This window comes from Micromonospora salmantinae (assembly GCF_022230905.1).
In the GTDB taxonomy this organism is placed as follows: Bacteria; Actinomycetota; Actinomycetes; order Mycobacteriales; family Micromonosporaceae; genus Micromonospora; species Micromonospora salmantinae.
On record NZ_JAKKFG010000004.1, the window covers coordinates 341,230 to 571,915 of the forward strand.

Consider the following 230,686-nt stretch of genomic DNA (forward strand, 5'->3'; position numbering starts at 1 on the left):
GAGCCTCTGCGCGGGCGTCAGGTGGGGGTGGATCGCCGCGATAAGATCACGCGTGACCCAATATTGGCTGTCGAGATATCCGCAGCGGTAACGAGTTGGGTCGGCTACGAGGAACTCGAGGGCCCGGCCCGCGTACCGGTCTGCGTTGCCGGCCCAGGCTCGGTAAAGCAGGAAGCGGGCGATCGCGGAGTCTGGCAACGAGAGTAGGTCGGCCTCGTACGGCAGGACGTCGAGAGTTGTCAGGGCGTCGGTGAGGGCACCAAGCAGCGCGTGCGCTGGGTCCTCGACCTTGTTCGCAACGAGAGGCCGCCAGGCGATTTCGGCCGACGCCAGGTACGCCGTCACGTGGGGAAGAACGACCGACACGAACGCGGTGGGTTCGCGTGATGCCATCGCACGAAGAAACCCCACGATCGCATGGTGGCGGCCGGTGACGGCTTCGAGTGTTGACCCGCGTTCGTGGGAGAGCAGAAGCCATCGAGCGACGAATGCGTCCAGCACCGCGAGCCTTCCCTCGGCGTTGCCCTCGCCTTCGGTCAGGGCGTAGAGGAACAAGCCGTCCACCATCACGCCGTCATCGTCGAACAGGCCACGGGTCAGCGCCGCCGCGACGAGTCGGCAGAAGGTCGGCGATGAACCTGTGGGTCCCCGGTCGATCAGCAGGCGCAGCTTGTCTCGCCATGCATGGATGGGGAGGAGGGCAGTCAGGATTTCTGCGACCCGGTCGCTGTCCCACTCGAGGGCAGCGTCGAGCATGGTCGCCGCCAGGTCGGGCTGACCACCGACGGCCCATCGCAACACCGCTCCAGCGGATTCCGCATATGCGAACCAGGCAGGCGTTGTGAGTACCTCCACGACTGGCTCGGCGCTGACAATCTCCCAGAGCGCCTGCGACGGCGCCTGGTCTGACGCCAGTACTGACAGCGCGACGTCCTTGAGGTGATATCGGATGTCCGGGCTGCCGAGGATGCCGCTGATGGAACGCTCGTACGCCGCATGGTCCGTGCCCCGCTGGTACGTGAGCACCTGCCGCACAAGCGAGCGGTGTGAGAGGTCCTGGTCGGTAGCCAGAAGTACCGACACCAGCGGCAGATCTGACTCGGCCCACGACCGCGCGATAACCTGATCGAACAATGCCTCGTGCGAGAACCTAATCTCCCGCCGGTCCTGGGTCAGCACCCCGTCCCGTACGAGATCCTCCACGACTGCCGACAACGCCTCGAGTTCCCGCACGTCTACCCCGCGAGCCCCGGTCTCTTTGGCACGCTCCGCAATCAGCTTCAACGCGGTCCACTTGACGGTCACGTTCGCACCGCCCAATCAAGGTATCCGTCGATGAGTTCCTGCTCGGTGGCGAAGTCAAAGAGCTCGGCTGGAGGCACCTTGGTAAGAATCCGAAGGTTCCCCGGATTGCGCAGGATGGTGATCTGTTCCTCATCGAACTTTGACAGGTCGTGGCCAGCGGTGACGAGCGCGCCCGCAGCCTGTTCCCGGGACAGAAGGGCTACGTCGAACTGGGCGGCGGGATCAGGCTCCCGCACCAGGCTGCGGAGCCTCGTGTCGGCGTCCAGATCCTCGGTGCGGCACGAAACCAGGACTGTCATATTGGGATACGCGGTGGCCTCGCGCATCACCTCGCTCACCGCCCGGAACAGTTCCACCGGCTTGTCGCGATTGACGCCGACGGAGTCCAATGAGTCGATCGCCAGGACAGCCGGCTTGTTCCGGGCCACCGCAGCGAGCGCCGCCGCCGGAGGAGCCCCCAACCCCAAGGCCCGCCCGACCTCCGCGCTGGACGTTTCGCGCACAAGCCGGGTCACGTCGATGGTGAGGACCTCGACGTCAGAAAGCAGGAGCTCGCGCACGACCCCAGCGAGCACAGCGCTCTTGCCACAGCCCTTCCCGCCGGTGACCAGCGCAGACTGGGAGGATCTCAAGCACCGGGCTATTCGTGGGACCTCCTCGCGAGCGAGGAACGAGGCGTTGACAAGACTCTCCTCAACCCCGGTGCGAAAGCGCTCCGTTGCCGCGTGTACCTCATTGGCCGAGGCGCCTGTCCCGCGCAGCGTGGTGCCGTCCTCCGCCAGGCGCCGAATCAGCTCATCCCGGTCAAGCGCCCGGTACAGAGCTCCGCGGACAACGCCGAGGAGAGCGGCCACCGCGTCCTTCGGGTCGCCGTCGAGGAAGGCGCCGGCGCGCTCGCGTAGCCGCTCCTCCAGGGTCCAGGCGTCGAGGGTTCGCGTCTTGATACGGCTGCGAAGCCAGGTCCACGCTTCCTGGTCGGTGACCTTCCAGTGCTTGTGCTGTAGGTCGTTGAACGCGTCCGTCAGCTCCTTGCTCGACAGGAAGTGCGCGATGAAGTATGCGAGCGAGGTGCTCTCAGTGGCGTGGTCACATAGCTTGCCCAGCGGGTGCGCGGCGTGCGCTGACACGAAGACGCAGTTGGAGCGCTCGTTGCCTGCGAGCTTGCTGCGGAAGTTTTCGAGCACGTCCTCGCCCTGTAGCGCGGCCAGACTCCACTTGCCCAGTTGAGAGTTTTGGTACTTCACCTGGTGCCACTCGCGCGTGCCTGCCCGGTCGACGAAGAACTCGAAGCCGACTCCGGCCGTGCCTGGCGGCTCCAGCGTGATCGACTCGGCCAGGCCAATCAGCAGGTCGATCAACACGTACATGGTCCAGTGATCTTCGTAAATCCCGCTGACCTTGGAAGCTCCACCGCCGTGCAGAGCGACCTTCGAGGTCGTCATCAACCACCCTCCGCACAGAACGGCCAAGCACGGAGTCTATCTGCCGCGCGGGCGGGTTGGCTGCGCCAAGCCGTTGCCACCACCTACATCAACGGGTCTGCTGCGCGGATAGGTGACACCTGAGATGGCTTGCCCCTGCGGGGCGGGCTGGATGGATGTCGCTGTGCCCAAGCTTACCCCTGAGAGTTCCGCGATGACGTTTTGCGTGTCGCTCGTAATCGCGACTTGGGGAGTGACCGTCGAGCAGATCGCCAAGGACTTCGGGGTCCGCTACGGCAGCGTAGACGCTGGATGGCTCACCCTACCTATCCCAGAGCCCCAGGCAACGACCCCTCGATGTCCACGGCCGAGCGGCGCACCCTCGCGCCGCCGCAATGCAGCACGTGCCCCTCTGCTTCCAGGTGGATCGACTCGCTACAGATCAGATGATGGCTGCACGGCGTAGCCCTGCATCGACAGCAGGTGATCACATCGTGCAACAGTTTCATCGCACTGTGCGGGCAACTGACGCCGGCCGAGCGAACCCGGGAGGAAAAATGCCGGTGGAGCACGAGGAGGCCGATCGCTTGCGCCGCCAGGATCCGGCGTGGCGGCTGTTCCGTGCAGACCATTCACGTTTTCGAAGTGAACGCCTCGATAACGCCTTCCGCTGCCTGACGCCCGTCGGAGTCAGCCCAGCAGGTGCATCCCGGTCGCCCAACGCACTCTTGGCACTTCGGACACCGGAACCGCGAGCCGGGAGCGGTTTCTGCGGCGGTGCACGGCATTGCCAGCACATCTGCACCGGCTGTCCGGTCGATTCGATCACCATCGGCAGTGTCAATGACGGCGTTGTACGGCCACAGAACCGGGTACCGAGCACCGCAGGAGCAGACCCGGCTGCCCCAGATGGCGTCGCAGTTGCCGCACCGTGCGTGGAAGGTGTCGCGGTCCCGCATGTGCAGCCGCGCTCCGGGCTCTTGGCAGAGCGGGCAGGTGTCAAACCGACCGAAGGCCGCCCCCGCCGCATCCAGGGCGGCCGTCAGCTCTACCGGCAGAAGCTGACTGGCCCGGCTCGGGCCCTGGTGCCCGTCCACCGCCTCCCGGATCAGGTGCGACCGCTCCTCGGGGGTGGGTCGGCGGAGCAGCAGCACTCGCCGGCCGCCCACCGGGCGCAGCCAGTTCCTGGCCGGCAGCGTCGGCACCCCAGCGGGCAGCGCCACCGACAGGGGGTATCCGTGGCTGAACCACCGGCCCTGCAGCGTCCACCGGAGGGCCCGCCCCAGCCGCTCCTCGCCCTCGACCTCCAACGGGCTGATCGGCACGAGGCAGGCCGTCGTCCCGAAACCCGCCGGATGCAAGCCCCGACGTACCGGGCGGGGCAGCGATGACCGGGTGGCCCGCAGGCCGGGATAGACGACAACGACCGGACCGGGCAGCGCCGCCAGATCGGCGAGCCAGCCCTGCCGGACCGGTTCGGGGACCTCCGCGCCGAGGTCTCGCGGGTCGGTCACGATTCGGGTCACTTCCGTCCCGCCGGCGTGTACGGCGACCGTACCGTCCTCGCTCATCGACCACGTCAACTCCTCCGCCGGGCCGCGCAGCCGGAGCCGGGTGCCCGCTGCAGGAGCGGGGGCGTCCGGGTCGTCCGGCCGGTACCCGAGCAGCGCCAGGGCGCGCAGCGACAGTGCGGCGACGTATGTTCGGTAGGCGGCGGGGAAGTCCCGGCTGGCGGCCCGTGCCTGGTCCATCTCCGCCGCCTGCTGCACCGCCCAGCGCTCCCAGAGCTTCCCGACGCGCCGGTACCGACGGTCGTTGGTGAACAGGTTCGTCCATCTGAGCCGCATCGGTACCCGTGCCCGCCGGTCGGCGTGGGTGAGTGCGGGGGAGTGGCGCAGGGCCCGTAGCCGGGCCCGCGCGTTCGCCAGTGCCGCGTGGGTCGCCTCGATGGCGGCGGCCGACGCCGCCTTGTCCGCCACCGCCACCGCTACCAGCTCGGCGATCCGCTCGCGCCGCCGCCAGGAGCTGTTGCCGTGCAGCGCGCTCACGAACGCGCTCATGTCGGCGAGGCCCGCGCCGAGCAGGGTCAGTTCGTGGATCCGCCTGGTCAGATACTCGTCCAACCGGTCCACCAGCTGCGCCGCCACCCGATTCTCGTAGAAGTCGACGTCCTCGACGTAGCGAAGGGACAGCACTCGCAGCGGATGGATGCGTCCGTGCTCGACCCCGGCCCATTCCTCCGGATGCCCGGCGAGTCGGGCCAGTCCGGCCGGTGGCACCCGGCGAGCAACGTCCGCCCGGACCACCTCCTCCGTCCGCGCGAGGCGGTCGTGCGGACGGAGGCAGACGTGCGCGAGGCTGTCCAGGCCGCGCTGGACCTCCCGGTCGAAGTCCCGGAGCGAAGCCCGCTCGACAGTGTCCGGGACGAACATGTTCGTCGCCATCCAGGCGCTGACGTCGCCGGCCCGGGCGAGAACCCGCGAGGTGTCGATGACCGAGCCCACCACCAGGGGGTCGGTAGCACCCGTCCGATCGGCCACGTCAGCTCTCCCGGCGGTGCACTTCGTCGTCGAGCAACCGGACGCAGCGAACCGGCTCACCCGCCATCTTGTGCAGGTCCCACGCCGTGCGGATCGCCTCCCGCAGCTTGTTGAGGCCCGTCACAGTGACGTCGTACCGGCCCCGGACGGTGCGGAGCACCTTCATCGCCAGGAAGTGGTCGGCTGCAAGGGACCGCCCGTCCTGGTCGGCGTCGCCGTACTCGGGCTGCTCGCCTGTCGGGTCACCCTGCCGGGCCGCCACCACCACCGGCGTGAACGCGCGCAGCTGCTTCTCCACGCGAGGGCCGAGGAGGGCCCGGCCGTGCTCCTGGAGGTCGCCGGTGAGGTACTCGACGAACGCCAGGACGGCCTTCTCGTCCTCGCGATGTGCCCGCCGCGCCTGCTTGAAGGCCCGCCGCAGGGCGTCCGTCCCGTACGGCGGCAGGGCGGGCACCGGCCTCCGGTCCAGCCGGGGCCGCTGCGCCGGCAACTCCATGAGGTGAGCCCGGTTGTACGTCTTGTCGGCGAACTCCAACGTGGACTCGTCCTGGTTGGCGGTGCCGATGAACCACACATTGGGCGGCAGGACGATGCTCGTGCCGCCGACCAGCTGGCGCGGCGCCCGGCCGTCCCCGCGGGTCACCAGCTGGATCGGCACCCCGTCGTCATTCTCCAGCTTCGACAGGAGCACCGAGAAGTACTGCTCGGGCCGGGACAGGTTCATCTCGTCCAGCACGATGAAGAACGGCCGGTCCCGGTGCCGAGGTGTCTGGGCCCGATAGAGCGCCTGCAGGAACTCCGTCTCCTCGAACCGTCGCTCAAAGGTGTTGTGGTGGCCGAAGAGGTCGGTGCGGTCACGCCAGCCGGCCTGCACCTCGATCACCGCGCAGTCGGTGCCGAGCGCGCCGGCCAGCGCTCTCGGCAGGGACGTCTTGCCGATGCCGCTCATCCCCTCCAACAGATGCAGGCGGCTCATCGCCAGCCCGCCGAGTAGCACGCAGATGTCGTTCAGGCGATACGCGCGGTCGTGCTCGGCGAACATCGTCGTCTGCAGCGAGCGGGCGAACCCTGCCAGGTCCGGTAGGTCGCCGGACACCTCGCCGGGCTCGTCGAGCGCCGGGTCGTCGTCCATCGCCACGCACCGGGGGAAGAGCGGCGTACCCGGGTCGGGGCGGTCCTGGTACAGGGCGTCGATGGCCGACCGCAACTCCGCGATCCGCCCCTCGTACCCGCGGGTGAGGACCTCGAAGTGCCGTTCGGCGTCCGCGAGTTGCTTCATCTGCAGGTTGTTGATCCGGTCGGCGAGGGCCGCGCCCCGGAGTTCTTGGAGTTCGTAGCTGAGCTGTTCGCGTGCGGTGTTCAGCTCGCGGTTCTGCTGCTCCAACCAGCGGAGCCGATCTAGGTCCTCGTCGCCGATCCGGGCGGCGAGCTTGTCCCGCAGTTCGGCGTTCTGGGCGCGGAGCCGTTCGATCTCGTCCAGCACGTAAGCGGGATCCGAAGAGCCGATCTTGAGTAGCATCTGCTCCCGTTCGGCCAGCCGGCGGTGTAGGTCGGCGACCGCCTCCTGGGCCGCCGCGTACTGGATCCGGAGGACCTGCAGATCCCGGTCGAGTGCGGTGACCTCCGCGGCGGCCCGCGCGGTCACCTCCCTCTCCAGGTCGCGCTCCCGCCGCTCGAGCTGGATCTCCTGTCCCCGCAGGGCACCCTGGTCGTAGTCGAGCTGTTGTGCCCGGGTCGTGAGCTGCTGGCGTTCCTGGGCGAGTTCGGCGTGGACGCGTTCGGCGTCGGCCAGCCGATCCCGCCGGGTCTGCTCGATCTCGGCAAGCGCCTCGATCCGCTCCGTTACCCACCGCTCGCGCTCGGCGGCCACCTCCGCCGACGCGGCCCGTCGCAGCTCCGCCAGTTCCGCGTCGAGCGCCGCCCGGGCCCGCTCCGCCTCCGCCACGAAGCCCGCCTCGGCCGCCTTCTCCCGGTTCCGCAGCTGCGCATCCCGTTCGTCGAGCCGGGCCTCCGCCCGGGCCAGCCGGCCACGGATCTCCTCCGCCTCGGCCTGGGCCTGTGCCGCGAGATTTAGGTCTGTCCGGATGCGCTGCCGGTCCGCCTCGACCGCCTCCTCCCGCGCTCGTGCCGCCTCCTCGCGGGCCCGTGCCGCTTCCTCGCGGGTCCGTGCCGCCTCCTCCCGCGCCGTGGCGGCTAGGGCACAGCGCCGGTACTCCTCGATCTGCAGGGTGAGTTTGTCGTAGGTGGTCAGCACCTCCTCCGAGGACCGCTGCGCGGGCGTCAGGGCCTCGGTGGTCAGCGCGTTGACGAGTTCGGAGCCGTCCTCCGCGCGGCGAGCGGCGAGCGCCAGATCGGCTTGGACCTCGTCAGCGCGGGGCCGGGACCGGGCCCCGAGGTTGCGGTACGGCGACCGGGACTTGCTCTTCCCCATGGGTTTGGTTGTCCTTTCGCGAAGGCCGGGACAGATCGGGCAGGTCGACGCCCAGGTACGCGGCCGTCGTGTGCTGGGCGAGCGCCCAGGCCGCCTCGCCGGTGTCGAGGTTGAGCGGCACCACCGCGGCGTGCGCACCGCCGGTGTTCCGGTCGCTCGACAACCGCCTCAGCTCGGTGAACAGGTGTGGGCGGACCTCGGCCAGTCGTCGGACGGGATGGTCCGATCCGCCGTGCGCGCCCGAGACCAGCACCGCGGCGAGCAACGCCGGCGTGTTGGAGACCTTCTCCGGACGACGAACCGCCGTCCGGAACTCGTCCGCTTTGAACCCGAGGACCTGGAGGTGCTCGCCGAACGGCATCCCGAGTCGCCGGCAGCATCGTCCGAGCGGACCGGCGAACCGGTTCCCGTGGGGAGTCAGTTCGGGCGCGTCGGCCGGCGGCGGGTGCCGGGCGACGATGTCGCGCAGGACGACCTCGTGCAGGCGCCAGGCGTTTCGGACCACGTCGCCGATTTCGGTGCAGCCGTCCCCGGTCAGGCGGGCCCGGTCCATGTCCCGCTCCAGCAGGGTCAGCAGCTCGAAGAGGTCGCGGTGCGCCCGGACCAGACCGGCGAACCGGTCTTCCAGGACTTCGCCGATCCGTCGGCGCAACGCGATGTCGAGCCGGTCGTACTCCAGCACCACCGCTTCGCTGCGCCGGCCGATGAACCGTTCGACTTGCTCGCGCAGCGCCGGCACCTGTTGCAGCCGGGTCGCCACCAGGCGCCGCAGGTAGGTGCTGGACCGGCCGTTGAACGGGCTGAACGCGTCCCAGCTCACGGTCTCGGTACTCGCCGGTTCGTGGCGATCCGACACGAGCGGGACCGGAATCCACACCGGCACACCCGAGGTCATCAAGGCCACCCGTGAAACCACCCGATCCGGGGCGGCCCGGTCCCACCGTCGGGCCCGGCCCCGCTCCTGCTTGGCCCGCTCACCACGCGAGACAGCCTCGACGACCTCCTCGTGGCTGGGCTGCTCGGTGCCCGTCCAGCCCTCCGGCAGCACCGGGAAGGCGGTGACCCGCAATGGCGCACCGGCAGTCCGCAGCTGCAGCGAGACCTGGTGCCGGGCGCGCCAATCGGCCTGCGCCAGCCGGGCCTGCAGGGTCGACGCCGGCCAGAGCGATCCGGTCAGGACGTCCTGGTAGACATACGTAGTGATGGTCCGGGTCGGGTCGGGGAAGCCGTCCCGCAACGCCTGCAGCCCGGTGTCGGTCACCGCGCCGTGCCGGTCCAGGTAGGACAGCGCACGCAGGTCCGACCGGACCATCTCCACCAGGTCACCCTGGAGGCCGAGCAGCGCCGCCACCTCGCCCACCTCCCGGTATCCGGACCGGGCCAGCCCGAGCACCGCCGACTGGAAGACGTTCAGCCGTTCCTCGTGCACGAGCGGTGCGACCACCCGGTAGCGCAGGGCTGGCCACAGCAGCCACAGTTGGTCGCCCCGGTACCGGACGTGGTCCGGTAGGACCACCGGGCTGTCAACGTCGAATCCCGCCACCGTCCACCCCCTTGCAGAGTTCCCGGAACGCCACCAGCCCCTCGGCCACCGACCGGCCGGGGCGTCCCGGCGTCTCCGGCGTCGCCGACCGTTCCGCCATTGCGGCGTCACCCACCGCGATGAGCAGCCGGCGTTGCCGGCTCATCGCCACGCACATGCGGCTGTCGCTGAGCAGGTGCCCGTACCGCCGGACGGCCTCGGCGGGGTCGGGGGTGGACCTAGGCGGTGAACTGCTCCGGGTCACCGACAGCAGAACAACGTCGAACTCCATGCCCTGGAAGGCGTCAACGGTGCCCACCCGGAGCCGCTGTCGGGGGACCGGCTCGGCGGTGTAGGCCATCGCCGGTACCGGTGCGAACCCTCCCTCGTCGTCCAGGACGGCCAGGCCCGCATCGACCAGTTCGGTCTCCAGCAGGACCTGCTGCTCCCGGTAGAAAGTGATCACGCCGAAGGTGAGCTGCCGCGCCCCGTCCCGGGCGGCCAGCTCCCGCAGCTCCCGCACCAGCCGGATCGCCTCCACCCGCCGGGTCCGGCTGAACCCGGTCCGTTCCTCGGCACCCGCCCCCAGCGGGACGTCGATCCAGCCCGCGACCTTCCTGGCCCATGGGCTCAGGTCGTGGGTCAGCTCCTGGGTGGAGGGGTGGGACTGGACCACGTCCGGGCCGCCGTAGAACACCGAGCTGACGAACCGGCCCAGGGCGGGGTGCATGCGGAACTGGGTGTCGAGCCGGATCGTCCGCACCGCGGGTCGCTCGCTCGCGAAGAGGTCGAACCACCGTTCGAAGAGGCTCTGGGACAGCTCGGACCCGTCGAGTGAACGATTGCGGCGCAGCTCCCGCTCCACCTTCTGCTCCAGCATGTGCGGGAGCTGCTTGTGGTCGCCGACCAGGATGATCCGCCGGCGGGCGAAGGCCATCGGGATCATCAGGTCGAGCGGGTTGGCGCGGGCTGCTTCGTCGACGACGACGGTGTCGAAGACCGGCAACGGCGCGTCGAGCACCCGGGACATCTCGCGGGAGTCGGCGTGCTGCACGGTCGAGGCGAGCACCGCGTTATACCGAGCCAGGGTCCGCTCCACCAGGTCGAGGTCCTCCCGCAGGTCGTCCTGGTACGCGCGAAGCACCTCGGCGGCGCTGTCGGTGGACGCCGCGTGGACCTGGTGCACTGCCTCCGCGACCTCGATCAGCAGGTCCTCGACGGCCGGATCGTGCTGCGGGGTGTGCAGCAGGCCGGTGGCCGCTGCCAGCCGGTCGAGCAGCGCCAACCGCAGCTCCGCCAGGTCGGGGAGGAGGGCCGCCTGGTCCGCGTCCCCGGTGGCGGCCCGCCCCAGCAGGAGCTGGGCTGGTTCGTCGAGCACGTCGGTCAGCAGCCGCAGCGCGTCGCCCGCCCGCTTCGGGCCGTCGTCCGCGAAGGAGACCGGGGTGACGCGGATCGACCGGACGACCCGAGCCACCGCAGCCCGTTCCTCGTCCGTCAGGCTCCGGCCGAGCATGCCGGTCACCTGCAGCTCCGCCAGCGTCCGGTCTAGCCGGCTGCGCAGTCCGGCCGGCAGTTCCGCCCCGGCCAGCCGCTTCGTCTCCGTCAGCAGGTTCGTCAGATCGGGCCCGGCGACGGGGTGCCGGCTGTAGGCGGCCGCCAGCTGACGCAGCCGTACGACGCGGTCCCAACCGGCCACCTCGGGACGGTGCCGGTCGAGGTGGCGGTCGACCGCGGCCACCGTCTCGTCCCGCCACTGTCGGGTGTTCTGCCGGTCCCGTTCTGGTTTGTTGCTCACCCGGGTCGGCGGCAGGCCCAGCCGTCGGGCCCGGCGGGCCACGTTGTCCACCGCGTCGTGCTGGACGCTGGACAGTAACGTCCGGTTCACCGCCACCGCTCGATCCCCCAGCTCGTCGAGGCAGCGCAGGAGATCGGTGATGAAGCGAGTCTTGCCGGTGCCGGGCGGACCCTGCACCAGGAGGATGTCCGGTGTGCGCAGCGCCATCCGGAGAGCGGCCCGCTGCACCTCCGTCGGTCTCTCGCCGGCAGCAGCGCCGATGACCCGGTTCACCGCCCGGTCGTGTGCCGGGTCGGCGCGTGGCTGCGCGCCGGGCCGTGGGAGTCCCTCGATGAGCAGTCGCAGGCCGGGCAATTCGGCCTGGTCGTTCTCGATCCGCTCGCGGGCGGTGTCCCGCCGCCGCAACCGGGACCGGTCCCCGGACAGGGAGCGGAACAGGTAGCCCGTCACGGGTGGCGGCTCGTCCCCGGCGACCGCGAGGTCCACCGTCCAGTTTCCCACCGCCGCGCCGCGGACTTCGCCGTGCACCCCCACGGTGGCCCGGCCGCGTTTCTCCGCCAGTTCCGGGGGAAGCTCCCCGGCCGCTTCCAGCTCCAGCCGCCCCGGGTACGCGGCCACCGTGCCGAGAAACCGTGCGGCCCGCTCGCCGGGCTGGAGCTCGAACCGCCAGTCACCCCGGGCGGTCACCTTGCACGACTGGAACCTCGCCCACCGCAGCCGCTTGGCGTCCTCAACCAGGGCTTCCCGCTCGATGTTGTTGTACGCCTGCCACAGGTCGAGGTAGGTGCGTCCGTCGGACTCGAGGCCGAGCAGGGCGGCCCGGATCGCCTCCGACGCGTCCGCCTCCGCGCCCCGGTCGACGAACCGTACGTCCACCTCACTCAGCCGGTGCCAGCGGCTTCGCCCCCGGGCATCCGCGCCGGTCATCCGGGTGATCCGGAGTACGTTGTCGACCAGCGCGACGTCGGCGACCCAGCGGGTGCCGTGCAGTGTGAACGCGCTCCCGGCGGACTGCTCCCGGGGCCCACCGCTGTGCACGATTCGGTCCCGCGCGCCTTCAGCCGGCGGAGGCAAGCAGAACTCCCGTCGCAGCCAGTTCCGCACCTCGTCGAAGCCTGTGCTGTGTACCCGGGCGGCGACGCGGACCTGCCCGGCGACCCGGTCGTCGACACCGATCTCCAACCGCGGGCCGAGGTCTGCACCGGCGAAGCCGTGGCACTGGAGGTCTACCTCGCGGTCGGTCGCGTGGGCGACCCAGGCCACGACGCTGTGCCCGGCTGCGGCGAGCCAGTCACGCGCGTCCGGATCCGTCACCTGGGCTCGGACAGGGCCGTACCGGCGGCCGTGGTGCACCGCCAGGTCGTACGCGGCCGTCGCCGCGGGCACGCGTACCTCGATCTCACGGTCCTGGCGATCCTTCTCCGCGAGCGCCTTCAGCCAGGGCGGTACCACGGCCCCCATCACCGGGTGTACGCGGATCAGCCGGGTGTCGCCCACGGTCAGTTCGTCAGCGCGCATCGGGCGCCTCGATCGACTGCAGGACCAGTATCCGGTGTGGCCGCAATGCGGTGTCGAAGTGGATCCACCACGGAGCCCTCAGGTGCTCGACCGCGGCGGAGCCGGGAATGAGCTGGAGTCCGTTGCCGCCCTGCGGTGGCACTCGGCGCACCATCGACCGTCCGCAGTTGCGCACCCGGACCTCGGCCCCGCCGTCCCACTCAATCCGGAGCAGCGCCGCGGTGGGGTCCTCCGCGTGTCGGACCGCCGTGCGATTCGTGACCAGGAGCGGTCGGTGCGCCTGCAGCACCAGCGTCAGGTCGTCCTGGGGGAGCAACGGTGGTGGCCCTTCAGTCAGGCGTGGGAACTGTTCGAGCACGGTGACCGTCAGCGCGGAGGGGCGGGTGACTCCGCACCACGGGCAGACGGGGTTCGCGGCGAGGAAGCTCTGACCGCACGGGCAGACCAGGCAGCGGTCGGCGGCGGCGTGCAGGGCCGCCGCCCACTCCCCGGCGCCGGGGCGAGCCCACGGGTCGGTCATCCCCTGCTCGAAGGTACGTCGGAACAGATCCCGCAGGCGCCGGGTGAGCACCCGGTCGGCCGGGTAGCCGAACCGGGTCCGGTTGCTATCGTCGGTGGAGTGGTCGATCCAGGGCACCAGCCCGCGCTGGGCGTCGTCCTCCAGCTCGACCTCGCCCTCGTTGACGTAGTCGCCGATCAGCGGGTGATTCATGGTCAGGACCTCGTACGCGAGCACGGCGAACGAGTAGACGTCGCTGAAGACGGTGTTGCCGCTCTGCCCGCGCAGGAGTTCCGGTGCGATGTAGAAGGGCGTTCCGAGCCGTCGGGCCGCCGTGCTGCTCTCGGTCTGCAGGTTGTCCGCGTCGACCAGCCGGACTTCGTCGTATCCGAGGTCGGCGGAAACCAGCACGTTGCCCGGAGAGACGTCGCTGTAGACGATTCCCCGGTCGTGCAGGATGGCGAGGACACCGGCGCACCGGGCGAGCAGGACGAGCCGGCGACGTAGGCCGCCACCGCCGAGATACCACGCGTCCTCGTCCTGCTGCGGAGGGTCGCACAGCTCCCGCAGCGGAACCATCTCCTCCAACAGTTCCATGACGTAGCCGACATGCGGCGGCGCCAGTTGCTCCAGCGGGCGGCAGAGGGGAATGCCGTCCAGTGGTAGCCACCGGAGACGGGCGAAGAGCTCGGTCATCCGGTCCCGGCTCGAATCGTCGGGGGCGCACAGTTTCACGGCCAGGCCGCCGTACCGGGTGCGGAAGACCGCCCCTTCGCCGCCGCTTCCCAACTGGTTGTCGAGCAGGAGATCGAGGTGCAGGTTGTTGCTCGCGGCTCGGACACTACTCGGCCACGCGGAGCCTTCCGTGTTCAATCCAGATCCTCCAACCGGACGGCTCTCGGTGCGGTGCGCTGGTGGAGCTGTTCGGTCACTGTCGCGGTCACCCATCGGAACTGCGCTGGGATTTCGTGCACCTGGTCGCTCCGAAGCACGGCGGTGCCCGGAGTGCTGAACTGGGCCAACACCTCGTCAGCCTCCGATGTCCGATCGACGCCGATCCCGATGGCCAGCCGTATTGCCCGCGCACCCCAGCGGGTGCCGAGTAATGCTGTCAACGGAGCCTGCCAGTCGTCCGTGGGCAGCCCGTCGGAGACCAGGACCAGGGTGGGCGGGAAGGCTCGCTTCGGCACGACGGCCGGGTCGTCGAGCAGCGCCCGGGTCAGGTCGAACGCACCACCCATCGGGGTCCGGCCACGCGGCGTGAGTTCGGTCCACTGTGCCTGTGAGGCGCGGACCAGCGGCTGGTGCACGACGGCCTCGTCCCCGCCGAAGGCGATCACCGCAACGTGGATCTCTCCCCGCGCGGAGTCCTCCAACGCGAACGCGTGCAGCATGCTCCGGATACTGCGATTGAGCACGTGGATCTTCTCGCCGTCCATGCTTCCGCTGATGTCGGCGAGGACGATCACCGGCATCGGCCGAGGCGGGCGTCGCGATTGGTTCGCCAACACCTGCTGTTCAGTGTCGAGGGTTGAGCCATATGCCGTCAGGTTCTCCGGCGCCACTACACCGGCTCCTCTCCAAAACCGCTCTGTACGTGTGCTCGTCACGCGACCGAGCCAGTCAGGCTCTCAGGCGCCTCCCGACAGGTCAATATGCCGATCCTGCCGAAAATGGACCGTGTCGGTATCCCGACAACCAACGGGCTATCTCGAGGGCGTTGGGCGTGCTGCCGCCACGCTGATCCCGGGCAGCCAGGGAGCTAGCCCTTTAGCGATCTTCAGCTGTTGCTGGTTCCGCATGGCCCTTCCATACTCGGTCGGTTTCGTCTTTTAGCTGGCGGAACGATCGTGGGATGCTGTCGTGTGCCGTGGTTGCGGCATGGAGCCGATGACAGGGACGAGTGAACTTTGGTGATCCATCCCGACGACCTGCCCCGGTGGCGGCGCAAGCTCGATCAGATCGAGGCGGCCGTGGAACTCGACGAGGAAGTGAAGCAGCGCTGGGCCAAGGCGGATGCGCTGCGGCCCACCCGGGATGCCGAGGCCCGCAATCTGGTTTCGGAGCTCATCGCCACCCGGGATTTCGCGGCATTCCGGGCAGGCTCGGACAAGTGGTCGCGCCAGGAGGGTCCGTACAACGCCTTCTCGGGTTTCGGTCAGATGTGGCTCAACCAGGTCGCCAACAACCTGCCCGATGACCCCGAGGCGCTGAACGTGCTGGTCCGCGCCTTCACCACGCCGGCCACCGTGGATGAGGCGCGCTCCCGGTTCGCCGAGGTCGAGTGGGTGACCCGAGACCTGGCGAGTAAGGGGCAACCGGCCGTCGGGCGGATCCCGTACGTCTTGTCGGTGTTCTGGTCGACGGACCACGTGCAACCGGGCTGGCCGGTGATGTGGAAGAGCGCGCCGGAGCGGATGTGGGCGCTGGGTTGGCTACGGACGTGGGAGAACGCCGACCGCTACCTAGCGGTGGTTGAAGCAGCACGCGCGCTCTATCCCGACGATGTCCACCGGTTCGAGCGATTGATGTGGTTCCTATCCGAGCGCCAGGGGTTCGTGGGAGTCAACCCCGCCGTGCGGGAGATGTGCGACGAGGCTGCCGGCATCATGGCCACCTACGAGGTGGGCGCGCGCTATCCGGACGAGGAACGTTCGAGTCGGGCAGCCGCTCTCGCCGCCCAACTCAAGGGTGAGCTGCACATCGCCGCCAAAGGGCTTCTGGCGGACTTACGGGCCGCCACGGGACTCGAGCTGGAGACCTCGCAACCGCAGGACCGGATCGCCTCGGACAAGGGGGCTGCGTATCGCGCAGACGCCTACGCCACCTGGTCGCTGCCCGGGGCGGTGTCTGCCGCCGGCCTACGGCTGTGGGCCACGCGCTCGGGGCTTGCGGTCGGCCTGTACGACTGGCGGAACCCGGGCGTCGGCGCAGCGCTTGCCACGGGTCCGCTCCCCTCCGGTCACCGGTTCTTCGAGATCCGGCCCCACCTCACCGGAGACCGGCTCGTTCCGGTCGACGCCGATCCGGGTGGAAGCACGTTCGTGGGAAAGTGGTGGCCCTGGTCCGAGGTTCCCCGGGGCGGTGACCTGAGGGACGCGATACTCGAGGAGGTGGGTCGGCTCAAGCCTCTGGTGAGGCTGGTCGCCGGCCAGGGAGAGGCCGTGCCGGCGACGACCCCCGAGGGGGAGGATCTGGCGGCGGCGCTTGCCAGATTCAAGGCTGAGCGCCCTTACCCGCACGACAAGGACGAGTGGCATGCAGAACAGCGACAGCAGTTCGCTGAGGCCCTCTCACCCGAGAACCTGACCATCTTTGACCTGGACCAGTTCCGGCTACTCGTCAACGGCAAGCGCTACGGCAACCCAGGTCCCCAGTCGGTACTCAACGCAAGCCTCTCGGGCATGGACTCGGTCGCCCTCGACGCCTTCGCCAACAAACTGCGTGAGATCCTCTTCGGTGACGAGGAGGTCGCCACCCGCATCGACCGAGGCCTGGATTGGAAAGACCTCGGCACGAAAGGGCTGGGCGAGAGCGTGCTCCTGAAGCTGTTCGCCGTCACCGATCCCCGGCGCTTCCTGCCGATTTTCCCGCTGACGGGTCCAATGGGAAAGATCGCCATGCTTCGCCGGTTCGGGCTTACGGAGCCGGACGGCGCGCTGAGCCGCGGTCAACAGCACGTCGAGGCGAACGATCGGCTGCGGGCAACCCTTGAGCAGTTGCTGCCCGGCGATCCCTGGGGGCAGGGCCAGTTCGCCTACTGGATGCTCAACCACGACGCCGTGGAGCCGGTCGAGGAGGAGGACCACATCGCCCGGACCGCGCAGGATCTCCTCTTGCCTGAACCGTTCCTGCGCGAGCTCGCTGAACTGCTCCACGAGAAGGGACAACTCATTTTCTACGGCCCTCCGGGCACCGGCAAGACCTACCTGGCGGACCGGCTCGCCGGCGCCTTGCAGCAGGACCCGGAAAGGCGGATGCTCGTCCAATTCCATCCGTCCACCTCGTACGAGGACTTCTTCGAGGGCTACCGGCCACGCACCGATGAACGGGGGCAGCTGACCTACGAGCTTCGCTCCGGGCCGCTTGCGCTGATGGCAGAGAAGGCCGAGAGCAACCCCGGCGTGCCGCACTACCTGATCATTGACGAGATCAATCGGGCCAACCTGCCGCGTGTCTTCGGCGAACTGCTGTTCCTGCTGGAATACCGGAACAAGGCCGTACGCACCGCCTATCGGCCCGACGAACCATTCGAGCTGCCGCGCAATCTCTTTTTCATCGGCACGATGAACACCGCTGACAGGTCGATCGCGATGGTGGATGCCGCCCTGCGCCGACGGTTCCATTTCATCCCGTTCATGCCGCACGAGGGAGCGATGCGGTCGCTGCTCGCCGACTGGTTAAAGAAGAACGGGGAGCCGGTGTGGGTCGCCGGACTGGTGGATCAGGTAAACGAGCGGCTCCGGGTCCTTCTGAAAGGGCCGCACCTGCAGGTCGGTCACAGCCACTTCATGAGACAGGGCCTCACCGACGAGCGACTCGCACGCATCTGGGAGTACGACGTCTACCCCTTCATCGAGGACCAGTTGTACGGCCGGCCCGACCAGCTGGAGCAGTTCGCCTGGGCGAAGGCGCACGCCGCGTACGGGCCGTCCTCCGCTTCGGGGAGCGCGGCCGTGGATGCCACCTCGGACGATTCCGATGAGTCTTCCTTTTGAATCCCAGGTCGCCGGCGTAGTGAGGCTTCGCGAGTACGAGACCTCGCCGCGGCCCGTAGCTCTCAACGTCGCAGAGGTGTCCCTGCTCCGCGGCCTCCCTGGCGGCCGCCTCGAACTCACCCCGTCGGACGAGCCCGGATCGTACTTCCTCCAGGCCACCTCCTGGGTGGGCGCCGTAGTCCTACCTCGGCTGACCATCCAGATCCTGCCCAAGGTGCGTGACCTGCGGACCGTTCTGACCATGTTCACCTCCGGCGTAGGCCTGGTCGAGTGGGGAACCGACGCGGCGGCGTACGACCGAAGTGACTTCGTCGAAGGTGTCGCGGAACTGGTACTACGGGCGATCAACGGGGCGACCCGCCGAGGTCTCGTCCACGGCTACCGTGCTGTCGACCAGCGACTCCCAGTGATCCGCGGACGCATGGACGTCCAGCAGCTGGCCGCACGGCCGTGGGACTCCTGGCCAGTGCCGTGCCGCTTCGACGACTTCACCGCGGATATCCCCGAGAACCGGATCCTGCTGGCGGCCGTTCGGCATGTCGTGCGGTGGCCAGTAGGCCCCGTCCTTCGTCGCATGGCCGGTGAGCTGCTCCAGCGCCTTGAAGGAGTGGGGGACTCGCCGGTCGCGCTGACCGAGTGTGACCTGATCCGGCGCACACCGCTCAATGAGCACTACCGACCGGCTCTTGCCCTTGCTCGGCTGGTCCTCGAGGGCTTCGGCCTCACCCAGGGCGCGGGTGGACTGACAGCGCAGAGCTTCCTGGTCGACATGAACAAGCTATTCGAGAAGTGGATCGGGGACGAGCTACGCGCAAGGCTCTACCCCACGATCGAGGTCCTTGAGCAGTTGGCCGTTCCCCTGAGCGTCTCGCCACGCGTCACCATGAACCCCGACCTGCTCTTCCTGCGGGGCGCGGAGGTCGTTTTCGTTGCGGACGTCAAGTACAAGCTGACCGGGGGCGGTCTAGCGCGTACCAGCGATTATTACCAGCTGCTGGCCTACACCACGGCCCTGCGACTACCGCGCGGGATGCTCATTTACTGCCGTGCCGACCTCGCTCCGGACCGAGTCATCACAGTGGTCGGAGGCAACCAGCGCCTGCACACCTATCCCGTGGATCTGAGTGGTTCGCCTGAAATGGTGGCGGAGGCGCTTGACGTGGTCGCGGATTCGATCAGGAAGCTGGCCTGACGCCGTACACGGAACTCGAGATGACCGGGGCGGTCGGGCGACTCATCCGGATTCAGACCCTCGCCATGGCAGTGCGAGCGCAGATCCGCGCGTTGCAGGAACACCGCGTTACATCGCGCTGATCGGCGCTGGATGCTCTGGCGCTGCGCCCGGTTGTGGTGAATTTCAGAGCTTGACGAAGGCGGTGAACCTCGTGCGCTCACTACCAAAGAACGCGAGCGGTACGGGTTGCCGTCAACACCGGCCGGCTGAAGCTCACCAGGACCCAAGCGGTGGGCTCCAGCTTGATGCCTGCACGGTCATTTCGGTCAGTCGATAACCGAGCCACCTGGCTGGCAAGCTTGGACCCTACGCGTCCCAATTTTGATTCATGCTCACGCACGGTAATGAGCGCGCGAGGTTGAGTCAAAGCTGACCGTGCCGTAATCTATAAGCATGTGCACCCGTAATGGAGCACCGATGATACGTACAAGGGTTCGAATCCCCCCTCGGACACGAACCATAGGCCCACGGTGCGCGCTGAGATCGGTTTCAGCGTGCACCGTTTGCGCTTCGGGGTGGTATGTCAGCCGCAGGCCGAGTGGCGGTGAACCTCGGCTTTGTCGGCGGGGTCCGCGTCGCGGAGCACGGTGACGATGTTCCCGAGGGCGTGAACCAGCGCGGTGATCTCTGCCTGGGTCATCCGGCGTGGTGCGGCGGAGGTCCCCGTGTGCAGCTCGGTTTCGGCTCGGGTCCGTTCAGCTTGGGTCTCCTCGCGGAGGTAGACGTTGCGGGGATGGGAGACGTCGTTGGCGAGGGCGTATTCCTGGGGGAAGCGGCAGCGGTAGTAGGCGGCGCCGTGGTTGTACTGGCCCTGCATCCGCCGGTTGCAGGCGGCGCAGTAGATCAGGCCGCGGAAGACGTACGGGTTGCGGGCGCGGCGTTGCCGTTGCGGGAGGTCCAGACCCAACCGGTGTCGTACGAGCAGCGTCTGCGCCTGTTCAAAGGTGGCCTCATCGATGTTCGAGCGCACAGTCCCGCCGTGCCGGACCAGTAGCTGGTCCCGTTAGCTGAGACACCGATCCCACTGGCGATCCCGTGACCAGCGCATCCTCTGTGATGACCCCTTCGGCGGGGCCGAAGTGGTCAGGCGTGTCGTTCCGCAATGGCTGGCGCGGGCCGGGTGCGGTGGTGGTGGGTCGTCGGCTGAGCGCGATAGCCGGTCACCTCGAGCTCTCGCCCGGCTTCCCGCCCCAGATGCGACCGGGCGGTGGCGTGCCGCGCGCGGGGACTTGGGCGAGAATGGGCCAGTTCGAATTCTGCGCAACCCTGGAAGGACCCTCCCTTGGCCGGTGGACTCGTAGCCCTGCTGGATGACGTGGCGGTGCTGGCCCGTGCCGCTGCCGCGTCGATCGATGACATCGGGGCGGCCGCCGCGAAGGCCGGCGCCAAGGCTGCGGGCGTCGTCGTCGACGATGCTGCCGTCACGCCGCAGTACGTGCGGAGCCTGGCGGCCGAGCGTGAGTTGCCGATTATCAAGCGCATTGCCGTGGGGTCGCTGCGCAACAAGTTCTTCATCATCCTGCCGGCGGTGCTGCTGCTCAGTCAGTTCGTGCCTTGGCTGCTCACTCCGATCCTCATGCTCGGCGGCGCCTACCTCTGTTATGAAGGCGCGGAGAAGGTGTGGGACAAGATCGCCCATCACGGTGCCTCCGGCGCGGGCGAGGAGAAGGTGCAGGACGAGACGACACTGGTGTCTGGGGCGGTACGAACCGACCTGATCCTCTCGGCGGAGATCATGGTCATCAGCCTTAATGAGGTGATCGATGAGGCGTTCGGGTCCCGCCTGGCGATCCTGGCTGTCGTCGCCGTCGTCATAACCGTTCTGGTGTACGGCGTGGTGGCCCTGATCGTCAAGATGGACGACGCCGGGCTGCGCCTGTCGCAACGTTCCGGCGCCGTCGCGACGTTCGGCCGCGGTCTGGTGAGGGCGATGCCGGTGGTCCTCACCGTGCTGACGGTAGTCGGCACCGCGGCGATGCTGTGGGTGGGCGGGCACATCCTGCTGCTCGGCACGAACGAGCTGAACCTGCACTTCCTGTACGAGGCCGTGCATGACGTGGAGGTCGCCGCCCACGACGCCACGGGTGTTCTCGGCGGGCTCCTCGGCTGGCTCGTCAACACGGTGGCCAGCGCGATCCTCGGGCTGATCGTCGGAGCGCTGGTCGTGCTGGTCATGACTCTCACGCTCCACCGCCGCACATCCAAGGCTGCGGCTGCGACTGCGCCGGCCACGACTCGTGCTGACGGCACCATCCCCGCACCGCCGAGCCGTGCAGCTCGGCGTCGCGACGCTCCTGCGGACCGAGCGCCGCGCGGTTGACCACAACATCATCGCAACTCGACCACGCGGCCAGGGGTTCTGGTGCCGAGCCGCGCTCAACCCGGCTGAGCTGCGCGGATCGTCCCGGGCCGACCTGCGGCCCTTCGTGCTCTTCCTGGCCGCGGCGTGCTCACCGATGCCGGCGAGACGAGGGGCCTTGACCTGCGGTGATGGAGGTCGAGCGGTGCGGCGTGACCTCCCAGTAGAGGTCGAACTGGTCAGGCGTTGCTGCGCCCAGGATGGCTGGCGCCGGCCGGCGTCTCGGGCCGCCTAACGCCACGCCTGTAGGTGTGCTAAAGGTCGATGTGAAGCGTTGTGGGGGCTTGCTGGGGTCGGCCGCGGTTTCGTCATTTGAGACTCCGATCCCACAGGCAACGCTCTGACCAGGCGCTTCGGGGTGGAGACCTCTTCGGCGGACTCGAAGGAGTCGGCGTCGGCGTTTTCTGTAGAGGCGAGGGCGGTGTCTGCTCATGCCGATGTAGTGCACAGGGCGTTCTGTTGGAATTGGTTGCGACACCCACTTCGTCGGTCGGCCTATATTGCCTCGGGATATCTCGGCAACCCTTGCCGGATCACACCATCCGCGCGGATTCTCCGCATTATCGATGAGATCGAAATAAAGGAGTGACACTGTCTCGCTGATTAATCAGCCGTCTCTTGCAATGGCGCCGCCGTCAAGCTGCCACATTTCATAGTTCCCACATTCTGCCGTGATCTCGGCCGTCGCCTGAGCCGCGGTGACGAAGTCGTCGACTAGCGGCGAGGCGCGCGATGCCGCCACAGCGAGGCACACCTGGTCGGGTGCCAGCTGCGGGATGGGGACATAGCTGACGTCCGGATGTGAGTAGAACACGGTCGCCGAACGGGCCAGGAACGAGATGCCTCGGCCGGCCGCGACATGCTCGAGTGTCTCGTCCACCCCGCGTACCAGGTATCCGGCGTTAGGGTGCGTGCGCCTGGTGGGCTGCGTGCTCGTGTCCGCATGCCAGACCAACGGCTCGCCGGCCAGGTCGGCCTCGGTGATCTGCTCCTTGCCGGCTAACCGGTGGCCGGCGGGCAGCACCGCCACCCGGGGCTCGGTGTACAGCGGGGTGACGCGCAGGCCGGTCTCGTCGATGGGCAATCGCACGTAGGCGACGTCGATGCGGCCGTCGAGCAGCAGCGTGGCCTGGTCGTCCCCTTCGATCCGCTGCACGTCCACGATCACGCTTGGGTGCTGGACGGCGAACTGCCGTACCGCTGGGGTGGCCGTGATGCCCGCGCGGAAGCCGACCATTAGCCGCTGGCTGCCGCGCGCGGCCACGGTCACCCGGCGGCGGACCGCGTGCGCGGAGGCCAGCAGCGGGCCGGCGTCGGTCAGCAACTGCCTGCCGGCGTCGGTCAGTTCCACGCCGTGGCTGTCCCTGATCAGCAGCGGGGTGCCGAGATCGTGTTCCAGCGCGCGGATCTGGCGGCTGAGCACCGGCTGCGCGATGTGCAGCTCATCAGCGGCGCGGCCGAAGTGCAGTTTGTCGGCGACGGCGACGAAGTAGCGCAGCTTGCGCAGGTCCAGATCCATGGAGCCTCCCGGTCGGGCGATGCCTTCAGGGTATCGCAACGACTGAAAGAGGTCTTGGACACCTACTCAGGCCAATGGCACGCTTCATGGGTACCCGATGGGACCGGAGTGAAATCGGTATAAGAATTCGCCCTCGGACTTGGCAGCAGCGAGCTGGGATCGGCATAGACAGATGATGAATTGAGCCGAGCCCCGTTGCGTCATTCGACGGTTTCGACGACACAACCGTTGACAACGGCGCTCCGACCAGCATCTGTTTTGAATACTCATCGACTCAATGGAGTGATCGTGGGAAAGCTCGATGGCAAGGTTGCGGTAATCACCGGCGGATCCACCGGCATGGCACTGGCCGGCGCCAAACTGTTCGTCGAGGAAGGCGCGCATGTCTTCATCCAGGCCCGGCGGCAGGAAGCACTGGACGACGCCGTCAAGCTGATCGGCCGCAACGTCACCGCCGTCCAGGGCGACGCGGCCGACCTGGACGACCTAGACCGCTTGTACGACACCGTCAAGCGGGAAAAGGGCTCGATCGACGTGCTGTGGGCCAGCGCCGGGATGGGCGAACCCGCCGTCCTCGGCGAGATCACCGAGGAACAGTTCCACCGCGCCTTCTCGCTCAACGCGCGCGGCACCCTATTCACCGTGCAGAAGGCACTCCCGCTGATCAACGACAACGGCTCAGTCTTCATGACCGGATCCAACGCCTCCCTCGGCGCCTTCCCCGGCTGGAGCCTCTACGCGGGAAGCAAAGCCGTCCAGCAGGCATGGGCCCGCGTCTGGCTCAACGAACTGCGCGACCGCAAGATCCGGGTCAACGTCCTGACCCCCGGCCAGGTCGGCACTGCCAAACAGGAAGAACTGTTCGACGAGGCGACCAGGGCCGCCTTCGAGTCCCTCATCCCCCGCGGGCAGATGGGCCGCCCCGAGGAGATCGCCACCGTCGCCCTGTTCCTCGCCTCCGATGACTCCAGCTACGTCAACGGCCTGGAACTGGTCGCCGACGGCGGCACCACCGCCCTCTGAACACACACCCGGAATCAGGAAGAGAGCACACCTCATGAGCAGCATCACCCTCATCGGTACGGGGAACATGGCCCGCACCATCGGCACGCTCGCGGTGGCGGGCGGCAACACCGTCGAGGTCATGGGACGCGATCAGTCCAAGGCCGATGACCTGGCGAAGGCTCTGGGCGGCGGCACGACGGCGGGCGAGTGGGGCGCCGTCCCGGCCGGGGACATCGTCATCACGGCCCTGTTGTACGCCGCTGTCGTTCCGGTCGTCACCGAGTACGGAGACGCCCTCGCGGGCAAGGTCATCGTCGACATCAGCAACCCGTTCAACGCCACGTTCGACGGACTGGCCCACAGCGAGGAGACCTCGATCGCGCAGGAAGTCGCCAAGGTGGCCCCGGCCGGTGCCGGCGTGGTGAAGGCATTCAACACCATCTTTCGTAATGTCCTGGAGAACGGCCGGCCCGACGTCTTCATGGCTGGCGACGATGCGCAGGTCAAGGCGGGAGTGGCGGCATTCGTCGAGAGCCTCGGGCTGCATCCGCTGGACGTCGGCGGCCTGAGAATGGCGCACTGGCTGGAAGGAATGGGCCTGGTCACGGTGGGCCTCGCCGGCAACGGGGTCGCCCACTGGGACTTCGCCCTCGGCGTCAACGAATTCACTGGCTGAGCCCTCGGGACGAGACAGTCGACGAACAGAGCCCTTGAATGCCGGGGCCTGGAGACGGCGCACTGGCTGGAAGGGACGGGCCTGCGAATGATCAGCCTGGCCACCACGGCGTTGGACCTTCAACTTCACCCTCGGCGTCAGCAATTTCAGCTGAGCGCACCCGCACCCGCACTTCTCGCGCCACATCACTGACAAGGACAGCAGCATGCGCGTTTTCGTGACTGGCGGGACCGGCCATTCCGGTTCGTACATCGTCCCCGAGCTCATCGCAGCCGGGCATGAGGTCACCGGCTTGGCCCGGTCGGACACTGCTGCGGCGGCGCTGTCCGCGCTCGGCGCGAAGGTGCGCCGCGGCGACCTCCAGGACCTCGACGGGCTCCAGGAGGCGGCTGCGGACTCCGACGGCGTCATCCACGTCGCGCACCGGCAGGACCTGCTTTTCTCCGGCGGGATCGACGCCGTGGCCGCCGCGGAGGTCCCGATCATGCTCGCCTACGGTGAGACGCTGGCGGGCACCGGAAAGCCGCTGGTCGCGGCGGGGAGCATCGGCTCGCCTGGCCAGGGATTCCTAGGCCGGACGGCCACCGAGGAGGACCCGGCCCTTCCCAGCGGCGATGAGCACAAGGGCACCCTGCGGGCTCGGAACGTCGTGGAAACCACCGTGATCGGCCTCGCCGAGCAGGGCGTGCGGTCTTCGGTCGTGCGGATCGCCAACATTGCGCATGACACGACCGATCGTGCCGGCTTCCTCCCCACACTGATCGCGCTCGCGAAGGAGAAGGGCTTCGTCGGCTACCCCGCGGACGGCGCGAACCTGTGGACTGCCGTGCACATCCGCGATGTCGCCTCTGTGTTCCGCCTGGCGTTGGAGAGGGGCCCAGCCGGCAGATACTGGCATGCGGTCGACGACGGAGGCATCCCGTTCCGCGTGATCGCCGAGGCCATCGGCGGCCGTCTGGGCCTGCCCGCCGTGAGCGTTCCCCTGGACGAACTGGTGCTGCCGGGATACTTCGGGTTCCTCGCGAACATCGTCACGCAGAGCTATCCGGCGTCCAACCTCATCACCCGCCGGACCCTCGGCTGGGAACCCGCACAGCCCCGCCTGCTCGCCGATCTAGACAACGGCCACTACTTCCCCGCCAGCTGACGGCAAGGGCCCGAATCGCCATGATTCCGACACATGACAAGGAGGGCGCGGACACGGTCGCGGAGCTGGGGCCGCGGGCATTCGCGGCGACCAGCGGGCAGGCCGCGGCGGCCGGTGACATCGTCGTGGTCACGGTGCCGGTCAAGGAGTGCGGTGTGGTGGCGGTGGTGATTGTAGGCGTGGAGCCAGGCGGTAGGGCCGCTCGTCGGGCAGTCTCGGATCGGTAGGCCCGGTCGTCGCGCCCAAGTCGGGCGAGCCGCCATTTCTCGGCGCCTCCGGCAGCCCCATCGAGAACCAGATCCAGCCCTGAAACGGCGGAGAGAGTGTCGATGTGGAGTGGCAGCCTCGCCGCCGCGACGCTGCCTCTACCTCCCGACTTCGGCCCTCGGCCCTGGCCTGGGCGCCACGCTTGGGGCCAACGCTGACCGCGCCGCAGCCGCTCATGCCGCCGAGAGGTCGCTATTGGGCGACCGCTTGCCGTCGGACCTCGGGGCCTGAACACTTCGCCGCCTGATCGGCAATGTCAGGGTGAAGCGCGAACTTTGCCGAGGAGGGCCATGGCTTCGGATGCGGATTTGATAGGCCGGTCCCTGGATGGCGACGTCGACGCCTTCGTAGAGGTGGTCGAGCGTCATGAGGCCGCCGTCGGTTCGTACCTCGTTCGCCGGGCTGGGCGGGATGCGGCTGAGGACCTCCTGGGCGAGGTTTGGGTTGCGGCGTTCGAGTCGCGGCGATCGTACGACCGGTCGTACAACGACGCGCGGCCGTGGCTGTACGGGGTGGCATTGAATCGCTTGCGGCGCTACTGGCGGTCCCGGCCGGCCGAGGACCTGGTCGCGGACGTGCCGGACGTGGCTACTGGATGGGATTCGTGGTCGGCGGTGGACCTCGGCGTGGACGCCCGGGCGGTGCTCCGGTCGGCCCTGACGCGGCTCAAACCCGAAGAGCGGGAGGTCCTGAGGCTCGTCGCCTGGGAGGACCTGACCGCAGCCGACGCCGCGCGGGCACTCGGTATACCGGCCGGCACCGCGCGGCGGCTGCTGAGCCAAGCCAGGACGGCATTGCGCGACGCCCCGGGGGTGTCCGCGCTTCTGAAGGACCGCAACAGCGCGAAGGAGAGACACCGATGACCGACGAGCTCGATCTGGTCGGTGCGTTGGGCAGCGCGGAACCACTACGCCCGGAGGCGTATCAGCGGGCGCGGGCGGTGCTGCGGGCGGCTATGGCCGACCCCGGAACCGTGCGGCTGCTGGGCGCGATATCAGCGGCGGACACGACTATGGAGGCGACTTCAACCATGAAAACGACGACAACCACGCGGGACCACGAATCCAGCCCGGCGCCTCAGCGCCGCCGCCGCATCGGTATCGCGGGCCGATTGGGCATCGGCGCCGGGGTGGGGGTTGCCGCCGCGGCGGCAGTCGTCGCTGTGGTGCTCAACTCGTCGGCGACCGGGGGCATGGAGGCCCGCAAGGATTCGTCAGCCGCCACCTCGGGCTCGACCACCGTCGACGGGTCGGCCGAGCGCGCGCCGCTGATGACCCTGGCCGGGTCCATCAAGACGGTCACCCCGGCGGCGGGCGACGCGTGGCTGGTGAAGGCGACGCAGGTCCACGGCACCAAGACCATGCAGGTCGTCTACACGCTATACACCGACGGTCACGCGATCTATACGGGCAACAGCGTGAAGGACATCAAGCGTGCGATCGCCCGTCACCAGGACCAGATGACGGACGGCGGCTACGCTCCGCTCCTCAAGGCAGCCGTCGCCGCGGCGGACAGCAGCCCGGCCGACGGCCGGACCCAGATGCTCAAGGCAGCCAAGGATCCGCTGGTCGGCCTCGACCCCGCAGCGCAGAAGGCGGTGTGGGACAAGCAGCAGGCGGACGCCCAGGTGATCATCAAGCAGAAGGGCGGCAACGCCGAGCCGAAGCCGTACAGCCCTCAGGCCGTTCAGCGGCACTTCGACAACGCCCTGTGGACGTACAGCACCCAGGCGCTGTCCGCTGGCGACGGCAACACGCAGGTCCGGGCCGGTGTGCTGCGTCTGCTGTCCACCATCTCCGCGGTCAGCGTCAAGAACTCGACCACCCACGGCAAGGCCACGCTGACGATCACCGCCGGCCCCGAGGTGTTCGGCGGCGAGGGCAGCGAGGTGCTGACCATCGACGCCACGACCGGCATGCTGGTCAAGGACGTCTCCACCGTGCCGGGCCTCCCCCGGGCCTCCACGACGTACGAATCCTCCCGCGTGACGAAGGCCGACCTGTAGCCGGGAACTGCCACCCACCAGCATTCCGGCAGACGGGCGGACGCGCCCGCCCGGCGTTCGATAACGGTGCGGGCCGCCCAGAGGCGGCCCGCACCGTCGTTTTGTTGTTCGCCCGGCCGTGCCTGACCACTGCACCCATGCCTACCTGCGGCTTCACGTTGTCGCAGGTCAGAGTCGGTGTGGCGTCCTGTTTCACCGCGGAGTGCTCTGCGGTTCTGCGCAGCGATCGACAGTGCTCTATGTCTCCTGGCAGGGGAGTGTGTGCAGGTCAAGGCGGTAAGGAGCCGTTGGTTGGCCGGGCCTTGCATCTGGGAGCAGATTGGGTGCAGGTTGGCGAAGTGGTCTCCGCGACCGAAGTGCTCACCGACGCCGGACAGAGGCGAGGGCTTTGACCTGCGGTGATGCGGTGGAGCGGTGCGGCGTGACCTCCCAGTGGGTACCGAAGAGGTCAACCCTCCAGCCCTCCGACTGGCTGCTGGCTGTCGAACTGACGCCTGCCGACACCGATCACGAGGCCAGCCCGCATCGATGCACGGCTCTGACTGTCGCCGCGGTGGCGTCTGTACGGATCCCGCGAGCCGAGACCCAGATCCCACTGGCGAACCTCTGAGCAGGGCTTCCTGAACGGTGACCTCTTCGGCGGGTCCGAAGGCGTCAGCGTTCGTCGGTGTCGTTCGCCGTGGAGGTATCCCATCACCCGATGAGCAGGCGCTCGCAGTGCCCATGGCGGCTGGCCCGCCCGTACCCCGCCTCAACGGATGTCCACGAAGTTTCGCCGCGCCATGAGGGCTACGACCGCTTCGATGGCTTGCTGTGACAGTGTCGGCACGACAACCGCAGCTCTTTCGACAAAGTAGCCGGACTCGGCCAGGGCGCTCTGCACCTCCTGAGACAGCCGGGTCGGATCGTAGAAGGTGATCGCTTTCTCGCTACCGGCCCAATGGACCGTTATCTCGATCCACCCCTTGGACTCGGTCATCGACCAGTCATTTTCGTCCATGGCATCGGGATAGACGATCTGCAGTCCAGGCGGTGAATCAGAGGTGCCGCTTGTAGCTGCAGGTGGCACCAACCGCCCGGAGCTTGGTGATTGAAGGGTCCGCAGGACTTCGTGCGGGTCGCGTTCTGTCACGGCAGCCAGGGCGGTAGCCGCGTCCGCCGTGAGGGCCGTCAGGTTCAACGCTGCCGCCAGCGCATCCTCCTTGACCGCGGCGCCGTCAGGTCGTGTGGACACCGCAGGACCAGACGTCCTCTTTGCCCTTTGTCGGCGCACGGGGCGGCCAGAAGGACCTGTCCGACGTACGGTGCCGTGGTGCAGATCGACTTGGTTGCCCTGATTGTCGACGAGTACGACCCCGCGATCGCGTTCTTCACCGACGTACTCGGCTTCGACCTCGTCGAGGACTCTCCCTCGCTGACCAATGACGGTCGACCCAAGCGGTGGGTCGTCGTCCGGCCGCCGGGCGCCCAGACCGGGATTCTGCTCGCTCGCGCCGACGGAGAACACCAACGCGCCGCAATCGGTAACCAGGTAGCCGGCCGAGTCGGGTTCTTCCTCCGCGTCGACGACTTCGACGCCGCATACCGGCGGATGGTCGAGGCCGATGTGACCTTCGTCCGAGCGCCACGAACCGAGCCCTACGGCCGGGTCGCGGTCTTCCTCGACATCGCCGGCAACCGGTGGGACTTGCTTGGGGCCACCGGACGTCGCGCACCTGCCCGCTGAGGCGCCAAGGTCACCGATCCTGATCGGCGCTGGTCGAGTGGTTTGCCGATGACAGCGCTAGCGGAAGTGCTGTACGTCCAACGGCGCCGTGATCGCGAAGTTCTTGTCGATCGCTTTAACTAGAGCGGTCCCGGGCGCTGCAGTCCGATTCGCGTGGCCCATCCGCTGAGGGCGTCGAAGAAGCCGACCAGGTCCCGTTGCACGCCGATCAGCAGCCCGGGTAGCGCGCTTTGTGGCAGGTCAACGTGGACGCCGGCCCACCGGCCGCGATGCCGGGTCTCGCCGCCGTCCTGCCGCAGCCGCAGATCGTCGCTGACGAACTCGACCTCCGGACCCGGGTCATGTCCCAGCCACGGCGAGTCGCCGATCAACACCTGCGCCCAGTCGCGCCAGTCCTCCAGCCCGGCACAGCAGCCCGGCGTCATCACCGTCCCGGTGGTGGGGTCGCGGACCTGCAGGTCGCCGGCAGCGATGAGAAATTCGTCAGCCAGCAGCGCGTTTACGACCTCATCGCGGCCGCCAGGAGGCTGAACCTCGATCCGGCCAGCGAGCGCCGTCACGAACAGCCCGACCTGGTCGCCGGCACGCCGGCGTTGAGCATCAACCACGATCCGGACGCCATCGCTGCCACCGGCCACGGCGATCCGTCGGTGACCGCGGGTACCTCGATGACCGCCTCCATAGTGATCACCCCGGCATTCAACCCGATGCCGCGGGCACGCGTCCGGCGGCTATGAAACGCCCATAGTGCCTATGTCAGCGTGGGTCTGACGGCTGGCGTTGACCTGCGACGTGATGCTGGCGGTGCTCGGCGATCAGGTGCTGTAGAGCCCGTCCCAGGGTTCTGTGAGCCTGAGGCGGTCTGGATACAACTCGACCCAGTCGCCTCGCTCAGGGTCAGACTCGTCGATCAAGCCGAACGTGACACCGTCGTGGACCACGCGGAACAGTTGGATGGCGATGTCGCCGTACTGCCGTTCAGGTAGCTGATCGAGCAGGGCAGCCAAGCGGGCCTCGGCTTGGTCAGCAAGCTCACCTCGTAGGTACGGAGCGGTGGCCACGAGCGAGATGTCGGTCCGGCGGTGGCGGCCGTTGGCGTCGAACAGGTGCAGGTAGGCGTACCAGCGGATCCGTTCCCGGTCCGGATCCGGCTCGTGGTCGTCATCGCGATGCGCGCCGTGTATTCCCGCGAAGAACTGGCCGTCGGCGTGTCGCCCTACCCTGTCGGTGCGGTAGTCCGGTTCGCGCGAAATCGGCACCAGATCAGGCAGCGACATGCCGGCGACGATACCTGAAGACAACTGCGCGCATCTGCACTGCAGACCACGCGCACTTGTCGGTCGGAAGTGACTCACCGGCATCCGTAGCCGGGTGCGGCTGGGGCGTTCGGGTGATTAGTCTGCGCGGTCCAGCATGACGGCGCTGCGCAAGGGGGTGCTCGCCCACAGCGCTTGCAAGGTGGGGTAGCGCTGCACCTCCCACTCCGCTTCACCAATCGCATGGTCTCGCTCCGGACCGGGTGGACTGAAGTCGAACCCGGTGTTCTGGACGTTGAGCCGGCCTAGGTCGGCGAGCGCGGGTGCATCTGGGAAGACCAACTCCAGGCTCACCTGCCAGATCTCTGGTTGGTACCAGTCGGTCTCGGTCCAGCTTCCCCGCACGTCGACGGCGAACTGTCTGGTGAAGCTCAGGCTGGGAAGTCGATCGTGCCAGCTGTACCGGCCCCACTGAACAATGAAGCCATCGGCGTCGCTGTCCGGCCCTGGCTCCAAGCCGTCGACCGGCCGGGCAAGAAACTCGCGGAACGCCTTCCACGCCGCCTCGACGTTGTCCACCCGGTCCGGAGTCAGGCCGTGTCGGCGTAGCAGCCCGACCAGCTCTTCCGGCGACTCGCGCCACGCGATACCCACGATCCAACCCTTCCCACCCGGAACCCATCCACCCGCGCGTCCAGGCCGCCGAATCTGTGCTGGCCGCATCGATCACAATCCGCGAGGTTCACGTCGGACACGATAACTGCGCCGTTCGGCCGGCGGTCGCCTTTGGGACCATGGGACATCGTCACCTGCCCCGCACCACGGCAGCGCCGCCATTGAAGCGCTGGACCTGCATCCTGACAGACCCCCGGATGTGGGGGCATCCGCTGTCGTATCCCTGTGGTGGAGTCCGTGCCATGGGTGTGCTGTACGACTACTTCCGGGCCAACGACGACGCTGCGGCTGTCAGGTTGATGAAGGATTTCGAGGCCGTCCCGTTCGCTGCCAGCCGCGGCGGCATAGCTGTGGATGCGGTTGACCTGAAGGGCATTGAGCCGACGGTGACCCTCGGCAAGCTTGTCAGCCTCGTTCGACAGGTCGACTGGGATGCGAGCCTGGTCGACCTTGAGTTGTTGTGGAGCGGAGACGAGCAGGACGGGCCGTGGCTGATGTCGCTGGACCGGGCTGCGCGGGACGCCCTCGCCTCTATCAGCAACGCCCAGGCGCTGGAGTTGTCGGCGCAATGGGGGCGGATCGAGGAACTGGCGTGGAGTAGGCCACTGTCTGACGACGAGATGCTGCCTGTGATCGAGAAGGTTGCCGCCCTTGCTCAGCGCGCCCGAGACGCGGGCGAGGACCTGTACTGCTGGTGCTGCCTGTGACTTACAAGGAGGCGGTGCCGGGTCCGGACAGGGGGAGCAGGCTGGGAGCAGCAGGGTGCCCTGAAGGCCTTGAAGTGCGTCCAACGGCGCCGAACGGCCGCACAACTGCACCCACCCCTACCTGCGGCATGACCACGTTGCCCAGTCCGCGACTCCGGTGTGCAGGTGCGGTTTCGACCTGGTCGACGATCCCGAATGCGTCGGCGGTCGTGAGCCTGCCGGACGCGGCGACCTGCCCCTCAAGGTCGAGAACGATAGCGGTGACAACATCGCCGGAGGTCTGAAGACGTGCGGTGTACGGCGATGGAGGAGTTGTGTCGGAATCGGCCCGGTAGGTCGTCGTCATGAGGTAGCCGGTGTCGGCCTTCTTCCACTGCGGCGGGAGAACGGCACCGGCGCCCACATCACCGAGGGCGCCCCGCGCTGTGGCTCGGGGCTGACCGATGGCCGTCGGTCTGGTGATCTGCCCACTCGCCGGTCCACATTGCGAGGTCGCGTACCCGGCGCTCGGTCTTCTGCCGGGACTTGGCCGCCCACTTTGTTGCGTTCTTTTGACGCGAAGTCGTCCAGGACCTGACGGTCAGTCGCGGTCCAGGCGGGAAGCTGCGCCATCCACTCTTCTGCCTGCTCGGCGCTGTGGCCGCTACCGATCAGCCATGGGCGGGCCGTCCGTTGTCCTGCCAGCGCCAGGACTGCCGTGCGTGCCTTGACAGGAAGGCGGAGCAGCAGGACAGTCGACATATTCATAGACGTTCAACTATCTACGGCGAGGTGTGCCATGCGGAAGTCGCTGACTGCTGTGGCCGCCATCGCTGTTGCCATGGTCGCGATGATGGCCGCGATCTCACACGCCAGTGCGGCGAACGCGGCGGCCGGGTGTCGGGTGAACTACGTCGTCACCAGCCAGTGGACCGGTGGCTTCCACGCCGACATCGCGGTCACCAACTTGGGTGACCTAGTCAACGAATGGACGCTGCGGTTCGCGTTCCCTGCAGTCGACCAGCGGCTCGCGCAAACCTGGAGCGCCACCTGGGCCCAGGCGGGCCAGCAGGTCAGCGCGACCAATCTGGGCTGGAACGCGACCCTGGGCACCAATGGCTCCGCGAACATCGGTTTCGTTGGCGCCTGGTCGGGCAGCAACCCCATACCGGCGTCGTTCACGCTCAACGGCGTCACGTGCACCGGCGGCGTCCTGCCCAGCGTGACGCCGACCCGGACGACCACACCGCCGGTCGCTGACTACCCGGCGATCGTCACCTGGCTCAGCCCGACCGCCGGCGCGGTGTACACCACGCCGGGAACCGTCCCGCTGGCGGCGACCGCGACCGTGGGAGGCGGACACAGCATCACCTCGGTGTCGTTCCGGGTGGACGGCGTCACGGCGGCCCGGGGGGTGAGGACGACCGGTGACCGGTACGAGGCGCTGTGGACACCACCGATCGGGGAGCCCGGCACCAGCACCACCTTCGTGCTGTCCGTCTCGGCCGGCACCGACCAGTCGCTGTCCGGCGCTGCGCCGCCGCTGCTGGTCACGGTGGTGACGCCGGCGTCCACCGGCACCAACCACCCGCCGGCGGCGGCGCTGAGCACCCCCGGCGGGCAGACCTACTTCCTCGAACCGACGACCGTCACGCTGGTCGCCGACGTCGCCGACACCGATCCCGGGGACCTCGTCAGCCGGGTGGAGCTTTACCTCGGCGCAACCCGGCTGGCCGTGACGCCGACCAACAGCGGACAGCGCTACCAGTTCCAGACGGCCCTGTCGGCCGGCACGTCGTCCACCTTCACCGTGCGGGTCCACGATTCCCACGGCGGCCTCGGCATCTCGAACCCGCTGACCTTCACCATCCGTTAGCGCCTCGGCCCTCCGTTAAGGGCTGACCAAGGTCCTTCCACTGGCCGTCGATACGTTTGCGAGTCGGCACGGCGCTCTGGGTCAATTCGACCAGGCCATCGGGGTTGGCGGTGACCGTCGTGGTGGGTGAACCTGCGGCGGGCGCCTCAAACAGCTTGCTGGAGCTTGGCGTTGCGGGTGAGCTTGCTGGAGTCCGCCGTAGTTCCGTCATTCGAGACACCGATCCCACAGGCAGTGCCCTGACCAGGACCTTCAAGCTGGAGACCTCTTCGGCGCGCCCGAAGGCGTCAGCGTTGGCGCCTCGCGGCGGCAGCAGATCGGTGTCCGCACATGCCGATGAGGCGCGCGCCGTATCGTGCTGGACATGATCGAGACCGCTGCGCCGAGGACGCGCAACCGGAGTGGCACGGCCGCACTCGTGCTTGGGTGCATCAGCCTGCTCCTGTCGCTGATCGCGTGCGGTGTGGCGGGGCTGTCTGTCGACAGCAATGACATAGACCTGCTCCCGGTACAGTCCAAGCCAGAGGTCGCCAGCGCGGCCCAGGTGGAAGCCGTCGCTCACGTGACCCTGCCGCCCGGCAGCGTGCTGCTCACCGCCGGGTACAGCAACGGCTTGGAAACCCAGCTCTCGGCGAAGGTCCGCATGCCGCGCACCGAACTCGACGCCTTCGTCGCCGCGGCGAATTTCACAACGGCTCTCGCGCCGGGGCTTCGGGCAGTCGACGCCAAGCACAACGTCGGTGGTGGCAACCTGTGGGACCCCGAAACCGCCAAGACCATCTCCGGCCTCGACGAGGAGCAACCCACGGCAGAGGGCACACGTCGAGCGCTCCTGGTCAACCTGGACGCACCCGATGCAGTCACCGTGTACCTGTACGCCAGCCGCGGCTGAACCCCGCAGGCATCCGCTTCTGCCGCGAGTAGCGCGCTGCCCGGCGTGACGCTCATCTTCGTCCGAATGATCCGCGTACGAGACGCATTGGGTACGCAGGGGACGAATCCCCTCAGAGCGCGCGATGCCTAGGGCGGCAGATCGAGCTCCCAACCGGCGAATGGAGGATCCACCTTGTAGCTGTCGTCGCAGCAGCGACGGATCCACTGGGCGGCTCGATACTCGGCATCGCCGTAGTTAGTCACCTCGCCGGACTCGTTGACGTCCAGAACGTTGGCAAAGATGGCGAATACCTGCTCTAGCCCCGATCCGTGCGCCATGACGACTGGTCGGTAGTCGAAGTCCTCGAGCAAGTCCATGACGAGAGTGTCATTCGCCAGGTAGAAGGCGAAGAAGCGAAACGATGCCCGAACGTCCTCGGGTAGGTGTGCCATAACGCAATCATCGCTCGAGACGCCAGACCGGGGCGGGCCTGCGCACTCCTCTGCCGCTGACAGGCGCGGTGATCGTGAGCGTGCTACCGGATCGGCGGATGCGGCTGCGAGAGCCAGCGCTGGCGCCAACCGAAGCACTGGGCCGGCAGCTCACGATCGGTCGGCGGGTCGGCGGGTCGGCGGTCCGATGCGGGCCCAGTTTGGGGGGAGCCGGTTGGGAGCAGCGGGCTGCCCTCAACGGCCGTGAACTGCGTCCAACGGCGTCGAACGGCGCTCAACGGCACCCACCCCTGCCTGCGGCTTCACGTTGCCGCAGGTCAGAGTCGGTGCGGCGTCCTGTTTCCCGCGGAGTGCTCTGCGGTTCTGGACTGCGATCGACAAGTTTCTATGTCGACTGGCAGGGGAGTGTGCGCAGGTCAAGGAGGTAAGGAGTCGTTGGTTGGCCTGGCCTTGCAGCTGGGAGCAGATTGGGTGCAGGTTGGCGAAGTGGTCTCCGCGACCGAAGTGCTCACCGATGCGGGGCGGAGACGAGGGGCTTTGACCTGCGGTGATGGATGTCGAGCGGTGCGGCGTGACCTCCCAGTGGATACCGAATTGGTCAGGGCTGATGCTCGCAGCATGGCTTGTGTCCCCGGGTGACAGGTCGTGGCCGTCGCGGCGACAGGTCTGCACATGGTCGACGCCGATCGCGCGGTACCGCCAGCGTCGGACCCATCGTCGGTCCCGTTAGCTGAGACGCCGATCCGATGCGGTAGCCGGTGACCAGCGCATTCTCTGTGGTGACCTCTTCGATGGACCCCGAAGGAGTCAGCGTTGGCATTCTTTGCAGAGGCGGGGGCGGTGTCCGCTCATGCCGATGAGCGGATGTCTATGCCTGCGCGCTCTCCGGCGGTTCGACGCGCTGCTGTGCTGGATGGCGACGCTGGCCGTCGGGTAGATCGGCCTGCCGATGGTCTGATCGAAATGACTCAACGGGACCGGTGCGTCGGTTATTCGGTATCGCCTGGATGGAACCGGATGTCAGGCGGATCAGGGTGATGCTGTAGGCGACGATCCACACGACCCAGATCAGCCAGCCGACAAGGCCGAGGAGACCGACCGTACCGGGGTCGTCGATGACCAGAGGGCTCAGCACGGCCGAGCCGAACTGGAGTGCGGCGGCCAGCAGGCCGATCCCGCCGTGCCAGCGGCGGATCAGGCCGGCGCGTCGGCCGCTGATGGACAGGCCGGTCATTGCCAGTGCCAGGAAGGTGCCGTTGAAGACGAACAGCGCGTTGTGCAGTGCCCAGAGTCCGGCGATCGTGCTGCTGTCCTGCGCGGTCGTTGACGCGAGCGCGAGCCGGGTGGCCATCACGCCGGTGAAGGTGACGTTCTGCATGATCACCCCGGCGAACCCGACCAGGGACCAGGCTGTGCCGTGCTCGCGGTCGGTTCGCCACAGCACGGAGACCGCGCCGGCGCCGAACAGGGTGGCCAGCGCCCAGGCGATCGGTGCGAGTGCTGAGGCGAGGCCGACGGTGTCCTGTTGGGTGGTGAAGAACTGGACAACGTCGTTGGTCTCTGCGCCGGTATGGGGCAGGCCGGCTGGCACCAGGAAGGCGTTGGTGGAGGCGATCAGGATGGCGAAGCCGAGTCCGGCGAGTCCGGCGATCCGCGAGAACGTCCAGGTGATTCCGACGCTGAGTTTACGCGACATATATTCAATATAAGGTCCGGAAACCGAAGGGGGCAAGTGATGACCGCCGAGACAGGCAGGCGCAGGTACGAGTCACTGCGCCGGGCGGCGCAAGCGGCAGAGACCAGGGGTGAGATCGCCAGCGCCGCCCGTCGACTGTTCCTCTCCCGCGGCTGGGCGGCGACCACGGTACGTGACGTGGCACGGGAGGCCGGGGTCTCGGTGCCGACCGTCTACGCGGTGTACGGGAACAAGACCGGGCTGATCCAAGCGCTGGCCGACGCAGCCGACATCGCCGCGAATCCATCGCAGTCGCTCGCCGAACTGGAAGGGGCAGAGAACGATCCGGTGCGGCAACTCGCGGCGATGGCCGGCTACGACCGGCGCCTCTTCGAGCGCGCCGGTGACATCATCGCGCTCGTGCGCGAGGCGGGCCGCACCGAGCCCGCACTGGCGACCGCCTACCGCGACGGCCGTCAGCGGGGGGACGAGACCAGGATCCAGGTGTTCTCGTCGTGGCCGGGCGGCGTTCTCCGGGAAGGATTGGACATACGGTCGGCCGTCGATATCTATGCGGCGATCTGCAACATCGACGTCTACACCACACTGACTGGCGAACGCGGCTGGCAGCCCGATCAAGTCGAACGCTGGTGGACCGAGGCCCTGGCCCGCGAACTCCTGACCTGACGTGTCATGAGGCGCCTCATGACAGGCCGTCCTGGTACGGAAGATTACGAGGTAGACGACGACCACGAAGGCCACGCCACCTCGTCCCACGGGCACCGCATCCAAAGCCAGGCGGGTACTGGCCGCGACTGACCGTCGGCAAGCCGGTCGCACTTGATCCGGTATCCGCTTCTGTAATCCCCTCGACCACAACGGATCCCGTCAACTCACTTCACGTGGTCAACGGGTAACCCAACACTCTCTCAGGCGACCGTGGCGACCGAGAGAGCGACGAGCAGAAAGGCCGCGAGATAGGCCCACGAACGGTATCCCTGAAACCACTCCCAGCGGTTACGGCGCTCTTGCCAGCGCTCCGGAGGGAAATCCTTGTCCCAGCGCAGTGTGGACAGGTTGATCGGCACGTTCACGACCACGGTCGTGACGATGCCCGTGGCCCAGGTCGCGGCCGCGACCCAACGCAACACCTCGGGCAACCCCGCCCCATCAGGGCGGGCCGCGTAGCTGATAGCCAGCACGAGCGAAGCCGTCATCAGCACCGGCATCACAATCCCGAAGGTACGCAGCAGACCCTGTTCGACCAGGATGTGGTCACGCGGCGCCAGACGCTTGACCACCGGATGCACAAAAGCATAGGAGCCGAACTCGGCGCACGCCGTGAACCCCAGCACCGCGACGGTGGCGAACATCAGCACGTCCATACCCGGTCCCCTCATCGTGCTGGACTGCACAGTGTCACGCCCCATCGGCGAGCTGTACCGCACCATCCGCGACGTGACACCGCGCATGAGAAGGCACGGCTGGAGCCGATCGCCGCGATCGCCGGTGCTCCCGCCGAGGTGGCCGATCGGCAGCGCATCGCAAAGATTATTGATTGATTGATAACATGTCAACTATGGGCCAGAAACGAATCTCCTCGTCCCAGCGACGCGCTTCCGTGCTCACTGCGGCGATCCGGATCTTCGGCAGCAAGGGCTTCGCCGCAACCACCACGGCAGACATCGCCCGCGGGGCCGCCGTGAGCCAGCCCTACGTGGTGTCCCTGTTCGGCAGCAAAGACGCGCTCATCCGAGCCGCGATCGAGCACGCGCTCGACAGAGTGGTCGAGGTGTTCGAACAGACGATCGACGACGACGCACCTGGCGACCTCGCACCGCGTCTCGGTGTCGCCTACCTTCAACTGTTCAAGGAGCAGGGATTGCAACTCTGCCTCGCGCACGCCTTCACCGCCGGCACCGATCCGGAGATCGGGCCACTCGCCAGAGACGGCTTCCTCCGCGTCTACCGAGTGCTCGTCAACCGCGGCCAGCTCACACCCGAACAAGCCAGTCAGACCCTCGCCGCCGGCATGATGGCCAACGTCATCCTCGGCTTACGTCTGGCCGACGACTATGACCGTGAACCCGAAATACGCGAACTCCTCTCGGCGACCTACCCGAGCAATGTCGAGCTCCTCAGGACCGTCACCGGTGCCTACGATGGCGTCGCCCCTCTACAAGGTGGGGCCGGCGTTTGATCCGCTGGTGGGTCAGGTCAACGACGGGACGATCGGATCGTTGGGCTGCAACTGCAGCGCCCGATGGGGCGCCGACCGTTGTAGTGACGCGAATGTTCATTGAGCGTCCTCACCCGGCCTGCCAAACCACGTATCCTCTTCACCGAACGGGTGCTTCCCGACAACAGATGATTTGAGTCTCGACAACCCAATCATCCCTGCCGGCAAGCCATCCGTTCCTCTCGTCGGGCAATGTTGCTTCTCTACCTGCGGATCCGGGCCTGACCCGCCGTGCAGGGGAGCAGCGCATCCGGCCATCCCGGCGCCCGGCGCTCACGCTGATCGAGTATCCGGATCTGCCGCGATCCGCGCGGCACGCAGCGTGACGGCTGGAGCTGCCGCTCGCCATTCGGAACTGCCGAGATGAGTGCGCCTCAGTAGGAGCGGGCTGCACATCGTCGCTATGGTCGGTGTCGTGGAGACACTGGGCCGACTTGCCGGAGTCACGGTCGACTGCCGGGATCCGCAGCGACTGGCTGACTTCTGGTCCGGGGTGCTTGGAGGACGCGTGACGGAGTCTCTTCCCGGCTGGCGGCGCGTCACTGTCGCCGGGGGCGGCCCGGTGCTGACATTCCAGCCGGTCCCGGAGCCCAAGGCCGGCAAGACGCGCCTACACCTCGACATCGCCGTTACCGACGTTGACGAAGCGGTCGATCGGATCGGGATGTTGGGCGGGCGGTGGACAGGTGAACGGCATGACTACCAAGAGGGCGCAGTCCTCGTCATGACCGACCCGGAGGGCAACGAGTTCTGCGTCGTGCAGTACTACCGGGTGTGATCTGGTGAGGCTTTCGACCGAGCATCCGAGACCTGCTGGTGGCGTCGTACGCACCGTCGTCGTTGCACACTGATCACAAGCGGCCGCGAGAGTGTGGAGCCGTCGGCACACTCTTCTGCCGCGATCCGCGCGGCACGCAGCGTGACGGCTGGAGCTGCCGCTCGCCATTCGGAACTGCCGAGTTGAGTGCGTCCGATCATGCTGGAGCAGGCGCGTATGCGGGGTTACCCGGCGTTGGTCCAACTGCGGCTGGACAAGACCAGGTGATATCCGTCAGGGTCTTCCACGGTCACGCCCCATCGATCCCAGTTTTTGCCTTGGGGCGACTCTCCGGCCGCCGTTCGTCTCAAGTTTGGCGACCAAGGACCCGTCTACCGGCGCAGATAGATACAGTACGAGAAGATCCTCAGTCGTGGATGAGGGTGCAACGTGCAGGCCCGGCCCGCCGACCAGTTCCAGATGCCATGAGGCATGCGGCCAACCCACCATCGCCAGGTCGTGCTCGTCGGCGGACTCGGCGGCCGCTCGATAGAGCACCTGCAATCCGAGAATCCTTGCACATGGAACCGTTCAGCCGCCGCGAGGTTGCGGCACTCCAAACAGCGCTCTCTGCCTACCTCGGCCGCTACCGCGGCGAAACCCGCCCGCACCCCGAGTCAGACCTGCGCATCCTCCTGAGCTGGTGCACCGACCACGAACTCGACCCGCTCACGGCCAATCGGGCCGACATCGAGCGGTACGTGTGATGTGACGGCCCGACTCGGCCGGCTGCCTGAGATCGCCGCGATGGGGTGTTCGCCACGGTTGAGCTGGTCGTCACGGGGGTCGCCGGGCGCTGGGGAGGCGACGCCGGGTCGGTCCATTCAGACGACCTCAGCGCCGAGGGCGGCCAGTAGCACGGTGGCGAACAGGGATCGGCCCGAGCCCGGCTAACTCCACGACGTGCAGCCTCCACGGCGGGCCGGTCCTCTCCGACATCATCCCAGTGATGGCCCGCAGGCCGGCCGTCCCGGGATCAGTTCACGTCTACAGTCACCCGCCATGGCAGCACCGGTGCGCCGCAGGGTATCTCGGGGGGGCAGACGTCCCGGTAGGAGGCCAGGCCGCCGCGGCCGGGCTGGACAGCCCGGTATGCGGCAGCGGTCGTGCCGGGCGGCGGAGGCGCCGGCAGCGGCAGGGCGACCATGACGTCGCCGCTGGCTTGGACTGGGGTCCACCAGTTGTACGGGTTGGGGTATCGCACCGGGTCTACGGCGAGCGTGACGTACAGCCGTTGCCACCGTCGCAGGCAGATGGTGCGCCCGTTGTCGGCCTGCCCGAGCTGGATCGGTCGACCGGTCGCATCGGTAGGCACGCAGCCGATCGGTGTCAGCGGGTCGGCGGGAGCCGCCGAGCTGGCCGAAGCCGGTGTGACGGCCAGCGCCGCGACGACGACCACGGCGGTGAAAAGTGTTCTCGCACGCACGAAACCTCCTCCGGTGTAGCAACCAACACATCCGCCTGAGTCTATCTTTTGACGTACGTCTCTTGAAGGACGGAAGGGCCGCGCGGCTCCTATCCGAAATGCAGGCAATGCCGTGCCCCCATCCGACGCAAGAGCGGCCGAGGTGCGCGGCTGGATTACCGGGCATCGCCGGCTCGTACGGGGCAACATGCCGGCGTCGACGTCGCGACGTCCTGGGCTCCGGGGTCCTGCTCGATGGTGAGCTGAGCGACCGGCTCGCACCCGGCCGGCATCCCTGCCCACCAGTACGCCCAGGCGGGGGTGACGTGGCTCGTGGAAGGCATCTACCCCGAGGGCGACTGGATCGACGAGCTCCAGGCGTCGATCCGTCGCGGGCCGCGCGACTGAGGAGGGAGGTTGAGGTTACGCGGCTGACCAGCGGCTCCTCGCCGCCCGGCGAGCGTGGTAGGCGTCCGGACATTCCACCGGTTTAGCTCACAAGGTCTGCCGGTTATGCTCTGGACAGGGTCAGGAAAATGTGCAGCTGTGGCAGTCGGCCGGGTCACTGAGCGAGGCGCGCGACGCTACGGCGGAAATCCGGCGAGGGCTTGAAGCGCTGGCCGGAGTCGATCCGACAGGAGGAACATGACATGAGGATTGCGGTTGCAGGGGGTACCGGTCGGCTGGGCCGGCACGTCGTTGACGTGCTGAACAAAATGGGGCACGAGGCGGTCCCGATGTCACGCGCCACCGGGGTGGACGTGGTCACCGGCGAGGGTCTCGCGCCGGCCCTGACCGGTGTGGAGTGCATCATTGACGCGGCCACCGGGCCATCGCCGGACAAGCAGCAGGCCGCCGCGTTCTTCACCGCTGCGGTGAGCAACATGCTGCGGGCCGGCGAGCAGGCCGGCGTGCGGCTGGCCGTGGTGGTGTCGATCGTCGGGGTGGACAAGCTGACCACCAGCTACGGCGCGGCCAAACGCGACCAGGAGCAGGCATGGCTGGCCGGCCCGATCCCGGTCCGGATCCTGCGCTCGGACCTGTTCCACGAGTTCGTCGAGCCGATGATGCAATGGAGCCGGCAGGATGACGTGATCTACCTACCCGCGGCGCGCAGGCAGCCGGTCGCCGCGCGGGCCGTCGCCGAGACGCTCGCCGACCTGGCCACCACCGACGAGACGCGGTCCATGGTCGAGGTTGCCGGGCCGCGGGTAGAGACCGTGGCTGACCTGGGGGCCATGCTCGCGGCCCGAAATGGTGACCCAGCCAAGGTCGAGCCCCTCAGCGACCCCGGCGACCCGGACAGCGTGCTGTACGAGTCGGGCCAGGTGCTGCCCGGCCCCGACGCCGTCATCGCCGGCCCGACGTTCGCCGAATGGCTCGAGACGGACGCTTCCCGCCCCGCCGCTGGCGGGTAGGTGGCAACGACGAAGGGACGAAAATCGATGAGCAACCTCCAAGCCATCGCTGACCGCGTCGAGATCGAGGCGCTGCGCGGCGAGTTCACGGACGCCGGGATGATGGACGACTACGATCGCCTCGCGTCACTGTTCACCCAGGACGGGCTTGTCAAGTTTTCTGTGGGTGAGGGTGTAGCCGGTTGCTTGTCTGGTCGTGGTTTGGTCAGAGGGGTAGGCGGCCGGGGAAGTGGATGGCGAGGGCGTTGAGGGCTTTCTTCCAGCCCCAGGTGCCGGTGCCGGCGTTACCGCCTCGTCGTCGGCTGATGTTGCGGATGCCGAGGTAGAGGAGTTTGAGGGCGGCGTCGTCGGTGGGGAAATGCCCTCGGGTTTTGGTGATCTTTCGGAGTTGGTAGTTGATCGACTCGATCAGGTTCGTCGTGTAGATGATCTTTCGGATGTCGGTGTCGAAGGCTAGGAACGGTACGAACTCGTTCCAGGCGCGTTGCCAGGTGGCGATGATGCCGGGGTATTGCCGGCCGTGGACGCGGGTGAACTCGGCCAGAGCGGCTTCGGCGGCGTCGGCGTTCACGGCGGTGTAGATCGGTCGTAGTGCTTTGGCGATCAGTTTCCGGTCGGTGTAGGACACGTATCGCATGCTGTTGCGCAGTAGGTGGACCACGCAGGTTTGCACGACCGCGTCGGGCCAGGTCGCGGCGATCGCGTCGGGCAGGCCGGTCAGCCCGTCGCAGCACACGATCAGCGCGTCGCGTAGGCCGCGTTGGCGCAGGTCGGTCAGCACGCGCAGCCAGAACTTGGCGCCCTCGGTCTCCTGGATCCACACGCCGAGGACGTGTTTGAACCCGTCGACGTCGACGCCGACGACCAGGTGGGCGGACTTGTTGACCACGGTGCCGGCGTCGCGGACCTTGATCCGGATCGCGTCGACATACAAGATCGGATAGACCTCATCGACGGGCCGGTTCTGCCAGGTGCGGACCTCGTCGGCCACGACATCGGTGATGTTCGCGACCGTCTCATGACTGACGTCGGTGCCGTAGATCTCGGCGAGGTGCTCGCGGATGTCGCGGGTGGACATCCCTCGGGCATACAAGCTCAGGACCGCCTCGTCCAGCTGCCCCAACCGGCGGCGGCGCTTCGGGACAATCTTCGGCTCGAACGAGGCGCCCCGGTCGCGGGGCACCTGGATCCGCACCGGTCCCGCCGTGGTGATCACCGTCTTCGGGGTGTGACCGTTGCGGTGGTTACCGGCCGAAGCGCCTTCGGGAGCATGTCCGCGTTCGTAGCCGAGGTGCTCGGCCATCTCGGTCTCCAACGCACGTTCCAACACCGCGCCGATCATCTGCTGGATCAGACCACCCGGCCCGTCCACCGCCAGCCCTCGCCGGTCAGCATCGGCCAACAACGCGTCGATCGCCTCCGGAGCGAGCAGACCCGCGGCCTTCGCCGCAGCCTCGCTATCCACGATCACCGCCGGCGGCGCAGACGACTCAACACCGTCCACCGATTCCTGAGAAACATCCATAACTGTCATGAGTGAAACCCTCCCTGAACAGGCAAGACACATCCTGCCCGCCGATCGGGCCACCCCTCACCCACAGTTCATCTGACACGCCCCCCAGGACTCGGTGTGGCGCATCCCCGCCGTCAATGTCGAGTTCGCCGGCCGCGAGCAGATCCGCGCCGGGATCGAGCGACTCAAGACGCAGCTGTGGGAGTACCTGGTACAAACCACGCACCCGGGCACTATCCAGCTCGACGGCGACAGGGCATCCGGCCGCGCCTATGTCCTGAGTTTCGGGCGCATGCGCGACGGCGGCTCACATCTGAACTACTCCGTGTATCACGACCGCTACCAACGCACTCCGGACGGCTGGAAGTTCACCGAACGCGTCGACGAGGTCCTGTACGTGGACACCACTCCGCTGGCAGGCTCGCCACCCCCCCAGAGCGCCCGCGTCCAACCACAGATGACAATCGCGGCCGACCGCCATACCGGATCCGCTTTTCCATACGCTGATGCCGCCGCCTCGCACCAGCACCACCGCACCGATCAGTGCCAGCACCCGGGCTGGGCACGCGTGGAACAGCGCAGCGATGTGGCCAGCGGATGTTTAGGCGGATCGGAACGGTAACGAGGAAACGAAAGGCTGGGTGCCTTTGCGCACCCCGGCCGAGGAAAGAGTCAACAGTGACCACCCCAATGCACACTTCGATACGGCTGTCCAGTGAAGACGTCGAGGCCTGGAGTCCTGTCGGCGACCAGGGAATCTTCGTAGCCGATCTGGTTGATCTGCCAAGGTTTCCGGCAGCAACGATGACCGTCGGGTACGCCCGCTTGGCCAAGGGCGCGTCGATGGATATCTCCTTCCCGTACGACGAGGTCCTGGTCATCACCCGCGGCACCTACACAGTCCGGTCCACGTCGGCCACCCACGTGGCACGATCCGGCCAGGTCATCTATCTGCCCGCCGGGTCAAGGCACACCGCAGTTGCTGAAGAGGACACCGAAATGGTGTACATCGCGAGCCCGCCCGAGGTCTATGCCGCACACGTCGCGGCGTCGCAGCCAACGCTGTAGCAGGGCAGTAACAGCAGCGAGCCTCGCAGGTCCGCCCGGGTGACACGAGCCTGAACACCTGTACGAATGGGTGTCAATCCTGTCCGCAGGACTTCTGGTATCTGGAAATCACACCCCCCGTAACCCGGCTCTCGACCGGACCTGCCGCTGAGCGGAGCCTCACCAACAGCGGCAGGTCCGGCCACGTCATCGCTGACGGCGATGCCCGCAGTACGGCGATGCATGCATCGCCGCCTGGGTGTTCGGCTGGCTCAACGATGAGATCCGTTCCGCAACTCGCCGCACGGGCACGTGCTGTTCGTCGCCGGGCAGCGGGTGCTGGTCCGGACTATCGCCGTACGGATTAGAGACGCCGCGGGTTTCTCTGGATAGGACCGCGTCCTCCCACGCACACCAGTCGGCCGTGGTCTTCTCCCGTACGGCGGTGTCCGGATGCTCCATGAGGCGGGCGTAGGCGGCGACGATGTCGCCGTCACCTGGCGTGCAAGGGCTCCTTCAAAGCGTTCCCACTGTTCGGGGAAGAACCGGCCGACGCCTCGGCAGAGCCAGTCGATCTCCGATCGCCCGGTCATGGTGACGCTCGCAATTACGATCTCGGATACGCACCGCAGGCGCTGTAGCGCATAGGCCAGGCCCCTGCCTGTCAATGGTGAACTGGCGGAACGTCAGCGAGCGGGACGAATTTCGCTACCTGAGTCGGTTACTTCGATGTCCCACCGCTTGCCGAAGGCGTTTGTGCCGGCTAGCAGGATCCGACCGAAGCCTTCCGGCACCGCGGGATCCAGCACGAGTTGCCCGTCGCGGGCGTCGAGGCCCAGCACCGTGCGTAGAAACAGCAGCGGGGCTCCGCTGGCCCAGGCCTGCGGGTTGCAGGCGGTCGGGTAGCGCACGGGGATCCGGCTGAACTCTCGCTCGTAGCCGGAGAAGGCCTCGGGTAGCCGGAATTCGGAACATCGGGAGGCGTCGAGCATCGCCGTGATTATGCGGTTGGCCTCGTCGCGGTATCCGTAGCGGGCCAAGCCGTGGGCGATCAGGGAGTTGTCGTGCGGCCAGACGGTGCCCATGTGGTAGCCGATCGGGTTGTAGCCGCGTTCGGCGGTAGACACGGTGCGCACGCCCCAGCCCGAGAACATCTCGTCGGACATCAAGTGCCCGGCCAGGATGGCAGCCCGGTCCTCCGGGACGATGCCGCTCCAGAGTAGGTGTCCCATGTTCGACGTCATCGAGTCGATCTTGCGCTTGTCACCGTCCAGTCCGATTGCGTAGTAGCCGCCCCGATCCTCGATCCAGAAGTCACGGTTGAACCGTGCGCGCAGGTCCTCGGCCTCGGCGCGGAGTCGCCGCGCCAGTGCGGGATCATCGAGCGGGCCGCCGTCGGCGAGTTCGGCGATCCGTAGCTTCGCGTCGTAGGTGTAGCCCTGAATCTCGCAGGTGGCGATGGGCAGCACAGGGATCGTGCCATCGCCGAACTGCACGCCGTCCCAGGAGTCGCGCCAGCACTGGTTACCGAGGCCCTGCGGCGACCGCGTCCCATACTCCACGTAGCCGTCGCCGTCGCGGTCCCCGTACTCGTCAATCCACCGTAGGGCGGCGTGGACGTTGTCACGCAGATCCCGGACGAGGTCGTCGTCCAGCGTCCACCGCCAGTACTCGGACAGCATGATGAGCCACAGTTGGGTGGCGTCGGCGGTGCCGTAGTAGGGGTCGTGGGGCTTGATGCCCAGCTGGGTCAGCTCGCCGGTCCGGACCTCATGGATGATCTTCCCGGGTTCCTCGTCCCGGAATTCGTCGACCTCGTCGCCCTGATACTTGGCGAGGGTACGTAGGGCGCCGCGGGTCAGGCGCGGGCCGAAGCAGACCGTCTGGTAGGCGGTGATCAGAGAATCGCGGCCGAACATACTGAGGAACCAGGGCAGGCCGGCGGCCGGGAAATCCATGACCTGGCCGTCAAGGTCGGTCTGGATGCGTAGCGCCACCAGGTCGTCGACGGACTTGTCGAAGGCGTCCTTGAGCACCTGGTAATCCGCCTGCACGGTCGGTGCGGCAGCGCGCCAGCGATGTGCTGGGTCGTTCCTGTCGCCGTCGAAGACCTCCTGGAACTCGCGGGCGGTCAGATACGTATCGGGAGCAGGCCCGTGGAAACACGGAATGATCAGCTCGCAGCTCCACTTCTCGCCGGGCTGCAGGCTCAGGTCCCAGACGAGTTCGTCGCCTTCCACCCGGTCGGCCGGCGGCGCGATCTGCACCTCTACGCTGGCCGCGAACGGGCCGTTCCGGTAGTCGAAGACAAGCCGTGAGCCATCCGGCGCGTGCTGCCGGACGATCTTGTCCGACCGGTCCGTGACGGTCTCCTTGATCTCGAGGATGTCCGCGAAGTCTGCCCCAACCTCTAACCGAAGCTGAAACGACACCGGCTTGTTCGAGAAGCACTGCACAAAGACGCTCTCCTGCATTCCCCGGCCGACGAGACGCTCTCGGCGCACGCCGACACTGTTCGCCCGCAGGTCCGGCAGATCGGGGTTCGTGAGGAAGAACGCGGCGGCGTACGGCTTCACCGGAGCCGACTCCAGCACCAGCAACGGGGACCCGTTCAAGGTGAGCCGCCAACAGTCGAGGAACCGGGTGTCCGCGAACACCAACCCGCCGATCGAACCGCGAGGCACGTCCCCGGTCGCCTCGGAATACATGAACGCGTTGCCCTCGAGGATCGCCACCGTGTTGGGACCCAGCTCGGGCGGTAGCTCCCGCAACACTTCGTCCTGGATGCGACGGTCAGGCATGTCCTGAGGCATCGGGTCGGCTGGTGTCGCTCTGCGGCCTGTCGTCGACACGGGACGTCTCCATTTCTGGGTGAGCGATCGAAAGGGACTGCCCTTCTGAAGCGCACAGAAGCCTTGCCCGAGGTAGAAGCACCTTCAAAGCGGGCGGCCTGAGTTACCCGATATCCCTGTTGAGAAACACCATTCGCTGATGGAACGCGAGTTCCGGCTCGCTGTCGCCGAGGCCCGGGACCGGGGGCAGACCGTGTTCTCAGCTCGCACCAACTGACCGAGATCGAGGCGGTCTGCGACCGTGTCGCGATCCTGCGGGCCGGCCGGCTCGTCGAGATCGCCATCATCGAACAACTACGGGGTCTGCATCGCGCCGAGGTGACCGTGTCGTACACCGGCGTACCCTCGCCAGGTCTTGATCTGGTCCCTGGCGTCGACGCGGTCGAGCAGGTCAGTCCCGGGCGGCTACGGTTCCCGCTCATCGGGTCGCCGGCATCGGCGTTGCGGGCGCTCGCCGCAGCCGAGGTCACCGCGTTTGGCAGGCCGCGAACCGAACCTTGAGGAGATCGTCCTCGACTACTACAGCGCTGCGGAGAGCTCGTCCTGGTACGCCTGCTCGTCGTCGGGCTCTCCGGTCGGGCCGGCGGGGGTCCGGCCATGCCGCGGGCATGTGCCTGCCCGCAGAGCACGGGTGACTGCCGAGGCCGGCACGCCGTGGCGGCGGGCTGGTTCGGCGGGGGTCTCGGGGGCTCTCGCCATCCGCCAACGGTTCACCGCGATGCCGCAGGCTCAGGCCGGTAGCACGGGCCGTCTGGCCCTGGAGATCAACCGGGACCCGGAACGAGCACGGGCAGCGATGACCAGGGAAGGGCAGGTACCAGCCGCCAGCCGCCGGTCAGCACTGTGGCGAGGGGAATCCGCCCGCGTCGGTGATGACGTGGTGCGGGAATGGTGCCCGCAGGGTGAGGTCTCTGGTGGGCGCCGTCCCTTCGCCAAGGTCCAGGGCTCGGCTGGGAACTCGACACCAGTGAACCACTTCTACCCAGTCTGAACCGGGTGACCGTAGCGTGCTAGGACGCTGTCGGGTGGCGCTGGTTTCATGGGGGTCTGCGGCTGGTGGTCTGGGCTTGCCCGCCGTGTCGGTGTGGTGGTGTCACGAGGCGGCGGGCGACCTCGTTGGCGACGGCGGCGCCGTGGTCGTGGTCGTGGCGCACGATCTCCAGGCACATGTCCAGACCGGCTGCGCTGCCGGCAGAGGTCCACACCCGGTCGTGAACGTAGAGCACCTTGGGGTCGACGCGGACACGGGGATAGCGTGCCGCGAGCTCCCCAGCGTGTATCCAGTGCTGGCGCCAACCAAACACTGGCCGGCAGCCCGCAGTTCCGCCCCCGGCGGACTCGATCGGCCGCGACCCGCGGGACCGGTGGTACGTGGGTCTGCTCATCGCGATCGCGACATCGATCGCGGCGAGCATCCTCCTGTGCGGACTACGACAGGCACTCGGCGGCTGGTACGTGCCCCACGAACCCACCAACTGAGTGCCTCAGCCCAGCCCATGATCACCATCCGTTGGGCTACGAGTGCTGAACTTTTGGATCGTAGGGATCAGCCGCGGCCGGCGACCTCTACGAGAGTCTCCGGAGCGAGGGGTTTTCCGTTGACGTCGAGTGGCGTCACCGGAACTGCCCGATCGGTCGATCGGATCACCGACGTAGAGACGAGGAACACTCCGGAGTGAACCCGGGCGCGCACAGGTGTAGGCGACCCGACCGCGACGGCCGGCCGTCGCGCCAGCAAGGGACAACTGGCCCACTAGCCCATCGAGGACCTCGCTCACGCTGGACTGGTCGCCGCCACTGCCTGCTCCGACGGCTGCCTGGTGCCGACCGGACAGCATGCTCTCGACATACCAGCCGGACGGCCCGGTCCAGAGCCGTAACGTGTGCTCGTCGTCGAGCGAGACCGTATCGGCCAGGACATAGCCAGCTGGTGGTCGCCAGTCGCGCTCAGGTACAGCAGGGTTCGGGGCGATGCTGATGACCGCCGCGACGGCCAGGCAGACGGCCGCCAGCCAGATCACGCTACGCATGTTCGAGCGGAATCCGGCGATGCCCATGATGCGATGCTCGCAGCAATCGGGGTCAGTCGGAGTGTCGGATCTTTCGCATGAGCATCGCCCACACTCCGTATCCGGAACCGACGTTGCCGGTGATCGTGCCAGCGGCCGAGCCCATAAACAGGGCGTTCGCGCAGTCCGGGCAGACTTGCCGGCCGGTGATGGTCTTCTCGAACGGCTTGCTCACGCGCCGACCACAGTCAGGGCAATCCCTGCCAGACAATCCCATTCACGCCTCCTCCAACAGGTGCTCAAGAGGATATCTCTGCGTCTTCATCGTCGAGGTCGCCGACGAGCAGCAAACCGCTGTAACTGCGACGGTGTATTCAGGCAGGATCATCGGCCGTGACACTCGTCCTGCCGCCGCGCCTGACAGCCTCGGCTCAGAGCTTGCGCGACGCCGCTCATCGACGCGGACTGCGCACCGTCCAGCTCGGCTCTTTCGAAGTACCCGCCGGGTTGCGTGCTGATCACCTTCACGCGGGACCGAGCTTCGCCGACGTCGCCGCACCGCTGCTCGGGATCGCGCCCCTGGAGGCTGAACCTGGCTGGCTGACTAGCCTTCCTCGTGAGCTCACCGGCCGCGAGATCACCTTGGTCGCCATCGGCGAGGCCTACGAACTCCGTCGACCGGCGTTCATCAAGTCGCCCAACGACAAGAACATCCCGGCGATGATCTACACCGATGGTTCCCGCCTGCCCGGCCCGGATGCTGTCGACCGGCGGACTCCAGTGCTCGTCAGCGACATCGTCGACTTCACCGCCGAGTACCGGCTACACGTGCTCGACGGTGTTGTCTACACAGGCAGCCAATACGCCGCGCATGGCCGGTTGCACCTCGGCCCTGCGTCGACCGACGCGCTAGCCTTCGGCACCGATCTCATCGCCGGATATGGGCACACGTTGCCCTCCGCCATCGTCGTAGACGTAGGACTGGTCGACGGCCACTGGGCCGTGATCGAGGCGAATGCCGCATGGGCCAGCGGCGCCTACGTGGCGGATCCAGACCTGGTCCTCGATGTCGTCCTCCGAGCGGCCAGCCCAACGGCTTCGGTGACCGCCCGCGACAGACAGTTCATCCGACGGCCTCAGCCGACCGCTACGCGTTAAGAACTCCTAACTCTTTGAGTGTTGGGGTCGGCGCTAGCAGATGATGGCGCAGGCGCAGGCGCAGGCGAGGGTGAGGAACGGTTCGCGGATGTCGTCGCGGATTTCCCAGCGGATGCCTGGACGTCGGAACGAGTGCCGCAGGTCGATGGTCTGCTCGGCAGGGTCCAGGCGCTGCTTGGCTTGTGTGTGACGGACGGGGCCTGAGGTCGTTGCCACCTGTGCTGGGACGAGAAGCGGTCGCGGCCGTACGCGGACACCGGTCGTCGTCGACGTCACCCCGGTGGCCGGGTGGCTGGGACATCGCGCGGGCAGTTGAAGGCCTCCGGCGTGATCTCGCGAGGTCCGGTGGTTTCCCTATGGACCTCGAAGCGCACGCAGATGTTGTAGTTCACCTCCTCCCCACCCAACCAGTGCTCAGATGCCTGGCCCACCATCACGACCTCGACCGTTGCCAGCAGACCCACCCCATCCTCGTCAGGGTTGTGGACCACGGAGGCGAGCCGCTCGCCCTCAGTCTGGGAGACGAGCCGGTTGAGCACCGTCTGGTTGCTCGCCCAGCCCTCTAGGTTGTGCGAGTCGGTCGCCCGTTGCCCGGTCTCGTGGGCGACCTGCTCAGCCCGCTCCATCACCTGGTCCTCGGCAACGTTGTGGGAGTTGCCGCATCCTGCGGATGACAGCACAACAAGGCAGGCCAGTAGTCCACTGATGCTTGTCGCCCCGTGGCAAGCCGAGGCGAACGGCCGGCGAGGGGTGACGATGTGTCGTGGCATGAGGCCAGAGAAGCATCGAGTTTGTTGCCGCGCATCCGTGTGCGTACTCAGCTGTCCTTTAAAGACTCCTTACGAAATGATGTTGGGCGTATCCCTGGGACGTGAGGGTCGTTTTGTCTGAACGTGAGGAGGGTTGAGCCACCGCCGTGGATCGTCTCGGACGACCTCTGGGCCGAGGTCGAACCGCTGCTGCGACCTCGACCGCCTCGCCGGCACCGGTTCCCGGGCCGCAAGCCCCTCGACGACCGCAAGGTGCTGTGCGGGATCCTGTTCGTGCTCTACACCGCGATCCCGTGGGAGTACCTACCCCAAGAACTCGGGTTCGGGTCGGGATGACCTGCTGGCGCCGGTTGCGAGACTGGAACGACGCCGACGTGTGGCAACGCCTGCACGAAGTCCTGCTCGGCAAGCTGAAAGCCGCCGACCAGCTCGACATGTCCCGGGCGGTGATCGACGGAACCCATGTCCGGGCCCTCAAGGGCGGCCCAAAACCGGTCCGAGCCCGGTCGACCGCCGCAAGCCAGAGCCTTTACCAGGTGTCCCCGGCCACGCGGATCTTGACGGCATCGAGGTGTGCGGTGCCCGTGACCGTGGGATCCGTATTGCCGACGTACACCCGCACCACCTGGGTGGCGACGCTCGGCGAGGTGAAGTCGACTGCTACCGGAGTCCAATCGGTGGTCGTGATCGGCACGTTCGCCAAAATGGTCCCGGTCGTCTCGTTGAGCACCCATACTCGACCCCCGGCCGCTCCGGCGACTTTCCCGACAAAGCTCAACGTGTACGTGGCGTTGGCCCGCCAGCCCTCCCAGCCCTGATTCACCTGCTGGGCAGCACCGCCGACCGAGCGAACGGTCAGGCCGTAGCGGCCCTCGTAGGCGTTCGCCGGGTCGCGGAAGGCGGTGCTGGCGCTCGAGCCGGCCCGGTTCCACTGCGCTGGTTGGGTGGCGTCGAAGCTCGTCGCGAGTTCGAACCCCTGGTTGACCACTTTGGAGCGGTCCCATTTCATGATCCGCGTGAGCATCAACATTTCGACCGCACCATTGTTCGGATTTTGGAACTGCTGAGTGGCGATGGGAAAGATATTCTTAGCCCACTGCGCGTACTCTAGCCACTCGACAAGGCGCCAGCTGAACGACTCGTCACCGGTACCGTTGACGAACTTCGACACTCGTGGCGTCGTCAGGGAGCCGTTCCACATCAACTGGGTCAGCGTGTTGGTAAAGCGCTGCATGTCGGTGGCGGTGAAGACGTTGCCACTCTCGTAGAGTTCGCGCGCCGCGCCGACGTCGATGTTCGCGTGTGATGTGTCCTCGACCGCCGTGCTCTGCGGCGAGTACGTCCACGTGTAGGCGTCACCGTTGAGGGTGAGTCTGCCCTTGAAGAACTGGCCGGTGCGGCGGGCCCGGTCCAGGTAGGTGGCGTCTCCGTTCACCTGATGCAGCACCAGCAGCATCTGCCCGTAGGCGAGGGACTGGTTGTACGGCAGGTAGTCGTTGGCTGGCCGAGGGCTGTGGGAGAACGAGTCGAAGTTTGGCGGCTGTGTGTACGTGCCGGCCGTCGAGATCCAGGTGTTCCCAATGTAGGGGCTGGACTCCCAGCGGGGCACGATCTCGTCTTCAAGGAACGCTCGGTATGTGGCCGCCTGCTCGGCGTAGGTCGCGGGCAGCGACGGCTGACCGTGCACGAGGCGGGCGAACTTGGCGATCGCGGTGCCGATCATCCCGTCGTGCACGATGTAGGGGAACCGGCCCTTGACGGTCACGTCGTCGAAGGACGCGCTGCCGCCGGAGATTTGATAGTCGCTGTGCCCGAGGAATAGTTGCAGGTCGTGCCCTGCCGCCGACGGCGTGCGGCATCCGGTGCTGTGGGTCGCCCAGGTCGTATTGGTGAACGCGGTCGAGCACAGGACCGTGTTGGTCGTCCGGTCGATGATGTGCGCGCGACCGCCAGCGGCCGAGCCGTTGGTCCTCGCCCGGAACGTCAGGTCGTAGACGGTGTTCGGCTCGTACGTGCCGAGCTGCTGGTAGATCCGGCGCCAGGCGGCACCGTCGGAGTTGATCTGCATGCCGTAGGCGCCGCTGGCCCGATCGGTGGTACGGCGTGCCGTGGCGCTGGTGGTCTGCCAGCGCGTCCAGTTCGCCGCCATCGTCGAATCACCCGAGGCGGCGGTCTCGAAACCGGTGTTCAGTACCTCGTCTGGCGAGTATCGGGAGGTGCTCCAGCCGAGGTAGCCGTCGTTGTCGTCATCGTCGGCGTTGGCGATGATCTGGTCGACGTGGGTCACCAGCTTGTCCAGCCACCGGGTGTCCCGGCTGAGTTCGTACACGTCCAGGTAACTGTTCAGGACGTAGCTCTCGCCCCACGCCAGGGTGGCGCTGTCCGGGCCGGTGTAGATGCTGTCACCGAACGCGGCATCCATCGCCACGTACCTGTCGTACCAACCGTTTCCGGAGGCGCTCCCCGTACCAGGGCTGACCACGGTCAACATGGCCGCCGCGACCACCGTCGCCGCGAGACTTCGAAGGATCTTCACGCGCACCGTCCTCGATCGAATTGGTGGACGCCTCCGGTCCGGATCGGGTGGCGCCGGCGGCAGTTGGCGCGCCACCCGATCCGGGTGAATCTGGAACTCAGCCGATGGCCTTGGCGCTGGTGGTGGTCCAGTGGCTCGCGATCTGGACACGGCTGGCGAGGCCGCCTGCCCCGGTGCCGGGATAGAGCCACACGTTGTTGCTGGTGTCGACGCCGACAATGTCCAACGTTCCGTCCGAGTTCATGTCGGCCATCGTCACCCGAAGATTTGACCAGCCAATTCCGATCTGGCGGGGCGTGCCGAACATTGCCAGTCCCGACTGCCCGGTGTTCGGGTAGAACCACAGTCCGCCGGAGCCGTCGATGGCGACGATGTCGTCGCGACCGTCGGAGTTGAAGTCCGCCGGGTAGATGCGGTAGTTCGTCCAGGCGGATCTCCCGACGAGGATCTTGCAGCATCCGTCCGGGTAGTAGAACAGTTCGCCGGTCGACGCCTTGATGCCGAAGTGGTCGGGGCTTCGGTCGCCGTCGGCGTGCCCGGTGGCGTGGGTGTAGCCGGCCCAACCGACGCCGATCTGGCGGCGCTGTGGATAACTCGGCGCCCCGTTGACGTTGGGATACATCCAGAGCAACCCGTCCGAGGGGATGGCGAGGACATCGGCACGACCATCGAGTGTCCAGTCCCGGATGTTCCACCGTAGGCTCGCCCAACCGCTGCCGATCTTGACGGCTGTGCCGAACGTCGACATTCCGCCGTTGCCGGTGTTCGGGTGGAGCCACAGATTTCCCGAGGAGTCCGCGGCGACGATGTCCGCTCGACCGTCCCCGTTGAGGTCGTGGGCCACCGGGTCCGGGCCCATCGTCGCCACGTCCCAGGTCTGGGTCAGCGAGACCTCCCCGTTCAGGTAGCCGCCATAGCTGCTCGATCCGGTCTTCGCGGCGCCGACGCGGAATGCGTTCGTGGTGTTCCACAGGGTGCCGTGGGAGGCCGATGCGACGTTGCGGCCGTCGACGAAGAGAAACATGCTGTGCAGGTTGCCGGCGGCGGGGCTGAAGACCGCCGTCAGCTGCGTCCAGACGCCCAGTCGCGCCGAACCCGCACTGGCGCTGGCGGTGTCCCAGATCGGGCTCGCCACGTCGCTTCGTGACATGGCGAAGCGCCATGACTGGTCGCTCGAATCAGCCCAGAGCTTGAAGCCGGCGGTGTTCGTGCCGTCCTGAGAGACGACCGTGCCGCCGTGGGATTTGAGCTTCACCCACGTGGAGACGGTGAAGGCGGCGTTGGTGGGCACGGCCGAGGTGTTGGTGGCGAGGGTGCCGCTGGTGCCGTCGAGGGCCACGTCCGGGTCGAACAGGTCGCCGGTGCTCCACGTGGCGCCGGGGGTGCCGGTGGCGTGCAGCGTGCCGGCGGTGTCCCTGGCCGTGCCGACCGTCCCGGTGGCGGAGTCGTTCAGCTGCCAGGCGTGGTCGGCGGTGATGATGGTGAGGCTGGGTTGGGCGGTGATGGCACCACTTGCGCCGGTGAGGTCGCTGACGCGCCACTCGGTGGTCTGGCCGCCATTGGTCGTGACCCAGAGATCGGGTGTGCCGTCGGTGTCGATGTCGGCTGCCCGGAGGTCGATGTCGGCACCGGTGTTCCAGCCGTCGGCTCGCAGTCTTTGGGCGTCGTAGGTGAGCTGGCCGGTGTTCTCGTCGAAGGCGAGTGCGGTCCACAGGTGCAGGGCCCCGGTGGTGCGTTCCCAGAGGAACATCGCGCTGCCGGTGGCGGTCCGGGTGGTGGCGATCCGCCAGTTGTGCCAGTTGGTGTCACCGGCGGGTGTCAGGGCGGTGGTGGGTTGGTTGAGGAGGTAGCCGCCCGGCACACCCAGGTTGGGGTGGTAGGCCAGGTGGTAGCCGTGTTCGGTGCTGCCGGTGATGCCCATCAGGTCGGGCAGTGTGGAGCCGGTCGCGCGGCTGTCGCCGGCATTGACCAACTGCTGGGGTGAGTTGCCGTTCTCGTCGCGGAGCTGATCGGCGACGATGCTCTGCTGGACGCCACTGCGGAGGGCTTCGATCACGGAACCGTCCCCGTTGCCGCGCAGGATGCTGGCCCCGCCGGTGTGTGGACCGCTGCGGTAGTAGACCAGGACGTCCTCGAAGCCTTCGCCGAAGAAACGACCGGTGACGGCCTGGGCGCCGTTGAAGTCCGCCGGGCTGTTGCTGCCAGGGTCCTCGGGGTTGGTGGAGCCGGAGACCCCGTTGCCACGGGCACCGATGTTGGTGGCCACGACGTTGCCCTGCCGGTGGCCTCCGGGAGCGAGCCACAGCCCGGACGGCAGTGCGTACCGGCCGCCCACCGCGAGCAGGTCGGGGGAGTCGTCACCGGTCAGGTCGCCCTCGGCGGCGTTGGCGGCCGGAGTCGAATTGAACGTGACGCTGGCGGTGTCGCCGAAGTTGCCGCCGGCGGACACGCTGGTCACCGAGAGGGTGTTGACGAAGCGGGTGGGTGCCACGGTGATCGTGGCGTTGCCGGCGGCGTCGGCGGTCACGTCGACCGGTGGGCCGGCGTTCACCTGGTAGACGTAGCCCTTCGGCACGGTGGTCCCTGGCGCGGGTGTGACGTCGAAGGTCCATGGCTGGCCGACTACCGTCTCCCCGTCGTTCGGCTGGCTGACCGTCGGTGACCCAGGCCGCGACGGGTCGTAGGTGAAGGTGCAGGTGGCCGACCAGTCACTGGGGCTGCGGAAGTCGGTCGCCTGCACCTTCCAGGAGAAGTTGGTGGCGGCACCGCCGCCGGCGGTACGCAATGTGGCCACCGGAACGACAAGCACCGCCGTGCTTCCGGACGGATAGGTCAGCAGGCTGGGATTGGACGCGGCCAGGGCCGTCTCGGTGGTGTCGCTGCTCTTCCACAGCTTGAACGAGACACCCAGCGTGCCGCCGTTGGGATCGGACACCGGCGCGTACAGCGAGACGCCGCTGTCGCCGACGAAGGAGCCTCCGGCGCAGGCCGTCTTTGGGGAGGTGGTTAGGTTCGTGGGCTTGTTGGGTGTGTGGTTGTAGAGGATGGTGAGGGTGGGGCTGGTCTCGTCGAATTCCTTCCAGCTCCGGGTGTCGGAAGCCTCGCTCGCGGCGACCATCCAGAGGGTGCGGGTCGCTCGTTTGTCTGTGACATCGCTGCGGATCTTGCTGGTGATGTCGAAGGAGACGGCATTGGTCGCACAGCCGGCGTAGCCGTAGGCGAAGCTCTTCGAGGCGATGGCGGAGCCCTTACTGACGCCTTCCCAATAACTCCACCTGGCGTTCGAGGAGGTCAGTGTGGTGCTGGGTCCGTAGATGTTGACGGTCTTGTCGTCACAGTTCCACGATCGGGTATTAGTGATCTTGAAATTGGCGGAGCTGATCTCGGCACTCTGGAGAGTGCCATGGGGTACGGGAAAGTTGATCAGCGTGTTGGAGCGTTGGACCCCGGAGTTGCCGACCTGCATTCGACCGAGGGGGTCGGGAGTGTTCTTCCAGTAGTTGGTGGACTGATGGTAGTAGGAGAGGGTCGCCCAGCCGGACATCCGTGGGCCGACCGGCGTCCAGACGAAGGTGGGGTCGATGTAGACCGGGAACACGGTCTCCTTCGACGTCAACATGTTGCGGTCGGGACTGAGCGCGAGTGCGCCACCGGTGATCGCAACGCCGATCGGGGCGGTCCGTGCGGCGCGGCTCGGGGCGGTGATGTCCGACTTGGCCTGCCCCTGAGCGGCGGTGGGTTCGGCGGCACGGCTGGCGGTGGAGTCCCACATGCTCGGTGCGGCCGCGGTGAGAACGGCGGCGCCCGTACGGTCCCGGCCGGTGATGTTTCCGGCCCGGTCGGAGGTGAGGGTGACGCCCGTGGTGGTGGTGGCCAGGTTCAGGGCTGCAAGCTGCGGGTGTGCGGCGGCCTGCCGGGTCTTCACGACGAACACGTGGGAGAAACCACCTTCGGTGGTGACCCGCACGGTCAGGTCAACCCCGGGCAACACCTCCCGATAGATCGCGGTCGGACCATCCAGGGTTGGGGCCGGTAGCGACATCGGCGCGGTGAAGGCCACGGCCCGATCGCCGCTGGTCAACTCCGCCATGGGGCCGGTCCCGCCGGGGGACAGGCGGATCGTGTTCGTGGTGACCGAAGGGATGATGCTTCCGTCGGTCTGCCGGACCAGGGTCGCGTCCAATCCCTTCCAGACGCCGTCGACCCGTTTGCGCGTCGGCACTGCTGACTGCGTCAACTCCAGCAGCCCATCCGGGCGGGCAGTGAGGGTGGACGTCGGGGTGCCCGCGGCTGTCGCCTCCACCGGCCTGCCGGTCCGCTTCGCCGTATCGATCGCGGCGTCCGCGTCGAGTGGGCCGGTGGGCCGCGACGTGGGAGCGGGCGGCGGTGCGGCGGCGGCCGACGAGCCCGATATCGGCAGGCTGGCGATCAGGACGGCGCTGACGGTGACACCGATGGCTCCGCTGCGGAGCGAGTGTGTTCTGGACCGGACGTGAGACGTGGACAGCACGGTACCTCCCCCATGTGATGCCACCGGTCCACGGATTCCGCGTCGGCTGGCGGCCACAGTGAAGCAAATTAATACGCAGGCGGGGAGCCCCTAGGCGCATTGTTTGGCCGTGATTTGTTCTCATTAAGGTTGAATTGTGACTGATTTGAGTCAACCATGCGTCTCATCGATGTCTTGCCGGCGGTGCACGTGAGAAGTTGTCACCGCCACGGGGGTGTGCAACAAACACTTGAGCGTGGCCTGTTGTCGATCTTCGCTTGAGGTGGGGTTGCATGAACAGGCTCGGTCGAACCAGGGTGTCCGCATTCGGGCGGACCACCGTCGCTTTCGTCGTCGCCGGTTCGCTGGTGGCGAGCATGATGACCGTGACGCCGGCAGCAGCCGCGTCGAGAAGTCCGGCCATGCCTACCGCTGAGCCGGCCCCGTCGGTGAAGGGCGTCAAGCCCTTGCCGACGAAATTCGTGACACCGCCGAACGCGGCGAAGAGCACCTACCGGCCGACTCGGACCGCCTGGCCGACCGCGGTGACGTCGCGCCTGAGGCTCGACGCCGCTGCGGCCCCGACGACCGCCGGCGAGCGGGTGCGCGCCGCGGACGCGCCGGTGTGGGTGCGCCCGGTCGCGCGTGACGGTGCCTACCAGGGGCCTAAGCAGATCGAGGTACGCGTCGCGGATCAGGCAGCCGCGCAGGCCGCTGGTGTGGAGGGCGTGCTGCTATCGGTGCGGGCTGGTGCCGCCGAGGCGAGCGGCGTGGTGCGGGTCGGGTTGGACTACGCCGGGTTCGCGGAGGCGTTCGGCGGCAACTACGGATCGCGGCTGGGTCTGGTGCGGCTCCCGGCGTGCGCCTTGACCACCCCATCGGTTTCCGGCTGCCGGTCGGGGACGCCGTTGGTGTCGTCGAATGACGTGTCGGCCCAGTCGGTGTCGGCGGAGGTGTCCCTGTGGTCAGGTGGCACGAATGCGCGCTCCACCGAAGGGGTTTCCCTCGTGTTGGCGGCCGTCGCGGATGCCGGCGAGGAGGGCGGCAAGGGCGGCACCTACGCGGCCACGGACCTCAAGCCGTCCGGGTCGTGGACCGGGGGAGGCAGCACCGGCTCGTTCACCTATTCGTATCCGATCGCGGTGCCGCCCGCGGCATCGGAGCTGGTGCCGTCGGTGGACCTCTCCTACGACTCGGCGAGCGTGGATGGTCAGACGGCATCGACGAGTGCCCAGTCGTCCTGGGTGGGCGACGGTTGGTCGACGGGCCGATCGTTCATCGAGCACTCGTTCGCGTCGTGCCAGGACGATCCAGGCGGTAGGGCGTCGCCGGTGAAGACGTCCGACCGGTGCTGGGACGGGTCGATTCTGACCATGTCGTTGAACGGTTCCTCCACCGTGCTCGTCTGGGATGCCGGCAAGCGGATCTGGAAGCCGGAGTCGGACAATGGTGAGGTCGTCACCCGGGTCACGGATTCGAACAACGGCTCCGGTACGGAAGACACCGACTACTGGCGGGTGACGCTGCGCGACGGCACCGTCTACGAGTTCGGTCGCAACCGGCTACCCGGTTGGACGTCGGGGAAGCCGGAGACGAAGTCGGTGGATTACGCGCCGGTGTACTCACCGCACGAGGGCGATCCGTGCTACGACCCGGCGGGGTTCTCGGCGTCGGTGTGCACCATGGCGTACCGATGGAGCCTGGACCACGTGGTGGACGTGCACGGCAACGCGATGGCGTACTACTACGGGCAGGACGCGAACCGTTACGGTCGGAACAGGGGCGCCACCGACGTGTCCTACATCCGGGACTCGTGGCTGAGCCGGATCGACTACGGATTCCGCAACGGTGACGCGTACGGGACGGTGCCGAACCGGGTGGTGTTCCACGCCGGGGACCGGTGTCTGTCCGGGACCTGCCAGCCGCTGAACTCGGCGAACAAGGCGAACTGGCCGGACGTGCCGTTCGACCTGATCTGCGCCTCGGGTACGGACTGCGACAGCTGGAGTCCGTCGTTCTTCTCCACGGTGCGGCTGGCCTCCATCGAGACCCAGCAGTGGAACATTGGCACCGGCAAGCACGAGAAGGTCGACTCCTACGCCCTGACGCACACGATGCCGGCGACCGGCGACGGCACTTCGCCGACGCTGTGGTTGTCGTCGATCGTCCGGACCGGGCACGACACGAGTGCGGGTGGATCGCCGGAGGCGATCACGCTGCCGTCGGTGAGCTTCAGCGGAATCAAGTTGCCCAACCGGGTGGACACCGCGGGCGGTTTGCCATCGTTCTACCGGCAACGGATCTCGACGATCACCACGGAGACCGGCTCGGTGATCGCCCCGAGCTACGAGTTGCCGGTGCCCTGCACAGCGCCGGTGTCGCAGTCGCCCGCGTCGAACACGAAGTCGTGTTACCCGGTCTACTGGATGCCGGACGGATACGAGAACCCGCACCGGGACTGGTTCCACAAGTACGCGGTCACCCGGGTGACCTCCACCGACCCGACCGGCGGCGCTCCGGCGCTGACCACCAGCTACCGGTACCTCGATGGCGCGGCCTGGCGCTATGACGAGAACGAGGTCGTCAAGCCCAAGTACCGCAGCTACGGCCAGTTCCGTGGCTACGCCAAGGTCCAGACCTTCACCGGTGACGGGGTCAACGACCGCCGCACCCAGTCCGAGGTCACCTATTACCGGGGCATGTCGAAGAACAACTCGACGACGGCGGTGAACGTGACCGACTCCGCCGGTGGGGTGCACGAGGACGTGGACGAGTTCGCCGGCCGGGAGTTGGAGTCCACCGAGTACGTCGGCGAGAACGGGCGGGTCGACACGTCGACGATCACGTCGTACTGGGCGTCCGGGGCCACCGCGACCCGGGCCCGCAGCGGTCTGCCGGCCTTGACCGCGCAGTGGGTGCAGACGCTCAAGACCTACACCCGGGAGGCGGTGACCAGCGGTGCGTCACCGACGTGGCGGTACACCGCCACCGAGCACGGCTACGACGCGAGCACCGCCAGCGCCACCCTCGGGGCACTGAAGCACAGCTACACCTACACCGTGCCGACCAACCCGACGTACGACCGGTGTACGAGTTACACCTACGCGCCGGCCAACACGGGTAAGAACCTGCTCGGCCTGACCGCCCAGGTCGAGACCGTCGCGGTGGCCTGCGGCGGGTTCACCGCCGGCAACCCCGCCTCGACGCCGGGCAGCGTCAACACGCTGACCGCCCCGGCGACGGTGAACCGGCCCGCGCAGGTCGTCAAGACCGAACGGACCTTCTACGACGACACCACGTTCGCCGAGACGTTCCCGCAGACGACGGCGCCGTCCAAGGGCAACGTGACGATGACCCGTACCGCCACCGACCACGCCTCCGGGGCGTACACCTGGCAGACTGCCGGCCGCAGCACCTACGACGCGTGGGGGCGGGTGGTCGACAGCTACGACGCGAAGGGCAACAAGTCGACCACCGGTTACACCACGAACGCGGTGGGCCTGGTGACCGGCGCGTCGAGCACGAACCCCTCGCAGCAGACGTCGTCGACGACGGTGAACCCGCGCCGAGGCAGCACACTGACCAGCACCGACGCGAACAGTGTGGTGACCCGTCAGCAGTACGACGCGGTGGGCCGGTCGACGTCGGTGTGGTTGCACTCGCGACCGACGAGCAGCCCGGCGAACCACACCTTCGCGTACACGGTCTCGAAGACCGGTGTCACCGCGGTGACCAGCCGAACGTTGAACAACTCGAACGGCTACCAGACGGCGGTGACGTTGTACGACGCCCTGTTACGGGAGCGGCAGACGCAGGCGATCACCCCGCAGGGCGGCCGCCTGATCACCGACATGTTCTACGACACGCGAGGCTGGACGCGAGCCTCGTACAACGGATGGTGGGACAACAGCACCCTGCCGACGGTGAGCCCCCCGGTGTCGGCGACCGGCTTGAACAAGCAGGTGCCGAACCAGACCTTCACCACCTACGACGGTCTCGGTCGGGCGGTGGTCGTCGTCGCCGCGAAGAACGGGGTGACCGTGTCGACCACGACCACCGTTCACCACGGCGACCGCACCACCGTCGTCCCCCCGGACGGGGGCACGGTGGCCACCACCATCACCGACCCGCTCGACCGGAAGACCCGGCTCGTGGAATACCCGGTGCGGCCGACGGTGACGCCGCCGTCCGACACCTTCACCGGCACCTACACGCTGACCGGCGGCACCACCACGACCAGCAGCTACGGGTACGACGCCCGCGGCAACCAGACGACGCTGGCCGACGCGAAGAACAATGTGTGGACATCGACGTACGACCTGCTCGGTCGGTTGGTGGCCAAGTCGGACCCGGACGCCGGCGACAGCAGCCTTTCCTACGATGCCAACGGCAACCTGGAGCAGGTCACCGACGGCCGGGGCAAGGTCCTGTCAAACACCTACGACGCGCTCAACCGCAAGACCGGCGAGTTCGCGGCGACGGTGGCGAACCAATCCCCGGCCAACCAACGGGCGAAGTGGGTGTATGACAACAGCAACGACGTGGCCGGGGTCACCCACGCGGTCGGTCAACTGACCACCACCATCGCCTACCGGGGCGGGCAGGCCTACACCACCCAACAGAAGGACTTCAACGTCTTCGGCAAGAGCCTCGGTCAGACCATCACCATCCCCGACAGCGAAGGTGCCCTGGCGGGGTCGTACGTCTTCGAGCACAGCTACACCGACGTGCTCGGCCTGCCGCTCAGCGACAGTCACCCGGCCACGGGCAGTCTGCCGGCCGAGACCGTCCTGCACGGGTACTCCGGGTTGCTGGACCTGCCGACGACCCTCGTTGGCCTCGACGCCTACAGCCAGCACGTCAGCTACGACGCGTGGGGGCGGGCCAACCAGCAGAAGATTGGCTCCTCGACGAGCTTCGCCCTGGTCACCAACACCTACGACACCCACACCGGCCGGCTGGCCAAGCAACTGGTCAGCAAGGCCACCAGCAGCACGGCTGCCACCCCGCTCGACGAGCAGCAGTACCGCTACGACCTGTCCGGCAAGATCGACCAGAAGATCAGCAAACGTCACGGCGCGGCAGCCGAAACGCAGTGCTACGGCTACGACGGCCTGAACCGGCTCACCGAAGCGTGGACGGCCACCGACAGTTGCGCGACCACCCCTACCGGCGGCAATCGGTCCATGGTGGGCAACAACGTCGGTGGGGGCGGCGCGTACTGGACCAGTTGGGAGATCGACGCGATCGGCAACCGCACGAAACAGGTCGAGCGCGGTCTCTCCGGTGCCGGTGACGTCACGACCAGCTACACCTACGACGGCAACGGCCAAGGCCAACCCCACACCCTCACCGCCACCAGCTCCTCCGGCGGCACCACCGGCACCACCGGCTACTCGTACGACGCCGCCGGCAACATGACAGGTCGCGATGCCGCCCAGGGCTTGCAGAGCCTTACCTGGGACGACGCCGGGAAACTCACCGATGTGACCGGCGGAAGCAGCGGCACCAACGCCTTTCTGTACGACGCTGACGGCAACCTGCTCCTGCAGAGGGAACCCGGCAAGACCACCCTCTACCTACCCGGGCAACAACTCAGCCTCAGCACCGCTACCGGCGTCATGGACGTTGACCGCTACTACGCGCTGCCCGGCGGCGGCACCTGCATCCGGTCCGGCGGCGGCAGCAACTACACCTTCGTGCTCGCCGACCACCAGGGCACCCCGGCCCTCTACCTCGACAGCACCGCCCAGACACCGACCTGGCGCCAGTACACGCCCTACGGCGCACCCCGTGGCACCACCGCTGCATACCCCGACAACCGCGGCTTCCTCAACAAGCCGATGAGCCCGACCGGGCTCACCACCGTCGGCGCCCGCTCCTACGACCCGACCATCGGCCGTTTCATCTCCGTCGACCCCATCATCGACACCGCCGACCCGCAACAGTGGAACCCCTACAACTACGCAAACAACTCTCCGGTCACCCGATCCGATCCCACCGGTCTGATCTCCGACGAGGTCGCGGCCGGCCGAATGACTCGATCTGAGGCGGAGTCTCGCTCGAAGCGAATTTGGGCCGGCCGGACCGACAAATGGAAGAAGAGTCCCGTCGGCAAGCCGACGGGCATCAGGACCGGCGGCAATTACAAGGCATGGAAGGACCTGAACGCAGAGGACCTGTTGCGCGAGTTCTTCAACAAGCGGGGGATGAACTTTGAATTCAAGGATGGCGACTACTTCGCCGAACAGCTCCGTAAAGACCCATTCCTCCGTAAGGCCATCGAGGAAATAACGAAGCTCATACACTCCGGCGAGATTCAGGGTGACCTCGGCAAGAGTCTCGGGGATCCCAAGAACGCTACAACTGCCTTCAAGGAGCTGATGGTTATTGGAAGACACGTTCTCAATCAGCCTACCTACGGCAACCTGGAGGTTGCGATGATGGGGTCCTACAGAGTGAAATGGAAGGCGAGCAACGTCGATGACTTCGGCGCCGCGGACCTGACAATCACCATTACCAACACCACCTCGGCCAAATCGCTTACCCGCCACCCGATCTTTGGTTATTCGAAAGCGTATCAAAACTGGCGAAATAAGCAGTTCTGGTCCCGCTGGCTCGACGAGCGGATTCCGGATCAAACGCAGACGATCACGCTCCACGAGCGAATCCCTCGATCCCCGATTTTTGGGGACAATCGCCCTCGTCCTCCTTCGATCTGCAGAAACGCCATGTCCGGCGGCGGGGGATGCTGATCGGTCGCGGCGCTGCGGGTGCCCGAGATGGGTAGGCCCGGGAGTAGCGGCCACATCAGCTGAACGCCGTCCTGCTTGAGCGGAACGGGCTCCGGACGGCAACCGGGGCCCGTTCTGCCGCCGCACGCGCGTTGCTCAGTGGCGGTGGCCCGCAGACCGATGAGTGGTGTCGCGCCGCTCACAGGACGCGTACGCAGGCGGGCGACGGCCTGGCGGCGCGTGAGGTCGACGACGACCAGCCGGCCGTTCTCCTCCCACACGGCCAGCGTGTCGGCGTGGCGTATCGGCATGCTCGGCGACGAGTGGGTTCTCGCCGTCGGCCCGGTGCCGTCGGCCGCCGCTCATTACTGGGTTGTGCAGCCCTTCGTAGACGGCGGGCGCTGGCCCGCTACTGGCCGGATCCGGCCATCTCGGCAGTAGTCGGTGTGCCAGCATGCCATCGCCCGGACCCCGACAGAGACCAGCCGCTCCGCCATACGAGGGAGGCTTCCGACGTCGGGGCCGCGTTACGAGACCAAGTTGCTGAGTTCGGCGACGAGACGTCGCATGTCCTCGCCGGCGTCAAGAGACACCATGACGGATGCCTCCCACGCCCTCGGGTCGTAGCCCCGCGGGCCCCGGATGACGAAACGGAGACTGACGTGGCCTCGGCCGTCATGCGTCGCGTCGATGCGGAGGTCATGTTCTAGTGACTCCCAGGCTCGCACGTCGTCCCACCCCGCGTACGACTCAGCGAGCTCGGCTGCCCACGATAAGATTCCGTCACCATTGAGCGTCCGGACCCAGGCCAGGGCACTGACGCCGTCATCGGCCAACTCGCACCGCAGGTCAAGTACCTCGTCGTCCCACGGTCGCTCGGCGCAACGAAGACGGACCGACCCAAGCCCGGCCTCGGCGGTGATCTCGATGCCGTCGTCCAACTGCCTCAACACCGGAAGAGCATGCCATTGGTGCTTGCCTGTGGCGAAGTGTGTCGACGCCCGCGGTGTTGGCCACAGGTGCAGTTAACGCAGCAACAGTTAACGCAGCTTCGGGCCGATGGCCGTGGCCAGCGTGCCGTCGCCTTCGGAGTGCATGATCAGGTTGATCACCCCTGTCGCGAGATGTCCGGTGCGGTCTCCCGTTCGGTGCCTGCGTGCCGGACGATGCGAATCTCCTGCGCCTTCGCTGGGCGATCCTGGGGCCGCCTCTCGCGACGGTCCTCATGCTTGGCGTCGTCGTTGTGGTCGGAGTGGTGAGGGGCAGTGACCCGGAGCTGTGGATGCGTCCGGTGGTGCTGGCTCCGGGCGGCCCGCTGGTTCTGTTGTGGTGGCAGGCGGTGGTCCGTCCGCGGCATCGCTGGTGGGCGCTTGGCGTCGCTCTGGCGGTGACGATCGTTGCTTACCTGCTGCTGTACCGGCTGGTCCTTGCCGGGCTGCCGTTCCCATGGGACGGCGTGGTCAGCTTCGCGGTCGCCGGCCGGCTCGGAGCCTTCGCCTACGTCACCGTCACTCAGCGACCCAGGATGCCGTTGGCTCGCGGCAAGGCCGCCGGCGGCAGCATGATCGCGTCGGGCGGGGTGTACGAGGAACGGTTCGGCTTCACACGCCGTGACCTGCTGCTTATGCCTACCAGCGCTGTCTTCGCCGCCGTCGGCGTCGTGCTTTTCCGCGACGAGCCTCTCCCCGGCTTGGGTGCCATCGTGTTGGGGGGCATGTTCCTGCTGCTGCGATTCGTCACCGTACGGCCCGTATGACGAGGACGCTGGAGCGTAGGCCAACTGCGGGTTGGGGACGCCGGCCACACAGATGAAGACGACCCGACGCCGAGCATCGCTGGGCACCCATCGCACGCTAGCCAAGATTGCATAGCCGCCTTAAAGAGCTACAACCGGTCGGCAATGCGGCGCCTCAGTGGATCCACCGCGTCAAGCGCCTGCTCAACAGCCTCAGCCAACCCTCGGCCTGATCTCATGATCCCCTCCAGTGCCGACTCGGCGGCTGCCACGTCCTTGACGGATGGCCGAGTCGGCCAGAGCTCGGGTCATGGCGCAGAGCAGCGCATGCACATCGACCACGGTGGCCCGTCGGTCGAATAGCCGGTCGAACGCATCGAGGAGCGCCTCAAGGAGAGGCAGTTCATCTGCCGAGGTCACGCTTCAACATCATGTCGATCCGTCGTCCAGAGGCAGGGTTTGCGGTGTGCCATTAGCGTGCCATTGGGCCAGGGCGGCGGGGACCAGCCGGGGCCACGAGAGACCGCCGGGACCAGGCCGCCAACCCTTGCCATCGACAACGATCGGCCTACTGCCTCGCTTGTTCAGCGCCACCGAACCTCCCGCCATGTCATGGCAGCATTTCGCAGCCGTACAGCCATTCGTACAGCCAACACGGTCAGCCAAGGCCGACGTGATCCGATAGCGGCAGACGCCTTGAGTAGGGAGGGTACCGCGACCAGTCATCCGCGATCTTCTTCTAACCCCAGGCCGTAGCTCCAGTCGAGCAGTTCCGGAACCCGCTCCTGAAGTGAGCTGAGCCGGCACGCGACTATCTCCGCCGAGCGCGCGGGCGTGCTGGAAGTCGTTCTGGGCCGTCTTTGGCCCACCGTCGATCGGCAGGTAGGCATTCCCGATGTCATCACCGCCGCCGTTCGAGGCTCCCGCTCTGCCGGCCGATTGTTGACCGACCGGCTCGCCTGGCTGGCGATCATCACCACGACGATCATCCTCAGTGTCGGACAGCTGCTGGTCTTCACCAACTCTTACCGGTCATACGGCCAGGCGCTACACGACGTCGCTCTGACCACCATCACCGGTGAACCGCTCGACGCCAGCGATCCGTTCGCCCAGGTCATCGAACTGGTGCTCGCGGTCTACTCGGTGGTCGTCTTCGGCACTCTGGCCGGGGCACTCGGCGCCTTCTTCCTCAGTGCTGAGCGTGCACGCAAGGAAGCGGCCTCGTGAGCCGGCGTACGGCCTCGGGGAGCTGCTGACTCATCCCGGCAGTCTTCCGGGAGCCGGTGATGTTCGGCGATCGGCAGGTGAGTGGGAGCAGCCGGACCGCGCCCGGCCGGCACCCTTCGCCGCGCGGGTTGGGCGAACCCGGCAAAAACGATGGCCATGGCGTCGTGGCGTCCGGATGGTTGTCAGTGACTGTTGCCGGATTGCGACAGCCGCCGGTTGATGGCCGATTGGTGGACGGGAAGCGCAACGGCCGCCAAGTCGCGGACGACAGTGTCCAGCAGTCGCCTGACGCGAGGCTGTTGGCTGGCGACGAGTCGGATGTCGTCGATCGTCATGGCCAGGAGGGCCTCGTATGAGGTGCCGTTGACCTGGGCGCGGACGGTGCCATCGTCGTCGCGGACGGTGTGGGTCGGGCCGGGCCGGGTGGCCAGCCTGCGGAGGAGGTCGTGTGACTCCTGCAGGGCCCGAACGGCGGTGGTGACGTCGTTGACTGCCGGGGACAGCGCACGTTCGGCGATGTCGGCGAGTTGCCGGAACCCGAAGCCGAGGTCCTGTCCCGGGGTGCGTTCCACGCTGATGATCACGCACTGCTCGGCTCGGTCGGTCGGCACTGGGCGAGGTGTACTGCCGGCGACTTGATGCACGCGTAGCAGCGGCGCGCCGGCGACAACGAAGTCGCCTGGTGTGGGAACGATGCTGATGGCGCAGTCGTGCTCGCGGGCGAGCCGCGCGAGCAGGGCGATGTCGGTGTTGTTAACCATGCCGGGTGTTGTGGCTGGCACGGTTTGTGTGACCTTGCCGAACACTGCCGGCAACTCATCGGGCGGGGGGAGGCGGGCGATGGACCGCCGTGTCTGCGCCCCGATGGAGCCGATGATGTGCGACACGCGCATCACGGTCGTGATGTGGTGCAGGTAGTAGATGAAGGTGCCGCTGCTGCAGAGGACAAGGGCTATCGACACCGCGAGGGACAACTCCGGCAACCGTTGGTCGTCCCTGGCCGGGAGCGCGGCCAGCACCACCATCGCGAACAGGAAGGTGGCGACGAACGTACCGAGCGTCGCCTGGATGATCCGGTCCTGCAGGAAGGTTCGTAGGACCCTGGGGGAGTACTGGCTGCTTGCCAGCTGCAGGGCCACGACCGTGATGGAGAAGACCAGGGCGGTGAAGGAGATCATCGCGGTGATGATCGAGGAGAGCAACGATCGCGCGCCGGCAGGCCCGCTGGGCACAATCCCCTCGACGGGGAGGTTCAGTTGCAACTCCAGTGCCGTCAGTCCGATCGCCGCCGCCAGGGCGCTAACCGAGAAGGTCGCTGGCACCAGCCAGAAGCTCTCCCGTACGTCGGACAGCCGGGAAGACATAGTGCGGGGCCGGCTCACGAGGCGTGGCTCCTTACTGGCCGTCGGCCGCAACGGCGGTGACTGTTTCCAGCGGTTGCGGTGGGTGGATGGTGATGCTCTGGGTCACCGATGCCACGTTGATGGCGTTTTCCGCGAAGCGGTCCAGTGCTCGTCGGGTGACTTGGTCCTTGACCTGTCGGGCGGCGCGTCCGGGCACGACGAATCGTGCCGACAGTTCGCCCCAGTTCGAGGTGGCGCGGACGAACGGTGCTGAACGGTTAGGGCAGGTTGGCGGCCAGCGAGCAGGGGCGGCGGCAGTCGGTCACCAGCGGGAGCGGTGCCCGTCTTTTTAGGCCGGTTAGTCGCGCCAAGAAGCATGTGTGCACGCGGCGAGGCGTGGCGATGATCATGGCTACCCGTCGTGCCAAACCGCAGGGGAGGTGAATGCGTTTCGCTCACCCCGTGAACCTGTAGCCCCGGAAGTCGTACTGATAGAGGCCGTCGGCGTCGGGACCCGGACGACCGGTGGTGGGATCGCCCCGAAGCATGTAGACCATTGCGCGTTGCGGCGTGCCGGTCGTCGTCGCGGGTGAAGCCGCCGTTGGTTCCTTTATTGGCTCCACGTATACCGACGGGAGTTCGGACTGAAGTCGACGGGTTCCGTCCAGCGGCCCGCCGTGGAACTCGGCGACGTTCTGGCGGTTCATGCGTTGACCTCCATTTTCGCTGCTTGGTCCGTCGCTCGAATTCTCGTGATCGAAGGGCTCACAGAAAGTCGGGCCGACGGGTATCTGGCAGTCCGAGGTGGCAAGAAAAAGAGTCGTCGTCAACCTCCTTGGGGTAGGCGCGCGTTGCGGGGCCGAAGATGGTTCTGGTGTTGTCGGTGATGAGGAACCGGAACGTGTGGCAGGGGCGAGACAGAGCGCCGCCGCCGAAGGCGTGGCACTCGGAGCAGGTGGTGCGAGACAAGTCGCCCGCTGGACGTGTGTTGACGTCTTCAACTAGGGCATTGTCCGGCACCAAGGGGCCACTGTTACGGCGTCTTATGCCAAGATGCCTTACTCGCGCCGGTTGTGCGATCACTTCGGGGCGCTACCCGCCGTTCGAGGTGCCTACGGTGGACCGCCCCCCTTGCTTGGAAGCTGTTCGTGGCGGCGTTCGCTGCGGGCGCCACGTTCGGGCCGAGGGGGCGGACGGCGTTCGAGCATTTCGGGAAGAGACATCGGCGAGCTGTTGATACTTGCCGCGTTGCTGGTCTTCGGCGCGCTGATCGGGTGCGGTTCCTCGGCGAGATCACGTGGGCCGGCTGGGCATTTGCGATGCTGACCATCTTCGTGGTCCGCCCGGTTGCGTTGTGGATCTCGTTCCTGCGCTCCGGGCTCGGCGCCAGAAAACAGGCCGCCGCATGTGGTTGGGCCGGAGGGCTTCGCCTCCGTCATCTACGGGCTACTGGTCCTCGGGGTCGGGCATTGCCGCGGGCGACAAGGTGTTTCACGTCGTTGCGCTGATGATCGTGACTTCATCTTGATGCAGTCGTCGACCGACGAGGTGACAGCGGCGAGTCGCGGGAGGCGCCAGCCTGCTTCGGCGTGCTACACCGGGTCCACCGGCCGGTGCGGCCTTGCCGCTAGATCGGGGCAGCCCGTCTGCCGGCTGGTGATCCGTTGGGGCTGTCGATCGCGGCCCAGACGGTCTTGCCGTCGCCGAAGGCGAAGAAGCCCCAGTGTGTGGTGAGGGCGGCGATGATCGGAAGGCCACGACCACCTTCGGTGACCTGACGAGGGAGGGCCGGGGTGGTGGAGTCGGGTGTGTCGCCCTCGCGGTCCCGGACGCTGATTCTCAGCGATCCTGCCACTGCGGAGACGGTGATATCCATGTCGGTGCCGGCGTGTTGGACGGCGTTGCTGACCAGCTCCGACGCGATGACCATCGCTTGGTCGGCCACCGCGTCCAAACCCCAGGCGTGACACTGCCGGGCGACGAGCCCGCGGGCAGCGGCGGGCGAGTGCGGGTCGGGGGGCAGTCGCAGGTGCGCGCGGTACGGAGAGATCGACGCACGCTTGGCGGGGTGGTCGAGCAGAGCCCTTCCGAGGATCGCGTGCTGACCGAGTGTGGCGCGGAGGAGGCGTCCCGGGGGAGTCAGCGGATTGGCCGACACCGTCAGCTCCGGTCCGTCGGAGCGGTCGGCGGCCCACCGGGCGAGGAACGTGCCGATCGGGGCGACGTCTGACGTCGTGAGCGTGTCCAAGTCGACCACGAGGGTCAGCGGGGCGTCCAGGGCGCCCGCGAGCAGCAGGGCGGCAAGATGTGGTTCCGCTTCTGGGGTGAGGCCGCCGGCGAGGGTGATGCGGGTGCTACCACCGTCGAAGTCACGCAGGATGGTCCATCTCATTGGTGGCACGGCAATGTCATCTGCCGGTCGGTGAGCCGTAGATCGTGCCGGTCGGCCGGTTGGCGGGACGCCCGAGCGTGGCCGCCACCCCGGTGACCCGGAGCACCTCGGCGACGATTCCGTGGGCGTTACGCAGGATCAGGACCCGTCCCTGCCGGGCGGCGAACCGGTGGACGTCGACAAACTCTTTCACCGCACCGGAGTCGATCAGCGTGGTGTCCTGAAGATCGACGATCAGCCACTGCGTTGAGGTCGCCGCGAGTGTGCGCTCCACGGCTTCGCGCAGATGGCCGGAAACGGCCATGTCCAGTTCTCCGGCAAGGTGGAGGGTCCGCGGCGCGAGCCCTGCACCGGAGGACCGGATGCTGAACACGAGCTTCTGCCACCTCCCTGAGCTGACGCCTAAGGGTTACGGTTGCCAAGATACCTGCATGACTGCAGGTATCGTCAGGGTGTAACGGTACCTGTTCGACGCCTCGCGTCATCAGGTGCCGGCGCTGACTGTTCCCAGTGCCGCCACCACACCTCTTCCGTCGGCTCTCCGGCGGCGATCACCAGGGAATTGATCAGCTCGGCGGGCGTCCGCCGGCGTCCGGAGTCGGCGACGTTCAGGAGACGCCGGATTTCAGCGGTCCGGCGTCGCATGACATCGCCCACGAGCCGTTTGCCGCCTTCGGTGAGGCTCAACCAGGCGACCCGCCGGTCATCGGGTTGTTGACGGCGGGTCACCAATTCCCGCCGTACCAGGCGATTGCATGTTCTCGTCGCCGTCGACGGGTGTACGCCCAACAGGGACGCGAGATCCACGGTGCGCAGCGGAGCGCGTGACGCGAGAATGACCAGTGTCCGGTACTGCGGCAGGGTGACCTCGGCGTCCACCGACCCCAGGGTTCGGGCGGTGATGCCTACCAAGGTGCGGGCGAGCGCGGACAGGCCGTCAACCAGCTGGTCGTCAGCTGCGCTCGACGCAGTGCCGCCTTCCACGTACAGTTCCACCCAGAAATGATTGCACGGGTGCACGCATAACCGTTCAGGCGGGGCCGTTCATGCAGATGAGGACTGAAGCGTTGCCCACCGATGCGGGCGCGCGGTGGGAGAGGGTGACGGCACTGCCGTTGACCGTCCTGTCGGTCTTGTTTCTCGTGGTCTACGCGGCGCCGATCCTGCGGCCCGGCCTGGCGGAATCCTGGCTCCGGGTGTGCGAGGCGACAACTGTTCTCATCTGGCTGATGTTCTGGGTCGACTTCGTGGTGCGGCTCAGCCTGACCAGAGCCCGGGGGCGGTTCCTGCGGGATCACCTCTTCGACCTCGCGGTTCTGGTGCTCCCCGTCCTGCGCCCGCTGCGTGCCCTGCGACTGATCACCGTGGTGCTGAGCCTGAGCAGACGCGCGGAGTCGTGGGCACGTGGCCGGCTCGCCGTCTACGTGGGCGCCACCACCATGCTGCTGGTGCTGGTGTCCGCGCTGGCGGTGCTGGACGCCGAGCGGTCCGCAGCCGACAGCAACATCACGTCATTCGATGACGCTCTGTGGTGGGCGACGGTGACCATCACGACCGTCGGCTACGGTGATCACTACCCGGTCACCGGGACGGGTCGGTTCGTCGCCTTGGGGCTCATGATCGGGGGCATCGGCCTGATCGGTTTCGTCACCGGCTCACTGGCAACCTGGATCGTGGATCGGGTCTCCCAGAAGGGCGGAACCGCACCGGCGACCGCCGACGACATCGCTGTCCTGCGCGCCGAGATGGAGGCGCTACGTCGACAGCTTGGTCCAGAGACATCGCGGGCGGGCGACGATCCGGATCGGCGGAGCCATGCGATCCAGTCCTCCGGTTGAGCGCAGCGAGGGCAGGAGGCCGGCCGCCCGTTCCTCCGTCGCCGACGCGGCGCCGGGCAGGTGGACCCGCTGGCTCGGCGTGCGACTGGCCATCGGATTCATCGTGGTGGTCCTGCTGATCGACGTCGCGGCGGCCACCCATGCCGTACTCATTGGCTTCCTGGCCCTCGCCCCGCTGTTCGCCGCTGCCGTCGAAAGCCCGCGCCGCACCGCCGCGGTGTCGGCCGCCGCGACCACGGCAGCGGTGGGGGCCGGGCTGCCCAGCGGGATGCTCGGCAGTCTCGATCACCTGCTCCGGGTGGCGGTCGTCATCACGGTCAGCCTGATGGCGGTGTACGTCGCGCGGGCTCGAACGAGACGAGAGGAGCGTCTGCGCCGGATGGCCGAGATCGTGCGGATCACCCAGGCGGCGATCCTGCGCAAACCGCCGCAGTATGCAGCCGGGGTGGAACTGGCCGCCCGGTACGTCTCGGCCTACGAGGAGGCCGGCGTGGGCGGCGACCTGTACGAGGTGGTGGCCGACCAGGACCGGCTGCGGATCATCGTCGGTGACGTCTGCGGCAAGGGGCTCGCCGCGGTGCGGCTGGCTTCGGCGGTAGCGGGGGCGTTCCGGCAGTCGGCGATCGTTCGGCCCGACCTGACGCAGGTGGCGCGAGACCTGGATGACCTCGTCGCTCGGGAGCCGACCCTGCCCCGGGCCGCGACGTTCGTCACCGCCGTCTTGGTCGAGCTACGCGGGGGCGAGATCCGGACCGTCAACTGCGGTCACCCCGCGCCGATCCTGCGGCACTGCGCCGCCGGAGAGCTGGAGGAGTTGACGGTGTCGCCCGATCGACCATTGGGTCTGGGTGGGCCTCGGGCACCGGAGAATGTGGGCCGTTGGGACGTCGGTGACCGGCTGCTGGTGCTCACCGACGGGCTGCTCGAGGCACGTGACAGCGAACGGCGCTTCTTTCCGATGCCTGCGCTCAAGGCGTGTCTGGCCGAGCCGTCGGTGGACAGCTGTCTCGACGCGGTCTGGGACGCCGTGCACCGGCACGTGGGCGGCGAACCGCACGACGACATCGCACTTCTGCTGGCCGAGCGCCAGCCCGCGGTCGGTTGAGGGACGAACAGGCCTCGCGCTTGTCGATCTTGGGCGGGTCTGCCTTCAGCGGATAGGCTGGCCTGCGAAAATAATTCTTGCATCCATGCATGCTTCGCTTCGGGCGCTTTTACCAACGGTTAGGAGTCGTGCGTGGAGTTGACAGTCGACACGATGCAGATGGGGGCCACCACCCGCATACGGCTGGTCGGAGAGATGGACCTCGGAACCAGCGGAATCGTGCACGACGCGGTCATTGCGGCGTTGACGTCCGATTCGGTGCGAGACATCATCCTCGATTTTGCTGACCTCACCGCACCCGTCGTCCGGCGGCAACTCTTCGCCGCCGGACTGCTGGGCCTGCTGTGCACAGAGGCCGAAGACTAGGCATCCCCTCGACCTGACCCCGCCGTCCCTCGGCTACCCCACAGATCGGATCCTCTCGTGACTCCGCCCCCGGACGCGGCCCCTCCGCGTCGCACGGCCCTGGCCGAACGCCTCAGGCACGCGGCCGTTCGGCCGCGCCAGATCATGCGCTCGCCGTGGGCAGGCCGTGTCCTGGCGGCGGTCACGCTTGTCGCCGTCACCGCCACGGGCATCACGATCGGCACCCTCCTCGGTGCCAGAGGCGCCAGTGACGTCGGGCCCTTCCGGGTCGCTTTCCAGCTGACCCCGTCGACGCACGGCGGCACAGAGATCGCCATACCCCCGCTGGGTTCACTTTTCCTCGACAGCCACGACGGCCCCGCGCGACTGACCGTCCGCCTCGACTCACTCGACCAGCGACGCACCGAGGCTCTGCTCGACGACCCCGCCGGCCTCGCCCACGCCGGCGCCACGGCACCTGAGGACCTCCGTGACGCCCTGGTCCGCCTCGGGCTCCGTACGCTCGGCGTGTCGGTCCTCACGTCCATGCTGTTGGCGGGGTTGGCGTTCCGGTCTGTGCGCCGCGTCGCCTGGTCGGGTGGTCTCGCGCTGCTGGTCACCGGCGGCACCCTCGGCACGGCCGCCCTGACGGTACGACCGCAGGCGCTGGCCGAACCCCGGTACGAGGGCCTGCTGGTCAACGCCCCGGCGCTGATCGGCGACGCGCAACGGATCGCCGATGACTACAACCGCTACGCCGAGCAACTCCAACGCCTCGTCGGCAACGTCGGCGAGCTGTACACCACAGTGTCGACCCTGCCGATCTACCAGGCTGCGCCCGACACCACCCGGATCCTGCACGTCTCGGACCTGCACCTGAACCCCGCCGCCTGGCCAATGATCAAAACCGTGGTCGAGCAGTACGACATCGACCTCGTCATCGACACGGGAGACATCACCGACTGGGGCAGCGAACCCGAGACCTCGTACGTATCCATGGTCGGCCAGCTCAGGGTGCCCTACGTCTACATCCGCGGCAACCACGACTCACCCCGAACCGCAACGGCGGTGGCCAGCCAGCCGAACGCCGTCGTCCTGGACGACTCCGTGACGACGATCGCCGGAGTGACGATCGCCGGAATCGGCGACCCCCGGTTCACCCCCGACAAGCAGGACGCCGAGGCAGGACCCTGGGAGGAACCAGCGATGACTGTCGAGGGTACGGGAACGCAGCTCGCCGCGACGATCCGCTCGCTGGACCTACCGGTGGACATCGCCCTCGTGCACGACCCCGCATCAGCGACCGCGCTCAACGGTGCCACGCCGCTCGTCCTGGCAGGCCACACACACCAGCGAAAGGTGACGACTCTGCCGCCGACCGGCACGCTCACCACCCGGCTGGCAGTGCAGGGTTCCACCGGCGGGGCGGGGTTGCGCGGACTCGAAGGTGACGAACCGATGCCCCTGGTCATGTCGGTGCTCTACCTCGGCGCGGATCACCGGCTCCAGGCGTACGACGACATTCAGGTCGGCGGCACCGGCACCGCGCAGGTGAGCCTCAATCGCAAGGTGGTCGACGCGGCATCGCCAGTAATTCCGGCCGCGCCGTCCGCGACTCCCGCCGACAACTAGCTTTCTCGCGTTCGCGCCCGTTCTGCTCCCCACGACGGGCCGGCGCTGCTCGACGACGCAATCCCCGACGGCACCCCGCTCTCCGCCGTGGTGGACCGGAGCCACCGGGGCATAGTCCAATGCTCGACCTGTTCGCGTCCGTAACGCCCGACAAACTGCCTGGCACACGCCGGCTGAGGCCGTTTGTGCCCCCAACCGACGGGAAGGCGATGGGCGATGGTGGCGCGGAGTCGCCTGCGCCACGGCAGCACAGGGAGGGTGACATGGGTGACCGGGATCAGCTGCACGATCTTCGCCAGCAGGCCCACGACGCGGGCATCGAGGGCAACTCCAAGATGACCGAGGACCAGCTGCGTGATGCCCTGCGCAAGGTCGGCAAGGGCGAGCGGCCCCAGATGGCCAAGCACGACGCCAAGCGATGACGAACGCGGGCGGTGCCGGCACCCTCTCGGGTGCCGGCACCGCTTGCGTGTCGCAGCATGCTGGCCGGTAGGTGCGAGCGGATCGGCGCGCGCCTCGGCGCAGATCCGGCAGTCCCAAACGCGACGGCGTGGCCGTCGCACACGATCCGCACGACGTACGCGTAGTGGCGCACGCCTTCGGCGCGGCGCGGCTCGGGTTCGCACCGTGGCCGGTGTCTCGGGACAGCACCTGGACGGTGTCGGGCTCGGATCAGGCGAGCGCGCGGAGGCGGTCGGCCGCCCTGCCAGAGCAGCCGGATGACCTCCAACGCCTCCTGAGTCGATCGAGAACGACCCCTTCGTGTCGATCCTGGATCGACACGACCATGCTGTTATTGACACCTCTGCATCAGCCGCGCCGGCGTCCCCAGATCGTCACCTCCTGTGCGGCGAGCGCCCGGCCGCCTTCGAAGGTCCGGTACGGTCCCGCAGGTCCAAGGTGGTAACGGTTGGCAAGGTCGCGGTGGGAGAAGGGGACCACGGTGCCCACCACGGTGACCAACTGCGGCGGAGCGGGCGCGGAGGGGCCTGTTGACAGCACGAGCAGGGTCCCGTCGGTCAGATCCGCGTCGCGGACGATGAACGCGTTGTCGGTGATGACCTGCTCGACGGCGGCGGTCACGGTGAGACGATCACCCACCGCGGCTCGGGCGACCGTGCCCGGCCGGGTCGCCGGCTCGGGATCGGGGCGGGGTGCTGGAGCCGCAGTCGGGTGGCTGCATCCCACGGCCAGGAGGACCACCGGCGCGAGAGCGGCCAGCGCCTGATGTGTCCGGTCACGCCATCTGTTCATCCGCGGTTCCGCCTCCCTGCCTGTCCTGCCTCGTATCCAACAAGTTCCCTGGGATGTGGCGGTACGACCACGGAACCGTGACGGTCGTATGACAATCCCCGGCGCTTCTGAAAAGACGTGTTGAGCAGGGTTTTGGTCCAGATCAGGTCGGGTAGGGCCGAGCGTCGAGGGAACATCAACGCGGCCCGGACGGACGCAACGGAATTCACCGTCGGGAATTCGCGTCGATGTCGTGCTACGACTGGAGAGACGGGGGCAGATGCGACTCCTGCAGCAGCGCTACCGGCTCGACGAACCGGTCGGCCAGGGTGGCATGGCGGTGGTCTGGCGCGGGTTCGACCTGCGGCTACAGCGTACGGTCGCGGTGAAGATGCTCTCTTCGGAGCTGCTCGACGACCCGGCGGCGCGCGAGCGGTTGCGTGCTGAGGCGCTCGCCGCGGCGAGGTTGGACCACCCGCACATCGCCGGCGTCTTCGACTACGGCGAGCAGCGGCAGCGCCGCAGGCGAGTCCCCTTCCTCGTCATGGAGTTCGTCGATGGCGAGACGCTGGCCGGCCGCCTGCAGCGCTCGGGACCGATGGCGTGGCGCGAAGCCGCGCGGACCGGTGCCGCCGTGGCGGACGCCCTCGCCGCCGCGCACGCCCACGGCCTCGTCCACCGCGACGTCAAACCCGGCAACGTGATGCTCGGTCCACGCGGGGTCAAGGTTGTCGACCTGGGCATCGCTGCGGGGGTTGGCCAGAACCCCGCCGACTCGGCGGGGCTGATCTGGGGGACACCGGGATACCTGGCCCCGGAACAGGCTGCCGGTGCCACGGCGGCACCGGCCGGTGACGTCTTCGCCCTGGGTCTGGTGTTGGTCGAGTGCGTCAGCGGGCGAAGCGCCAACGACCTGCGGCGCGGTCGGGATGGCGCCGAGTTTCCGTCCGTCCCGGAGATGCCGCCCGGCGTGGCCGATCTCGTGCGCCGTTGCCTGGCCACGGACGTGGAGCGCCGGCCGGCGGCTGCCGAGGTGGCGGCCGTGCTCCGCACCGTGGGCGGTACGGACGTGGCGCTGCGGCCGGCGGACCCGGTGGCCGACCTGCCGGCAACCGCCGGATCGACCCGTCAGCTCATCGCCGGTTCGAGTGCCCCGGCCGGCATCGGACGGAAGCCGCTCGTACCTGTCAGGACGCCCGACCGCGCGGGTCACCGCAGGGTTCGTGCCGGGGTTGCCGTCGGTGTGCCGGCGGTTCTGCTCGCCGCCGTCCTCGTCGGTCAACTGCCGAGCCGCAAGGCCGTAGACGATGTCGCGGCTAGCGACGTCCCAGCTGCCGGTGCCGGCGGTGTCGCCGATGCCCAGGCCGGAGACTGCGCCACCCGCTATATCGCCTACCACCTGCCGGACGGCACCTTTCGGGCCGATCTGACCGTCACCAACACCGGGGGGCAGTGGCTGCGCGACTGGTCACTGGCATTCGCGCTGCCCCCCGGGCAGCGCCTCGTCACCGACGACACACCCTGGGATCAGGACCGCCGAAGCGTGACCTTCACGCCGGCCACGCGGTTGGCACCCGGTGCCACCCTCGCGGCGGCGCTGCGGGGCACCACCGAGGGCGACAACCTGAAGGCGCCGGCCGGCTTCTCCGTGAACGGCCTTCCGTGCGATCGCGTGGTCAGCCACATCGCGTCACCCGTCGTCGCGCCCGGTGCGCCGTCCGCTCCCGGTGCCAGGACGGCGGCACCGGGACGGCGCCCGACCAACGTGGTGACCGCCCCGCGTTCGTCCGCCGCCTCCGAGTCGCCCACGGTTCCGGAGGGCAGCGACACGCCTTCGCCGACACCGGACCCGAGCGTCGGCACACCGTCGCCGGCCATCCCCTCGACGACGGCGCAGCCAGATGTCACCAGCACACCGTCGTCGCCGAGCACCGACCCCTCGCCGAGTACCGACCCCTCACCGAGCACCGGTTCGGCGTCACCACCGGCCGGCGGCGGGCCCACCACCAGCCCTCGACCCGGTGCCTCACCCAGCACGTCGAGCACCGCCGGCACGCCAGCGACCGAGCAGGGCAGTGACCAGCCCTCACCTTCGCACTAGGCTTCCCGCCAGCCGAGGTGAGGAGGCACGATGGCGATCGATCCCAGCGGCAGCGACCTGCGAGACTTCCTGGAGGAGGACCCGCAGGCGCCCGTGGTCATGCTCAACCTGCTGCGGTTCGCCGACGGAGGCCGAAAATCCTATGCGGCCTACGCCGCCGAACTGCGGGACACGTTCCTAGCCCGCTACGGCGGCGAGGTGATCTACGCCGGTGCGGGCGGTCGGGCGCTGGTGGCCGAGGACGGTCAGGCCTGGGACGCCGTCCTGCTGGTCCGGTACCCCAGCCGGCAGGCGTTCTGCGCGATGGTCGCCGACCCGGCCTACCAGCAGGTGACCCGGCTACGCACGGTCGCACTGCAAGAGGCCGTGCTGCAGCCCACGATGCCGTGGTCGCCGTCCTGAGATCAGGTGCCGGGTTACCGCGATGACCGGCCGGCGCGGGCGCCGCTGATTCGCCCTGCGGGCCTGCGCCCGCGCCTGAGGTCGGCCGGGTCTTACGATGTCTCCGCCCGCAGCCAACACCGATGGCCGAACGGTGCGGACACCGCGCTGGGCGGGGTATGACCAGTCCCATGTGGCTCAACGACCCCTCGGATCTGCTCCGTCTCACGCTGATCGCGATACTGACCTATCCGGCCTTGGTGGCGCTCCTGCGCGTCTCCGGCAAACGGACCCTGTCGAAGCTGAACGCCTTCGACCTGGTGGTCACCGTCGCGCTGGGCTCGACCCTGGCGACGATCCTGCTCTCCCGCAGCGTCTCGCTTGTCGAGGGTCTGCTGGCTCTGTCGCTGCTGGTGGTGCTCCAGTACGGGGCCGCGTTCCTGGCCGTGCGCTGGCCACCGTCGCAGCGGCTGCTCAAGTCGGCACCCACGATGCTCCTGCGCGACGGCGTCCTGCGACACGACGTACTGCGGCGGATGCGCATCTCGGACAGTGAAGTACGGCAGGCGGCGCGCAGCCAGGGACACGGCGACCTGAGCCGTCTTGCTGCCATCGTCCTGGAGACCGACGGAAGCTTGAGCGTCGTCGGCCGGGAGTCGTGTGGCGACGGGAGCGCCCTGACTGACGTACGCGGGAGGTGAGTCACCCGCGTGCCTCTCCCGACTCCGGGAACGGTGGGAGGAGGTAGCGTGCGGCGCCTGGCCAAGGTGATCCGCCGCAGGGTCATCCCGTGAGATTGCTCATCCGCCGCTGACCGAATGCCGACCAAGGCCTTCCGCCGGCGCCGGCGTGGATATCTCATGTTGTCGGACCGTTATCGATCATGGACGTCGCTCGGTGGGGAGCCAGCCGCATGGAACAGGTCTTTCGGATGTTATTGGTGCGCAACGCCGAAGCGGCGGATCCCCAGACCGATGCGGTATCGGTGTCGAACACACCGCTGCAGCAGGAGTTGGGCAGCGTCACCGGCGACGAGTCACGCAGCGAGGTCATGGAGCGCGCGAAGGCGTTCGTCGCCAGTAGCCGGTTCGTCGACGACGCCGAGCGGGTAGCCGGCGGGCCGAAGCTGCGCGAGCTGCGTACCAGGCTGACGGAGCTGCGGGACCCTACCGAGGAGCAGGTGGAGCAGACCGTACGCGACATGCTCGGTGACGGCTACGCCGAGCAGGTCGGCGCTACGACGTGGCGGGAACGCAAGGAACAGTTGGCCGACAGCGCGCTGGCGCTGAAGCTGCTGTCCACCAGCGATCCGGGTGCGATGGCGGAGCTGGTCGGGTTGCTACGCACGGTGCGCTTCGTCGAAGCCTGGGTAGAGGACCGCAACGGCGCCGACCGGGCGGCGGCCACCCTGCCGATCCTCGACATGCCACTGGTGCTGCCGGTGCTCTCCGGGCTGAAGCTGGCGCCACAGCGGCCGAACGCCACCGCCCCTCCGGCACGTGCGGTGCCGCCGCTTGCGGACCTGCAGCAGGTCGGGCGGCAGGGGCAGCTCATCGACAGCGTCGTGCGAGAGCTGACCACTATCGCTCCCCGGTTCTTCCGCACCCAGGACGGCGACCCGCAGGAGCCGGGCGGCGCACGGCTCGACGACGGCCGACCCACGCCGAAAGCTGCCGCGAAGGGCACTGGCATCAGCATCGCGGGCACCCAGGACCGCCCCCGCCTCGGGCTCTCCGACGCCGGCGTCAAGGTGATCAGCGAAGCCAGTCGCCGTTACCTCGGTCAACTGGGGCTGGACCTGTCGCGGGACTCGGTGAGCCAGGTGGTGGCTCGGCTGGACACGGAGAAGGCCGGGTTGGTACGCGACCTGCGCCCCACGGCGGGGAACACCGTACTGGCGCTGGCCGACATGTTCCGTGCCGGCTCGTACGGGCTCGGTGGTGCGTTCCTGTGGCGGTTCCCCGGAGGCGACCGGCAGCCGCTGCCGACCACGCACGGCACGGTACGGCCGATCGGGGAGGGTGAGTTGCTGGTGGTGCGGCAACAGCTCACCGGCTACGAGCCTGGCGAGGTCGCCCACATCGAGAACGTGCTGCGGGGTGAGAACAAGCAGCGCACCCACCGGCGTCGCGAGGTCACCGAGGAGATCTTCGTGACCGAGCGCGAGATCGAGCGGGAGGAGGAGCGCGACCTGGAGACCACCGAGCGCTTCGAGCTCAGCCACGAGGCGTCCGAGGTGCTCAAGGAGGAGGCGGAGGTCGAGGGCGGGCTGCGGATCCGCGCCCAGGTCAGCCCCGCCGTGCTGATCGAGGCGAACGCACGGGCGGCGTACACCAACGCCCGCGAGAGCTCCCGGAAGAAGGCCAGCGAGTACGCCCGTGAGGTGGTCGACAAGTCGGTGACCAGGCTCGCCGAGCGAATCCGTACCCAGGAGACGCTGCGGGTGACCCGCGAGGTGGAGGAGATCAACGACCACAGCGTCGACAACGTCGACGGGGACGGCCACGTGGTCGGTGTCTATCAGTGGGTGGACAAGTGGTACGAAGCCCAACTGTTCCGCTATGGCGGTCGCACCATGTACGACTTCGTGATTCCGGAGCCGGCGATGTTCCTCACCGGTGCGCTGGAGGAGGACGCCACCCGGGAAGTGGGGCGACCGCGACCGGAGCCGTTCCCACTCGACGCCAGCCAGCTCACCGAAGCCGACTACCTCTACTGGGCGAACAAGTACCACGCCACCGGCGTTCAGCCGCCGCCGCGGTTCGAGGAGACCCGCTCGGTGACGTTCTCCTCGGGCGGAGGCGGCGGTGAGGCGGGCGACATGTCGCAGCGCCAGGACCTGCCCATCCCCGAGGGGTACAACGCGGTGCAGGCCCACGTCACCGCGGGCTTCTCCGGATCCCAGATCTACATCTCGGTCGGGCGCAAGGTGTTCCTGTACGAGTCGCACTCCGGTCTGCGGTCGACGAACCTCGACCTGGAGGAAGGCACGATCCCGATCACGATGGTCGCCAACGACACACCGCTGTTCGCGGTCAGCATCGAGGTGGTCTGCCGGCGCACGGAGCGGGCGATGCTGGACTGGCAGATCCGTACCCACGCCGAGATCAAGCAGGCGTACCTGGAGCAGCAGGCGCGGTTCGACGAGGCGACGGCCCGTGCCGCGGCCAACCACGGGGTGGTCATCGACGGCCGCAACCCGGGGGCCAACCGGGCGTTGGAGCTCACCGAGCTGAAGAAGGCGTGCATCTCGGTGCTGACGCACCAGCACTTCGACGCCTTCGGCGCGGTGGAGACCGGCGCGATGGGGGTGCCGCAGGTGGACGTGACGGTGGTCGAGGAGCAGGGCAACTACATCCGGTTCTTCGAACACGCCTTCGAGTGGCAGCTGATGAGTTTCCTGTTCTACCCGTACTTCTGGGGCCGGAAGAGCACCTGGCTCGACCGGGTGCGGTACGACAACAGCGACCCGGAGTTCGCCGAGTTCGTACGCTCTGGTGCCGCCCGGGTGCTGCTGCCGGTTCGGGAGGGGTTCGAGACATCGGTGGAGCACTTCATGCGTACCGGACAGGTGTGGCAGGGCGGACCGCCACCGGAGATCACCGACCCCGAGTACCTGCCGATCGTCAAGGAGATCCAGGAACGTACCGGCGCCCCGGGCGACGAGGTGCCGGAGGGGGCGCCCTGGCGCGTACGTGTGCCGACCCGACTGGTCCGACTGCGCCCGGAAGGCGGGCTACCAAGCTGGGCCAAGCATGACGACGGCACCTGGCGGCCGGACGAATCGGACCCCCGGTGACGGGGCCGGCGGCTCGGCTCCAGCATGGACGGTAACGAGGACTTCGGACGGTTCCTGGAACTGCTGCTGGCCGACAGCATCGCCGCCGGCTGGTTCGATCCGGACGCGGCGGGCTCATCGGCGTCACTGACCGGTGAGGTGATCCCGTCGTACCGCATCACCCTGCCCCCGGCGGGTGAGGACGGCGGCGGTGACCCGCCCGACGGTGGTGGTGCCGACGGCGGGAGCGAGTCGTCTCCGCTGCGGCAGGCGTTGGCGGCGGTGCTCGCCGACGGCGGCACCGCCACGCTGGGGCGCGCCAGCTCACCTACGGTGCGTGCGCTACTGGACCCCACGGCCCGCGACGAGGTGCGGCGTACGGTGAGCGCCGTCGTCACCGCGACGGACGCGTACCGAAGCGAGCTGGACGTTGCCGTACCAGCCGACGCGCCGCACGACATGGTGCTCGCGGTGCTGCTGTCGCTGCTGCACGGACCGGCGTGGGGTGCCGCCCAGACCCGGCTGCACGCGCTGCTCGCCTGGTATGAGCGGACGATCGCACTCAGCGTGGTGATCACCGTCGAACGGTTGGGCCGCCGCGACTCGGAGCCAGCCATGTTTCGCGACCTGACCAGGGCGGTACGGCTGGGCCGCAACCGGCTCAGCACCCAAATCCGCGCCCTCGTCGACGCCACCGTCCATGTGCCGCACACCCACCAGGCGCTGGTGGAACGGCAACTCACCATGCTCGCCGGCCGGCGGGCCGACTGGCAGCGGCGACAACTGGTGGCGCAGTTGGCCGGGGTGGCACCACCGATGCCGGCCGACCTGGAGGCGTACCGGCGGCTGCGGGTGTTGACCCGCCGCCGGACCGACCTGGAGGCAGTGCTGAGCGCCGACCGGGCGGAACGGGAGCGGCTGCGCCGACAAGCCGGTTCCTCCGCGGAGACCCGCGAGACCCGATCCGCTAGCAGGGCCCAGCTGCGGGTGCTCTGGCCCCAGATTCAGGAGCAACAGCAGGAGCTCGCGACGACGAGCCGCGAGATCGCCAGCCTCCGCCGGACGCTCAGCGGCGCGACGATGAGCCGGATCGCCGCGTACCAGGACGCCGAACGCCGCGGAATCCGGGACGGCGAGGCCCGCCAGGAACGCGACGCCCTGCTGCAGCGCATGGACCAGGAACTCACGTCGTTGACGAGCCATCGGCTGTCGGTCGCCGACGAGACCGGCCGCTGGCAGCGGTACGAGCTGCTGCTGGAGCGGCTGCTGAAGAACAGTCACAACCTCGGGCTGGAACTGTTCATGGACTCGTTCCTGAAGGTCAGCTCGTCGGCGGAGCGGCGCCGCGACATCGGGATCTCCGCACACACCACCGGCCAGGTGCAGTGGCTGAGCTACCCCGGCCACGGCGACAACGCCGTCGACTGGAACTGCCACGCCGGCCTGCCGCTACTGCTCTCCGCCCCGCAGGAGTTCCAGCTTCCCGAGCGGTTCCGCGCCACCCCGGACGATGCGGCGGCGTACCGCCTGGCGGGGGGAAGCGCGGTGGTCGAGGCGCGCGCGTCCGACGACATCCAGGACATCTTCGGCAAGATCGCGTACGGCCTGCTCGGCCGGCAGGGATCGCAGGAGACGGAGCTGGGGGCGCTGCTGCGCGCGCACGGCGACGACGAGATCGCCCCGGCCGAAGTGCTCACCCGTTCGTCCAGTGGCAGCGAGGTGTCCCGGCTACTTACCGGATTGGTCGCCCGCAATCTCACCCCGATCGACAACGCCGCAGCCTTCGACGCGCTGCGCGCGGGGATCGTCCGGGACCTGGAAGCCGGTGTGGTGCGTGCCCGTGGCCTGCCGGTGGGGACGGTACTGTTCCGCCGGGATCGGCTGCACGCCGACTCGGGCGCGTTCGGGTTGGGTCGCATCGTCACCCCCCGCATCACGGTGGGCGAGCTGCTCACCTCGGTACGGGAGTTACTCTCCAGCGACAGCAGCTCCGCGTACGACACCGAACGGCGCAGGTTGGTCAACCGGATCTGGCAACTGCTGCTGTGGCTGCGCTCGGCCGGCGCCGACGACCACCGGCGCGCGGCCTCGGTGTCGGTGGGCCACACCTACCGCGGCAGCACGCCCGACGACCTGACAGTACGGGTCTACTACTCCCACATGTATGACATCGCCGTGCGCTCCGGCACTCAGGTCAGTGTCGGCGACCAGCTCGGGCTCACCGGCTCCACCGGCAACGCGGTCAACTCGCACGTACACATCGAGATCTTCCTCTCCCGGGGCGGCAGCCAGCTCGGGGCCTGCCTGCCTCACGAGTTCTTCCCGCTCACGTCCTAGCTGGGGCTGACAGTCCGGGCCCACAGGCGGATCGGTTTGCTATCCGCCGATCGGGATGGCGTTTCCAGCGCATCGTCCATCGGGTTCTGCCTGCTCCGGTGGGGTCCAGGGACCGGGTCACCAGATACAGACACTTCAACGCGGCCAGCTCGTTCGGGAAGTGGCCGCGGGCCTTGACCGCCCGCCCCCGACAACCGGCGCTGCCGCTTCCTGACGATCTGGGGCTCGAAGGTGCCAACCCGGTCGCGTGGCACATCGATCTGCACCGGGCCTGTGCTGTCGGTCAGCACCGTCTTCGACCGGCTGCCGTTGCGAATGTTGCCCGACCCGGCGCCTGCCTGGTCGTGCTTCTCATAGCCGAGGTGCTCGGTCATCTCCTCGTTCAACGCGGTTTCCAGGACCGTCTTGGTCAACTGCTTGAGCAGCCCATCCGGACCGGTCAAGGACAACCCTTGTTCCTTGGCCACGCGGACCAGTTCGGCGGGCCCTTGTCGACCGCGTCGCAGAGCGTCGTCGACGATCGCGTCGAACAGTTCACTCTTCAATGTGCGGCTCACAGTCTCAGCAGCAGGTCGCGGACTGCGAAGGGCTGAGACAGGAACGGGTGGTGGCCCGCGTCGAGCTCGACGACATGGCCGGCCCGGCGAGCGAACTCGCGCTGCAATCGGACCGGGGTGCCTGCGTCTCGGGTGCACACGAGGTACGTCGAGGGCACGTCCTTCCATGCGGCAGCCCCGACCGGCTCCCCGATCACCTGCACGCTCTGACGGGCGAGATGATCAGCCGCCTGGGACTGGGCGTCATCGTCGCAGTCCTGCAGGAATGTGCCCACAAGCAGCTCGGGGCGGACTCCGAACGTCCCGGCGTTGGTGTCGATGTCGAGGAATGGTGCGGGGGTGCCGTCGCCGAAGTCTGACAAGCTCTGCCCAACCTCAGGCAGGTAGCTGGAGATCAGCAGCAGGTGGCGCACCGTTCCAACGTCCGCGGCCGCCGCCGCCGTCACGATGCCGCCATAGCTGTGAGCGACCACGATGGTCGGCTCGTCGCTGTCCTGCAGCACCTGCCGCACGGCGCCGACGTCTTCGGTCAACCCCGGGCCACCGGCGCCTCCCGGCGCGCCGGCCTCTCCGCAACTCGGGAGCGCCGGGGCCACGCTCGCCATCCCCCGCTCCTCCAGCAATCCGGTCATGCGGTGCCACCACCACCAGCCGTCCCGCACGCACGCCCCGTGCACGAATACGACCCTCATCGCCACCTCCGCGTTCACTATGACTGCCGTCCCACCAACAGTAGACGTATCGACAGTTACGTGAAAAAGTGTGCCGGTGGGACGGCGACCTCAACCCGAGATCAAGAAGCGGCTGCTCGACGCGTGCACCGACTACGCGCTCGAGCACGGCCTGCCCGACAGGCTCGAACCACTGGCCTCCGCCGCAGGCACCTCCACCCGCATGCTGATCTATCATTTCGGCACCCGCGACGTTCTCCTGCGCGCCGTTCTTGAGCACGCGCGGCAACGCCAGCTCGCCACTTTCGGTGACCTGCTGCGCGTACGACCCGATCAGCCCTACACCGCCACGCTGGCGAACGCCTGGAGGTTCATAACCGGTCCCGAAGGGCAGCCTTACTTGGGAATGTTCGGGCAGTGGCGGGAAAGCGCCGCGCAGCAACTATTGCCCGATTTTCGCCGGATGGCGACGACTAACTGGCTCGGGCCGCTCGAAAAAGGCTTGAGCAGCATCGATCGGCCAGAGCTCGCTACCCTCGTCCTCGCGGTCATTCGCGGTCTCCTCATGGACCTCGATGCCACTGCCGACAGCACCCGAACAGATAGGGCGTTCTCCGGTTTCCTCAGCACACTCGATCAACAGATCGTCCCCAACCGTTGATCCGTACCCAGTTAGGGACACCAACCCGTACGCCGACAGAGGGCTAGCGGAACCCCCGAGTCGGGATTTCGGGCGGAGGTGCAAGCCCAGCCGGCCATGGCCCGCAGCGACAAGTTGGTCGACATCGTCGTCGACCACGGTCAGCACAAGCTGACCGGCCCGGCAGCAGTCAGGGCCGAGGCCCGGTTAACCGAGCACGTCCGGCAAATCCAGTCCACGGCAAAGGCGTCAAGGACCGTCAGCGCATGCAACGCCTCATCGCCCGGCACGACCCACACGTCTTCCCGGCGTCGCGGAGCACGGCGCTGATGTCGCCGAGCGTGTTCACCAGGGTGGTCCTCGATCAGGCCCACCAACGCCTGCAGGCACCGGTAGTGCAGATCTGGGACAACCTGAACACCCACGTCAGCCACCGCATGCACGCCCTGATAGCCGCCCGACCGTGGCTGACCGTGATCTGGTTACCCGCCTACGCGCCGGACCTCAACCCCACCGAATGCGTCTGGCGCTGGATGAAACGCGGCCTGACCGTCGAGACAGCCCGAACCCTGGCGTTTCAACCTCTGTAGCTGGCTGAGGAGTTTTACCGTTGCCGGCGCCCACCTCACGACAGGGTGCCCCCGCGCTGTGGCTCACGGGCTGACTGGTGGCCGTCGGTCCGGTGACACGCCCACTCGCCGGTCCACATTGCGAGGTCGTCTACCCAGCGCTCGGTGTTCTGCCGGGACTTGGCCGCCCACGTCGTTTGCGTTCTTTGACGCGAAGTCGTTCGCCGCCGCCCAGGTCATGAGTCGGCGCCGGCCGGGTGTCCCTGGCCGGCGCCGACGACTAGTTCGGCCTTCCTGCTAGCCGATGGCGGGCGATGTCAGTACCAACGGCGGGACAGGTGGGTGTCACAGGTGTACTGGACAGCGCCGGCGTTGTTGGCCGTGCTACCGCCGGCGATGGTCAGGCACTTGCCGCTGTTCACGTTCCGAACCTGAAGCGTGCTGCCGTTGTTGTTGGTGACCCGCCAGTAGCGCGCGGCGTGGGTGTCGCAGGTGTACTGGACGACCGGAGCGTTGTTCGCGGTGCTTCCGCCGTCGACGGTCAGGCACCGGCCGCTGTTCAGGTTGACGAGGCGGAAGTTGCCGCCGAGCGAGCCGCTGACGACCCAGGTACGCGATGCGTGGCCGTCGCAGTTGTACTGAACCGCGCGAGCGAGGTTTGCGGTGCTGCCGCCGGCGACAGTGAGGCACTTGCGGCTGTTCGCGTTCGTCAGGGTGATGGCCTCGCCGTCGGCGGCGATCCTGGCACTCACCTCGGCCTTCGCCGGTGCGCCGGTCAGCAGAAAGGCTGTCGCGAAGGCCAGAGCAAATGCTGATTTCACAGAGCGGTTCACGCTTCTCCCCTTGGTGGTGTCGAGTGGATTTCTTACTGTCGGATCGCTGAGCTGTGCGCAGGAAATTGCTGCTCACCAACGTTGATCCGACTCGTGTGGACTGGGCCCAGCCACGTTGTCTTGTATAGTCTGCCGTGGATTGTCCAGCAGCCTTTTCGCGGGCAGGACAAACAAACAAACAAATCTGGGGGCGGCAGGTGGGACGGCCTGAACGGCATCTTGATCCCGGCGGGGGGCACTGCAGCGCTTCGCTCTGGGTCTGCGGGCGATGCGGATGGCGGCGGGGCAGCCGAGCTATCGGGAGATGTCCAGACGCGCGCACCTCGCCGTGACCGCACTGTCCGAGGCGGCGGGCGGCCAGGCGCTTCCCCAGTTTGCCGGTGACTCTTTCCCCCGTGGCGGCCTGTGGCGGAGATGTTCGGGAGTGGAAAAAACGATGGCGATCGCTGTACGGCGAGGTCGGTTCGGGGTCGTGCGAACGACGCTCCACACGTGCCGTGCCTTGGCCTGTCAACCTTCCACTCGGATGATGCCGAATGGTTCTTCGGCCGCGCGAAGCTGGTCGAAGAACTGCGTGCCAGAATTGCTGACAACTACTTCTTCACGGTCTTCGCCGCATCTGGTGCGGGGAAGTCTTCGCTGCTCCGGATCTTGGCCTGTTCTTGGTGTCGACGTCGATAGATGGACCAGGCGATGACGTCGGCGATGCGCCGTGCGGGTTCGATGACCAGGGCGTGGAACAGGCGGCGTAGTTCGTTGACGGTGATGCCGATCAGGCCGTCCGGGCTGGTGGTGCAGCGGGACGAGGTCGGGTGACCAGCAGCGGTAGAACGCCAACTCCCCGGTGGTGCGGTTGCGGCGGATCAGCGGACCGGTGTCCTGCGGGATCGCCCAGACCTCGCAAACATCGCCTTGTCGATGTCGGCCTGGCTTACGGCCGCAGCGGCAGAGGTGCCGCCCTTGCCGTCGCCGCGCGGCCAGCGCGGCACTCAACGACACCGCTCCGGCCGCGGCGAGCAAGGTTCGGCGGCTTACCGGGAACTGTGGGGACAATGTGGCGATAGTGAGTTCCCATCAAAAAGGCAGGGGGGACTGGCCGATCATTGTCGAGGTGGGCGTCGGCGGGAATGTCAGCCTGTATCCCGGGATGACGTACGCCAACTTCGTGGTGATCCCGCACTACGTCGACGGCTTCGGCAGGTACGGGGAGGGCCTGATCACCGTGAACGGGCGGCCCGACGGCGAGGGCGAGTACATCTGGCCGGCATGCAACAACAAGCAGGGCTTCGAGTGGTTCGCCTCGGCAACCCTGGCCAAGCGCGGCAAGGGCGCCACCGACCTGCGTCCGTACACGCTGCTGTCCGCCTGGGCCAGCGTCGTGCCCGGCGTGCGGTCCACCGACTTCACCCCGGAGGAGGGCGGCCACCCTATCTACGCCGCCTCCACCAGCGACGGCGCGCAGGTCGTGCAGTGGACCGCCAACAGCGGGACCAACCAGCAATGGCAGTTCGTACCCGCCTGACCAGTGGCAGAGGTGAGTGTCAAGTTCGGCCGCCGGTAACGAGCTGCCGATCGTCGCGCCGACTCGGGGGCACGGTTTGTGCCCCCGAGTCGGTCGCGATCCAATCGGTGACCATCCCGCAGGACGGCCTACGCGAACTCGACCGGGTGTCGGCCCCGGACCTCAACTATCCGTATCCGTGGCTGGCGTCGATCGCCGTCCCGCTGACCCAGTCGGGCACCCGGATCAACGGCGTCGGCTCGCCGACATACCGCCGGCAGGTCTGACGGATGCGTGGCCCTCGCCTCTACGACTGGGCCTGGCTCGATGAGGTCACTACCGACACCGACCCGGACGACCACGGCAGGAACAGCCTGCTGATCCGCAAGAACTACACCACCGGTGAGCTGGCCTTCTACCGCTGCTGCAGTCCGCAACCAGTCAGCCTCGCCACGCTCGTGCGCGTCGCAGGGATCCGCCGGACCGTCGAAGACGGCTTCCAAGCAGCGAAAAGTCAGGTTGGTCTCGACCGGCACCAAGTCCGGCACTGGAACTCCTGGCACCGCTTCACCGCCCTCGCGCTGGCCGCTCTCGCCGTCCTGACGATCTGCGCCGCAGACGCCTGATCTACACCATCATCATCGAACCGGTCCGCCACCTGTCCCATCGATTGCACTGGTCAGGGTGCTGCCACGGATGACTCCCTTCAACTGCACCAGAGCATGATCGAAGGCCTCCGAGCTACCGGGGGAACCTCACCGTTAGCGAGACAGCTCCTGTGACGGCGTCGGTCAGCCGATCGGCCGTCCCCAGGGCGTGTCGTCGGCGAGGACGTGCTCAGCCGCCGCGGAAGTCTGCACTCTGACGCCGCTCACCGACACGACGCCCAGCGCGAGGGCGACGGCGAGGACGAGTGCCTGGATGCGGTTCCTGCTCATGGGCTCTCCTGGTGCGGCTAGCAGTGCGTTGCGCCCGTGCCGCCGCTGCACGACGGCCGGGGTCGGACTCATCTGACCGAGGCTCGCCATGGATACCCAATGAAAAGACCTTCGATCCGCTATGCCTCCCCGGTGGCTGCTCGATGGCGGGTGAAAGCCCGATTGATAAGCATTTCGACCAGCCTTCCTGGTGAGACGAGAACCGGTATCCCGCGCAGGAGCCCCGACACCGACGGGAGGGCCGAGGCGCTGGCGGTGGGTATCGCACGAGCTTGAGGAGTTGCCGTGGTCAACGTCATGTCGGGCAGAACATCCAGGCTAGCCCGCACGAGTAGGGTGAGCGGCCGCGACCGGGCCGGCTTCGTCGGCAGGGTGGTCGTTTGTGCGGCACTGGCGACGGGCGGTGGGGCCCTGGCCCTGCTCGCCCCGTGGCCGCTGCGCATCGTCGGATACGTCGTGCTCGCCGCGATGTTCGTGCACGCCGTTGAACTGCAGCACCAGGTGCTGCATCACACGGCCTTCGTCAACCAGCGCCCGCACCGTCCGGTCGGGGTGGTTCTCGGTCTGCCGATGATGGTCAACTACACCCACTACCGGTTGAAGCACCTACAGCATCACAAGTATCTGGGGACCGACCGGGACACCGAGTTCTTCCAGTTCGACACCCGGCAGCCGCTTACCCCGGCCCGGCTCCTGCGCGCGACGTTCCACTACGGACGCTGGCTCCAAGTGCTGAAGAACTGCGTCACGTCGTACACCGGAACATGGAAGCCGGACTTCGCCGGCGTCCCCGAGCGGATGGCCGACCGCATCCGCGCCGAGTACCGGTTGCTCGGCGGGATCATCGTGGTGGTGACCGGGCTGTCCGTGGCGACCGGCTCGCTGGCAGCCGTGCACCTGTGGGTGATCCCGCTGCTCCTGGCCGAGCCACTGCACTTCCTCGTCGAGCTGCCGGAACACGTGTTCTGCGAGAACGACACCCAGGACGTCATGCGGAACACCCGCACCATCGCGGGAAGCCGTTTTTCGACCTGGTTCACCAACAGCAACAACCTGCACGTGGAACACCACTGGCAGATGACCGTACCCATGCAGAATCTGCCCGAGATCCACCCCGACTTAGCCCCGAAGCAGCAGTACCTTTGCCGTACGTACTGGGACTTCTACCGCTCGCTGCTGACGCAGGTACTGCGGTGACCAGCGCCCCCCGCCTTGTCGCCGAGGCCGACACCGACCAGGCCCAGCCGCAGCAACAGCCGCACGGCGGGCCGCTGTCTCCCGCGCAGTTCGGGGTGTGGGCCGCCGCGCAGCTCGGTGGAAGTGCGCTGTACACGATTCCCTTCGCACTGGCCGTCGAGGGCCCGGTGGACGAGGTCGCGCTCGCCGAGGCAGTCCGGCGGGTCGTCGACCGGCACGAGGTGCTGCGGACCACCGTCGGGACCTCCGAGGACGGGCCGGTACAGGTCATCCACCCGGCGGCGGTGGCTCCGCAGTGGCAGGTGGCCGGAGGAGATGGCTCGGACGGGCACATCCGCAAGCTCCTGCGCGCCGCCGTCACGGTGCCCTTCGACCTGACGTCGGAGGAGCCGCTGATCCGCGCACGGGCCGTGCGGCTGAGCACCGACCGGCGGGTACTGCTCTTCACCGTTCATCACCTGTGCTTCGACGGAGCATCCATCGGCCTCTTCGTCGAGGAGTTGCTTCAGCGTTACGCCGAGGTGGTGGCGGGACTGCCGTCTCCGCCGCCGGACGAGATCCAGTACCTGGACTTCGCCGCCTGGCAACTCGACCGGCTGGCCGACGGGTCGTGGGACGGACAGCGCGCCTTCTGGCGGCAACGGCTACGCGACCTGCCCCCGTCCAGCGCCCCACCCGCCGACCGGCAGGCGCCGGCCTCCGACGCGGGCGCGACCTCGGAGGTCTTCCTTCCCCCGGCCGTCGGGTCGGCGCTGGACGATCTGGCGCGAGCCAGCGCCAGCAGTCGATTCATGATCATCATGGCGGCCCTGCACCTGCTGTTGCACCGGGTCACCGGTCAACGGGAGGCCTGCGTCGGTACCCCCTTGACGCAGAGAAGTGCGGCGGAGACCCGGTCGATGATCGGCCTGCTGCTCAACACCGTCCTGGTGCGGGCCGACACCGCCGCGGCCCGTACCTTCCGGGATCTTGTTCTGGCGGTCCGCGACGAGGTCCTTCGGGTCTACGACAACCAGGACCTGCCGTTCGAGATTGTGCAGCGCGAGGCGTGGTCGACCCGGGGAAGCGACCGTCCGGCGCTGATCGACGTGATGCTGAACTACGAGCCGCCGAGCCCCGGCCGCTGGGCGGCCGGCCCCACGACGCTGCGCCTCGTCGACTGTCCGGACCAGGAGGCGAAGTTCCCGCTGACCGTCTACGTCCGCGACGGCGACCCCGTCCGCATCAGGGTCAGCTACCGCACCTCCACCTACACGTCCGCCCGGATGGCGGCCTGGACCAACCAACTGGCGCATTTGCTCGGCGCGGTCACCGCCGACCCCGACCGCCCTCTGGACGAGTACTCTCTCGCCACCGCCACGCCCGACGTGCTACCCGATCCGACCCTGCCGCTCGACCGTCCGGCGATGCCGACCGTGGTGGATATGTTCCGCGCGGAGGCCCACTCGGCCGGCGACCACCTGGCAGTGCAGGACGAGCGGCATCGGCTCTCCTACCGCAACCTCCTCGCCGCCGTCACGCAGGTGGCCACCGACCTGCGGGAACGAGGTGTCGGCCCGGGTGATCGGGTGGCCGTGATCTGCGGCCGGTCCGCAGCGACGGTGAGCGCCCTTCTCGGCACCATGACGGCCGGCGCGGTGTTCATGCCCGTGGACGAGCGCCTGCCCGAGCAGCGCATCCGGGACCTCGTCGCGGCCGCGGCACCGGCGGCGGTCATCCGACTCGGCGCGGATCCGTCGGGCACCGACCATCGGTGGCTCGCCGCTCCCAGCAGGGCCAGCCAGAGCAGCGGGTCAACGCCGGAGCACGACAGCCTGCCGAGGCCCGATTCCCCCGCGTACCTCTACTTCACGTCCGGCACGACCGGACGACCGAAGGCGGTCCTCGGGCGGCACGACAGCCTCGCGCATTTTCTCCGTTGGGAGGCGGCAGCCTTCGGCGTCACCCACCGCGACCGGGTCTCGCAGCTCACGACCGTCTCCTTCGACCCGTTCCTCCGGGACGTGCTGCTGCCGCTGACGACAGGCGCGACGCTCTGCATCCCCGCCGAGGAGACCCTGTCCGAGCCGCAGCGGATCTGGCGGTGGATCCGCGACGAGCGCGTCACCGTCGTGCACGCCGTACCGTCGCTGATGAAGTGGTGGCTGGGTGCCGCCGACACCGGGCGGCCGGCGGACCTGCGTCTCGTCCTGTTCGCCGGAGAACCCCTGCCGCCCATGCTGGTAAGGCAGTTGCGGGACCGGACGAGCCGGGACCTCACGGTGGTCAACCTCTACGGCCCCACCGAGACCACACTCGCCGCGTGCCACTACGTGGTTCCGCCGGCCGCCTCGGAAACCCTGCCGGTCGGCCGCCCCATCCCCGACACACAAGCGCTGGTGCTTTCCCCGGGGAATCGGCTGTGCGGGGTGGGCGAGGTGGGAGAAATTTGCATCCGGACGCGGTTCCACGCCGAGTCCGGCGACCCGACGGCGGGCACCCTGCCGGGCTTCCAACCCAACCCGTACCGGGACGACCCGGACGACGTCATCTACCACACCGGTGATCTTGGTCGGTACCGCGCCGACGGCCAGTTGGAGATACTCGGCCGCCAGGACCACCAGATCAAGATTCGTGGTACGCGGATCGCGCCGAACGAGATCGCCGCGGTACTCGCCCAGCACCCGGACGTCCGGGCCAGCGTCGTCCGCGACTGGCCTGACGCCGACGGCCTGGTACGACTGGTCGGCTACGTCGTGGGCCACCCGGACCGGACGCCCGAGCCGACGGTGCTCCGCAAGTGGGCCGCCGCCCGGCTGCCCCGGGTCATGGTGCCCCATCAGGTGGTGGTCCTGGACGCGTTGCCCCTCACGCCCAACGGCAAGGTCGACCGGGCACGGCTACCACAGCCGGTCGACGCCGATGACGACGAGCGGGAGCCGGAGAGCGAACTGGAGAAGTGGCTCTGCGCACTCATGGGTGACGTCCTCGGCCGCGGCCCGGTCGGCGTGGACCAGGACTTCTTCGATCTCGGCGGGCACTCCCTGCTGATCACCCAGCTCATTGCCCGAATCGACGAGAAGCTCGGCCAGCGGTTGGGCTTCGCGGTCGTCTTCAACCATCCGACGGCGGCCGAACTCGCTGCCGTCCTGACCACCGCCGACGGGACGCCACGGGTCGTCGCGGCACCGCCGGCCCCTGTCGAGGCGTGCCCCGCGCCGCCGATCGCCGACCTCGCGGACCTCGACGACGACGAGCGCGAACTGCTCGCCGCCCTAATGACCGTCAGAGAGGATGACCAATGACCGTCCCCAGCGCTGTGCGGCGGAAGGACCCGACCGAGGGGCTGGAAAGGGCACGTCCGCTGATCGACACCGAGCGCCTGCTGCCCCTCTCCGCGGGCCAGCGGCGGCTGTGGCTCCTCGACCACCTGAATCCCGACGACGCCGCCTACAGCGTCAACAACGTCCTGGTGCTGACCGGTGACCTGGACACCGAGGCCCTTCGCGGAGCGGTCGAGACGACCGTGCGGCGACACGAGGCGCTGCGCACCTGTTACCCCACCGTCGGGGGAGTGCCGTACCAACTGGTCCGAGACAGCGTCGACGTGCAGTTCGCCACGTACGACGAGCGGTCGGCCGGACCGAACGCCGCCTGGGAGCGGATCCGCGCCGCCGCGCGACTCCCCTTCGACCTGGCCCGGGGCCCCCTCTTCCGGACGGTCCTGGTGCGTTCCGGTGCCGAGAAGCACCTACTGCTGATGAACGTGCACCACTCGGTCGCGGACGGCTGGTCGACCGGGCTGATCATGCGCGACATCCTGGCCTGTTACTCGGCGCAACTCGGCCATGTCGAGCCGCCGCCGCCACCCGCCGCCCAATACCGCGACTTCGTCAGGTGGCAGCGGGACCGGCAGCACAGCCCCGACATCGCCGACCAGCTGGAGTACTGGAAGGACCAGCTCGCCGGTCCCCTCGGCGTCGTCCGGCTGCCCGCCGACGACACCCGGCCGGCGGCGCGCTCCGCCAAGGGCGGGACCAGCGCTTTCGCCGTACCGCCGGAGCTCACCGACACGCTGGCAGACCTGTGCCGGCAGACCCGCACCACGCCGTACATCGTGCTACTGGCGGCCTTCAAGGTGCTGTTGTACCGCTACACCCGGCAGACCGACGTCGTCGTCGGCTCCCCGGTGGCCAATCGGACCCGGCGGGAGTTCGAGGACGTCGTCGGGTACCTCGGCAACACCCTCGCCATGCGGACCGACCTGTCCGGGAACCCGACCTTCCGTGACGTGCTCGACCGAGTGCGCCGCACCGCGCTCGACGCCTTCACCCACCAGGACGTGCCGTTCGACACGGTCGTCGAGGCGGTCGCGCCGACCCGCGAGACCGACGTGTCACCGGTCTTCCAGACGTCGTTCGTGCTCCAGTCCGATCCGGTCACGGTGGCGAGCGAAGAGCTGTCCGTGCAGGCCGTCCCGATCGACAACGGGTCGGCCAAGTTCGACCTGACGCTGAACATGGCCGAGGACGGCGATCAGCTGCTCGGGCGGTTCGAATACAGCCGGGACCTCTTCGGCACGGCATCCATGGACCGCCTGGTGGCCAACCACCTGACCCTGCTCCACGCCTGCCTGACCAGGCCCGACACCCCGATCGATTACCTCCCGCTGCTGGCGTCCGAGGAGGCGGCCACCCTCGCGCGCTGGAACGACACCACCCGCCCGAGCCCGAGCGGGGTGCCGGTGGACGAACTGTTCCGTCGGCAGGTCGACCGCCGGCCGGCCGCGACCGCGCTGGTCGAGGGCGACCGCAGGTGGACCTACCGGGAATTGGGGGAGTGGGTCGACGACCTGGCCGGCGCGTTGCGCGACGGTGGCCTGCGGCGCGGGGACCGGGTGGGGATCGCGGTGGAGCGGTCAGCCGCCACCATCGCGTGGATGCTGGCCGCGGTGCGCGCCGGCGGCGCGTTCGTGCACTTCGATCCCCAGTATCCGGACGAACGGCTCAGGCTGCTGATCGACGATGCCGCGCCGCGCTTCGTCGTCGCCGCGGAGGACGTCCGGGCCAGGATGGGCTTCGACCCGAACCACACCCTCGCCCCCGACCATCGTCCAGGATCGTCGGCCGTCGCCGTCGACCGGGCGTTCGAGCCGACGGACCTCGCCTGCGTCGTCTACACCTCCGGCTCGACCGGTCGACCCAAGGGCGTGGCCCTGTCCCACCAGGGCATCACGGCTCTCGTCTGCGACGTCGACGAACTCCAGGTCCGTCCGGACGACGTGGTGGCCCAGGCGACACCGCTGACCTTCGACGCCTCGCTGTTCGACGTCTTCGGCGCGCTGTTGAACGGCGCCGCGCTCGCCCTTGCGCCACCTGGACCGGAGACCCTGGACGAACTGTGCGCGCTCTTCTCGGCCACCGGCGTCACCGTGCTCCAGTTGACCCCGGGGCTGTTCCGCCGGCTCGAACCACGCCACCTGGCGGACCTCGGCGGTCTGCGGCTGCTGCTGTCCGGTGGGGACATCATGTCGGTCCGGGCGGCGCGCGACTTCCTCACCGAGGTACCCAACTGCACCTTGCTCAACATCTACGGACCCACCGAGAACACCCAGCTGACCAGCGTGCACCGCGTCACGGCCGTCGACACGACCCGCGCCGTGCCGATCGGACGCCCACTGCCGAACACCACTGTCGACATCGTCGACCCGGCCGGCCAACCGGTGCCGATCGGTGTCCCCGGCGAGTTGTACGCCGGCGGCCTGGGCGTCGCCAACGGCTATCTCAACCTGGCGGAGATGAACGCCGAACGGTTCGTGGCGGACCCCCGTCGCCCCGGCGCCCGCCGGTACCGCACCGGTGATCGGGCGCGCTGGCGTCACGACGGCACCCTGGAGTTTCTGGGCCGGCTCGATGACCAGGTGAAGATCCGGGGCTTCCGGGTCGAGCCGGCCGAGGTACACGCCGCGCTGGTCACCGACGAGCGGATAGCCGACGCGGCGGTGACCGTGGTCCGCAACGACGATGGCGACCGCCAACTGGTCGCCTATCTGGTGGCCGCGACGGACGACCTGGACGTCCGTCAGATCCGGGCCCGGCTCGAGGAGTCCCTGCCGCGCTACCTGCAGCCGGCGTTCCTGGTGCCCGTTCCCAGCCTCCCGCTGACCCGGCACGGAAAGGTGGATTTCGCCCGGCTGCCGGACCCGCGTGTCGGATTCGAGCCGACCGTCGACGAGTACGTGGCTCCGACGACGGAGCTGGAGCGACAGCTCGCGGCCATCTGGTGCCAGGTCCTCAAGGCCGACCGGGTGGGCATCGACGACGACTTCTTCGAGTTGGGCGGCGACTCGATCATCAGCATCCAGATCGTCGCCCGGGCACGGCGTGCCGGTGTTCGGGTTTCACCACGGGACATCCTCGACGCCCGGACGATCCGCCGGCTGGCCGCGCAGGGAGCCGGCGGACAGCCGGAAGCCGTACCGGAGGTCGCCGCGGTGACCGGCGAGCCCTTCCGGCTCAGCCCGATCCAGCGATGGTTCCTGGAACAACCGCTACCGGCCCGTGAGCACTTCAACATGTCCCAGCTGTTCGAGCTGGACGCACACGTCGACCCGGATCTGCTGCGCCACGCGTTGGCCGCCCTCGTGGAGCACCACGACGCACTGCGGCTGCGACTGGTGGGCCCGCCGGACGCCCCGGCCCAACAGTACGGCGGCGAGACGGCCGTCGACCTGGTCCGCCTCGACCTGTCGGGCTGCCCGGAAGCGGAGCAGTGGGGGCGACTGGAACAGCACGCCGCCCGGCTGCAACGCCAGATCCGACTCGACGGCGGCGGTCTCCTGCGGGCCCTGCACGTCGACCGCGGTGACGAGCCCGCCTGGCTCTTGCTGATCATCCATCACCTGGCGGTCGACGGCATCTCCTGGCGCATCCTGATCGACGACCTCCGTGAGGCGTACCAACAGTTGTCCGACGGCCGTCGGCCCGAGCTGCCGGCGCGGACCGCGTCGTTCCAGCAGTGGGTCGAGGCCCTGCACACCGCAGCGCGGTCGACCACGGCGCAGGCCGCCGCCACCTACTGGATGGAGACGCTGCCGACCGAGACGGCGCCGCTGCCCACCGACCGCGACGGTACGAACAGTCGCGCCTCGACGGCACGGGTCACCGTCACCCTCGACGAGGCCCAGACCGAGGCCCTGCTCCGCAGAGCGCCCCGGGCCTACCGCTCCGAGATCAACGACATCCTGCTCGGCGCGTTCTCGATCACCATGAGCCGATGGACCGGGCGACGGGAGACCTTCGTCGCCCTCGAATCGCACGGCCGGGAGGACCTCGGCACCGGTCTCGACACCTCCCGCACCGTGGGCTGGTTCACCGGCCTGTACCCGGTGCTGATCACCGCCGAGGACCACTTCGCCGACGACCCGGGGGCCGCGGTGCGGTCGGTCAAGGAGCAGTTGCGCCGGGTTCCCGACCACGGCGTGCCGTACGGCCTTGTCCGGTACCTCACCGGGGACTCCGCGCAGGCGCGATCGCTCACCGCCGCGCCCTGGCCGGAGGTCAGCTTCAACTACCTCGGCCAGTACACCGGCGCCGAGCAGGACGACTCACCCATCGCGCTGAGCCCTCGCCTCGTGTCGAGCGACCGCAGCAACGAGGGGCAACGAAGCTTCCTGATCGAGGTGAACGGCAGCGTCGTCGGCGGGCGACTGCGGCTCATCTGGACCTACAGCACCCAGTGCCACACCACGGAAACCGTCCACCGGCTGGCCGACGACTACCGAGCGACCCTCGTGCGGATCGTGGAACACTGCGCCGAGCGCGCCAGCACCACGTTCACCCCGTCCGACTTCCCGCTGAGCGGACTGGACCAGGCGCAACTGGACCGACTCCTCGCCGACGGTCGTCCGATCGAGGACATCTGGCCGGCCACCCCCCTCCAACAGGGGCTGATGTTCCATTCCCTCTTCGAGCCCGAAGCGGGCATGTACCTCGTCCAGTGGTGCGCCGACTTCGTCGGCGCGTTCGACCCGGAGCACTACGAACAGGCCTGCCGACAGGTCCTCCGACGGCACCCCGCGCTACGGGTGCAGTACGCCTGGGCCGGGGCCAACCGGCTGGTCCAGGTGGTACGGCCGGACCCGGAGCTGACGGTGGCGCACCGGGAGCTCCGGGACGCCCCGGCGCACGACCAGCCGGGCCTGCTCGACAGGTTCCTGACCGAGGATCGGGAGCGAGGGCTGGAGCCGTTCGGCGAGCCACCGATCCGCGTGACGATCCTGCGGCTCGGCGACGACCGGTGCCGGGTGGTGTGGACGTACCACCACGCGCTGCTGGACGGCTGGACCTTCACCCTGGTGATGAACGAGATCGCCGACTCCTACCGGGCCGCGTGCTCCGGCCGGGAGGCGATGCCGCAGGCCCGTCCCTCGTACCGTGGTTATCTCGACTGGCGGTCGGGCCGGGACCCGGAGCGCGCCGCGGCCTACTGGCGCGACCACCTCTCCGGCATCTCCGGGCCCACCGTCCTCGGCATCGAGCGGCCCTCCGACGCGTGCGTCAACGAACGATTCAGCCACTGCCTCACCACGCTCTCCGCAGAGCGGACCGAACGGTTGCGGACGCTCGCGCAGGCCGCCGGGATCACTCTCAACACCCTGTGCCTCGGCGCCTGGGCGTTGACCGCGGCCCGGTACAGCGGCGATCCGTCCGTGGTGGTGGGCGTGACGAGTTCCGGGCGGCCACCCGAGTTGGCCGGTGTCGAGCAGATGGTCGGTCTGTTCATCAACACCCTCCCGCTGCGGCTGCCGGTCGAGCCCTCGGCCCCGGTCAACCGGTGGCTGCGGGAGGTCCAGGCCGCGCAGTGGCGAATGCGTGACTTCGAGGACAGCGCGCTCAGCGCCGTGCAGGAGTGGGTGGGACTCAACGGCCAGGCCTCGCTGTTCGAGCACATCTTCGTCTTCGAGAACTATCCGGTCGAGGATCTGTACGAGCAGGACTGGCACGGGGCGAGGATCGCCTCGCGATACTCCGTCGAACGCACCAACTACCCCCTGGACGTGCTGGTCAGGCCCGGTGCGGAGCTGCAGGTGCAGATTGGCTACGACCGCAACCGCTATCCCGAGCCCGCCGTCGAGCAGTTGTTGAGGCACTACGTGCACGTCCTGGACGCGCTGCTCGGTGAGCCGGAGCGGGAACTCGGCGCCATTTCGATGGCGGACGACGACGAGACGCGGGCGCTCCTGCGGCGGTACGCGCCGCCCTATCAGCTACCGGCGCACGACGACGTGGTGCACCGCCGTTTCGAACGGCAGGTGGAGCTGACTCCGCACGCACCCGCGATCGCCTACGGCACCGACGAACTCACCTACGACGGGTTGAACCAGCGGGCGAACAACCTGGCCGCGCACCTGCTCGCCAACGGTGTCGGCAAGGGCTCCTTCGTGGCCATCAGCAGCACCCGCTGCGTCGAGATGCTGGTCGGGATGCTGGCGATCCTCAAGGCCGGTGCGGCGTACGTGCCGATCTCGCACAAGTACCCACCGGAACGGATCGCCCAGATGATGGACGACGCCGCCGTCACGGCCCTGATCACCCGACGGGATCTCGCTGATCCGCTGCCCGAGCATCCTGCCCGCCAGGTCTACCTCGAGGACTGGTCCTCGGCGCCGGACCGGCGGCTGCCGAACCCCGAGGTCGCGGTATGCGTCGACGACCCGGTCTACGTCTACTTCACCTCCGGATCGACCGGGCGACCCAAGGGCGTCCTGGTCCATCACGGCGGCCTGACGACGACCGTGACCGGCTACTCGACCGCCTACGAACTCGATCGCCGGACCACCGTGCACCTGCAGATGTCGAACATGTCCTTCGACGTCTTCACCGCGGACTGGACCAGGGCCCTGTGCAACGGTAAAAAGCTCGTGCTCTGCCCCGCCGACCTGCTGCTGGATTCGGCCGGGCTGCTCGACCTCATCCGTCGCGAACGCGTCGACTTCGCGGAGTTCATCCCCGTCGTGCTGCGTCGTCTCATCGACCACCTGGAACGCACCGACCAGCGGCTGTCGGCCCTGGAGGTGGCGATCTGCGGCAGCGACGTCTGGTACGGCGACGAGTACATGCGCTTCCGCCGTCTCCTCGGGCCGCAGACCCGGCTGGTGAACAGTTACGGAGTCACCGAGGCGACCGTGGACAACGCGATGTACGAGGACCGCGCCGCCGACCTCGTCCCGGGTCGCCCGGTGCCCGTCGGTGGCCCGTCACCGAACGAGCAGTTGCTGGTCCTCGACGGGAACGGGGCGCTGCAGCCCACCGACGTACCGGGCGAGCTGTGCATCGGCGGCCCGGCCGTGGCCCAGGGATACCTGGGTGCCGAGGAGTTGACCCGGCAGCGCTTCGTTCCCAACCCGTTCGACCCGCGCGGCGGGCGGATGTACCGGACGGGCGACCTGGCCCGCTACTCCTCACAGGGGTACGTGGAGCTTCTCGGCCGAGCCGACGACCAGGTGAAGATCCGCGGATTCCGGATCGAGCTCGGTGAGGTGGAAGTGGCTCTGGAGCAGCATCCAGCCGTCGCCCGTGCCGTCGTCGCGGTGCGTCGCCTCAGCCGCGACGACGCCGGACTGGTCGCCTATCTCGTGCCGGCCGGGACGACGCTACCGACCGTCTCCGCCTTCCGCGGCTTCCTCCGGGGAACCCTGCCCTGGTTCATGATCCCCACGACGTACGAGACGATCGCCGAGGTCCCGACGAACAACAACGGCAAGGTCGACCGGAGCGCGCTGCCGCAACCGTCGACAGAACGGCCCGACGTCGCCGCGGCGTTCGAGGCGCCGTCGACCGACACCGAGCGGAGGGTCGCCACCGCCTGGTCCGAGGTCCTCGGCCTGCCCGAGGTGGGGGTGACCGACGACTTCGTCGAGCTGGGCGGCAGCTCGCTGCGGGCGATGGAGGTCGCGTTCCGGGTACGTCGGGACGTGGGAGCGAACCCCACCATCCGCGACGTCCTGCTCTATCCGACCATCCGCGAGTTCTGCGCGGCCTTGCCGTCCTTCGGCGCCGTCGCCGAGGAGGTTTGCCATGAACGTGTATGAGACCGGGGGGACCCGTCCCACCGCCCTGCTGGCGGGTCCACCGTCGGACGCGCACACCTGGAACCTGCTGTACCTGCAACTGCTGATGACCGAGCTGGGGTGGCAGGTGTCCAACCTGGGCCCGTGCACGCCCGTGCGGTTGCTGGTCGCGGAGTCCGCCCGGTGCGCTCCGGACCTTGTCGTGATCAGCACCGTCAACGGTCACGGTTACCACGAAGGGCTGACCCTGATCCGATCCCTGCGGCGGGAAGCGCACCTCCGCGACACCCCGATCGTCGTCGGCGGCAAGCTCGGGATCGACGGCCCGGACGACGGGAGCCGACTGAAGCGGCTCCGCGACGCCGGTTACGACGACGTCTTCGACGGCGACGGACAGGTGCCCCGGTTCCAGGTCCTGTTGGATTCGTTGCGTCACCACGCCCGCCGGCAGGCGAGCCCGGCACCGGCCGTCCGGTGATGGCTACCGCCACCGGACCCTCGCCGGCTGTCGGGCCCAGCTTCCACACGTTCATCAGTGACGCCCGTCGCGACCGTCGCCTCGTCGTCCAGCCCCGGATGGGCTTCAGCGACACCGGTGCCATGACGGCGGGTCTGCGCGCGACCCGCGCGGCCCGGGCCACCACGGTGGGCACCATCACCGTCGACAGCTACACCCGGACCGGGGAGCTGGGCGCCGTCGAACGCGCGCTGCGCGACGGCGTAGCCCTGAACGGGTACCCGCTGGCGAGCATCGACCCCGGGGTGACCCGGACGATGCTCGGGGAGGTCGGCCACCCGTCCTTCCCGGTACAGGTACGGCACGGCTCGGCGGCGCCGACGAAGATCTTCGAGGCGCTGCTCGAGGCCGGACTCGACGCCACCGAGGGTGGTCCGGTCTCCTACTGCCTGCCGTACAGCCGACGACCGTTGCACCTGGCAGTGGCCGAGTGGGCGCACTGCTGCCGGCGGCTGGCGGCACGACGGGAGGACGGGGCCAACCCGCACCTGGAGAGCTTCGGCGGCTGCATGCTGGGTCAGCTCTGTCCACCGGGTCTGCTCATCGCGATCACCGTCCTGGAGGCGCTCTTCTTCCGCCAGCACGGCATCCGAAGCGTGTCGGTCAGCTTCGCGCAGCAGACCAACCACCGGCAGGATCTCGAGGGGGTGCAGGCCCTCCGCGCGCTCTGCGCGGAGTTGCTGACGGACGTCGACTGGCACGTGGTCGTCTACGCGTACATGGGGGTGTATCCCCGGACTCCGCGAGGCGCGCGGGAGATCCTGCGCGCGGCCGCCCGGCTCGCCCACGGTGGGGGCGCGGCCCGCCTGATCGTGAAGACCACCGCCGAGGCGCACCGCATTCCCACCATCGGGGAGAACGTCGAAGCCCTCGAACTCGCCGCCGCCGCGGCAGCCGACGTGACACCGCAGGCCGTGCCGGACTCCGGGATCCGCGACGAGGCCCGGCAGTTGATCCACGCGGTTCTGTCGATGGACGCGGACGTCGGCCGGGCACTGGTCTCCGCCTTCGCCCGGGGATACCTGGACGTGCCGTACTGCATCCATCCCGACAACCACGCCGCGACCACCACCTCGATGGACGCCGACGGCTGGCTGCGGTGGGCGGACGTGGGGTCGCTGCCCCTCACCCCCGACGCCGTTTCGTCGCCCCCACTGCTGACCTCGGCCGGACTCCTCCGCGCCCTGTCCCACGTACAGCGAAGTTACGACGGCGCCTGACGCCGCCCGCCGCCGCGGGCATCGATGCCCGCGGCCGAGAAAGGGAGATCCATGCTCACCCTGGGAAACCACCAGAAGTCGGACCCGGCGATCGTCGGACCGCCCGCTCCGGGCGACCACCTCGCTGATCCCCGTACCCGTGCCGCCCTGCGCCTTCAGCACCATCTCCTCATCGCCGGCCGGGAGTACCTCACCGAGGCGGGTTTCGTCGAGTTGCTCCCGCCGGTCATCGGTCCGGTGACCGACCCGGGTGTCCGCGGCGCAAAGCAGGTCGACGTGGACTACTACGGCCACCGGTTCAAGTTGGCCACCAGCGGCATCCTCTACAAGCAGGCCTCGCTCACCGCCTTCGACCGCATCTTCAACGTGGCGGCCAACGTCCGGCTGGAACCTCCGGAGGTCTGCTCGACCGCGCGGCACCTGGTCGAGTTCCGCCAACTCGACGTCGAGCTGGCCAACGCCGGACGCGAAGAGGCCATGCACGTCGCCGAGGGACTCGTCAAACACATGGTGCGGCGGATCCTCGACCAGCACTCCGCGCTGCTGGAGGAGTTGGGGCGCGATCAGGAGCCGCTTCGCCTGCTGGTGGATCTGCCCTTCCCGGTGCTGCCGCACCCGGTCGCGGTGACCGCGCTGCACCGGCGGAACTATCCCCAGAACCCGGAGGCGGAGATCGAGTGGCCCGCCGAGGTGCTGCTGTCCCGCGAGTACGACCTGCCGTTCTTCGTGACCGACTATCCCCGGGGGTCGCGGGGTTTCTACGACCGGGCAGACGAGGAGAACCCCAATGTGCTGTTGAACTTCGACCTCCTGGCCCCCGAGGGGTTCGGCGAGATCAGCAGCGGCAGTGAGCGCGAGTACGAGTACGCCAAGGTGGTGACCCGGCTGCGAGAGACCGGCGAGAACCCGGCCAAGTACGCCTGGTACCTCGACATGGTGCGTTCCGGTATTCCCGCGAGCGCCGGGTTCGGGATCGGCGTCGAGCGACTGACCCGGTGGATCGCCGGGCTGGAGGCGACCTGGCAGGCCACGGCGTTCCCCAAGCTGCCCGGCGTGGTGGCGCCATGAGTGACCTGCTCAGGGCACCCGGCTTTCCGGAGGAGGAGGTCCGCGCCCGAGCCCGCGACGGTGAGCGGACGGTCTTTCCGGCCGCGGACTCGTACGGCACGACCCTGTACGGGGCCGGCGCTCCCGTGCCCGCTGACGGGCTGGACGCGCTCCGCGTGGCGCCGCCGCTGTTCATGCCCGGCCGGTTGGGCGAACTGGTTCAGCTCGGCCGCGAGCCCCTCTTCAGCGATGTCGACCTCGACACCGACATCGGCGGGTTCCGGTCGCCGGTACCCGTGTTCGTCTGTGCCTTCGGCTCCACCAGGGTCGCCAACGACGGGCTGGCCGCCGCGGCCAGCCGGCAGGCTGCCCGGCTCGGACTGCCGATGCTGGTGGGGGAGAACATCGCTCCTGTGCACGGCTACCGCGACGAGGCCGAGCTGGCCGGCACGTTGATCAAGCGAATTCGGCTCTATCTGGACGAGGTGCCCGACGGCATGGGTGGCGTCGTCGTCCAACAGAGCACCGAGGACGCGGACGCCGAAGTCTGGAACCACCTCTACAGTGACCCGACCGTGGAACCCCTGCTGAAGACCGGCCGGCTCGGCTTCGAGCTGAAGGTCGGCCAAGGGGCGAAGCCGGGGCTCGGGGGCATGACGCTGGTGGACCGGGCCGACGGCTCGCGGCTCGCGGAGCAGTTCCGCCTCAGCACCCTGAACGGGGTCGCCGACGACGACCGGAACGCGTCATTCGTGCGGTCGTCGAGCCCCGGCACCTTCACCGCCGACATCCTCCGGCACCAGATCCGGCTGATGCGCAACAACTATCCGCGCTGCCGGACGTGGGTCAAGCTGTTCCCGGGTCGGGACGTGGCCGAGGCGGTCGCCGTCGCCCATGCGGCGGGTGCGGACGCGGTCACGGTGGACGGTGCGGAGGGCGGCACCGGATGGGCGCCGACATCGTTCCTGCACCACGTCGGGCTGCCGCTGGGGGAGTGTCTCGTCCGGCTGTCCGACACCCCGGCCTGCCTACTCGCCAGCGGACGGATGTGGGAGGGAGCGCGGGCCGCCAAGGCGATCGCGCTCGGCGCCCGAGCGGTCGGGCTGGGGCGTGCGGCGCTGCTGGCCGTCGACGAGGACGCCGACCAGGGCCTGCTGCGGCTCGTGCGGTGCCTGGCGCTCGAGCTCCAGATGCTGACCAGCGCGGTCGGCAAGTACCGGGTCGGGCTGCTGTCGCCGGACGATCTGTGGCGGCCCGACGTACCGACGTGAGCTTTTCAAGGTTTCTTTTTTTAGATATCTTGAATAGATGGCGGACATTCCCGACCACCTGGATCTGACCGATCCACGCGTCATGCGGGGGCTGGCGCATCCGCTGCGCCTGGCCCTGCTCCGCCTGCTGGCGCAGCAGGGCGCCGCCACCGCGACCGAACTCGCCGGGCAGCTCGGAGTCTCCGCACCCTCGGCCAGCTACCACCTGAGCCAGCTCGCCAAGTTCGGCTTCGTCGTCGACGCGCCCCGACCGGGCGGAGGACGCGACCGGCCCTGGCAGGCAGTCGCGCGTGGCTTCCGCTGGGCATCGGGTGCCAATTCCACCCCCGAGACCGCCGCGGCGGCAGCGGCCCTGCGGCGCCAACTGACCGCGCACGGTCTGGCCGCGCTCTCCGAATACGAGACAGCGCAGGAGCGGTACCCCGGCTCCTGGCGGGAAGCGGCCTTCGTCATCACTGACACCGTTCTGCTCACCTCCGAGGAATTGACCGAGGTCGCGGAGGAAGTCAGGCAGGTGGTGGCCCGGGCACAACGACGCCACGGCGGTGAGCGGGCGGGCGCCGCGGTCCGACCGGTGCGACTGTTCGCCTTCGGCGTGCCGGACGAGCCGCCACCCGACGCCGACGAGGACCAGCCGACCGTCACGCCCCGAGAGGAACCGTCCGATGACTGACCGCACCCCTCGCACCCGAGTTGGCGGCGACATCACCGGCCTGCGAAGGACGTACTGGACCTGCCATTTCCTCCGCTGGCTGCCCCTCGGTCTGGCCCTGCCCGTGCTGGCCCTGCTGCCGCTGGACCGGGGCCTGGGCCTCGGTCAGATCGGCGTGCTGTTCGGGGTCTACAACGCCACGTCGGCGCTCCTCGAGCTGCCGACCGGCACGCTGGCGGACGTGTTGGGCAACCGGCCGGTGCTGATCATCGCCGCGCTCCTCGAGACGGCCTTCTATCTGGGGTTCGCGCTGGCACCGACGATGGTGGCCCTCACTGTCGCGATGATCCTGGGCGGCATCGGCCGTGCGCTCGCCTCCGGCGCGCTCGAGGCGTGGTACGTCGACCGTGTCTACGCCCGGGAGCCGGCCGCCGACGTCCGTCCCGCCATCGGTGGCGCCATGTTCCTCACCAACGTGGCCGTGCTCATCGGATCCGGTGCCGCCGTCGGCGTGTCCCTCCTGCCGAAGGGGCAACTCCCCGTCGACCTCCCGACCTCGGCGTTGCCGTTCGTCCTGGCGGTGCTCTGCGGTCTGCTCCAGATCGTCGCGCTGCTCGCGCTGGTGCGCGGTGGCGAGGGCAGCAAGAGTGCCCGGGCCGGACTGGCCGAGCTGAGGAGCGTTCCCGGCGTCATCCGCGAGAGCGTGACCTTCTCGGTCCAGCGGGGGAACCTGCGCCTGATCCTCATCACGGGCCTCGCGGTCGGCGTCGGTATCGGTGCGGTGGAAGCGTTCTGGCAGCCAGCCCTTGCTGATCTCCTGGCCGATCCGTCGGCCACCACCACAATGGCCGGGCTGCTCGTCGCCGGCTCCACACTGGTCGGCGCCATCGGCTCGCTCATCGCCGCCCGGCTACCGGCCGCCGCCGCCCGCCGCGCGCGGATCGTCTGCGGGGCGCTCTTCACGCTCCTCGCCGCCGCGATCGTCGCGCTGGCCGTCGCTCCCACCTTCGCCGTCGCCGCGACCGCCTTCCTGTTCGTGTACCTGTTTCTGGAGTTGCGCGCCCCCCTCAACCAGACACTGCTGCATCGCGCCAGTCCCGCCGGCCGGCGGGCCAGCGTCCTGTCGGCGTACTCGATGAGCACCAGCGCCGGTGCGGTCATCGCCTCCTTCGGGTTCGGCGCGATCGTGGACAGCGTCGGCGTCGCCACGGTCTGGCTGTGCGCCGCCGCGGTCGTCGCGCTCGCGAGCGTGGCCTACCTACGGCTGACGCCCACTCCCCGGGTGCCCGACGCCCAAGGCAGGACCGTCGCCGAGTCCGCCCTTCCGCACTGACCAGGCGCGTCGGGCGTGCCCGACGAGTGCGGTATCGGCAGCACGATGTCGCCGTGAATGCGCCCCGATAGCGCCTCGGTCGACCGTTGGCGCAACGGCCGGGCTTACGGAAGGAGCCGCACCGTGAACGTGCAGGCCCGTCTCGACATCGACACTCCGACAGCGGGTGACCGGCAGACCGCGCATCATCGCCTGATGCAGCGGTTGCAGATCACGGGCACCCCCTTTCGGCTCATGCGTCACCGGGCCGAAGGATGCACCGAGCTGGTGAGTCGCCTCCGTCAGCATGATCTCGCGCAGGCGGCCAAGTGCCTCGTGATCCGCGTCGGCCTGACCAAGCGGTCCCGACGTTACGTCCTCGCCGTGGTGCCCGGAGATCGCCGCGTCGACCTCGACGCGGTCCGGTGCCTGGCCGGCGGCACCAAGGCGCTGTTCGCCCAGCGGGACGTCGCCGAACGCCTCGCGGGCAGTGTCAGCGGATCCATCATCCCGTTCGCCTTCGACCCGGAACTCGATCTGATCGTCGACCGAAATCTGGTCCTGCAGGACGAGCTGTACTTCAACGCCGGGCGGCTCGACCTGTCGATGGCGCTGCGGACGGCGGACTATCTCGCCCTGGCCCGGCCCAGGATCGCACGGATCGCCACCTGAGCGGCCCATCCGCCATCGGACCGAAGGACTCCCATGAACGAGTACGAGCGGGGGCCGCTCAGCCTCCTGCACGCGCACCGACCAGGCGACCCTACGCCGGCCTGGACCGCCACGAACACCACCCACCCGGGAGCGGCGGCATGACCGACCTGCCCCGCGTCGGTGTGCTCCACGCCCCTCGTAGCGCCGCGGGCCTCGGCGACATCGAACGGGCCGCCGGAAGCCGGTGCCGCCCGGTCATCCTCATCGACGCGCGGGACGCCCGCGAACATCCCGCCAGCGTGCGTGCCGCGGCGACGCGCTTTCCCGTCGCGGTGGCCACCAGCGACAGTCTGCCGCAGATCGTGGCCCGACTGGACCTGCGCGGCGTGACCACGTTCCACGACGCGCGACTGGAACAGGCGGACCGGATCGCGCGGCAGCTCGGCGCACCCCGGATGACCATCGAGGGATGCTGGGACCGGCTCGCCGTCCGTACCACCCTGGCCCGGCATGGACTCAGCGCTATCGCGAGCCAACCGGTCGACACACCGGACGATCTTCGCCGTATCGTCGCGGCGTCGAGCGGCGTCCGCGTGCTCCGGTCCCGGCAGCACCAGGCCGCCGGGAGGGCGTCGCTGATCGCCGACGCCGCTGACGTCCAGCGTGAGATCGCCCGCCGACGCCGATGGAGCGGCCTGCTGCTCGAGACGCGCCCGTCGCCTCTCGGTCGGCAGGCCGCGGCGGGGTGCGTGGCATCCATCTCGGTGCTGACCGTCAACGAGCACCGGGCGCACCACCACCTCGGCCTCTGGGACAACATCGCGACGGGTGCCCCCTTCGGGGTCGACCGCCGGCTCGCCGCAACCGTCACCCGTCCCACCCGGCTCCCGGAGCACCAGCGGACCGTGCTGACCCGGTTCGTCAGCCGGTGCCTCGACGTGTTGGGCGTGCGGTGGCGGGTCGCGCACACCGAACTCGCCTTGACGCCCCAGGGCATCGAGGTCCTGGACGTGGACGTGTGCCCCGGCGCGCGACTCACGCGCCACCTCGGCTGCTCCGGCGCGGACCTCGTCGCCGACGCGCTCACCCTGGCGATCGGCGCCTGGCCGGTGGCCAGGGAGGTGGACGGGCGGTACGCCCGGCCCGGATGCCGGCGCGAAAGCCGACCGATGGCGATCCGAATGCACCAGGGCGTGGGCTAGGCCACGCCGCGTCGGCGATCCGATCCGCACGGCGCGGCGCAGCCCCACGAGTCGATGGAAGGACACCGATGGCGATACCGGCCGAAACACTGAGCCCAGCCGCCGCAGCACGGGACGCCGAACCGTCCCCACGCGACTGGTCCTTCACGAGATGGTTGGCAGCCGGATCCGGGCCGACGGTGCCGGACCAGCCCGCCCACCTGCTGCACGATCTCATCAGCCGCCAGGCGCTGGCGACTCCCGACGCCACCGCCGTCGTGTCCGAGGACCGCAGCCTCAGCTACGCCCACCTGGAGTCCTGGGCCAACTCGTGGGCCGCGCGGCTCCGGGACGAGTACGGCGTCGGGCGCGGTCAGATCGTCGCCGTCTGCGCACCACGGTCCGTCGAGCTCAGCGTGGCGCTCCTGGCCATTCTCAAGAGTGGGGCGGCCTATCTGCCCATCGCCGTGGACTGCCCGGACGAGCGGGCCCGGTACATGCTCGAGGAGTCGCGGGCAGCGGTGGTGCTGGCGCCGGAGCCCTTGGGCCGCCGCTTCGCGGGGACGCTGCCCGTGGTGCCTCTCGACGGCGAGCCCCGGCGGCACGAGCCGGTCGAGTTCGTCCGCCCCGGCGACAGCGATCCCACCGATCCGGCGTACGTCATCTACACCTCCGGTTCGACGGGCCGCCCGAAGGGCGCCGTGCTGAGCCACGCCGGTGTCGTCAACCGGCTGCTCTGGATGCGCCGGGCGTACGACATCCGGGCGACCGACCGGATCCTGCAGAAGACGCCGTACACCTTCGACGTCTCGGTCTGGGAGTTCTTCCTGCCGCTGCTGAGCGGCGCGACCCTCGTCTCCGCCCGTCCGGAGGGTCACCACGACCCAAGGTACCTGTCGGACCTCATCCGGCGGGAGGCGATCACCATCGTGCACTTCGTGCCCGCCATGCTGACGCCGTTCCTCGACGAACCCGGGGTCGGCGGCTGCGGATCGCTTCGCCACGTCTTTTGCAGCGGCGAAGCGCTGCCCCGGCATACCCAGGACCGCTGTCTCGATCTCCTCGACACCGAGCTGCACAACCTGTATGGCCCGACCGAGGCGTCGATCGACGTCACCGCGTGGACCTGCCAGCGCGACGACAGCCGGCGGTACGTCCCGATCGGCCGACCCATCGACAACATGTTCGCGCTCGTCCTCGACGAGGATCTGCGCCCGGTCCCGGACGGTCAGGTCGGGGAGTTGTACCTCGGCGGCGTGGGCCTCGCGACCGGTTACCTCGCCCGCAGCGAGTTGACCCGGGAAGTCTTCCTGCCCAGTCCGCTCCCCGACGGACCGGACCGGATCTACCGCACCGGGGATCTGGTCCGCCGGCACCCGGACGGCGAGTTGGAGTACTGCGGCCGACGTGACCGGCAGGTCAAGGTGCGGGGTTTCCGCATCGAGCTCGGCGAGGTCGAGAGCCGGCTGTGCGACGTGCCCGAGGTCGTCGAGGCCATCGTCAGCACCGAGAAGACCTCCGGCGGGGCCGACCGGCTGATCGCCTTCCTGCGCCTGCGGCCGGGTGCCACGGTCAGCCTCGGCGGCCTGCGCGACGCCCTCGCCGTCCACCTGCCGGAATACATGATCCCGTCGTCGATCCGGCTGGTCGACCGGGTGCCGGTCACCGCCAACGGCAAGGCGGATCTCCCTGCCCTGCATCGGACGGCGGGGCCTCCGCTGGCAGCGGAAGCCCCGTGGACCGCGCCCCGCGACGAGACGGAACAGACGCTGGTCGACCTGTGGGCGACGGTGCTGGACGTTTACCCCGTCGGGGTGCACGACGACTTCTTCGAGCTGGGCGGTGACTCGCTGCTCGGGCTGCGGGTGATCAGTCTTGCCCGGGACGCCGGGCTCCGGCTCACCACCGACGACCTGTTCACCCTGCGGACCGTGGCCCGACTGGCGCCGATCGTCCAGGGTCGCCAGGTCCTCGCCGTCGACCAGGAGCCCGCGTACGGGACGGCGCCGCTGACCCCGATCCAACGGAGATTCCTCGAGTACGACATGGCGGTGCCCGACCACTGGTCGATGCCGTTGGTGCTGGACGCGTCGGACCCGATCGACGTACCGGCGGCCCGGACCGCGTTGCACGCGGTGCTGGCACACCACGACGCGCTCCGTACCCGCCTCGACGCGACCGGAACGCAGACCATCCGCCCGATCGCGCCCGACGCGCCGCTCGACGTGGTCGAGTTCGGGGTCGGGTCCGACCGGCACGCCCAGCTCACCGCCTGGATCACCACCGCCAGCGGGACGCTCGACGTCGGCGCCGGCCGCCTGGTACGCGCCGCGGTGCTGCGCCATTCCGAGGGCGACCGGCTCGTCCTCGCCCTGCACCACGTCGTCATGGACGGGGTCTCCTGGCGGGTCCTGGCCGACGACCTCGACGCCGCCTACCGCGCCGCCCGTGCGGGACGCCCGGCCGACCTGCCGGCGCGCACCAACTCGATCCTCGACTGGGCGCGAGCGTTGACGCCGCTCACCGCCGGCCCCGCCCTGGCGGCGGACCGGCGCTACTGGAGCACCCAGTACTCCCCACCGGCCGGCCCGCAATGGCCGGGTCCGGGCACCGGCACGTCGGGATCGGCCCGACGACACACCGCAACCCTCGCCCCGGCCACCACCCAGCACCTGCTGCGGGACACGACCCGCGTCCTGGGCGCACGGATCGACGAGGTGCTCGTCGCCGCCCTCTGGCTGGCCGTCCGCGAGAACCACGGCACGGAGGGCCTGTTCATCGATCTCGAGGGCCACGGCCGCGACCACCTGACCGACGACCTCGACGTGTCACGGACGGTCGGCTGGTTCACCAGCATCTTCCCCGTCCACTTCGAGGCCTCGGCCGACGCCGGTCCACTGGAGGTCCTCCGGGCGGTCCGCGCGCGACTGCGCCGGATCCCACACCGGGGCAGCGGGTACGGGATGCTGCGGTACCAGGCCGCCGACCCCGACCTCCGCGCCGAGCTGGCAGCCCTGCCCACCCCGACCGTCAAGTTCAACTATCTCGGTCGTTTCGACGACCACCGGGGGACCGCGCTGACCGTCGCGCCCGTGCAGGTGGCACTGGACTCGGCGGAGCGGAACGTGCGTTCCCACCGACTCGACGTCGTCGGTCTCGTGTCGACCGAGGGCCTCCGGACCGAGTGGGAGCACGTGCCCGAGCTGGACGACCCGGTCACCGTGCGGAACCTCGCCAGCGCGTTCAACCGCCACCTGCACGCGTTCTGCGACGCGGCGGACGAGACCCAGCGGGCCAGCGGGGACATCGCGGTCGACCCCGGTCGCCTCGGGCTCGATGCCGGCGACCTGAGCACCATCGCGGCGGCCATCGCCCGGATCGACGGAGGGGACGACGATGCCCACGCTTGAGGCCGTCAACGAGTTGACCCGCACCCAGCACGGCATGTTGGTGCACTGTCTGAGCGAGCCCGACGCCGACCACTACCTGGTGCAGGCCTTCCGCGACCTGACCGGACCGGTCGATCTGCGACTGCTGCGCCGCGCCGTCGAACTCCTGCACGAGCTGCACCCAGCCCTGCGCAGCGCGTTCATGTGGCAGGGCATCAAGCAGCCCGTCCAGGTGGTGACCAGCCGGGTACGCCCCGACTACACCGAACTGGACCTCACCCCCGACGGTGCGGATCCGCAGGACCAGCGGTGGCGGGACCTGCTGGGCGCCGACCGGAGCCGTGGCCTGCGCCTGGACGCGCCGACGCCGTGCCGGTGGACCGTCGTCCGTCTCGGCCCTGAGCGGCTGCGGATCCTCTTCACCCACCACCACCTCCTGCTGGACGGCATCAGTCTCGCCCTCGCATGGCGGGACCTCGCCCAGACGTACGCGCACCTGTGCGATCCGCAGCAACCGATGCCCGGGGCGCGACCACCGGTGCACGCCCTGCTCGCCTGGCGCGACGGCCGGGACCGGTGGTCCGAGGAGCTGTTCTGGCAGGACCAGCTGCGGGACCTCGACACCCGTGAGATCGAGATCGGGCAGCTGGAACGCCGCACCGACGAGGGCTGGGGAGAGGAGCGGCACGCCCTGCCCGAGCGGCTGCTCGGTTCGTTGCGGACACTCGCCCGCACGCGTCAGGTGTCCCTGAACTCCGTCCTGCACGCGGCCTGGTGCATCCAGGTGGCCAGGTACACCAACGCGGACGATGTCGTCGTCGGCACCGTCTTCGCCGGTCGACCCGACGCGCTGGTCGATGCGCAGCAGATGGTGGGCACGTTCCTCAACACCCTGCCGCTGCGGCTCCGCGTCCCGGGTGACGCCACCGCCGTGGCTCTCATCCAGGCGGTGCACGGCCGGCTCACCGAGCTGCGCGCGTACCAGGACACCTCGCTGTCGGAGGCGCTGCAGTTCGCCGGCCTACCGACCGGGCGGCTGGTCTTCGACTCGATAGTGGTGTCCGAGAGCTATCCGCTGGCGGACCCGGCCGAGTGGGGCACCGCGCGGTCCACCCCCGGCGAGGTGCTGGAGAGCCCGCACTTCCCCCTGACGCTCGTGCTGCGCCCCGAGGCGGGCGAGGTGGTGCTGCGGCACGACGGGCGACGGTTCACCAGCGTGGTGGCGCGGCGGATCCTGGACCACTTCCTGACCCTGCTCGAAACCCTGACGACGGCCGATCCCGACACCTCGGTCCGGGAGCTGGCCATGCTCCCCGAGCACGAGCGGCGGGACCTGGAGAGGCACGCGGGGCGGCCCGCCGCTGGCACCTGGCGGACCCCGATGCCCGAGGCGTTCGCCGCCTCCGTCGGTCGTACCCCTGATGTGGTCGCCGTGCGCGACGGCGACCGTATGATCACCTACCGCCAGTTGGCCGAGCGTGCCGACCGCCTGGCAGCGGGCCTGATCGAACGTGGCGTCCGGCCCGGGTCCGTGGTGGCCGTGAGCCTTGCGCCCAGCATGGCGGCGGTGGTGACTGTGCTGGCGGTCTGGCGAGCCGGGGCGGTCTACCTTCCCCTGGACCCGGGTCAGCCGGAAGAGCGCCTACGGTTCATCGTCCGCGACGCCGGGGCGGTGCTGGTGGTGACGGGTGACCGGCCCGGGTGGGCGGACGACCTGCCCGTGGTCCGACCCGACCTGGTGACGACCACCGGACCGACCACCGGGGACGTGGTGACCGACCCGCAGGACGTCGCCTACATCATCTACACCTCCGGGTCGACCGGTGAGCCGAAGGGCGTGCGGGTCCAGCACGGCCCACTGGCCCACTACGTGTGGTGGGCGGTCGACCGGTACCTCACCGGGGCCGACGGCGGCGTGCCGCTGCACTCGTCGCTGGCCTTCGACCTCGGCCTGACCAGCCTCCTTTGTCCGTTGGCGGCAGGCCGGACGATCGTGGTGGCGCCGCCCGAGGGCCTGGCGGACCTGCTCGCCGGCCACCACCGGTTCGCCTTCGTCAAGGTGACGCCCGCCCACCTGGGCCTGCTCTCCACCTGGCCGGGCGTCGCGCGTGCCGCGGCGACCGCTCGGACCTGGGTCGTCGGTGGGGAGGCCCTGCACCACGAGCAGACGGCGCCCTGGCTGCGGGCCGCGCCGGAAACCGTCATGATCAACGAGTACGGGCCCACCGAGGCCGTCGTCGGTTGCTGCGTGCACACCGTGACCTCGCCCCCGGACACCGGTCCGGTGCCCATCGGGCGACCCATCGACGGTGCCCGCCTCTACGTCCTCGACCGCTCGGGTCACCCCACGCCGATCGGGATGCCCGGTGAGCTCCACATCGCCGGCCCGGCGCTCGCCGCCGGATACGTCAACCGTCCCGAACTGACCGCCCAGCGCTTCCTGCCCGACTGCACCGGCCAGCCCGGTCGGATGTACCGCACCGGCGACCTGGCCTGCCTGACGCCCGACGGCACGCTGCACTACCTGGGCCGTCGCGACGACCAGGTGAAGATCCGTGGTTATCGCGTGGAACTGGGGGAGATCGAGGCCAGGACGCGGGCCACCGGCCACGTCGGCGAGTGCAAGGTGATGCTGCGGCGGGACCCGGAGGGCCAGGAACGGCTCGTGTCGTACGTCGTGCCGACGGGCGACCGGCTCGACGAGACCGCGCTGCGGGAACTGCTCGCCAGGAACCTGCCCGCCTACATGCTCCCGGAGCGGGTGGTCCGGTTGGCGACGATGCCGCTGACCCGCAACGGGAAGGTCGACGTCGCAGCCCTGCCGTCTCCCGAGTGGACCACCGAACGCGCGGCCACGTCGCCGCCGCGAACAGCGACCGAGCGGCTCGTCGCCGACATCTGGGCGCGGCTGCTCGGCGTGGGATCGGTCGGCCCGGACGACGACTTCTTCTGCCTGGGTGGTCACTCCCTCCTCGCCGCCCGGGTGGTCAACGACGTGCAGGCCGGCAGCGGGGTCTGGCTACCGGTGAGCAAGATCTTTCAGCTGCGTACCGTTGCCGAGCTCGCCGCCTGGATCGACGCGGAAGGTGCCGCCGACCCGGCTCCGCCGGCCATCGTCCGGATCGCGCGACGGGCCAGATGACGGCGCGATCTCCGTACACCTGAGCAGGTTGCGGGCGCCGGGACCGGCGCCTGCTGCCCCGAGGAAGAGAGGCGCATGTTGTGGACGAGACCACGCTGATCTGTCTGCCCTTCGCTGGAGCCGGCGCGGCGTTCTTCCGGCCCTGGCAGCGGCAGGCCCCGCAGGGTCTGCGCATCCTGCCGGTCCAGCTCCCCGGCCGGGAGGAACGCTTCGTGGAGCCGCCGCACACGGACGCGGCGCAAGCCACCGACGAGGCGTGCGCCCTGGTGACCGGTCATCTCGCCGCCGGGGCGCCCGTCGCCGTGTTCGGGCACAGCATGGGCGCCGTGCTCGCGTACGAACTCGCGCATCGGCTGGAGGCCGCCGCCGGCGTGCGCCTGGAACGGCTCTTCGTCAGCGGCTCACCCGGACCGCGGTCGGGGCGTACCGAGTGGGTGGGCGATCTACCCGAGGAACAGTTCCTCGCGAAGGTCCGCGTCATCGCCGGCTACGCCCACGCAGCCCTCGACGACCCCGAGATGAGGGAGCTCCTGCTGCCCACGCTCCGGGCGGACGTACGCCTGCACGAGTCCTACCGTCCCACCTCGGAGCGCAGGCTCAGGACGCCGATCAGTGCGCTGCGGGGCCGGCAGGACGGGCTGGTCAGCGCGGCCCAGATCGCCCAGTGGGCGGAGGCCACCGCCGGCGGGCTCCGCACGTCGGAACTCGACGGGGGCCACATGTACCTCACCGAGCAGCCCGGTCAACTGCTCGACCTGATCGCCGCGGAACTTCGTACGGTCGAGGTCGGGTGAGGCGGTGACCATGCGACTTGCCGGCCGGACCGCGCTGATCACCGGGGCCGCCCGCGGACTGGGGCGGGCCGTCGCGGTCGCCTTCGCCCGGGAGGGGGCCGACCTCGCCCTGCTCGACATCGCCGCGGACCTGCCCGGAGTTCCGTACCCGTTGGGCTCGGCCAGTCAGCTCGCCTGTACCGCGGACCTCTGCCGGGAAGCGGGTGCCGGCGTGCTCACCGGCACGGTGGACGTACGTGACCTGGCGCAGGTCGAGCAGGCCGTGGCGGAGGCGGTGGGGCGCTTCGGCGAGCTCGACGTCCTCGTCACCAATGCGGGAATCGCTGCTCCTTCGGGACGTGCCGCACACGAGATCACCGAGCGGGAGTGGCAGTTGATGATCGACGTGGACCTCAGCGGGGCCTGGCGGACCATCCGAGCGGTCGGCGGCCGGATGGCCGAGCGCGGCTCGGGCAGCATCATCAACATCGCCTCCACGGCCGGCCTGGTCGGCTACCGACACTTCGCGGGTTACGTGGCTGCCAAACACGGGATCATCGGGCTCACCAAGGCCGTCGCGTTGGACTACGCGCCGCGCCGGGTCCGGGTCAACGCGCTCTGCCCCGGATCGGTGCGCGATGACCCGCGCGTGGAGGGACGGATGCTCGCCGAGATCGCGCGGTCCCTCGACGTACCGGTCGCCGAGCACGAGGAGACGTTCGTCCAGGCGCAGCCGATGAACACGCTCATCGAGCCCGACGACGTCGCCGGCGCCGCCCTCTGGCTCGCGTCGGACGAATCACGCCAGGTGACCGGCAGTGTCCTGACCGTCGACGGCGGCTTCACCGCCCGCTGACCCGTGGAGTTGAGCAGAGTGACCCCATCGTTCACGCAACCCGGCTTCGCCCGGATCGTCGGGGTGGACACCCCGGAGTCCGCGCTCTGTCACGCGCTTGCGGTGCGGCTCACCGAGGACGTCGACGCCGAAGCGCTACGCCACCGGTTCGACACGGCCGTGCGGCGGTGGTGGCCCGCTCCCGCCGACCGTACGCCCACGCTGTGGAGCGAAGCGGTGCCGTCGGCCCGGGGCACCCCACTCGCCCGGCACCGGTTGCGTACCGAGATGCATCGACCGGTGAGCCGGACCGGACCCGTACTGCGCGCGGTGGTGCTGACCTACGCCGACGCCTCGCGCGACCTCGTACTGACCGGCCATCGCGGCACGCTGGACCCGCCCTCGCTGCGCGTGCTGGCCGAGGTGCTCACCGGGCGGCGCAGTCCGGACCCGCTGACCGCGCAACCGCTGCCCGCCGGGGTGACAGCTACCCCACGCCGTACGCCGAGCGGGGGTCGCCGGGTGGAGTGGGGGATGGGCGACGCCCAGGCCGGCGACCGGACGGACGTCTTCCGGCTTCCCCTCGGGGCCGCCGCCGGCGACCCGCTCACGAGCCTGAGCGCGGCGGCGGCCGTGGTTCTCAGCCGGTACGAGGGGCGGGAGGTGGTGCGCACCGGACGGGTGCGGTCCCCGGCTTCCCGGGCGTCGGAGGCACTCGGCGCCTTCGACGAGGTGGCCGTGCTGACGGTCGACCTGTCCCGGGTCCGCTCGAACGAGGACCTGCTCGACTCGCTCTCGACCTCGCCGGACGTGTCCCCGCAGGACACAGCGGAACGGAGGCCGGACGTCGGGGTGCTGGAGGTCGCCGCCGCGGCGGGAGAGGCGGACATCCCCGCCGAACTCCCCTGTCAGAGCGCGCTCTTTCCGCTCACCCTGGTCCTGGCCCCCGGGGCGGACGGCACGACGGACGTGGAGGTCCGGCACCAGGTCCGGCACGTCGGCGCGGCGGCGGCACGCGCCTTCGCCGAGTGCGTCGCCCTCGTGCACCGACAGCTCACCGAGCGCCCCGACGGCCTGGTACGCGACCTCGACCTGCTCGACGCCGAAGCGGGGGCACGCCAACTGGCCCTCGGGCTGGCACCCGAGAGCGCGCCGCCGCGCCCGCGTCGGATCGACGCGCTCTTCGACGAGTGGGCGGAGCGCGACCCCGGCGCCGTCGCGCTCCGTCGCGGCGACGCTGCCCTGACGTACGGGCAGCTCCGCGACCGGGCCGACCTCGTCGCCGCGGGGCTACGCCTGCGGGGAGTGCGGCCCGGTGACCACGTCGGCATCTGCCTCGACCGGTCCCTGGACCTCGTCGTGACTATGTTGGCGGTGCTCAAAGCCGACGCGGTGTACGTCCCGATGGACCCGAGCCACCCCCCGCAACGGCGCGCCCACATCGTGCGGGACGCCGGTCTCCGCGTCGTCGTGTCAGACCTGCCGGACTTCCCCGGAGGCGACGGGTCGGTCCTGGGCGTGGCGGAGCTGGTCCGGGCGGGCGGCGCGCGCGGGCCGGCCGTCCCGCGGCGAGGGGCGGGAGACGCGGCGTACGTCATCTACACCTCCGGATCGACCGGCCGCCCCAAGGGGGTCGAGGTTCCGCACCGCAACGTCACGGGCCTGGTGGCCGCCACCCGGGACGATTTCGCGTTGCATCCCGACGACACGTGGACGCTCTTCCACTCCAGCGCGTTCGACTTCTCCGTCTGGGAGATCTGGGGGGCGCTGCTCACCGGGGCGACACTCGTGGTGGTGCCCTACGACGTCAGCCGATCGCCAACCGAGTTCCACGAGTTGCTGGTGCGCGAGCGGGTGACGGTTCTCAACCAGACGCCGTCGGCGTTCGGCCAGCTCATGGAGGCGGACCGGCGCAGCGCGGCACCCCTGGCGGTGCGCCTCGTCGTGTTCGGCGGCGAGCCGTTGGACACTCGCGTCCTGCTGGGCTGGTTCGACCGGTACCCGGAGGACCGCTGCCGGTTGGTGAACATGTTCGGGATCACCGAAACCACCGTGCACGCGACAGCCCAGACCGTGACCCGGCGGGAGGCGTTGGCCGGGACCCGATCGGTGGGCCGGGCGCTGCCCGGATGGCGGCTGTACGTGCTCGACCCACAGGGTCGGCCGGTGCCCACCGGGGTGACCGGTGAGATCTGGGTGGGTGGCGCGGGAGTCGCGTCCGGATACCTGGGGCTCCCGGAACTCACCGCCGAACGGTTCCAGCCCGATCCGTTTCTCGAAGGCCGCCGGTACCGCAGCGGCGACCTCGGCAGGTTCCGGCCCGATGGCTCCCTGGAGCACCTGGGGCGGCTCGACGATCAGGTCAAGGTGCGGGGGTTCCGCGTCGAGTTGGACGAGATCCGGAACGTGCTGCTGGACGACCGGGCCGTCCGGGCGGCTGCGGTGCTGGTCAGCGGCGATGCGCTGAAGGACGCCGCCACGGTACGCATCGACGCCTATGTCGTGCTCGATGGCCAGGACACCGAGGCGGTTCGCCGGCGGGCGTCGAGGATCCTGCCGGAATACATGGTGCCGACCACGCTCACCGCACTCGACGCGCTGCCGCTGACCGGCAACGGCAAGCTCGACCCCGACCGGCTTCCCGCGCCGGCCACGCCTGCCCCGCCGCCGAAGGCCACGGCGGGGAAGCCCGCGGGGCTGTCCGGAGACCTCGCCGAGGTGTGGGAGTCGGTGCTGGGCGTGTCGGTGGGGCTCGACGACAACTTCTTCGCGCTCGGCGGCAACTCGCTCTACGCGGTGCGGATCGGGTCGGCGATGCGGGAGCGCGGGCTGCCCGCGCTCTCGATGCGCCAGCTCTACCTGACGCCGACCGTTCGCGCGCTGGCCGCCGATCTCGACCAGCAGCGGTCCTGACCCCCCAACGAGGAGAGAGAGGCACGTCGCCATGTCCCAGAGCGAGCCGACACATCAGGTGGTCCGCAACGACGAGGGGCAGTACTCGGTCTGGCCAACTGAGCACGAGCCCCCGCGCGGATGGCGGGTCGAGGGCTTCTCCGGTAGCCGGGACGACTGTCTGGCACATGTGGAGCAGGTGTGGACCGACCTGCGGCCGGTCAGCCTGCGCGAGCGGATGGGGCCGTCCTGACCGCGGTCACGGTGTCGCCGGCATCCACCGGTGCCGGCGACCTCCGGTAACCGCCTACGCGGACGCGCGGGACGCCGTCTCGGCCTCGCTGAGCAGGGCGTCGACCAGATCGTCCGACGCGGCCCGATCGTCCCGCGCCACCCGCGCGGCCAGGTCATGCAGGCTCTCGGCGTCGAAGAAGGAATCGAGGTCGACGTCCAGGCCGAATCGGTCGCCGATCCTGCCGGCCAGCGCGACAGCGCCCAGGGAGTCCCCGCCGGCCGCGAAGAACGACCGGTCCAGGTCGTCGCCGTCGGCCAGCCCCAGGACTTCGCAGATCATCGCCAGGACCACCTGTTCGCTCGGCCGGCCCGACTCGGGCGTCCGGTCCGTCGGCATGGTGGCGACGTCGCCCAGGCTCCGCCAGCCGAATCGCTCGCCGCGCAGCAGCGTGCCCGGCAGGTTGACCCGGCGGCCCACCGTCGCCGGCCAGTCGACGTCCGCGCCGGAGACCCAGGCGGCGTAGTGGCTGGCCCACCCGGGCAGAGCCGGTGCACGTCCGGCCGCCACCTGCTCCAACGCCGCAACGGCCTCCGCCGGCGTGGACGCGACCACCACCGCCCGGGCGGGCAGCGCGGCCCGGGCAGTCCGCAACGTGTACGCCACGTCGGCCACACACGGGGCACCGGGCCGGCGCAGCGCCTCGGCGAGCCGCTCGGCGGTGGCGGCGAGCTGGGCCGGACCGGTCGCGGACAACGGAAGCACCTCCGCGCGCGGTACCCGTGCGGTCGGGGCCGCCTCGACCGGATCCGCCTGACCCACCACGACGTGCACGTCGGTGCCGCCGATACCCAGACCCGACACCCCGCCGAGGCGGTGTCCGTCCGGCGGCGCCGGCCACTGTTCGGTCTCGGTCACCAGCCGCAGCGGCCCGGGGCCGTTCGGCTCGACGGCCGCCATCGGCCGGTCCACCCCGGCCGTCGGCACCAGCGTGCGGTGTTCCAGCATGAGAATGACCTTGATCAGGCCGGCCACCCCGGCGGCCGCGTCGAGATGCCCGACGTTGCCCTTGACCGAGCCGACGGCACATCGGTTGCCCGACCCGATCGCGTTACCGGCCGCCTCGGCTTCGATCTGGTCGCCCAGCGCTGTTCCGGTCCCGTGCAGCTCCAGGTACTGCGCCCGGGCCGGAACGGTGCCGGCGGCCGCCCACGCCTCGGTGATCGCCCGCGAGTGTCCGTCCACCCCCGGAGCGGAGAACGCGGCCCGCAGCGCGCCGTCATTGGTCATCGCACTGGCGTGGATGACCGCCCGGATCGGGTCACCGTCGGCCACCGCGTCCTCCCAGCGGCGCAGCACGACGAGACCGGCGCCGCACCCACTGACCGTGCCCGCCGCGGCCTCGGCGAACGGTCGGCATCGCCCGTCGGCCGCGAAGATGCCGCCCTCCTGGTAGCGGTAGCCGACCGCGGCCGGGGTGTCCACCGACACCCCACCGGCCAGCGCCACGTCGCACTCGCCGACGAGCAGGGCCCGCGCCGCCAGGTGCACCGCGGTCAGCGAGGTCGAGCACGCGGTCTGCACGGTCACGCTCGGTCCGGTCAGCCCGAACCGGTACGACAGCCAGGGAGCCAGGAACTCGCGATCGGTGAGGATCCGCAGTTGCAGATCGCCGAGCTGAGCGCGCAGCGCCGCGTCGGCCAGCGTGGCGATCATGTGCTCGGACTGACCGCCGCCGACGAACACGCCGGTGGCGGCCGGTGCCCGGGAGGGGTCGTACCCGGCGTCCTCGAACGCGGCCCAGGCCGATTCCAGCAGCAGACGATGCTGCGGGTCCGCGACGGTCGCTTCCGGCGCGGAGAACCCGAACAGCCCGGCCTCGAACCGGTCGGCGTCGTCGAGAAAGCCCTTGGCCGGGACGTAGTCGGGGCGCTGTCGCTCCTCGACCGGCACCCCGGAGGCCGCCAGCGTCTCGGCGTCGAAGCGGCGGATCGAGCATCGCCCCGTCCGCAGGCTCGTCCAGTACTCGCCGACGTCGCTGGCGCCGGGGAACCGAGCACTCATGCCGACAACGGCCACATCAGTCGTCACGTTCACGGAATTCTCCTGTCGCTCGTCCTGTCCTTCGCCGCGCCGCGGGCGGATCCCAGCACCAACGCCCGTCGTTCGCCACGACGCCGCGCATCCCCGAGATCGACCGACGCCGGGCCGATCTCCATCCGCCTGGCCAGCGCCGCCACGGTGGTGTGCCGGAACAGGTCCATCAGGGTGATCTGACTCTCCGGCCAGGACCGGAGCCGCTCCACGACGGCCAGGGCGCGGATCGAATTGCCGCCCAGATCGAAGAAGTTGTCGTTGACGCCGACCCGGTCCACCTCCAGCGCGGCGGCCCACACCTCGGCCAGTCGGCGTTGCATCGGGGTCACCGCGGCCACGTACGCATGTGTCAGCGCGGGCCGGACCGCCTCCACCGCGGGTAGCCGCGAGCGGTCCACCTTCCCGGTCTGACCCTGCGGGAGGTCGGGCAGCGGGACGAACACCTCCGGCACCATGTACTCCGGTAGCCGGTCGGCGAGCCAGGTCCGCAGCGACTCCGGCCCCGGCGCGACTCCGGCGGCGACCACGTAGGCCGCGAGCCTGCGGTGCTGGCCGTCGCCCCGGACCGCGACGGCCGCCCGGGCCACCTGCGGGTGGCCGGACAGCACCGACTCGACCTCCTCCAACTCGATCCGGAAGCCGTGCAGTTTGACCTGGTGATCGGTCCGGCCGAGGTACGTCAGCATGCCGGCACTGTCGTACCGGGCGAGGTCGCCGGTGCGGTACATCCGGGATCCCGGCGGCCCGAACGGGTCGGGCACGAAACGCGCGGCGGTCTCCCGCGCCCGCACGGCGTACCCGTCGGCGAGCCCTCGTCCCGCGAGGTAGAGCTCACCGGGCACGCCGACCGGCACCGGGCGCAGTCGGCCGTCCAACAGGTAGGCCCGGTGGTTGGGCAGCGGACGGCCGATCACCACGGGCCGGTCGACCGTCAGGTCCGCGCTGGTGGTGAACACGGCGGCCTCGGTGGGGCCGTACGCGTTGATGATCCGGCGACCGGGCCGAGACCACCGGGCGACCAGTTCCGCCGGGCACTGCTCGCCGCAGAAGGCGAACGCTCTCAGCGCGGGGAGCGCCTCCTCGTCGTACGGAAGCGACATCCCCGCCGACGGTGGCAGGAAGCACCAGGTGATCCGGGCGTCCCGGAGCCGGGCGAGCAGTGGCCGGCCGAGCCGTTCACAGTCGGCGGCGACGTGCAGTTCGGCGCCGGCCACCCAGGTCATGAAGTAGTCGGCCACCGCGACGTCGAACGTGACGGAGACGAACTGCAGGACGCGGTCCTCGGCGTCGAGTCCGAGACGACGGGCGACGGCGGTCGCCAGATTGGTCAGCGCGGGGTGGCCGACCCGGACGCCCTTGGGCTGTCCCGTCGATCCGGACGTGTAGATCAGGTAGGCGAGGTCACTGTCCGGGCGGCGTCCGCGGTGCGCGGTCGCTCGCGACACCTCGCCGGCGGTGCGCGCCGCCGCGTCGAGCAACAGCACAGGAAGATCGCAGGCTGCTGCCTCGACGGCGGTGTCGGCCCGGGCGATGACCACCTCCGCGCCCGCGTCGGCCAGGATGAACCGTATGCGTTGCGCGGGTTGCCAGGGATCCACCGGCAGATAGGCGCAGCCAGCGCGCAACACCCCCAGGGCAGCCACCCCGAACTCCGCGCCGCGCGGCAGGAGGAGGGCGACGACCGAGCCGGGACCGGTGCCGGCCGCACGCAGCCGGTCGGCGATCCTGTCGGCCCGGCTGACCAGGTCCCGATAGCTCACCACGTGTCCGTCGGCGACCAGCGCGGTCCGCTCGGGGTGGGCGGTGGCCCGCTGAGCGATCAGTTCCGGTACCCGGGCGTTCGGCACCACCTCGTCGGTGTGGTTCCAGTCCCGCAGCATCATGCGGCGGGACTCGTCGTCGAGCAGTTCGGCGGTCTCCACCGGCTGGTCGGGCGCGGCGAGCAGTCCATCGATCAGGGTGGCGAAGGCACGTGCCCAGTGCCGCATGGTCGACGGCTCGAACAGGTCGGTCCGGTAGATCAGGCGTAGCGAGAGACCGTCGCGGGTGTTCTCCAGGTAGCCCAGCAGATCGGACTTGGCCGCCGTCACGCCGACGTCGACCCGCCGGACCCGGGCGTCGGGCAGCGCCAACTCGCCGGCCGCGTCGTCGTACGAGAACATGGCCTGGACCACCGGGTCGTGGCTGAGCCGTCGCTCGGGCGCCAGAGCGGCCACGACCTCGGTCCACGGCGCCGCCTGTCGCGCCCTCGACCAGGCCAGCCGGTCGCGGACACGACGCACCATCGCGACGAACGACGGGTCACCGGACAGGTCGACGCGTACCGCCACGGTGTTGGTCAGCAGCCCGACCACGTCCTGCAGGTCCGGGTGGTCCCGACCCGCGACCGGCACGCCGACCAGCAGGTCGGTGGCACCGGACACCCGACCGAGGAACACCCCGAACGTGGCCAGCAGGACCGCGAAGTCGGTGCTGCCGGTCCGGGCCGCGACGGCCCGGACGCGCTCGGCCACGTCGTCGCCGAGGGGCACGGCGACGCTGTCGCCCGCGGCCGACTGGATCTGCGGCCGGGTCCGGTCGGCCGGCAGCGCCAGAACGTCCGGCACGCCGGCCAGCTCAGCCCGCCAGTCGGCGATGGCCTCGCCGTAGCCACCGGAGCTGAGCAGGTCGTGCTGCCACACCGCCACGTCCGGGTACTGCAACGGCGGCGGCTCCAGGCCACCACCGGCGTACGCGGTGGCCAGATCCTGCAGGAGGATGGCGACCGACCAACCGTCGCAGACCAGATGGTGTACCACCAGCAGCAGACGGTGGCTGCCGTCGGTGAGGCCGTAGATCCGGCAGCGCAGCAGGGGGCCGTCGGCCAGATCGAACGGTTCACGCGCCGCGTCCGCCATGACGGCCGGAACCTCAGCCGGCGACCAACCGTCGGTCACCCGCACGTCCACGGTCGGCTCGGCGGCGACCGCCTGGACGAAACGTCCGTTGCGGACCGGGAAGCTGGTCCGCAACGCCTCGTGTCGGCGAATCACGGCGGTCAGCGCCCGGCCGAACGCCGCCGGGTCGAAGGAACCGTCCACCGCGAACGCGATGGGCACGTGATACTGGGCGCTCCCCGGCTGCAACTGTTCGAGCACCAGCAGCCGCAGTTGTCCGGGCGAGACCGGAAATTCCGCCTCGCCGGGGCCGCCCCCGGGTGCGCCGGTCACGACCCCTCCTCGCCGCCGGCCGAGGCGATCCGGTCGAGGGCGGCGGACCACCGCCGCGCGAACTCGGTCACCTCGCTCTCGGACAGCGTGTCCGCGGGGTAGGCCAGCGTGGTCAGCAACCGCAAGCCCCGGTCGTCCATCGCCGCGACCACACCCACCTCGAGCGCGTGCTGGATCGGGATGGCGTCCACGTCGACCAGACCGAGCATCTCGGTGTCGTCCTCCCCGGTGGCCCGGAACCTGCCGTAGTAGTTGAGCGCGACGTCCGCCGCGGGCTCGGCGGCGAGCGCGGCGGCGGTATCCGCGTTGGCGTACCGCAGGAGCCCGAAGTCCAGGCCGTTGAGCGGAATGTCGTGCAGTTGGGCGGTCACCGCGCGCACCATCGGCGCGATCCCCCCGGGGGCCGTCCAGAATGCCTCGACGGCCGCCGGTCCCGGATCGATGAGGGCCGGGAAGACGGTGGTGAACCAGCCGAGGGTCCGTGAGACGTCGACGCCCGGGATCGGCGCCTCCCGGCCGTGTCCCTCCAGATCCACCAGCAGTCCGCTACCCGCGCCACGCCAACTGACGGCAGCGGCCACCAGCGCGGTCATCAGGATGTCGTACGGACCGCACCCGTAGCGCGCGAGCACCGGGCCGAGCAACGAGCCGGTCGGTCCGGCCGGAAGTTGCACGTTCACCATCCGCCGTGGCCCGCTGGCCGGACGGTCGGACAGCCGGGTGCCGGGGGCCCGCAGCACCGACCGCCAGCGTTCCGCCTCCGCGCCGATCGTGCCGCTGCGGCGCCGTAGCATCAGCGCCCACTCCCGGTACGACGTCTGACCCTGGGAGTTCGGTGGCGCCTGCCCGCGCAGCCGGTCGAGCAGGTCGTCCCGCAGCAGTTGTACCGAGGCGCCGTCCACGGCCAAGTGATGGGCCACGAGGACCAGGACGTCGGTGTCGCCGCCGGTGACGATCCGGGTCGCCGCGAGCATCCGACCGGCGGTCGGGTCGAGCCGGGTGCCGGTCGCGATCCGGTGCACGGCCTGGTCGATCAGTTCCGGCGGCTGGTCGGTGCCGTCCCATTCGTCCACCGTCGGCGGCGGGGTCTCCGCGACGGGGAGGATCCGAAGGTGCCAGTCCGGGCCGGCGGTCTCGACCAGGCGAAGCCGGGCGGCCGGGTGTGCCTCGACGAGGGCGTTCACCGCCGCCAGCAGGTCGTCATGGGCCACCCCGGCCTCGATGGACAGCCGCAGCGACACGGTGAAGGCGGAGATGTCACCGCCGATCTCGTGCCACCACTGAACGATCGGGGGCGGTGGTAGCGCGCCCTCGGGGGCATCGGTGGCTACCGGGAGGGAGTCGTCCAGTTCGGTCGCCACCTGGCTGAGCGCCACCGGGGTCTGCCAGGTGTAGAGCTGCCGGACGGTGATCCGGCGCCCCGCGGCGCGGGCCCTGCCGACCAGCAGGATCGCGCGGATGCTGTCGCCGCCGGAGGCGAAGAAGTTGTCCTCCGGTCCGACCTCGGCGCAGTCGAGAAGCTCGGCGAACAGCCGGCGGAACAGTTCCACGTCCGGGGTGTCGACGGCCGGTGGACGGGAAGACGCCAGGTCGGGGGCGGGCAGCGCGGCGCGGTCCACCTTGCCGCTCGGGGTGAGCGGGAGGGCGTCCAGGACCGTTACGGCGCCGGGCACCAGATGTTGGGGTAGCGCCGCCTGGCAGGCGGCGATCAGCCGATCCGGTTCGACGGTGGCACCAGCCTGCGGCAGGACGTAGGCCACCAGGGCGGGCCGTTGCGGGGCGTCGCCACGGCACACCGCCAGGGCCCGGGTCACGCCGGGCTGGGCGGTCAGCACCTCCTCGATCCGCTCCGGTTCGATCCGGTGGCCGTCCAGCACGATCTGGTCGTCGACGCGACCGAGGTAGTCCAGTTGGCCGTCCGGACGGCGGCGTACCAGATCGCCGGTGCGGTACATGTGTGCCTCGGGGGTACCGGCGAACGGGTCGGGAACGAAGCGGTCGGTGGTCCCGCCTGGCCGGCGCAGGTATCCCGGCGACACACCGACGCCGCCGACGTACAGCTCACCCGGTACGCCGAGCGGGAGGGGACACAGGTCGGCGTCGAGCACGTACGTCCGCGTCCCCCGCGTCGGTCGTCCGATCGGCACCCGTCCGGTTCCCGGTGTGAGGGGATCGGTGACCGTCGCCACGATGGTCGTCTCGGTCGACCCGTACGCGTTGTGCAGCCGTCGTGGCACGTCGCCCGCGACCCAGGTACGCACCAGATCGGGCGGACAGACGTCGCCGCCGACACAGATCACCCGGAGTGTCGGGTGGCCGGCGGCCGGCACGGTGGCCAGTGACGTCGGCGTGGTCAGCAGGGCGCTGATCCGACGATCGTCGAGGAACGCGCCGATCTCGGTCCCGGTTGCCGTATCGGCGGGCCCGACCACCAGAGCGGCGCCGGCGGTGAAGGCCAGGCACATCCCGGCGACCAGGTGATCGCAGTTCGGCGCGCTGAGCTGGGCGACCCGGTCGTCGCCGGTGAGGGCCAGCCGCTCGGTGAGGTCCGCGGCGAACACGCCGAGCGCGTGCCGGGTGATCGGCACCGCCGCCGGTCGGTCGCCGGAGGCGGTGTGCCGGACGTACGCCACCCTCGGCAGCGCGGCTTCGCCGGCCAGCGCCGTGAGGCGCGGGGTCGCGACCGCCCCCGGACCATCCTCCAGGGTCACCAGGACGGCCGGCGTCGTGGCGGCGAGCAGCACGTCCCGCCGTCCCGGGGGGAGAGCGGGATCGACCGGCAGGTAGGCGGCGCCGATCCGGTCCGTGGCCAGCGCCATGACGGCGAGTTCAGCCGATCGGGGCAGGGCGAGCGCGACCACGTCGTGCGGCCGGACGCCGGCCGCGCGCAGCCGGGCCGTGGCGCTGTCGACCTCGGCGTGCAGCCGCGCGTAGGTCCACGCCTCGTCGGCGGCCTCGAGCGCCACCGCGTCCGGTCGCTGGGTCGCCCATCGGGCCACCGAATCGGAGAGCGACGGAGCCGGTTCCGGTTCGGCCAGCTCCACGTCGAGCGGTTCGGACACCAACGCCCCTCGGCTGACCGGAGCCTCCGGACTCGACACCAGACCGGCGAGCAGGACCGCGAAGCTCTCCGCCCACGACGCGGCGGTGGCCGGGTCGCAGGCGTCGGTCCGGATCTCGAATGTGCCCTCCAGGTCGCCCTGCTCGGATTCCCGCACGATGCAGACAAGGTCGTATTCGCCACCGGTGTGGATCCGTCGTGGCTCGCTGATGGTGTGCAGGTCGACGTCGCCCTGCCGGCGCGGCAGGTACATGAACACCCACTGGAACAGCGGCGAGACGCCCGGCGTCCGAGGTGGGTCCACCGCCGCGACGATTCGTCCGACGGGGACGTCAGCGTTGACCATCAGGCTCGGGAACTCGGCCGCGAAGTCCTTCACCAACCGGGTGAACGTGTCGGTCGGCTCGAACCGCCAGCGGGTCGGTACGACGTTCATTACGTAACCGACGACATCGCGCAGTCCACGGGCGGTCCGGTTGGCGAGCGGAGTGCCGATGAGCAGGTCCGGTTCGCCGGTGAGCCGATGCGCGAGGACGGCGAACGCGGTGGCGAGCACGCTGTAGACGCTGACGCCCTGCGACGCGGCGCAGGCGCGTACGGCCGGTGCGATGTCGGCTGGCAGTCGAATCGGCACCTGGGCGATGCTGTCCGGCCCGCCGCGTTGCGCGGCGCCAGTGCCACGGACGGCCAGCGGGCCCCGTACACCGTCGAGGTGGCGCTGCCAGAACGTGAGCTGGGCACCGAAGACACCGGACGCCTCCAGCTCCCGTTGCCACCCGGCGAAACTCGCGTAGCGGACCAGGGGTGGGTCGGCATCCGGTGGGACGCCGTTCCGCAGCGACTGGTAGGCCCGCACCAGGTCGCGGTGCAGCACGTCGAACGACCACCAGTCGGTGACGATGTGGTGCAGCGTCAGGCAGAGGACCGACCGCTGCTCGTCCAGTGGCAGGTGGCAGCCGCGGATCAGTTGGTCGCTGTCGAGCCGGAACGGCCGCCGGCTGAACTCCTCGGTGACGCGCCGGGCCGCCTCGTCGTCGGCCACGTCGACGCGCTCCAGCCGGAACGGCCCCCGCTCGGGAAAGTCGACCCGCAGATCGCCGGCTTCTCCGGTGATTCGCAGCCGTAACACCTCGTGGCGCTCCTGCAGCCAGGTCAGCGCCCGTTCCAGCAGCGAGACCTGCACCGGCTCGTGGAAGTGGTAGGCAACCGACAGGTTGAGCGACGCCCCCGGGTAGAGGGTCTCGTACACCCAGAGATCCTCCTGAGCCGGGCTGAGGCGCTCCGGTGTGTCCTCGTCGAGGGGCGGAATCACCGCCGGAATCTCCGCTGTACGTCCGGCCGCGACCAGTTGGCGGAGTACGCCGATCCGTTGCTCTCTGCTGAGCCGGAGGAAGCGTTCGCCGCGGGACAGCGGGGAACGATTCGGCGCGGAATTCATGTCTGGTCCACCTCCACGGTGGCCGGTGCGATGCGCCGCAGACCGGCCAGGATCTCATCGATCGGGATTCCGAAGTCGACGAAGCAGGCCACCTCGTCGCAGCCGATGTTGGCCAGGTCGGCGAGCGACCGCGCGCAGGTCTCGGGGGAGCCGATCAGGCTGCCCCAGTCGACGTATCGGCGTAGGGCCAGCTCGACCAGGCGGTCGAGCTGCGCCTCGGGCAGGGAGTCGACGGCCGGTGTCGCCGGGTCACCGTTCGTGGCCAGCTGCCCGAGGTAGGACCGCAGGTAGCGGCGCAGCGGCGGTCCGGCGATCCGCAGCGCCGTGTCGTCGTCGGCGCCGGCGTACGTGTGGGCCATGAGCGTCACCGTGCCCGGCCCGGTCCCGGTGTCCCGATATGCCTGCCGGTACCGGCGGATCTTGCCGGCCAGCTCCGCCCGGGTCTGGCCCATCGTGGCCGCGAGGACGTTCACACCCAGCCTGCCGGCCTGTTCCCAGGTGGCCGGGTTGCCGGAGGTGGTCAACCAGAGCGGCAGTGTCGACGAGATCGGTCGCGGCCCAGGGGCCACGGTGGCCTTGGCTCCGGCACCGTCCGGGAGGGTCATCGTGTCTCCGCCCCACAGGCCGCGCAACAGCGGCACGGCGGCGGCGACCCGGTCCCGGCGATCGTCGTACCGGTCCGGGGCGAGGACGAAGTCCTTCGAGTGCCAGCCGGTCGCCAGGGAGATGCCGGCTCGGCCGCCGGAGAGGTTGTCGACGATCGCCCAGTCCTCGACGATCCGTAGGGGGTGATGCAGCGGAAGGACGACGCTGCCGGCCCGTAGCTGGATGCGCCGGGTGGTGACGGCGAGTGCCGCGGCCAGCACCGCCGGGCTGCTGAACGCCTGGCCGATCTGTTGGAAGTGCCGTTCCGGGAGCCAGACGGCGTGGTAACCGTCGGCGTCGGCGGCGGAGGCCACGCGCAGCACGCGGTCGTACGCCTCCCGATGGCCGTTGTCGGTGCTGGCGTCGTCGGCACCGAAGAAGAGCACGCTCAGGTTCATTTGTCGACTTCCTTGGTCGGGGCGTGGATGTCTCGGTGGCGGGGCGCTCGGGGGATCGGGGGCAGTGGTCGGTCCGTGCTGCGCGACAGCGCGCTGGCCAGCGCGGACACCGTGGGGTGACTGAAGATCATTGCCGTGGAGACGGGGAGTCCCTGCCGGCTGAGCCGTGCGGCCGCCCGTACCGCCGTCAGGGACGAGCCGCCCAGCCGGAAGAAGTCGTCATGCGGCGTGACGGCCGGCGTGTCCAGGAGTTCGGACCAGACGTTGCTGATCAGCCGGACGAGCCGGGAAGCCGGGGCGGTGGACACGGTGGGAGACGGTTCGGAGGGCGGCGCCTCGGTGGGTTCCGCCGTGGCCGCGAGCAGCGTGCTGATCCGCGCGGTGGCCGGTCCGGTGGTGATCGCCGTGAGTGCGGTCCGCAGGCCGTCAGCCATGATCGAGGCGTCGAGGGCCGGGCCCGTACCGTCGCGTTGTTCGACGGCGACGGTGAGGCCGCCGGCCTCCTCGGTCACCTCGACGAGGAGGCCGTACCGGGGGGCACGGGGGCGCACGACGCGCACCGCCGCCTCGACGCCGGGGAGCGACAACGTGGTGCCGGAGTTGTTCTGCAGGACGAGGGCGATGTCGGTGAAGGGCATCCGCCCGGGGACGCGGGGCGGGTTCAACCGTTGCACCACCAGGTCGAACGGGATGTCCTGGTGAGCGAAGGCGGCGACGTCCGCGGCCCGGACGCGACGAAGCAGCTCGGCGATGTCCGGATCGCCGGCGAGATCGCACCGCAGCACGACCTGGTTGACGAAGAAACCGACGAGGTCGTCCGCGGCCGGGTCGTGCCGGCCGGCCACCGGGGCGGCGACCACGACGTCGGTGCTGGTCTGCGCCCGCCGGAGCGCGACGGCCAGCGCGGCGTGCAACACCATGAACGGTGTCACGCCGTGGCGGGCGGCGGTGGCGGCCACCGCCGCCGAGGCGGTCCGGTCCAGGTGCCGCAGCTCGGTCCTCATCCCGGTGCCAACGGGCCACGCGGAGCGGGGTCGGAGGCCGTCGAGCGTACGTCGCCAGAAGGCGAGCTGACGGGCGGACGTACTGCCAGGGTCGTCCGGAGCGCCGAGCCGGTCGGCTTCGGCCCGGTGGTACTCGGCGTGGCTCGGCAGCGCGGGCCACTGCGGCGGCCCACCGGCCAGCCGAGCGGCGTACGCGTCGCCGAGGTCGCGCAGCAGTGGGCGCAGGGACCAACCGTCGACCGCGATGTGGTGCATCGTGAGCAGCAGGGTGTGCTCGTCGGGGGCCGGCCCGGGTGACAGCGTGACCCGTAGCGGAACCTCGCGGGCGAGGTCGAACGCCCGGGTGGCGGCGCGTCTGACGGCGTCCGGGCCGGCGGTGTGCAACGGCACGTCGACCTCCGCGGGTGGCCGCACCACCGCTCGGGGGGAGCCGTCCTCGGCCGGGAACACCGTGCGCAGTGGCTCGTGCCGTGCCACGACGTCCCGGATCGCCGCCGTCAGCACGGTCGCGTCGAGCGGCCCCCGCAGCGCGATGCGGATAGGCACGAGGTACGCCGGTCCCGCGCCGGCCTGGTCGAGCAGCCACAGCCGCCGCTGCGCCGGGGACAGCACGGTGGCGTCTGCCGGCGCGGGGGTCGGGGTCGGGCTCGCCGGCTCGCGGAGTTGGTAGCCGTCCAGCCGCCGGGCCAGCGCCGCGACGGTCGGGTTGTCGAACAGTTCCGCGATGTCGAGCGCGGCACCGGTGGTGGCGTTGATCCGGCTGAGCACGCGGACGGCGCGGAGCGAGTCACCGCCGAGCGCGAAGAAGTCGTCCGTGCGGGACACCGACGCGGTCCCGAGGACGTCCCCGAAGACCCGGCCGACCAAGGACTCGGCTGGTCCCCGGGACGCCTCCGCCGCCGATCCACCGGCGGGCGCGGGGACGAGTCGGGGCAGCGCGGCCCGGTCCAGCTTGCCACTGGCGGTACGTGGCAGGTCGTCGACCACGACCAGCGTGTCGGGGACCAGATGCTCGGGCAGGTGTCGGGCGGCGTACGGCCGGAGCTGCCGCTCGACGGCCGCCGGGTCGGCGGCGTCCGGTACCACGTAGGCGACCAGTCGGGTGGATTCGGCGTCGGCGGCCACGGCGACGCGGTCGACGGCCGGGCTGCGGGACAGGACGCTCTCCACCTCCTCCGGCTCCACCCGGAATCCGCGGATCTTGAGTTGGTTGTCGAGCCGACCGGCGAAGTGCAGCAATCCGTCCGGGTCACGCCAGGCCCGGTCGCCGGTGCGGTAGAGACGCGTACCGGTCCCACCGGGGTCCGGCATGAATCGGTCGGCGGTCTCGCGGGGCCGGCCGAGGTAGCTCAGGGCGACGCCGGCGCCGCCGGCGTACAGATCGCCGATCTGGCCATCCGGCACCGGCCGGAGCCGCTCGTCGAGAAGCCGCACCGGCTTGCCCGGCAGCGGGGTGCCGATGGGCACGTCCGGCGCCTCGGTGTCAGCCGGCCGGACTCGGTGCAGGGTCTGGAAGATCATCGTTTCGACCGGGCCGTACCCGTTGTAGAGCCGCAGGTGCGGATGCCGGGCCATGATCCGTCCGAGGTGCGCCGGTGAGGCCGCCTCGCCGCCCGTGATGACGGTGTGCACACCCGCGAAGACGTCCGGCATCTCGTCGACGACCACGTTGAACAAGCTCGCCGACAGGTAGGCGGCGGTCACGCCGGAGCGGGTGAAGAGCGTGGCCAGCCGCGCCGGGTCGATGCGTCGCCCCGGGTACAGCACACAGGAGCCGCCGGTCAGCAGTGGGCTCCACACCTCGAGCGCGTGGGCGTCCCAGGAGATCGGCGCGCACTGCAACCACCGCTCGCCCGGCCGGCAACCGCGAGCCAGCAGCGCGGCGATGGTCGCGGTCACCGATCGGTGGGTGGCGACCACGCCCTTGGGGCGGCCGGTGGATCCCGAGGTGAACATCACCCAGGCCGGATCGTCGGGCGCCGCGGTGAACCGCGGCGGCTGGCGCGATGCCGCCGGTGGTCGCGGCGAGATCAGACGCCGATGGGGTACGACCGGATCGCGACCGTCAGACACCAGGACGTCGATGTCGGCGTCGATCCCCATGGTCCGGCGGCGGTGCGGCGGCAGGGCGGGGTCGAGCATGAGGCAGGCTGCGCCGGCTTTGAGCACGCCCAGTTCGGCCACCACGAGGTCGACCCCGCGTGCCAACTCGATGCCGATCGTGCGCCCGGTCAGCGCGGTCTCCGGCGCGATGGCGGCGGCGAGTCGGTCGGAGAGTTCGTCCAACTCCCGGTACGTCATGGTCCGGTCCTCGGCGATCAGCGCGACGGCGTCCGGCGAGCCGGCGGCGACCCGGCGGAAGGCATCCGGAACGGTGGAGTCGGCCGGGATCACGACGCCATCCGCTCTGGCCGGGCGACGAGGTCACCATGGCCGGTACGGCCGTCGGGCAGGTCCGGTACGAGGATGTCGATGTCACGGAGCGGGGGCCAGGCCTGCGCGCACAGCGCGACCGCGACGCCGCCCACCCCGGCGATCAGCAGCATCACCGCCATGCCGCTGCCCGGTCCCGAACCGACGAGCGGGGCCAGCGCGGTCACGAGGGCCGGCGCACCCCCGTCCAGTGGTTCGAAGACCTCATCGGCCAGCGGCCCCGCCACACCCATCGCCAGGGGGACCGACGCGTCGCCGATGAGCTGCATCGCTCCGAACATCCGGCCCTGCGTGCCGGGTGGCACCTTGGTCTGCACTATCGACTGGATGTCGGTGTTCACCACGGCCAGTGCGGCCGACCCCGCCAGCACGCCGGCGCACCAGAGCGGCACCCGACGCACGCAGCCGACCAGGACGAGTGAGCCGAGACAGGCGGCGACGATCCCCAGGTTCACGGTGCTGATTCGAGACCGCTTCCAGGTTCGTGCCCCGGCGAGCAGTCCGCCGGCGATACCCCCGATGCCGGAGCAGGCCATGACCGTCGCCAGCGCGGCTGAGTCACCGGTCTGCCGCAGGATCATCGGCTGCGTCACGATGAGACCGAAGACCATGCAGAGGTTCACCATGAACACCATCGCCGCCAACCCGCCGAAACTGGGCGTGTCGCGCATCAGCCGGAGTCCGTCCAGCGACTCACGCAGTACGCCTCGCGGCTCGGTGGCCGGCTCCGCCGGACCGCGCCGGGCCGGGAGCGGCACGCACCAGACCGTCACCAGGGCGACGACGAGCGCGACCACGTTGGTCCATACCGTGCTCCGCAGCCCACCGACGGCGAGTAGACCTGCGGCCAGTGCGGGGCCGAAGACCTCGGCCGCGCTGCGCGCGGTCGCCAACAGGGCGTTCGCCCGACGGAGGTGTTCCCGGCCCACCATCAGTGGCACGGCCGAGGACAGCGCCGGGTACTGGAACGCGGCTGCGACGCCCAGCAGCGTGACCACCAGGTAGAGGCCGGGCAGCGGGATCGCGGTAGCGGACGTCGCGACGGCGAATCCCACGACGATCACCAGACCGCCCAGGCCGGACAGTTGCAGCGCCACCCGCAGCCGGCATCGGTCGATCAGCGCGCCGGCCAACGGACCGAGCAGGATCTGCGGCAGCACGGCACAGAGCGCGAGGAGGGCCACCGCGGTCGCGCCACCGCCGTGCTGCCACGCGTGGACGACGAAGGCGAAGCGGAGGACCGAGTTGCCGACCACCGCGACGATCTGACCAGACCACAGCACCAAGAAGGGTGTGAAGGAGCGCCGTGCCGGGTGAACGTCCGTAGCTGCCACGTCTCAGGTGTGCCAGCGTCGGACTTCGACTCACTATCGAACAACCATCGAAAGGACTATCGAGCTCCCGCGACGTCGCCCGGTCTAGTTCACGGCATCCTGGCCGGGTGCGCCCCGGTTCTCGAGCAGCCGTGCGGCGAGCCGGCGACGCAGCTCGCCGGCCTCCCGCGAGCCGATGCTGTCCAGCGCGTCCACGGGCGCCTGCCCCCGGGCCGCAGCGTCGGCCTGGTCGCCCTGGTGCAGATGCAGCTCGGCGAGGGCTTCCAGCGTCTGCCCGAGCCAGGCCCTGGCGCCCATCTGCTCGAACAGCACGAGGGCTTCGGTGAGATACCGCGATGCGGTGTGCGGCTCGCCCCGCCGTTCGTGCAGGATGCCCAAGCTGAGCAGGGCACGCGCGGACAGGGGTTGGTTGCCCGCCTCGTGGCTGAGCTTCTGCGCCTGGAGCAGCAACTCGCGAGCCTCCGAGAGCCTGTCCTGCCGGATACGGACCCGACCCAGGGCCTCCAGCGCGAAGGCGATCCCGAGCTGGTCTTCGGCCTCGCGCACGGTGGCGAGCACGCTGCGAAATGTCTCATCGGCCGCGTCGACGTCGTCTCGTTGCAGGTACATCTCGCCGAGCCGGTGACGCACCTGGGCGGCGACCCGGTGGTTGTTGTGCTCGGCGCAGATGACCAGGGCTTCCTCCAGCCAGCCTTTCGCGTTGTCGTGGTCGCCCTGCTCCAGGGCGATCTGTGCCATGCCGTTCAGCACGTGTGCCCCTCCGATGTGGTCCCCGGTGAGGCGCAGCTGTTGCAGGCTGTGGAAGTAGTTGTTCATCGCCCGGTCCAGCTGACCGGCCAGCCGGTCGAGGAAGGCCAGGTTGCGGCGCACCAGCGCGGTTCCGTACTGGTCGTTGACCTCGTCGAAGAGCACCTGGGCGCGTTCGAGGAGGAACCGCGCCTCCTCGCTCTGGCCGCTGGTGGCGAGCAGGGAGCCGAGCGAGTTGAGCACCGCCGCCTGGCCTCGGCGATTGTCGGCCCGACGGGTCTCGGCGAGGGCGAGGCGGTGGGTTTCCCGCCAGTCGGTGAAGTAGCCCTTGGCTTCGAAGAGGGTCACGGACGTGACGGCCAGCTCCCAGCAATGCTCGTCCAGGCCTATCCGCGCGGCCTGGTTGACCGCTCCCAGCAGGGACGGCCGCTCCTGCAGAAACCACTCCATGGGGGCGAGGGTCAGGTCGTCCACGGCGGTGAGGAGGCTCTTCCACCGTGGCGCGTCGCCGTGCAGGACGGTGTAGTCCCCGCCGTAGAGCCGGGAGTGGGCCGCCTCCGCCAGCAGCAGCCATCCGCCGAGCGCCCGTTGTACCGCGTCCCGCGCCTCAGCCGGGCCGTCTTCGTCGTGCAGCTGCTCCTGGGCGAAGAGTCGGACGAGGTCGTGCATCCGGAACCTGGGCAACCACGAGCCATGGGTGTCGACGACGTCGACCAGGTGCGCCTCGACCAGATTGTCGAGGACGTTCTCCCCGGTGGTGAGATCGGTGTCGAGGAGAGCCGCGGCTATCCAGCCGGGAAACTCGGGCGTCTGGGTGAGCGCGAGCCGACGGAGCAGGCACCGCGTCATCTCGTCCAGATTCTTGTAGGTGAGCAGAATGTTTGCACGGACCGCCAGCCCGTCGTGTACCAACTCGTCGAGGCGGCTCTCCTCGACGGACAGCCGGTTGGCGATGCGGGCCAGTGAGCGGTGCGGTCGGGCGGCGATTCGCGCGCCGATGATGCGCAGTGCCAGTGGCAGGCCGTCGCACAGCTCGACGATCTCGTGGGCGGCCTCGACCTCGGCGTCGACACGGCGTTGGCCGACCATCCGGGCCATCAGGCTCAACGCCTCATCGGCGGGTAGCACGCCCAGTTCGACGTGGTGCGCCCCGGGCAGGCCGGTGAGGCGTTGTCGGCTGCTGACCAGGACCGCACAGGTGTCGCTGCCCGGCAGCAGAGGCAGGACCTGTTGTTCGCTGGCCACGTCGTCGAGCACTATGAGAAGACGGTGGCTGGCGATGTGACTGCGATAGAGGGCGGCCCGGTCCTCGAGTGCCGGGGGTATCGCGTTTGCGGGCACACCGAGCGCGCGAAGGAACAGCTCCAACAGGTATGCGGGGTCGACCAGGCCGCGCTGGTCGTCCTGAAGCCGGGCGAAGAGCTGACCGTCGGGGTACTGCTCGCTGATCGCATGCGCCGTGTGCAGGATCAGAGCCGTCTTGCCGACCCCGCCCGGTCCGGCGACGGCCGCGAGTTTGACGGCGTTCGCGGTCCGGGAGCCTTCCGGGGTGAACAGCCGCAGCATGTGGTCGCTGACCGACGACCTGCCGGTGAAGTCCGCCGGCGCCGCCGGCAGCATCCGTGGCGTCGGCGCGCTGTCACTCGACAGGCGATCGCTTACCCAGCTCGACAGCGGGGAGTGCAGGCTCTCGTCGCCAGTCAGGATCGCATGCTCGATCTCCTGCAGATCTTCGCCGGGAAAGATGCCGAGTTCCTCGACCGAGGTGTCCCGGGCGTCCCGGTAAGCATGCAGCGCCTCACCCGGGCGGCCAGCGCGTGAGAGGGCCACCATCTGCTGCGCACGCAGTCGTTCCCGTAGAGGATACTCAGCGACCAGTTCCCCGAGCTCGGCTATCACGCTGTTGTGTCGGCCGAGGGCCAGTTCGAGTTCGATGCACTCCTCATGGGTGACGATCCGCTGTTCGTCGAGGCGGTTCGCGGTCGCTTGCACGAGCGGACTGTCGATGTCGGCGAGGGCCGGCCCCTGGGTCAGCGCCAAGGCCCTTCGGTAGGCGGATATCGCCGCTTCCGGCTGCCCCAGTCCGACCAGACGCCGCGCCTCTTCAACGTGTGCCTCGAAGACCGTCGCATCGAGTTGGTCGTCGGCGACGCGGATCAGGTAGCCGGGTGATTGCGTGACGATGATGTCCCCGAAGCCGGCCTCCTTGAGTGTCCGGCGTAATGCGGAGATGCCGATCTGCACCTGAGACCGTGCGGTGGATGGTGGATTGTCGGCCCACACGGCATCGACCAGTCTGGTGATGGGTGCGACCTTATTTGCCGCCTGCAGGAGCATGGCTAGAATGACCTGTTGCCGCCGGCCTTTGATATGTCTGGACTGGCCGTCGGCCATCAAATTCAGGGGCCCGAGTATGTTGAATTTGTGAGATGCCATTCATTGCAGCCCTTCTTAGTCCCAGAGTTGCCAGGTAGATCAGTCGGGTTAGGCAGCAAAGGGTTTTTGAACGCTAGGGTGCCCGAGTCAGGTGAATTTCTCATTACCGGTTAGAGCGGCTTGAACGACCTGCTTCTGCTCCGGGCCGGGCGGTCTGCCCGCTACGGAAGTGAGCTCGAGCCCCTGCTGACGTCATCAGAACGACTGGCGAATGCATTGAAGTCGAACATGGCGCCCCCGTTGAAGATGCTGCGGTGCGGTTGTGCCCGCGAGCGACATGAGTCGATGCGCCCATGCGGCCGTCGGTACAGTAACCGACTGTATTCTGCGCGTGACGTGATCTCAACATGTGAGGCCGCATAAGATGAAGGCGGGTGCGAATCGGTCGGCCTTCAGCGCTCTCCTGGTGGGCGGTGCCAGGAGTGACGTCCGCCAATGTGCGCACCTGGCTCTGACCGCCACGGGTGTTTTAAGATCATCAGTGCGGTGTGACCAGCCGCGTTCTCACCATAGCCGCGTGCCGCGTGCCGCGTGCCGTGTGCCGTGCCGCGGACCCTGCTCGGCGAAGCCGAGGCAGCGGCCCGTCGGACCGGTGACACGAAGGTCGGGCAATTCAATCTGCTCGACCTGGCTGTTTGCAAGATCAGCGTGTCCCGGGTACTTGGTAACTACGGCACCGCCGTCGATCACGCCCGGCAAGTCGACCCAGCCCGGATTGTCATGCGCCGAGCTCGCTACTGGGAAGACACGGCGCTGGCACTACACGGCCGCGGGCGCCTGCAGGCGACATTCCAGGCGCTGCTTGCTGCCGAGCGAGACACCCCGCAGGCCCTCCGGCGGGCCGGCAGAACCCCAGGCGGCGCCCTGTAATGCCAACGGATCAACGACCCGCGCTCGATGACGCTCAGCGCCCGCAGCTTGTGGTAGTCCCTGAGCCAAGAAGATGCGTTTCGGCCTGAAGAAGCCAACCCCCCAGGCCATCCTCCTAGGATGCTGTAGGAGCCGTGCGCTCAACCTAGCCGCGGCGGCGGTGTGGCTTGCCGGATATGCCTGTTGAGGCGGATGGCTCGGCAGGACACCAAGGCGTGTTTTGGAAGTCGTGGTGGCTGGTGAAGGTCCCGGCGTGGCGGTGATCGACAATTGAAGAGGTCTCCGGTCCGCCGATCACGGGCTCGGACGATCTCGTGGCGGTCTGACCACCAAGACGCATCTGGCCTGTGAGCAGGGGCAGAAGGTCCTATGACCTCCCGGAGCCATCGGTCGCACCTTGGAGGCGCCAGCTTCAAGACCACGAAGTCGATCACGATCTTCAGGGCTTCGCTCGCCGTCCGCACCCCTGCGGCGGTCAGGCGGAGGCCCGGCTTCATGAGAATCCGGGCCGCCCGCCGGGCGTACGTCCGTTGACCAAGCCGCTTACTCCGGCAGGCGGATTACCGGTGAGGTCAGGCGAAGAGGTTGCCGGTGATGTCGGCGTAGAAGTCGGCGGGATCGCGGGAGAGGGAGGCCTTGACGTTGGCGGTGGGCTTGTCAGCGATGACTTCGATCTTGCCTGCTTCCAGTCCGTCGAGGGCCTGGGCGACCACCTCGTGGGGCGCGAGCTTGGGGATGTCGACGCCAGCCATCATGTCCGTGTCGGCGATCGCCAGCGCCAGGGCGGTGACCAGAGTCTTCTGGTCGGCCAACTCAAGCCGGATGCCGTTCGTCAGGGACCACTCCGCGGCCTTGGAGGCGGCGTAGCCGTTGCTGCCGGGGCTGAAGGTGTACCAGCTCAGCGCCGAGATGACATTGAGGATGGCGCCACCGGCCAGCCTGGGCGCGAAGGCGCGGGTGACGTTGAGAGTGCCCCAGAAGTTGGTGTCGAGGTCGCGGCGGATGTTCTCCGTGGAGGGGCCGAGCAGCGGGGCTTCAGTGGAGGTGCCGGCGTTGTTGATGAGGATGTCGAGGTCGCCCACCTTGCCTGCGGCGGCCTCGATGGACGCGGGATCCGTGATGTCCAGCTGGAGCGCGATGGCGCCGGGGATGTCGATGCTTTCCAGGCGACGGGCGGTCGCATAGACGGTGGCTCCCCGGACGAGGAGGGCCTCGGCGAAGGCCTTGCCGAGGCCGCGGTTAGCTCCGGTCACGAGAGCTGTTGAGCCGTTGATTTGCATATCACCACGCTAAAACCTCACGTTGACGTCAGGGGCAAACTTGTGCGAGGTGAATCACGCTCGCACCTGCGCCGGCCACACCGACCGCCGTGGACCCGCACCACCACCTACATCAAAGCCGACCTGCGCGCCGTCGCCACCGCCCTGGCAGCCCTCACCGGCCAACCCCACCCACTGGTCGTCGAACACCGAGGGCGTCGATGGCCGTCGGCGTAGCTTGACGGGGTGCCGATCCAGCGGGCGTGACCAACTCGAGCGCAACCTTCCCGCGCTACACGCATGCGACGCCGTCGTGCGGAATCACGTACCCACCAGCAGTTGGTTGCCCGCAGCGGTGCGCTGTACCGCTGCGGCGGCGCCGGCGATATGGGGTAGCGCCTGCAGCGCGGCGTCGATCTCACCCCGCTCGATCCGGCGTCCGCCGAGCTTCACCTGGTCCAAGGCGCTGCAGTTCTCAACGCCACCGGTCTGGCCCTCGCCGGTCTCGGTGAGTACGTGTTGCTGCGCTGGGTGCTGCCGATCGTCGCCGCCGTGCCGATGCACTTCCTCGTTGAACTGCCCGAGCACATCCTCGACGCGTAGCTGATCCGGCCCGACGGCTGCGTCGCCTGGACCTTGCACCGCGCAGGATCTGGATCTGGACACCACCGCGCTGGGGCGTGGGCTCGGCACCTGGTTCCGCCACCCGGCCTGAGCGGCGCATTAACGGTCGTCTCAGATTCGCTCGGTACGAAGTCGGCATCAGACGAGCGATAACCGTGTGGAGGAAGCTAGTGATGGCAGTCAAGGCAGCGCCGCCCGGGGAAGCGCCGGCCGGTCGCTTGGCAGGCCGGTGGGTGCCATGGTTGGTGATCGGGTTGTGGGTGGCGCTGGCGGCGGTCATGGTGCCGCTGAGCGGGAAGTTGAGCTCGGTAACCACCGACAGAGCCGTGGACACCCTGCCGGCCAGCGCCGAGTCCACCAAGGTGGCGGTGCTGGAGGACAGCCTGCCCGGCGGTGAGGACAACACGTTCGTCTTCGTGTACCACCGGGCCGGCGGCATGACCGACGCCGACCGCGCGTCGGTCGAGCGCCACCACAACACCCTTGCCAAGCGGTACCCACCGAAGGCGACGGCGGCGGGCGGCGAGGACGAGGAGGGCTCACCGACGAGACCCTCCGCCGACGGCAAGGCGATGATGTTCACCCTCGACGTGAGCACGACATACGGCGCACCGGAGACCATCGTCGGCCCGTTGCGTGAGGCTGCGAAGGACCGCCCCGCCGGCCTGGAACTCGACGTGACCGGACCGGCCGCGGTCGACGGCGACCTGGACGCCGTCTTCGACGGCATCGACCTGCAGGTCTTCCTCACCACCGTTGTCGTCGTCACGCTCCTGCTGATCCTCACCTACCGCAGCCCGGTGTTGTGGTTCATCCCGCTCATGGCTGTGGGCGCGGCCGCACTGACCGCGATGGCGACCGTCTACCTGCTCGTCAAGGGCTTCGGCATCGTGATCAACGACCAGAACTCGGCGCTGCTGACGATCCTGGTGTTCGGCGTCGGCACGGACTACGCGCTGTTGCTCATCGCCCGGTACCGGGAGACACTGCACCACCACGAGGACGTCCGGGTCGCGATGGTCCATGCGCTACGCGGCGCGGCACCGGCCATCGTCGCGTCGGCGGCCACCGTGATCGCTGGCCTGCTCTGCCTGCTCGTCGCCGACCTGAACAGCACCAGCGGGTTGGGCCCGATCGGCGCGGCCGGCATCCTGTGCGCGCTGGTGGCCATGCTGACGCTGTTCCCGGCGCTACTCGTGGTGCTCGGCAGGCGGATCTTCTGGCCGGCCATCCCGCGGTTCAACACGGCCGTCCAGGAGAAGCCGGGGCTGTGGGGACGGCTCGGCACCGCCATCAGCCGCCGCCGGTGGGTGGCGACGCTGGGCTCGCTCGGAGTCCTCGGCTTGCTCGCCATCGGGCTGGCGGGCAACACCGGCGCCCTGCGGGAGCAGGACCAGTTCCTGTCCGCGCCGGAGTCGGTCACCGGCTTCACCGTCCTCCGCCAGCACTTCCCGGAACTCGGCGGCCAGCCGATGACGATCTTCACGCGGCCGGCGCACCAGGACCGGGTGCTCGACATCGTCAAGGGCACTCACGGTGTGGCCATGGCCGTCCCGGGGCAGACCAGCGGAGGCTGGGCCGACATCTCCGTGTTCCCGACCGACGCGCCGGACACCGCCGCGGAGTACGACACGATCAAGCGGGTGCGCACCGCCGTGCACGCGGTGAACGGGGCGGAGGCGATCGTCGGCGGACCGAGCGCGGAGAACCTCGACACCGAGGTCACCACCACCCGCGACGAGAAGCTGGTGATCCCGCTGGTGCTCACCGTCGTCCTGATCGTCCTCGGGCTGCTGCTGCGAGCGATCGTGGCCCCGCTGGTCCTGATGGCGACCGTGATCGTCTCATTCGCCGCAGCCTTCGGCGGCAGCGTGTTCGTCTTCGACACGATCCTCGGGTTCAAGGGCGTCGACTATTCGGTGCCGCTGCTGGCATTCCTGTTCCTGGTGGCGCTCGGCATCGACTACAACATTTTCCTGGCCAGCCGGGCCCGGGAGGAGACCGTGCGCCTCGGCACCAGAGAGGGCATGCTCAAAGCCCTCTCCGCCACCGGTGGCGTCATCACCTCGGCCGGCCTGGTCCTAGCGGCCACGTTCGCGGTCCTCGCCTCACTTCCGCTGGTGATGCTGATCGAGGTCGGGTTCCTGGTCGCCTTCGGCGTGCTGCTCGACGCCTTGCTGGTGCGGTCGGTCCTGGTGCCCGCCCTCACCCTGCTGATCGGCCGGCGGATGTGGTGGCCGAGCCGGTTGTCCCGACCGGTGGAGCTGCCGGACGATCAACGGCCGCTCGTGGAGGGGCCCGCGCCGCAACGGTGAGCGCGGCGGCACAGTCGAGATCCGGGACGGGCTCTTGCTCGTCCCGGATCTTTGTCATGGCCCGGCGGCCGTCACCGTGTCCGCCGCCCTTGTCCTGCGTCGCCCGCTGCGGCGGGTCCTGGCACCGCGTGCCGTGGCGGTCCCGGCGCCGTGCCGCAGCGGGTCAGCGCGCCACCGTGTCCACCCCCGCGGTGAGCCGCGTGATCGGAGCGGGCGGGGCGGTGGCCGGAAGGATGATCCGCAGCAGCGCGCCACCGCGTGCGGACCGGGCGACGGTGACCCGGCCGGCGTGGGCGTCGACGACCCGCTGCACGATCGACAGGCCCAGACCTGAGCCCGGCAGCGCCCGGGCACTGCCGGCACGGTAGAACCGGTCGAACACCCGCGGTACGTCGGCGGCGTCGATGCCCGGCCCGGCGTCGTCGACCTCGAGGACCGCCGACGCGCCCTCGGCACGGAGCCGGACCTGGACCGGCTGGTCAGCGGGGGACCACTTGCCGGCGTTGTCGATGAGGTTGAGCACCGCCCGCTGGAGCGCAGCGGAACGCCCGCTCACCCACACGGAGGTCACGTCGAGCGCGATCCCGATGTCGGGCACGCGGGAACGCGCCCGGGTCGCGGCGGCCACCACCACGTCGGCGAAATTGAGCAGCTCGGTGCTCTCGTCGCTGACGTCGCCGCGCGCCAGGTCGGTCAGCTCGGCGGCAAGGGTGCTCAACTCGGCCACCTGGGCGCCGAGATCGTTGAGCAGCCGGGTCCGGCTCTCGGCCGGCAGTGCGCTGTCCAGGGTGCCGCGCCGATCGAGCCGGATCAGCAGCTCGACGTTGAGGCGCAGACTGGTGAGCGGGGTCTTGAGTTCGTGGGCGGCGTCCTCGGCGAGCAGCCGCTGGGCCCGCCGGGAGTCCCGGAGCGCGGCGAGCATGTCGTTGATTGACTGGATCAGCCGCCGGATCTCCCCGCTGCCCTCGTCCGGGATGTCGGCGTCGAGGTTCCGGGTCTGCGCGACACGAACCGCGGCGGCAGTCAGCCGGTCGATCGGTGCCAGTCCGGTCCGCGCCACGGTCCGCCCGACAAGGGCGCCTCCGGCCACGCAGAGCAGTCCGATCAGCAGCATGCCGAACCCGAATCGGTTGATCGGGCTGTCGTCGCTGTTGCGGGCCACCTGGACCGCGCCGTCGCCCACCCGCAGCGTGTAGATGAGGTAGCCGTCGTCGTCGCTGTCGTTCGACTCCATCAGGTCGGCCGAGGCGCCCTGCGCCACGCGCCCGGCGGGCCCGCTGACGGGGGGCAGCGCGGGTTGGCCGGCCGGCGTCCGGGTCGAACCGTCGGGCAGGATGACCCGCACCAGCCGACCGGATCCGGGATACGGCGGTAGCTGGACCTGCGCCAGACCGGTGTGCTCCACTGTCGTCGCCAGGACGCGGGAGTCCGCGCGTAGCTGATTCTCGGCGTTGTCCTGCAGCTCCGAGTCCAGCAGCTCGCTGGCCACCTGGAAGGCCACGAACACGCTGACCGCGATGGCCGTCGCCGCGATCACCGTCAGCCTGGTCCGCAGGGACCGCCGGCGCCACCATCGGGTCAGCCGACGCGGTTCCCGGCCGGCGGGCCTGCTCACGGAGGAGTCTCCCGCAGCGTGTACCCCAGGCCGCGCAGCGTGTAAATCAGTCGCGGCTCACCCTCGGCCTCCATCTTGCGGCGCAGATAGCTCACGTACACCTGAAGGTTGTTCGCGGTGGTGCTCATGTCGAAGCCCCAGATCGCCTCGAACAGCACGTCGCGGGTCAACACCCGGGTCGCATTGCGCACGAGAACCTGTAGCAGGGAGAACTCGGTCCGGGTCAGATACAGCGGCCGCCCACCCCGCCACGCCTCGAACCTGTCGGGATCGAGCCGGACGTCGGCGAACGACAGGATCTGCGACTCGTCGTCGCCCGGCGCGCGGCGGCGCAGCAGAGCCCGGACCCGGGCCAGCAACTCCTCGGTGGCGAACGGCTTGGGCAGGTAGTCGTCGGCGCCCGCGTCCAGCCCCGCGACCCGGTCGGAGACCTGATCCCGGGCGGTCAGCATCAGCACCGGCAGATCCCGACCCGCCGCCCGCAACCGCCGGCAGGTCTCCAACCCGCCGAGGCGGGGCATCATCACGTCGAGGATCAGCAGATCCGGCGCCGCGCCACCGATCCCGTCGAGCACGGCGAGACCGTTGGCGGCGGTGCTGGTGCCGTAACCCTCGACCTGGAGCACCCGCTCCAGCGACTCACGGATGGCCGCCTCGTCATCGGCGATCATGATCCGCACGCCGACCCGCCCCCTTCCAGTCGATGCTTTGCCGCTCATCCTCCCCGATCAACCTGAAGCCAGGATTAGGAACTCCTAACGGTGGCTGCCGGTGGAGCGGAGTGACCAGCGACCGGCTTCCTGATCCGGCTCGTTGTCCGCTACCGGATTGCCCAGCTGGGTCACCCAGTCGACGAACTCCGCGTCCTGCCTCGGCAGCGGCTCGCCGTCCGCCGGGGTGCCCCCGTCGGCCCGGGACTTGTTGCGCCGGAACAGGCCCAGCCGCCCGCTGGCCCGTCCCGCCTCGACGACGGATGCCGGGTGGGCCGGCGCGGGGACCGGGTCGGCCCCGGCGGGGCGGGCCGGCACGGCATCGGTCGTGCGCGTGGGCCCGGCGCGCTGGGCGGTCGCGAGGGCGTCCCAGTTCGCGGCCCGGCTCAGGTTGGGCAGTGGCGGTCGGTGCCGAGGTGGGAGTGCCGGTTCGGGCCTCTCTTGCGTACCGGCTGACTGGGTCGCCTCGGCGCCCGGAGCGGGCTCGGCCGAGGGCGGCACCCGCCGCGCCGGAACGACCGGCCAGGTCGCCTGAACCCGCGTCCGGTCGGTCTTCGGCGGCTGGTACATCCGGAGGGTCCCCGGGGCGACGAGGGCCCCGTCGGGCGGCGTCCCGTCGGGTTCGGTGTCGTCGACCTCCGCCTCCGCCGTCCCGGAGCCGTCCCCGCCAGGTCCCGCGGGAAGGTGGGCCGCCGTCGCGGGGGTCGGTTCCGATGTCTCCGGGGTGTCGTCGAGGTCGGCGGGTGCGGCCAATGCGGCGGTAACAACCGGTGCACCGAAGCCCAGCGGTTCGGCTGCGGTCGGGAGCTTCGCTGGGGTCGCGCCGGCGACCGGCCCCGTGCCGGCCAGGTCGGCGGGCTCCGGCTCGTCGGTCGTACCACCAACGGCCGGCCTCGTGGCCTGCCGCACGGCGGGACCGGCGGCCAGCGGACGGAGGATGTCGGTTGACTCGTCGACCCGTGCTTCGGCGGTGCGCGGCAGGAGCGGCCATCGGAACGACGCGGCGGCGGCCGAGCCGAGCACACCGGCGGCGACGGCGAGCAGCGCCCCGTAGTACGGCGTGATCTGGTACCGGTCGACGGCGTCGCCGGGACCGGCGGTCAGATAGGTGAACGCGACCAGCATCGTGCCGGCCGCGCCGGTCACGCCGTTGACCAGCGGCGGATGCCCACGCCAGCGGGCCAGCCCGCCGGTCGCCGCGCCGATGAGCAGGGCCACCGACGGCAGAGTCAGGATCGCCAGCCGGTGTGCCGCGTCGGCGTCGAGCCAGGCCGGCTCCAGCACACCGAGCCGTACGGCGGGCAACGGCCCGGCGGTGGCGAGCGACGGGACGACCGAGGCGAGCGCCAGCAGCCAAACGACGCCGCCCACTGCTGCCATGTTCCAACCCAGCGGCGGCTTCACCAGTACGGCGATCGCGGCACCCGCGCCAACCAGCGCGCCGAGGGCCGCGCAGATGCCGAGGGCCCAGATCGGGTCCACAGAGAAGCGTTCGGCGGCCTGGGCCGGCCGGATGCAGAGCGGCGCCACGACGGTGGCGCCCAGTGCGGCGGCGGCGGCGATGGCCACCAATCTGCCCGTGCTCCGCAGCGCCCCGTACCGGCGGGCCAGGCGTGCGGCGACGACGGTGCCGGCTACGGCGGCGTGTGCCGCGAACCAGCCCACCCAGACGAGCTGTGCAGGCCACTGGTTGACGGCGGCGCCGGTGGAGGCACCGGCGAGCTGGACGATGCCGAGGCTGAACGCGATGCCGAGTTGACCGGCACCGGCGAGCATGCCCATCCCGAGCGCTGTGAGCAACAGGTTGCGTCGTGTGTGAGCGAACATGTCCGGCACGTTACGCACCTAGTGCGGTTATTTTTACTGAATGTCGGTTTCGCGGCTGCGGCGGAGGACTCGCGGCGACATGCGACGTGCGCGACGCCGACCAGCGCGAACTGGTCCGGGAGCCGCTCGTGCCGAGCCAAGCCGCCGGTGGGCGGTCAGTACACCGTCAGCCCGTGATCCTGGAACTGGCGATAGACCCGGTGCAGCAGCGCCTCGTCCGGCGGTGGCGTGTCCGCCAGCGGGAACGGCAGGCCGAGGGCGGCGTACTTCTGAGCGCCGAGTCGGTGGAAGGGCAGCACCTCGACGCGTTCGACGGTGGGCACGTCTGCTGCGATGGAGGCGAGCGCGTCGACGTTGCACGGATCGTCGGTGAGGCCGGGCACGAGGACGAAACGGACCCAGATCGGCACGCCGCGGTCGGCCAGGCGGTGCGCGAACCGCACGGTCGGCGCCAGCCGCCCGGTTCCGGTCACCGTCCGGTACGTGGCCGGGTCGCCGGACTTGATGTCGAGCAGCACCAGGTCGGTGGCGTCGAGCAGGGCGTCGTCGGCGCGGTTGCCGAGCAGGCCGCTGGTGTCCAGGGCGGTGTGCAGCCGCATCTCCTTGCACTGGCGCAGCACCTCGCGGGTGAAGGCGGGCTGTTGCAGCGGTTCCCCGCCGCTGAGGGTGACGCCGCCGTGGGCGACCTTCAGGAAGCGTTCGTAGCGGCGGATCTCGGTGAGCAGCTCGTGGAGGGAGGTGGGTCGGCCGAAACGGCGGTACTGGGTGTCGGGGCTGTGGCAGTAGATGCAGCGCAGCGGGCAGCCGGCCAGGAACGCGACGAACCGGGTGCCCGGCCCGTCCACTCCGGTGGAGATGTCGAAGGAGTGGAGCGAGCCGGTCACCGGTACCGTGACGGCGGTCATCACAGCGATCCGTGGAAGGTCCGGGAGATGACGTCGCGTTGCTGCTCGGGAGTGAGCCTGACGAAGTTCACCGCGTACCCGGAGACCCGGATGGTCAGCTGCGGGTACTTCTCCGGGTGGGCCATGGCGTCCTCGAGTGTCGCCCGGTTCAGCACGTTGACGTTCATGTGGAAACCGCCGCTGTCGGTGTAGCCGTCGAGCACGCCGGCGAGGTTGGTGATCCGTTCGTCACGGGTGTGGCCGAGGCCGTCCGGAGCGACGGTGATCGTCAGCGATATCCCGTCGCGCGCGCAGCGGTACGGCAGCTTGGCGACCGACAGCGCGGCGGCGACCATGCCGTGCGTGTCGCGGCCGTTCATCGGGTTCGCGCCCGGCGCGAACGGCTCACCGGCGCGTCGCCCGTCGGGCGTGTTGCCGGTGTGCCTGCCGTAGACGACGTTCGAGGTGATCGTGAGAACAGAGAGCGAAGGCTCGGCACCCCGGTAGCTGGGCTGCCGCCGGATCTTGGCCATGAATCGCTCGACCAGGTCGACGGCGATCGCGTCGGCGCGGTCGTCGTTGTTGCCGAAGGCCGGGAAGTCTCCGTCCACGGCGTAGTCGACGGCCAGACCGCTCTCATCGCGCAGCACCTTGACATGGGCGTGCTTGATGGCGCTCAGGCTGTCCACGGCGACCGACAGGCCGGCGATGCCGGTGGCGAGGAAGCGGTGCACGGGGTAGTCGTGCAGGGCCATCTCGATGCGCTCGTAGGCGTACTTGTCGTGCATGTAGTGGATGACGTTGAGCGCGTCGACGTAGGTCTCGGCCAGCCAGTCCAGCGTCCGGTCGTACGCGGCCAGGACCTCGTCGTAGTCGAGCACGTCGTCGGCGATCGGTTCGGCGACGAAGACCTGCTCGCCGGTCATCTCGTCGCGGCCGCCGTTGATCGCGTACAACAGGGCCTTGGCGAGGTTGGTGCGGGCGCCGAAGAACTGCATGTCCTTTCCCACCCGCATGGCCGACACGCAGCAGGCGATGGCGGTGTCGTCGCTGTACGCGGGCCGGATCAGGTCGTCGTTCTCGTACTGGATGGCGCTCGTGTCGATGGAGACCTGGGCGCAGAACCGCTTGAACCCCTCGGGCAGCGCCGGCGACCACAACACTGTCAGATTCGGCTCCGGAGCCGGACCCAGGTTGTACAGGGTTTGCAGGTAGCGGAAGCTCGTGCGGGTGACCAGCGGGCGGCCGTCACAGCCGATTCCCCCGAGTGCCTCGGTCACCCAGGTCGGATCGCCGGAGAACAACTGGTCGTACTCGGGCGTGCGCAGGAACCGGATGATCCGCAGTTTGATGACGAAGTCGTCGACCAGCTCCTGCGCCTCCCGCTCGGTGAGCCGGCCCTCTTCGATGTCACGCTGGAGGTAGACGTCGACGAACGTGGCGGTCCGGCCCAGGGACATTGCCGCGCCGTTCTGCTCCTTGGCAGCCGCCAGGTAGGCGAAGTACAGCCACTGGATCGCCTCGCGGCCGGTGCTCGCCGGGCCGGAGATGTCGCATCCGTACCGGCTGGCCATGAAACGCAGCTCCTTCAGCGACCGAATCTGCTCGGCCAACTCCTCACGGTCGCGGATCACGTTGTCCGATGACAGCTGAGCGTCGAGCGACGCCTTCACCGCCCGGCGCTCGGCGACCAGGCGGTCCACCCCGTACAGCGCGACGCGCCGGTAGTCGCCGATGATCCGGCCCCGGCCGTACGCGTCCGGCAAGCCGGTGATGATGTGCGAGCGGCGGGCGGCCTTCACGTCGGCCGGGTAGGCGTCGAAGACGCCGTCGTTGTGGGTCTTGCGGTACCGGCTGAAGATCGCCTGCACGGCCGGGTCGAGGGTGAAGCCGTACGCCTTGAGGCCGGCCTCCACCATCCGCAGCCCGCCGTTCGGCATGATCGCGCGGCACAGCGGCGCGCTGGTCTGCAGGCCCACGATGAGCTCATGGTCCTGGTCGAGGTAGCCCGGCTCGTGTGAGGTGATCGTGGACGGGGTGTGCGCGTCCACGTCGTAGACTCCGCGACGGGTCTCCTCGACGAACATGCGCTGCAGCCGCCGCCAGATCCGTTCGGTCCGGTGCGTCGGCCCGGTCAGGAACTCCGGCCCGCCGGTGTACGGCTCGAAGTTGTCGTGGATGAATCCGCCGACGTCGATCGTCTCGCGCCAGCCGGTGCCGCGGAACCCGTGCCAGGCTTCGTGCGATGTGGTGGCCATTACCCCTCCTTCATCTCCTCCCAGCATTGCCGAGCGACCACTCGCGGCTTAAGGGTCAGAGGTCCCGGGCGGGTCGGGACCGTCCGGGACCTCCAGGGGCGGGCGGAACGTTCAGCGCTGCTCGACGAGCCGGTGTGCCCGCAACAGGTGCGCCCACCAGGGCCGGCTCGTCGAAGCGGCGCGCAGCGGTGGCCTGCCGGTGTGCTTGAGGCTGATCCAGCCGCCGGGACCCATCGTCACCGTGCCGATCGCCGGGCGCCGACGCATGGCCAGGCCCGCCGACACCACCGCGGTGGCCACCGCCGCGGTGGCCAGCGCGGCCAGCGCGACGGTGGTGGCATCCACTGCCGGCACGAAGCGTCCGTCGATGTAGGCGCCGATCTCCCGATCGCCACGGCGAACCGGTGTCACCGTCGTTGTCATCGTGACCTCCTACCGGCTGTCCGAGCCGGCCGCTGCGCTCGCGGCGCGACCGGCCTCGAGCCGGGCGATCGGCACCCGGAACGGCGAGCAGGACACGTAGTCCAGGCCGGCGTCGTGGAAGAACCGCACCGAGGCCGGATCGCCGCCGTGCTCGCCGCACACCCCGATGGTCAGGTCGGGTCGGATGGCGCGGCCGCGTTGGACGGCGGTGCTGACGAGCTCGCCCACGCCGTCGCGGTCGATGCTCTCGAACGGTGATACCGAGAAGATGCCCAGCTCGAGGTACCGGCCGAAGAACGCGCCTTCCACGTCGTCGCGGGAGAAGCCCCACGTCATCTGGGTCAGGTCGTTGGTGCCGAACGAGAAGAATTCGGCGACGCCGGCGATCTGCCCGGCGGTCAGGGCGGCCCGGGGAACCTCGATCATGGTGCCGAGCCGGATCGGCGGCGCACCGGGCACGCTCGCCAGCACCGACTCCGCTTCCGCGCGTACCGTCTCGAGTTCCTGAACCGCTCCGACCAGCGGAACCATGATCTCCGGCTGAGGGTCGCCGCCTGCGGCGACCCGAGCGGCCGCGGCCTGCGCGATCGCGCGGACCTGCATGGCGAACAGACCCGGGATCACCAGGCCCAGACGTACGCCGCGCAGCCCGAGCATCGGGTTTTGCTCGTGCATGCGCCGCACCGCGGTCAGCAGTGTGCCGTCGTGGCCCGGGTCCACGCCGAGCGCCTCTGCGTGGGCCACCCGGGCGGTCAGCTCCTCCAGCGGGGGCAGGAACTCGTGCAGCGGTGGGTCGATGAGCCGCACGGTCACCGGCAGCCCGTCCATCGCGGCGAACAGCTCCTCGAAGTCGGCCCGCTGCAAGGGCAGCAGCGCCTGGAGGGCTTCGGAGCGGGCGGCGTCGTCCTCGGCCAGGATCAGCCTCTCGACCAGCCGGCGGCGGTCGCCGAGGAACATGTGCTCGGTGCGGCACAAGCCGACTCCGGTGGCGCCGAAGCGGCGGGCTCGGGTGGCGTCGACGGCGGTGTCGGCGTTGGCGTGCACGTCGAGCCGGGCCTGGTGATCGGCGTGGGCCATCAGCCGCTCCACCGCGGAGAGCAGCGGGTCGCCGTGCGCCGCCAGCTCGCCCTCGAAGTACCGCACCACCGCGGAGGGCCGCACGGCGACCGATCCCGGGTAGACGTTTCCGGTGGTGCCGTCGATCGAGATGATGTCACCGGCGTGCAGGGTGCGACCCGCCACGGTGAGGCCGTCGCCGTCGATGCGTAGTTCCTCGGTGCCGCAGACACATGTCTTGCCCATGCCGCGGGCGACCACCGCGGCGTGTGACGTCTTGCCGCCGCGCGAGGTCAGGATGCCTTGAGCAGCGATCATGCCGGGCAGGTCGTCGGGATTGGTCTCCCGGCGCACCAGGATGACCGGCTCGGTCGCCGCCACCGCGGCGGCCGAGTCGAAGACGATCGCGCCGACCGACGCGCCCGGAGAGGCCGGCACGCCGGTGGTCAGCGGTGGGGGAGCGGCGGTGGTGTCGAAACTGGGGAACATCAGCTGGGCCAGTTGCTCACCGGTGACCCGCTGCAGTGCCTCATGCAGGGTGATGCGGCCTTCGTCGACCAACTGGGCGGCGATGACGAACGCGGCGGCCGGGGTGCGCTTGCCGACCCGGGTCTGCAGCATCCACAACCTGCCGTTCTCGATGGTGAACTCGATGTCGCACAGGTCGCGGTAACGCTGCTCGAGCCGCTGCATGATCGACAGCAGCTGCCGATGGCTCGCTGGATCGATGGCGGCGAGCTCGGCCAGCGGCACGGCGTTGCGGATCCCGGCGACCACGTCCTCCCCTTGAGCGTTGCGCAGGTAGTCGCCGTAGACGCCACGCCGTCCGGTGGCCGGGTCCCGGGTGAAGGCGACCCCGGTTCCGGAGTTCTCTCCTCGGTTGCCGAAGACCATCGCCATGACGTTGACCGCGGTGCCCAGGTCCTGCGGGATGCGCTCCTGCCGGCGGTACAGGATGGCGCGTTCGGCGTTCCACGAGCGGAACACCGCTGCGATCGCCAGGAACAGCTGTTCGTGCGGTGCCTGTGGAAAGTCTCGGCCGGTGTGCTGGTGGAACACCTTCTTGTACGCGTGTACCAGGTCCTGCAGTTGAGTCGTGCCGAGTTCCGGGTCCGTTGCGACGCCCGCGATCGACCGGGCGGCCGTCAGTTCCTCTTCGAAAGCTTCGCCGGGAACGTCGAAAACCGTCTTGCCGAACATCTGGATCAGGCGCCGGTACGAGTCCCAGGCGAACCGCTGATCCGCGCTCTGTCGGCCGAGGCCGACCACGCTCGCGTCGTTCAGGCCGATGTCCAGGATTGTCTCCATCATTCCCGGCATCGAGAACTTGGCACCGGACCGCACCGACAGCAACAGCGGATCTGCGGCGTCGCCGAAGGTCTTGCCCATCCGGTTCTGCATCAGCCGCAGGTGATGTTGGACCTCGGTGAGCAGGCCCGCGGGCATCGTGCCGGTGCGCAGGTAGGCGCGGCACGCCTCGGTGGTGACGGTGAACCCTGGCGGCACCGGCAGGCCCATCAGGGTCATCTCGGCCAGGTTGGCGCCCTTGCCGCCGAGCAGGTCCTTGAGGTCCTTGTTGCCGTCGGTGAAGTCGTAGACGTATCGGGTCATGGCACTCGTCACCCCTTCCCTCTTCTTCCTTTGTAGACCGGTCGGGGTTCTTCGCCGTAGGGCCGGACGACCCCCGTCGACGGGCCGTGGCGCGACGCGCGTGGTGACGCGCTCTTCCGGCCCTGACCTGCGTCTTTGCGGGCCTCTACCGTCAGAGCTGGGAAGCTGGGAGGCGGGTGGCTGACCGCCACCCGCCTCGCGGTCCCGCCGCTGCCGCCGGGCATCGCCGAGAGACGGTGGCGCCGGCCGGCGCCACCGTCTCGGTGAAGCTCAGCCGCGTGCCGCCCAGTCGCCGAGCGCCCAGTCGCGCACCTCGGGCATGTCCTCCAGGTGTTCCACCACGTACGTCTCGTGGCGGTCGAGCTGACTCTGGCACCACGCCTTGAGGTCGGCGGCGCCGCGGGGGAGGCGCCTGGCGTTGTTGATGGCGTCCATCACGAGGTGGTACCGCGACGCCCTGTTGCGGACCGTCATGTCGAACGGGGTGGTGGTCGTGCCCTGCTCGATGAAGCCGCGGACGCGGAACCGGTCCGCGTCGGGGCGGCCGTGCACGAGCTGGTGGATCGCGCCGGGGTAGCCGTGGAAGGAGAACACCACGTCGACGGTGTCGGTGAACAGCTCGGTGAACAAGGTCTCGCTCATGCCGTGTGGGTGGTCCTTGGGGCGGACCAGGGTCATCAGGTCGACCACGTTGACCACGCGGACCTTGAAGCCGGGCAACCGGTCGCGCAGGATCTGTGCCGCCGCGACCGTCTCCATGGTGACGACGTCGCCGGCGCAGGCGAGGACGATGTCGGGGTCGCTGGTGCCGTCGTCGGTGCCGGCCCAGTCCCAGACGCCCGCGCCGCGGGCGCAGTGCTCGATCGCCTCGTCCATGGAGAGGTACTGCAACTGCGGCTGCTTGTCGATCACGATCAGGTTGATGTAGGACCGCGACCGGAAGCAGTGGTCGGCCACCGACAGCAGGGTGTTGGCGTCCGGCGGCAGGTAGACCCGGGCGACGTCGCCGCGTTGGGTGAGCACCACCTGGATCAGGCCGGGCCCCTGGTGGGAGAAGCCGTTGTGGTCGTTGCGCCACGCCGTCGAGGTGAGCAGCACGTTGAGGCTGGGCACCTTCTCGCGCCACGGCAGGTTCTTGGCCTCCTGCAACCACTTGCCGTGCTGCACGGTCTGCGACGCGCTGACCATGGCGAACGCCTCGTACGTGGCGAACATGCCGTGCCGGCCGGTCAGGTTGTAGCCCTCCAGCCAGCCGTGGCAGTTGTGCTCGCTGAGCACCTCCATGACCCGGCCGTGGCGGCTGATCGCCACATCCTCTGCCGTCACGCGCTCCATGAAGGCGCGGTCGGAGACCTCGAAGACGGAACCGAGCCGGTTGCTGTTGGTCTCGTCGGGGCAGAACAACCGGAACCGGTCGGCGTTGCGGGCGTAGATGTCTCGCATCATCTCGCCCAGCTTGCGCGTCGACTCGGCCCGCCGCTGCGCGGGCCGGGGCACGTCGACCGCGTAGGCACGGAAGTCCGGCAGGTCCAGATCCCGGGTCAGCACCCCGCCGTTGGCATGCGGGCTGGCGCTCATCCGTAGGTCACCGTCGGGAGCCTGGTCCCGGATCAACGCCACGGGCGCGCCGGCGGAATCGAACAGCTCCTCCGGACGGTACGACTTGAGCCAGCGTTCGAGCAGTGCGAGGTGCTCCGGATTGTCCTTGACGCCGGACAGCGGCACCTGGTGCGACCGCCAGGTCCCGGTGACGGTGATCCCGTCGACGGAGTCCGGCCCGGTCCAGCCCTTCGGTGACCGCAGGATGATCAGCGGCCAGGCCGGGCGGATACCGTCCCAGGAACCGTCGCGGGCGGCGGTCTGGATGTCGCGGATCCTCGTCCAGGCAGTGACGAGGGCGGCGGCGAAGCGGTGGTGCATGCCGGGCAGGTCGGAGCCCTCGACCTCGATGACGTCGTAGCCGTGGCCACGCAGCAGGTTGCGTACCTCCTCGGGATCCTTGCGCCCCAGCACGGTGGGGCCGGAGATCTTGGCGTCGTTGAGGTGCAGGATCGGCAGGACCGCGCCGTCGCGCTCGGGGTTGAGAAAGGACACGCCCTTCCAGGAGCCCTCGAGGGGCCCGGTCTCGGCCTCACCGTCGCCCACCACCGCGATGGCCAGCAGGTCCGGGTTGTCCATGACCGCGCCGAACGCGTGGACCAGGACGTAGCCCAGCTCGCCGCCCTCGTGGATGGAGCCGGGGGTGGTCACCGACACGTGCGACGGGATACCGCCCGGGCTGGAGAACTGCCGGAACAGGCGCAGCATCCCGGCCTCGTCCTGACTGACGTCCGGGTAGATCTCGCTGTAGGTGCCTTCCAGGTAGCCGGCGGCCACCAGTGCCGGGCCGCCGTGACCCGGACCGGCCAGGTAGATCGCCTGCTGACCGGTGTGCCGGATCAGCCGGGAGACGTGTGCGTAGATCAGCGACAGACCGGGGCTGGTTCCCCAGTGACCGAGCAGGCGCGGCTTGATGTGCTCAGCCGACAGGGGCTCGCGCAGCAACGGGTTGCCCTGCAGGTAAATCTGCCCGATGGTGAGGTAGTTGGTCGCCCGCCACCACGCGTCCAGACGGGCGAGTTCGGTGTCGTCGAGCTCGGCGAGCGTACGGGGCTCGGATACGACCGCGGTCACGGCGGCTCCTTTCACAGATCTCGGCTTGTCAGGAGTCACGCTAGGCCCGGCCGACGTCGCCCCCAAGGGCCAGAAGCCGTCCGCCGAGGGACGTTCGGCCCCCAGCTCCGGAACCTCAGGGCACCGCCGGTCCGATCAGGAATACCGGGCACTCCGGCGCGATCGTCATGAACTCAGCGTGTGAGGAATGCCGATCGACCGGGAAGTGCGGGCGGGCGCCCGGTGCCTTGGCGAGATACTCGCGCAGGATCGGCGCTCGTTCCGCCACGTCGACCTCGACCAGCCGGACCGGCTCCCGTCGGCCACGCCGAAGGGTGGCCGCGCCGTCGGCAGCCCGGACGTTGGCCACCCAGTTGGCCCGGCGCCCGAGCATCGAGACCAGGTAGCGCTCCCCGCCATGAATGGTCATCACCAACGGCACGGCCACCGTCCGCCCGCTTCTGTGGCCGACCACTTCCAGGGTCACCCAGCCCGACGGTGCCAGGAATCCGCTGCTGTGCTGGGCAGCGGCGATCCGGTTGAGCACCCGCGCCAGGCGACCGGGGTGTCCTCCCCGGTACATCCGGGCGCGCCATGATCGTCGAATGGTCACTGGTCGCTCCTTCGCAGAACCTCGGACAGCGGCCGGCGCGGTGTCACCGCGGCCTGTGGGCCGTATCCGATCCGAATGATCATCTGCGCCCAACGGCCGGCCGCGGTGTCGGTGAGCAGTTCGCGGATCGCCGGAACCTCGATCGGTTGGCTGATGGGAGTGGTGGCCAGCCTCAGCCGGGTGGCCGCCAGCAGGACGTGCTGAAGGGCCTGACCGGCGCTTACCCAGTCGTGCGGGCCGTCACCGAGCGTCGCGAGCACGGCGATGGTCGGGTGCGCCTCGAAGAACTCACTTGTCCGCCAGGGTTGTGGGTGGACGAGGCCGAAGTCTCGGATCGGCATTCGTTCGAGGGCGTCCCACGGTCCGATGGCGGCGGCTGGGATGCCGTCGTGGCGGCCCGACGAGGGCCTCGTCCAGCGGCTCAGCTCGGCCCGGTAGCGGCCGCTCATGCGCAGCCGGCGCTCAGCCTGGTGCCCGAGCCCCAGGATGGCGTTGCGGGTGACCGGACCGGCGACCGTGAGTGCCACCCCCTGGTCCGCGGCGGCCACGGTCAGCTCCTCGATCGCGTCGGCAGAAACCGCTGAGTCGGCGAACGGCCACCGATTGGTGTGCCGCCGGGCGATCGCTTCGGCCAACGTCGTCACGGTTTCCGGCGGTGGGGCTTCGCCATCGATTAGCACCCGGGCCACCAGATCGGGCGAGTCCGGTTCCGGGAAGAGGACGTACGTCGTGCGCCAACCCTCTGCCCGCAGAGCCAGCCGCAGGGTGAACACTGCCGCACCGACACTGATCAGGAGTTCGCGCCCGGACGCGTCCAGCGCGTCGAGTTGGCGGCTGCGGTCCGCGTACACCCGCACCTCCCGGCCGGTGACCCGGAAGAGCCATGGCTGGCTGTTGTGCAGCGAGGGAGCTAGCGTCGCGGCCGCCACGCACCGGGCGAGCACGTTCATGACGTGCCTTCCGCGCGCTGCTTGATACCCAGCAGCATCCGGCGTTCCATGATCAGACTGCCCGGTTCCATCACCAGGCGGTACGCGATCCGAACCGGTCCCGGACCGCCCACCAGCGCGATCCGGTTGCGGCTGATCAGCCGGGTGCCCGCCCCGTCGGGCCGCAGGTGGAAGGACCACACCCAGGCGCCATCGGCGGACCGGAACACCAGCGTCCGCCCCGGGTCGAGGATCTCGACCCGCATGGCGGGCCCGTTCCTGCCAAGCGGTAGTTCGTCGCCGGTGGCGAGGTGCTGGAACCGTGGCAGGATCTCGTCGGCGCTGTGCATGTCGAGCCCGAACAGGTTCTCGACCCAGTCGTAGGTGTAGGCGCCACCGCGACCGCTGCCCATCTGCACGAGCCAGGGCCAGACCGCCATGGGCGGTGCCTCGATGGTGACTGCCCGGGTGGAGACGATGTCCGGGGCGGCGAGGAACTCGTCGCCGGGCAGCGTGCCCGCCACCTCGCCCGTCGTGGCTCCCCACGTGAGCCACCGCCCGGGTCGTTGGAGCACTGTTCCCTTCATAGCCTCTCCCTTCTGAGCGAAAGCGGCACCTCCCGGTCTACTCAGCCGGCGGTCGCCGATCCGTGGTACGCGGCGCGCATCAGTTCCTGCATGTCGGCGAGCATCGGCATCCGGGGATTGGCCGGCGCGCACTGGTCCTCGTACGCGTTGAGCGCCTGCTGCGGCAACGCCGCGAGGAAGGCACCCTCGTCCACCCCGACGGCCGCGAACGAGGGTTCGATGCCGACCGCGTCGCGCAGCCTCTCGATCGCCGTGGCCAGAGCTTCGACCGCCTCGGCGTCGGTCGCCGCGGGCAGCCCGAGGGTGCGGGCGATGTCGGCGAAGCGTTGCGGCGCCCGGTAGCTCTCGTACTTGGGCCAGCCGGTGAGCTTGCTCGGCACGGCCCCGTTGTAGCGGATGACGTGCGGGAGCAGGATCGCGTTGGTGCGTCCGTGTGCGACGTGGAAGGTGGCGCCCAGGGTGTGCGACATGGCATGCACGATGCCGAGGAAGGCGCTGCCGAACGCCATGCCGGCGATCGTTCCGGCGTTGTGCATCTTCTCGCGGGCCCGCGGGTCTGCCGCGCCGTGGTGCACGGCCCGGGCCAGGTTGCCGAAGATGAGCCGGATGGCGTGCAGGGCCAGCCCGTCGGTGAAGTCGCTGGCGTAGACCGACACATACGACTCGATCGCGTGGGTGAGCGCGTCGAAGCCGCTGTCCGCGGTGACCACCGCCGGCAGGTCGGCGGCCAGCACCGGGTCGACGATCGCCACACTCGGCGTGAGAGCGTAGTCGGCGAGCGGGTACTTCTTGCCCGACGCGGTGTCGGTGATGACGGCGAACGGGGTGACCTCAGCCCCGGTGCCGGAGGTGGTCGGGACGCAGACGAGTTGGGCCAGCGTGCCGAGGGTGGGGAACTTGAAGGCGCGTTTGCGGATGTCGAAGAACTTCTCCCGCAGATCGGCGAAGACCACCTCGGGGTGCTCGTAGCGCAGCCACATCACCTTGGCGGCATCCATCGCCGAGCCCCCGCCGAGCGCGATGATGGTGTCCGGCCGAAACGAGCGCATCAACTCGGCGCCGCGGTCGACAGTGCGCACGCTGGGCTCCGGCTCCACGTCGTCGATGATCTGCAGAGCCACCTGCTCGCGGCGGCGGTGCAGCACGGACAGCACGCGGTCCACGTACCCCAGCTTGGTCATCGTGTGGTCGGTGACCACCGTGACCCGGTGTACGTCGGGCATGTCGGCGAGGTAACGGATCGCGTTCGGCTCGAAGTAGATCTTCGGCGGAACCTTGAACCACTGCAGATTGTTCGTACGCCGGGCAACCCGCTTGATGTTGATCAGGTCGACCGCGGTGACGTTGTGCGACACCGAATTGTGGCCGTAGCTGCCGCAGCCCAGCGTCAGCGACGGCAGGAAGGCGTTGTACATGTCGCCGATGCCGCCCTGCGAGGCCGGTGCGTTCCAGATGATCCGGACGGCCTTGATCCGACGGCCGTACGCCTCGGCCAGTTCCGCGTCCTGCGTGTGGATGACGGCGCTGTGGCCCAGACCGTCAAACTCGACCATCTGCTCGGCGTACGCGAAGGCCTGGTCGTGACCGGTCGCCGACAGCAGGGCGAGCACCGGGCAGAGCTTCTCCCGGGTCAGCGGCTCGGCCGGGCCGACCCGGTCGACCGGGGCCAGGATGATCGAGGTGTCCGGGGCGACCGCGAAACCGGCGTGTTCGGCGATCCAGGTCGCTGACTGCCCGACCACGTCCGGGTTGAGTCTTCCGGAGCCGAAAAGCAGCGCCTCCAGCAGCGTCTTCTCCTGTGGCGTCGCGACGTGGGCGTGCAGTCGCCGGAACTCGGCGAGAGCGACGGACTGGATCGCGTCGTCGATGATGACGGCCTGCTCGGAGGCGCAGATCATGCCGTTGTCGAACGACTTGGACAGCACCACGTCGTTGACAGCGCGGGCCACGTCGGCCGAAGCCTCCAGGTACGCCGGGACATTGCCGGCGCCGACGCCGAGCGCCGGTTTGCCGGTGGAATAGGCGGCTCGGACCATGGTGTTGCCGCCGGTCGCCAGGACCACCGAGACACCGGGATGCTGCATCAACTCGTTCGTCGCGGCCACCGACGGCGCCTCGATCCACTGGACGCAGTGCTCCGGCGCGCCGGCGGCGACGGCGGCGTCACGGACCGTTCGGGCGGCCTCCTGGCTGCAGCGTTGCGCCGCCGGATGGAAGGCGAAGATCACCGGGTTGCGGGTCTTGAGGGCCAGCAGAGCCTTGAAGATGGTGGTCGAGGTCGGGTTGGTCACCGGCGTCACCGCGGCCACCACCCCGACCGGCTCGGCGATCTGAGTGACCCCCGCGATGTCGTCCCGGGCGATCACCCCGACGGTGCGGATGTCGGCCATGTGGTTGGTGACGTGCTCGCAGGCGAAGATGTTTTTCGCCGCCTTGTCCTCGAACACGCCGCGGCCGGTCTCCTCGACCGCCAGCATCGCGAGTGCGGCGTGCCGGCTGAGCGCGGCCACCGACGCCTTCTTCACGATCTCGTCGACCTGTTTCTGGTCGTAGGAGTCGTAGTCGGCCAACGCCTTGAGACCGTTCTCAACCAAGGTCTCGATCATGCTTCTGCCCTCCGTTGGTCCTTCCTCTCGAACGTAGGTCTCCGTCGATCGATATCGGCACGGCCGATGGGCCCGCTAGGACGGGACCACCGGCCCGCCCGTACCGGGCGGCCGTCCGTCTGGTTCGCACCGTGGGCGATCGCATCCGTTGTCAACGGCCTCTGCCGTATCGGCCGCAACTCTCTGCGGCGGCTGTTGGATCGGACCTGAGTTCGGAGACGGCTGGACCGCCCCGGCCGGCCGGGGCGGTCCAGCGTTCAGAACCAGAGCTCAGGCCTGCGGGATTTCCCGGACCACCGCCACCGTGCACGGCGACCGGTGCAGCAGGTGCTGGCTGACCGAGCCCAGCAGCACGAACTGGCGAACCCGCAGTGCCTGCGGCTGCCGAGCGCCCCCAGTGCGGCGTTCGCGGCGATCTCGAACGTCCGGCTGCATGCCCTGCTGTCGGGTTCCGCGATGATCTTCGTGGCCCCCATGGCCGGCGGCCGGGTTCCGTGTCGCGTCTGCGGTGGTGCCACCGCGCTTGTCGGCGATGCCGTCAGCGGTTGCCGATATTCGAGCCGCGACGCCTACTCCTTCACACCGATGTTGTCGATCGGCGGAGCGCTGAGCAGGCGTCGGACGGGCCACACGGTGGTTGCCAACGCCAGCAGTGTCGTGCCGCCGAGCACCGCCACCCAACCGAGCGGCGGGACGTACGGGACCGGGCTGCCGGTCAGTCCGTTGACGATCGCGCTCAGAGTCAGCGCCGCGATCGTCGCGCCGATCAGCACCGCGGTGCCGAGCAGCCCGGCCTGTTCGGCCTGGACCATCCGCCGAATCTGACGGCGGGTGACCCCGACCAGTTGCAGCAACGCCAACTCGCGGCGGCGGGCCAGCGCGGCCAGCACCATCGTGGTCGCCGCCGCCAGCGCCGCGTACCCCACCATCACGCCGATCAGCAGCCGGTTCAACCAGGCGCCGAACGCCAGATCGGCGCTGATCAGACGCGTACGGGTAGCGGCGTCGAGAACCTGGGTGCCCGGGTGCCCCGCCGACCACCGGGCCAACGCGGTGTCGGCCTCCGGGCCGGCGCTGACCAGGACCTCGTCGTCGGTACCCCCGGCCGTGTGCCCGGCGACCGTCTCGGCGGCCAGCGTGACGTCGCCGAAGCCGAGGCCCCGGCCGTAGATCGCGATGACGTCCAACGTGACCGGGGTGCCGTCGCCCAGCCAGAGTTCCACCTGGTCGCCGACGTCCCAGCCGGAAGTGGACGCCTGCATCGCAGACAGGGCGACAGTGCCCGCGCGCAGGTCGGCCAGGTTGCCCTCGCGCACGGCGAGGTCCATCGTCGACGTGATGCCCGCCGGGTCGACCGACTGCGCGCTGACCGGCTCGATTCCGCCGAGCGCCCGCACCACCACCTGCGTACGGTGCACACCGGTGGCCGCCCGCACCCCGGCCAACTCGCGGATCTCCCGGACCGCGTCCTTCGGCAGCCCACCCGGAGCGACAAGCACCCGCTCGGCGAGGGTTCCCGCGCTGCTCTGCGTGGTGGTCTGCCGTTCCAGGTTGGTCTGCAGGAACCAGACCGAGCCGCCGAACCCCACTGACAGTACGAGGGCGGTCAGGACGGTCGCCATGCCCTGCGCGTTGGCCCGCAGATTGGCCGCGGCCAGGTAGCCGCTGACCCGCCACATCCGCGGCAACAACGGTGTGAGCAGGCGTGCCGCGTACGCGTTGATCCTCGGTGCGAGCAGCGCCACCGCGATGACGAACAGGTACAGCATGCCGACCGCGCCGGCCAGTGCCCCGGTCGACCCGGCGGCACCGAGCGTGAACGCCCCGGAGGTGCCGGCCGCCGCCAGCGTCAGCACGCCGGCGATCAGCCGCACCCGGCCGCTGCGCCGAGGCTCGACAGCGATCTCGCCGAGCGCCTCGATCGGCTTGATCCCGGTGACCCGGCGTGCCGCGACCAACGCGGCGAGCACCGCCACGAGGACCGCCACGAGGGCCGCGGCCGGCACCGCGAACAGGCCGCCGGCCATCGGGAAGCTGGCCGGCACGAACCCCCGTCCGACCAGCTCGCCGTGCACCCAACGGGCCGCCAGCAGTCCGGCCGGGCCGCCGATCGCAGAGCCGAGCAGGGCCAGAAGCGCGGCCTCGGCGACCAGCATGCGACGCACCTGCCCCGGCGTGGCCGCGACCGCGCGTAGTAACGCCAGGTCACGTCGACGGTGCCGGACGGACAGCCCGATGGTGCCGGCCACCACGAAGACGATCAGCAGGACGACGTACCCCCCGAAAACCGATCCGACCTCGATCAGCAACGTCTGGGCGGCCTGGTCCTCCGACTGCTCGACGTTCCCACGGTCCTTCCCGGCGTACGTCGTGGCGCCGGCCGCCGACGCGATCTCGCGTACCGCGCCGAGGTCGGCGCCGGGCACCATCCGCACGCCGATCGCATCAACCCGGCCCGGGTGGGCGGACAACCGGGCGGCCTGCGCGTCGGTGAAGAACACCGCCGCCGAACCGGTCTCGGCGGTTCCGCTCACCCGGTACGACCGGCTGACCCCGCCGACGACCAGGTCGATGCGGTTGCCGGGTGCCACGCCGAGAAGGGTGTCGACAAGCACCTCGTCGTCGGCTCGTGGCGCGGCACCCGCGCCGATGGGACGACCGGTGAAGGCGTACGTGTCCCAGCCGTGTCCCACGGCAGCGGGTGAGCCGATCAGCACCCGTTCGTCGCCGGTGACGGCCTCGACGCCCGGCACCTGGCGGATCTGGTCCACCAGGGCCGCGTCCACAGTGCCGCCCTCGGGCAGCGTGACGGTGCTCGTGGTGGTGTCGCCGCCGAACTCTTTGAACGTGTGGCTCACCGTGCGGTTGGCGACGACCGCGTCGGCCGTTGCCCAGAGTCGTGGCTCCGTACGGAAACGCAGCCCGGACTCGACGAGCGTGCCCATCGATACCAGGATCAGCACGCCGGCGATCAGGGCCAGCAGGGTCGCGGCGGCGGGGCCGGCGCGGTGTCGCAGCAGGCGGGCGGCGAGGCCGATCATCGGAGGACCCGCCGATCCAGCGATGCCAGGTGCTCGGCGATACCGGCGGCTCCGAGCTGCGGCAGGTCGGCGACGATCGCACCGTCGGCCAACACGAGCACGCGGTCCGCGTACGACGCGGCGATCGGATCGTGGGTCACCATCACCACTGTCAGCCCGTGTTCGTCCACGACCGCGCGAAGCAGCGTCAGCACCTCCGCCGCGGTCCGCGAGTCGAGGGCGCCGGTGGGCTCGTCTGAGAAGATCACCTCGGGGCGGGTGGCCAGCGCCCGGGCGATCGCCACCCGCTGCTGCTGGCCGCCGGAGAGCGCGGCCGGCCGGTGGTGCAGTCGCTCGGTGAGGCCGACCCGCTCGACCACCTGGGTCAGCCAGGCCCGGTCCGGACGGACGCCGGCCAGGCGTAGGGGCAGCACGATGTTCTCCTCGACGGTGAGCGCGCCGATCAGGTTGAATGCCTGGAAGACGAACCCGATCCGGGTACGACGCAGCTCGGTCAGGCGGGTCTCGGACAGCCCGGACAGGTCGGTGCCTCCGATGACCACCCGACCGGAGGTGGGCCGGTCGAGCCCGGCGGCGGTCTGCAGCAGCGTGCTCTTGCCGGAGCCCGAGGGCCCCATCACCGCGGTGAAGGTGCCCCGGTCGAAGCCGACATCGATGCCCGCAAGCGCAGTCACCTGGTTACGGCCGGCGTCGTACACGCGGGTGAGTTGTTCGACCCGTACCGCCGGTTCGATGGTCTGTCCCGGATAATCCGGCATTCTGGTGGCCTCTCTCCGTGTCATCGGCAAGAACTGCGCGCACCAGAAACGCTATTGACGTGCGAGAACGGCGACCATCCCGCGGGCTGCCAGGGCCAGGTACAGCAGGCGCTACCTCCGATCACCGTTCAGGTAGCGCAGCACCGCGGTGACCCGGCGGTCGGCATGGTCGTCCGGTGGAAGCTGAAGCTTCGAGAAGATGCTGCGGATGTGCTTGTGCACCGCGCCGTCGGTGACGAACAGTCGCCCGGCGATCGCGCTGTTGCCAAGCCCTTCGGCCATCAACCCCAGCACCTCACGCTCACGCGGCGACAGCTCGCCCAGCGCCGTGTCCGTCCGGCGGTTGCGGGCGAGCAACTGCGCCACCACCTCCGGGTCGATCACGCTGCCGCCGTCCGCGACGCGGTGCAGCGCGGCGAGGAACTCCTCGACCCGGCCCACCCGCTCCTTCAACAGATAACCGAGCCCGACGGCGCCGACCGAGAACAGGTCGGTGGCGAAAGCCTGCTCCACATACGCCGACAGGACCAGCACCGCGAGGCCGGGGCGGCGCCGCCGGGCCTCCACCGCAGCCACGATGCCCTCGTCGGTGTGGGTCGGTGGCATCCGTACGTCCACGATCGCGACGTCCGGCGCGTGTTCGTCGACGGCGACCAGGAACTCGCCCGGAGTACCGGCCGTGGCGACCACGTCCAGATCCTCCGCCCGCAGCAGCAGAGCCAGCCCTTCACGCAGCAGCGGGTCGTCCTCGGCGATCACGATCCGCATGGCAGCTCCACGTCCATTCTCGTCGGCCCGCCCGGCGGGCTCGTCAGTGTCATCAGGCCGTCGTACGCCTCGACCCGCCGGCGGATACCGGTCAGCCCTGAGCCACGTGTCTCGTCCGCGTCGCCGTGTCCGTCGTCCTCAATGCACACCAGCAGCCGGCCGCGTTCGCGGCGCACGGCCACGTCCACCTGGCTCGCACCGCTGTGCCGGACGACGTTGGTCAGCGCCTCGGCCACCACGAAGTACGCGGTGGCCTCGACCGAGGCCGCGCACCGCACGGCCACGTCCACCTCAAGTCGGCAGGGCACCACGCAACTGCCGGCCAGACCCGCCAGAGCGCCGGCGAGACCCCGGTTGTCCAGCACGGGTGGCAGGATCCCGCGCACCACCGTACGAAGCTCGCCGAGTGCCTGTTCCGCAGCGTCCTGCGCCTGCCCGAGGATCTCGTCGGCGCGGTCCGGGTTGCGGCGCGCTGCCCGCCGCGCGGCACCCAGCAACACGTTGACCGCGACCAACCGGTTCTGGGTGCCGTCGTGCAACGAACGCTCGATCCGGCGCAGCTCGACCGCGTGGGCGTCCAGCGCCGCAGCGCGGGTGGCGGTCAGCTCGGCCACCCGCAGCGACAGGTCGACACCCGGCGGCGGAGGCAGCAGCAACCGGCCCGGCCACGCCTGGAGACGGGCCAGGACCGGGCTGAACCAGATCGCGGCGGCCAGCCAGCCCACCCCGAACAACCCGACCGCGAGTGCCTCGGACAACCCGTCGATGCGCCACCAGACGATCCCCGGCGCGCCCGCGTCGGCAGGGAGCAGCTCGTACCACAGCGGGAACGTGACGTACTGCACGGCAGACAGTGGCAGCGCGAGGCCGACCAGCCCGGTCACCAGGCCGATGAGCGAGTACAGCGCGACCCAGCCGAGCTCCCGGCGCACGAAGGGATCACGCGTCGCCGTCCGCAACCCGGCCGGCACCGGCCCCGGCGTGGGGATCGACTCACCCCAGCGGGACAGCCGGGCCCGCTCGCGGTCGGCCACCGAGCGCACCGCCCGCAGAGCACCGGGCGCCGCCAGCAGCCCCACCCCGCCCACGCAGGTCACCGCCACGATCGCCGCCCAGAGCAGCGCGCCCAGCGCCAGCGCGGCGGTGCCCAGCCCTCCGGCGAGGTGCTCCAGGGCGTCGATCGAGGCGCGAACCCGGCCCCGCACGTACGTCATCGACCCACCTCCCTCGCCAACATAGGCCACCGCGGAACCCGCACGGCAACGCCCTGCGCGGAAGGTACAGCCTGCTGTACCACTGTCGTCGAGCTGACGGGATCGTCCCCGCCGCGCCGCCTGCCTAGCGTCGACGGCGTCGAGGAACGTTCGCCTAAGGGGGTAGTCATGACCGATCCGTACCGCATCGCCGAGGCCCCGGTCGCCGGACCGAAGAAGCCGGGCGGCCTGCTACGCCCGCTGCTGTGGCTGGTGCTCTTCGTCAGCGCGGCGGCCAACGTGGTGCTGTCGACCGCGACGGACAACCAGTGGATCAGCTCGGCGTTCGGCCTGGTGGCGGTGCTCTGCGCGGTCGCGCTGACCGTCCACCACCGCCGCAACCGCGCGCGAGAGTCGTAGGGACGCAGACCTCGCCCTCCCGTCGCGCTCGATCACCCTCGCCACTCCGCCCGCCCGGGTCGGCGATGTGGCTCAGGTCCTGGTTGGGTCGATCATGCGACTCCTCCTGCCCGGTGCAACCACGACCCCGCTCCTGCGTCGTCGAGTTCGTCATCGCCACCTGCGGCAACTACGGACGCGCGATGGCGATGGCCTGCGGCGCCATCGGCATGCCCTGCACCGTCGTGCTGCCCACCGGCTGGAGCGACGGCGGCACCTTCATGCGCGCAGCCGGCGCGAACGTGCATTTGATCGACGGCAGCTACGAGGACGCCGTCGACGAGTCCAGGCGACTGGCAACCCTCGACGGCGCCATCGACGGCAACGTCGACGGACCCTACGTCGACGCGGTGTTCACCGGCCACGGCACCGTCGCCCACGCCCTGCACGCCGAGCTGGACGAACCGCCGGCGGCGCTGTGGATCCCGGTGGGCAACGGCACCACCGTCATCGCCGTACACAAGGCGCTGAGTCAGCTCGGGTGGGACGTGCCGCTGCACGGCGTCGGCTCGGCTGGCAACAACCCGCTGGTGACGAGCTGGCCGGGACCGTACCGGATGCTCGACCCGGACGGCGTCACCACGACCGACCACAACCAGCCGCTGGTCAACTGGCACGCGCTACAGGGCCCCGAGGCCCTCGACGCGATCAGAGCCAGCGGCGGTGCCGTGCACGCGGCCACCGACGACGAACTGCTGACCGCGCGGCACCTGCTCGCCGAGTACGGAGCCCAGCCCACCGCCGCGCCCGCGTCCCTCCCTACCCCCGCGCCCACCCTGCTGTTCGCCCGCGCCCGCACCACCGGCGCCGACGAGCGCGTCTTCCTCTGCAAGCTCGGTGTCCTGGCCCTGATCACCGGAGCCGGGCCACCTTCGCCCTGCGTCCGGAGCCGGTAGCGGTCGTCGCAGGCGTGCTGCTGCTAGCCGCCATGTACACCCACGCGGTCGAGCTTCAACACCAGGTACTGCACCACCCCGCCTTCTACCGCACGCTGTGGCAGGCGCTGCGCGCCCCGAAGCAGCACCCCGAGTAACCGCGAGAGGACAGCTGATCGCTTACTCCGTGGGAGGCTTGACGACGCCAGCACAGCGCGGTTCTTCCGGATGTACGTGAATTGACGCGCTCCCGTGTCCGGCACCAGGCGACGGGTGGATGTACGCGTGGGCGTGGCAGGACCGGGCCCCCGGTCGGTTGCGTGCGAGTGGTCAGGCCTTGCCGCGTTCGTGAGGTCAGCCGGCCTGCCAGCCGGCAGGGTTGATGCCGCCGGGCACTGGCGCCGCACTGTCGTAGGGCTGCCGGGTGAAGATGAAGGTGCCAAGATCGAGGTGACTGACGGCGCCAGCCGCGTCGCGGTGCACCCGCAGCCGTTCGCCGGCGAAGTAGCCGTTGATCCCCTCCCAGCCACCGTCGCCGGTGGGGCGCAGCCGCGTGCCGCGCCCGCCGGACAGCGGTGTCAGCTCCAGGAAGCCATCAGCCTGCGGGCGCAGCGCATAAGGGGCCGGCCCCCAATACCACGGGCCGGCGAGATCCAGCAGCTGTGGGTCAACCGAGGGCAGCGGTCGCCACGGCGCAGGGATCCGCGGCTCCCGCTCGGCGACCGTCTGCAGTAGATCAGCGGCGAGAGTACCGGCGGACAGGCCAGCGGTCACGTTACCCATCACGACCGCGCCCAGAGCGTCATCGGGGCTGACCCACACGGTCGCGACGAAGCCCGGCATCGAGCCGGTGTGCCCGGACAACAGTCGGCCGTCGCGGCGCAGCAACTGCATGCCGAGCCCGTAGCCGCTGTCAAAGTCCGTCGCCTCCGGCGGGCTCGCCGGGTTGCGCATCTGGGCGACGGTGTCGGGATGGAGCACCCGGTCGTCGCCGTCGATGAGGAACGCGGCGAACCTGGCCAGGTCCGTTGCGGTCGACCACAGCTGCCCGGCAGGCGCCATCAGACCGGTGTCCACGGCGGGCTCCGCGAGGAGCACATCGGCCCAGGGATGCACTGCCCAGCCGGTGGCATGCGGCGCGACCGGCAGCAGGGTGGTGCGGGTCATCGCGAGCGGGTCCAGCACCTCGCGCCGTAGCACCTCGCCCCACGCCTGACCCCGAACCCGTTGCACCAGTGCGCCGAGCAGCGCATAGCCGGGGTTGGAGTAGTGGTGGCGCTGTCCGGCCGGATGCACCTGCGGATCGTCGCCCAGCACGTCGGCCAGGTCGGGCCGCAGCGTGCCCGGGGTTCGTTCCCACCATGGGCCGGGCGCCTCGGCGATCAGCCCGGCGGTGTGCGCCAGCAGCGCACCGACCGTGGCATGGCCCACCGCCGTGCCGGGCAGGTGCTCGGCCAGCGGGTCGGTAAGCGCGAGTCGCCCCTCGTCGCGCAGGCGCAGCACCAGCACCGCCAGGAAAGTCTTGGTGATCGAGCCGATCCGGTATTGGAGGTTGCCATCCGGCACCCTGCCGTCCACCGTTCCCCACCCGCCCATCCACACAGGACCACCGTCACGCACCACGGCAGCGACGACCGAAGGCGCCCTACCCGCTACCTGACCAGTGGCCAGCCGGTGGACCAGCGCACGCCGGGTTTCGGGTAGCAGTTGCGTCGGGATCGGTGACATGCGGGCAAATCTACCGGGCGGCCTGCACTGCCCCGTAACGATCTGAAGCGTCTGGATCTGCCGCTGATAAGGCGTGGCGTCCGTGAGGGCAGTCAATGATGGCCGGGGCCGTGGGAGCAGGTCGGGCACGCCGGGCGTCGGCGTGAACCGAGGCCGCTGGGACCAGCAGCCACGATCCGTTTCCCAACGATGTGCAGCACCGTCCATCCCAACCCGGCGGCAGCAGCCCGGTCACGAGCCGGGGGTCGGGGAAGCAGATGGGGAGCAACAGGCGAAGAGGTCACCGCGCCCGAAGGGCTCACCGATGCCGTACAGCGCGGCATGTCGGGCCGTCGAGAGACCCTCCGGCAATCGCGCTCATCCGGCTCCGTCGGTTGCGCGCCGGGAGGCCTGGACGTGTACGACCCCGCGCTGGCTCCGTGGCGCGGCACTAGAATGATCGGCCGGTGGGGGTTCCGGCGAGGGCTGGAGCTCGACCGGGCGACGCATGAGGACCTGCTGGCCGACCCGGAGGCACGCCCGGCTGGGACGTCGTCGGGTGAGGTTTGGCTGTTGGCGGTCTCCGTGGTGCTGGCCCTGCTGGGGGTGGCGGCGGTGGGCTACCTCGTTCCCACAACGCCACAGGAATTCGTCGGGGCGTAGCGCAGGTCCGGCGTCACCACCACCCGGCAGCGGCCCACCACCAGCCCTCCACCCGGCGGATCACCCAGCACGTCGATCGCAGTGGACGTCACCTCACCGCAGGGAAGTCATCTGGCCCTGAAGACTCCCGAGCCTTCCGCCTACGCTGGTACTACCCGTCGATCACCGGCGTCATGAGCGGCCATCGTGTCCTGCCGGCCGGGTTCCTCGGTCAGAATCGCGCAGTGCAGCCAGGCGTCCGGGATGGCGAAACCGTCCACGAGCGTTCGTAGGTGCGGGCGTAGCTCCTTGAGCAGTGCATTGACCACGCCCGTGATGGACTTGGCCCGCGCCGGCGTCAGCCGGCCGTGCTCCAGGAACCAGCCCTTGTTCGCCTCGATGACGCTGAGCGCGTACAGGTCACAGACCCGGGAGAGCAGCGCCCGGACCGCCGGATCGGCGGTGTCTTCGATGCCGGCGACGAACGCCTCCAGGGTGATCCGGTCGATGTGCGCGGCGGCGACGGTCAGGACATGGTCCTGGACGTCGTTGAAGATGTCGAAGGGGCGGTCCTTCTTGGTGGCCGCGCCGTTGCGCAGGCGGCGGACCGCGCCGTCGAGGAGGTGCCTCTCGCGGTCCTCGAAAACCGTCAGCTGCCAGCCTCGGTCGGTGACGGCGACTTCGTCGTCGCGACCGGGTACGGCGCTGATCAGCCGCTCGATGAGCGACCGCGCGGCGGTGCGTTCGAGCACCATCTCGCGGACCTGCTCGGCGACGAACGAGGCACGCCCCCAGCCGTCCAGCGAGCCGAACTCGTCCCGGTAGCCGGTGAGCAGTCCCTTGGCCACCAGCTGCAACAGCACCGTGTTGTCGCCCTCGAACGTGGTGAAGACGTCGGTGTCGGCCTTGAGGCTGGGTAGCCGGTTCTCGGCCAGGTAGCCGGCACCGCCGCACGCCTCACGGCACATCTGGATGGTGCGGGTCGCATGCCAGGTCTGCGCGGCCTTGAGACCGGCGGCCCGGGACTCCAACTCCCGCTGCTGGTGTTCGTCGACCGGCCCGTCGCCGCCCTGCACCTCACTGAGCGCGGCGACCAGTTCGGTCTGGGCGAAGTGCAGCGCGTACGTGGTGGCCAGGGCGGGCAGCAGCTTGCGCTGGTGGGCCAGGTAGTCGTTGAGCAGCACCTCCCGGCCGGCGTCGGGGGTGCCGAACTGGCGGCGGATGTCGCCGTAGCGCACCGCGATCGTCAGCGCCGACTTGGTGGCCGCCGACGCGGCGCCGCCGACGCTCACCCGGCCGCGGACCAGGGTGCCGAGCATGGTGAAGAAGCGTCGGGAGTCGTTCTCGATCGGGCTGGAGTACGTCCCGTCCGGTGCGACCTGACCGTAGCGGTCCAGCAGCATGTCCCTCGGCACCTGTACGTGGTCGAAGGTGAGCCGCCCGTTGTCCACGCCGAGCAGGCCGGCCTTGGGCCCGGCGTCGCCGATGCGCACGCCAGGCAGGGGGTTGCCCTGCGCGTCGCGGATCGGCACCAACCACGCGTGTACGCCGTGCCGGCGGCCGTTCGTGATCAGCTGCGCGAAGACCACCGCCATCCGCCCGTCCCGGGCGGCGTTGCCGATGTAGTCCTTGCGGGCCGCCTCGTGCGGGGTGTGCAGGTCGAAGGTCTGCGTCTGCGGGTCGTACGTGCAGGTGGTGCGCAGCTGCTGGACGTCGGAGCCGTGCCCGGTCTCGGTCATGGCGAAGCAGCCGAAGATGGTGCCGGAGACGATGTCCCGGAGGTACGCGTCGTGGTGGCGGCGGGTGCCGAGGGCCGCGACCGCGCCGCCGAACAGGCCCCACTGCACTCCGGCCTTGACCATCAGTGACAGGTCGACCTGCGCCAGCATCTCGCTGGCGATGATCGAGCCGCCGACGTCGGAGCTGCCGCCGTACTCGGTGGGGAAGGCCGACGCCATACCCAGCTCGGCGGGGAGTTCGGTGAGCAACCGGGTGATCCGCTCCCGTGCCTGGTCACCGGTCTCGCCGTACACCGGGAGGAAGCGCTCGTCGAGGTGCTCCCGGTGCGCATTGCGCACCTTGGCCCACGGTCCGTCGAGCACGTCCCGCAGGCGAGCGAGGTCGATCTGATCGAGCATGGTTCCCCCCTCAGCTGACCGGCAATGGTGTCGGCAGTGCCCAACCAAGAATACCGACGCTTCGGTGAGTCGCTGAGGGAGACCGTGGTGAGAGGGCGCACCGATCACGTGACCCCACGCCTGCCTGATCGCTTGTCTCGACGATTTTGGGTGTCGGCTGAATGGGGACGGTGTCCCCGAACCGGGCCGCAATCGGAAGCTGCGGCACTGCACCGCAGATGAGATTACGCGATCGAGCCACGATGGAATATGACAGTTGTATGACAGTTCTCTATCAACCCCAACACATTCTGGAACTGCTCCCCGGTCGGCGTCGACTCGCTGGTGGGAGGCGTTCCAGCGGGACGATCGGCGCAGGCTGCATCAATCCTGCCTGGTCTGACCGATGTGGGCGATGGGTTGCGCAACATCCGCCGGACGGCCAGTCTGGCACCGGTACTCGCGAATTTTTGTGTGCATATCCACAACCCTGCGGTGCCAACTGGATTTGTGGCGAGAGCATCGGTAGGTTTCGCCGCCGGGCCTATGTGACCCGCGGAATGTGATCGATGTTGATATCGATGAAGAGACGCGAAGATGGCGCCGGTGATGCGATACGCCAGCCGGTTTCCGTCGAGAGGGGGATCGTGTCCGCGCTCATAGTGCAGTCGCTCTACAAGATTTTCGGCAGCCGGGCTGACGAAGCGGTACGACGCCTGGCGGACGGCAAGCCCCGCGCCGAGGCGCTCGCCGGGCTGCCGGCCACGGCCGCGGTGATCGATGCGAACTTCGAGGTGCGCCCCGGCGAGATCTTCGTCGTCATGGGCCTCTCCGGTTCCGGAAAGTCGACCCTGATCCGGATGCTCAACGGCCTGCTGCAGCCCACCAGGGGAAGCGTGCGGGTCGATGGGGTCGAGTTGACCACGCTCAGGCCGGCGGCGCTGCGCAAGCTGCGCCGCGAGAAGATCAGCATGGTGTTCCAGCACTTCGCGCTCATGCCGCATCGGACGGTGCTGGAGAACGCCGGGTACGCGCTGGAGGTCGCCGGGCTACCCAAGGCCGAGCGGCGTGAGCGGGCCATGGACGCGCTGCGCATGGTGGGCCTGACGGAGTGGGCGGACAATCTGCCGCACGACCTTTCCGGCGGCATGCGGCAGCGGGTCGGGTTGGCCCGCGCGCTCGCGGCCGGCACCGAGATTCTGCTGATGGACGAGGCGTTTTCGGCGCTGGACCCGCTGATCCGCCGGGAGATTCAGGACCAGCTCCTGGAGCTTCAGGCCGAACTGGGCAAGACGATCATCTTCATCACACACGATCTGAACGAGGCCATGCGGCTCGGCGACCGGATCGCGGTGATGCGGGACGGTCGGATCGTGCAGATCGGCACCGCCGAGGAGATCCTGACCGACCCGGCCAACGACTACGTGGCGCAGTTCGTCGCCGACGTCGACCGGACCCGGATCCTCACCGCCGCGTCGGTGATGGAGAAGCCCCAGCAGGTGCTCGACGTCAACGCCGGTCCGCGGGTCGCCGCCAAGGCGTTGCGGGAAAGCCAAACCTCGGTGGTCTACGTGACCGGTCCGATGAAGCGGTTCCTCGGCACGGTCACCGAGGACGAGGTGTTGCGGGCGCTCCGCGAGGGTCGTCCCCACCTCGACGGTTACGTGTCGACCGAGCGGGTCCGCACTGTCACCGCGGACACCTCGGTGGCCGACCTCTTCGCCGACTGCGCGGAGAGTCAGCACCCGGTGGCCGTTCTCGACGAGCGTGACCGGCTGATCGGGGTGATTCCCCGGATCACGCTGCTCAGTGCGCTGGCCGCCGCGACCCCGGACGAGCCGACGCAGGGCCAGGACCAGGTGGAACTGGTCGGAACGAAGGGAGAGCCGGCATGAGCCTGACGCAGTCGCCGCTGGACAGTTGGCTGCCCCGGGTGCCGCTGGGCGCCTGGACCGAGTCCGCCGTCGACTGGGCCACCGCCACCCTCGGCCCGTTCTTCGACGGTGTCGCCGCCGTGGTCGAGGCGTTGGTGCGACCGCTCAACGACCTGCTCACCGGCGTACCGGCGGTGGTGGTCGTGCTGGTGCTCGCCGGGCTCGGCTGGTGGCTGCGCGGGTGGAAGTTCGCCCTCGGTACCGCGGTCGGCCTCGGCCTGGTGGCCGGAATGCCGTACTGGGAGGAGACCATGAGCACGCTCGCGCAGGTGCTCGTCGCCAGCACTCTGGCGTTGCTGATGGCTATCCCGCTGGGTGTGCTCGTCGCCGAGAACAAGCGGGCCTCCGCGGTGGCCCGGCCGGTGCTGGACCTGATGCAGACCATGCCCGCGTTCGTCTACCTCATTCCGGCGATCTTCTTCTTCGGCATCGGCACCGTGCCGGGCGTGCTGGCCACCCTGGTCTTCAGCATGCCGCCCGGCGTACGCCTGACCGAGTTGGGTCTGCGCCAGGTCGACAAGGAAATCGTCCAGGCCGCCGAGTCCTTCGGTGCGCCGCCGTGGATGGTGCTGCTGCGGACCAAGCTGCCGCTGGCACTGCCCACGATCATGACCGGCGTCAACCAGGTCATCATGCTGGCCCTGTCCATGGTGGTGATCGCCGGGATGGTGGGCGCCGGCGGCCTCGGCGACGTGATCATGTTCGCGTTGTCCCAGGTCGAGGTGGGCAGCGGCTTCGAAGGCGGGATCGCCGTCGTGATCCTCGCCGTGGTCCTCGACCGCCTCACCGACTCGGCGGGCGACCGTTTCCCGTCCGCCCGGGCGCAACGCCTCGCGCGGCAGGCCGCCTGACCGTCGCTCTCCGCCGGCAATCCCCTTTCCCGCGTACGCGGGGTCCGCCGGCATACCCGAAAGAGGAGGACAACCCTTTTGTTCACGACACTGAAGCGCGCCCTCGCGCTCACGGTGACCGCCACCCTGGCTCTCGGTGGTGCTGCCGCCTGCGGCGAGCAGGACGACGCGTCCGACAACGGCAAGAAGATCACCATTGGTTACATGGCCTGGGACGAGGCGATCGCGGCCTCCCACCTGTGGCAGGACATCCTGCAGGACAAGGGCTACGAGGTCGAACTCAAGAACCTGGAGGCCGGTCTCGTCTACGGCGGTCTCGCCAACGGCGACATCGACCTGTTCCTGGACAGCTGGCTACCCCAGACGCACGCCTCCTACCTGGAGAAGTACGGCGACAAGCTGGAGAAGCTCGGCGTCTGGTACGACGACGCCAGCCTGAGCATCGCCGTGCCGAAATACGTCGAGGGCGTCAACTCGCTGGCTGACCTGGCCGGCAAGGCCGGCAGCTTCGACGGGGAAATCATCGGGATCGAGCCGGGTGCAGGTCTGACCAAGGCCACCCAGGAGAAGGTCATCCCCGAGTACGGCCTGGACGGCAAGCTGAAGCTGAAGACCTCCTCCACGCCGGCGATGCTGGCCGCCTTGGACGGCGCGATCGCCGACAGGAAGCCGATCGTTGTCACCCTCTGGCACCCGCACTGGGCCTACGCCAAGTACGACCTGAAGGACCTCACCGACCCCAAGGGCACCCTCGGCCAGGCCGAGCAGATCAACACACTCGCCCGCACCGGCTTCGGCAAGGACTTCCCCGAGGTCACCGCGATGCTGAAGAAGTTCAAGATGGACGGTGAGCAGCTCGCGTCCCTGGAGGACCTGATGTTCAACACCCACAAGGGCGACGAGGAGAAGGCCGTCGAGGAGTGGCTGAAGGCCAACCCGGAGTATCCCAACACGCTTTCCTGAACCGCATGACTCGAGGGGCCCCGCCGGTTCGGCGGGGCCCCTCGTCGTCTCCGCCAGTCGCTCCACGTCCCGTCACGAACGGGCACGGTGAGCCGTCACGAGAACGGGCCGGAAGCGTCATCGTTTCGTCGTCTAGTCCCGGCCGTTCCTTGGGTAGCGAATAGGAATCAGACGCTACGGAAGGAGCAGCTCATGCCACACGACACGACGGCGATTCTGGTCAAGCTCAGTGACTCCGGGCAGACGATCGCGGATGCCGAGCACGACGTGCGCGGCCGGCGCGTCCTCGACGTCGACGGTGACGACCTGGGCAAGGTCGATGACCTGCTGATCGATCGCGAGGAGCACAAGGTGCGGTTCCTGCGCGTCGAGCACGGGGGGATCCTGGGCATCGGCGCGACCGCGACGTTCCTCCCCGTCGAGGCGGTCAGTGACGTCACCGACGACACCGTGCGGGTCGACCTGACTCGGGAGAAGATCGAGCAGGCCCCAACGTACGACCCGGAGGTCGTCGAGGAAACCGGCTACTACCAGGACGTGTACTGGTATTACGGCTACGCGCCGTTCTTCAGCCCGCGTGGGGTTGCGGCGCCGTACCCGGTGCCCCCGACCCGACGCTGAGTTTCGGCTGTCCCCCGACCGGCCGGTGTTTCGGCGGCCGGACACGACCCGCCGAAACGCCGAATCATCTGTGAGGGAACGTCATGACCTACGTCCCCTGGTTTCTGCCCGAGGATCTTCCATCGTTGATCCAGGTCCAGCCGGCCTCTGAGGATGCCCGGCTGGCCTGCCGGCTGCTGGAGAGCATGCAGCGCCATCCCCGCTTACGTCACGAACGCATCTGCATCGAAGTGCAGAACCGCGTGGTCATCCTGGACGGCGTGGTCACGTGTGCCGACGTGAGTAGGGAGGCCCACGCGCGCGCCTGGAACACTGCGGGTGTGCACGACGTCAACAACCGGCTACGACCCTTGGAGCGGTGACAGTCGGCTCCAACGGACACCGTTGACGGTGGGCTCCCCGGCCACAGCACATGCCGGTGGCCGCTGGTGAGGGCAGCCGGTCTGATGACGACCATCGGACCGGCTGCCCTCAACCTCCCGGCGCCATCGGCCAGATGGCCCAGATCCGCCACCGTCGTTCGCGCCGTGCATGTTGCCGTGGTCGGTGATCGCCACAGCTGCGGGTCGTTTGTCGAGCTCATATTCCATGCCCGGCAAGGCACAAGGAGACCGTCAACGGCCGTTGGTCGGAACGCTGACGGTTTCCAGCGGTTGCGGTGGGTGGATGGTGATGCTTTGTGTCACCGATGCCACCTTGATGGCGTTTTCCGCGAAGCGGTCCAGTACTCGTCGGGTGACTTGGTCCTTGACCTGTCGGGCGGAGCGTACGGGCACGACGAATCGCGCCGACAGTTCGACCCAGTTTGAGGTGGCGCGGACGAATACGCGCGGGTCGACCTCTGCCTCGGCGACTGGGTAGCGGCGGCGCATCTGTTCGATGGCGTGTCGCGCCTCGACGGTTGAGGAGATGGTCTGCGCCTCCTCGCAGAGGATGCGTTCGGCGAGGTGCCAGTCCGCTTCGTAGGGGATGGGTAGCGTCAGCTCTTCCCACAGGTGGTCCAGCACGGTGCTGCTGTTGTACACCGGGGTGGTGAAGACGAGGTGGTTCGACAGGGATACCACTCGTCCGGTGTACTGGCGTCCGCGGATCCAGGATTCCGGGTCGGAGGAGGACCCGCTTTCCAGGATGCGGGTGCGTAGTGGGGTGATGTCCAGGACGTCACCACGTACCCCGCACATCTGGATGCGGTCACCGACGCGGTACTGCCGCCCGGTGAGGATGCTGATCCATCCGGCGAACGCGCCGATGACCTCCTGCATGGCCAGCGCGAGACCGGCGGCGAGCAGGCCGACGACCACGCCGATCCGGCCGGCGAACGGCTGCCACAGCAGCGCCAGTGCGAACAGCAACACCACGACGGTCAGGTAGTGCACGGCCTTTCGCAGGTAGTAGCGGTTGCTGGTGTCGGCGACCCGCAGGGTGGCCAGGCGACCAGCGACCCCGGCGAGGACAACGGCCAGCACGATCAACACGACGCTGGTCACGAGGCGACCACTCACGCTGCTCGTGTCCCAGACAGCCTCCAGCAACCGCTCCATACCGCATGCCCATCCTCGGCGGCAACAGCCGCTTGATATCCCTTGCGTCGGTTCAACCATAGGCAGCCGCCTGCGGCGGAATCTGGGGAAACGCCCTGGTGCGGGGCAAGCCCAGCCGGAAGGGTGGTGCGGCCCGGACGGTTGACCCGGCGGGACGGCCACCGCCTCGGGTCTCGATGGATGCCGTTGTCGTGCTGGGCCTGATCGCCGCCGTCGGTGAGGCCGCGGAGCGTCCCGGCCACCGCCGTTGCGTTCCCGCACGCCGAGAACGGCACCGTCGGCGGGCCGTTATGATCTGCGAGGTCTGTGGAGCGCCGGGAAGTCTGGTCGGCACCGTGTTGAACCCTGCGTCCCGGAGGTTTCCTGTGCTGCTCCTCTGCTTCGCCGCTGTCCTGCTCGTCGCCGTGCTCGTGTCGGCGCTCGCGCACCGGACGATCCTGTCCACGGCGGCGCTGTTCCTGGTCGCCGGCTTCGCCCTCGGTGAGGACACCACCGGGGTGTTGCACCTGCAGGCCGACTCGCCGATCGTGGCTCAACTGGCCGAATTGGCCCTGTTCGCGGTGCTGTTCAGCGACGGGATGCGCGTGGGCTGGGCGGACCTGCGCAGCGCGTGGCGGCTGCCCGGCCGGGCGTTGGGCTGGGGTCTGCCGCTGACGCTGCTGGTGACCGCAGTGCTGGCGCACTATGTGGCCGGGTTGGGCTGGGCGGAGGCCCTCCTCATCGGGGCGATCCTGGCGCCCACGGATCCGGTGTTCGCGGCCGCGTTGGTCGGCAACGACAAGGTGCCCGCGCGGCTGCGGCACCTCCTCAACGTCGAGTCCGGGGTGAACGACGGACTCGCGCTGCCGTTCGTGGTGGTGCTGCTCGCGGTCGCGGCCGGCTCCGACAACCTGCACCTGGGTGAGTTGACTACTGAACTGGCGGTCGGCCTGGCGATCGGGGTGCTGGTGCCGCTGGCGGCGCTCGCGCTGGAGCGAACCCGCTTCTTCGCTGCCTCGGCGGCGTACGCGCCGCTGAACGGGGTCGCGATCGGGCTGCTGGTGCTGGCGCTCGGCAAGGCTACCCACGGTAATTTGTTCCTTGCCGCCTTCGCTGCCGGTATCACGGTGGCGTCCTTCGGACCCAGGGAACGTGCGGCGTTCGAGCACTTCGGGGAGAACATCGCCGAATTGCTCAAGCTGGGGGCGCTGCTGGTGTTCGGTGCCTTGATCTCGGTGGAGTTCCTCGGTGACATCTCCTGGACCGGTTGGGTCTTCGCCGTTCTGGCCATCGTGGTCGCCCGCCCGATCGCACTGTGGATCTCGTTCCTGCGCTCCGGGCTGAGCCTGCGGGAGCAGGCGGCCGCCATGTGGTTCGGGCCCAAGGGCTTCGCCTCGGTGGTCTACGGCCTGCTGGTAGTCGAGTCCGGCATCGCCGCAGCGGACGAGATCTTCCACCTGGTCGCGCTCACGATCGTCATCTCGATCCTGGCGCACTCCTCGACCGACGTCGTGATCGCTCAGGCCTTTGACGACACCCGCGACACGCCCAACTGGCACGACGCGCTGCGCCGGGTGCGTCGGCGGATAGCGGTCCCGCGTCGGCCTGCCGGCGACCCTGCGGCGGTTGCCGCGCCGGATATCGACGGTGAGGCCGAGGACGGTCAGGCAAACGCGAAGTAGCGGAGCGGGTGGCGCTGACGGCGATGACATTGCCACCGAGGCCGACGTCAAGCGCGAGCGCCACCATGGCGGGGGAGGACGGCACGGTCACGGCTCGCACGATGACTCGCGTGCTCTGAGACGCCACCGAGCCGGCGGTCTGCAGGTGGATGACCCGACGTCTGAGTGCGCCACACCCCCGACCGTGTTTGTGATGGGGCTGGTCAGGCACTCAGGTCGCGGCGGCGGTAGCCGATCGCGCCGGCGACCACTCCTGCTGCGGCGATGCCGGCCATCACCAACGCTGGTGGCCATGCCGGTGCGGTGGCCGGCACCGCGGCCAGGTGTGCGAACGGGGACAGCGCACGGATCCAGGAGGGCGCGTCGACGCTGTCGGCAAGGACCTGCCACAGGAACCCGCCGGCGGCCGGAAGAGCGCCGATCGCTGCGACGGCGCGCGGCGCCCATCCGAGCGCCAGGACGGCAGTTCCCAGACACAGCAGCACGACCGGTACGACGTTCCAGGCGCCGGCGAGCGCGTCGTCGGGCGCGAGGCCGGCATGGACAGTGGCCGTGCCGGCCCACATGGCGATGCCCGCGACCGTGATCAGGGCCAGCGCGGCGCAGCCAGCGACGGCCGCTTCGGCGGCCAACAGCCGTGCCCGGGTCACCGGTGCGGCCAGCAGCAGGGTGAGACGCCGGGCGTTCTCGTCCGCGGCGGTGGCGGCGAGCCGCACGGCGACGAACACCCCGACCGGAACGGCCAGCAGCGCGTACAGGGTCGCCGCGTAGCCCTCGACCGTGCCGAGCGCCGGAAAACCAGCCTGGGCCGCCATGGTCGCGAACTGGGGGTTGCCGGTCAGGAATTCGGTCATGGACCGGGCGATCAGGCCAAGGAGCAGGAAGTACGCGCCGATCCCGGCCGACCAGGCGGCCAGCGGTCGCATGGTGCGCCGTACTGCGAAGGCGACCACCGAACCGAGCAGGGCGGTACGCGCCGGCCGGCTGCCGGGCGTCGCAAGGATTCCCGCGCCGACGTCACGCCGCGCCGCGAGCCGACCGGCGAGGGCCAGCAGCAGCACCGCGGCGAACGCCAGCACCGACACCGGCAACCCGCGATTAGTGTCGAACGGGCGGGTCAGCGCCAACAGCCCGAACGGCGACAGCCACCGGAGCCAGGCCAGCGCTGGTACACCGTCACCGACCATCCGCATGAGGAGCCCGACGACCAGGACGGTGGCCGCGACACCGTTGGCAGCCGACCGGCTGACGAACAGCTGCGCGGTGACGCCCCCGACGGCGACGAAGAAGAGCCCGACGGCAGCGAGGGCGCTGCCGTGCAACAACGAACCGGTTTCGCCCACGCCTGCAGCGATCATCGCCACCGCCGTGACCACCCCAACGAGGATCGGAACGACGGCCAGCACACCGAGATGCTGGCGGACCGCCTCGGCGAGGGTGATGCGGCCGGACAGCAACAGACCCCACCGGCCAGCGTCCTCCTCACCACGGGTGATCCGAGTAGCGCTCAGCATCGCCCACACACCGAGCAGGACGGCCAGGACGGTGCCCGTGCGCCACACCGTGAATCCGCCCGCCTGGTCGAGCGCGACGGGCTCACCGAACAGTGTGCGGATCGCGGGGTTGCGGGCCAGCGCCGCCAAGGCGGCCGGATCCAGCGCCTCGCTGTGGTAGCCGACGGCCACCAGCGCGGACATCCCCGCGCAGACAGCGGTCACGACCAGGGCACCACGGCGCACCTGGCGCACCGCGAGCCCTCTGAGCACACGCTGCGGGCGGGCTGGCGCCGTCGTGGTCGCGATCATCGGGCGTTCTGCCCGTAGTAGGCGAGGAAGATCTCCTCCAGGCTCTGCTCGCGGACGACTATCGTCGCCACGTCAGCGTCGGCCAGGGCGCGCAGCGCCGCGGCGGGGGAGCCGCTCAGGGTGAACCGCACAGACGTCGCAGCGTCTTCGTGTACGTCGTCGACGCCGGGGATGCCGGCGAGGTTCGGTGGTGTGCCGGTGAACGTTGCGGTCACTTCGGTGTGGTGCAATTGGCGCAGCTGCGCGACAGATGCCACTTCCACCAGTTCACCTGCCCGCAGGATGCCGACGCGGTCGCAGACGGCCTCGACCTCGGCGAGTTGGTGGGAGCTGAGGAACACCGTCTGCCCGTTGTCGCGGGCAACCCCTACTGCCTGCCGGAACTGCAGTTCCATGAGCGGGTCCAGGCCGCTGGTCGGCTCGTCCAGCACCAGCAGCGGCGCCCGGGTGGCGAACGCCGCGATCAGAGCAACCTTCTGCCGGTTGCCCGTCGAGTAGGTGCCGGCCGGTTTGGACACGTCCAGCGCGAATCGTTGGATGAGCTCGTCGCGGTAGGCGGTGTCCGTGCCGGGGCCGATGCGGGCGAGCAGGTCCAGCACCTCGGCGCCGGTCATCCGTGGCCACAGCGCCACATCCGCGGGCACGTAGGCGAGCCTGCGGTGGGCGGCGGCAACGTCGGCGGCGTCGGTGTCGAAGATCCACGCCCGTCCGGAGGTGGGTCGGGCAAGGCCGAGCAGCAGCCGGATCGTCGTTGACTTCCCGGCGCCGTTGGGGCCGAGAAAGCCGAACACCTCGCCCGCCGCGACGTCGAGGCTGAGGCCATCGAGGGCAAGTAGCCGCCCATAACGCTTGGAAAGATTTTCGGTACGCAGGGCAGAAACGCTCATCGGAGCCTCCAGAGCCGCAGCACGACATGACTGCCGACCAGACTTCCCGGCGCACCTGACGTGAGAGTACTCCCGGCGGTCGCGGCGCGTACGCCGCCCGGGCTGGCGTTCGGGCCAAGACCTTCCGATGTTCGGCAACCGCCTCAGCGTTATGTCGGCCGGATGCTGACCTGGATGCCGGCAAGGAAAGCCCGCGACGATGTCGGCATGACAAGCGACGTCGCCCTACTCACCGAGGACCTGACCAAGTTCTATGGTCAGCGCCGCGGCATCGAAGGGCTCAACCTGGAGGTTCGCGCCGGGGAGGTGGTGGGATTCCTGGGACCGAACGGAGCCGGGAAGACAACCACGATCCGCCTGCTGTTGGACTTTCTGCGCCCCACTCGTGGACACGCGACTGTGCTCGGGCTCGACCCACGCAGGGACAAGGCCGCACTGCACCGTCAGATCGGCTATCTGCCCGGCGAGCTCGTGTTTCCCGGGCGGGACAAGGCGGAAGATCTCCTGCGCTTCTTCGCCGTAGCACGCGGCGACGTGGCCTGGTCGCAGGTGACCGAGTTCGCGGAGCGGCTCGACCTGGACCTCTCGCGCTCGGTACGGACGATGAGTAAGGGCAACAAGCAGAAGGTCGGGTTGGTGCAGGCGTTCATGCACCGGCCGGCGGTGCTGGTCCTGGATGAGCCGACAAGTGGGCTGGATCCACTCATGCAGCAGGAGTTCCTGGCCATGGTCCGCGACGCCAGTGGTGCTGGGCAGACCGTCTTCATGTCCTCTCATGTCCTGGCCGAGGTGCAGCAGGTGGCCGACCGGGTGGCCATCGTCCGCGATGGGCAGTTGGCCGCGGTCGAGCGGGTTGAGTCACTGGGGAAGCGGGCGGTCCGCGCCGTCGAGATTCACTTCGATGACCCGGTGGACCCGGCGGAGTTCAGTGTCCTGCCCGGAGTCAGTGACGTGGTGGTGTCCGGCCCGGTGCTGAAATGCACCGTCGACGGCCGCATCGACCCGCTGATCAAGGCGGCGGCACGACATGAGGTGGTGGACATGTTGTCTGCCGAACCCGACCTCGAAGAGACGTTCCTGTCGTTTTACTACCACGGGGAAGGAGCCGGCGATGCTTCCCGCGCTGGTGCGTAAGACCTGGCGTGACGACCGCCTGGCATTGATCGGGTGGGCCGGTGGCGTCGCCGCTTTCACCGCCATCTACACCTCGTTCTACAGCCAGTTCCAGGGAGCCGCGGAGCTGAAGCAGGACGCGCTGCCCCAGGGCATGCTGGACTTCCTCGGCATCGCCGACATGCTGTCGCCCGCCGGCTATCTGCAGGCGACCATCTTCAGCCTGGTCGGCCCACTGCTGGTCCTGATGTGCGCCATCACGCTGACCGCCCGCACGATCGCTCGGCCGGAGGAGGACGGTGGCATGGAGCTGATGCTGGCCAACCCGGTCTCGCGAGCCACTTTCGCCTGGCAACGGGTGGCCGCCGCGGGCAGCGCGCTCACCGGGATCGCCGCCATCCCGGGGATACTGCTGATGATCATTGTTCCCTGGATCGGCATGGACATCCCCCTGTCCAACGTCGCCGCCGCGTCCGCCGGCCTGGTCGCCCTGGTGTGGACGTTCGCCGGCATCGCCTTCCTCGTCGGCGCCGCCACCGGAAAACGCGCTGCCGTCCTCGCGACCACCGGCGGCCTTGCCGTGGCCACCTACATGGCCAACGCCATCGGCGGCATGCTCGACGGGTGGCACTGGGTGCGCTGGCTCTCACCGTTTCACTACTTCATCGGCACGGACCCGCTGCACACCGGCTGGCACCCGGCCGAGCTGCTCACCCTCGTGCTCCTCGGTGCGGCAACCACGACCGCCGGAGTCCTCGTGTTCGACCGCCGCGACATCGGTGTGTAAACCTGAGGCTGGTGGCCGGCGTTCACCGGCGGCCACCAGCACGCCGACAAGGAACAGCCCATGAGCGACGACAACTGGCTGGCAGGCGACTGCCAGGATCTGCTGTGCCTCCCGGCCGGTGCCCGACGTCAGGCAGCGGTCAACCTGGGTGCCCGCGCAGCGGATGAGGGGCTGACGCTGCGCGAGCTTGTTACCGGCCTGCTGGATGCCACCACTGCCCACTGGAGCGCCACCCCGGTCGCGCCGACGGACACCGCCGTCGCAGTGCATTCCCGCGCCGAGACGCTTCTGGACGCCGCCCGTGTCCTGCTCACCGACGCCGTGGACGGGTATAACCGGCAGAACCGCGCCGAGCTGGATCGCCACGACGACGAACGTGCCGCGTTCGTCAACGACCTGCTCACCGGCCGCGCCGACCCGGGCGGTCTGGCCGAGCGCGCACACCGATACGGCATCCGCCTGTCGGCCACCCACACCGTCCTCATCGCCCGTGCGGCCGGCCTGACTCCCCGCATTACCCACCGCGTCGACGCCGCGCTGGCCTCCAGGTTCGGCGAAGGCAACACCCTCACCACCCTTCGCGACGGCGACGTGGTCTGCATCAGCGCCGGCGGACTACGCGGCATCGCGGCCGAACTCGCCCACCTGCTCCTCACCGAACTCGGTGCGGGCAACTGGCAGATTGCCGTCGGTCGCACCCAACCCGGGATCCAGGGCCTGGCCACGTCCCTCGACGAGGCCCGCCACACCCTCGACTACGCCGTCAGGCTCGGCTTCACCACGCCCGTCCTCAATGCCGCCGACCTGCTGGTGTTCCCCGTGCTGCTGCGTGACCGCGACGCCATCATCGACCTGGTGACCACGGTCCTCGGGCCACTGACGACGGCGCGCGGCGGTGCCGAGCCGTACCTGGAGACCCTGACCGTGCTCTTCGACAACCAGGGCAACCACACCGCGACCGCTCGGCAGATGCACCTGTCCGTCCGGGCGATCACCTATCGACTCGACCGCATTTGGGATCTGACCGGCTACCACCCCGGCGAGCCGACCCAACGCTTCACGCTGCAAACAGCCGTACTCGGCGCTCGACTGCTCGGCTGGCCGCCATAGCCCAGGAGCGCCAGATCAGGACGGCGTCGTCCTGGTCGGCTGCTCCTCGTAGACGTCTGGCACCCCGTCGGCGTCGCTGTCACGCTCCTCCAAGGCGCAGACTCCCTGGTAATGCCGGTTACGAGCGCGTAGAACGACGGTTGCCAGCAGCGCTGACAGCAGGGACCCGAGCAGAACAGCGATCTTGGAGTGGTCGTCGCGTTCGGTGCCGGCGCCGAACGCCAGCTCGCCGATCAGCAGCGACACGGTGAAACCGACCCCGGCCAGCAGCGCCAACCCCACCATGTCCCACCAGGCGAGCCCTTCCGCGAGCCGGGCCCGGGTGAACCGCTGCACGAGCCAGGTGGCACCGAGAACGCCGGCCGCCTTACCCACCACCAACCCCACCATCACGCCCAGGGCGACCGAGTCGGTCAGGGTTGCGCCGAGGCCGCCCGCCCCGGCTACCGAGACTCCGGCGGCGAAGAACGCGAACACCGGTACCGCGACCCCGGCGGACAGGGGCCGGATGCGGTGTTCGAAGTGCTCCGCCAGGCCAGGGCCAGGTCCCGGCTTGCGGCGTAGCACCGGCACGGTGAAGGCCAGCGCGACCCCGGCGACGGTGGCGTGCACCCCGGAGGCGTGCACCAGCGCCCACGTCGTGGCGGCCAGCGGCAGCAGCAGCCACCAGGACCTCACCCGGCGCTGAACAAGTAGAGCGAACAGCGCCATCGGGGCCAGCGCGAGCAGCAGCGGCCCGAAGTGCAGGGAGCTGGTGTAGAAGACCGCGATGATCACAATGGCCAGCAGGTCGTCGACCACCGCGAGGGTGAGCAGGAACGTGCGCATCGCCGAGGGCAGGCTGGTGTTGATCACGCCGAGCACGGCGAGGGCGAACGCGATGTCCGTGGCGGTCGGGATGGCCCATCCGGTCAACGCCCCGTTGCCGGCCCCGACGTTGAACGCCACGTAGATCAGCGCCGGCAGCGTCATTCCGCCGAGTGCGGCGGCGACGGGCAGCATCGCCCGGCGGGGCTCGCGTAGATCACCGGCGACGAACTCGCGCTTGAGTTCCAGCCCGGCGACGAAGAAGAAGATCGCTAGCAGGCCATCGGCGGCCCACTGCGCCAATGAGAGGTCCAGATGCAGCGTCTCGGGGCCAACGGTGACGTCGGCGAGTGAGCGGTACCCGTCGGACCAGGGAGAGTTCGCCCAGGCGAGAGCAAGCACGGCGGCGACCAGCAGCAGCACCCCACCGACCGTTTCGGTCCGGAGAATGTCTCCGATCCGGCGTACCTCAGGCCAACTCCTGCGGCTGAGCAGGAGTGGCGTGTGGTTCGCCGGTGGGCGGCTCATCGTGGTCCTCCGGTGGGGTCGGTGACGAAGTCGCCGACCAGTCTTCCCGGCACACCGGCTACTACGGTAGCCAAACGACGACCGTCAGCCTGTCACCGCCCCTGAGAACGGGAGCGTGTCATCCTGCCGGAGTCACCGGTGGCTACGCCGCGGGCCGCTGAGCCGCAGTGTGTTGCAGATGTCGAAGATGCCCGGCACGTCGTAGGCGAGGTCCGCCGCGACCTGCCGCGCGTTCGCGTCACTCACCACACCGGCGAGGATGACGACTCGGTTCTGCACGGCGACGGTGATCTGCTGGCGCCGCGTGGTCCAGTCGATGCTCAACCGCTGTGCGACCAGCGCCTCCAGTCTCCGGTCCTCGTGGTCCGGCTCGGGCTGGCGCGAGGTGTCGGCGAACCAGTTCTCATCGGGCAACGGCCATGGCATGTACATGGTCAGCTCCTTCAGTGTGACGAGGCCGGGCGGGATAGCGGACGGCGAGCCAGTGACGTCCTCAGGCCGGTCAGGAACCCGATCGGATGGGACTCATGAACGTGAGCGGAAACCGGCCTGACCGTGCTTGGGGCCGGCCTTCTGGTGCTGGTGCTGCGTCGTCTCCGGTTCAGGCGGAATCGGATGGGTCGGGCCTGGCGGTGGCCACGACGAGTACGACGCCGATGCCGGCGAGGCCGGCCTGGACGACCAGTGTCATGAGGTTGAGGGTGCTGGTATCGACACCCGCGAGACGGGCGACGATGCTGCCCGCCAGCGCGGCGACTACCCCGACGGACACGGTCAGCCAGATCGGGGTCTCCTGGCGTCCTGGGACGACGAGCCTGCCGAGCAGGCCGACAGCGACGCCGACGAGGAGCGTGGTGACGAGACCAACGATGCTCATGGGCTCCCTCGGATCTCCTTCAAGTACGAGTGCTACGACAACTGAGGGCCGGTTCTCGGGATTCGATCAATAACGCGTGGCGGCGGTGGCGGTTGGCCGTTCCGACACCGACCCGTTGGACAGTTGGGCGAGGGCGTCTTCGCGGCTGTCGAAAATGGGGAAGGCTCCGTCCAGGCGCATCGTGTGCAGGACGGTGCGGATGAACCGCGACGGCGCGGCCAGACAGAGTGTGGCCCCACGATCTCGGGCTTCGCGGTGGGCGCGGACGAGGTGACCGAGGCCGGTGGAGTCGATGAGGTGTACTCGGCTCAGGTCGACCACGACGTGCCCGCCCATGTCGGCTGCGTGCCGCAGGGCGGTGCGCAGGGTGTCCCCGGTGTCGAGATCGACGTCACCGCCGGCGGCGACAACGGTCACGTCGTCGAGGTGGTCGATGCCGAGGATGCCGCCAGGACCGTGGTCGCCGCACGACGCGTTGCCGCCACCAGGGAGCGGCAGGAGGCTGCAGTGTGGGCAGCGGTGCGGGCCGGTAGCGAAGGGGGAACCGCTCCATCCCTGTTCGGACACCAGGGTCCAGACGACCTCGGCATCGGGGAGCACACACGCGGTGGCCGTGACGGTGTCGCCGCAGGTGTCGCAGATCAGGGTCATCAGGTGGTCGTCTGGGACAACGGTCATTCTGCTGGTCCTTCCTGGGGCCATGTCCACCGATGGGGTGGGACACGGCGATCGTGCAGAGCTGATGCGGAGGCCCGGCTCTCGAGCGCGACGTTTCCTGCGCTGACAGCCGTTGCGCCCGATGGTGGGCAGGGAAGCCCGCTGGGCGGTCGTCAGTGAGCGACTTTTACCGAGGCGCGACCATGAGCGACCAGCGTCGGCTGGGTGCGGGTGGGTGCCTGCATGCCCGGCGGGGTGCCGGGCAGCGACGATGGGGCGGTGTCGACGACCGGCAGGATCTGGTCCAGGCGGGCGGCGTGCAGGATGCGCCGGATGCGCGGGTTCGGATCGCGGACGGTGAGGACCGCGTCGGCACGGGCCAACCGCCGGTGCACATCGAGCAGGAGACCGATGGCAGCGGCGTCGATGTGCCGGCACCCAGACAGGTCGACCACCACCTGTGCGGGATGCAGGGCGAGCAGGCGGTCGAACACGGCTCCGGTCGCCGGCAGGCAGGCGAGGTTGAACTCGGTGACGCGCACCTCGACCAGCGGCAGCGTGCATGGCGTAGTTGCCAGTGGCCCTGTCACAGGCACACCCCTCTCCCTCGCGGATCCGGTCGCCTGTCACCCTGCCGGGCGGGTTTGGCGGCTACCACGCGGATCTGTGACAGTTCCGTGACAAATCAGCCAACCGGCCGCCACGGTTGGCCTCCGAGCCGGTCGGCTGGGGATGATGCCGGGTATGACGGCCGTACTGGTGATCGAGGACGACGACCGCATCCGATTGGCGTTGTTGCTCGCACTGGAGGACGAGGGTTACGACGCGGTGGGCGCGGCCACGGCCGAGGAGGGGCTGCGCGCTCAGCGCCGCGACCCCGCCGACTACGTGCTGGTCGACCTGATGCTGCCCGGTCTCGACGGCTTCGAATGCATTCGGCAGCTGCGCCGTGACGACGATGTCCCGATCGTGGTGGTCAGCGCCCGCGACGACACCCACGACATTGTCGCCGCCCTGGAGGCCGGCGCCGACGACTACGTCGTCAAGCCGGTGGCGATCAAGGAACTGACCGCTCGGCTGCGCGCCCTGCGTCGCCGGGCCCGTAGCGGCGTCGCGGGGCACACGCCGGAGCCGGTGCCAGTGCTCGTGGTCGGCGAGCTGGAGATAAGCCCTGACGGGGGAGAGGTGCGCAGAGCCGGCCAACCCGTACCGGTCACCCGTACCGAGTTCCGGCTGCTCTGTGAGCTGGCCGAGCACACCGGTCGGGTGCTGTCCCGCCAGCAACTGCTCGAACGAGTATGGGGGTACGACAGCGGCGACGAACGGCTCGTCGACGTGCACGTCGGCCGTCTGCGGCAGAAGATCGAATCAGACCCGGCGAACCCCCGGTACCTGGTCACCCTGCGGGGCCTGGGCTACAAGCTGCAACGATGAGACGCCTCGGACTGCGTACCCGGGTGACAGCCGCGTTTGCCGTCGGCGCGCTCCTGCTCTCGGCGTCGATGGCCCTGATCTCCTACGAGTTGACCCGCCGGTCCCTGCTCGACGAGCGGGAACGCACCGCCCTGCGCGCGGCCTACTTCGACGCTACGGTCGTCCGCGCCGGCCTCGACACCGACACCCCCGATGTGGTGGAGGTGCTTCGTTCGCTGGACACGGGCGGGAGTCGGCGGCCGGTGCTGCATCTGGACGGCGAGTGGTATGCCCGTACCGCCGACCCCAGCACCACCGCTGCCATCCCGGTTGAGCTGCGTCGGGTCGTCGCGGCCGGCGAGCCCGCGGTGCAGCGGGTACGCGTCGACGGCCAATCCGTCCTGGTCGTCGGGGTGCCCCTGTCCTCGTCCGCGACGTACTTCGAGGTCAACTCGCTCCGGGAACTGGAACAGACGTTCCAGGTCCTGGCGCTCGCGCTGACCACCGTCGCGATCATGGTCGCCGGCTCCGGCGCGGCCCTCGGCTGGTACGCCACCCGACATGGGCTGCGGCCGCTGACGGCTGTGGCCGACGCAGCCGAGAAGATCGCCGCCGGTGACTTCACCGCCCGCCTCGACCCCGCCACCGACCCCGACCTCACCCGCCTCTCCTCCTCGTTCAACCAGATGGTCGACCAGTTGGTCCGCCGCATCGAACGGGACCGGCGTTTCGCCGCCGACGTCAGCCACGAACTGCGTTCCCCGTTGCAGACCCTCGCCGCGGCGGCCAGCGTCCTGGCTCGCCGTCGGGAACACCAGGACGAACGAACCGCCATCGCGGCCGGGCTCGTCGCCGACGAGATCGACCGTTTCCAGCGGCTCGTCAATGACCTGATCGACCTGGCCCGCAGTGACCAGCCCGCCCACCGGGGCCCCGTGGACGTCGTAGGGCTGGCCCGCGATGCCTGCCGCGCCCTCGACCTGCCCACGACGCTCGTCCATCTCGCACCCGACGTACCGGCGACGTGGCTGGTCGAGCGGCGCCGGGTCGCGCAGGTCCTGGCGAACCTGCTCGACAACGCGGTGACCTACGGAGGCGCTCCCGCAGGCGTCCGGCTGGGCCGCGACGGTAGCGCCGGCATCATCGAGGTCGAGGACGACGGACCCGGCGTGCCCGTCGAGGACCGCGAGGCGATCTTCGACCGTTTCGTCCGGGGGCGAGCAGCTCACACCCGCGGCACCGGCGACGGCACAGGGCTCGGACTCGCGCTGGTCGCGCAGCACGCCGCAGCACACGCCGGACACGTCACCGTCGGTGACCGGCCCGGCGGAGGCGCCTGCTTCCGTGTCACCCTGCCGGAGAGCTTGCCATGAACCATCGTCATCTCGCTGTGATGGCGCTTGCCGCACTGCTGACAAGCTGCAGCATCCCCACCGACGATGCCCCTCGCGTAGTGCAGGCACCACAAGGGCCATTTCAGAGTTCCGCGCCCGCCGACACCAGCGCACCAGTCGGCCCTGCCGCCGAAACACTCTGCTTTGTCCGCGACAACCGCATCATCTCTTTCGTCCGGCGCGTCGAGCGGCCACCAACGATCGAGGACCAACTGCGGCATCTGCTGGCCGGGCCCACCGCCGCCGAACGCGCTACCGACTTGACCAGCGCGCTGCCGGGAGCGGTCAACGCCGCCGGTGTCACAGTGACCGGTACCCAGGCCCGCGTTGGGGTCGACGAACCCGGCGACGACGCCGGCCGCAGCGACGAGGTCCTCGCCTTCGGGCAAATCGTTTGTACCCTCACCAGCCGTGACGACGTCACCACCGTCACGTTTGCCCGCGAGGGCCGACCTCTGAGGGTGCCGCGCGCAGACGGTTCATTGTCCGACCAGCCCCTCACTCGCGCCGATTTCGCACCACTGATCACCCCCCGTTGACCTTCATCTCTACTGCGCCTGGATTCGCGAACACTTCTCATCACTCCACTTCGGCAGTTGGCTACTCTCGACCGGCGCCGTCATCCTGCTGCCCCTGCTCGCCGAGCTGCTGATGCTGCCCTGGGCTCTGTCTTCGCAGGTTCACCACCGACGGAGTGGCGCGGCGATGGTGACGGTTGTGTGGTCTGAGGTCCCGGTCTTGTCGTAGCGGGTTGCGGCGCTGCTTCAGTCGGACGGCGTCATTCGCGCACCACGGGGCCCTCGTCCACGTGACCCGGGTCGTCACGTATTTCGCCCACCGTCACGCGTTCCCCGATCAGCGGGTGACGGTGCATGATCATCCCTTCGAGCACGCTCACTCCGGCAACCACCGCGAACAGGGTCGTCAGGGCGGCCAGGGCCGGCACCAGGGGTGCTAGCGGCATCAGAACCAGGCAGAGCACACTCGCGCCGATCCGTCGTCGCGCGATTTGTCGGTGGATTCGCCAGTGGGTGTAGGCGAAGGTGCCGAGGAAGAGCGCGGCGCCACCGAAGAGCACAGTCCCCTCGCCGGCACGAAGCGGCTCGAGGGGTTCCGTCACTACCTCGGACAGGCCAACGGCAACCGTGATGATCGCGAAACTGAATAGCAGGTGCCCGTAGACCATCACGGAGCGGCGGATATCTGCCTGCTGCTCGCTCCGGTCCACCGCGAGCCGGAAGGCCCGGACACCGTAGATGAAGTACGCCCACCAGAGTGCGCAGACCAGCGAGTAGGAGAGGCAGATGGCGGCCACCCGGGCGAGGGTCAGCGACTCGTCCACGGCCACCATTCCGACCTGGATCACCGACTCGCCGAGCACGAGGATGATCAGAAGTCCGTAACGGTGGGTGTAATGCAGTGGCCGGACCCTGACCTTATCCAGCGTCCGTCGACTGATCGTGGTACCGATCAAATCGACGAGGACCGCGATCGACCAGAGCACTATTCGCGTCGTACCGTGCAGCAGGCCACCCGCCAGTTGCAGCGGACCGGCCACCAGCCCCGACCCGTAGGGGCGAAAGACCGGGGACCGCCAGCCACCTGGGGTGCGCAAGGCCAGCGCCGCCAGCAGTACCCGCATCGCCAGGTAAACACCGACGAACAGCAGGCCCCTATCCCCAAAGGCACCGGGAACCGTCAGAGCCAGCAGCAGACTGCCGAGCCCAAGGGCGAAAACGCCAGCCCGATCCAGCGCGTTGCCGACATCGCGTTGGTCGGTATAGATCGTGGTGCCAGCCCACGCCCAATAGATGGTCACGAACAGGAGCAGGACCCGGCCGATCCCCGCCCAACTGTGGTCCTCGTGCAGCATGTGGGAGAACTGGGTGAGCGCGAACACGAAGGCCAGGTCGAAGAAGAGTTCTTCCCAGATAACCCCCTTCTCGGGAGGCGAGGTCGGCATTCCACCACGATATCGACGATCAAGCCGGGAAGATCCGGCTTCACTACAAGCGCCAGGGCCTCAACCCTGGGACCGATTCGTCAACTCACGTTAAAGGCGACGCAACCTTGGTCCCGGCCCTGAGAGGCTCGGACCTGTGAAGCCATCATCTGGCAGCGTTTCCTACCGCCGTGGTGGTGACCAGGCTGAGGGACCACCGGCGCGCGGTGATCGGGCGCGGCGGCGATCAGTGGGGTGGACGCCGCTCCTCAGTCGATGTCGATCGTGCGGACGTCGGTATATCTCTTTCGCGAACGTCTATCTCAACGGCGCTATACGCCGCACGGCGGTAGCCCGGGCCGGCCGCCGTCACGGATCGGCAAGGCCAGCGTGCGCGGACGGGCGACCGGTCATCGCTGACGGCCGATGCTGTCGATCCTGCTGCGCAGCGCACCGATGATCGCCGCGTGAATCGGGTGCATCGCCTCCTGCTCGTCCAACGACAGCAGGTTCCCGGCTGCCGCCCGACGTAATGCCGTGGCGAGTGGCGCCCCGTTCGGCTTCGTCGCCAATTCGCCCAGGATCGGTTCGCATGCCGTTCGTTCCCGCAGCTTGCCGGTGTAGGCGGCCGCCACCGCGGCGATCGCCGTCTCGTGGTCCGCGACGACCTGGTCCAGGCTGAACAGCTCGGCTACCGGGATCCGGTACGCGGCTCGCACCGCATCGGCGACCGCCGCCGCGGCCCGGCTCGGAGTGCCGATTACCTGGGTGACGAGTTCCCTGAACCGTACGCCGGGCACCTCCTCCACGACGGCGACGATGCTGTCCAGGGTGGGAATGGCCCGGGTGCCGTCCGGCTGGTACAGGTGCGGTGCCACGTGCCGGACTGTCAAGGCGGCGGAGGCGTCCTGACCGTCCAGGCTGCAGACGACCGCCGAAGCGAGCAGATGCGACGCCTTGGCGGTCGGCGTCCTGGCTGGTCCGTCACCACTCGCGAAGTAGTAGTGCTCGACAGCGATCAGTGGAAGGCTGTCCATCCCTTCGTACGCGTCGGCCAGCGCCTGCCGACGCCACGGCGCCTCCGGTGCCAGCGTTGTCGCGGCCCGATCCAATGCCACGTCGAACCGCGCCCGAGTCTCAGCGTCCAGGTTGTCCGAGAGCACCGCTCGTACCTCGTCGTACATCTCTCCGATCTCGGCGATGCGTCGAAGAGGGCTCAGCAGCGTGACCCGGTCAAGCTTGTGCAGGGCGAGCTCGACCCGGCTCGCGCCGCGCAACTGCATGTTCGCCGCGAGATCGTCGTGGAATTCGACTGCCAACTCCCAGTCCCGCAGTGAGACTGCGGCAAGCAAGCCAAGAGTCAGCAGCTGGTCTCGCACCGTCGACGGGTTCACCGGGTCGGTGCGGCTGGGCAGGTTCGGCTCGCCCCGCAACTCGCTGCGTAGCGGTGCCAGCTCCGCGAGGACCTCCTCCCAACGACGCAGGTCGTTGAGGAGTTGCAACCGCCGCCCGAGATCGAATCGCTGGCTCCACGACCCGAATCCGGCCCGCCGGCGATGCGCGATGGCCTGATCGGCGTACGGCAGCGCCTCGGTGAATTGCTTCCGGACGCGCAGCAGGCCGCTGAGCTCCGCCGCCCGCAGACCCGCCCGTACGTGATCGTCAGCGTCCACCGCGGCGCGGTAGTCCGCCTCGGTAAGGGCCAACCGATCCTCATCCGGGCGGGCCCGCACATTGTCCCGCCACCGAATCGTCTCCAGCACTCGGCGGATGACGGCGGCATCGGCCGGATGAAGCTCGGCGAACAGGGCGGCATCGTCGCGCTCGCCGCCGACCACCTGACGGATCGCCGTGGCTAGCCCGCCGGCGTCGGTTCCCTGCTTTATCGGCTGCAGGATCGCGGTGAGCTGCCGGTTCGCCCGCGCATCTCCCGTCGCCGCCATGGCGATCATCGGCATCAGGCCCTCCCAGCGCAGCAGGTTGCCGGTCAGGTCGAAGCCCTGCTCCTCGGCGGCGCGCCGGACGTCACCGAGAAGCCCGTCAAAATGTTCCTCGGCCCGGCTACGACACTGCTCCGACGCCTCGGCCCCGCGAAAGACGCGGTCCCGTTCCGCCGGATCGGCGGCGAGCAGCGCGTGTACCACCTGTAGGAAGCGCACGCCGTCGACGCGTTCGACCCGGGCCGCCAGCGCCCCGAGGTCCGCCGGTAGCCGGCTCTGCCCGTACGTGTGCAGATCGGCGGCGACCGGGTGCAGGAACGCGGTCACCAGGGCCGACCCGGTGATCCGGGTCAACAGCGCGGCGGCCAGGTGGTGGCCGAGCTGTCCGGCCGGATCGGTGCCGAGTTTCCCGAGATGGTTGCCGAGCATCTGGTGTCCAGCGGCCAGGTCGGCGGCGAGCGGATGCCGGTAGCCCAGCCGCAGCGCGGTCTGTTCCAGGGCCACCGCCTCGGTCAGGTTGCCCTGCTTCGCGGCGAGCAGGGCCCGGGCGCCGATCGCCCGGGACAGGTTCAGCTCGGCGCCATGCTCGTCGAAGACCCGCTGGCAGTACGTCAGCACCTTCTGTGCCTCGTCGAAGCGACCAAGTTGGATCAGTGCGTGAGCGTCGTTGAACCAGAAGAACGCGACCTCCGCCTCGGCCGCACCGCGTCGTTGAACGCTGTCGAGCAGAAGCTGGTTGTGGTCGAGCGCGACCTGCCACAGCTCCAGGGTGAGAGCGGCGCTCACCGCGAGGCTGCGGGCCGCTTGCCGAACGAGCCACGCCACCTCGCCTTCCGGCGGCCCGTAGGGGGCGGTCGGCTCGGTCGACATGGTCCGCAGCTCGTCGAGGAGTTTGGTCACCTCGGTCAGTGCGTGCCCGGCCTGGCCGCTCTCGTGCATCACGTGCAGCCGCGTCACCCGGGCTCCGGCCCGTCTCCATGGGCCCGCGCGCTCAACCAACTGCTCATGTCGCTCGGCCAGCTCCAACGCTTCGGTGAGGCGTCCCTGCTGGTGCAACTGGTTGGTCAAGGCGCCGGCGGCGACCGCTGCCACCTCCTCATCAGGTGCGGACAATGCCTGCCGCAACAGCCGTTCCGCCTCGACCGGGTCCAGGGGTTGCAGCGCCATAGCGACGACCAGGTCCGCTCCGGGTATGGCGGGATCCAGGGCAGCGGCGTAGGAGAGGGCGATCCGCGCGGTCCGCGGACTGGTGTCGCGGACCAGCGCCGCGCCGAGGCATCCGGCCGCGCGCGCGAAGCTTGACTGCCGGAGCAGGTACGGCACCGCCGCGAGAAACGCGCCGACCACCACCGAGGTGCTTTCCCGGTCGCCGCGCTCTTCCTGCGCCCGGGCGACCTGCTGCCAGGCGTTGGCGAGAACGAGGTCCACCGCGCTGGCGACCTGCGCCGACGTGTCGGCCCGCACCGTTGCGGCGACGGTCGGGTGCAGCTCGTACCGGATCACGTCGGTGCCGCCCGCCAGGTCGGCACCGGGCGGCACCGACGTGCCGGCGAGGGTCCGCCGCTGCGTCAACGCGGCAGCGACGAGCACCGACAACATCGCGTCGCTCGGTGGGGCCTCGCCCGGCCGACCGGCTGCCCCCCACAGATCGCCCCAGGCCACGCGGAGGGTGCCGGGGAGACGGTGTGCCGGCTCGATGGCCGCGAGCATCTGCACCATCAGCAACGCCGCCGGATCGAGCCGCCACGTCGTTTCACGGGTCCAGCCCGTCAACGTCTCGCCGAGCCACTGCGCGCCGCCGGCCGGCTGGCTGGTCACCTGGAGCAGGCGGGCCAGCTCCCCCGGCTCGACCGCCGCGGCGTCGGCCAGCTCCAGCAGCCTTGGATGACCCTGCGCGGCGGCCAGCGCGGCAGTCACCAGCGACCGGTCCAGCCGGTACGTCAGATCGTCTGTCGCCGCCGCGGCGTCTGGAGCGGCTGAGCTGGCAGGGTCGTCGATGTGTAGCAGCCGCCGAAGGTTGGGCAGTTGCCGGACCAGGGCCCCCGCCTCGGTGTCGGACAGCGGTTCGACGGTTATCTGGCGTACCCCGGCACCGGCGGGTGCGGCCGGCGGGATCCGGCTGGTAACCAGCAGCCGGGTCGGTCCCGGGCGGGCGGCGAGCATGGTGAGTAGGTCCGACCAACGTCGATCACGCCAGCGCCCGTCCGCATCCAGGAGAGACTCGGCATTGTCCAGCACGAGCAGGGTCCGGTGCCGGTCGCACCGGTCGAGCAGTTCGGCGGCAACCGTTACCCACCCGTTTCGATCGTCGGCCGCAACGAGCGGGGCGGCGATGGCGTTGCCGACACCACAATCGACGGCTTCGACGAAGGCAGCCACCGTGTCCTGCTGGTCGACGTCCCGCTCGGGAGCGGACCAGAACACCACCCGGTCGAGATCGGCCCGATGCCGGTGCGCGAGTTCCACCACGCAGGCCGTCTTGCCCACCGCCGCCATCCCGGTCAGGACGATGACCGGAATGCCGCCGTCCGGTAGCAGCCCGGCCCCCGCGACCGTCATCACCTGCTCCCGCCCGACGAACCGGTCCGGCGCCGCGGGCGTGGAACCAGCCCACGATGGCCTCGGTGGTGAGGTGGACCCCGTCGGCGGGTCGGCGGCGATCGGCTCTGCACTCGCCCGCGCGGTCGGCAGGTCCGCTCTGACCACGGTGACCTCGTCCGAACCGATCAGCACCGGCGCTGCCAGCGACAGCGCCGGCCGGGCCGCAGACACGCCCGCCGCGGCGACCTCTCGGATCGCCTGTGCCGCTGCCGTGCCGACATCCAATCCGTCGTTGATCAGGCCGGTGTAGAAGGTGATGGCCAAGTCGCCGGCGACATCGTCGGTCACCGGGTAGCGCATGGCCATGACTGTGCAACCCAGCTCACGTGCCAGCCGCACCCCCAGACTGGCCGGCGCGGCGGCGATTTCCGTCACCTGAGTTGCGGGCTCGTCGAGATCCACCCAGCGCGGTGGCGCGGCCGCTGACTCGCACGCCGAGACGAATACCAGCCGCAGCCGGCCACTGCCCGGACGGAGCAAGTCCACCAGGGACGTGGCGTCGATCTCGTCCGGTGTTCCGCCCGGACCTTCCAGCAGCAACCTGCTCTGCCGACCGTGACCGGACAGGTGCAGCACGTCGGGGCCACCGTCGCGTTCCATCCGGTCGGCGAGCACCTCGCGGGTCACGCCCCACTGAACGATCTCCACATCGACCGTGCGGTTCAGCCGGCGGATCAGGCTGGTCAGCTGCTGCCGCTCCGAGCGCAACCGCAACGCGGTCGTCCCGGTCGGCAGGCTGAACACCGCCAGAAGCCGGAGACCGGTAGCCGTTGGCGTCTTCGCGGGGGTGCTGTCGGCGGTGACCGTGAAGGACACCTGCACCCTTTCGCTCCTCGCCAGTGGGATGCCGTCCAGGTGAGCCAGTTCCAAGGGGAGCGCGGTCAGAAACGTCGCCTCAGCCACCCTGATCCGCAGGCGCACCGGGGCGTGTCCGCCGAGCTCCGCCATGATCGCCGGCCCAAGGACCTCCAGCGCGATGAACCCGCCGAGTCGCGTCACAACCTCGGCTGCACTTGCCACCCGCCGGTCCGGTTCCGCGCGCCAGCTCAGGTAGGCGTGCAGGTCGGTTAGGGCAGCAACCTCCCAGCGCCGCCGGTCGAGCGTGACGGCGTGTTCGGCGAGCTGCCGGCCGGTGCCCGGGTCGACCAGCACCCATCGCCAGTGCAGCGGATCAAGCACATCGACAGCGCACAGGTCCAACCGTCGTACCGACGTCTGCCGGGCGGTGCCAACCATGGCCTCATCCCATCGCTGAAAGGAAGGTTGTCGGGTGAACGGTGTACCTCCACACTGGCACGGTGACCGAAGAGGAACCCACCCGTGACTGGCCACCGGAACAGCCCAGTCGGTGTCCCATCTGTCAGGTCCCGCCGGAGGCCAGACACCTTGACACCTGCCGGTTCACCGGCATCTGGCAGGGAGGAACCGAGCGAGGTAGGTAACGCGGTGGCACCCGGATGACCTGCTGTGGCGCCGCCTCGGCGCAATCGGCGGTGATCCACCGGATATCGCCGGGTCGGGTCAGCCAGCCAGCTGTGGTGTCGGATCTCCGTCAGCGGCCCGACCGCCGCCAGGCGGATCCGCCGGCCCGGGACGCGGATGCTCGGTAAGGTCCGGCTCCTGCGGAGGGACCGGGGGATCCGGCGGGGCGATCCAGCGGACCATCTGGTTGAGCCAGCGCACCGGGCGGCGGCGATCCGCATCCGCGGCCCACCACCGTGCCCACCAACGAGGACGACGCCAGGCGATCAGGATCGCAACGGTCTCCACCACGCAACCCCACCCGAGTACGGCGATAGCGGCCCACCGCGTACCGGTCAGGTGCTGTGGATCGGCCGGCACCAGGAGGACTGCCGCGCCACTCAGCAGAAACAGCACCCCCAGGTTGTAGTGGCGGCGGGCCCGGCCGATCCAAAACCGCCACGCGGCCTGGTGACGTCGCAACTCCCACTGGACGACACGACGCCGCTGCAGATCTGCGGCGTCCGGGTACCAGGCGAGAGCTTCGCTCGGTGTCACCGAATAGCCACGAGCGCGGGCGTGTGACTGGACCGCCCGCAACAGCAGGATGAGCGCCGCTCCGAACAGCAGCAGGGACAGGCTCGGCCACCTCAGGGCATTCTCGATCTGCAGCACCAGGCCGAGCAGCGTGACCGCTGCCGCCGCCAGCAGAGGTGCCGCTATCCCGCCCAACCCGTCAGCAGCCTGGTAGACGCCGTAGGGATTCGGAGGAGCCGCTTCGTAGCTGGCGGTATCCGTACGTGGTCCCTGGGGCTCGGTCGCCATCGGATCATCGTGCCAGCCGGCCGCCACAGGAGGACGAGCGGTGAGCTCGTCGACCACCGCCAACGTGGCGCTCCACTCACGTCCGCTGAGATCGACTGCAGCGCGGCACCGTCTGCGTTTCAGGCTGGTGGTTCAGCCGGCGACGTGGCGCCGCATTCGGCGTCTGGCGTGCGCGCTGCTCCTGGCTCTCCCGCGGCAGCCATGAGGCGTCCTCCGCGGGAACGCGCGCTCGTCAGTGGAACAGAGCACGATTGAAGAAGCGCGCCCGGCGGACGGAATGAGATCGTGGCGGCGCGACGCGGCGGCGGCGCCATCCGGGGCGCCGGCAGTCGTCTTCGGCACGAGCGCCGCCCGACCGGCCCACGACTCACGGCTGAGAGGCATGACCACCATGGCGCACATCGATCTGGGGATCGACGAGAAGCAGTTTCCCGGCATATCCGGTCCGATGCGGTACCGCCCGGAGACAGCGAAGCCGCTCAACGAGCTGGCCGAGGTGCTGCTGCGCGCCCCTCACTCGCTCCCGGCCGGCGAGCGCGAGCTGATCGCGGCGTACGTCTCCGGGCGCAACGAGTGCACCTTCTGCTGCGCGTCGCACTCGGCGTTCGCCGCGGCACAGCTCGACGAGGGCATGACCCTCGTCGACCAGGTGCGCGCCGACCTCGACAGCGCCCCGATCTCGGCCAAACTGCGGGCGCTGCTGCGCATCGCCGGCGCGGTGCAGATCAGCGGCCGACACGTCACCACGGAGCTGGTCGCCATCGCCCGCGCGGAGGGCGCCAGCGACCTGGAGATCCACGACACCGTCCTGATCGCCGCCGCGTTCTGCATGTTCAACCGGTACGTCGACGGGCTCGGCACCTTCGCGCCCGAGGGGCAGGACGCCTACGCCGAGTCCACACGTCGGATCGTCGAGTTCGGCTACGGATCGGCCGTCCCGCAGCCGGCGGGTGAACCGGCTGCCTGAGCACGAACAAGGGTGACCACAGCCCGATCCCCCTGCGATGGTCGACGGACACGCCTGGCCAGGCCCGTCACCCGTGAGGTTGGAGGGATCGATGGACCATCCACGCCGTCTGCTCGACGCCGCGACGCAGCTCAAAGCAGACATGGTCGACCGGCTGGGCACGCTCGTCGCGTCCGAGTCGGCACCGGGCTCGCTGCCCCATCTCGAGTCCTGTGCCGACCTGCTCACCCGATGGGGTGAGGAAGCTCTCGGCCGGCCCGCCCGGCGGGTCGTGATCGACGGCCTGCCGCACCTGCTGTGGCCGGCCGCCAGCCAGCGGGTGCTGCTCCTCGGCCACTTCGACACGGTCTTCCCGGTGGGCACGATCCGGTCCCGGCCCTTCACCGTCCGCAACGGCGTCGCGACCGGACCCGGCGTGTGCGACATGAAGGGTGGCATCGTGCAGATGTTCACGGCACTGCGCCTGGTCGAGGACACCTCGGCGGTCGGCGTGCTGCTCACCTGCGACGAGGAGTCCGGGTCCGTCACGTCACGGCCACTGATCGAGCGTGAGGCGCGGCGCTCGGGTGCGGTTCTCGTCTGCGAGGCGGCCACTCCGGACGGGCACGTGAAGGTGGCCAGGAAGGGCGGCTCGGTGTACCGCCTCACTGTCCGGGGTCGCGCCGCCCACGCAGGCGTCGAACCACGACGCGGGGTCAACGCCACGGTCGAGGTCGCCCACCAGGTCCTCACGCTGGGTGCGCTCGGCGCGGCGGACAGCGGTGGCACCTCGGTCACGCCGACCCTGCTCTCCGCCGGCACCACGACGAACACGGTGCCCGAACGCGCCAGCCTGGCCGTCGACGTCCGGGCCTGGACCAGGGACGAACTCGAACGTGTGGATCACGCCATCCGCGGGCTGGTGCCGTTCCTGCCCGAGGCGACGCTGGCCGTGCAGGGCGGGATCAACCGCTACCCGATGTCGCCCGAGCTGGCGCGGCCGCTCCTGGAACTGGCCCAGTCGACCGCCCGCCAGCTTGGCATCCCGGACCTCGTCGGTGCGCACGCCGCCGGCGCGTCCGACGGCAACTTCACCGCCGCGCTGGGCGTACCGACCCTCGACGGCCTGGGCGCGGTCGGCGGCGGAGCACACGCTGCCGACGAGTACGTCTGTGTCGACCGGATGCCGGAGCGCACTGCGCTTCTGGCCGGACTCGTCGACGTGCTGTCCACCATGGAGCGCTTCGGACCGCAACCCATCGACGACATCCCATAGTCTGGCTCAGCGCCGGCGAACGACCGGCAGCGAGGGGTCGGCGTCGGTATGACTACGGGACAGCGCTCGGGATCGTCCATTCCCCTGCTCGGAGTCGAGGAGGAGTTCCTCGTCGTCGACGTCGACCGGGGTGAGGTCGTGCCGGAGGCGGCCACGGTCGTCGACCGCGCGCGTCCGGCCCTCGGCACCCGGGTGGGTGGCGAGATCACCAAGCTTCAGGTCGAGACCCGCACCGACCCGTGCCGGAGCCTGGACGCACTGAGCGCGCAGCTCGTCGAAGGTCGAGCCGTCGTCCAGGCCGCAGCGTTGTCGGCAGGTCTGCGGGTGATCGCGAGCGGCTCGCCGGTACTCGGCAGTGCCGTGCCGCCGCCCATCACCGAAGGGCCGCGCCAGGATCGCGGCACCGCCACCTTCCGTGGGTTGCACGACGAGCTGGCGATCTGCGCCGTCCACGTTCACGTGGAGGAGCCCGACCGGGACCGCGCCGTGCTGATCGGCAACCACCTGCGCCAGCACCTGCCGGTGTTTCTCGCCCTCACCGCCAACTCGCCCTACTGGTCCGAGCGCGACACCGGATACGCGAGTTGGCGCAGCGTCACATGGGGGCGGTGGCCGGTGGCCGGCGCGCCTCCGTTGCTGAGGTCCGCGCAGCAGTACGACGACCACGTGGACATGCTGCTCGAGGTGGGCGCACTGGTCGACCGGGGCACCATCTTCTGGGATCTCCGCCTGTCGACGAACCACCCGACCCTCGAGGTGCGGGTGGCCGACGTGCCCGTCACCGCCGCCGAGTCCGCGGCACTGGCCGCCCTGGTGCGGGCGCTGGTGGTCGTCGCCGGTGAGGCCGTCGACCGGGGCGACGAGGGACCGGAACTTGTCCCCGAGCTGATGCGGCTCGCGTACTGGCGTGCCGCCCGCGACGGGATGGGCGGGCACGGCGTCGACGTCGTCACCGGCCGGCTGCTGCCCGCCGCGGCGCTCGCCGGTCGGCTGGTCGAGCTCGCCCGGCCGGCGCTGCACGAGGCGGGCGACTGCGAGCGGGTCGAGGACTGGCTGACACACCTCGCCACGAACGGCGACGGAGCGACCCGCCAGCGGGCGGCCGCGGCACTGCGCGGCCGCCTGACCGACGTGGTCGATGAGATCGCCAACCGGACCGCCCCGAACGTGCCTTCTCCTGAAGACAGCACGAAGGCGTAACACCGAACCGCCGACCTCGGAAATGCTGGGGGAACCGGACGCCGCGGCCGGCTGGCCCTGCCACGGCAACCGGCACACCTGATCAGTGGAGGCCACAGGTGACCGAGGCAGACCTGCAATCCAGGGTTCCGATCCAGCACAGCCGTATGAGGCCGGCGGACATGGTGCGCGAGGCGGAGGCGTTCGCGGAACGGATGGCGCGGCGCCGTTCCGTGCGAGAGTTCGCCACCGACCCCGTCCCCGACGGGGTGATCGAGGCCGCGATCCGGGCCGCTTCGACCGCACCCAGTGGTGCCAATGTCCAGCCGTGGCGGTTCGTCGTCCTGACCGACCCGGCCCGCAAGCGCCGGTTGCGCGAGGCGGCAGAGGCCGAGGAACGTGCGTTCTACGATCGCCGCGCCTCCCCGGAGTGGCTGGATGCGATTGCCGGGCTCGGCACCGACTGGCGGAAGCCGTTCCTGGAGACCGCACCGGCCGTCATCGTCGTGTTCGAGATACACCAGGGGCCGCACAGCCCGAAGCCGTACTACGTCAAGGAGTCCGTGGGCATCGCCGTCGGTCTGCTGATCACCGCTCTGCACCACTGCGGCCTGGTCACACTGACCCACACGCCCAGCCCGATGCGATTCCTCAACGAGGTGTGTGAGCGGCCGCCGGAGGAGCGCCCGTACGTCGTCATGCCGGTCGGGTATCCCACGCCGGACGCTCACGTCCCGGACCTGACCCGCAAGCCCCTCGACGAGGTCATGATCCGCTGGTGAGGTCTTTGGTCAGGAACTCGACCAACGGCTCGACGTGCCGGTCCGGGCGCCGCCACTCGGCCAGTAGATCCTCCAGCAGGTGCTGCTCGGCGAGCAGCTCCGCTCCTCGGTACCGCCGGATCACCGGGTGGATGAAGGCGCTCTCCCGCGCCCGGTCGGGGGTCGGGTGCCGATCGATGGCGAAGACGTCACCGTAGTCGTCGCGGCCCCACCGTAGTGCGAGCGTGTACCACTGGGTGGCGGACGCGAAACGCTCCACGGCGTAGTCCTCGGGCAGGTCCTCGTAGTGGTGGAAGTCGCCCGTGGCGTCGTCGCGCACGAACACGTCGCAGAGGTATTCGAACTGGGTCCACAGCGCCGAGGACCAGTTCACCCGGTCGAGCATCAGCTTGGCCAGCGACGCGGCGTCCGCAGCCGTCGTCGTGTACGACAACGGCACGTCGTTGTACCGCTCCCGCAGGATCCGCGTCAGGGTACGGAGGTTGTACCGGAAGCCGTCGATGAACGGCGACGACGCGTGCTTGACGTCCCGGGCCTGGGCGATCGTGCCGGCGAAGTAGAGGTCGTCGATGTTGCTCGACTGCCAGTCGGGACGTAGGCCGGGCATGCGGCCGTCCCGCACCATGTCGGGACGGGACGTCTCGTCGAACACGGTGGTGTCCATCCGGAAGCCGGTGCACCGCACCACCGTGTGGTAGTCGAGCACGGCGGTCTCACCCTCGGCGTGGGTGTACGTGATCGACACCTGGAAGCGCCCGTCGACGGGCCGGATCTCGTCGATCGTGCAGTCGAGCACCGAGTGCAGTGTCTTGAACTGGTAGCTGTCGAGGATCGCGCCGTACTGGCCACGGACGTCGCCGGGGTGTTTGGTGTTCCACGCGAGCCGCAGGGGTTGCCGGCTGGCGAGGTGCACCATCGAGGCCCGGCCGAGGATGGCCGACGCGGTCTCGAAGGCCGAGTTGCCCTTCCCGATGATCAGAACCCGCTGGTCCTCGTACGCCGTGGGGTCGACGACCATGTCCTCGTACCCGATGGCATGTTCGATGCCCTTGATGGCTGGCACGAACGGCTGGCCCCAACCCGTCGCGACGACCAGGCAGCGAGCCCGGAGCTCATCCTGGCCGGTGCGTACGGTGAAACCGTCGCCCGTCCGCGTGATCTGCTCGACCGTCGTGCCGTACCGGACGTTGAGCTGGTGGACCCGTTGGAACTCCGCGAGGTAGCGCACCAGGTCGTCGGCTGCGGGCAGGTACTCCTCGCTGAAGTTCGGAAACAGCAGCTCCGGGGAGTCGTTGAGCAGGGAGTTCCAGTCCCAGCGCAGGCGGATCTCGGGGTCGGTGCTGTCGGTGTGCACCTTGTTCAGCGAGATGAGCCGGCGATGCCGGGGGAACCGCCGGAAGAACCCGCCCGGTTCGGCACCACTTTCGAGCGTCAGGTAATCGGCACCGTGCTGCTGGAGGTAGTAGCTCAGTTGAAGCCCGGCGGGCCCCGCCCCGACGATGACGTACCTGTGCTCGTTGCCGACCATCCTGTGACCCTTCGACGCAGTGATGAGTCCATCGACCATGGAATGGATAGCGGGACGTGTCAATGCTTGACGGCGGTCTGACCCGTTGACGGAGTTTCATGGTCCGACTGGCCACCTGACGCTTCGCGGCGCGGCCTGCGCAACCGGGAAGGTGACCGCGGCGGTGGTCAGCACCCATTCTCAGGTGGTGTCCCCGACCAGCGCGAGGAGTTGATATGGGCCTGATCCGGCGTCGACTGCCCAACGGGCAGGATGTCACCCAGGTCGACGCCGCCGAGGCGGCGTTGCTCTACCGCGAGATCTTCGTCGAGGAGTCCTACCGTCGTCCCGGTGGCGCTCGGCCGACACCCGGTGTCATCTTCGACATCGGCGCCAACATCGGGTTGGCCTCGATGTTCTTCAAGTCCCGTTACCCGGCCGCGTTCATCGTGGCGGCCGAGCCCGGCCCGGACACCTACCGCGCGCTGGAGGAGAACTTCGCGCGGCACGTTCCGGACGGGCTGGCCCGCAACGTCGCGATCACCGCGGCGGACGGGCACGCCCGGTTCGGTTACTACCCGAAGGCCCCCGCGGAGTCCGGGCTGTACACCGAGCAGGACCTCGAGACCGCCCTCGCCAGGAAACTGCTCATCGAGGGCGGTGTCCCGGTACGCGATGCGGAGCACCTGGCCACGTCCCGGCACCAGCTGTCCTATGTGGAATGCGAGACGATGACGTTCTCCCGGCTGTTGCGCGACTCCGGCGCCGAACGGGCGGACCTCGTGAAGATCGACGTCGAGAAGGCCGAGGCCGACGTGATCGCCGGCATCGCCGACGACGACTGGGCGAAGATCGACGAGCTGGTTGTCGAGGTGCACGACATCGACGGCCGCCTCGGGGACATCGAGGCGTTGCTGCGCCAGCGGGGTTTCGACGTCACCGACACCCAGGAGCGTCGACTCGCCGACACCGACCTGCACCTGACCTTCGCCGTCCGCGCGGTCTGAGAAACCCGTCGAGGAGTCAGCCATGGACAACGGATCACCCGTCAGGCTCGACCTGAGTGGCGCCGACATCCACGCCGAGTCGGCCCGTATCCGCGCGCACGGGCCGGTGGCCCGGATCATGCTGCCGGGTGGGGTGCCGGCCTGGTCGGTCACCGGCTACGACGCGGCGAAGGAGATCCTCGCCGACGACCGGTTCTCCAAGGACCCGCGTCAGCACTGGATCGCGTACGCAAACGGCGAGATCGGGCCCGACTTCCCGCTGATCGCCTGGGCCCGAATGGAGAACCTCACCAGCTCGGACGGGCCCGAACACGCCCGCCAGCGGCGGCTGATCCGTACGGCGTTCACGCCGCGTCGGGTGCAGACCATGCGGCCGGCGATCGAACGGCTGGCCGTTGACCTGCTCGATGACCTCGCCAGGCACCCGCCCACGGAGATCGTCGACCTGAAGGCGGGGTTCGGGCACCCGCTGGCGGCTCACGTGATCGGCGAGTTGATCGGTCTGCCGGTCGCCGAGCGGGTGGGCATCGTCGGCGGCGGCGGCGGCTACGCCACCGCCAGCGCGAAGATCACCCCGCAGGAGGCCGCCGCCGCCTTCGCCCGGCTGCGGGCACAGATGCACGACCTGATCGACCGCAAGCGCCGGGAACCCGCCGACGACCTGACCAGCGACCTGATCGCCGCCCGCGACGAGGGCGCACGCCTCGACGACGACGAGATGGTCAGCACCCTGCTTCTGCTGCTCAACACCGGCACGGAGCCCGCGATGAATCTGCTGGTCAACGCCGTCCGGGCGATGCTGAACGCGCCGGAGCAACTGCGCCGGGTCCGCTCGGGCGACGCCGGCTGGGCCGACGTCATCGAGGAGACGCTGCGGGTGGACGCGCCGGTCGCGCACCTGCCGTTCCGGTTCGCGGTCGAGGACGTCGAGATCGCCGGCGTACGCATCGGCAAGGGCGAACCGATCCTGATGCACTTTGCCGGGGCGGGCCGCGACCCGGCGGTGCACGGACCCGAGGCGGCCCGGTTCGACGCGGGCCGCGCCGACAAGCGGCACCTGTCGTTCGGCCACGGCATCCACCGGTGCCTCGGGGCCGCGCTGGCCCGGCTGGAGGTGGAGATCGGTCTGGACACCCTGTTCCGGCGCTTCCCGGGGCTGCGCCTCGCGGTGCCCGACGCCGAGTTGACCTCCCAGGGGACGTTCGCCATGAACGCGCCCGCCTGGCTGCCCGTGCTCTTGGGAATGGAGAGTCCCCGATGGCGCGAGTGACCGCCGACATCTCGGTGTCGATGGACGGTTTCGTGACCGGCCCTGATGACAGTCGCCTCCTGCCGATGGGCGTGGACGGCCACCGTCTGCACCAGTGGATCTACGACCTGGCCACCTGGCGGGCCCGGGTCGGCCGCGACGGGGGCCGGGCCAACCGGGACGCGGAGATCCTCGACGAGGGGTTCACGTCCGTCGGGGCCCACGTGATCGGCCGGCGGATGTACGACCACGGGGAGAAGCCGTGGGGCGACGAGCCGCCGTTCGGGCTCCCGGTGTTCGTGGTCACCCACGAGCCCCGACCGGTTCTGGAGCTGGCCGGCGGCACCCGCTTCGAGTTCGTACCCGACGGTGTCGAGAGTGCCGTCAGTCGCGCGCTGGCCGCTGCGGGCGGCCGGGACGTGTCGGTGCTCGGGGGTGCCAGCGTGATCCGTCAGTGCCTGCGCGCCGGCCTGCTCGACGAGTTGGTGCTGCACGTGGTCCCGGTGCTGATGGGCGACGGGGTGCGGCTGTTCGACCGCAACCGCGACGGCCAGGTGGAGCTGCCGATCAGCCGGGTCGAGCAGCCCGACCAGGTCGTGCATCTGTGGCTGGCCCCGCCGGCGGTCAGCGCGGGTCGCTGAGCCGGGCCGCGCGCGACTCCAGGTAGCGGCGTTCGGGCAGGCTCGTGGTGCGCTGCGCCGCCCGCAGGTAGCGCACCCGGGCCCCGCTCCGGTCGCCGGCCATTTCCAGCAGGTGGGCGCGTACCGCGTCGAGCCGGTGGTTGGCGATGCGGTCGTCGAGGCCGTCGAGCAGGCGCAGCCCGACCTCCGGACCCTTGGCCATGGCGGTCGCGGCCGCCCGGTTGAGCGTCACCATCGGGTTCGGATCGAGCTGTTCCAGCAGCTCGTAGAGCGCGGCGATCTGCGGCCAGTCGGTGTCGTCGACGGTCGCCGCCTCGGCGTGCAGCGCGGCGATCGCCGCCTGGATCTGGTAGGACTCCACCGGCCCGTCGCTCAGGCTGCGGGTGACCAGCGCGATGCCCTCGCGGATCGACTCCCGGTGCCAGAGTCGCCGGTCCTGCTCGGCGATCGGTACCAGCGTGCCGTCCGGGCGGGAACGGGCGTCGCGCCGGGCGTCGGTCAGCAGCATGAGCGCGAGCAGCCCGGCGACCTCACCGTCGTCGGGCAGCAGCCGGTGCACCTCGCGGGTCAGCCGGATCGCCTCCCTGGTCAGCTCGCCGCGCTGCAGGTCCGGGCCGGAGGTGGCGGTGTAACCCTCGTTGAAGATCAGGTAGAGCACGTGCAGCACCACCCGCAGGCGCTCGCGTCGCTCGGCCGGCGGTGGCATCCGAAACCGGGTGCCGGTCGACCGGATCCGCTGCTTGGCCCGGCTGATCCGCTGCACCATCGTCGACTCGGGCACCATGAACGCCGCGGCGATCTGGCTGGTGGTCAGGCCGCCGACCGCGCGGAGCGTCAGCGCGATCTGTGACGGCGCGGACAGCGCGGGATGGCAGCACATGAACAGCAGCATCAGCGTGTCGTCGTGCTGGTAGGGCAGGTCGTCGACGGAGGCGGAGACCGCCTCGTCGGCGCGGCCCATCACCGCGACGATCACCTCGCGATTGCGCCGGGCCTGGTCACTGCGCCACTGATCAGCCAACCGGCGGGTGGCGACGGTGCGCAGCCAACCGCGGGGATTGTCCGGCAACTTCTGGTCCGTCCAGCGTAGCGCCGCCTCCAGCAGGGCTTCCTGCACCGCGTCCTCGCACGCCTCGAACTTGCCGTAGCGACGGTAGAGCGCGCCCAGGACCTGCGGCGCGAGCTGGCGCAGCAGACTTTCGACCTCCGAGCGGGAGGCCACGTTACCCTCATCAGCCACGGTGCCGGGGTTCCTCCAGTGCCCTGGGCGGCGAACCCGTGGGCGAAGCGTGTGGACGAGAACGTTGCTGATTACCGGCGGCAATGTCGAAAAACGAGGTACGGCTCCGACTTCACTGCGAAAGGGTACGCGGCCCTGGTGGGACCGCACCGCCATAACCAGGAGGTATCTTCCATGCAGGACGAGATCGTGGCGCCGACCGACACGGCTACCGCCGTGGCCGCGCAGCTGCGTGCGGGCGTCGTCGGCGAGGTGATCGAGCCGAGCGACCCCGGTTACGACCAGGCCCGCACGATTTTCCAGGGTGGCGTCGATCGGCGACCCGCCGTGATCGTCAAGGCGGTCAACGCCGCCGACGTTGCGCATGTCGTCTCGGTGGCCAGCGGGTCGGAGTTGCCGCTCGCGGTTCGCAGTGGCGGCCACAGCCTCTACGGCGTCTGGGACGACGCGATCGTCCTGGACCTCTCGAACATGAACGCGTTGGAGATCGACGCCGACAGTCGTACCGCCTGGGCGGAGCCCGGTGTGCTCGCCGGCGCATACACCGAGGCGGCCGCCGAGCACGGCCTGGTCACCGGTTTCGGCGACACCGCCTCGGTCGGCCTGGGCGGCCTGACCGTCGGCGGTGGCATCGGCTATCTGGTCCGCGCGCACGGGTTGACCATCGACAACCTGATCGGCGCCGACGTGGTGACCGCGGACGGCCGGCACCTCACTGTCGACGCCGACAACCACCCCGACCTGTTCTGGGCGATTCGTGGCGGCGGCGGCAACTTCGGTGTCGTCACGAAGTTCCGCTACCGGCTGCACTCCGTGCCGACGGTGCTCGGCGGCCTGCTGGTGCTGCCGGCGACCCCGGAGGTCGTGGCGGAATACCTGCGCATCTCGCTGGAGGCGCCCGACGAGCTGTCGAGCATCATCAACATCATGCCGGCGCCCCCGATGCCCGGCGTGCCCGAGGAGGCGGTCGGTCAGCTGGTGATCCTCGCGATCATCGTCTACGCCGGTGACCCGGAGGAGGGCGCGAAGGTCCTGGCGCCGATCCGTGAGCTGGGTGTGCTGGTCGACATGGTCCAGCCGATGCCCTTCAGTGGCATCTACCAGCCGGAGGACCCGAACTACCACCCGCTGACGTTCAGCCGGACCAACTTCGTCGACGAGGTCGACGTGGCCACGGCCGGTCGGATCCTGGAGACGCTGCAGACCTCGTCGGCGAGCATGCCCGTCGCCCAGCTGCGTCCGCTCGGTGGGGCGATGGCCCGGGTGCCGTCCGACGCGACCGCGTTCGCGCACCGCGACCGTAAGATCATGTTTACGGCGGCTGTCGTGTTCGAGAAGCCGGAGGAGGCCGCCGAGCACCGCGCCTGGGTCGACGAGTTCGCCAAGGTCGTTCAGCGTCCGGGTGGCGGCAGCTACGTCAACTTCCTCTACGACGATGCCGCCGAGCGCATCCACGAGGCCTACCCCGACGCCACGTACGCGCGGCTGGTGGAGCTGAAGCGCACGTACGACCCGAATAACCTGTTCAAGCTCAACGGCAACATCTCGCCCTCCTGAGCAACCCACACGAGCGGTCGTGCATACCGCATCCTCGGAGATGACGACCGATTTCGACGGGTGCCAGAGTCGTAGGCGATTAACGGGTGGAAGATTCGCCGGCGTTCCCCGCCCCCTCGGGGAGCGCCGGCGATCCCGTGAATCAGGCGATCCGCCAACCCCTTGACGACCTACGACCCGAGGGACCCCTCCATGACGCAGAACGCGGAGAAAGCCACCATTCGGGTGGGCCGGTCGCCGACGCACGAGGCGACCGAACCATCACCATCGGTCCCACCGTCGGCCCCGTCGTCGTCGATCTGGCGTCAGCCCTACCTGTGGCTCGTCGTCCTCGCCGGCGCCGTCGTCTTCAACCTGCTGTACGCGTTCCCGCGCTACTTCAGCACGGACTCGGCCAACAGCCGCAGCATCCTCGACCCCGGCGTCCCGGTGCACTACAGCCTGGTCGTCGCGCACGTGATCACCGGGAACATCGCGATGATCACGGTGTTCCTCCAGTTCTGGGGCTGGCTGCGCCGCAACCACCCGAAGGTCCACCGGATCAGCGGCCGCGTCTACATCTTCGGCGGGGCCCTCCCGTCGGCCGCCCTGGGCGTGTTCACCCTGATCCCGCTGCGCGCCGACCACCAGGGCAGCATCGGCATCGTCACGATGGGCGTGGCCTGGCTCGCCACGACCATCACCGGTCTGGTGATGGTCCGCAAGGGACGCTACGCCGAGCACCGCCGCTGGATGGCGTACAGCTTCGCGCTGGCGTTGGGCACCACCTGGGGCCGCATCCTGGTCGGCATGTTCACCATCTGGCCCACGATGCCGTTGGCCATCAGCGTGATCGTCGAACTCGCCAACTGGCTCGGCTGGGTCCTCAACCTGGTGGTCGCACACTGGATCATCGAACGGATGGCCAAGCGCCGGCACACGCCGGACGGCACCGAGGTCGTCACGTACCCCGCTCCCGCCTGAGGGGCCCCGCACCCACAAACGACGAGAGCCGCCCCCCGACCCCCGGGGCGGCTCTCGTCGTGTCCGGCGGGCCCGTACCGGCGGCTGGTGGTCGACGATGGCGGCAACGACGAATGGCCGGACGCGTCCGGCCATTCGTCGTTCGTCGGTGGGGGAGGTCAGGCGGTGAGCCGACCGAAGTGCGCCTGGGTGTAGACGCGGGGGAGAGCCGTCGTCAGGAGTACCGCGAAGCCCGCGTGGCTGTGACAGGTGGACAGGTCACGCCAGACTCGCTCCAGGCGCCCGTCGCCGGTGACCGAGCTGGTCCCGGCCGTGGGCTGGATGACGGCCTCGACGCCGCGCCAGGCCAGTTCCGCCGCCTCGCGGCAGATCATCGCGATCCGCAGGTCCTCCTCCAGGGTGAAGGCGGCCGGTTCGCGGGTGGTCAGGTCGTGCCACTGGCGGATCGCGCTCAACGTGATCGCCTCGGCGGCCGAGATCATGGCCGTGGCCTGACCGAACCACCGTTGGTAGTCCGGATCGTCGACGCGCAGGGTGATCGGTGGCGTCGAGGTCTTGCGGGTGGAGAGGACCTCGCCGTACGCCTCCAGCGCGCCCTGCGCGATCCCGACCCCGAGTGTGGCGCCTTCCAGACACATCGAGCTCATCGGCGCCCCGCCGTACTGCGGGTGGGCGTGCAGCGCGCTCCCACTGGTCCCGGACGTCACCGAGACCTCGCCCAGGTGGGTGTGCTCGAGGCCGAAGTGGTCCGGGATCTCGGCCCGGTCGAAGCGGACGCTGTGCGAGCCGCTGCCCTTGAGCCCCAGTTGCCCGCCCCAGTCGTCGAGACGGGTCCAGGTGCCCCGCGGTGCGATGAACAGCAGCGGATGGGGTGGTTCGCCGTCGTCGCCGGCGACCATGGCGTGGCCGATGAAGTGGGTGGCGTAGGGGATGCCGGAGCAGTAGTTCCACGTTCCGTCGATGATCCAGCCACCGTCGGGGGAGCGGGTGGCGGTCCCGCCGGGGGCGATCACCGCCGGTGCGATGAAGTCACCGCCCCGGAACAACTCGTCCTGCGCCTTCTCCTCGAACAGCATCGCCGTCACCAGCGAGTGGGCCGCGCCGAGGCAGAACATCCAGGCGGTCGACGGGCAGCCTCGGGCCAGGATCATCACCACCCGCAGGAACGTCTCGAACTCGAACTCGTACCCGCCGTAGCGCCGGGGCACTGTGATCCGGTAGAAGCCCGCGTCCCGGAACATCTCGTGGACGTCCTCACCGTAGAACGTCCGACGCTCCACCTCGGACTGCCGGGCCAGTAGTTGGGGAACCATCGCCTCGGCGCGGGCGATCAGGTCGGCCGGCGTGAGATCCGGCTCGGGCACCGGGGGGAATCCTGGATCGGTCAACGCGGGCCTCCTCATCCGAGTGGCCGTCCGGCGGTGATGACGGCGTAGCCGACCTTGCCCGCCCCGGCCTCGAAGTAGTAACCGAGCGCCTTGCCCAGCTCGTCGACCGCCTCGGCGCCGAACTTCTCGGTGAGGTGGGTGCGCTGGCTCTCCGCCTCGGCCACGTACTTTGGTCCCTTGCCGAAGACCCGCGGCCCGCACTGCAGGTACTCGTGGAACTCGAACCCGGCGACGGTCAACGCCTCGACCCACTCCGCTGTCGACTTGAGGAACTGCGCGTTGAACGTCGCCGCGAACTCGGCCGCCTCCTCGATCCCCATGCTGCTCTCACGGGTCGTCTCGGTCAGCGTCAGCCGGCCCCCGGGCCGCAGGACGCGAAACAGACCGCGTAGCACCCGGTCCAGGTCGGTGGCGTACAGCAGGGTTTCCATCGCGACGATCGCGTCGAACGACGCGTCGGGGAAGTCGAGCGTGTTCCAGTCGCCGTGCTGGAAGGTGACCGAGTCACCGAGGTTCGCCGCGACGGCGCGCTTGGTCGCCTCCTCGACCTGCACCGTGCTGATGTTGATGCCGACCACTGTGACGCCGTAGTCGCTCGCCAATTCGAGCGCGGGCGTGCCCAGGCCACAGCCGATGTCGAGGACCCGTTGGCCGGGACGCAGGCCGAGGGATTCGCCGACCCGGCGGGTGATCCGCTGTGACGCCTCCCGCATGGACGCCTCGTCCACCGCGTCGTACCAGTACGCGAGATGAACCTGCCCGTCGTTGAACGCGTTGGACATCGGCGTCGACTCGTCGTACATCGTCGCGATGTCGATCGGCGCGGTTGTGGTGTTCTCCATCCCTCTCCCACTTTCCATGTCGGGCCGCCGACCGTCAGGACGGGCGGCGTTCGGCGGTGACGAAGACGAACGTGCCCGGGTACGACTCGGCGATGATGGTCAGGCCGGCGTCGTCGAGCCACTGCTTGATTTCGTCGATCTCGAAGAGCACGAACCCGTCCGGGCGGGCGGGGAAGTGGTGCGACCGCTGGTAGTAGCGGTAAACCGGTGAGTCGTCCCAGCGGAACGTCATGAGCGTGAGGGTGCCGCCGGGGCGCAGGCAGCGGCCGATCTCGGCGATCGCCCGACCGGCGTCGGGCACCGCCTGCAACGCGTTCCAGAAGTTGACAGCGTCGAGACTGGCGTCGGGGAACGGCAGGTCGAGCGCGTCGCCGCGGACGGCCGGCACCTCGGTCAACCTGCTGCGCAGGTCGTAGAGCATCGCCTCGTTCAGGTCCAGTGCGAGGACCCGCTCGCTGCCGACCGCCTCGCAGACGACGGCGGTCCAGCGGCCCGCGGCGGCGGCCAGGTCGAGCACGGTGCCGCCCCGATGCCAGAGGTGGGCGGCGATGTACTCGTCCTCGTCGGTCGGCGTGACCTCCCCGGACCAGTTGCGGCCCATGATGCGCAGGAAGTTCGGACGCATGCCCTGCTCGTAGTGAAAGCCGATGCCGGCGAGCACCGCCGCGTTCTGCAGCACGTCGGCCTCGGCGTCGTCACTGGAGTCGCTCTTGCCGGCGCCGGGGCGCAGCCGCTGGGACAGGTCGAGCACGCCGTGGGTTATCCCGTAGGCGGCGTCGCACTGCCCGCACCGCGCGACAGTGGTGTCGAAGGTCAGCGACCCCCGGCAGGCCGGGCATTTCAGCACCTCGCGGTGCCGTTCGAAGGCGGCCGGGTCGAGGTCGCGGGGGTTGGTGTCCACGACCAGGTTGTGCGGGCTCGGGTCGACGGCCGCTGCGGGCTTTCCGTTGCCCTGCGCCCACAGCGCCTTGGCCCCCATCGTGGCCAGCACCGAGCGGGTGTCGCCGTCCCAGGTCGTCCGGATCTGGGTGGGGGTCAGGGCGCGGATCCACCGCCTGTCGAACTCGCGCTCCGCCTCGCTGATGTTCCACTCGGCCGGCGACGGCCAGGCCCGCCCGATGTTCGGGTCAGCCTCGTCGAGCGTGTCGAGGGCGCGCTCCAGCCGGGTGCGGTCGGGGGCGTCTAGCCCGAGGTGCCGGGTTGCGTCGAGGATCCGCGCCCGGTCGGTGGGAAAGTGCGCCAGGAGGTAGAGCAGCGCGAGGGTGAGCGGCGCGTCGGGCTCGGTGGCGCCGCGGGCCGCGTCGAGGTAGCCGTCGATGCCCTCGCGCACCGCCGTCGTCACCGGCCCGTCCGTCGCCGGGTGCTCAGCCTCGGCGAGCAGCCCGAGCAGCACCAGCAGGTAGCCCCGCCGGTCGGCGTCGACGCTGTCCAGTGCGCCGATCAGTTCCGGTACGGCCGACACCGCCGCGGGCCGGGCCGCGCCGTCGGTCCAGAGTGCGTCGACCAGGTCGTGGAAGGCGTCGTCGATCCGGTGGGGAGCTGCGTCTCGGTACGAGCCGAGCAGCTCGTTGAAGGTGATTTCCGCGGTTTCGGTCATGTGCCCGTCCCGTCTCGGCCGTGTCCAGGTCAGCGGCAAGGCGCGTACGCGCCGGCTGCCCGACAGGTTGCCACCCGGCGCGGGGCCGAAGCACCTCTGACGTTGCGCTGCACACGCCCAGCGGCGATCCGTCGTCCACTTCGGACAGGTTGCTGGGAATCCAGCAATCTGGAAGATGCAGCCGCGGATGATCGCCTGAAAAATAACTGCCTGAACTTTCCGCTCTCGAACGACTCACGACCTCATGCCCGGCGGCGTCCGGGCATGGAGGCGTTCGATCATCTCCACCCACCGTCCGGTCAGGGGGGGCGGGCCGGTGGGCGATCTTCGGCTGCGCCGCGGATGGCCCACGCAACACGTAGGGCGTTTGTCAGGCAATCGTGAGGGGAGCGTGTAATGACAGCGACCGAGGCGACGCACTCCGACGCCGAAATCGGCACACAGCACAAGCGGCGGTACGCGCGATACGACGGCCTCCGCGGCATCTGCGCGATCTTCGTGGTGATCTACCACATCGGCTACCAGTCCGGCATCAGCGAGTTGCCCGGCCACGAGGGTGTTCCCATCCTGGGAAGCCTCGTGCCGGCGTTCCGGATCTTCCTTCCGCCGTTCTTCGTCCTGTCCGGCCTGCTGCTCTACCGGCCGTTCGCGCGCGCCATCATCGCGGGCACCCCCCGCCCCGCGGCCGGCCCGTTCATCGTGGGCCGGGCGCTGCGCCTGCTGCCCGCCTTCTACCTGCTCACGCTCGTGGTCATGTTCACCCTCAACCTCTCCGCCGTCGACGGCGCGTGGGAGGTCATCAAGCCGTTCATCCTGCTGCACTACTGGTTCACGCCGGAGATGGCACAGTGGTGGCCGGGCATGGAGCACACCTGGACCGTGCCGGTCGAGATGTCGTACTACCTTGCCCTGCCGATCCTGGCCTGGCTGATCAACCGAAGCGCCCGCCGGGGCGCCGACCCGGCCGCGCGGGCCCGCCGCATCATCGTGCCGTTCGTGCTCATGACCGTGATCGGCACCGCCTGGACGGTCTTCTGCTACCTGCCGTCGCAGGCCGAGCACACCTACTACTTCGTCTTCTGGCCGCTGGGCTACGCCGGGTTCTTCGCCGCCGGCATGGCACTCGCGACGCTCTCCGCGTACCGGGACGTGACAGGCGTGGTGCCGACCCTGCACCGCGCGGTCGCCAAGCACCCGATGCTGTGGTGGCTGGGCGCTCTCGCGGCACTGCTGCTCTACATCCCCAAGCCGTTCGCCCCGCAGGTCGTGGTCGGCACCTGGCCCGCGATGGCTCAGCACCTGGTGGAGTACGTCCTGTTCTTCGCCTTCGGCCTGCTCGCGGTCGTCCCACTGACAGTGCCCGAGGTGCGCTCACGGTTCATGGACGCCGTGCTCACCAACCCGCCGATCCGCTACATCGGCCGCCTCTCGTACGGCGTCTACCTGTGGAACGTCCCGGTCATGTACTACTACTTCCAGTACGGGACGATCTTCGGCAACCAACCGCTCGGGCTCAACGACGCCCGACCCACGCTGCCCTTCGGCGAGCTGGTCGGCTTCGTCCTCTACGTGATCGTCGGCACGGCGCTCTTCACGCTGGTCAGCTACTACGTGGTCGAGCGTCCGGCCCTGCGCCTGCGGCACGTCTTCAACGCTCCGATCTCCGCACTGGAACTGGGGTACGCCACGGCGCCCGCCGACGACGCCCGTTCCGCCGACCGGGCCGAGCCGCAGGACGTCAGCGCGACGCAAAGGAGCACCAAACGATGAACCGACTGATCTCACGGCTCGGTGCGGGCGGTGTCGCCCTGTGCACCGTCCTGGCCCTCGGCGTACCGGGGCCTGGGCGGGCCGCGCCCGCGCGGTCGACCCCGGCGCCCTCGCCCGCACGCACCGGCACTGTCACGTTGGTGACCGGCGACAAGGTGGCGCTCGACCGGGAGCGCGTCGTCGCCATCACCCCGGCGCCCGGGCGCGTGGGCACCCCGTTCCGGCAGTACCGGCAGGACGGCGAGTTGTACGTCGTGCCCGCCGACCAGCTCGCGCGGGTCGCGTCGGGGCGGCTCGACGAGCGACTCTTCGCCGTGTCGGCGCTGGCCCGGTCCGGGGTCTCCGACGCCCGCGCCGCCGATCTGCCGCGCCGCGCCGTGAAGCGCCAGGCGGTCGCCACGGATGGTGTCACGCTCACGTTCACCTTCCTGGACCGGCGGGGCATCCCGACGGCCGACTACTTCGTCAGCCTCTTCGACACGGTTTCGCGGCAGGAATACAGCGGCTACCACGAGTCCGGTACCACCACCGTGACCGTTCCCGCCGGCCACTACTACCTGGAGGCGGGCGTCAGCGGTGCCAGCACCACCGACGTGGTGCCGTTCGACTTCTTCGTGGAGCCGGACATCGCGGCGACCGGAGACCTGGCGCTGACCTTCGACGCCCGCGACGCGAAACCGCTCACGTTCGGCCTGGACCGGCGCGGCGCCACCGGCATCCTCGACGTGATGCCCAGCCGCCAGACCGGCGCCGCGGCGGCCGGCTCCACTGTGCACGGCCCACAGGATGAGATCCGCGTCCGCCCGTCACGGACGGCCGCCGCCGGCCAGTTCACCTTCACCGTCGCCGCGCACCTGGGCAAACCGGACGGTAACGGTGGTTTCCTCGGCTCGCCGTACCAGTACCACCTGCAGTGGAGCGAGGACGGCACGGTACCGGCGAACCTGCACCGCGTGTTCCACGACGCCGATCTGGCCAAGGTGCGAAACGTCATCGCCGCGCAGGTGCCCGGCGCTGTCAACCGCAAGCTCTATTCGGCGTACGTGCAGCCACCGGCGACCATCACCGAATTCACCTCACCCGGCGCGGCGTTCTTCGAGGACGTGTACGAACTGGATGCGGACAACAACCTCAATTGGCAGATCGCCGACCTGCCCCGACAAGCCGGCATCGCCGGCAGCACCCGTACCGAGAAGTGGAACGTCGGGCCATTCGGGCCGGCCTTCGCCACCAGCCCGGTGCTGCCCGTGGTGTGGTGTGGCCGTTTCGGCGACCAGATGAACTTCGAAATTCCGCACTTTTCCGACCAGAATCCCGACCACTTCGGATTTTCTGGCACCCTGGCCGAGGAAATGCGGATGTTCCGCAACGGGCAGCCGCTGATTTCCCAGGACTCCGAGTTCGGAATCTTCACGGTGCCACCGGGGACCGCCACCTACCGCCTGGAGACCCGGTCCACCCGGGACACCTCGCCGTTCTCGACCGAGGTGCGGGGCGCCTGGACGTTCCGGTCCGGGCACGTCGCGGGCGGCCCGGCCAACGAGGCGGCGCTACCCATGGCGGCGCTGCGTTTCGCGCCCGCGCTCGATCAGCAGAACCGGGCGGCAGCCGGTCAGCGGTTCAAGATCCCGTTGTACCTGCAGGCGCAGCAGGGTGCTGTCCTCGGTGAGTGGGGCAACGTGACACTCGACGCGTCGTACGACGATGGCGCGACCTGGCAGTCGGCGCCCGTGGTGAAGACCGCCGCCGGCTTCACCGCGACGGTCACGCATCCGGCGACGACCGGATTCGTGTCGCTGCGGGCCAGCGCCACCGACAGCCTCGGCAACAAGACGGAACTCACGATTATCCACGCGTACCTCCTGAAGTAAAGGGCCGAAAAACCGCACCTTCGGAGTGCAGCCCGCACTCTCGAAGATGGCGCGTCTCCCATCGGCTGTGACGATGAAGTGCGGTCCCGGGAATCTCCTCATCCGGTCGATTCCCGGGACCACCCGATTCGGTCGGACCCGAAAGGGGTGAGTGGTGGGTATGAGTTCCGTCGACATCGACCGCAATGAACCGATTGCGATCGTCGGGATGGGTCTGCGTTTTCCCGGCGGCATCAACTCTCCGCAGACGTACTGGGATTTCCTCGTCGCCGAGCGCAATGCGTTGCGCGAGGCGCCGCAGGAACGGTGGGACGGCTACGCAGCGATCAGCCCGGCGCACGCCGCGGCGACCCGGCGGGCCCTGAAGTACGGCAGCTACCTCGACGACGTGGCGGGCTTCGACGCCGAGTTCTTCGGGGTTTCCCCGCGCGAGTCCGAGCTGATCGACCCGCAGCAGCGCATCACCCTGGAGGTGGCCTGGGAGGCGCTGGAGCACGCCGGCATCCTGCCGCAGTCGCTCGCCGGCAGTGACACCTCCGTGTTCATGGGTGTCTGCACCGATGACTACGGCCGCCGCATGCTGGAGGACCTACCCCGGCTGGAGGCGTGGATGGGCATCGGCTCGTCCATGTGCGGTGTGGCGAACCGGCTGTCGTACGTGCTGGACCTGCGCGGCCCGAGCGTCGCTGTCGACACGGCCTGCTCAGCCTCGCTGGTCGCCATTCACCAGGCATGCCAGGCGCTCCGGCTCGGCGAGACGGACCTGGCGTTGGCCGGCGGCGTGATGTTGGTGGCCAGTCCGGCGTACCTGCTGGTGCTCGAGGCTGCCGGCGCGCTCGCGCCGGACGGCCGGTCCAAGGCGTTCGACGCGTCCGCCGACGGCTACGGCCGAGGCGAGGGCTGCGGGGTCCTCGCCCTGAAGCGGCTGTCGCAGGCGCGGCGCGACGGGGACCGGATCCACGCGTTGATCCGAGGCAGCGCGGTCTGCCAGGACGGGCGCACGAACGGCATCATGGCGCCGAGTCAGGAAGCGCAGGAGGAGTTGGTGCGCCGGGCCTGCCGGGCTGCCGGTGTGTCGCCCGCCTCGCTTGACTACGTGGAGGCGCACGGCACGGGCACCGGGCTGGGTGATCTCGTGGAGATCGGCGCCCTGTCCGCGGTTGCCGGGGCCGACCGTTCACCGGAGGCTCCGCTGCTGGTCGGCTCGGTCAAGACCAACATCGGGCACCTGGAGGCCGCCTCCGGTGTCGCCGGACTGATCAAGATGGTGCTGTCGATGCAGCACGGCGCGATCCCGGCCACGCTGTCCGCCACAGTGCCGAACACCGAGATTCCCTGGGAGACCTCCGGCCTGTCAGTGGTCGACAGGCTGACGCCGTGGCCGGACAACGACGGCCCCCGGCGGTCCGGCACCGGCAACTACGGCTACGGCGGCACGATCGCCCACGTCATCCTCGAGGAGGCTCCGCAGGAGCCGAGCGCCGTTGCGCAGCCGAGCGTCCCGACGAGTGTCGACGAGAGCGAGCGGGTCTATCCGCTCTCCAGCGCGACCCTCGCCGGCGTCGCCGCGAACGCGGGCGCGCTGGCCGACTGGGTGGAGCGTTCCGACGCGGACCTCGCCGACATCGGTCACACGCTGGCCCACCGCCGGCAGCCGCTCAACGCCCGCGCCGCGGTCGTCGCCGCGGACCGCGCCGAACTCGTCAACCGACTCCGCAAGCTCGCCACGGGCACGGCCGCCGCGGGCGTGGCCACCGGTACGGTCGCGCGCGGCGCCGCCGCCGACGCGGTCTGGGTGTTCTCCGGGCACGGGGCGCAATGGGTCGGGATGGGCCGGGAACTGCTCGACAGTGAGCCGGCGATGGCCGAGACGATGGCTGAGCTGGGGCCGGTGTTCCGCGCCGAGCTGGGCTTCGATCCCCACGAAGCCCTGCTGGAGGACGACTTCACCGAGGTCGGCCGGGTGCAGGCGATGACCTTCGCGATCCAGGTAGGTCTCACGCGGATCTGGCAGAGCTACGGCCTGCGTCCGGCGGCGATCGTCGGGCACTCGATCGGCGAGATCGCGGCCGCGGTCGCGGCCGGCATGCTCGACCTTCCGCAGGCGGCACACCTGGTCTGTCGCCGGTCCCGGCTGCTGCGTCGGGTCGCCGGCCAGGGCGGCATGGCGATGGTCAACCTGCCGTTCGACAAGGTCACGGCCCGGCTGGCCGACGTCCCCGGGGTCGCGGCGGCGGTCGCGGCGTCCCCCACGTCGACCGTGATCAGTGGCCCGTCCGCACTTGTCGAGGAGATCGCCGACCGCTGGCGGAGCGAGAACCTGGTCGTCCGGCGGGTCAACTCCGACGTCGCCTTCCACAGCCCGCAGATGGACGGGTTGGTCGACGACCTGCGAGCCGACCTCGCCGACCTGGTCAGCCGGCCGGCCACCGTGCCGGTGTACACCACCGCCCTGACCGAGGTGCGCTCCACGGCGGAGCGGTCGGCCGACTACTGGGTGACCAACCTACGCAACCCGGTGCGCTTCGAGCAGGCGATCCGCGCCGCGGTCGACGACGGGCACCGCGTCTTCCTGGAGATCTCCGCACACCCGATCGTGCAGCACTCCGTCATCGACATCCTCGCCGTGGTCGGCGTCGAGGACGGCGTCATCGCGCACAGCCTGCGCCGGGAACGCCCGCAGCGACCGACCCTGCTGGAGAACCTCGGCACCCTGCACTGCGCGGGCGTGCCGGTTGACTGGGCGAGCCTGCAACCCGGTGGTGACCTCGTCGACGCCCCGACCAACGAGTGGCAGCACCGTCGATACTGGATCGACAGCGCCCGGCCCGCGGCGGCCAACCTCGAGCACGACGTCGAGACCCACACCCTGCTCGGGGCCCGTACCGCCGTGCAGGGCACCACGCCCGTGCTGATGTGGCGGACGTTCCTCGACGACACGAACCGGCCGTACCCCGGCGGGCACGCGGTGCTGGGCACCGAGGTGATCCCTGCGGCGGCGACACTCAACACACTGTTCCAGGCGGCCGAGAACGCGCCGCTGCGCGACGTCGCGCTGCGGGTGCCGATCGGCGTGATGGTGCCCCACGAGATCCAGGTCGTCCGGCAGGACGGCACCGTGCGGCTCAGTTCCCGGCTCACCACTCAGCAGGACGACAAGTCCTGGCTCACCCACGCCAGCGCCGAGATCGCCGACGCGGCGCCGACGGCCGAGCGGGTCGACCCGGAGACGCTGCGCGCCGCTCACCCGGAGACGCTGGACCCCTCCTGTGTCTGGGACCGGCTCGCCGCGATCGGGGTGGTCGGTATCGGCTGGCCGTGGGAGGTCGAAGCCGTACGCCGACACCCGTCCGGGATGCTGGCGACGGTCGTCGCGGACCCCACCGGCGGTCAGTCAGAGCGGACCTGGGCCTCGCTCACCGATGCCGCGCTCTCGGTGGCGCCGGTCATCTTCCCCGGCGACCCGCTGTTGCGGATGCCGGGCTGGCTGACCGAGGCCACGCTGGTGTTGCCGCCGCCCCCGAAGGCGTTGATCGCGGTACGGCTGATCGCCGGGTCCGACGACGAGGTGGAGGTCGACGTCGAGGTGCGGACCCTCGACGGGGACCTGGCCGCCCGGTTCACCGGCGTCCGGTTCGGGGCGGTGCGCAAGGAGGTGCTCATCGATCTCGGTCCCGAGGAGGAGCAGACCGCCGAGGAACAGGTCTGGCAGACGCTGTCCGGTCCGGAGTTGCGCGACTTCGTGCTCGCCGCGGTCCGCGAGGTGGCCGCCGGTGAGGTACGCCTGCCGTTGGAGGACCTCGACGTGCACCGGCCGCTGGCGGAGCTGGGCGCGGACTCGCTGATGACGGTGGCTATCCAGCTGCGGTTGGAGCGGCGGTTCCGCACGCCGGTCCCGTCGACGCTGCTGTGGAACCGACCGACAGTGGCGGCGGTCGCCGAGTACCTGACCGACGAACTGACCGCCGACGTCAAGTAGCAGCCACAGAGGGGAACGACCACCGTGCCCGAGCCTGATCCGCACACCAGGATGATGGCGATCCTGCATGCGCCGCTGATCACGCAGATGGTGGTCGCCGTCGCCGAGCTGGGCATCGCCGACCAGCTCGCCGACGGGCCCCAGCCGGTCGAGGCACTGGCCGCGAAGGTCGACGCCCGTCCGGAGGCCCTGCACCGGATTCTGCGGGCGCTGGCCGGCGTCGGTGTGGTCGCGCAACCTGCGCCGGGCGTCTACGGTCCGACGCCGTTGCTCGACACCCTCCGCACGGACGCACCGGGCTCGCTCGACGCGTGGGCCCGGTTGTGGGGGCTGCCCGAGCGTCAGGCAGCCCTCACGGCCCTCACGCTCGGCCTGCGCGACGAACGTCCACCGTTCGAACAGATCTACGGCCTGTCCTGGTGGGCCCACCTCGAACGGCGACCCGAGCAGGCGGCGGTCTTCCGCGACGCGATGGGTGATCTTTCCCGCCAACTCCACGCCCAGGCGGTCGCCGCGTACGACTTCTCCGGTGTGCGCCGGATCTGTGACGTCGGCGGTGGCACCGGCAGTCTGGTGGCCACTCTGCTGAGGTCGTACCCGACGCTGACCGCGGTGCTCCTGGACCGGCCGGCGGTGGTCGCGCACGCCGACGCGGTGCTCGACGCGGCCGGTGTCGCCGACCGGGTGACCGTCGAGAGCGGGGACTTCTTCACCGCGGTGCCCGGCGGCGCCGACGCGTACCTCCTGTCGATGATCCTGCACGACTGGACCGACGAGCAGGTCGTCACCGTGTTGACAAACGTGCGCCGGGTGATCGACCCGAACGGCCGCTTGTTCGTCGTCGACGCCGTCATCCCGGAGGACGACCAGCCGCACGACGGCAAGCTGCGCGACATCATCATGCTCGCGCTGCATCCGGGGCGCGAGCGCACCGAGCGCGAGTTCGGGGCGGTGTTCGACCGCGCCGGATTCCGGCTCGCCGAAACACGCGAGGTCTCGGCCTCGACCGGTCTGCTCGTCGCCGTCCCCGTGTAGCGCTCAGGAGAACCGATGACCACAGAGCAGGACAACAGACTGCCGCCGTCCGACGCGCGTCAGCGGTGGGACACCGTGCCGTACCCGGCTGCCGCCGCGGACAGGTATCGCGCCGAGGGTCTGTGGCAGCCACGCACGATTCCGGCGGCGCTGCGGGAGACCGTACGCGCCCACCCGGACCGCGTCGCGGTCGTCACGCCGGGCGTTCGGTGGACGTACGCCGACCTCGACCGGCACTCCGACGTGATCG

Annotated in this window: 166 protein-coding genes and 8 pseudogenes (2 of these 174 running past the window's edge); 91 read left to right on the forward strand and 83 right to left on the reverse strand. The window is 69.3% G+C overall.

Annotated features, from left to right (window positions below):
• The 8 genes from PSH03_RS04010 to PSH03_RS04045 form a co-directional block, all read right to left on the reverse strand.
• A protein-coding gene (locus PSH03_RS04010; protein WP_238688289.1) for a hypothetical protein crosses the window boundary here: on the reverse strand, nt 1–1,305 show its 5' portion. It extends 1,626 nt beyond the left edge of the window; only the first 1,305 of its 2,931 coding nucleotides appear in the window; the start codon lies at nt 1,303–1,305; its stop codon lies beyond the left edge, outside the window.
• Nucleotides 1,302–2,747: an AAA family ATPase gene (locus PSH03_RS04015; protein ID WP_238688290.1), complete on the reverse strand. Its 1,446-nt coding sequence runs from the start codon at nt 2,745–2,747 to the stop codon at nt 1,302–1,304. The genes PSH03_RS04010 and PSH03_RS04015 overlap by 4 nt, the downstream gene beginning before the upstream one ends.
• Nucleotides 2,748–3,358: 611 nt before the next feature.
• Entirely contained in the window at nt 3,359–5,266 is a 1,908-nt protein-coding gene (locus PSH03_RS04020) for a DUF2357 domain-containing protein (RefSeq protein WP_238688291.1), read from the reverse strand.
• A gap of 1 nt (nt 5,267) precedes the next feature.
• Entirely contained in the window at nt 5,268–7,697 is a 2,430-nt protein-coding gene (locus tag PSH03_RS04025; RefSeq protein WP_238688292.1) for an AAA family ATPase, read from the reverse strand.
• Complete coding sequence (locus PSH03_RS04030; protein ID WP_238688293.1) at nt 7,633–9,240, reverse strand: hypothetical protein; 1,608 nt, start codon at nt 9,238–9,240, stop codon at nt 7,633–7,635. Before PSH03_RS04030 ends, PSH03_RS04025 begins: the two co-directional genes overlap by 65 nt.
• Complete coding sequence (locus PSH03_RS04035; protein ID WP_238688294.1) at nt 9,221–12,532, reverse strand: DEAD/DEAH box helicase; 3,312 nt, start codon at nt 12,530–12,532, stop codon at nt 9,221–9,223. Before PSH03_RS04035 ends, PSH03_RS04030 begins: the two co-directional genes overlap by 20 nt.
• Nucleotides 12,522–13,904 (reverse strand): protein kinase domain-containing protein, encoded by a 1,383-nt coding sequence (locus PSH03_RS04040; protein WP_238688295.1) that lies wholly within the window; start codon nt 13,902–13,904, stop codon nt 12,522–12,524. Before PSH03_RS04040 ends, PSH03_RS04035 begins: the two co-directional genes overlap by 11 nt.
• A complete protein-coding gene (locus PSH03_RS04045; RefSeq protein WP_238688296.1) occupies nt 13,901–14,506 on the reverse strand; it encodes a vWA domain-containing protein in 606 nt (201 codons plus the stop codon). Before PSH03_RS04045 ends, PSH03_RS04040 begins: the two co-directional genes overlap by 4 nt.
• Nucleotides 14,507–14,944: 438 nt before the next feature.
• Between PSH03_RS04045 and PSH03_RS32765 the strand changes: the two genes are divergently transcribed.
• Both PSH03_RS32765 and PSH03_RS04055 read left to right on the forward strand, forming a co-directional pair.
• On the forward strand, nt 14,945–17,749 hold the full coding sequence (locus PSH03_RS32765; protein WP_238688297.1) for an McrB family protein: 2,805 nt from the start codon (nt 14,945–14,947) through the stop codon (nt 17,747–17,749).
• Nucleotides 17,712–18,941 carry an McrC family protein gene (locus PSH03_RS04055; protein ID WP_238688298.1) on the forward strand — a complete coding sequence of 410 codons (1,230 nt, stop codon included), beginning with the start codon at nt 17,712–17,714 and terminating at the stop codon, nt 18,939–18,941. Before PSH03_RS32765 ends, PSH03_RS04055 begins: the two co-directional genes overlap by 38 nt.
• 565 nt (nt 18,942–19,506) lie before the next feature.
• Here the strand turns inward: PSH03_RS04055 and PSH03_RS04060 are convergent.
• Nucleotides 19,507–19,953, reverse strand: a complete 447-nt coding sequence (locus PSH03_RS04060) for a recombinase zinc ribbon domain-containing protein (protein ID WP_210781882.1) — start codon at nt 19,951–19,953, stop codon at nt 19,507–19,509.
• A 312-nt stretch (nt 19,954–20,265) separates the two neighbouring features.
• Between PSH03_RS04060 and PSH03_RS04065 the strand changes: the two genes are divergently transcribed.
• Complete coding sequence (locus tag PSH03_RS04065) at nt 20,266–21,303, forward strand: DUF808 domain-containing protein (protein ID WP_238688299.1); 1,038 nt, start codon at nt 20,266–20,268, stop codon at nt 21,301–21,303.
• 646 nt (nt 21,304–21,949) lie between these two features.
• On the opposite strand, the gene PSH03_RS04070 is transcribed toward PSH03_RS04065, so the two are convergent.
• Complete coding sequence (locus tag PSH03_RS04070) at nt 21,950–22,861, reverse strand: LysR family transcriptional regulator (protein WP_210781880.1); 912 nt, start codon at nt 22,859–22,861, stop codon at nt 21,950–21,952.
• 288 nt (nt 22,862–23,149) lie between these two features.
• Here PSH03_RS04070 and PSH03_RS04075 point away from each other — a divergent pair, with 288 nt between their 5' ends.
• From PSH03_RS04075 to PSH03_RS04095, 5 genes are all read left to right on the forward strand, one after another.
• Nucleotides 23,150–23,884: an SDR family NAD(P)-dependent oxidoreductase gene (locus PSH03_RS04075; protein ID WP_210781879.1), complete on the forward strand. Its 735-nt coding sequence runs from the start codon at nt 23,150–23,152 to the stop codon at nt 23,882–23,884.
• Between the two features lie 34 nt (nt 23,885–23,918).
• Nucleotides 23,919–24,542: an NADPH-dependent F420 reductase gene (locus PSH03_RS04080; RefSeq protein WP_210781878.1), complete on the forward strand. Its 624-nt coding sequence runs from the start codon at nt 23,919–23,921 to the stop codon at nt 24,540–24,542.
• 205 nt (nt 24,543–24,747) lie between these two features.
• A complete protein-coding gene (locus tag PSH03_RS04085; protein WP_210781877.1) occupies nt 24,748–25,689 on the forward strand; it encodes an SDR family oxidoreductase in 942 nt (313 codons plus the stop codon).
• Nucleotides 25,690–26,246: 557 nt separating this feature from the next.
• Nucleotides 26,247–26,819 (forward strand): RNA polymerase sigma factor, encoded by a 573-nt coding sequence (locus PSH03_RS04090; protein ID WP_238688300.1) that lies wholly within the window; start codon nt 26,247–26,249, stop codon nt 26,817–26,819.
• A 110-nt stretch (nt 26,820–26,929) separates the two neighbouring features.
• Nucleotides 26,930–27,961 carry a hypothetical protein gene (locus tag PSH03_RS04095; RefSeq protein ID WP_238688301.1) on the forward strand — a complete coding sequence of 344 codons (1,032 nt, stop codon included), beginning with the start codon at nt 26,930–26,932 and terminating at the stop codon, nt 27,959–27,961.
• Nucleotides 27,962–28,712: 751 nt separating this feature from the next.
• Here the strand turns inward: PSH03_RS04095 and PSH03_RS04100 are convergent.
• Nucleotides 28,713–29,195: a hypothetical protein gene (locus PSH03_RS04100; protein ID WP_210781874.1), complete on the reverse strand. Its 483-nt coding sequence runs from the start codon at nt 29,193–29,195 to the stop codon at nt 28,713–28,715.
• Between the two features lie 75 nt (nt 29,196–29,270).
• Between PSH03_RS04100 and PSH03_RS04105 the strand changes: the two genes are divergently transcribed.
• Nucleotides 29,271–29,687 carry a VOC family protein gene (locus tag PSH03_RS04105; protein ID WP_210781873.1) on the forward strand — a complete coding sequence of 139 codons (417 nt, stop codon included), beginning with the start codon at nt 29,271–29,273 and terminating at the stop codon, nt 29,685–29,687.
• Nucleotides 29,688–29,806: 119 nt separating this feature from the next.
• On the opposite strand, the gene PSH03_RS04110 is transcribed toward PSH03_RS04105, so the two are convergent.
• From PSH03_RS04110 to PSH03_RS04120, 3 genes are all read right to left on the reverse strand, one after another.
• On the reverse strand, nt 29,807–30,295 hold the full coding sequence (locus PSH03_RS04110) for a hypothetical protein (protein ID WP_238688302.1): 489 nt from the start codon (nt 30,293–30,295) through the stop codon (nt 29,807–29,809).
• Between the two features lie 207 nt (nt 30,296–30,502).
• Nucleotides 30,503–30,964: a hypothetical protein gene (locus PSH03_RS04115; RefSeq protein WP_238688303.1), complete on the reverse strand. Its 462-nt coding sequence runs from the start codon at nt 30,962–30,964 to the stop codon at nt 30,503–30,505.
• A 117-nt stretch (nt 30,965–31,081) separates the two neighbouring features.
• Nucleotides 31,082–31,597, reverse strand: coding sequence for a hypothetical protein (locus PSH03_RS04120; protein ID WP_210781871.1), 516 nt, complete (start codon nt 31,595–31,597; stop codon nt 31,082–31,084).
• Nucleotides 31,598–31,860: 263 nt separating this feature from the next.
• On the opposite strand from PSH03_RS04120, the gene PSH03_RS04125 reads away from it, so the two are divergent.
• From PSH03_RS04125 to PSH03_RS04135, 3 genes are all read left to right on the forward strand, one after another.
• Nucleotides 31,861–32,325 (forward strand): hypothetical protein, encoded by a 465-nt coding sequence (locus tag PSH03_RS04125; protein WP_238688304.1) that lies wholly within the window; start codon nt 31,861–31,863, stop codon nt 32,323–32,325.
• 778 nt (nt 32,326–33,103) lie between these two features.
• On the forward strand, nt 33,104–34,180 hold the full coding sequence (locus PSH03_RS04130) for a cellulose-binding domain-containing protein (RefSeq protein ID WP_238688305.1): 1,077 nt from the start codon (nt 33,104–33,106) through the stop codon (nt 34,178–34,180).
• A gap of 364 nt (nt 34,181–34,544) precedes the next feature.
• The gene (locus tag PSH03_RS04135) at nt 34,545–35,072 is read left to right on the forward strand and encodes a hypothetical protein (protein ID WP_210786764.1); all 528 of its coding nucleotides are present in this window, start codon (nt 34,545–34,547) and stop codon (nt 35,070–35,072) included.
• Nucleotides 35,073–35,200: 128 nt separating this feature from the next.
• Here PSH03_RS04135 and PSH03_RS04140 read toward each other — a convergent pair whose 3' ends face one another.
• Nucleotides 35,201–35,506 (reverse strand): DUF7677 family protein, encoded by a 306-nt coding sequence (locus PSH03_RS04140; protein ID WP_441005690.1) that lies wholly within the window; start codon nt 35,504–35,506, stop codon nt 35,201–35,203.
• An 868-nt stretch (nt 35,507–36,374) separates the two neighbouring features.
• Nucleotides 36,375–37,202: a hypothetical protein gene (locus tag PSH03_RS04145; protein WP_238688307.1), complete on the reverse strand. Its 828-nt coding sequence runs from the start codon at nt 37,200–37,202 to the stop codon at nt 36,375–36,377.
• A 39-nt stretch (nt 37,203–37,241) separates the two neighbouring features.
• Here PSH03_RS04145 and PSH03_RS04150 point away from each other — a divergent pair, with 39 nt between their 5' ends.
• Entirely contained in the window at nt 37,242–37,868 is a 627-nt protein-coding gene (locus tag PSH03_RS04150) for a TetR/AcrR family transcriptional regulator (RefSeq protein ID WP_210786759.1), read from the forward strand.
• 242 nt (nt 37,869–38,110) lie between these two features.
• On the opposite strand, the gene PSH03_RS04155 is transcribed toward PSH03_RS04150, so the two are convergent.
• The gene (locus PSH03_RS04155; RefSeq protein WP_238688308.1) at nt 38,111–38,566 is read right to left on the reverse strand and encodes an anthrone oxygenase family protein; all 456 of its coding nucleotides are present in this window, start codon (nt 38,564–38,566) and stop codon (nt 38,111–38,113) included.
• Between the two features lie 194 nt (nt 38,567–38,760).
• On the opposite strand from PSH03_RS04155, the gene PSH03_RS04160 reads away from it, so the two are divergent.
• Together PSH03_RS04160 and PSH03_RS04165 are read left to right on the forward strand one after the other, a co-directional pair.
• Nucleotides 38,761–39,381: a TetR/AcrR family transcriptional regulator gene (locus tag PSH03_RS04160; RefSeq protein WP_238688309.1), complete on the forward strand. Its 621-nt coding sequence runs from the start codon at nt 38,761–38,763 to the stop codon at nt 39,379–39,381.
• A gap of 454 nt (nt 39,382–39,835) precedes the next feature.
• A complete protein-coding gene (locus PSH03_RS04165) occupies nt 39,836–40,198 on the forward strand; it encodes a VOC family protein (RefSeq protein WP_238688310.1) in 363 nt (120 codons plus the stop codon).
• A gap of 224 nt (nt 40,199–40,422) precedes the next feature.
• Here PSH03_RS04165 and PSH03_RS04170 read toward each other — a convergent pair.
• Nucleotides 40,423–40,797 (reverse strand): annotated as a pseudogene (locus PSH03_RS04170) (VOC family protein).
• On the opposite strand from PSH03_RS04170, the gene PSH03_RS04175 reads away from it, so the two are divergent.
• Complete coding sequence (locus PSH03_RS04175; protein WP_210786753.1) at nt 40,759–40,944, forward strand: hypothetical protein; 186 nt, start codon at nt 40,759–40,761, stop codon at nt 40,942–40,944. The pseudogene PSH03_RS04170 and the gene PSH03_RS04175 sit on opposite strands and share 39 nt — an antisense overlap.
• A 269-nt stretch (nt 40,945–41,213) precedes the next feature.
• Here the strand turns inward: PSH03_RS04175 and PSH03_RS04180 are convergent, their stop codons facing one another.
• The gene (locus tag PSH03_RS04180; RefSeq protein ID WP_210786751.1) at nt 41,214–41,663 is read right to left on the reverse strand and encodes a hypothetical protein; all 450 of its coding nucleotides are present in this window, start codon (nt 41,661–41,663) and stop codon (nt 41,214–41,216) included.
• A 716-nt stretch (nt 41,664–42,379) separates the two neighbouring features.
• Here PSH03_RS04180 and PSH03_RS04185 point away from each other — a divergent pair.
• Nucleotides 42,380–43,060 carry an SDR family oxidoreductase gene (locus tag PSH03_RS04185; protein ID WP_210786748.1) on the forward strand — a complete coding sequence of 227 codons (681 nt, stop codon included), beginning with the start codon at nt 42,380–42,382 and terminating at the stop codon, nt 43,058–43,060.
• Between the two features lie 205 nt (nt 43,061–43,265).
• Here PSH03_RS04185 and PSH03_RS04190 read toward each other — a convergent pair whose 3' ends face one another.
• Nucleotides 43,266–44,594, reverse strand: coding sequence for an IS256 family transposase (locus PSH03_RS04190; RefSeq protein WP_238688311.1), 1,329 nt, complete (start codon nt 44,592–44,594; stop codon nt 43,266–43,268).
• A 94-nt stretch (nt 44,595–44,688) separates the two neighbouring features.
• On the opposite strand from PSH03_RS04190, the gene PSH03_RS04195 reads away from it, so the two are divergent.
• Together PSH03_RS04195 and PSH03_RS04200 are read left to right on the forward strand one after the other, a co-directional pair.
• Nucleotides 44,689–45,195 (forward strand): nuclear transport factor 2 family protein, encoded by a 507-nt coding sequence (locus PSH03_RS04195; protein ID WP_238688312.1) that lies wholly within the window; start codon nt 44,689–44,691, stop codon nt 45,193–45,195.
• Between the two features lie 56 nt (nt 45,196–45,251).
• Nucleotides 45,252–45,641 (forward strand): EutQ-related cupin domain-containing protein, encoded by a 390-nt coding sequence (locus PSH03_RS04200; protein WP_210786744.1) that lies wholly within the window; start codon nt 45,252–45,254, stop codon nt 45,639–45,641.
• Nucleotides 45,642–46,306: 665 nt separating this feature from the next.
• Here PSH03_RS04200 and PSH03_RS04205 read toward each other — a convergent pair.
• Together PSH03_RS04205 and PSH03_RS04215 are read right to left on the reverse strand one after the other, a co-directional pair.
• Entirely contained in the window at nt 46,307–48,433 is a 2,127-nt protein-coding gene (locus PSH03_RS04205) for an amylo-alpha-1,6-glucosidase (RefSeq protein WP_210786742.1), read from the reverse strand.
• Between the two features lie 2,121 nt (nt 48,434–50,554).
• Nucleotides 50,555–50,716 carry a hypothetical protein gene (locus PSH03_RS04215; RefSeq protein ID WP_238684360.1) on the reverse strand — a complete coding sequence of 54 codons (162 nt, stop codon included), beginning with the start codon at nt 50,714–50,716 and terminating at the stop codon, nt 50,555–50,557.
• Between the two features lie 158 nt (nt 50,717–50,874).
• Here PSH03_RS04215 and PSH03_RS04220 point away from each other — a divergent pair, with 158 nt between their 5' ends.
• Complete coding sequence (locus PSH03_RS04220) at nt 50,875–51,639, forward strand: ATP-grasp domain-containing protein (protein WP_238688314.1); 765 nt, start codon at nt 50,875–50,877, stop codon at nt 51,637–51,639.
• A gap of 33 nt (nt 51,640–51,672) precedes the next feature.
• Here PSH03_RS04220 and PSH03_RS04225 read toward each other — a convergent pair whose 3' ends face one another.
• Entirely contained in the window at nt 51,673–51,855 is a 183-nt protein-coding gene (locus PSH03_RS04225) for a hypothetical protein (RefSeq protein WP_238688315.1), read from the reverse strand.
• A 56-nt stretch (nt 51,856–51,911) separates the two neighbouring features.
• Complete coding sequence (locus PSH03_RS04230; RefSeq protein ID WP_238688316.1) at nt 51,912–52,409, reverse strand: hypothetical protein; 498 nt, start codon at nt 52,407–52,409, stop codon at nt 51,912–51,914.
• A 150-nt stretch (nt 52,410–52,559) separates the two neighbouring features.
• Between PSH03_RS04230 and PSH03_RS32975 the strand changes: the two are divergent.
• Nucleotides 52,560–52,932 (forward strand): annotated as a pseudogene (locus tag PSH03_RS32975) (transposase); the annotation flags it as partial.
• A gap of 6 nt (nt 52,933–52,938) precedes the next feature.
• Here PSH03_RS32975 and PSH03_RS04240 read toward each other — a convergent pair.
• Entirely contained in the window at nt 52,939–54,945 is a 2,007-nt protein-coding gene (locus PSH03_RS04240) for a carbohydrate binding domain-containing protein (RefSeq protein ID WP_238688318.1), read from the reverse strand.
• Between the two features lie 97 nt (nt 54,946–55,042).
• The gene (locus PSH03_RS32645) at nt 55,043–59,455 is read right to left on the reverse strand and encodes an FG-GAP-like repeat-containing protein (RefSeq protein WP_308194346.1); all 4,413 of its coding nucleotides are present in this window, start codon (nt 59,453–59,455) and stop codon (nt 55,043–55,045) included.
• Between the two features lie 401 nt (nt 59,456–59,856).
• Between PSH03_RS32645 and PSH03_RS04250 the strand changes: the two genes are divergently transcribed.
• Nucleotides 59,857–66,189 carry an RHS repeat domain-containing protein gene (locus PSH03_RS04250; RefSeq protein WP_238688319.1) on the forward strand — a complete coding sequence of 2,111 codons (6,333 nt, stop codon included), beginning with the start codon at nt 59,857–59,859 and terminating at the stop codon, nt 66,187–66,189.
• 506 nt (nt 66,190–66,695) lie between these two features.
• Here PSH03_RS04250 and PSH03_RS04255 read toward each other — a convergent pair.
• A complete protein-coding gene (locus PSH03_RS04255) occupies nt 66,696–67,121 on the reverse strand; it encodes a DUF6228 family protein (protein ID WP_210785977.1) in 426 nt (141 codons plus the stop codon).
• A gap of 203 nt (nt 67,122–67,324) precedes the next feature.
• On the opposite strand from PSH03_RS04255, the gene PSH03_RS04260 reads away from it, so the two are divergent.
• Nucleotides 67,325–67,924: a hypothetical protein gene (locus tag PSH03_RS04260; protein WP_238688320.1), complete on the forward strand. Its 600-nt coding sequence runs from the start codon at nt 67,325–67,327 to the stop codon at nt 67,922–67,924.
• Between the two features lie 813 nt (nt 67,925–68,737).
• Nucleotides 68,738–69,130, forward strand: coding sequence for a hypothetical protein (locus PSH03_RS04265; RefSeq protein WP_210785975.1), 393 nt, complete (start codon nt 68,738–68,740; stop codon nt 69,128–69,130).
• A 182-nt stretch (nt 69,131–69,312) separates the two neighbouring features.
• Here PSH03_RS04265 and PSH03_RS04270 read toward each other — a convergent pair whose 3' ends face one another.
• The 3 genes from PSH03_RS04270 to PSH03_RS04280 form a co-directional block, all read right to left on the reverse strand.
• Nucleotides 69,313–70,545, reverse strand: coding sequence for a DUF2254 domain-containing protein (locus PSH03_RS04270; RefSeq protein WP_238688321.1), 1,233 nt, complete (start codon nt 70,543–70,545; stop codon nt 69,313–69,315).
• On the reverse strand, nt 70,526–70,690 hold the full coding sequence (locus tag PSH03_RS04275) for a hypothetical protein (protein WP_238688322.1): 165 nt from the start codon (nt 70,688–70,690) through the stop codon (nt 70,526–70,528). The genes PSH03_RS04270 and PSH03_RS04275 overlap by 20 nt, the downstream gene beginning before the upstream one ends.
• A gap of 238 nt (nt 70,691–70,928) precedes the next feature.
• Nucleotides 70,929–71,180: a hypothetical protein gene (locus PSH03_RS04280; RefSeq protein ID WP_238688323.1), complete on the reverse strand. Its 252-nt coding sequence runs from the start codon at nt 71,178–71,180 to the stop codon at nt 70,929–70,931.
• 435 nt (nt 71,181–71,615) lie between these two features.
• Here PSH03_RS04280 and PSH03_RS04285 point away from each other — a divergent pair.
• Nucleotides 71,616–72,030: pseudogene (locus PSH03_RS04285) on the forward strand (cation:proton antiporter); the annotation flags it as partial.
• A gap of 70 nt (nt 72,031–72,100) precedes the next feature.
• Here the strand turns inward: PSH03_RS04285 and PSH03_RS04290 are convergent.
• The 3 genes from PSH03_RS04290 to PSH03_RS04300 all read right to left on the reverse strand — a co-directional run bounded on the left by PSH03_RS04290 (nt 72,101) and on the right by PSH03_RS04300 (nt 73,861).
• Nucleotides 72,101–72,865, reverse strand: coding sequence for an ATP-binding protein (locus tag PSH03_RS04290; RefSeq protein WP_210785971.1), 765 nt, complete (start codon nt 72,863–72,865; stop codon nt 72,101–72,103).
• Nucleotides 72,866–72,881: 16 nt separating this feature from the next.
• Nucleotides 72,882–73,238, reverse strand: a complete 357-nt coding sequence (locus PSH03_RS04295) for an STAS domain-containing protein (protein ID WP_210785970.1) — start codon at nt 73,236–73,238, stop codon at nt 72,882–72,884.
• A 74-nt stretch (nt 73,239–73,312) separates the two neighbouring features.
• A complete protein-coding gene (locus PSH03_RS04300; RefSeq protein WP_210785969.1) occupies nt 73,313–73,861 on the reverse strand; it encodes a MarR family winged helix-turn-helix transcriptional regulator in 549 nt (182 codons plus the stop codon).
• A 50-nt stretch (nt 73,862–73,911) separates the two neighbouring features.
• Between PSH03_RS04300 and PSH03_RS04305 the strand changes: the two genes are divergently transcribed.
• The 5 genes from PSH03_RS04305 (at nt 73,912) to PSH03_RS04325 (ending at nt 78,207) form a co-directional block, all read left to right on the forward strand.
• The gene (locus PSH03_RS04305; protein WP_210785968.1) at nt 73,912–74,703 is read left to right on the forward strand and encodes a potassium channel family protein; all 792 of its coding nucleotides are present in this window, start codon (nt 73,912–73,914) and stop codon (nt 74,701–74,703) included.
• On the forward strand, nt 74,681–75,808 hold the full coding sequence (locus tag PSH03_RS04310) for a PP2C family protein-serine/threonine phosphatase (protein WP_210785967.1): 1,128 nt from the start codon (nt 74,681–74,683) through the stop codon (nt 75,806–75,808). Before PSH03_RS04305 ends, PSH03_RS04310 begins: the two co-directional genes overlap by 23 nt.
• A 132-nt stretch (nt 75,809–75,940) precedes the next feature.
• On the forward strand, nt 75,941–76,174 hold the full coding sequence (locus PSH03_RS04315; RefSeq protein WP_238688324.1) for an STAS domain-containing protein: 234 nt from the start codon (nt 75,941–75,943) through the stop codon (nt 76,172–76,174).
• Between the two features lie 144 nt (nt 76,175–76,318).
• A complete protein-coding gene (locus tag PSH03_RS04320) occupies nt 76,319–77,785 on the forward strand; it encodes a metallophosphoesterase family protein (RefSeq protein ID WP_372494704.1) in 1,467 nt (488 codons plus the stop codon).
• 263 nt (nt 77,786–78,048) lie between these two features.
• Nucleotides 78,049–78,207, forward strand: a complete 159-nt coding sequence (locus PSH03_RS04325) for a hypothetical protein (RefSeq protein ID WP_167362477.1) — start codon at nt 78,049–78,051, stop codon at nt 78,205–78,207.
• A gap of 388 nt (nt 78,208–78,595) precedes the next feature.
• Here PSH03_RS04325 and PSH03_RS04330 read toward each other — a convergent pair whose 3' ends face one another.
• A complete protein-coding gene (locus PSH03_RS04330; RefSeq protein ID WP_210785966.1) occupies nt 78,596–79,039 on the reverse strand; it encodes a hypothetical protein in 444 nt (147 codons plus the stop codon).
• A 259-nt stretch (nt 79,040–79,298) separates the two neighbouring features.
• On the opposite strand from PSH03_RS04330, the gene PSH03_RS04335 reads away from it, so the two are divergent.
• The 5 genes from PSH03_RS04335 to PSH03_RS04355 all read left to right on the forward strand — a co-directional run bounded on the left by PSH03_RS04335 (nt 79,299) and on the right by PSH03_RS04355 (nt 87,615).
• The gene (locus PSH03_RS04335) at nt 79,299–81,119 is read left to right on the forward strand and encodes a serine/threonine-protein kinase (RefSeq protein WP_238688326.1); all 1,821 of its coding nucleotides are present in this window, start codon (nt 79,299–79,301) and stop codon (nt 81,117–81,119) included.
• A gap of 30 nt (nt 81,120–81,149) precedes the next feature.
• On the forward strand, nt 81,150–81,521 hold the full coding sequence (locus PSH03_RS04340; RefSeq protein WP_210785964.1) for a DUF1330 domain-containing protein: 372 nt from the start codon (nt 81,150–81,152) through the stop codon (nt 81,519–81,521).
• Between the two features lie 158 nt (nt 81,522–81,679).
• Nucleotides 81,680–82,201, forward strand: a complete 522-nt coding sequence (locus tag PSH03_RS04345) for a DUF421 domain-containing protein (protein WP_238688327.1) — start codon at nt 81,680–81,682, stop codon at nt 82,199–82,201.
• 212 nt (nt 82,202–82,413) lie between these two features.
• The gene (locus PSH03_RS04350; protein ID WP_238688328.1) at nt 82,414–85,299 is read left to right on the forward strand and encodes a hypothetical protein; all 2,886 of its coding nucleotides are present in this window, start codon (nt 82,414–82,416) and stop codon (nt 85,297–85,299) included.
• A 24-nt stretch (nt 85,300–85,323) separates the two neighbouring features.
• The gene (locus PSH03_RS04355; RefSeq protein WP_238688329.1) at nt 85,324–87,615 is read left to right on the forward strand and encodes a M23 family metallopeptidase; all 2,292 of its coding nucleotides are present in this window, start codon (nt 85,324–85,326) and stop codon (nt 87,613–87,615) included.
• 185 nt (nt 87,616–87,800) lie between these two features.
• On the opposite strand, the pseudogene PSH03_RS04360 reads toward PSH03_RS04355, so the two are convergent.
• Nucleotides 87,801–88,172 (reverse strand): annotated as a pseudogene (locus PSH03_RS04360) (transposase); the annotation flags it as partial.
• Entirely contained in the window at nt 88,169–88,804 is a 636-nt protein-coding gene (locus PSH03_RS04365; protein ID WP_238688330.1) for an alpha/beta fold hydrolase, read from the reverse strand. The pseudogene PSH03_RS04360 and the gene PSH03_RS04365, both read right to left, overlap by 4 nt.
• Before the next feature lie 136 nt (nt 88,805–88,940).
• Here PSH03_RS04365 and PSH03_RS04370 point away from each other — a divergent pair, with 136 nt between their 5' ends.
• Both PSH03_RS04370 and PSH03_RS04375 read left to right on the forward strand, forming a co-directional pair.
• Entirely contained in the window at nt 88,941–89,504 is a 564-nt protein-coding gene (locus PSH03_RS04370; protein WP_210785961.1) for a TetR/AcrR family transcriptional regulator, read from the forward strand.
• 245 nt (nt 89,505–89,749) lie between these two features.
• Nucleotides 89,750–90,073, forward strand: a complete 324-nt coding sequence (locus PSH03_RS04375; RefSeq protein ID WP_238688331.1) for a transposase — start codon at nt 89,750–89,752, stop codon at nt 90,071–90,073.
• A 296-nt stretch (nt 90,074–90,369) separates the two neighbouring features.
• Here PSH03_RS04375 and PSH03_RS04380 read toward each other — a convergent pair whose 3' ends face one another.
• Nucleotides 90,370–90,885, reverse strand: coding sequence for an RICIN domain-containing protein (locus tag PSH03_RS04380; RefSeq protein ID WP_238688332.1), 516 nt, complete (start codon nt 90,883–90,885; stop codon nt 90,370–90,372).
• Nucleotides 90,886–91,299: 414 nt separating this feature from the next.
• On the opposite strand from PSH03_RS04380, the gene PSH03_RS32980 reads away from it, so the two are divergent.
• Nucleotides 91,300–91,566 carry an nSTAND1 domain-containing NTPase gene (locus PSH03_RS32980; protein WP_372494705.1) on the forward strand — a complete coding sequence of 89 codons (267 nt, stop codon included), beginning with the start codon at nt 91,300–91,302 and terminating at the stop codon, nt 91,564–91,566.
• On the opposite strand, the pseudogene PSH03_RS32775 reads toward PSH03_RS32980, so the two are convergent.
• Nucleotides 91,479–91,752, reverse strand: a pseudogene (locus PSH03_RS32775) (hypothetical protein); the annotation flags it as partial. The gene PSH03_RS32980 and the pseudogene PSH03_RS32775 sit on opposite strands and share 88 nt — an antisense overlap.
• Nucleotides 91,753–92,032: 280 nt before the next feature.
• Here PSH03_RS32775 and PSH03_RS04385 point away from each other — a divergent pair.
• From PSH03_RS04385 to PSH03_RS04395, 3 genes and pseudogenes are all read left to right on the forward strand, one after another.
• A complete protein-coding gene (locus PSH03_RS04385) occupies nt 92,033–92,407 on the forward strand; it encodes an RICIN domain-containing protein (protein WP_210780690.1) in 375 nt (124 codons plus the stop codon).
• A gap of 107 nt (nt 92,408–92,514) precedes the next feature.
• Complete coding sequence (locus PSH03_RS04390; protein WP_210780689.1) at nt 92,515–92,673, forward strand: hypothetical protein; 159 nt, start codon at nt 92,515–92,517, stop codon at nt 92,671–92,673.
• A 6-nt stretch (nt 92,674–92,679) separates the two neighbouring features.
• Nucleotides 92,680–93,003, forward strand: a pseudogene (locus PSH03_RS04395) (IS701 family transposase); the annotation flags it as partial.
• A 174-nt stretch (nt 93,004–93,177) separates the two neighbouring features.
• On the opposite strand, the gene PSH03_RS04400 reads toward PSH03_RS04395, so the two are convergent.
• Nucleotides 93,178–93,324 (reverse strand): hypothetical protein, encoded by a 147-nt coding sequence (locus PSH03_RS04400; RefSeq protein ID WP_210780687.1) that lies wholly within the window; start codon nt 93,322–93,324, stop codon nt 93,178–93,180.
• Nucleotides 93,325–93,660: 336 nt separating this feature from the next.
• On the opposite strand from PSH03_RS04400, the gene PSH03_RS04405 reads away from it, so the two are divergent.
• From PSH03_RS04405 to PSH03_RS04485, 18 genes and pseudogenes are all read left to right on the forward strand, one after another.
• On the forward strand, nt 93,661–94,521 hold the full coding sequence (locus PSH03_RS04405; protein ID WP_238688333.1) for a fatty acid desaturase family protein: 861 nt from the start codon (nt 93,661–93,663) through the stop codon (nt 94,519–94,521).
• The gene (locus tag PSH03_RS04410; RefSeq protein ID WP_238688334.1) at nt 94,518–97,805 is read left to right on the forward strand and encodes a non-ribosomal peptide synthetase; all 3,288 of its coding nucleotides are present in this window, start codon (nt 94,518–94,520) and stop codon (nt 97,803–97,805) included. The genes PSH03_RS04405 and PSH03_RS04410 overlap by 4 nt, the downstream gene beginning before the upstream one ends.
• Nucleotides 97,802–105,592 carry a non-ribosomal peptide synthetase gene (locus PSH03_RS04415; protein WP_238688335.1) on the forward strand — a complete coding sequence of 2,597 codons (7,791 nt, stop codon included), beginning with the start codon at nt 97,802–97,804 and terminating at the stop codon, nt 105,590–105,592. The genes PSH03_RS04410 and PSH03_RS04415 overlap by 4 nt, the downstream gene beginning before the upstream one ends.
• The gene (locus tag PSH03_RS04420) at nt 105,579–106,049 is read left to right on the forward strand and encodes a cobalamin B12-binding domain-containing protein (protein WP_210780683.1); all 471 of its coding nucleotides are present in this window, start codon (nt 105,579–105,581) and stop codon (nt 106,047–106,049) included. The genes PSH03_RS04415 and PSH03_RS04420 overlap by 14 nt, the downstream gene beginning before the upstream one ends.
• The gene (locus PSH03_RS04425; RefSeq protein WP_210780682.1) at nt 106,049–107,308 is read left to right on the forward strand and encodes a methylaspartate mutase; all 1,260 of its coding nucleotides are present in this window, start codon (nt 106,049–106,051) and stop codon (nt 107,306–107,308) included. The genes PSH03_RS04420 and PSH03_RS04425 overlap by 1 nt, the downstream gene beginning before the upstream one ends.
• A gap of 51 nt (nt 107,309–107,359) precedes the next feature.
• The gene (locus PSH03_RS04430) at nt 107,360–108,376 is read left to right on the forward strand and encodes an asparagine synthetase A (protein WP_238688336.1); all 1,017 of its coding nucleotides are present in this window, start codon (nt 107,360–107,362) and stop codon (nt 108,374–108,376) included.
• Nucleotides 108,373–109,626, forward strand: a complete 1,254-nt coding sequence (locus PSH03_RS04435) for a glutamate synthase-related protein (RefSeq protein ID WP_238688337.1) — start codon at nt 108,373–108,375, stop codon at nt 109,624–109,626. Before PSH03_RS04430 ends, PSH03_RS04435 begins: the two co-directional genes overlap by 4 nt.
• Before the next feature lie 37 nt (nt 109,627–109,663).
• Nucleotides 109,664–110,299, forward strand: coding sequence for a winged helix-turn-helix domain-containing protein (locus PSH03_RS04440; RefSeq protein ID WP_238688338.1), 636 nt, complete (start codon nt 109,664–109,666; stop codon nt 110,297–110,299).
• Complete coding sequence (locus tag PSH03_RS04445; RefSeq protein ID WP_238688339.1) at nt 110,292–111,611, forward strand: MFS transporter; 1,320 nt, start codon at nt 110,292–110,294, stop codon at nt 111,609–111,611. The genes PSH03_RS04440 and PSH03_RS04445 overlap by 8 nt, the downstream gene beginning before the upstream one ends.
• Before the next feature lie 123 nt (nt 111,612–111,734).
• On the forward strand, nt 111,735–112,262 hold the full coding sequence (locus PSH03_RS04450; protein ID WP_238688340.1) for a YbaK/EbsC family protein: 528 nt from the start codon (nt 111,735–111,737) through the stop codon (nt 112,260–112,262).
• Between the two features lie 140 nt (nt 112,263–112,402).
• The gene (locus tag PSH03_RS04455; RefSeq protein ID WP_238688341.1) at nt 112,403–113,446 is read left to right on the forward strand and encodes an ATP-grasp domain-containing protein; all 1,044 of its coding nucleotides are present in this window, start codon (nt 112,403–112,405) and stop codon (nt 113,444–113,446) included.
• A gap of 68 nt (nt 113,447–113,514) precedes the next feature.
• Nucleotides 113,515–115,092 (forward strand): annotated as a pseudogene (locus tag PSH03_RS33145) (amino acid adenylation domain-containing protein); the annotation flags it as partial.
• Nucleotides 115,081–116,835, forward strand: coding sequence for a condensation domain-containing protein (locus PSH03_RS33150; protein WP_441005691.1), 1,755 nt, complete (start codon nt 115,081–115,083; stop codon nt 116,833–116,835). The pseudogene PSH03_RS33145 and the gene PSH03_RS33150, both read left to right, overlap by 12 nt.
• A complete protein-coding gene (locus PSH03_RS04465; RefSeq protein WP_238688343.1) occupies nt 116,822–119,956 on the forward strand; it encodes a non-ribosomal peptide synthetase in 3,135 nt (1,044 codons plus the stop codon). The genes PSH03_RS33150 and PSH03_RS04465 overlap by 14 nt, the downstream gene beginning before the upstream one ends.
• An 80-nt stretch (nt 119,957–120,036) precedes the next feature.
• Nucleotides 120,037–120,750, forward strand: a complete 714-nt coding sequence (locus PSH03_RS04470; RefSeq protein WP_238688344.1) for a thioesterase II family protein — start codon at nt 120,037–120,039, stop codon at nt 120,748–120,750.
• 10 nt (nt 120,751–120,760) lie between these two features.
• Nucleotides 120,761–121,585 carry a mycofactocin-coupled SDR family oxidoreductase gene (locus PSH03_RS04475; RefSeq protein WP_210780719.1) on the forward strand — a complete coding sequence of 275 codons (825 nt, stop codon included), beginning with the start codon at nt 120,761–120,763 and terminating at the stop codon, nt 121,583–121,585.
• A gap of 18 nt (nt 121,586–121,603) precedes the next feature.
• Nucleotides 121,604–124,477, forward strand: coding sequence for an amino acid adenylation domain-containing protein (locus tag PSH03_RS04480; protein ID WP_238688345.1), 2,874 nt, complete (start codon nt 121,604–121,606; stop codon nt 124,475–124,477).
• Nucleotides 124,478–124,508: 31 nt separating this feature from the next.
• On the forward strand, nt 124,509–124,709 hold the full coding sequence (locus tag PSH03_RS04485) for an MbtH family protein (RefSeq protein WP_210780673.1): 201 nt from the start codon (nt 124,509–124,511) through the stop codon (nt 124,707–124,709).
• Between the two features lie 54 nt (nt 124,710–124,763).
• Here the strand turns inward: PSH03_RS04485 and PSH03_RS32780 are convergent, their stop codons facing one another.
• From PSH03_RS32780 to PSH03_RS04520, 7 genes are all read right to left on the reverse strand, one after another.
• Nucleotides 124,764–126,785 carry a beta-ketoacyl synthase N-terminal-like domain-containing protein gene (locus PSH03_RS32780; protein ID WP_238688346.1) on the reverse strand — a complete coding sequence of 674 codons (2,022 nt, stop codon included), beginning with the start codon at nt 126,783–126,785 and terminating at the stop codon, nt 124,764–124,766.
• The gene (locus PSH03_RS32785) at nt 126,782–129,994 is read right to left on the reverse strand and encodes a non-ribosomal peptide synthetase (RefSeq protein ID WP_238688347.1); all 3,213 of its coding nucleotides are present in this window, start codon (nt 129,992–129,994) and stop codon (nt 126,782–126,784) included. The genes PSH03_RS32780 and PSH03_RS32785 overlap by 4 nt, the downstream gene beginning before the upstream one ends.
• Nucleotides 129,991–134,493, reverse strand: a complete 4,503-nt coding sequence (locus PSH03_RS04500; RefSeq protein WP_238688348.1) for a condensation domain-containing protein — start codon at nt 134,491–134,493, stop codon at nt 129,991–129,993. The genes PSH03_RS32785 and PSH03_RS04500 overlap by 4 nt, the downstream gene beginning before the upstream one ends.
• Entirely contained in the window at nt 134,490–135,536 is a 1,047-nt protein-coding gene (locus PSH03_RS04505) for a MupA/Atu3671 family FMN-dependent luciferase-like monooxygenase (protein WP_238688349.1), read from the reverse strand. The genes PSH03_RS04500 and PSH03_RS04505 overlap by 4 nt, the downstream gene beginning before the upstream one ends.
• Nucleotides 135,533–138,934: a non-ribosomal peptide synthetase gene (locus tag PSH03_RS32790; RefSeq protein WP_238688350.1), complete on the reverse strand. Its 3,402-nt coding sequence runs from the start codon at nt 138,932–138,934 to the stop codon at nt 135,533–135,535. Before PSH03_RS32790 ends, PSH03_RS04505 begins: the two co-directional genes overlap by 4 nt.
• Complete coding sequence (locus PSH03_RS04515) at nt 138,931–140,256, reverse strand: MFS transporter (RefSeq protein ID WP_210780667.1); 1,326 nt, start codon at nt 140,254–140,256, stop codon at nt 138,931–138,933. The genes PSH03_RS32790 and PSH03_RS04515 overlap by 4 nt, the downstream gene beginning before the upstream one ends.
• A gap of 135 nt (nt 140,257–140,391) precedes the next feature.
• Entirely contained in the window at nt 140,392–143,490 is a 3,099-nt protein-coding gene (locus tag PSH03_RS04520) for an AfsR/SARP family transcriptional regulator (RefSeq protein ID WP_308194348.1), read from the reverse strand.
• Between the two features lie 543 nt (nt 143,491–144,033).
• Here PSH03_RS04520 and PSH03_RS04525 point away from each other — a divergent pair.
• A complete protein-coding gene (locus PSH03_RS04525; RefSeq protein WP_238688352.1) occupies nt 144,034–144,360 on the forward strand; it encodes a hypothetical protein in 327 nt (108 codons plus the stop codon).
• 572 nt (nt 144,361–144,932) lie between these two features.
• Here PSH03_RS04525 and PSH03_RS04530 read toward each other — a convergent pair.
• Nucleotides 144,933–145,640 carry an SDR family oxidoreductase gene (locus PSH03_RS04530; protein WP_210780665.1) on the reverse strand — a complete coding sequence of 236 codons (708 nt, stop codon included), beginning with the start codon at nt 145,638–145,640 and terminating at the stop codon, nt 144,933–144,935.
• Nucleotides 145,641–145,940: 300 nt separating this feature from the next.
• Nucleotides 145,941–146,207: a hypothetical protein gene (locus tag PSH03_RS04535; RefSeq protein WP_210780664.1), complete on the reverse strand. Its 267-nt coding sequence runs from the start codon at nt 146,205–146,207 to the stop codon at nt 145,941–145,943.
• A gap of 209 nt (nt 146,208–146,416) precedes the next feature.
• On the opposite strand from PSH03_RS04535, the gene PSH03_RS04540 reads away from it, so the two are divergent.
• On the forward strand, nt 146,417–148,558 hold the full coding sequence (locus PSH03_RS04540) for an MMPL family transporter (RefSeq protein WP_210780663.1): 2,142 nt from the start codon (nt 146,417–146,419) through the stop codon (nt 148,556–148,558).
• 163 nt (nt 148,559–148,721) lie between these two features.
• Here PSH03_RS04540 and PSH03_RS04545 read toward each other — a convergent pair whose 3' ends face one another.
• The 17 genes and pseudogenes from PSH03_RS04545 to PSH03_RS04625 form a co-directional block, all read right to left on the reverse strand.
• The gene (locus PSH03_RS04545; protein ID WP_210780662.1) at nt 148,722–150,173 is read right to left on the reverse strand and encodes a HAMP domain-containing sensor histidine kinase; all 1,452 of its coding nucleotides are present in this window, start codon (nt 150,171–150,173) and stop codon (nt 148,722–148,724) included.
• Nucleotides 150,170–150,844: a response regulator transcription factor gene (locus PSH03_RS04550; protein ID WP_282102765.1), complete on the reverse strand. Its 675-nt coding sequence runs from the start codon at nt 150,842–150,844 to the stop codon at nt 150,170–150,172. The genes PSH03_RS04545 and PSH03_RS04550 overlap by 4 nt, the downstream gene beginning before the upstream one ends.
• A gap of 84 nt (nt 150,845–150,928) precedes the next feature.
• The gene (locus tag PSH03_RS04555; protein WP_238688353.1) at nt 150,929–152,710 is read right to left on the reverse strand and encodes a hypothetical protein; all 1,782 of its coding nucleotides are present in this window, start codon (nt 152,708–152,710) and stop codon (nt 150,929–150,931) included.
• Between the two features lie 155 nt (nt 152,711–152,865).
• A complete protein-coding gene (gene pflA / locus PSH03_RS04560; protein WP_238688354.1) occupies nt 152,866–153,615 on the reverse strand; it encodes a pyruvate formate-lyase-activating protein in 750 nt (249 codons plus the stop codon).
• A complete protein-coding gene (pflB, locus tag PSH03_RS04565; protein WP_238688355.1) occupies nt 153,615–155,852 on the reverse strand; it encodes a formate C-acetyltransferase in 2,238 nt (745 codons plus the stop codon). The genes pflA and pflB overlap by 1 nt, the downstream gene beginning before the upstream one ends.
• A gap of 111 nt (nt 155,853–155,963) precedes the next feature.
• Nucleotides 155,964–156,275, reverse strand: coding sequence for a hypothetical protein (locus PSH03_RS04570; protein ID WP_238688356.1), 312 nt, complete (start codon nt 156,273–156,275; stop codon nt 155,964–155,966).
• Between the two features lie 9 nt (nt 156,276–156,284).
• A complete protein-coding gene (ppdK, locus tag PSH03_RS04575; RefSeq protein WP_238688357.1) occupies nt 156,285–158,942 on the reverse strand; it encodes a pyruvate, phosphate dikinase in 2,658 nt (885 codons plus the stop codon).
• Nucleotides 158,943–159,212: 270 nt separating this feature from the next.
• Entirely contained in the window at nt 159,213–161,615 is a 2,403-nt protein-coding gene (locus PSH03_RS04580) for a phosphoketolase family protein (protein WP_238688358.1), read from the reverse strand.
• A gap of 115 nt (nt 161,616–161,730) precedes the next feature.
• Nucleotides 161,731–162,207, reverse strand: coding sequence for a nitroreductase/quinone reductase family protein (locus PSH03_RS04585; RefSeq protein WP_238688359.1), 477 nt, complete (start codon nt 162,205–162,207; stop codon nt 161,731–161,733).
• A complete protein-coding gene (locus PSH03_RS04590; protein WP_210780654.1) occupies nt 162,204–163,157 on the reverse strand; it encodes an Acg family FMN-binding oxidoreductase in 954 nt (317 codons plus the stop codon). Before PSH03_RS04590 ends, PSH03_RS04585 begins: the two co-directional genes overlap by 4 nt.
• Complete coding sequence (locus PSH03_RS04595) at nt 163,154–163,723, reverse strand: SRPBCC family protein (RefSeq protein ID WP_210780653.1); 570 nt, start codon at nt 163,721–163,723, stop codon at nt 163,154–163,156. The genes PSH03_RS04590 and PSH03_RS04595 overlap by 4 nt, the downstream gene beginning before the upstream one ends.
• Before the next feature lie 41 nt (nt 163,724–163,764).
• Nucleotides 163,765–166,332 (reverse strand): annotated as a pseudogene (adhE, locus tag PSH03_RS04600) (bifunctional acetaldehyde-CoA/alcohol dehydrogenase); the annotation flags it as partial.
• 267 nt (nt 166,333–166,599) lie between these two features.
• Nucleotides 166,600–166,764: a universal stress protein gene (locus PSH03_RS04605; RefSeq protein ID WP_238688360.1), complete on the reverse strand. Its 165-nt coding sequence runs from the start codon at nt 166,762–166,764 to the stop codon at nt 166,600–166,602.
• 134 nt (nt 166,765–166,898) lie between these two features.
• Complete coding sequence (locus PSH03_RS04610) at nt 166,899–169,370, reverse strand: ABC transporter permease (protein WP_238688361.1); 2,472 nt, start codon at nt 169,368–169,370, stop codon at nt 166,899–166,901.
• A complete protein-coding gene (locus PSH03_RS04615; protein WP_210780650.1) occupies nt 169,367–170,128 on the reverse strand; it encodes an ABC transporter ATP-binding protein in 762 nt (253 codons plus the stop codon). The genes PSH03_RS04610 and PSH03_RS04615 overlap by 4 nt, the downstream gene beginning before the upstream one ends.
• 111 nt (nt 170,129–170,239) lie before the next feature.
• Nucleotides 170,240–170,896, reverse strand: coding sequence for a response regulator transcription factor (locus PSH03_RS04620; protein ID WP_210780649.1), 657 nt, complete (start codon nt 170,894–170,896; stop codon nt 170,240–170,242).
• Complete coding sequence (locus PSH03_RS04625) at nt 170,884–172,110, reverse strand: sensor histidine kinase (protein WP_238688362.1); 1,227 nt, start codon at nt 172,108–172,110, stop codon at nt 170,884–170,886. The genes PSH03_RS04620 and PSH03_RS04625 overlap by 13 nt, the downstream gene beginning before the upstream one ends.
• Before the next feature lie 168 nt (nt 172,111–172,278).
• Between PSH03_RS04625 and PSH03_RS04630 the strand changes: the two genes are divergently transcribed.
• From PSH03_RS04630 to PSH03_RS32385, 3 genes are all read left to right on the forward strand, one after another.
• On the forward strand, nt 172,279–172,509 hold the full coding sequence (locus PSH03_RS04630; RefSeq protein ID WP_238688363.1) for a hypothetical protein: 231 nt from the start codon (nt 172,279–172,281) through the stop codon (nt 172,507–172,509).
• Nucleotides 172,510–172,622: 113 nt separating this feature from the next.
• The gene (locus tag PSH03_RS04635) at nt 172,623–173,444 is read left to right on the forward strand and encodes a pyridoxal-phosphate dependent enzyme (RefSeq protein ID WP_238688364.1); all 822 of its coding nucleotides are present in this window, start codon (nt 172,623–172,625) and stop codon (nt 173,442–173,444) included.
• 14 nt (nt 173,445–173,458) lie between these two features.
• Nucleotides 173,459–173,581, forward strand: coding sequence for a hypothetical protein (locus PSH03_RS32385; RefSeq protein WP_255750022.1), 123 nt, complete (start codon nt 173,459–173,461; stop codon nt 173,579–173,581).
• A gap of 196 nt (nt 173,582–173,777) precedes the next feature.
• On the opposite strand, the gene PSH03_RS04640 is transcribed toward PSH03_RS32385, so the two are convergent.
• Nucleotides 173,778–175,280, reverse strand: a complete 1,503-nt coding sequence (locus PSH03_RS04640) for a serine hydrolase domain-containing protein (protein ID WP_238688365.1) — start codon at nt 175,278–175,280, stop codon at nt 173,778–173,780.
• A 306-nt stretch (nt 175,281–175,586) separates the two neighbouring features.
• On the opposite strand from PSH03_RS04640, the gene PSH03_RS04645 reads away from it, so the two are divergent.
• Entirely contained in the window at nt 175,587–175,793 is a 207-nt protein-coding gene (locus PSH03_RS04645) for a hypothetical protein (protein ID WP_210780644.1), read from the forward strand.
• A gap of 140 nt (nt 175,794–175,933) precedes the next feature.
• Here PSH03_RS04645 and PSH03_RS04650 read toward each other — a convergent pair whose 3' ends face one another.
• On the reverse strand, nt 175,934–177,910 hold the full coding sequence (locus PSH03_RS04650) for an acyl-CoA dehydrogenase family protein (protein ID WP_238688366.1): 1,977 nt from the start codon (nt 177,908–177,910) through the stop codon (nt 175,934–175,936).
• A gap of 623 nt (nt 177,911–178,533) precedes the next feature.
• On the opposite strand from PSH03_RS04650, the gene PSH03_RS04655 reads away from it, so the two are divergent.
• The 5 genes from PSH03_RS04655 to PSH03_RS04675 all read left to right on the forward strand — a co-directional run bounded on the left by PSH03_RS04655 (nt 178,534) and on the right by PSH03_RS04675 (nt 182,620).
• The gene (locus PSH03_RS04655; RefSeq protein ID WP_372494706.1) at nt 178,534–179,784 is read left to right on the forward strand and encodes a quaternary amine ABC transporter ATP-binding protein; all 1,251 of its coding nucleotides are present in this window, start codon (nt 178,534–178,536) and stop codon (nt 179,782–179,784) included.
• The gene (locus PSH03_RS04660) at nt 179,781–180,674 is read left to right on the forward strand and encodes an ABC transporter permease (protein ID WP_238688368.1); all 894 of its coding nucleotides are present in this window, start codon (nt 179,781–179,783) and stop codon (nt 180,672–180,674) included. The genes PSH03_RS04655 and PSH03_RS04660 overlap by 4 nt, the downstream gene beginning before the upstream one ends.
• 78 nt (nt 180,675–180,752) lie before the next feature.
• Entirely contained in the window at nt 180,753–181,637 is an 885-nt protein-coding gene (locus PSH03_RS04665; RefSeq protein ID WP_238688369.1) for a glycine betaine ABC transporter substrate-binding protein, read from the forward strand.
• 192 nt (nt 181,638–181,829) lie between these two features.
• Entirely contained in the window at nt 181,830–182,258 is a 429-nt protein-coding gene (locus PSH03_RS04670; RefSeq protein ID WP_210780639.1) for a PRC-barrel domain-containing protein, read from the forward strand.
• A gap of 83 nt (nt 182,259–182,341) precedes the next feature.
• Complete coding sequence (locus PSH03_RS04675; RefSeq protein ID WP_210780638.1) at nt 182,342–182,620, forward strand: BON domain-containing protein; 279 nt, start codon at nt 182,342–182,344, stop codon at nt 182,618–182,620.
• Between the two features lie 252 nt (nt 182,621–182,872).
• On the opposite strand, the gene PSH03_RS04680 is transcribed toward PSH03_RS04675, so the two are convergent.
• The gene (locus PSH03_RS04680) at nt 182,873–183,724 is read right to left on the reverse strand and encodes a mechanosensitive ion channel domain-containing protein (protein ID WP_238688444.1); all 852 of its coding nucleotides are present in this window, start codon (nt 183,722–183,724) and stop codon (nt 182,873–182,875) included.
• A 440-nt stretch (nt 183,725–184,164) separates the two neighbouring features.
• Here PSH03_RS04680 and PSH03_RS04685 point away from each other — a divergent pair, with 440 nt between their 5' ends.
• Complete coding sequence (locus PSH03_RS04685) at nt 184,165–185,460, forward strand: cation:proton antiporter (protein ID WP_238688370.1); 1,296 nt, start codon at nt 184,165–184,167, stop codon at nt 185,458–185,460.
• A 203-nt stretch (nt 185,461–185,663) separates the two neighbouring features.
• Here PSH03_RS04685 and PSH03_RS04690 read toward each other — a convergent pair whose 3' ends face one another.
• Nucleotides 185,664–187,265: an efflux permease Rv1217c-related protein gene (locus PSH03_RS04690; protein WP_238688371.1), complete on the reverse strand. Its 1,602-nt coding sequence runs from the start codon at nt 187,263–187,265 to the stop codon at nt 185,664–185,666.
• The gene (locus tag PSH03_RS04695) at nt 187,262–188,152 is read right to left on the reverse strand and encodes an ABC transporter ATP-binding protein (protein WP_210780635.1); all 891 of its coding nucleotides are present in this window, start codon (nt 188,150–188,152) and stop codon (nt 187,262–187,264) included. The genes PSH03_RS04690 and PSH03_RS04695 overlap by 4 nt, the downstream gene beginning before the upstream one ends.
• Nucleotides 188,153–188,314: 162 nt before the next feature.
• On the opposite strand from PSH03_RS04695, the gene PSH03_RS04700 reads away from it, so the two are divergent.
• From PSH03_RS04700 to PSH03_RS04710, 3 genes are read left to right on the forward strand one after another with little or no spacing between them, the layout of a single operon-like run.
• Nucleotides 188,315–189,286, forward strand: a complete 972-nt coding sequence (locus PSH03_RS04700; RefSeq protein ID WP_238688372.1) for an ABC transporter ATP-binding protein — start codon at nt 188,315–188,317, stop codon at nt 189,284–189,286.
• Nucleotides 189,264–190,052, forward strand: coding sequence for an efflux permease Rv1217c-related protein (locus tag PSH03_RS04705; RefSeq protein WP_238688373.1), 789 nt, complete (start codon nt 189,264–189,266; stop codon nt 190,050–190,052). Before PSH03_RS04700 ends, PSH03_RS04705 begins: the two co-directional genes overlap by 23 nt.
• Nucleotides 190,053–190,112: 60 nt before the next feature.
• Nucleotides 190,113–191,162 carry a PucR family transcriptional regulator gene (locus tag PSH03_RS04710; RefSeq protein ID WP_238688374.1) on the forward strand — a complete coding sequence of 350 codons (1,050 nt, stop codon included), beginning with the start codon at nt 190,113–190,115 and terminating at the stop codon, nt 191,160–191,162.
• Between the two features lie 15 nt (nt 191,163–191,177).
• On the opposite strand, the gene nhaA is transcribed toward PSH03_RS04710, so the two are convergent.
• The 5 genes from nhaA to PSH03_RS04735 all read right to left on the reverse strand — a co-directional run bounded on the left by nhaA (nt 191,178) and on the right by PSH03_RS04735 (nt 194,621).
• Nucleotides 191,178–192,497: a Na+/H+ antiporter NhaA gene (nhaA, locus tag PSH03_RS04715; RefSeq protein WP_238688375.1), complete on the reverse strand. Its 1,320-nt coding sequence runs from the start codon at nt 192,495–192,497 to the stop codon at nt 191,178–191,180.
• Nucleotides 192,498–192,629: 132 nt separating this feature from the next.
• Complete coding sequence (locus PSH03_RS04720; protein WP_210780631.1) at nt 192,630–192,929, reverse strand: BON domain-containing protein; 300 nt, start codon at nt 192,927–192,929, stop codon at nt 192,630–192,632.
• A gap of 169 nt (nt 192,930–193,098) precedes the next feature.
• On the reverse strand, nt 193,099–193,374 hold the full coding sequence (locus PSH03_RS04725; RefSeq protein WP_210780630.1) for a GlsB/YeaQ/YmgE family stress response membrane protein: 276 nt from the start codon (nt 193,372–193,374) through the stop codon (nt 193,099–193,101).
• A gap of 66 nt (nt 193,375–193,440) precedes the next feature.
• Entirely contained in the window at nt 193,441–194,052 is a 612-nt protein-coding gene (locus PSH03_RS04730; protein WP_210780629.1) for an STAS domain-containing protein, read from the reverse strand.
• A 152-nt stretch (nt 194,053–194,204) separates the two neighbouring features.
• Nucleotides 194,205–194,621: an STAS domain-containing protein gene (locus PSH03_RS04735; RefSeq protein WP_210780628.1), complete on the reverse strand. Its 417-nt coding sequence runs from the start codon at nt 194,619–194,621 to the stop codon at nt 194,205–194,207.
• Between the two features lie 154 nt (nt 194,622–194,775).
• Between PSH03_RS04735 and PSH03_RS04740 the strand changes: the two genes are divergently transcribed.
• From PSH03_RS04740 to PSH03_RS04750, 3 genes are read left to right on the forward strand one after another with little or no spacing between them, the layout of a single operon-like run.
• A complete protein-coding gene (locus PSH03_RS04740; RefSeq protein ID WP_210780627.1) occupies nt 194,776–195,465 on the forward strand; it encodes a response regulator transcription factor in 690 nt (229 codons plus the stop codon).
• Nucleotides 195,462–196,817, forward strand: a complete 1,356-nt coding sequence (locus PSH03_RS04745) for a sensor histidine kinase (RefSeq protein ID WP_238688376.1) — start codon at nt 195,462–195,464, stop codon at nt 196,815–196,817. The genes PSH03_RS04740 and PSH03_RS04745 overlap by 4 nt, the downstream gene beginning before the upstream one ends.
• Nucleotides 196,814–197,377 carry a GerMN domain-containing protein gene (locus PSH03_RS04750; RefSeq protein ID WP_210780625.1) on the forward strand — a complete coding sequence of 188 codons (564 nt, stop codon included), beginning with the start codon at nt 196,814–196,816 and terminating at the stop codon, nt 197,375–197,377. Before PSH03_RS04745 ends, PSH03_RS04750 begins: the two co-directional genes overlap by 4 nt.
• A gap of 239 nt (nt 197,378–197,616) precedes the next feature.
• Here the strand turns inward: PSH03_RS04750 and PSH03_RS04755 are convergent, their stop codons facing one another.
• From PSH03_RS04755 to PSH03_RS04765, 3 genes are all read right to left on the reverse strand, one after another.
• Nucleotides 197,617–198,801, reverse strand: coding sequence for a low temperature requirement protein A (locus PSH03_RS04755; protein ID WP_210780624.1), 1,185 nt, complete (start codon nt 198,799–198,801; stop codon nt 197,617–197,619).
• 389 nt (nt 198,802–199,190) lie between these two features.
• Nucleotides 199,191–204,557, reverse strand: a complete 5,367-nt coding sequence (locus PSH03_RS04760; protein WP_238688377.1) for a CHAT domain-containing protein — start codon at nt 204,555–204,557, stop codon at nt 199,191–199,193.
• A gap of 285 nt (nt 204,558–204,842) precedes the next feature.
• Nucleotides 204,843–205,607 (reverse strand): hypothetical protein, encoded by a 765-nt coding sequence (locus PSH03_RS04765; protein ID WP_210780622.1) that lies wholly within the window; start codon nt 205,605–205,607, stop codon nt 204,843–204,845.
• Nucleotides 205,608–205,998: 391 nt separating this feature from the next.
• Between PSH03_RS04765 and PSH03_RS04770 the strand changes: the two genes are divergently transcribed.
• The 4 genes from PSH03_RS04770 (at nt 205,999) to PSH03_RS04785 (ending at nt 209,790) form a co-directional block, all read left to right on the forward strand.
• Complete coding sequence (locus PSH03_RS04770) at nt 205,999–206,574, forward strand: carboxymuconolactone decarboxylase family protein (RefSeq protein ID WP_238688445.1); 576 nt, start codon at nt 205,999–206,001, stop codon at nt 206,572–206,574.
• 91 nt (nt 206,575–206,665) lie between these two features.
• A complete protein-coding gene (locus PSH03_RS04775) occupies nt 206,666–207,829 on the forward strand; it encodes a M20/M25/M40 family metallo-hydrolase (RefSeq protein WP_210780621.1) in 1,164 nt (387 codons plus the stop codon).
• Between the two features lie 48 nt (nt 207,830–207,877).
• Nucleotides 207,878–209,029: a carboxylate-amine ligase gene (locus PSH03_RS04780; RefSeq protein ID WP_210780620.1), complete on the forward strand. Its 1,152-nt coding sequence runs from the start codon at nt 207,878–207,880 to the stop codon at nt 209,027–209,029.
• 146 nt (nt 209,030–209,175) lie between these two features.
• Nucleotides 209,176–209,790 (forward strand): nitroreductase family protein, encoded by a 615-nt coding sequence (locus tag PSH03_RS04785; protein WP_238684297.1) that lies wholly within the window; start codon nt 209,176–209,178, stop codon nt 209,788–209,790.
• On the opposite strand, the gene PSH03_RS04790 is transcribed toward PSH03_RS04785, so the two are convergent.
• Entirely contained in the window at nt 209,774–211,318 is a 1,545-nt protein-coding gene (locus PSH03_RS04790) for an NAD(P)-binding domain-containing protein (protein WP_238688378.1), read from the reverse strand. The two genes, PSH03_RS04785 and PSH03_RS04790, sit on opposite strands and share 17 nt — an antisense overlap.
• 215 nt (nt 211,319–211,533) lie before the next feature.
• On the opposite strand from PSH03_RS04790, the gene PSH03_RS04795 reads away from it, so the two are divergent.
• From PSH03_RS04795 to PSH03_RS04805, 3 genes are read left to right on the forward strand one after another with little or no spacing between them, the layout of a single operon-like run.
• Entirely contained in the window at nt 211,534–212,304 is a 771-nt protein-coding gene (locus PSH03_RS04795) for an FkbM family methyltransferase (RefSeq protein WP_238688379.1), read from the forward strand.
• Nucleotides 212,305–212,326: 22 nt separating this feature from the next.
• Nucleotides 212,327–213,574 (forward strand): cytochrome P450 family protein, encoded by a 1,248-nt coding sequence (locus PSH03_RS04800; protein WP_238688380.1) that lies wholly within the window; start codon nt 212,327–212,329, stop codon nt 213,572–213,574.
• Nucleotides 213,562–214,194, forward strand: coding sequence for a dihydrofolate reductase family protein (locus PSH03_RS04805; RefSeq protein WP_238688381.1), 633 nt, complete (start codon nt 213,562–213,564; stop codon nt 214,192–214,194). The genes PSH03_RS04800 and PSH03_RS04805 overlap by 13 nt, the downstream gene beginning before the upstream one ends.
• On the opposite strand, the gene PSH03_RS04810 is transcribed toward PSH03_RS04805, so the two are convergent.
• Entirely contained in the window at nt 214,178–215,434 is a 1,257-nt protein-coding gene (locus tag PSH03_RS04810; RefSeq protein WP_238688382.1) for an RNA polymerase sigma factor, read from the reverse strand. The two genes, PSH03_RS04805 and PSH03_RS04810, sit on opposite strands and share 17 nt — an antisense overlap.
• Nucleotides 215,435–215,608: 174 nt before the next feature.
• Here PSH03_RS04810 and PSH03_RS04815 point away from each other — a divergent pair, with 174 nt between their 5' ends.
• Both PSH03_RS04815 and PSH03_RS04820 read left to right on the forward strand, forming a co-directional pair.
• Complete coding sequence (locus PSH03_RS04815; RefSeq protein WP_238688383.1) at nt 215,609–216,991, forward strand: FAD-binding oxidoreductase; 1,383 nt, start codon at nt 215,609–215,611, stop codon at nt 216,989–216,991.
• A 192-nt stretch (nt 216,992–217,183) separates the two neighbouring features.
• Entirely contained in the window at nt 217,184–217,954 is a 771-nt protein-coding gene (locus tag PSH03_RS04820) for a DUF2306 domain-containing protein (protein WP_210780613.1), read from the forward strand.
• 158 nt (nt 217,955–218,112) lie between these two features.
• Here the strand turns inward: PSH03_RS04820 and PSH03_RS04825 are convergent, their stop codons facing one another.
• From PSH03_RS04825 to PSH03_RS04835, 3 genes are read right to left on the reverse strand one after another with little or no spacing between them, the layout of a single operon-like run.
• Nucleotides 218,113–219,357: an acyl-CoA dehydrogenase family protein gene (locus PSH03_RS04825; RefSeq protein WP_210780612.1), complete on the reverse strand. Its 1,245-nt coding sequence runs from the start codon at nt 219,355–219,357 to the stop codon at nt 218,113–218,115.
• Nucleotides 219,354–220,184 (reverse strand): SAM-dependent methyltransferase, encoded by an 831-nt coding sequence (locus PSH03_RS04830; RefSeq protein ID WP_210780611.1) that lies wholly within the window; start codon nt 220,182–220,184, stop codon nt 219,354–219,356. The genes PSH03_RS04825 and PSH03_RS04830 overlap by 4 nt, the downstream gene beginning before the upstream one ends.
• A gap of 34 nt (nt 220,185–220,218) precedes the next feature.
• A complete protein-coding gene (locus PSH03_RS04835; RefSeq protein WP_210780610.1) occupies nt 220,219–221,781 on the reverse strand; it encodes a class I SAM-dependent methyltransferase in 1,563 nt (520 codons plus the stop codon).
• A 396-nt stretch (nt 221,782–222,177) separates the two neighbouring features.
• Between PSH03_RS04835 and PSH03_RS04840 the strand changes: the two genes are divergently transcribed.
• From PSH03_RS04840 to PSH03_RS04860, 5 genes are all read left to right on the forward strand, one after another.
• The gene (locus PSH03_RS04840; RefSeq protein ID WP_210780609.1) at nt 222,178–223,551 is read left to right on the forward strand and encodes an acyltransferase family protein; all 1,374 of its coding nucleotides are present in this window, start codon (nt 222,178–222,180) and stop codon (nt 223,549–223,551) included.
• A complete protein-coding gene (locus PSH03_RS04845) occupies nt 223,548–225,422 on the forward strand; it encodes a hypothetical protein (protein WP_210780608.1) in 1,875 nt (624 codons plus the stop codon). The genes PSH03_RS04840 and PSH03_RS04845 overlap by 4 nt, the downstream gene beginning before the upstream one ends.
• Before the next feature lie 160 nt (nt 225,423–225,582).
• Complete coding sequence (locus tag PSH03_RS04850; RefSeq protein WP_238688446.1) at nt 225,583–229,401, forward strand: type I polyketide synthase; 3,819 nt, start codon at nt 225,583–225,585, stop codon at nt 229,399–229,401.
• A 54-nt stretch (nt 229,402–229,455) separates the two neighbouring features.
• Nucleotides 229,456–230,436, forward strand: coding sequence for a methyltransferase (locus PSH03_RS04855; RefSeq protein ID WP_210780606.1), 981 nt, complete (start codon nt 229,456–229,458; stop codon nt 230,434–230,436).
• A gap of 15 nt (nt 230,437–230,451) precedes the next feature.
• Nucleotides 230,452–230,686, forward strand: the beginning of a protein-coding gene (locus PSH03_RS04860) for an AMP-binding protein (protein WP_238688385.1). The gene runs 1,472 nt beyond the window's last position; only the first 235 of its 1,707 coding nucleotides appear in the window; the start codon lies at nt 230,452–230,454; its stop codon lies off the right edge, out of view.

Coding starts and splice junctions, on each gene's coding strand:
- PSH03_RS04015 (WP_238688290.1), bottom strand. CDS start 2,747: ATGACGACCTCGAAGGTCGCTCTGCACGGCGGTGGAGCTTCCAAGGTC.
- PSH03_RS04025 (WP_238688292.1), bottom strand. CDS start 7,697: ATGGGGAAGAGCAAGTCCCGGTCGCCGTACCGCAACCTCGGGGCCCGG.
- PSH03_RS04035 (WP_238688294.1), bottom strand. CDS start 12,532: ATGCGCGCTGACGAACTGACCGTGGGCGACACCCGGCTGATCCGCGTA.
- PSH03_RS04045 (WP_238688296.1), bottom strand. CDS start 14,506: ATGCCGGTGATCGTCCTCGCCGACATCAGCGGAAGCATGGACGGCGAG.
- PSH03_RS04055 (WP_238688298.1), top strand. CDS start 17,712: ATGCCACCTCGGACGATTCCGATGAGTCTTCCTTTTGAATCCCAGGTC.
- PSH03_RS04070 (WP_210781880.1), bottom strand. CDS start 22,861: ATGGATCTGGACCTGCGCAAGCTGCGCTACTTCGTCGCCGTCGCCGAC.
- PSH03_RS04080 (WP_210781878.1), top strand. CDS start 23,919: ATGAGCAGCATCACCCTCATCGGTACGGGGAACATGGCCCGCACCATC.
- PSH03_RS04085 (WP_210781877.1), top strand. CDS start 24,748: ATGCGCGTTTTCGTGACTGGCGGGACCGGCCATTCCGGTTCGTACATC.
- PSH03_RS04090 (WP_238688300.1), top strand. CDS start 26,247: ATGGCTTCGGATGCGGATTTGATAGGCCGGTCCCTGGATGGCGACGTC.
- PSH03_RS04115 (WP_238688303.1), bottom strand. CDS start 30,964: ATGTCGCTGCCTGATCTGGTGCCGATTTCGCGCGAACCGGACTACCGC.
- PSH03_RS04125 (WP_238688304.1), top strand. CDS start 31,861: ATGGGTGTGCTGTACGACTACTTCCGGGCCAACGACGACGCTGCGGCT.
- PSH03_RS04130 (WP_238688305.1), top strand. CDS start 33,104: ATGCGGAAGTCGCTGACTGCTGTGGCCGCCATCGCTGTTGCCATGGTC.
- PSH03_RS04135 (WP_210786764.1), top strand. CDS start 34,545: ATGATCGAGACCGCTGCGCCGAGGACGCGCAACCGGAGTGGCACGGCC.
- PSH03_RS04140 (WP_441005690.1), bottom strand. CDS start 35,506: ATGGCACACCTACCCGAGGACGTTCGGGCATCGTTTCGCTTCTTCGCC.
- PSH03_RS04145 (WP_238688307.1), bottom strand. CDS start 37,202: ATGTCGCGTAAACTCAGCGTCGGAATCACCTGGACGTTCTCGCGGATC.
- PSH03_RS04150 (WP_210786759.1), top strand. CDS start 37,242: ATGACCGCCGAGACAGGCAGGCGCAGGTACGAGTCACTGCGCCGGGCG.
- PSH03_RS04155 (WP_238688308.1), bottom strand. CDS start 38,566: ATGGACGTGCTGATGTTCGCCACCGTCGCGGTGCTGGGGTTCACGGCG.
- PSH03_RS04160 (WP_238688309.1), top strand. CDS start 38,761: ATGGGCCAGAAACGAATCTCCTCGTCCCAGCGACGCGCTTCCGTGCTC.
- PSH03_RS04175 (WP_210786753.1), top strand. CDS start 40,759: ATGGAACCGTTCAGCCGCCGCGAGGTTGCGGCACTCCAAACAGCGCTC.
- PSH03_RS04185 (WP_210786748.1), top strand. CDS start 42,380: ATGTCACGCGCCACCGGGGTGGACGTGGTCACCGGCGAGGGTCTCGCG.
- PSH03_RS04190 (WP_238688311.1), bottom strand. CDS start 44,594: ATGACAGTTATGGATGTTTCTCAGGAATCGGTGGACGGTGTTGAGTCG.
- PSH03_RS04205 (WP_210786742.1), bottom strand. CDS start 48,433: ATGCCTCAGGACATGCCTGACCGTCGCATCCAGGACGAAGTGTTGCGG.
- PSH03_RS04230 (WP_238688316.1), bottom strand. CDS start 52,409: ATGCCACGACACATCGTCACCCCTCGCCGGCCGTTCGCCTCGGCTTGC.
- PSH03_RS04250 (WP_238688319.1), top strand. CDS start 59,857: ATGCCTACCGCTGAGCCGGCCCCGTCGGTGAAGGGCGTCAAGCCCTTG.
- PSH03_RS04280 (WP_238688323.1), bottom strand. CDS start 71,180: ATGAACCGCCAGAACGTCGCCGAGTTCCACGGCGGGCCGCTGGACGGA.
- PSH03_RS04290 (WP_210785971.1), bottom strand. CDS start 72,865: ATGAGATGGACCATCCTGCGTGACTTCGACGGTGGTAGCACCCGCATC.
- PSH03_RS04305 (WP_210785968.1), top strand. CDS start 73,912: ATGCAGATGAGGACTGAAGCGTTGCCCACCGATGCGGGCGCGCGGTGG.
- PSH03_RS04310 (WP_210785967.1), top strand. CDS start 74,681: ATGCGATCCAGTCCTCCGGTTGAGCGCAGCGAGGGCAGGAGGCCGGCC.
- PSH03_RS04320 (WP_372494704.1), top strand. CDS start 76,319: ATGCGCTCGCCGTGGGCAGGCCGTGTCCTGGCGGCGGTCACGCTTGTC.
- PSH03_RS04325 (WP_167362477.1), top strand. CDS start 78,049: ATGGGTGACCGGGATCAGCTGCACGATCTTCGCCAGCAGGCCCACGAC.
- PSH03_RS04330 (WP_210785966.1), bottom strand. CDS start 79,039: ATGAACAGATGGCGTGACCGGACACATCAGGCGCTGGCCGCTCTCGCG.
- PSH03_RS04335 (WP_238688326.1), top strand. CDS start 79,299: ATGCGACTCCTGCAGCAGCGCTACCGGCTCGACGAACCGGTCGGCCAG.
- PSH03_RS04340 (WP_210785964.1), top strand. CDS start 81,150: ATGGCGATCGATCCCAGCGGCAGCGACCTGCGAGACTTCCTGGAGGAG.
- PSH03_RS04345 (WP_238688327.1), top strand. CDS start 81,680: ATGACCAGTCCCATGTGGCTCAACGACCCCTCGGATCTGCTCCGTCTC.
- PSH03_RS04350 (WP_238688328.1), top strand. CDS start 82,414: ATGGAACAGGTCTTTCGGATGTTATTGGTGCGCAACGCCGAAGCGGCG.
- PSH03_RS04355 (WP_238688329.1), top strand. CDS start 85,324: ATGGACGGTAACGAGGACTTCGGACGGTTCCTGGAACTGCTGCTGGCC.
- PSH03_RS04365 (WP_238688330.1), bottom strand. CDS start 88,804: ATGACCGGATTGCTGGAGGAGCGGGGGATGGCGAGCGTGGCCCCGGCG.
- PSH03_RS04375 (WP_238688331.1), top strand. CDS start 89,750: ATGCAACGCCTCATCGCCCGGCACGACCCACACGTCTTCCCGGCGTCG.
- PSH03_RS32980 (WP_372494705.1), top strand. CDS start 91,300: ATGTTCGGGAGTGGAAAAAACGATGGCGATCGCTGTACGGCGAGGTCG.
- PSH03_RS04385 (WP_210780690.1), top strand. CDS start 92,033: ATGACGTACGCCAACTTCGTGGTGATCCCGCACTACGTCGACGGCTTC.
- PSH03_RS04400 (WP_210780687.1), bottom strand. CDS start 93,324: ATGAGCAGGAACCGCATCCAGGCACTCGTCCTCGCCGTCGCCCTCGCG.
- PSH03_RS04415 (WP_238688335.1), top strand. CDS start 97,802: ATGACCGTCCCCAGCGCTGTGCGGCGGAAGGACCCGACCGAGGGGCTG.
- PSH03_RS04420 (WP_210780683.1), top strand. CDS start 105,579: ATGAACGTGTATGAGACCGGGGGGACCCGTCCCACCGCCCTGCTGGCG.
- PSH03_RS04425 (WP_210780682.1), top strand. CDS start 106,049: ATGGCTACCGCCACCGGACCCTCGCCGGCTGTCGGGCCCAGCTTCCAC.
- PSH03_RS04430 (WP_238688336.1), top strand. CDS start 107,360: ATGCTCACCCTGGGAAACCACCAGAAGTCGGACCCGGCGATCGTCGGA.
- PSH03_RS04435 (WP_238688337.1), top strand. CDS start 108,373: ATGAGTGACCTGCTCAGGGCACCCGGCTTTCCGGAGGAGGAGGTCCGC.
- PSH03_RS04440 (WP_238688338.1), top strand. CDS start 109,664: ATGGCGGACATTCCCGACCACCTGGATCTGACCGATCCACGCGTCATG.
- PSH03_RS04445 (WP_238688339.1), top strand. CDS start 110,292: ATGACTGACCGCACCCCTCGCACCCGAGTTGGCGGCGACATCACCGGC.
- PSH03_RS04455 (WP_238688341.1), top strand. CDS start 112,403: ATGACCGACCTGCCCCGCGTCGGTGTGCTCCACGCCCCTCGTAGCGCC.
- PSH03_RS04465 (WP_238688343.1), top strand. CDS start 116,822: ATGCCCACGCTTGAGGCCGTCAACGAGTTGACCCGCACCCAGCACGGC.
- PSH03_RS04475 (WP_210780719.1), top strand. CDS start 120,761: ATGCGACTTGCCGGCCGGACCGCGCTGATCACCGGGGCCGCCCGCGGA.
- PSH03_RS04485 (WP_210780673.1), top strand. CDS start 124,509: ATGTCCCAGAGCGAGCCGACACATCAGGTGGTCCGCAACGACGAGGGG.
- PSH03_RS04500 (WP_238688348.1), bottom strand. CDS start 134,493: ATGAATTCCGCGCCGAATCGTTCCCCGCTGTCCCGCGGCGAACGCTTC.
- PSH03_RS04505 (WP_238688349.1), bottom strand. CDS start 135,536: ATGAACCTGAGCGTGCTCTTCTTCGGTGCCGACGACGCCAGCACCGAC.
- PSH03_RS04520 (WP_308194348.1), bottom strand. CDS start 143,490: ATGGCATCTCACAAATTCAACATACTCGGGCCCCTGAATTTGATGGCC.
- PSH03_RS04530 (WP_210780665.1), bottom strand. CDS start 145,640: ATGCAAATCAACGGCTCAACAGCTCTCGTGACCGGAGCTAACCGCGGC.
- PSH03_RS04540 (WP_210780663.1), top strand. CDS start 146,417: ATGGCAGTCAAGGCAGCGCCGCCCGGGGAAGCGCCGGCCGGTCGCTTG.
- PSH03_RS04550 (WP_282102765.1), bottom strand. CDS start 150,844: ATGATCGCCGATGACGAGGCGGCCATCCGTGAGTCGCTGGAGCGGGTG.
- PSH03_RS04555 (WP_238688353.1), bottom strand. CDS start 152,710: ATGTTCGCTCACACACGACGCAACCTGTTGCTCACAGCGCTCGGGATG.
- pflA (WP_238688354.1), bottom strand. CDS start 153,615: ATGACCGCCGTCACGGTACCGGTGACCGGCTCGCTCCACTCCTTCGAC.
- pflB (WP_238688355.1), bottom strand. CDS start 155,852: ATGGCCACCACATCGCACGAAGCCTGGCACGGGTTCCGCGGCACCGGC.
- PSH03_RS04570 (WP_238688356.1), bottom strand. CDS start 156,275: ATGACAACGACGGTGACACCGGTTCGCCGTGGCGATCGGGAGATCGGC.
- ppdK (WP_238688357.1), bottom strand. CDS start 158,942: ATGACCCGATACGTCTACGACTTCACCGACGGCAACAAGGACCTCAAG.
- PSH03_RS04590 (WP_210780654.1), bottom strand. CDS start 163,157: ATGAACGTGCTCGCCCGGTGCGTGGCGGCCGCGACGCTAGCTCCCTCG.
- PSH03_RS04595 (WP_210780653.1), bottom strand. CDS start 163,723: ATGAAGGGAACAGTGCTCCAACGACCCGGGCGGTGGCTCACGTGGGGA.
- PSH03_RS04605 (WP_238688360.1), bottom strand. CDS start 166,764: ATGCAGCCGGACGTTCGAGATCGCCGCGAACGCCGCACTGGGGGCGCT.
- PSH03_RS04610 (WP_238688361.1), bottom strand. CDS start 169,370: ATGATCGGCCTCGCCGCCCGCCTGCTGCGACACCGCGCCGGCCCCGCC.
- PSH03_RS04615 (WP_210780650.1), bottom strand. CDS start 170,128: ATGCCGGATTATCCGGGACAGACCATCGAACCGGCGGTACGGGTCGAA.
- PSH03_RS04620 (WP_210780649.1), bottom strand. CDS start 170,896: ATGCGGATCGTGATCGCCGAGGACGACCCGCTGCTGCGTGAAGGGCTG.
- PSH03_RS04625 (WP_238688362.1), bottom strand. CDS start 172,110: ATGACGTACGTGCGGGGCCGGGTTCGCGCCTCGATCGACGCCCTGGAG.
- PSH03_RS04630 (WP_238688363.1), top strand. CDS start 172,279: ATGACCGATCCGTACCGCATCGCCGAGGCCCCGGTCGCCGGACCGAAG.
- PSH03_RS04645 (WP_210780644.1), top strand. CDS start 175,587: ATGATCGGCCGGTGGGGGTTCCGGCGAGGGCTGGAGCTCGACCGGGCG.
- PSH03_RS04650 (WP_238688366.1), bottom strand. CDS start 177,910: ATGCTCGATCAGATCGACCTCGCTCGCCTGCGGGACGTGCTCGACGGA.
- PSH03_RS04660 (WP_238688368.1), top strand. CDS start 179,781: ATGAGCCTGACGCAGTCGCCGCTGGACAGTTGGCTGCCCCGGGTGCCG.
- PSH03_RS04670 (WP_210780639.1), top strand. CDS start 181,830: ATGCCACACGACACGACGGCGATTCTGGTCAAGCTCAGTGACTCCGGG.
- PSH03_RS04675 (WP_210780638.1), top strand. CDS start 182,342: ATGACCTACGTCCCCTGGTTTCTGCCCGAGGATCTTCCATCGTTGATC.
- PSH03_RS04690 (WP_238688371.1), bottom strand. CDS start 187,265: ATGATCGCGACCACGACGGCGCCAGCCCGCCCGCAGCGTGTGCTCAGA.
- PSH03_RS04695 (WP_210780635.1), bottom strand. CDS start 188,152: ATGAGCGTTTCTGCCCTGCGTACCGAAAATCTTTCCAAGCGTTATGGG.
- PSH03_RS04700 (WP_238688372.1), top strand. CDS start 188,315: ATGCTGACCTGGATGCCGGCAAGGAAAGCCCGCGACGATGTCGGCATG.
- PSH03_RS04705 (WP_238688373.1), top strand. CDS start 189,264: ATGCTTCCCGCGCTGGTGCGTAAGACCTGGCGTGACGACCGCCTGGCA.
- PSH03_RS04710 (WP_238688374.1), top strand. CDS start 190,113: ATGAGCGACGACAACTGGCTGGCAGGCGACTGCCAGGATCTGCTGTGC.
- nhaA (WP_238688375.1), bottom strand. CDS start 192,497: ATGAGCCGCCCACCGGCGAACCACACGCCACTCCTGCTCAGCCGCAGG.
- PSH03_RS04720 (WP_210780631.1), bottom strand. CDS start 192,929: ATGTACATGCCATGGCCGTTGCCCGATGAGAACTGGTTCGCCGACACC.
- PSH03_RS04725 (WP_210780630.1), bottom strand. CDS start 193,374: ATGAGCATCGTTGGTCTCGTCACCACGCTCCTCGTCGGCGTCGCTGTC.
- PSH03_RS04730 (WP_210780629.1), bottom strand. CDS start 194,052: ATGACCGTTGTCCCAGACGACCACCTGATGACCCTGATCTGCGACACC.
- PSH03_RS04740 (WP_210780627.1), top strand. CDS start 194,776: ATGACGGCCGTACTGGTGATCGAGGACGACGACCGCATCCGATTGGCG.
- PSH03_RS04745 (WP_238688376.1), top strand. CDS start 195,462: ATGAGACGCCTCGGACTGCGTACCCGGGTGACAGCCGCGTTTGCCGTC.
- PSH03_RS04750 (WP_210780625.1), top strand. CDS start 196,814: ATGAACCATCGTCATCTCGCTGTGATGGCGCTTGCCGCACTGCTGACA.
- PSH03_RS04755 (WP_210780624.1), bottom strand. CDS start 198,801: ATGCCGACCTCGCCTCCCGAGAAGGGGGTTATCTGGGAAGAACTCTTC.
- PSH03_RS04760 (WP_238688377.1), bottom strand. CDS start 204,557: ATGGTTGGCACCGCCCGGCAGACGTCGGTACGACGGTTGGACCTGTGC.
- PSH03_RS04765 (WP_210780622.1), bottom strand. CDS start 205,607: ATGGCGACCGAGCCCCAGGGACCACGTACGGATACCGCCAGCTACGAA.
- PSH03_RS04770 (WP_238688445.1), top strand. CDS start 205,999: ATGGCGCACATCGATCTGGGGATCGACGAGAAGCAGTTTCCCGGCATA.
- PSH03_RS04775 (WP_210780621.1), top strand. CDS start 206,666: ATGGACCATCCACGCCGTCTGCTCGACGCCGCGACGCAGCTCAAAGCA.
- PSH03_RS04780 (WP_210780620.1), top strand. CDS start 207,878: ATGACTACGGGACAGCGCTCGGGATCGTCCATTCCCCTGCTCGGAGTC.
- PSH03_RS04785 (WP_238684297.1), top strand. CDS start 209,176: ATGAGGCCGGCGGACATGGTGCGCGAGGCGGAGGCGTTCGCGGAACGG.
- PSH03_RS04790 (WP_238688378.1), bottom strand. CDS start 211,318: ATGGTCGGCAACGAGCACAGGTACGTCATCGTCGGGGCGGGGCCCGCC.
- PSH03_RS04795 (WP_238688379.1), top strand. CDS start 211,534: ATGGGCCTGATCCGGCGTCGACTGCCCAACGGGCAGGATGTCACCCAG.
- PSH03_RS04800 (WP_238688380.1), top strand. CDS start 212,327: ATGGACAACGGATCACCCGTCAGGCTCGACCTGAGTGGCGCCGACATC.
- PSH03_RS04805 (WP_238688381.1), top strand. CDS start 213,562: ATGGCGCGAGTGACCGCCGACATCTCGGTGTCGATGGACGGTTTCGTG.
- PSH03_RS04815 (WP_238688383.1), top strand. CDS start 215,609: ATGCAGGACGAGATCGTGGCGCCGACCGACACGGCTACCGCCGTGGCC.
- PSH03_RS04820 (WP_210780613.1), top strand. CDS start 217,184: ATGACGCAGAACGCGGAGAAAGCCACCATTCGGGTGGGCCGGTCGCCG.
- PSH03_RS04825 (WP_210780612.1), bottom strand. CDS start 219,357: ATGAGGAGGCCCGCGTTGACCGATCCAGGATTCCCCCCGGTGCCCGAG.
- PSH03_RS04830 (WP_210780611.1), bottom strand. CDS start 220,184: ATGGAGAACACCACAACCGCGCCGATCGACATCGCGACGATGTACGAC.
- PSH03_RS04835 (WP_210780610.1), bottom strand. CDS start 221,781: ATGACCGAAACCGCGGAAATCACCTTCAACGAGCTGCTCGGCTCGTAC.
- PSH03_RS04840 (WP_210780609.1), top strand. CDS start 222,178: ATGACAGCGACCGAGGCGACGCACTCCGACGCCGAAATCGGCACACAG.
- PSH03_RS04845 (WP_210780608.1), top strand. CDS start 223,548: ATGAACCGACTGATCTCACGGCTCGGTGCGGGCGGTGTCGCCCTGTGC.
- PSH03_RS04850 (WP_238688446.1), top strand. CDS start 225,583: ATGAGTTCCGTCGACATCGACCGCAATGAACCGATTGCGATCGTCGGG.
- PSH03_RS04855 (WP_210780606.1), top strand. CDS start 229,456: ATGGCGATCCTGCATGCGCCGCTGATCACGCAGATGGTGGTCGCCGTC.